General features: G+C 71.3%; 205 protein-coding genes, 5 tRNA genes, 1 other RNA gene and 1 pseudogene (1 of these 212 only partly in view). 124 read left to right on the top strand and 88 right to left on the bottom strand.

Annotated features, from left to right (window positions below; genetic code table 11):
- Together ACYU96_RS03380 and ychF are read left to right on the top strand one after the other, a co-directional pair.
- Nucleotides 1–1,435, top strand: the 3' portion of a protein-coding gene (locus tag ACYU96_RS03380; protein ID WP_460749068.1) for a hypothetical protein. The gene continues 191 nt to the left of window position 1, outside the view; 1,435 of the gene's 1,626 nt are visible here — the last part of the coding sequence; the start codon falls outside the window, past its left edge; it ends in the stop codon at nt 1,433–1,435.
- Nucleotides 1,436–1,517: 82 nt separating this feature from the next.
- Nucleotides 1,518–2,603 carry a redox-regulated ATPase YchF gene (gene ychF / locus ACYU96_RS03375; RefSeq protein ID WP_460749066.1) on the top strand — a complete coding sequence of 362 codons (1,086 nt, stop codon included), beginning with the start codon at nt 1,518–1,520 and terminating at the stop codon, nt 2,601–2,603.
- A 105-nt stretch (nt 2,604–2,708) separates the two neighbouring features.
- Here the strand turns inward: ychF and ACYU96_RS03370 are convergent, their stop codons facing one another.
- Complete coding sequence (locus ACYU96_RS03370) at nt 2,709–3,806, bottom strand: tyrosine-type recombinase/integrase (RefSeq protein ID WP_460749065.1); 1,098 nt, start codon at nt 3,804–3,806, stop codon at nt 2,709–2,711.
- On the bottom strand, nt 3,781–4,365 hold the full coding sequence (locus ACYU96_RS03365; RefSeq protein WP_460749063.1) for a helix-turn-helix transcriptional regulator: 585 nt from the start codon (nt 4,363–4,365) through the stop codon (nt 3,781–3,783). The genes ACYU96_RS03370 and ACYU96_RS03365 overlap by 26 nt, the downstream gene beginning before the upstream one ends.
- Nucleotides 4,366–4,487: 122 nt before the next feature.
- Between ACYU96_RS03365 and ACYU96_RS03360 the strand changes: the two genes are divergently transcribed.
- Both ACYU96_RS03360 and mobF read left to right on the top strand, forming a co-directional pair.
- Nucleotides 4,488–4,715: a helix-turn-helix transcriptional regulator gene (locus tag ACYU96_RS03360; RefSeq protein WP_460749061.1), complete on the top strand. Its 228-nt coding sequence runs from the start codon at nt 4,488–4,490 to the stop codon at nt 4,713–4,715.
- A 1,052-nt stretch (nt 4,716–5,767) separates the two neighbouring features.
- On the top strand, nt 5,768–9,472 hold the full coding sequence (gene mobF / locus ACYU96_RS03355; protein WP_460749059.1) for a MobF family relaxase: 3,705 nt from the start codon (nt 5,768–5,770) through the stop codon (nt 9,470–9,472).
- A 23-nt stretch (nt 9,473–9,495) separates the two neighbouring features.
- Here the strand turns inward: mobF and ACYU96_RS03350 are convergent, their stop codons facing one another.
- Both ACYU96_RS03350 and ACYU96_RS03345 read right to left on the bottom strand, forming a co-directional pair.
- Nucleotides 9,496–9,747, bottom strand: a complete 252-nt coding sequence (locus ACYU96_RS03350) for a hypothetical protein (RefSeq protein ID WP_460749057.1) — start codon at nt 9,745–9,747, stop codon at nt 9,496–9,498.
- A complete protein-coding gene (locus tag ACYU96_RS03345) occupies nt 9,744–10,103 on the bottom strand; it encodes a hypothetical protein (protein ID WP_460749056.1) in 360 nt (119 codons plus the stop codon). The genes ACYU96_RS03350 and ACYU96_RS03345 overlap by 4 nt, the downstream gene beginning before the upstream one ends.
- A gap of 100 nt (nt 10,104–10,203) precedes the next feature.
- On the opposite strand from ACYU96_RS03345, the gene ACYU96_RS03340 reads away from it, so the two are divergent.
- From ACYU96_RS03340 to ACYU96_RS03330, 3 genes are read left to right on the top strand one after another with little or no spacing between them, the layout of a single operon-like run.
- Complete coding sequence (locus tag ACYU96_RS03340) at nt 10,204–10,407, top strand: hypothetical protein (RefSeq protein ID WP_460749054.1); 204 nt, start codon at nt 10,204–10,206, stop codon at nt 10,405–10,407.
- Nucleotides 10,404–10,925: a DUF6879 family protein gene (locus ACYU96_RS03335; RefSeq protein WP_460749660.1), complete on the top strand. Its 522-nt coding sequence runs from the start codon at nt 10,404–10,406 to the stop codon at nt 10,923–10,925. The genes ACYU96_RS03340 and ACYU96_RS03335 overlap by 4 nt, the downstream gene beginning before the upstream one ends.
- Nucleotides 10,926–10,927: 2 nt before the next feature.
- Nucleotides 10,928–11,764, top strand: a complete 837-nt coding sequence (locus ACYU96_RS03330; protein WP_460749052.1) for a helix-turn-helix domain-containing protein — start codon at nt 10,928–10,930, stop codon at nt 11,762–11,764.
- Between the two features lie 105 nt (nt 11,765–11,869).
- On the opposite strand, the gene ACYU96_RS03325 is transcribed toward ACYU96_RS03330, so the two are convergent.
- Genes ACYU96_RS03325 through ACYU96_RS03310 form a run of 4 tightly spaced genes read right to left on the bottom strand, consistent with a single transcriptional unit; the run spans nt 11,870 to nt 13,735 of the window.
- On the bottom strand, nt 11,870–12,211 hold the full coding sequence (locus ACYU96_RS03325) for a hypothetical protein (RefSeq protein WP_460749050.1): 342 nt from the start codon (nt 12,209–12,211) through the stop codon (nt 11,870–11,872).
- Nucleotides 12,208–13,065: an HAD family hydrolase gene (locus ACYU96_RS03320; protein WP_460749048.1), complete on the bottom strand. Its 858-nt coding sequence runs from the start codon at nt 13,063–13,065 to the stop codon at nt 12,208–12,210. Before ACYU96_RS03320 ends, ACYU96_RS03325 begins: the two co-directional genes overlap by 4 nt.
- Nucleotides 13,062–13,442: a hypothetical protein gene (locus tag ACYU96_RS03315; protein WP_460749047.1), complete on the bottom strand. Its 381-nt coding sequence runs from the start codon at nt 13,440–13,442 to the stop codon at nt 13,062–13,064. The genes ACYU96_RS03320 and ACYU96_RS03315 overlap by 4 nt, the downstream gene beginning before the upstream one ends.
- Nucleotides 13,439–13,735, bottom strand: a complete 297-nt coding sequence (locus ACYU96_RS03310; protein ID WP_460749045.1) for a hypothetical protein — start codon at nt 13,733–13,735, stop codon at nt 13,439–13,441. The genes ACYU96_RS03315 and ACYU96_RS03310 overlap by 4 nt, the downstream gene beginning before the upstream one ends.
- A 345-nt stretch (nt 13,736–14,080) precedes the next feature.
- Between ACYU96_RS03310 and ACYU96_RS03305 the strand changes: the two genes are divergently transcribed.
- The 4 genes from ACYU96_RS03305 to ACYU96_RS03290 all read left to right on the top strand — a co-directional run bounded on the left by ACYU96_RS03305 (nt 14,081) and on the right by ACYU96_RS03290 (nt 19,044).
- Nucleotides 14,081–15,286, top strand: a complete 1,206-nt coding sequence (locus ACYU96_RS03305) for a helix-turn-helix domain-containing protein (RefSeq protein WP_460749043.1) — start codon at nt 14,081–14,083, stop codon at nt 15,284–15,286.
- 30 nt (nt 15,287–15,316) lie between these two features.
- A complete protein-coding gene (locus ACYU96_RS03300; protein WP_460749042.1) occupies nt 15,317–16,060 on the top strand; it encodes a creatininase family protein in 744 nt (247 codons plus the stop codon).
- A 93-nt stretch (nt 16,061–16,153) separates the two neighbouring features.
- Nucleotides 16,154–17,158, top strand: coding sequence for a hypothetical protein (locus ACYU96_RS03295; RefSeq protein WP_460749040.1), 1,005 nt, complete (start codon nt 16,154–16,156; stop codon nt 17,156–17,158).
- Between the two features lie 50 nt (nt 17,159–17,208).
- Nucleotides 17,209–19,044: a hypothetical protein gene (locus ACYU96_RS03290; RefSeq protein ID WP_460749038.1), complete on the top strand. Its 1,836-nt coding sequence runs from the start codon at nt 17,209–17,211 to the stop codon at nt 19,042–19,044.
- A gap of 284 nt (nt 19,045–19,328) precedes the next feature.
- Here ACYU96_RS03290 and ACYU96_RS03285 read toward each other — a convergent pair whose 3' ends face one another.
- The 5 genes from ACYU96_RS03285 to ACYU96_RS03265 all read right to left on the bottom strand — a co-directional run bounded on the left by ACYU96_RS03285 (nt 19,329) and on the right by ACYU96_RS03265 (nt 24,277).
- Nucleotides 19,329–20,483 carry a toll/interleukin-1 receptor domain-containing protein gene (locus tag ACYU96_RS03285; protein ID WP_460749037.1) on the bottom strand — a complete coding sequence of 385 codons (1,155 nt, stop codon included), beginning with the start codon at nt 20,481–20,483 and terminating at the stop codon, nt 19,329–19,331.
- Between the two features lie 546 nt (nt 20,484–21,029).
- The gene (locus ACYU96_RS03280) at nt 21,030–21,314 is read right to left on the bottom strand and encodes a hypothetical protein (RefSeq protein WP_460749035.1); all 285 of its coding nucleotides are present in this window, start codon (nt 21,312–21,314) and stop codon (nt 21,030–21,032) included.
- Nucleotides 21,315–22,063: 749 nt separating this feature from the next.
- Complete coding sequence (locus tag ACYU96_RS03275; RefSeq protein WP_460749033.1) at nt 22,064–22,987, bottom strand: hypothetical protein; 924 nt, start codon at nt 22,985–22,987, stop codon at nt 22,064–22,066.
- Nucleotides 22,988–23,345: 358 nt separating this feature from the next.
- Complete coding sequence (locus ACYU96_RS03270) at nt 23,346–23,864, bottom strand: hypothetical protein (RefSeq protein WP_460749031.1); 519 nt, start codon at nt 23,862–23,864, stop codon at nt 23,346–23,348.
- The gene (locus tag ACYU96_RS03265) at nt 23,864–24,277 is read right to left on the bottom strand and encodes a hypothetical protein (protein WP_460749029.1); all 414 of its coding nucleotides are present in this window, start codon (nt 24,275–24,277) and stop codon (nt 23,864–23,866) included. Before ACYU96_RS03265 ends, ACYU96_RS03270 begins: the two co-directional genes overlap by 1 nt.
- A 527-nt stretch (nt 24,278–24,804) precedes the next feature.
- On the opposite strand from ACYU96_RS03265, the pseudogene ACYU96_RS03260 reads away from it, so the two are divergent.
- Nucleotides 24,805–26,253, top strand: a pseudogene (locus tag ACYU96_RS03260) (IS1380 family transposase); the annotation flags it as partial.
- A 240-nt stretch (nt 26,254–26,493) separates the two neighbouring features.
- Here ACYU96_RS03260 and ACYU96_RS03255 read toward each other — a convergent pair.
- The 3 genes from ACYU96_RS03255 to ACYU96_RS03245 form a co-directional block, all read right to left on the bottom strand.
- Nucleotides 26,494–27,414: an adenylate/guanylate cyclase domain-containing protein gene (locus tag ACYU96_RS03255; protein WP_460749027.1), complete on the bottom strand. Its 921-nt coding sequence runs from the start codon at nt 27,412–27,414 to the stop codon at nt 26,494–26,496.
- A 110-nt stretch (nt 27,415–27,524) separates the two neighbouring features.
- Nucleotides 27,525–28,253, bottom strand: coding sequence for an adenylate/guanylate cyclase domain-containing protein (locus ACYU96_RS03250; RefSeq protein WP_460749025.1), 729 nt, complete (start codon nt 28,251–28,253; stop codon nt 27,525–27,527).
- A gap of 8 nt (nt 28,254–28,261) precedes the next feature.
- Nucleotides 28,262–28,831, bottom strand: coding sequence for a Pycsar system effector family protein (locus ACYU96_RS03245; protein WP_460749024.1), 570 nt, complete (start codon nt 28,829–28,831; stop codon nt 28,262–28,264).
- Nucleotides 28,832–29,485: 654 nt separating this feature from the next.
- On the opposite strand from ACYU96_RS03245, the gene ACYU96_RS03240 reads away from it, so the two are divergent.
- The 3 genes from ACYU96_RS03240 to ACYU96_RS03230 all read left to right on the top strand — a co-directional run bounded on the left by ACYU96_RS03240 (nt 29,486) and on the right by ACYU96_RS03230 (nt 32,599).
- Entirely contained in the window at nt 29,486–30,283 is a 798-nt protein-coding gene (locus tag ACYU96_RS03240; RefSeq protein WP_460749022.1) for a helix-turn-helix domain-containing protein, read from the top strand.
- Between the two features lie 317 nt (nt 30,284–30,600).
- Nucleotides 30,601–31,812, top strand: coding sequence for a GmrSD restriction endonuclease domain-containing protein (locus tag ACYU96_RS03235; RefSeq protein WP_460749021.1), 1,212 nt, complete (start codon nt 30,601–30,603; stop codon nt 31,810–31,812).
- A 4-nt stretch (nt 31,813–31,816) separates the two neighbouring features.
- The gene (locus tag ACYU96_RS03230; RefSeq protein ID WP_460749019.1) at nt 31,817–32,599 is read left to right on the top strand and encodes a HEPN domain-containing protein; all 783 of its coding nucleotides are present in this window, start codon (nt 31,817–31,819) and stop codon (nt 32,597–32,599) included.
- Nucleotides 32,600–32,816: 217 nt separating this feature from the next.
- Here ACYU96_RS03230 and ACYU96_RS03225 read toward each other — a convergent pair whose 3' ends face one another.
- From ACYU96_RS03225 to ACYU96_RS03210, 4 genes are all read right to left on the bottom strand, one after another.
- Nucleotides 32,817–33,638 carry a hypothetical protein gene (locus tag ACYU96_RS03225; protein WP_460749017.1) on the bottom strand — a complete coding sequence of 274 codons (822 nt, stop codon included), beginning with the start codon at nt 33,636–33,638 and terminating at the stop codon, nt 32,817–32,819.
- A gap of 688 nt (nt 33,639–34,326) precedes the next feature.
- Complete coding sequence (locus ACYU96_RS03220; protein ID WP_460749015.1) at nt 34,327–35,319, bottom strand: DUF1990 family protein; 993 nt, start codon at nt 35,317–35,319, stop codon at nt 34,327–34,329.
- Nucleotides 35,320–35,349: 30 nt separating this feature from the next.
- Nucleotides 35,350–36,066 (bottom strand): hypothetical protein, encoded by a 717-nt coding sequence (locus ACYU96_RS03215; RefSeq protein ID WP_460749013.1) that lies wholly within the window; start codon nt 36,064–36,066, stop codon nt 35,350–35,352.
- Nucleotides 36,063–37,298 (bottom strand): hypothetical protein, encoded by a 1,236-nt coding sequence (locus ACYU96_RS03210; protein ID WP_460749011.1) that lies wholly within the window; start codon nt 37,296–37,298, stop codon nt 36,063–36,065. Before ACYU96_RS03210 ends, ACYU96_RS03215 begins: the two co-directional genes overlap by 4 nt.
- A gap of 410 nt (nt 37,299–37,708) precedes the next feature.
- Here ACYU96_RS03210 and ACYU96_RS03205 point away from each other — a divergent pair, with 410 nt between their 5' ends.
- From ACYU96_RS03205 to ACYU96_RS03195, 3 genes are all read left to right on the top strand, one after another.
- Entirely contained in the window at nt 37,709–37,951 is a 243-nt protein-coding gene (locus ACYU96_RS03205; RefSeq protein ID WP_460749010.1) for a helix-turn-helix transcriptional regulator, read from the top strand.
- Between the two features lies 1 nt (nt 37,952).
- Nucleotides 37,953–39,221, top strand: coding sequence for a type II toxin-antitoxin system HipA family toxin (locus ACYU96_RS03200; RefSeq protein WP_460749008.1), 1,269 nt, complete (start codon nt 37,953–37,955; stop codon nt 39,219–39,221).
- Between the two features lie 540 nt (nt 39,222–39,761).
- Complete coding sequence (locus tag ACYU96_RS03195; protein WP_460749007.1) at nt 39,762–40,685, top strand: alpha/beta fold hydrolase; 924 nt, start codon at nt 39,762–39,764, stop codon at nt 40,683–40,685.
- A gap of 78 nt (nt 40,686–40,763) precedes the next feature.
- On the opposite strand, the gene ACYU96_RS03190 is transcribed toward ACYU96_RS03195, so the two are convergent.
- Nucleotides 40,764–41,870, bottom strand: a complete 1,107-nt coding sequence (locus ACYU96_RS03190; RefSeq protein ID WP_460749657.1) for a N(5)-(carboxyethyl)ornithine synthase — start codon at nt 41,868–41,870, stop codon at nt 40,764–40,766.
- Between the two features lie 277 nt (nt 41,871–42,147).
- Between ACYU96_RS03190 and ACYU96_RS03185 the strand changes: the two genes are divergently transcribed.
- From ACYU96_RS03185 to rhaS, 5 genes are all read left to right on the top strand, one after another.
- Nucleotides 42,148–43,203, top strand: coding sequence for a TerC/Alx family metal homeostasis membrane protein (locus tag ACYU96_RS03185; protein WP_460749005.1), 1,056 nt, complete (start codon nt 42,148–42,150; stop codon nt 43,201–43,203).
- Between the two features lie 268 nt (nt 43,204–43,471).
- Entirely contained in the window at nt 43,472–44,989 is a 1,518-nt protein-coding gene (locus ACYU96_RS03180; protein ID WP_460749003.1) for a sugar ABC transporter ATP-binding protein, read from the top strand.
- Nucleotides 44,986–46,023, top strand: a complete 1,038-nt coding sequence (locus tag ACYU96_RS03175) for an ABC transporter permease (protein ID WP_460749001.1) — start codon at nt 44,986–44,988, stop codon at nt 46,021–46,023. The genes ACYU96_RS03180 and ACYU96_RS03175 overlap by 4 nt, the downstream gene beginning before the upstream one ends.
- Nucleotides 46,020–47,150, top strand: a complete 1,131-nt coding sequence (locus ACYU96_RS03170) for an ABC transporter permease (RefSeq protein ID WP_460748999.1) — start codon at nt 46,020–46,022, stop codon at nt 47,148–47,150. Before ACYU96_RS03175 ends, ACYU96_RS03170 begins: the two co-directional genes overlap by 4 nt.
- Before the next feature lie 50 nt (nt 47,151–47,200).
- On the top strand, nt 47,201–48,217 hold the full coding sequence (rhaS, locus tag ACYU96_RS03165) for a rhamnose ABC transporter substrate-binding protein (RefSeq protein ID WP_460748998.1): 1,017 nt from the start codon (nt 47,201–47,203) through the stop codon (nt 48,215–48,217).
- 106 nt (nt 48,218–48,323) lie between these two features.
- Here the strand turns inward: rhaS and ACYU96_RS03160 are convergent, their stop codons facing one another.
- The gene (locus ACYU96_RS03160; RefSeq protein WP_460748996.1) at nt 48,324–48,689 is read right to left on the bottom strand and encodes a potassium channel family protein; all 366 of its coding nucleotides are present in this window, start codon (nt 48,687–48,689) and stop codon (nt 48,324–48,326) included.
- Nucleotides 48,690–48,942: 253 nt separating this feature from the next.
- Nucleotides 48,943–49,338, bottom strand: coding sequence for a DUF2834 domain-containing protein (locus ACYU96_RS03155; protein WP_460748994.1), 396 nt, complete (start codon nt 49,336–49,338; stop codon nt 48,943–48,945).
- 47 nt (nt 49,339–49,385) lie between these two features.
- Here ACYU96_RS03155 and ACYU96_RS03150 point away from each other — a divergent pair, with 47 nt between their 5' ends.
- The gene (locus tag ACYU96_RS03150) at nt 49,386–50,030 is read left to right on the top strand and encodes a MerR family transcriptional regulator (protein ID WP_460748993.1); all 645 of its coding nucleotides are present in this window, start codon (nt 49,386–49,388) and stop codon (nt 50,028–50,030) included.
- Nucleotides 50,027–51,049 carry a hypothetical protein gene (locus ACYU96_RS03145; protein WP_460748991.1) on the top strand — a complete coding sequence of 341 codons (1,023 nt, stop codon included), beginning with the start codon at nt 50,027–50,029 and terminating at the stop codon, nt 51,047–51,049. Before ACYU96_RS03150 ends, ACYU96_RS03145 begins: the two co-directional genes overlap by 4 nt.
- A gap of 135 nt (nt 51,050–51,184) precedes the next feature.
- Here ACYU96_RS03145 and ACYU96_RS03140 read toward each other — a convergent pair whose 3' ends face one another.
- Nucleotides 51,185–51,772 carry a histone deacetylase gene (locus tag ACYU96_RS03140; protein ID WP_460748990.1) on the bottom strand — a complete coding sequence of 196 codons (588 nt, stop codon included), beginning with the start codon at nt 51,770–51,772 and terminating at the stop codon, nt 51,185–51,187.
- Between the two features lie 45 nt (nt 51,773–51,817).
- Nucleotides 51,818–52,417 carry a carboxymuconolactone decarboxylase family protein gene (locus ACYU96_RS03135; RefSeq protein WP_460748988.1) on the bottom strand — a complete coding sequence of 200 codons (600 nt, stop codon included), beginning with the start codon at nt 52,415–52,417 and terminating at the stop codon, nt 51,818–51,820.
- A gap of 133 nt (nt 52,418–52,550) precedes the next feature.
- Between ACYU96_RS03135 and ACYU96_RS03130 the strand changes: the two genes are divergently transcribed.
- The 5 genes from ACYU96_RS03130 to ACYU96_RS03110 all read left to right on the top strand — a co-directional run bounded on the left by ACYU96_RS03130 (nt 52,551) and on the right by ACYU96_RS03110 (nt 59,506).
- Entirely contained in the window at nt 52,551–53,030 is a 480-nt protein-coding gene (locus tag ACYU96_RS03130; protein ID WP_460748987.1) for a cold shock domain-containing protein, read from the top strand.
- A gap of 302 nt (nt 53,031–53,332) precedes the next feature.
- Nucleotides 53,333–55,156: an ABC transporter substrate-binding protein gene (locus ACYU96_RS03125; RefSeq protein WP_460748985.1), complete on the top strand. Its 1,824-nt coding sequence runs from the start codon at nt 53,333–53,335 to the stop codon at nt 55,154–55,156.
- Between the two features lie 131 nt (nt 55,157–55,287).
- Complete coding sequence (locus ACYU96_RS03120) at nt 55,288–56,811, top strand: ABC transporter permease (RefSeq protein WP_460748983.1); 1,524 nt, start codon at nt 55,288–55,290, stop codon at nt 56,809–56,811.
- 24 nt (nt 56,812–56,835) lie between these two features.
- Complete coding sequence (locus tag ACYU96_RS03115) at nt 56,836–57,768, top strand: ABC transporter permease (protein WP_460748981.1); 933 nt, start codon at nt 56,836–56,838, stop codon at nt 57,766–57,768.
- A 4-nt stretch (nt 57,769–57,772) separates the two neighbouring features.
- Nucleotides 57,773–59,506 carry an ABC transporter ATP-binding protein gene (locus tag ACYU96_RS03110; protein ID WP_460748980.1) on the top strand — a complete coding sequence of 578 codons (1,734 nt, stop codon included), beginning with the start codon at nt 57,773–57,775 and terminating at the stop codon, nt 59,504–59,506.
- Nucleotides 59,507–59,595: 89 nt separating this feature from the next.
- Here ACYU96_RS03110 and ACYU96_RS03105 read toward each other — a convergent pair whose 3' ends face one another.
- The gene (locus ACYU96_RS03105; RefSeq protein ID WP_460748978.1) at nt 59,596–60,543 is read right to left on the bottom strand and encodes a hypothetical protein; all 948 of its coding nucleotides are present in this window, start codon (nt 60,541–60,543) and stop codon (nt 59,596–59,598) included.
- Between the two features lie 95 nt (nt 60,544–60,638).
- Complete coding sequence (dapD, locus tag ACYU96_RS03100) at nt 60,639–61,589, bottom strand: 2,3,4,5-tetrahydropyridine-2,6-dicarboxylate N-succinyltransferase (protein ID WP_460748976.1); 951 nt, start codon at nt 61,587–61,589, stop codon at nt 60,639–60,641.
- A 122-nt stretch (nt 61,590–61,711) separates the two neighbouring features.
- On the opposite strand from dapD, the gene dapE reads away from it, so the two are divergent.
- The 4 genes from dapE to ACYU96_RS03080 all read left to right on the top strand — a co-directional run bounded on the left by dapE (nt 61,712) and on the right by ACYU96_RS03080 (nt 65,025).
- On the top strand, nt 61,712–62,836 hold the full coding sequence (dapE, locus tag ACYU96_RS03095; protein ID WP_460748974.1) for a succinyl-diaminopimelate desuccinylase: 1,125 nt from the start codon (nt 61,712–61,714) through the stop codon (nt 62,834–62,836).
- Between the two features lie 45 nt (nt 62,837–62,881).
- Nucleotides 62,882–63,694, top strand: a complete 813-nt coding sequence (locus ACYU96_RS03090) for an LOG family protein (protein ID WP_460748972.1) — start codon at nt 62,882–62,884, stop codon at nt 63,692–63,694.
- Entirely contained in the window at nt 63,691–64,671 is a 981-nt protein-coding gene (gene folP, locus ACYU96_RS03085) for a dihydropteroate synthase (protein WP_460748970.1), read from the top strand. Before ACYU96_RS03090 ends, folP begins: the two co-directional genes overlap by 4 nt.
- Nucleotides 64,672–64,857: 186 nt before the next feature.
- Complete coding sequence (locus tag ACYU96_RS03080; RefSeq protein ID WP_123815402.1) at nt 64,858–65,025, top strand: DUF3117 domain-containing protein; 168 nt, start codon at nt 64,858–64,860, stop codon at nt 65,023–65,025.
- 94 nt (nt 65,026–65,119) lie between these two features.
- On the opposite strand, the gene ACYU96_RS03075 is transcribed toward ACYU96_RS03080, so the two are convergent.
- The gene (locus ACYU96_RS03075; protein WP_460748968.1) at nt 65,120–65,725 is read right to left on the bottom strand and encodes an O-methyltransferase; all 606 of its coding nucleotides are present in this window, start codon (nt 65,723–65,725) and stop codon (nt 65,120–65,122) included.
- Nucleotides 65,726–65,860: 135 nt separating this feature from the next.
- Between ACYU96_RS03075 and sigE the strand changes: the two genes are divergently transcribed.
- The 7 genes from sigE (at nt 65,861) to ACYU96_RS03040 (ending at nt 71,928) form a co-directional block, all read left to right on the top strand.
- A complete protein-coding gene (sigE, locus tag ACYU96_RS03070) occupies nt 65,861–66,490 on the top strand; it encodes an RNA polymerase sigma factor SigE (protein WP_460748967.1) in 630 nt (209 codons plus the stop codon).
- Complete coding sequence (locus tag ACYU96_RS03065) at nt 66,487–67,461, top strand: anti-sigma factor family protein (protein WP_460748965.1); 975 nt, start codon at nt 66,487–66,489, stop codon at nt 67,459–67,461. Before sigE ends, ACYU96_RS03065 begins: the two co-directional genes overlap by 4 nt.
- Nucleotides 67,458–68,840, top strand: coding sequence for a S1C family serine protease (locus ACYU96_RS03060; RefSeq protein ID WP_460748963.1), 1,383 nt, complete (start codon nt 67,458–67,460; stop codon nt 68,838–68,840). Before ACYU96_RS03065 ends, ACYU96_RS03060 begins: the two co-directional genes overlap by 4 nt.
- Before the next feature lie 93 nt (nt 68,841–68,933).
- On the top strand, nt 68,934–69,305 hold the full coding sequence (locus ACYU96_RS03055; RefSeq protein WP_460748962.1) for a Sec-independent protein translocase family protein: 372 nt from the start codon (nt 68,934–68,936) through the stop codon (nt 69,303–69,305).
- Nucleotides 69,306–69,362: 57 nt separating this feature from the next.
- Complete coding sequence (gene trpS, locus ACYU96_RS03050; RefSeq protein ID WP_460748960.1) at nt 69,363–70,439, top strand: tryptophan--tRNA ligase; 1,077 nt, start codon at nt 69,363–69,365, stop codon at nt 70,437–70,439.
- Nucleotides 70,436–70,975, top strand: a complete 540-nt coding sequence (locus ACYU96_RS03045; protein ID WP_460748958.1) for a 2'-5' RNA ligase family protein — start codon at nt 70,436–70,438, stop codon at nt 70,973–70,975. The genes trpS and ACYU96_RS03045 overlap by 4 nt, the downstream gene beginning before the upstream one ends.
- A gap of 5 nt (nt 70,976–70,980) precedes the next feature.
- The gene (locus ACYU96_RS03040) at nt 70,981–71,928 is read left to right on the top strand and encodes a YihY/virulence factor BrkB family protein (RefSeq protein WP_460748956.1); all 948 of its coding nucleotides are present in this window, start codon (nt 70,981–70,983) and stop codon (nt 71,926–71,928) included.
- 57 nt (nt 71,929–71,985) lie between these two features.
- Here the strand turns inward: ACYU96_RS03040 and ACYU96_RS03035 are convergent, their stop codons facing one another.
- Genes ACYU96_RS03035 through sdhC form a run of 4 tightly spaced genes read right to left on the bottom strand, consistent with a single transcriptional unit; the run spans nt 71,986 to nt 75,460 of the window.
- Nucleotides 71,986–72,753: a succinate dehydrogenase iron-sulfur subunit gene (locus ACYU96_RS03035; RefSeq protein ID WP_460748955.1), complete on the bottom strand. Its 768-nt coding sequence runs from the start codon at nt 72,751–72,753 to the stop codon at nt 71,986–71,988.
- Nucleotides 72,753–74,585: a succinate dehydrogenase flavoprotein subunit gene (gene sdhA / locus ACYU96_RS03030; protein ID WP_460748953.1), complete on the bottom strand. Its 1,833-nt coding sequence runs from the start codon at nt 74,583–74,585 to the stop codon at nt 72,753–72,755. The genes ACYU96_RS03035 and sdhA overlap by 1 nt, the downstream gene beginning before the upstream one ends.
- A gap of 9 nt (nt 74,586–74,594) precedes the next feature.
- A complete protein-coding gene (locus tag ACYU96_RS03025) occupies nt 74,595–75,080 on the bottom strand; it encodes a succinate dehydrogenase hydrophobic membrane anchor subunit (protein ID WP_460748952.1) in 486 nt (161 codons plus the stop codon).
- The gene (gene sdhC, locus ACYU96_RS03020; RefSeq protein WP_460748950.1) at nt 75,080–75,460 is read right to left on the bottom strand and encodes a succinate dehydrogenase, cytochrome b556 subunit; all 381 of its coding nucleotides are present in this window, start codon (nt 75,458–75,460) and stop codon (nt 75,080–75,082) included. Before sdhC ends, ACYU96_RS03025 begins: the two co-directional genes overlap by 1 nt.
- Before the next feature lie 178 nt (nt 75,461–75,638).
- Here sdhC and ACYU96_RS03015 point away from each other — a divergent pair, with 178 nt between their 5' ends.
- The 8 genes from ACYU96_RS03015 (at nt 75,639) to ACYU96_RS02980 (ending at nt 85,585) form a co-directional block, all read left to right on the top strand.
- A complete protein-coding gene (locus ACYU96_RS03015) occupies nt 75,639–76,796 on the top strand; it encodes a mannose-1-phosphate guanylyltransferase (RefSeq protein WP_460748949.1) in 1,158 nt (385 codons plus the stop codon).
- A gap of 175 nt (nt 76,797–76,971) precedes the next feature.
- Nucleotides 76,972–78,177 (top strand): amidohydrolase, encoded by a 1,206-nt coding sequence (locus ACYU96_RS03010; RefSeq protein ID WP_460749654.1) that lies wholly within the window; start codon nt 76,972–76,974, stop codon nt 78,175–78,177.
- A 163-nt stretch (nt 78,178–78,340) separates the two neighbouring features.
- A complete protein-coding gene (locus ACYU96_RS03005; RefSeq protein ID WP_460748947.1) occupies nt 78,341–79,405 on the top strand; it encodes a BMP family lipoprotein in 1,065 nt (354 codons plus the stop codon).
- 197 nt (nt 79,406–79,602) lie between these two features.
- Nucleotides 79,603–81,123: an ABC transporter ATP-binding protein gene (locus ACYU96_RS03000; protein WP_460748946.1), complete on the top strand. Its 1,521-nt coding sequence runs from the start codon at nt 79,603–79,605 to the stop codon at nt 81,121–81,123.
- A complete protein-coding gene (locus ACYU96_RS02995) occupies nt 81,120–82,454 on the top strand; it encodes an ABC transporter permease (RefSeq protein WP_460748944.1) in 1,335 nt (444 codons plus the stop codon). Before ACYU96_RS03000 ends, ACYU96_RS02995 begins: the two co-directional genes overlap by 4 nt.
- Nucleotides 82,451–83,752: an ABC transporter permease gene (locus ACYU96_RS02990; protein ID WP_460748943.1), complete on the top strand. Its 1,302-nt coding sequence runs from the start codon at nt 82,451–82,453 to the stop codon at nt 83,750–83,752. Before ACYU96_RS02995 ends, ACYU96_RS02990 begins: the two co-directional genes overlap by 4 nt.
- A 4-nt stretch (nt 83,753–83,756) precedes the next feature.
- Nucleotides 83,757–84,278, top strand: a complete 522-nt coding sequence (locus tag ACYU96_RS02985) for a cytidine deaminase (RefSeq protein ID WP_460748941.1) — start codon at nt 83,757–83,759, stop codon at nt 84,276–84,278.
- A complete protein-coding gene (locus ACYU96_RS02980; RefSeq protein ID WP_460748939.1) occupies nt 84,275–85,585 on the top strand; it encodes a thymidine phosphorylase in 1,311 nt (436 codons plus the stop codon). Before ACYU96_RS02985 ends, ACYU96_RS02980 begins: the two co-directional genes overlap by 4 nt.
- Nucleotides 85,586–85,614: 29 nt before the next feature.
- Here ACYU96_RS02980 and deoC read toward each other — a convergent pair whose 3' ends face one another.
- Nucleotides 85,615–86,328, bottom strand: a complete 714-nt coding sequence (deoC, locus tag ACYU96_RS02975; RefSeq protein WP_460748937.1) for a deoxyribose-phosphate aldolase — start codon at nt 86,326–86,328, stop codon at nt 85,615–85,617.
- Between the two features lie 67 nt (nt 86,329–86,395).
- A complete protein-coding gene (locus tag ACYU96_RS02970; RefSeq protein ID WP_460748936.1) occupies nt 86,396–87,499 on the bottom strand; it encodes an adenosine deaminase in 1,104 nt (367 codons plus the stop codon).
- 71 nt (nt 87,500–87,570) lie between these two features.
- On the opposite strand from ACYU96_RS02970, the gene ACYU96_RS02965 reads away from it, so the two are divergent.
- The 3 genes from ACYU96_RS02965 to rfbB all read left to right on the top strand — a co-directional run bounded on the left by ACYU96_RS02965 (nt 87,571) and on the right by rfbB (nt 90,780).
- On the top strand, nt 87,571–88,389 hold the full coding sequence (locus ACYU96_RS02965) for a siderophore-interacting protein (RefSeq protein WP_460748934.1): 819 nt from the start codon (nt 87,571–87,573) through the stop codon (nt 88,387–88,389).
- Between the two features lie 183 nt (nt 88,390–88,572).
- Complete coding sequence (locus ACYU96_RS02960; protein WP_460748933.1) at nt 88,573–89,739, top strand: nucleotide sugar dehydrogenase; 1,167 nt, start codon at nt 88,573–88,575, stop codon at nt 89,737–89,739.
- A gap of 45 nt (nt 89,740–89,784) precedes the next feature.
- Nucleotides 89,785–90,780: a dTDP-glucose 4,6-dehydratase gene (rfbB, locus tag ACYU96_RS02955; RefSeq protein WP_460748931.1), complete on the top strand. Its 996-nt coding sequence runs from the start codon at nt 89,785–89,787 to the stop codon at nt 90,778–90,780.
- A gap of 72 nt (nt 90,781–90,852) precedes the next feature.
- Here rfbB and rfbC read toward each other — a convergent pair whose 3' ends face one another.
- Nucleotides 90,853–91,467, bottom strand: coding sequence for a dTDP-4-dehydrorhamnose 3,5-epimerase (rfbC, locus tag ACYU96_RS02950; RefSeq protein WP_460748930.1), 615 nt, complete (start codon nt 91,465–91,467; stop codon nt 90,853–90,855).
- Between the two features lie 118 nt (nt 91,468–91,585).
- Between rfbC and rfbD the strand changes: the two genes are divergently transcribed.
- Together rfbD and ACYU96_RS02940 are read left to right on the top strand one after the other, a co-directional pair.
- On the top strand, nt 91,586–92,467 hold the full coding sequence (gene rfbD, locus ACYU96_RS02945; RefSeq protein ID WP_460748928.1) for a dTDP-4-dehydrorhamnose reductase: 882 nt from the start codon (nt 91,586–91,588) through the stop codon (nt 92,465–92,467).
- A gap of 104 nt (nt 92,468–92,571) precedes the next feature.
- On the top strand, nt 92,572–93,768 hold the full coding sequence (locus tag ACYU96_RS02940) for a hypothetical protein (RefSeq protein ID WP_460748927.1): 1,197 nt from the start codon (nt 92,572–92,574) through the stop codon (nt 93,766–93,768).
- A gap of 3 nt (nt 93,769–93,771) precedes the next feature.
- Here the strand turns inward: ACYU96_RS02940 and thiL are convergent, their stop codons facing one another.
- Entirely contained in the window at nt 93,772–94,707 is a 936-nt protein-coding gene (gene thiL, locus ACYU96_RS02935) for a thiamine-phosphate kinase (protein ID WP_460748925.1), read from the bottom strand.
- 107 nt (nt 94,708–94,814) lie between these two features.
- Entirely contained in the window at nt 94,815–95,528 is a 714-nt protein-coding gene (locus ACYU96_RS02930; RefSeq protein ID WP_460748923.1) for an HIT family protein, read from the bottom strand.
- Between the two features lie 57 nt (nt 95,529–95,585).
- Between ACYU96_RS02930 and ACYU96_RS02925 the strand changes: the two genes are divergently transcribed.
- Nucleotides 95,586–96,242: a class I SAM-dependent methyltransferase gene (locus ACYU96_RS02925; protein WP_460748921.1), complete on the top strand. Its 657-nt coding sequence runs from the start codon at nt 95,586–95,588 to the stop codon at nt 96,240–96,242.
- Between the two features lie 48 nt (nt 96,243–96,290).
- Here ACYU96_RS02925 and rfbA read toward each other — a convergent pair whose 3' ends face one another.
- The 3 genes from rfbA to ACYU96_RS02910 all read right to left on the bottom strand — a co-directional run bounded on the left by rfbA (nt 96,291) and on the right by ACYU96_RS02910 (nt 100,145).
- Nucleotides 96,291–97,154: a glucose-1-phosphate thymidylyltransferase RfbA gene (rfbA, locus tag ACYU96_RS02920; RefSeq protein ID WP_460748920.1), complete on the bottom strand. Its 864-nt coding sequence runs from the start codon at nt 97,152–97,154 to the stop codon at nt 96,291–96,293.
- 132 nt (nt 97,155–97,286) lie between these two features.
- Nucleotides 97,287–99,161, bottom strand: a complete 1,875-nt coding sequence (locus tag ACYU96_RS02915) for a phospho-sugar mutase (RefSeq protein ID WP_460748918.1) — start codon at nt 99,159–99,161, stop codon at nt 97,287–97,289.
- Nucleotides 99,162–99,305: 144 nt separating this feature from the next.
- Nucleotides 99,306–100,145: a purine-nucleoside phosphorylase gene (locus tag ACYU96_RS02910; RefSeq protein WP_460748917.1), complete on the bottom strand. Its 840-nt coding sequence runs from the start codon at nt 100,143–100,145 to the stop codon at nt 99,306–99,308.
- Nucleotides 100,146–100,236: 91 nt separating this feature from the next.
- Between ACYU96_RS02910 and ACYU96_RS02905 the strand changes: the two genes are divergently transcribed.
- The 3 genes from ACYU96_RS02905 (at nt 100,237) to ACYU96_RS02895 (ending at nt 102,732) form a co-directional block, all read left to right on the top strand.
- Complete coding sequence (locus ACYU96_RS02905; RefSeq protein ID WP_460748915.1) at nt 100,237–100,749, top strand: NUDIX domain-containing protein; 513 nt, start codon at nt 100,237–100,239, stop codon at nt 100,747–100,749.
- Nucleotides 100,750–100,829: 80 nt separating this feature from the next.
- Complete coding sequence (locus ACYU96_RS02900; protein WP_460748913.1) at nt 100,830–101,297, top strand: hypothetical protein; 468 nt, start codon at nt 100,830–100,832, stop codon at nt 101,295–101,297.
- Between the two features lie 4 nt (nt 101,298–101,301).
- Entirely contained in the window at nt 101,302–102,732 is a 1,431-nt protein-coding gene (locus ACYU96_RS02895) for an NAD(P)H-quinone dehydrogenase (RefSeq protein WP_460748912.1), read from the top strand.
- Nucleotides 102,733–102,865: 133 nt separating this feature from the next.
- Here ACYU96_RS02895 and ACYU96_RS02890 read toward each other — a convergent pair whose 3' ends face one another.
- The 3 genes from ACYU96_RS02890 to ACYU96_RS02880 form a co-directional block, all read right to left on the bottom strand.
- Nucleotides 102,866–103,327, bottom strand: a complete 462-nt coding sequence (locus ACYU96_RS02890; RefSeq protein WP_460748910.1) for a hypothetical protein — start codon at nt 103,325–103,327, stop codon at nt 102,866–102,868.
- A gap of 79 nt (nt 103,328–103,406) precedes the next feature.
- Nucleotides 103,407–105,224 carry an acetyl/propionyl/methylcrotonyl-CoA carboxylase subunit alpha gene (locus ACYU96_RS02885; protein ID WP_460748908.1) on the bottom strand — a complete coding sequence of 606 codons (1,818 nt, stop codon included), beginning with the start codon at nt 105,222–105,224 and terminating at the stop codon, nt 103,407–103,409.
- A 197-nt stretch (nt 105,225–105,421) separates the two neighbouring features.
- Nucleotides 105,422–106,132 carry a Maf family protein gene (locus ACYU96_RS02880; RefSeq protein WP_460748907.1) on the bottom strand — a complete coding sequence of 237 codons (711 nt, stop codon included), beginning with the start codon at nt 106,130–106,132 and terminating at the stop codon, nt 105,422–105,424.
- Nucleotides 106,133–106,197: 65 nt separating this feature from the next.
- Here ACYU96_RS02880 and ACYU96_RS02875 point away from each other — a divergent pair, with 65 nt between their 5' ends.
- On the top strand, nt 106,198–106,938 hold the full coding sequence (locus ACYU96_RS02875; RefSeq protein ID WP_460748905.1) for a crotonase/enoyl-CoA hydratase family protein: 741 nt from the start codon (nt 106,198–106,200) through the stop codon (nt 106,936–106,938).
- A 38-nt stretch (nt 106,939–106,976) separates the two neighbouring features.
- Here ACYU96_RS02875 and ACYU96_RS02870 read toward each other — a convergent pair whose 3' ends face one another.
- Together ACYU96_RS02870 and ACYU96_RS02865 are read right to left on the bottom strand one after the other, a co-directional pair.
- Nucleotides 106,977–108,233 (bottom strand): adenylate/guanylate cyclase domain-containing protein, encoded by a 1,257-nt coding sequence (locus tag ACYU96_RS02870; protein ID WP_460748904.1) that lies wholly within the window; start codon nt 108,231–108,233, stop codon nt 106,977–106,979.
- A 42-nt stretch (nt 108,234–108,275) separates the two neighbouring features.
- Complete coding sequence (locus ACYU96_RS02865; RefSeq protein ID WP_460748902.1) at nt 108,276–109,199, bottom strand: biotin--[acetyl-CoA-carboxylase] ligase; 924 nt, start codon at nt 109,197–109,199, stop codon at nt 108,276–108,278.
- A 178-nt stretch (nt 109,200–109,377) separates the two neighbouring features.
- Here ACYU96_RS02865 and ACYU96_RS02860 point away from each other — a divergent pair, with 178 nt between their 5' ends.
- The 4 genes from ACYU96_RS02860 to ACYU96_RS02845 all read left to right on the top strand — a co-directional run bounded on the left by ACYU96_RS02860 (nt 109,378) and on the right by ACYU96_RS02845 (nt 113,021).
- Complete coding sequence (locus ACYU96_RS02860; protein ID WP_460748900.1) at nt 109,378–111,000, top strand: acyl-CoA carboxylase subunit beta; 1,623 nt, start codon at nt 109,378–109,380, stop codon at nt 110,998–111,000.
- A gap of 85 nt (nt 111,001–111,085) precedes the next feature.
- Complete coding sequence (locus tag ACYU96_RS02855; protein WP_460748899.1) at nt 111,086–111,748, top strand: hypothetical protein; 663 nt, start codon at nt 111,086–111,088, stop codon at nt 111,746–111,748.
- Entirely contained in the window at nt 111,745–111,987 is a 243-nt protein-coding gene (locus ACYU96_RS02850; protein ID WP_460748897.1) for an acyl-CoA carboxylase epsilon subunit, read from the top strand. Before ACYU96_RS02855 ends, ACYU96_RS02850 begins: the two co-directional genes overlap by 4 nt.
- Nucleotides 111,984–113,021 carry a hypothetical protein gene (locus ACYU96_RS02845; RefSeq protein WP_460748896.1) on the top strand — a complete coding sequence of 346 codons (1,038 nt, stop codon included), beginning with the start codon at nt 111,984–111,986 and terminating at the stop codon, nt 113,019–113,021. Before ACYU96_RS02850 ends, ACYU96_RS02845 begins: the two co-directional genes overlap by 4 nt.
- Before the next feature lie 75 nt (nt 113,022–113,096).
- Here ACYU96_RS02845 and ACYU96_RS02840 read toward each other — a convergent pair whose 3' ends face one another.
- Together ACYU96_RS02840 and ACYU96_RS02835 are read right to left on the bottom strand one after the other, a co-directional pair.
- Complete coding sequence (locus tag ACYU96_RS02840; protein ID WP_460748894.1) at nt 113,097–114,803, bottom strand: DUF885 domain-containing protein; 1,707 nt, start codon at nt 114,801–114,803, stop codon at nt 113,097–113,099.
- A gap of 118 nt (nt 114,804–114,921) precedes the next feature.
- The gene (locus ACYU96_RS02835; RefSeq protein WP_460748893.1) at nt 114,922–115,701 is read right to left on the bottom strand and encodes an SOS response-associated peptidase; all 780 of its coding nucleotides are present in this window, start codon (nt 115,699–115,701) and stop codon (nt 114,922–114,924) included.
- A gap of 158 nt (nt 115,702–115,859) precedes the next feature.
- Here ACYU96_RS02835 and ACYU96_RS02830 point away from each other — a divergent pair, with 158 nt between their 5' ends.
- The 3 genes from ACYU96_RS02830 to ACYU96_RS02820 all read left to right on the top strand — a co-directional run bounded on the left by ACYU96_RS02830 (nt 115,860) and on the right by ACYU96_RS02820 (nt 119,281).
- Nucleotides 115,860–117,110: a multidrug effflux MFS transporter gene (locus tag ACYU96_RS02830; protein ID WP_460748891.1), complete on the top strand. Its 1,251-nt coding sequence runs from the start codon at nt 115,860–115,862 to the stop codon at nt 117,108–117,110.
- Nucleotides 117,111–117,412: 302 nt separating this feature from the next.
- Nucleotides 117,413–118,717 carry an LCP family protein gene (locus ACYU96_RS02825; protein ID WP_460748890.1) on the top strand — a complete coding sequence of 435 codons (1,305 nt, stop codon included), beginning with the start codon at nt 117,413–117,415 and terminating at the stop codon, nt 118,715–118,717.
- Between the two features lie 156 nt (nt 118,718–118,873).
- Nucleotides 118,874–119,281, top strand: coding sequence for a CBS domain-containing protein (locus tag ACYU96_RS02820; RefSeq protein WP_460748888.1), 408 nt, complete (start codon nt 118,874–118,876; stop codon nt 119,279–119,281).
- 17 nt (nt 119,282–119,298) lie between these two features.
- Here ACYU96_RS02820 and ACYU96_RS02815 read toward each other — a convergent pair whose 3' ends face one another.
- On the bottom strand, nt 119,299–120,528 hold the full coding sequence (locus ACYU96_RS02815) for a pyridoxal phosphate-dependent aminotransferase (protein WP_460748887.1): 1,230 nt from the start codon (nt 120,526–120,528) through the stop codon (nt 119,299–119,301).
- Between the two features lie 382 nt (nt 120,529–120,910).
- On the opposite strand from ACYU96_RS02815, the gene ACYU96_RS02810 reads away from it, so the two are divergent.
- Nucleotides 120,911–121,108, top strand: coding sequence for a hypothetical protein (locus tag ACYU96_RS02810; RefSeq protein ID WP_460748885.1), 198 nt, complete (start codon nt 120,911–120,913; stop codon nt 121,106–121,108).
- Between the two features lie 126 nt (nt 121,109–121,234).
- Here ACYU96_RS02810 and ACYU96_RS02805 read toward each other — a convergent pair whose 3' ends face one another.
- A complete protein-coding gene (locus ACYU96_RS02805) occupies nt 121,235–121,456 on the bottom strand; it encodes a hypothetical protein (RefSeq protein ID WP_460748884.1) in 222 nt (73 codons plus the stop codon).
- A gap of 117 nt (nt 121,457–121,573) precedes the next feature.
- Between ACYU96_RS02805 and ACYU96_RS02800 the strand changes: the two genes are divergently transcribed.
- Genes ACYU96_RS02800 through ACYU96_RS02790 form a run of 3 tightly spaced genes read left to right on the top strand, consistent with a single transcriptional unit; the run spans nt 121,574 to nt 124,793 of the window.
- The gene (locus ACYU96_RS02800; RefSeq protein ID WP_460748883.1) at nt 121,574–123,007 is read left to right on the top strand and encodes a CpaF family protein; all 1,434 of its coding nucleotides are present in this window, start codon (nt 121,574–121,576) and stop codon (nt 123,005–123,007) included.
- The gene (locus ACYU96_RS02795; RefSeq protein ID WP_460748881.1) at nt 123,007–123,861 is read left to right on the top strand and encodes a type II secretion system F family protein; all 855 of its coding nucleotides are present in this window, start codon (nt 123,007–123,009) and stop codon (nt 123,859–123,861) included. The genes ACYU96_RS02800 and ACYU96_RS02795 overlap by 1 nt, the downstream gene beginning before the upstream one ends.
- On the top strand, nt 123,858–124,793 hold the full coding sequence (locus tag ACYU96_RS02790; protein ID WP_460748879.1) for a type II secretion system F family protein: 936 nt from the start codon (nt 123,858–123,860) through the stop codon (nt 124,791–124,793). Before ACYU96_RS02795 ends, ACYU96_RS02790 begins: the two co-directional genes overlap by 4 nt.
- Nucleotides 124,794–124,829: 36 nt before the next feature.
- On the opposite strand, the gene ACYU96_RS02785 is transcribed toward ACYU96_RS02790, so the two are convergent.
- A complete protein-coding gene (locus tag ACYU96_RS02785; protein WP_460748878.1) occupies nt 124,830–125,687 on the bottom strand; it encodes an SDR family oxidoreductase in 858 nt (285 codons plus the stop codon).
- A gap of 243 nt (nt 125,688–125,930) precedes the next feature.
- Between ACYU96_RS02785 and ACYU96_RS02780 the strand changes: the two genes are divergently transcribed.
- The 8 genes from ACYU96_RS02780 to ACYU96_RS02745 all read left to right on the top strand — a co-directional run bounded on the left by ACYU96_RS02780 (nt 125,931) and on the right by ACYU96_RS02745 (nt 132,278).
- Entirely contained in the window at nt 125,931–126,122 is a 192-nt protein-coding gene (locus ACYU96_RS02780) for a hypothetical protein (RefSeq protein ID WP_460748876.1), read from the top strand.
- On the top strand, nt 126,119–126,496 hold the full coding sequence (locus ACYU96_RS02775) for a TadE/TadG family type IV pilus assembly protein (protein WP_460748875.1): 378 nt from the start codon (nt 126,119–126,121) through the stop codon (nt 126,494–126,496). Before ACYU96_RS02780 ends, ACYU96_RS02775 begins: the two co-directional genes overlap by 4 nt.
- Nucleotides 126,493–127,095, top strand: coding sequence for a pilus assembly protein (locus ACYU96_RS02770; protein ID WP_460748873.1), 603 nt, complete (start codon nt 126,493–126,495; stop codon nt 127,093–127,095). The genes ACYU96_RS02775 and ACYU96_RS02770 overlap by 4 nt, the downstream gene beginning before the upstream one ends.
- Nucleotides 127,092–127,562, top strand: a complete 471-nt coding sequence (locus ACYU96_RS02765) for a hypothetical protein (protein WP_460748872.1) — start codon at nt 127,092–127,094, stop codon at nt 127,560–127,562. Before ACYU96_RS02770 ends, ACYU96_RS02765 begins: the two co-directional genes overlap by 4 nt.
- Before the next feature lie 246 nt (nt 127,563–127,808).
- Nucleotides 127,809–128,924 (top strand): peptide chain release factor 2, encoded by a 1,116-nt coding sequence (prfB, locus tag ACYU96_RS02760; protein ID WP_460748870.1) that lies wholly within the window; start codon nt 127,809–127,811, stop codon nt 128,922–128,924.
- A 276-nt stretch (nt 128,925–129,200) separates the two neighbouring features.
- Entirely contained in the window at nt 129,201–130,025 is an 825-nt protein-coding gene (ftsE, locus tag ACYU96_RS02755) for a cell division ATP-binding protein FtsE (RefSeq protein ID WP_460748868.1), read from the top strand.
- 1 nt (nt 130,026) lies between these two features.
- On the top strand, nt 130,027–130,938 hold the full coding sequence (ftsX, locus tag ACYU96_RS02750; RefSeq protein ID WP_460748867.1) for a permease-like cell division protein FtsX: 912 nt from the start codon (nt 130,027–130,029) through the stop codon (nt 130,936–130,938).
- A 2-nt stretch (nt 130,939–130,940) separates the two neighbouring features.
- Complete coding sequence (locus ACYU96_RS02745; protein ID WP_460748865.1) at nt 130,941–132,278, top strand: M23 family metallopeptidase; 1,338 nt, start codon at nt 130,941–130,943, stop codon at nt 132,276–132,278.
- 88 nt (nt 132,279–132,366) lie between these two features.
- On the opposite strand, the gene ACYU96_RS02740 is transcribed toward ACYU96_RS02745, so the two are convergent.
- Complete coding sequence (locus tag ACYU96_RS02740; protein ID WP_460748863.1) at nt 132,367–133,269, bottom strand: SDR family NAD(P)-dependent oxidoreductase; 903 nt, start codon at nt 133,267–133,269, stop codon at nt 132,367–132,369.
- Between the two features lie 97 nt (nt 133,270–133,366).
- On the opposite strand from ACYU96_RS02740, the gene ACYU96_RS02735 reads away from it, so the two are divergent.
- The 4 genes from ACYU96_RS02735 to ssrA all read left to right on the top strand — a co-directional run bounded on the left by ACYU96_RS02735 (nt 133,367) and on the right by ssrA (nt 136,035).
- Nucleotides 133,367–134,032, top strand: a complete 666-nt coding sequence (locus ACYU96_RS02735; RefSeq protein ID WP_460748862.1) for a TetR family transcriptional regulator — start codon at nt 133,367–133,369, stop codon at nt 134,030–134,032.
- A 95-nt stretch (nt 134,033–134,127) separates the two neighbouring features.
- Nucleotides 134,128–134,796: a GAP family protein gene (locus ACYU96_RS02730; protein ID WP_460748860.1), complete on the top strand. Its 669-nt coding sequence runs from the start codon at nt 134,128–134,130 to the stop codon at nt 134,794–134,796.
- A gap of 139 nt (nt 134,797–134,935) precedes the next feature.
- Nucleotides 134,936–135,433 (top strand): SsrA-binding protein SmpB, encoded by a 498-nt coding sequence (smpB, locus tag ACYU96_RS02725; protein ID WP_460748858.1) that lies wholly within the window; start codon nt 134,936–134,938, stop codon nt 135,431–135,433.
- Nucleotides 135,434–135,666: 233 nt separating this feature from the next.
- Nucleotides 135,667–136,035: a transfer-messenger RNA gene (ssrA, locus tag ACYU96_RS02720) on the top strand.
- Between the two features lie 230 nt (nt 136,036–136,265).
- Here ssrA and ACYU96_RS02715 read toward each other — a convergent pair.
- Nucleotides 136,266–136,976, bottom strand: coding sequence for a GNAT family N-acetyltransferase (locus tag ACYU96_RS02715; RefSeq protein WP_460748856.1), 711 nt, complete (start codon nt 136,974–136,976; stop codon nt 136,266–136,268).
- Complete coding sequence (locus ACYU96_RS02710; RefSeq protein WP_460748854.1) at nt 136,973–139,315, bottom strand: hypothetical protein; 2,343 nt, start codon at nt 139,313–139,315, stop codon at nt 136,973–136,975. Before ACYU96_RS02710 ends, ACYU96_RS02715 begins: the two co-directional genes overlap by 4 nt.
- 161 nt (nt 139,316–139,476) lie before the next feature.
- Between ACYU96_RS02710 and ACYU96_RS02705 the strand changes: the two genes are divergently transcribed.
- The 4 genes from ACYU96_RS02705 to ACYU96_RS02690 all read left to right on the top strand — a co-directional run bounded on the left by ACYU96_RS02705 (nt 139,477) and on the right by ACYU96_RS02690 (nt 145,889).
- Nucleotides 139,477–140,136 (top strand): hypothetical protein, encoded by a 660-nt coding sequence (locus ACYU96_RS02705; protein WP_460748852.1) that lies wholly within the window; start codon nt 139,477–139,479, stop codon nt 140,134–140,136.
- Nucleotides 140,133–143,414 carry an ATP-binding protein gene (locus ACYU96_RS02700; protein ID WP_460748851.1) on the top strand — a complete coding sequence of 1,094 codons (3,282 nt, stop codon included), beginning with the start codon at nt 140,133–140,135 and terminating at the stop codon, nt 143,412–143,414. Before ACYU96_RS02705 ends, ACYU96_RS02700 begins: the two co-directional genes overlap by 4 nt.
- Nucleotides 143,415–143,447: 33 nt before the next feature.
- Nucleotides 143,448–145,184, top strand: coding sequence for an AIPR family protein (locus ACYU96_RS02695; RefSeq protein ID WP_460748849.1), 1,737 nt, complete (start codon nt 143,448–143,450; stop codon nt 145,182–145,184).
- A gap of 126 nt (nt 145,185–145,310) precedes the next feature.
- Complete coding sequence (locus tag ACYU96_RS02690; protein ID WP_460748848.1) at nt 145,311–145,889, top strand: sulfotransferase; 579 nt, start codon at nt 145,311–145,313, stop codon at nt 145,887–145,889.
- Between the two features lie 109 nt (nt 145,890–145,998).
- Here ACYU96_RS02690 and ACYU96_RS02685 read toward each other — a convergent pair whose 3' ends face one another.
- Both ACYU96_RS02685 and ACYU96_RS02680 read right to left on the bottom strand, forming a co-directional pair.
- Complete coding sequence (locus ACYU96_RS02685) at nt 145,999–146,187, bottom strand: hypothetical protein (protein ID WP_460748846.1); 189 nt, start codon at nt 146,185–146,187, stop codon at nt 145,999–146,001.
- Nucleotides 146,188–146,583: 396 nt separating this feature from the next.
- Entirely contained in the window at nt 146,584–147,258 is a 675-nt protein-coding gene (locus tag ACYU96_RS02680) for a haloacid dehalogenase type II (RefSeq protein ID WP_460748844.1), read from the bottom strand.
- Nucleotides 147,259–147,693: 435 nt separating this feature from the next.
- Here ACYU96_RS02680 and ACYU96_RS02675 point away from each other — a divergent pair, with 435 nt between their 5' ends.
- Complete coding sequence (locus ACYU96_RS02675; RefSeq protein ID WP_460748842.1) at nt 147,694–148,653, top strand: L,D-transpeptidase family protein; 960 nt, start codon at nt 147,694–147,696, stop codon at nt 148,651–148,653.
- Between the two features lie 53 nt (nt 148,654–148,706).
- Here ACYU96_RS02675 and ACYU96_RS02670 read toward each other — a convergent pair whose 3' ends face one another.
- Nucleotides 148,707–150,434 (bottom strand): acyltransferase, encoded by a 1,728-nt coding sequence (locus ACYU96_RS02670; RefSeq protein ID WP_460748840.1) that lies wholly within the window; start codon nt 150,432–150,434, stop codon nt 148,707–148,709.
- Between the two features lie 179 nt (nt 150,435–150,613).
- On the opposite strand from ACYU96_RS02670, the gene ACYU96_RS02665 reads away from it, so the two are divergent.
- The 10 genes from ACYU96_RS02665 (at nt 150,614) to nagB (ending at nt 164,213) form a co-directional block, all read left to right on the top strand.
- The gene (locus ACYU96_RS02665) at nt 150,614–154,138 is read left to right on the top strand and encodes a family 20 glycosylhydrolase (RefSeq protein WP_460748838.1); all 3,525 of its coding nucleotides are present in this window, start codon (nt 150,614–150,616) and stop codon (nt 154,136–154,138) included.
- Nucleotides 154,139–154,285: 147 nt separating this feature from the next.
- Entirely contained in the window at nt 154,286–155,491 is a 1,206-nt protein-coding gene (locus tag ACYU96_RS02660; protein ID WP_460748836.1) for an alanine racemase, read from the top strand.
- 113 nt (nt 155,492–155,604) lie between these two features.
- The gene (locus tag ACYU96_RS02655; protein WP_460748834.1) at nt 155,605–156,006 is read left to right on the top strand and encodes a RidA family protein; all 402 of its coding nucleotides are present in this window, start codon (nt 155,605–155,607) and stop codon (nt 156,004–156,006) included.
- Between the two features lie 276 nt (nt 156,007–156,282).
- A complete protein-coding gene (locus ACYU96_RS02650; protein ID WP_460748832.1) occupies nt 156,283–157,683 on the top strand; it encodes an extracellular solute-binding protein in 1,401 nt (466 codons plus the stop codon).
- A gap of 124 nt (nt 157,684–157,807) precedes the next feature.
- Nucleotides 157,808–158,953 carry an ROK family transcriptional regulator gene (locus ACYU96_RS02645; protein ID WP_460748831.1) on the top strand — a complete coding sequence of 382 codons (1,146 nt, stop codon included), beginning with the start codon at nt 157,808–157,810 and terminating at the stop codon, nt 158,951–158,953.
- A gap of 79 nt (nt 158,954–159,032) precedes the next feature.
- On the top strand, nt 159,033–160,322 hold the full coding sequence (locus ACYU96_RS02640) for an extracellular solute-binding protein (protein ID WP_460748829.1): 1,290 nt from the start codon (nt 159,033–159,035) through the stop codon (nt 160,320–160,322).
- A 103-nt stretch (nt 160,323–160,425) separates the two neighbouring features.
- Nucleotides 160,426–161,382 (top strand): carbohydrate ABC transporter permease, encoded by a 957-nt coding sequence (locus ACYU96_RS02635; protein ID WP_460748827.1) that lies wholly within the window; start codon nt 160,426–160,428, stop codon nt 161,380–161,382.
- Nucleotides 161,379–162,314, top strand: a complete 936-nt coding sequence (locus tag ACYU96_RS02630; protein WP_460748825.1) for a carbohydrate ABC transporter permease — start codon at nt 161,379–161,381, stop codon at nt 162,312–162,314. The genes ACYU96_RS02635 and ACYU96_RS02630 overlap by 4 nt, the downstream gene beginning before the upstream one ends.
- Complete coding sequence (locus tag ACYU96_RS02625) at nt 162,314–163,432, top strand: ROK family protein (RefSeq protein WP_460748824.1); 1,119 nt, start codon at nt 162,314–162,316, stop codon at nt 163,430–163,432. The genes ACYU96_RS02630 and ACYU96_RS02625 overlap by 1 nt, the downstream gene beginning before the upstream one ends.
- A gap of 1 nt (nt 163,433) precedes the next feature.
- Nucleotides 163,434–164,213: a glucosamine-6-phosphate deaminase gene (gene nagB, locus ACYU96_RS02620; protein WP_460748822.1), complete on the top strand. Its 780-nt coding sequence runs from the start codon at nt 163,434–163,436 to the stop codon at nt 164,211–164,213.
- Nucleotides 164,214–164,286: 73 nt separating this feature from the next.
- On the opposite strand, the gene ACYU96_RS02615 is transcribed toward nagB, so the two are convergent.
- The 4 genes from ACYU96_RS02615 to ACYU96_RS02600 all read right to left on the bottom strand — a co-directional run bounded on the left by ACYU96_RS02615 (nt 164,287) and on the right by ACYU96_RS02600 (nt 169,647).
- Nucleotides 164,287–165,768 carry a nicotinate phosphoribosyltransferase gene (locus tag ACYU96_RS02615; RefSeq protein ID WP_460748821.1) on the bottom strand — a complete coding sequence of 494 codons (1,482 nt, stop codon included), beginning with the start codon at nt 165,766–165,768 and terminating at the stop codon, nt 164,287–164,289.
- A gap of 242 nt (nt 165,769–166,010) precedes the next feature.
- Nucleotides 166,011–167,831, bottom strand: a complete 1,821-nt coding sequence (locus tag ACYU96_RS02610; protein WP_460748819.1) for a DEAD/DEAH box helicase — start codon at nt 167,829–167,831, stop codon at nt 166,011–166,013.
- Complete coding sequence (locus tag ACYU96_RS02605) at nt 167,828–168,157, bottom strand: DUF3039 domain-containing protein (protein ID WP_460748818.1); 330 nt, start codon at nt 168,155–168,157, stop codon at nt 167,828–167,830. Before ACYU96_RS02605 ends, ACYU96_RS02610 begins: the two co-directional genes overlap by 4 nt.
- Before the next feature lie 143 nt (nt 168,158–168,300).
- Nucleotides 168,301–169,647, bottom strand: coding sequence for an AAA family ATPase (locus ACYU96_RS02600; protein WP_460748816.1), 1,347 nt, complete (start codon nt 169,645–169,647; stop codon nt 168,301–168,303).
- 371 nt (nt 169,648–170,018) lie between these two features.
- On the opposite strand from ACYU96_RS02600, the gene clpS reads away from it, so the two are divergent.
- Both clpS and ACYU96_RS02590 read left to right on the top strand, forming a co-directional pair.
- A complete protein-coding gene (clpS, locus tag ACYU96_RS02595) occupies nt 170,019–170,357 on the top strand; it encodes an ATP-dependent Clp protease adapter ClpS (RefSeq protein ID WP_460749651.1) in 339 nt (112 codons plus the stop codon).
- The gene (locus ACYU96_RS02590) at nt 170,354–171,148 is read left to right on the top strand and encodes a DUF2017 family protein (protein WP_460748815.1); all 795 of its coding nucleotides are present in this window, start codon (nt 170,354–170,356) and stop codon (nt 171,146–171,148) included. Before clpS ends, ACYU96_RS02590 begins: the two co-directional genes overlap by 4 nt.
- A gap of 35 nt (nt 171,149–171,183) precedes the next feature.
- Here ACYU96_RS02590 and ACYU96_RS02585 read toward each other — a convergent pair whose 3' ends face one another.
- The gene (locus ACYU96_RS02585) at nt 171,184–172,014 is read right to left on the bottom strand and encodes an MBL fold metallo-hydrolase (RefSeq protein WP_460748813.1); all 831 of its coding nucleotides are present in this window, start codon (nt 172,012–172,014) and stop codon (nt 171,184–171,186) included.
- The gene (gene murI, locus ACYU96_RS02580) at nt 172,014–172,817 is read right to left on the bottom strand and encodes a glutamate racemase (RefSeq protein ID WP_460748812.1); all 804 of its coding nucleotides are present in this window, start codon (nt 172,815–172,817) and stop codon (nt 172,014–172,016) included. The genes ACYU96_RS02585 and murI overlap by 1 nt, the downstream gene beginning before the upstream one ends.
- Before the next feature lie 153 nt (nt 172,818–172,970).
- Here murI and rph point away from each other — a divergent pair, with 153 nt between their 5' ends.
- The 3 genes from rph to rdgB are packed head-to-tail and all read left to right on the top strand — an operon-like array spanning nt 172,971 to nt 174,810.
- The gene (rph, locus tag ACYU96_RS02575) at nt 172,971–173,732 is read left to right on the top strand and encodes a ribonuclease PH (protein ID WP_460748811.1); all 762 of its coding nucleotides are present in this window, start codon (nt 172,971–172,973) and stop codon (nt 173,730–173,732) included.
- Nucleotides 173,729–174,166: a DUF3054 domain-containing protein gene (locus tag ACYU96_RS02570; protein WP_460748809.1), complete on the top strand. Its 438-nt coding sequence runs from the start codon at nt 173,729–173,731 to the stop codon at nt 174,164–174,166. The genes rph and ACYU96_RS02570 overlap by 4 nt, the downstream gene beginning before the upstream one ends.
- A complete protein-coding gene (rdgB, locus tag ACYU96_RS02565; protein ID WP_460748808.1) occupies nt 174,163–174,810 on the top strand; it encodes an RdgB/HAM1 family non-canonical purine NTP pyrophosphatase in 648 nt (215 codons plus the stop codon). Before ACYU96_RS02570 ends, rdgB begins: the two co-directional genes overlap by 4 nt.
- 13 nt (nt 174,811–174,823) lie before the next feature.
- Here rdgB and ACYU96_RS02560 read toward each other — a convergent pair whose 3' ends face one another.
- Genes ACYU96_RS02560 through ACYU96_RS02535 form a run of 6 tightly spaced genes read right to left on the bottom strand, consistent with a single transcriptional unit; the run spans nt 174,824 to nt 180,782 of the window.
- A complete protein-coding gene (locus tag ACYU96_RS02560) occupies nt 174,824–176,020 on the bottom strand; it encodes a sulfotransferase family protein (protein WP_460748807.1) in 1,197 nt (398 codons plus the stop codon).
- Nucleotides 176,021–176,075: 55 nt separating this feature from the next.
- Nucleotides 176,076–176,906: a LytR/AlgR family response regulator transcription factor gene (locus tag ACYU96_RS02555; RefSeq protein ID WP_460748805.1), complete on the bottom strand. Its 831-nt coding sequence runs from the start codon at nt 176,904–176,906 to the stop codon at nt 176,076–176,078.
- Between the two features lie 4 nt (nt 176,907–176,910).
- Entirely contained in the window at nt 176,911–178,227 is a 1,317-nt protein-coding gene (locus ACYU96_RS02550) for a sensor histidine kinase (protein WP_460748803.1), read from the bottom strand.
- Between the two features lie 3 nt (nt 178,228–178,230).
- The gene (locus ACYU96_RS02545; protein ID WP_460748801.1) at nt 178,231–179,973 is read right to left on the bottom strand and encodes a solute symporter family protein; all 1,743 of its coding nucleotides are present in this window, start codon (nt 179,971–179,973) and stop codon (nt 178,231–178,233) included.
- Nucleotides 179,970–180,317: a hypothetical protein gene (locus ACYU96_RS02540; protein WP_460748800.1), complete on the bottom strand. Its 348-nt coding sequence runs from the start codon at nt 180,315–180,317 to the stop codon at nt 179,970–179,972. Before ACYU96_RS02540 ends, ACYU96_RS02545 begins: the two co-directional genes overlap by 4 nt.
- Nucleotides 180,318–180,362: 45 nt before the next feature.
- The gene (locus ACYU96_RS02535; RefSeq protein WP_460748798.1) at nt 180,363–180,782 is read right to left on the bottom strand and encodes a hypothetical protein; all 420 of its coding nucleotides are present in this window, start codon (nt 180,780–180,782) and stop codon (nt 180,363–180,365) included.
- Between the two features lie 320 nt (nt 180,783–181,102).
- Between ACYU96_RS02535 and ACYU96_RS02530 the strand changes: the two genes are divergently transcribed.
- The 3 genes from ACYU96_RS02530 (at nt 181,103) to ACYU96_RS02520 (ending at nt 185,154) form a co-directional block, all read left to right on the top strand.
- Nucleotides 181,103–181,432, top strand: a complete 330-nt coding sequence (locus tag ACYU96_RS02530; protein WP_460748797.1) for a DUF4212 domain-containing protein — start codon at nt 181,103–181,105, stop codon at nt 181,430–181,432.
- Entirely contained in the window at nt 181,429–183,108 is a 1,680-nt protein-coding gene (locus ACYU96_RS02525; RefSeq protein WP_460748795.1) for a sodium:solute symporter family protein, read from the top strand. The genes ACYU96_RS02530 and ACYU96_RS02525 overlap by 4 nt, the downstream gene beginning before the upstream one ends.
- A gap of 252 nt (nt 183,109–183,360) precedes the next feature.
- A complete protein-coding gene (locus tag ACYU96_RS02520; RefSeq protein ID WP_460748793.1) occupies nt 183,361–185,154 on the top strand; it encodes an ATP-binding cassette domain-containing protein in 1,794 nt (597 codons plus the stop codon).
- 139 nt (nt 185,155–185,293) lie between these two features.
- On the opposite strand, the gene ACYU96_RS02515 is transcribed toward ACYU96_RS02520, so the two are convergent.
- Together ACYU96_RS02515 and ACYU96_RS02510 are read right to left on the bottom strand one after the other, a co-directional pair.
- Nucleotides 185,294–186,010 (bottom strand): hypothetical protein, encoded by a 717-nt coding sequence (locus ACYU96_RS02515; RefSeq protein WP_460748791.1) that lies wholly within the window; start codon nt 186,008–186,010, stop codon nt 185,294–185,296.
- 114 nt (nt 186,011–186,124) lie between these two features.
- On the bottom strand, nt 186,125–186,694 hold the full coding sequence (locus tag ACYU96_RS02510) for an NUDIX hydrolase family protein (protein WP_460748789.1): 570 nt from the start codon (nt 186,692–186,694) through the stop codon (nt 186,125–186,127).
- A 497-nt stretch (nt 186,695–187,191) separates the two neighbouring features.
- Here ACYU96_RS02510 and ACYU96_RS02505 point away from each other — a divergent pair, with 497 nt between their 5' ends.
- Nucleotides 187,192–188,490 carry an alpha-L-fucosidase gene (locus ACYU96_RS02505; RefSeq protein WP_460748788.1) on the top strand — a complete coding sequence of 433 codons (1,299 nt, stop codon included), beginning with the start codon at nt 187,192–187,194 and terminating at the stop codon, nt 188,488–188,490.
- Between the two features lie 68 nt (nt 188,491–188,558).
- Here ACYU96_RS02505 and ACYU96_RS02500 read toward each other — a convergent pair.
- From ACYU96_RS02500 to ACYU96_RS02490, 3 genes are all read right to left on the bottom strand, one after another.
- A tRNA-Lys gene (locus ACYU96_RS02500) sits at nt 188,559–188,631 on the bottom strand.
- Nucleotides 188,632–188,786: 155 nt separating this feature from the next.
- Nucleotides 188,787–188,859, bottom strand: a tRNA-Lys gene (locus ACYU96_RS02495).
- A 149-nt stretch (nt 188,860–189,008) separates the two neighbouring features.
- Complete coding sequence (locus tag ACYU96_RS02490; RefSeq protein WP_460749648.1) at nt 189,009–189,305, bottom strand: GroES family chaperonin; 297 nt, start codon at nt 189,303–189,305, stop codon at nt 189,009–189,011.
- 212 nt (nt 189,306–189,517) lie between these two features.
- Between ACYU96_RS02490 and ACYU96_RS02485 the strand changes: the two genes are divergently transcribed.
- Together ACYU96_RS02485 and ACYU96_RS02480 are read left to right on the top strand one after the other, a co-directional pair.
- Nucleotides 189,518–190,000: a peroxiredoxin gene (locus ACYU96_RS02485; protein WP_460748786.1), complete on the top strand. Its 483-nt coding sequence runs from the start codon at nt 189,518–189,520 to the stop codon at nt 189,998–190,000.
- Nucleotides 190,001–190,178: 178 nt separating this feature from the next.
- A tRNA-Leu gene (locus ACYU96_RS02480) sits at nt 190,179–190,260 on the top strand.
- 39 nt (nt 190,261–190,299) lie between these two features.
- On the opposite strand, the gene ACYU96_RS02475 is transcribed toward ACYU96_RS02480, so the two are convergent.
- The 3 genes from ACYU96_RS02475 to ACYU96_RS02465 form a co-directional block, all read right to left on the bottom strand.
- Complete coding sequence (locus tag ACYU96_RS02475) at nt 190,300–191,121, bottom strand: anti-sigma factor family protein (protein ID WP_460748784.1); 822 nt, start codon at nt 191,119–191,121, stop codon at nt 190,300–190,302.
- The gene (locus tag ACYU96_RS02470; RefSeq protein ID WP_460748782.1) at nt 191,118–191,621 is read right to left on the bottom strand and encodes a sigma-70 family RNA polymerase sigma factor; all 504 of its coding nucleotides are present in this window, start codon (nt 191,619–191,621) and stop codon (nt 191,118–191,120) included. Before ACYU96_RS02470 ends, ACYU96_RS02475 begins: the two co-directional genes overlap by 4 nt.
- A gap of 71 nt (nt 191,622–191,692) precedes the next feature.
- Nucleotides 191,693–192,373: a YceI family protein gene (locus ACYU96_RS02465; protein ID WP_460748780.1), complete on the bottom strand. Its 681-nt coding sequence runs from the start codon at nt 192,371–192,373 to the stop codon at nt 191,693–191,695.
- Nucleotides 192,374–192,583: 210 nt separating this feature from the next.
- On the opposite strand from ACYU96_RS02465, the gene ACYU96_RS02460 reads away from it, so the two are divergent.
- Nucleotides 192,584–193,861 carry an acyl-CoA dehydrogenase family protein gene (locus ACYU96_RS02460; protein ID WP_460748779.1) on the top strand — a complete coding sequence of 426 codons (1,278 nt, stop codon included), beginning with the start codon at nt 192,584–192,586 and terminating at the stop codon, nt 193,859–193,861.
- A 62-nt stretch (nt 193,862–193,923) separates the two neighbouring features.
- On the top strand, nt 193,924–194,859 hold the full coding sequence (gene trmB, locus ACYU96_RS02455; RefSeq protein ID WP_460748777.1) for a tRNA (guanine(46)-N(7))-methyltransferase TrmB: 936 nt from the start codon (nt 193,924–193,926) through the stop codon (nt 194,857–194,859).
- Nucleotides 194,860–194,998: 139 nt separating this feature from the next.
- Here trmB and ACYU96_RS02450 read toward each other — a convergent pair whose 3' ends face one another.
- Together ACYU96_RS02450 and ACYU96_RS02445 are read right to left on the bottom strand one after the other, a co-directional pair.
- Complete coding sequence (locus tag ACYU96_RS02450) at nt 194,999–195,616, bottom strand: VanZ family protein (RefSeq protein WP_460748775.1); 618 nt, start codon at nt 195,614–195,616, stop codon at nt 194,999–195,001.
- 237 nt (nt 195,617–195,853) lie between these two features.
- Nucleotides 195,854–198,289, bottom strand: a complete 2,436-nt coding sequence (locus ACYU96_RS02445; RefSeq protein ID WP_460748773.1) for an FdhF/YdeP family oxidoreductase — start codon at nt 198,287–198,289, stop codon at nt 195,854–195,856.
- A gap of 104 nt (nt 198,290–198,393) precedes the next feature.
- Here ACYU96_RS02445 and fdhD point away from each other — a divergent pair, with 104 nt between their 5' ends.
- Nucleotides 198,394–199,341 (top strand): formate dehydrogenase accessory sulfurtransferase FdhD, encoded by a 948-nt coding sequence (gene fdhD, locus ACYU96_RS02440; protein WP_460748771.1) that lies wholly within the window; start codon nt 198,394–198,396, stop codon nt 199,339–199,341.
- Between the two features lie 142 nt (nt 199,342–199,483).
- Here the strand turns inward: fdhD and ACYU96_RS02435 are convergent, their stop codons facing one another.
- Nucleotides 199,484–199,609 carry an MFS transporter small subunit gene (locus ACYU96_RS02435; protein ID WP_460748770.1) on the bottom strand — a complete coding sequence of 42 codons (126 nt, stop codon included), beginning with the start codon at nt 199,607–199,609 and terminating at the stop codon, nt 199,484–199,486.
- A 5-nt stretch (nt 199,610–199,614) separates the two neighbouring features.
- A complete protein-coding gene (locus ACYU96_RS02430) occupies nt 199,615–201,132 on the bottom strand; it encodes an OFA family MFS transporter (RefSeq protein WP_460748768.1) in 1,518 nt (505 codons plus the stop codon).
- A gap of 167 nt (nt 201,133–201,299) precedes the next feature.
- On the opposite strand from ACYU96_RS02430, the gene ACYU96_RS02425 reads away from it, so the two are divergent.
- Nucleotides 201,300–202,394 (top strand): GNAT family N-acetyltransferase, encoded by a 1,095-nt coding sequence (locus ACYU96_RS02425; protein WP_460748766.1) that lies wholly within the window; start codon nt 201,300–201,302, stop codon nt 202,392–202,394.
- Nucleotides 202,395–202,538: 144 nt separating this feature from the next.
- A complete protein-coding gene (locus ACYU96_RS02420) occupies nt 202,539–204,938 on the top strand; it encodes a Tex family protein (protein ID WP_460748764.1) in 2,400 nt (799 codons plus the stop codon).
- Nucleotides 204,939–205,139: 201 nt separating this feature from the next.
- Here the strand turns inward: ACYU96_RS02420 and ACYU96_RS02415 are convergent, their stop codons facing one another.
- On the bottom strand, nt 205,140–206,189 hold the full coding sequence (locus tag ACYU96_RS02415; RefSeq protein ID WP_460748763.1) for an ABC transporter substrate-binding protein: 1,050 nt from the start codon (nt 206,187–206,189) through the stop codon (nt 205,140–205,142).
- A gap of 119 nt (nt 206,190–206,308) precedes the next feature.
- Here ACYU96_RS02415 and ACYU96_RS02410 point away from each other — a divergent pair, with 119 nt between their 5' ends.
- From ACYU96_RS02410 to ACYU96_RS02400, 3 genes are all read left to right on the top strand, one after another.
- The gene (locus tag ACYU96_RS02410; protein WP_460748761.1) at nt 206,309–206,968 is read left to right on the top strand and encodes an ABC transporter permease; all 660 of its coding nucleotides are present in this window, start codon (nt 206,309–206,311) and stop codon (nt 206,966–206,968) included.
- Nucleotides 206,965–207,645: an ABC transporter permease gene (locus tag ACYU96_RS02405; protein WP_460748759.1), complete on the top strand. Its 681-nt coding sequence runs from the start codon at nt 206,965–206,967 to the stop codon at nt 207,643–207,645. Before ACYU96_RS02410 ends, ACYU96_RS02405 begins: the two co-directional genes overlap by 4 nt.
- A 65-nt stretch (nt 207,646–207,710) precedes the next feature.
- Nucleotides 207,711–208,622: an ATP-grasp domain-containing protein gene (locus ACYU96_RS02400; protein ID WP_460748757.1), complete on the top strand. Its 912-nt coding sequence runs from the start codon at nt 207,711–207,713 to the stop codon at nt 208,620–208,622.
- Between the two features lie 105 nt (nt 208,623–208,727).
- Here ACYU96_RS02400 and ACYU96_RS02395 read toward each other — a convergent pair.
- From ACYU96_RS02395 to ACYU96_RS02365, 7 genes are all read right to left on the bottom strand, one after another.
- Nucleotides 208,728–208,800, bottom strand: a tRNA-His gene (locus ACYU96_RS02395).
- Nucleotides 208,801–208,866: 66 nt separating this feature from the next.
- Nucleotides 208,867–209,505, bottom strand: coding sequence for an oligoribonuclease (gene orn, locus ACYU96_RS02390; RefSeq protein WP_460748755.1), 639 nt, complete (start codon nt 209,503–209,505; stop codon nt 208,867–208,869).
- 516 nt (nt 209,506–210,021) lie between these two features.
- Nucleotides 210,022–211,158, bottom strand: coding sequence for a protein phosphatase 2C domain-containing protein (locus tag ACYU96_RS02385; protein ID WP_460748753.1), 1,137 nt, complete (start codon nt 211,156–211,158; stop codon nt 210,022–210,024).
- Nucleotides 211,155–213,335 (bottom strand): serine/threonine-protein kinase, encoded by a 2,181-nt coding sequence (locus ACYU96_RS02380; RefSeq protein ID WP_460748752.1) that lies wholly within the window; start codon nt 213,333–213,335, stop codon nt 211,155–211,157. The genes ACYU96_RS02385 and ACYU96_RS02380 overlap by 4 nt, the downstream gene beginning before the upstream one ends.
- Nucleotides 213,336–213,340: 5 nt before the next feature.
- Nucleotides 213,341–214,378: a glutamate ABC transporter substrate-binding protein gene (locus tag ACYU96_RS02375; RefSeq protein ID WP_460748750.1), complete on the bottom strand. Its 1,038-nt coding sequence runs from the start codon at nt 214,376–214,378 to the stop codon at nt 213,341–213,343.
- Nucleotides 214,375–215,586, bottom strand: coding sequence for a hypothetical protein (locus tag ACYU96_RS02370; RefSeq protein ID WP_460748748.1), 1,212 nt, complete (start codon nt 215,584–215,586; stop codon nt 214,375–214,377). Before ACYU96_RS02370 ends, ACYU96_RS02375 begins: the two co-directional genes overlap by 4 nt.
- Before the next feature lie 285 nt (nt 215,587–215,871).
- Nucleotides 215,872–215,945, bottom strand: a tRNA-Arg gene (locus tag ACYU96_RS02365).
- 149 nt (nt 215,946–216,094) lie between these two features.
- Between ACYU96_RS02365 and ACYU96_RS02360 the strand changes: the two genes are divergently transcribed.
- The 8 genes from ACYU96_RS02360 to ACYU96_RS02325 all read left to right on the top strand — a co-directional run bounded on the left by ACYU96_RS02360 (nt 216,095) and on the right by ACYU96_RS02325 (nt 227,870).
- The gene (locus tag ACYU96_RS02360; protein WP_460748747.1) at nt 216,095–217,795 is read left to right on the top strand and encodes a GTPase domain-containing protein; all 1,701 of its coding nucleotides are present in this window, start codon (nt 216,095–216,097) and stop codon (nt 217,793–217,795) included.
- Complete coding sequence (locus ACYU96_RS02355) at nt 217,792–219,402, top strand: GTP-binding protein (protein WP_460748745.1); 1,611 nt, start codon at nt 217,792–217,794, stop codon at nt 219,400–219,402. The genes ACYU96_RS02360 and ACYU96_RS02355 overlap by 4 nt, the downstream gene beginning before the upstream one ends.
- Before the next feature lie 92 nt (nt 219,403–219,494).
- Nucleotides 219,495–220,100 (top strand): single-stranded DNA-binding protein, encoded by a 606-nt coding sequence (locus ACYU96_RS02350; protein WP_460748744.1) that lies wholly within the window; start codon nt 219,495–219,497, stop codon nt 220,098–220,100.
- Between the two features lie 106 nt (nt 220,101–220,206).
- On the top strand, nt 220,207–221,889 hold the full coding sequence (ettA, locus tag ACYU96_RS02345) for an energy-dependent translational throttle protein EttA (RefSeq protein ID WP_460748742.1): 1,683 nt from the start codon (nt 220,207–220,209) through the stop codon (nt 221,887–221,889).
- Between the two features lie 133 nt (nt 221,890–222,022).
- Nucleotides 222,023–222,967, top strand: a complete 945-nt coding sequence (locus ACYU96_RS02340) for a hypothetical protein (RefSeq protein ID WP_460748740.1) — start codon at nt 222,023–222,025, stop codon at nt 222,965–222,967.
- Nucleotides 222,968–223,046: 79 nt separating this feature from the next.
- Nucleotides 223,047–224,021 carry a hypothetical protein gene (locus ACYU96_RS02335; protein ID WP_460748738.1) on the top strand — a complete coding sequence of 325 codons (975 nt, stop codon included), beginning with the start codon at nt 223,047–223,049 and terminating at the stop codon, nt 224,019–224,021.
- A 97-nt stretch (nt 224,022–224,118) separates the two neighbouring features.
- A complete protein-coding gene (locus tag ACYU96_RS02330; RefSeq protein ID WP_460748736.1) occupies nt 224,119–226,182 on the top strand; it encodes a dynamin family protein in 2,064 nt (687 codons plus the stop codon).
- Nucleotides 226,179–227,870, top strand: a complete 1,692-nt coding sequence (locus ACYU96_RS02325; protein WP_460748734.1) for a GTPase — start codon at nt 226,179–226,181, stop codon at nt 227,868–227,870. Before ACYU96_RS02330 ends, ACYU96_RS02325 begins: the two co-directional genes overlap by 4 nt.
- The last annotated feature ends 73 nt before the right edge of the window (nt 227,871–227,943 follow it).

The following is a 227,943-nucleotide window of genomic DNA, read 5'->3' as shown; positions in this document are numbered from 1 at the left end:
CGCGGTCGCGGTGCTCTGCTGGTGGGTGATCCCTGTCTTCGTGTTCGGCGTCGACCCCACCCTCGACCCGCAGCGCTTCACCGTCTTCGCGATCCCGCGCCGCACGCTCATCACGGCGCTCGCGATCGCCGGCGTCGTCTCCGTACCCGGGATGGCGACGATGCTCGCGGCGGGCGGGGTCGCGTTCGCCTGGTGGCGGGAACCCTGGCTGATCCCCGTGGCTCTGGCCGGGTCGGCGCTCGGCGTGGCCGCGTGCGTCGTCGGCTCACGGGCGGTCACCACTGCGCTCGCACCGTTGCTGGAGTCGCGCCGGTACCGGGAGGTCGTGGCGATGGCCGCGCTGGTGCCGCTCGTGCTGATCGGGCCTGCCTTCGGCTGGGCGAGCAACGAGGTCGGCGCCGTCTCCCAGGAACTGCGGGCCGACGGGGCCACGGTCACCGTCGACGGATCGGTGTTCGCGGTGGTGATCGCCCGGTTCGGCGAGCTGGCGGCATGGACGCCGTTCGGGGCGCCGTGGTCGCTGCCCGTCGCCGTCCAGGACGGCGCATGGGGCGCCGCGCTGGCCAAGCTGGCCATCTCCGTGGGGACGGTCGTGGTGCTCTGGCTCATCTGGGACCGCTCGCTCGCGAAGGCGCTGGTCACTCCGACGGTCGGCGGCGGCAAGGGTGCGAAGGGCAAGGGGCTGGGCTGGTTCGGCCGGTTCCCGGCCACGCCCGTCGGCGCCGTCGCCGCACGCTGCACGACGTACTGGGTCCGGGACCCCCGCTACGCGGCGGGCATCGGCGTCATCTTCCTCATGCCGCTGGTCCTGTGGCTGCCTACCCGCTCGACCGGGAGCCTCGAGCTGCTGCTCCTGGCCGGCCCCGTCGTCGCGTGGGTGCTGGCGTTCAGCGTCTCGAACGAGGTCGGCTACGACTACACCGCCTTCGCCCTGCACGTGGCGACCGGCACCACGGGCCGCGCCGACCGATGGGGACGGGTGCTGCCTGTGCTGATCTTCGGCACCGCCGTGGTGGTGATCGTGGTCATGTCGACGATCTGGCTCTCCGGCCGGTGGGAGTTCACGGCGCCGCTGCTCGGCGTGTGCCTGGGAACGCTCGGCCTCACCCTCGGTGCGTCGAGCGTCGCGTCCGCGATGCTCGTCTACCCGGTGGCGAAGCCGGGGGAGAGCCCGCTCAAGTCGCCGCAGGGTGCTGCCATGGCGACGATGGCGGCACAGCTCCTGAACATGCTCGTCGTCGTCGGTCTGTCCCTGCCGCTGGTCGGGCTCGGCATCTGGGCGTTCGTGTCGGGGGATCCGGTGGTCGGGCTGGTGACGCTCCTGTTCGGCCTCACGGAGGGCGCGGTGCTGCTCGTGGCCGGCGTCCGGGTGGGTGCGCGCGTCTTCGACCGCCGCGCCCCGGAGCTGCTGCAGCAGGTCCAGGCGTTCCCATGACAGGTCCGGGGCCGACGTCGGCACGGTGGCGCGCTGTTCCGCCGTGGCCCCGTCGCCGGCCCGGCACGTAGAATCTTCCGACGTGGCTCTCACTATCGGCATCGTCGGCCTGCCTAACGTCGGCAAGTCCACCATCTTCAACGCGCTGACCCGCAACCAGGTGCTCGCGGCGAACTATCCCTTCGCCACGATCGAGCCCAACATCGGGGTGGTGCCGCTGCCGGACGAGCGGCTCGGCAAGCTCGCCGAGATCTTCGCGAGCGAGCGCGAGCTGCCGGCGACGGTGTCGTTCGTCGACATCGCGGGCATCGTCAAGGGCGCGTCCGAGGGTGAGGGACTGGGTAACAAGTTCCTCGCGAACATTCGCGAGGCCGACGCGATCTGCCAGGTCACACGCGCGTTCACCGATACGGACGTAGTCCGCGTGGATGGTTCGGTCGACGCTCCCGGCGACATCGAGACGATCTCCACCGAGCTGATCCTGGCGGACCTCCAGACCCTTGAGAAGGCCCTCCCGAGGATGGAGAAGGAGGTCAAGATCAAGAGGGGAGACCCGGTCCTCTTCGCCGCGGCCAAGAAGGCGCAGGAGATCCTCGAGTCCGGTGCCACGCTCTACCAGGGTGCGGCGGCCGTGGGCCTCGACCTCGCGGAGATCGCAAGCCTGCAGCTCATGACGGCCAAGCCGTTCATCTACGTCTTCAACACCGACGAGGACGGGCTCGCCGACACCGCCTCGCAGGAGGCGCTGCGGAAGCTGGTCGCCCCCGCGGACGCGATCTTCCTGGACGGCAAGTTCGAGTCGGAGCTCGCCGAGCTGGAACCGGAGGAGGCGGCGGAGATGCTGGCCGAGACGGGGCAGACGGAGTCCGGCCTGGACCAGCTGGCGCATGTCGGCTTCCACACGCTCGGCCTGCAGACCTATCTCACCGCCGGCCCGAAGGAAGCCCGCGCCTGGACCATCAAGAAGGGCTGGACGGCACCGCAGGCTGCCGGGGTCATCCACACCGACTTCGAGCGCGGCTTCATCAAGGCGGAGGTCGTCTCGTACGAAGACCTGCTCGAGACCGGCTCCGTGCAGGCGGCGAAGGCTGCGGGCAAGGCCCGCATCGAGGGCAAGGACTACGTGATGGCCGACGGCGACGTGGTCGAGTTCCGCTTCAACGTCTGATATCGGGGTCGCGCCGCAGGTCAGATGCGGTTTAGCGAGCGCCGGTCCGCAGGGAGTCCGCAAGATTCGCGGTTGTGGCCCTGCGGAGGATGGCCGCGCGAGGGCTCACTGAGCCTGGCGCCGTGTGTCGGCGGTGGACAGTGCGGACCGCATGAGCGAGCGCGCTGCGTTTCGGGTGCGGTCGTTCGCGTTCGGCCACAGGTGCGCGTACGTCTCAAGCGTCGTCTTGGCGGAAGCGTGCCCGAGGGCGCGCTGCACCGTGACGACGTCACAGTTCTCAGCGATCAGGCCGGAAGCGTAGAAGTGGCGGAGGTCGTGAAGAGTGAAGCCCGTGACGCCGGACTTCTTGACGGCCTTCCGCCACCTGTATCCGACGGTGTTCTGGTGCGGTGGGTCCTCGCCCGCGCCGACGAACAACCAGTCGTCGCCATGCGTACCGAACTGCTTGATGTGCGCGGAGATGAGTGTCGTCAGCTCGTCCGGGATGGCGATGTCGCGCTCTGATCCGTACTTGGGGAGACGGATCTCGATCTTGCCGCCGTTCTCGCGCTGAATCTGCCGTCGCACATGGAGAACCCTGCCGAGGAACTCGATGTCACCGGATTTGGTACCCGCCGCCTCTCCGAGGCGGAGCCCCGCGAACGCGCAGAGCGCGATGAAGGGCGCGAATTCGTCGTCGGCAGCGTTGATCAGTTCCCCCACCTGCTCAGCAGTGGGGATCCGCAGGGCATGCTCACTCCGGCGCTGGCGGGGGAGCGTCACTCCCACGGTCGGGTCGACCCCGATGACCCTGTCCCGCGTCGCAGCACGGAACACGCTCCGGACGTTGTTGTAGCGGGTCTTGACCGTCCCCGGAGCGAGGCCGTCCCGGGTCATCCGCTTGATCCATCCCTCGATGTGTGATCGCTGGATCGACTTTATGGGGTGGTCGGTGAACGTGGTCGACGATACGGCGAGCTGCATCGCGCGATCCGTTCCACCTACCCAGACCTGGCGCTCCGCCCATTGGTCGAAGTAGGTCTTGAAGGTGATGCGGCCAGCGCGCGGATCAGCGTATATGCCCGTGACGATCGTCGCAGTGACCTCGTCGAGCCAGCGTTGCGCGTCGGCCTTGCGATCGAAGTGCCGTGAGTGCTCCTTCTTGGCCTCGTCCCGGTAGCGGGCGCGGTACTTGCCGTTAGGGCGTTTCTTGATTGATGCCATCGGGGTTCTCCTGTTCTTGTTCTTCTTCCTCGGGGTCGGGGTCGTTGGCCCAGTCTGGGAGGGGGTTCTCGGACTTGGCTCGGGCTTCCTCGCGCTTGCTGCGATGGTGGTTGACATGGCTGGCGACGATCTCGGTGATGTCGCCTTGTTCGAGGGCTTTGCGGATGCCGTGGGCAACGACGGCTTTGGAGCGGGGGTGCTGGTCGAGCCAGTCCCGGCCGTCGTCTTGGGCGGTCAGGAGATGGTCGACGGCTTGGCGGAGGGCGTGGGTGCGTTCGCGGATGAGGCGTTCGCGGCGGAGGCCGTCGAGTTCGTCTTCTGCGTCCTTGCTGGTCTCGTAGAGGTAGTTGAGGGGGATGTCGAAGACGTCGGCGACGATGCGCGCTTCGCTCAGGCGTAGAGGTCGTTGGCCGCGTTCGATCTTCAGGATGGTTTGAGGGTGGACGCCTTCGAAGCCGGCGTTCAGGAGTTGCATGGCGAGCTGGACCTGGGAGAGCCCGGCGGAGGTCCGGTACTTCTTCAGGTTCGCGCCGATGTTCTTGTCGTCTTCTGTGCCCATGTCCTTCACGGTAACGAAACGTTGGGTGTCACGCAGCAGTGTCGAAATGATGCGTGATATCTTGGCACTGATGGTAACAAGATGAGCGGTGTCGTGTTGGCACTGCCGGGAAGGTGGTCACGATGCAGGCGAACCAGGGGTCCGGGATCTCGGACGAGGAGGACCCGATGCTCTCGACGCGTGAGGTGTCGAGGTTGATCGGGGTTCCGGAGAACACGTTGCGCTGGTGGCGGTACTGCGGGTTGGGTCCGCGCTCGTTCCGTCGTGGCCCGCGCCGGGTGGTCTACCGGCGCTCGGCGGTGCTGGAGTGGCTGGCGCAGCAAGAGGCGGCAGGGGTCACGGATGGCTGACTCGCCAGGGGCGCACCCGCACAACGGGGCTCGGACACTTCGGTGTCCGGGCCCCGTTGCTGTTCCGGCCAACGACACCATGCCTGGCCTTGCCGCGCCATCCGCTCCAACGGCGCGGTCGTCTGCACGGCCGTCTGGCGCGAAAGAGTGGATCGCCGGATACCTGGCCGCGCGCGGTGACCAGGTGCTGGCGGGCGAGGTGATCGAGGCTGGGGGAGCGCTGGGGTTCCCGGCCTCGACGGTGAAGAACGCCCGCCGGAAGGTGGCTGACACGTTCCGGGTCGGGTTCGGCCGGGCGCAGCAGACCTACTGGCGGCTACGCGCCGCACCCGGCACCTCGGCCGAGACCGACCCTATAGGTACCGCGGGTCTCACGGATACCGCAGAGCCCGTACCCGCCGCGAGGCCCGTCGAACCCGCATCGGCCGCACGGCCCACGCGAACCGCCCGGACCGCCAAGCGTGCAGGTCCCGTGCGCCCCACCGATGCCGCCGCACCGTCGGGTCGCGCGTCCCGCCCACGCCGCCGGCCGGCCCGCCGCCCGACGGCGGATGCGGTGCAGCCGACGTTGTTCGCCGTGATGGGGGTGAGCGAGTCATGAGCCGCCGCGCCGAAGGGATCGGCGCGGGGAATGGGCCCGCACGCCCGAGCCGGAACCGACAGGCCGCCGTCCGGCTGCCCATGATCCCTATCCCAGCCAGCCCTATCGATCTGCCGCCCCCGCCACTTCTCGACCCCTCCACGTCCCCGCCTCAGACCCGCACCGCCTCTCCGATCAGCCCCGCTTCTACCGCCCCAAGCTCCGCCTCTCGCCTCCCAGCCGCCCTGTCGCCCGCCCTGCACCTTCCTCTCACCGCCCTCCTCCTTCTGGACACACGTCTGGCAGTAGTGGATACGCATCGTTGGAGAACGCTGATGCCATTTGAAGCAGAAACGCTTTGGCCAATTGTGGCGGGCGTCCCCCGCGACGTCCCCCACCGCACGCGGGCCGGATCGGCGCGGTTCCGGGCCGGTCGGCGGCCTGGTCTGGCGCGCGGGATCGGGGGTGTGTGGTGACGGTCTCGATCCGGATGATGAGCGCGGGCGACGGGTACAAGTACCTGTTGCGGTCGGTCGCCCACGGCGACGCCGAACGCCCCGACGCGCCGGGCGGCGGCCTGCCCGGCCTCGGGGCGGGCGGCGGCTTCGCCGCGCGCGGCAAGGGTGATGTCGAGGCTGATGGCGGTTCGGCGACCGCGCGGTACTACACGCAGCCGGGCACCCCGCCGGGCGTGTGGCTCGGTTCCGGGGTGCGGGAGTTCGGGGCCGGACAGATCGCGGCGGGCGACCCGGTCTCGCGTGAGCAGATGGAGTTGCTGTTCGGGCAGGGCCGTGACCCGGTCACCGGCCAGCAGCTCGGGCGCCGCTACCCGTCCTACCGCACGGTCGGGGAACGCATTGCCGATCAAGTCGACGCGCTGGACGCTGGGCTGTCCGAGCAGGAGCGGGAGGCGGCGGTCGCCGCGATCGTGGAGAAGGAGACCGTCGCGGGGCCGCGCACGGCCGTGGCGGGCTTCGACCTGACGTTCTCGGTCCCCAAGTCTGTGTCGGTGCTGTGGGGTCTGGCCGACCGGGAGATCCGGGAGGTGATCGAGGCGGCGCATCACGAGGCCATGGCCGAGACGGTCACGCTCCTGGAAAGGGAAGTGGCTGTCACGAGGATGGGCACGGATGCCGGAGACGGCGCGGCGTCGTTCGCCGACGTGCAGGGCGTGGCGGCTACGGCGTTCGATCACTGGGACTCCCGCTCGAATGACCCCCAGTTGCACACGCACGTGGTGATCGCGAACCGGGCCAAGACCAGCAGCGACGGAAAGTGGCGCACGCTGGACTCTCGCGGCCTGCACCACTCGATCGTGGCGGCCTCGGAGCACTACAACGGCGTTCTCGCCGACCGACTCACCGCCGCTCTCGGCGTGTCCTGGGACCGGCGCAACCGAGGCCCGGACCGCACCGCCGGGTTCGAGATCGAGGGCGTACCGGAGAACCTGATCCGCGCGTTCTCCGGCCGGTCGCGGGACATCGACGTGGCCAAGGACGAGCTGCGGGACTACTACATCGCCAAGCACGGCCGCGAGCCGTCGCGCACGACGATGCTCAAGCTACGCGGCCAGGCGACGCTGGCGACCCGGCCGCCCAAGCGGCTGCGATCGTTGGAGGACCTGACCGGCGAGTGGCACGAGCGCGCGAGCCGCATCCTGGGCAAGGACGCCACCGCCTGGACCCGCACGATCCTGCAAGGACCGGCTACCCGCAGCGGCGATCCGGCCAGCACGACCAGCGCGGCAAAGATGTACGGCGCGGCGCAGGTCCCGGACGTGGTCCTGGCCGAGGTCGCCGCGCGGGTGGTGGACGTGGTCTCGGACAAGCGGGCGACCTGGCGGCGGTGGAACCTGTGGGCCGAGGTCGAACGCCAGACCCGGCCCTGGCGCATTACCCCCGGCGAGCGAGAACAGGTCGTCAGTGCGATCGTCCAGGAAGCCGAGCGGCGGTCCATCGCCTTGACGCCGCCTGAGCTCGCCTCCACTCCCGCCGTCCTGCACCGCCGCGACGGGACCAGCAGCCTGCGCCCGAAGCACGCCACCCTGTACACGTCGCAGGATCTCCTGGACGCCGAAGCCCGCCTCCTGAAGCACGCCATCACGCGCACGGCGCCCACGGTCGAGGTGGATACGCTCCGCGCGGCGGCGACCCGCGCGACGACAGCGGGCCGCGAGAAGGGTGGTCCGGTGCGGTTGGATGCGGGACAGGCGACCGCACTTGCTCAGGTGGCGACGTCCGGCCGCCGTCTGGACCTGCTCGTGGGCCCTGCCGGGGCGGGCAAGACGACCGCGATGCGCGTGTTGAAAGACGCCTGGACCCACGCGCATGGCATCGGGTCGGTGATCGGGCTGGCGCCGTCGGCCGCAGCCGCGGAGAACCTGGCCGGCGACCTGGGGATCGGGTGTGAGAACACCGCCAAATGGCTCTACGAGCACGCGCAGGGCAGCGCGTCGTTCACGGCGGGGGACCTGGTCATCCTCGATGAGGCGACCCTGGCCGGAACCCGCACCCTGGACCGGATCGTCTCCCACGCCACCGAGACGGGGGCGAAGGTGCTGTTGGTCGGGGACTGGGCACAACTCCAAGCCGTCAACGCAGGCGGCGCCTTCTCGCTGCTCGTCCAGCACCGCGACGACCTCACCGGCGACGTACCCGAACTCCTGGACATCCACCGCTTCCACCACGACTGGGAGAAACGCGCCTCCCTGCGCCTGCGCAAGGGGGACACCGACGTGGTCGGCTTGTACGAGTGGCACGGACGGCTACACGGTGGAGACACCGACACGATGCTGGAGGCCGCCTACACCGACTGGAAGCAGGATCTTGCCGCCGGACGGTCCAGCATCCTGATCGCCGACACAGGCGAACAGGTGCGGTCGCTCAATGAACGCGCCCAAGCCGACCGCCTCCTCACCTCTACGGGCAGCCTGGGTCGGGAGGCCGTGCTGCACGACGGCACCCACGCCCTGCGGGGCGAGACCGTCATCACCCGCCGCAACCGGCGTGACCTGCGCGACTCGACCGGCCGATACGTCCGCAATGGCGACCGCTGGAACCTTGTCGCCGTCCACCATGACGGCTCGGTGAAGGTCCGCCGTCACGGCTACCAGCACGCGCCCACGGTCACGCTCCCGGCCACCTACGCGGCCGAACACCTCGAACTCGGGTACGCCGTCACGACCCACCGCGCCCAGGGCATCACTGTCGATACCGCACGCGTCCTGCTCAGCCCGACCGCCACCCGCGAGAACGCCTACGTGGCCCTGACCCGAGGCCGCCACGCGAACCACGCCTACATCCCCACCGACCAGCCCGACCCCAACCACACCCACGCGCCCGGCGCCCCGGAGATCGAGGAGGAGCCCACGCCCGCCAGCGTTCTGGCCCGCGTGCTGCGTCGTCAGGGTGCGGAGCCGTCGGCGCATCAGGCGATGCGCGTCGAGCAGGAGTTCTGGACCGGCATCCGGCAGCTCTCGGCTGAGTACGACACCATCGCCACCCACGCCCAACGCCCGCGCTGGCAACAGCTCGTCGGCCGCGCCCTGATCACGCACGGCGACCTGACCGAAGCCGCAGCCCGCGTCGTGGTCACTTCCGATGCGTTCGGGGTCCTGGCCGCTGAACTACGCCGCGCCGAAGCAGGCGGACACGACATCGAAGCCCTCCTGCCCCATCTGGTCGCTGCCCGCAGCCTGCACGACGCCGACGACGTCGCCGCCGTCCTGCACCACCGCCTCCACCCCGCCACCCAGCGCCCCGGCTGGGCACGCCGACCCCGCTACATCGCCGGACTCATCCCCGCTGCCCTCGGGCCCCTCCCCGACGACGCTCGCCAAGCCCTCGACGAGCGCGCCAGCCTCATCGAGCAGCGCGCCCGCACCCTGGCCGAACACGCCATCCAGGCCCGCGAACCCTGGACCCGCCACCTCCCGCCACGTCCCATCGGACACGGCGAGGGCGCATGGTTGCGCGCCGTCACTGCCATTGCCGCCTACCGCGACAAGCACGGCGTCACCAGCGACAAGCCCTTCGGCGACCCGCCCACCACCCTGGTCCAGCAACGCGACGCCGAACGCGCCACCAGCGCGCTCCGCCGCGCCCAGCCCAACCCACTGTCCCTCAGTGACCCTCCGACACACTCACACGACAGAAGCCACCACGGCCCCGAACTCTGACGCGCTCGCTGTATTGGCCCCGGTCATTCTCGCGCCAGTTCGTCCGCTGCGCAGAGGACCGCCCCGAACCCAATCCTCCTGTCGACCTGCACACGGATCGGCCACATCCCCGGGATGTCTACCTCGACGACGGTCCCGACCGAACCGAGCAAGATTTCGGGCCCGGCCACGCGTCGCACCCGGTCGCCCTTCTGCCACCGGTGCGGCGGACGGTCGGCCGGATCGACGTTGTCGCCGCCGTCCCGGCCGTCGGTGACGTTGTATGCGGCCGTCACTGTTCGAACCCCTGGACCGTCGAGACTGGCACGACGATGACGCCGTTGCCGCCGTCGATCGCCACGCCCAGATCTACGGCCGCCCGCTCCGGGCCCGCAGCGATGAGGCGGCCGGGCGCGCCCGCGAACCGGCCGACCGCGATCTGCACGCGCATGCCGGGCATCAGCGTCTCCCGCCCGGCCTCTGCCGTCGTCCGCTCGCCCCTTCGCAGGCGCTCCACCCAGTCGTCCGCGCCGACATGCTGCCAGCAGTACGCTTCGGCGATCTCGGCGATCTGATCGCAGTCCGGCGCGTAGCAGCGGGTCTCGCTCAGATGGCGGATCGGCAGCGGGGCGTCTCGCGGCGCGGTGGTCATATTCGCGAGCGTTCCATTGTGCGTCGCTTTGTGACATGATTTTGCGCGCACAGACGCAAAATCAGACCGGCACGTCACGTCGCAACCCATGGAGGAACCGATGGACATCGAGTTCATGTGGAAGGACGAGAACAGCACGGGCGGCAACTGCCCCGCCCTCTACCGGACCACGGGCGGTGACTACGTCGTCCAAGGCGCCCGGCTCGACGAAGACACCCGCGCGCGGCTGCGGGACCTGGCCGACAGTGAGGACGCCGTCGTGGTCCCCGCGAACGTGCTCGACCGGCTGCGAGGTGCGCTCTGACCCCGCAGGCCACGCCACTCGCTCCCGATCAATTCGCCGACTACCTGCGCACCGTCGCCTCGACCGCGTTCCGCCTCGAACAGCAGCCCACCTACGCGGTGGGCTATGAGGACGAGGCATTCGCGTCGTTCCTGCGTGGCGAGCCACAGCCACCGACCGAGGTCCCCGACTTCGTCGCCTGGTGCGACCAGATCCGCGACCAGACCGCCCGGGGTGTGCGGGTCGAGCGGGTGCGCGTGCACCAGGACCCGCCGACCGACTATCAGCGGTGGGTGCGCTGGGTGGGCCAGTGGAACGAGGAAGCCGGCGAAGTCATGCACTACACAACGCCGGAACGGGTGGCCGCTGTCGGGCTCAACGTGGCCGGGCCGGACGACTGGTGGCTTCTGGACGACACCGCGCTGATCCGCATGACCTACGAGAAGCCAGGCGTCGCGACCAGCTACCTCGTGACCGACCCGGCCGAACTCAGCAAGGCTCGCGAGTGGTGGCAGCTCGCGCTGCGCGCCGCCACCTGACCGTGGACCCGCAGCAAGGACCCGATCACCTGCTCACGCTGGGCCGCAGACTGCGCGCCCTGCGTGAGCAGGCAGGCATGAAAGGCGGCGACCTCGCCCGCGCACTCGGCTGGGCGCAATCCAAGGTCTCCCGCATCGAACTCGCACGACAGAACGCCTCCCCGGCAGACGTCACCGCGTGGGTCGAGGCGACCGGCGGCCCGGACCACGAACGCGTCTTCCTGCTCGGTCTGCTCGACCAGGCCCGCGAGGACCAGCACGCCTGGCGACAACGCATGCGCGGCGGGCAGGCACCCGTCCAGGCCGGCTACTTCGCGCTCGTCCAACGCGCCAAGCTGCTGCGAGGCTTCCACACCGCCGTCGTCCCCGGCCTCCTCCAGACCCCCGCGTACGCGCGCTGCATCCTCACCATCGCCGCACGCCAGGCCGGAGCCCCCACCGACGACGTCGACGCCGCCGTTGAGAACCGCATGAAGCGCCAAGCGTTCCTCGACACCCCCCGCCGATTCGAGTACCTGCTCAGCGAGACCGTACTCCGCCTGGGCCTCGTCCCCGCCGACGTCATGCGCGCCCAGCTCGAACGACTCATCGCCACCAGCCAGCAGGCCAACGTCCGCATCGCCGTGCTGCCGCTCGGAGTTCCGCTCACCGTGACCCCGCTGCACGAGTTCGAGATCTTCGACGATCTCGCCATTATCGAAACCATCAGCCGCGAACACCGACACACCGGACCCGAAGCCGACACCTACAAACGCGCCTTCACCGACCTCTGGGCCGCAGCCCTCACAGGCGACGACACACGCGCGATGCTCCGGCGAGTCGCACACGACTTTGATTGATGCGCGCACGACAACGCCGACCAGTTTCGGTGGTGTGGCTCATTCCACCTCACCGGGCGCCGATCACCACTCCGTGGCGCGTGGACTGGCTCATCGCTCTCCTCCTCACACCGGGATGGGCCGGGTGATGTCGAGCGTGTAGGTCCCGTACCCGTTCGCGTCGTACCGCCACTTCGGACGGCGCTCCTCGGTGAGGTCGAAGACGTACCCGGCCTCGATCAGTGCTCCCTCCAGGTCGAGCATGGTGCGCCCGACGGCGGCGGGCAGGTCGCAGCGACGGACCCACATCGCATCCCCGTCCCCAGTCCACACCTCGCACAACGCCAGCGCCGGGCCCGTTCCCGCCAGGCGCACTCGGACCGAGACCGGGTACAGGCGCGGGTGGAGCTCGTGGGCAAGCCCGCGTACCTGCCGGACGAGATCGGCCGTCGCAGCCGTGAGCGTCATGACACCGCTCCCGTCATCGCGTGCGCGGCCCCGGGCGGGACGCGCTTGGCCAGGAGGCCGCGCAGTACGGCCGCCGCGCCGTGCTCGGCGAGCGTGCCGGTCACGTCGTCAGCGATGTCACGTACGAGGGCGGGTGCGTGACCCATCGCCCAGGAGCGTGCCGCCCATGTCATCGCCTCGACGTCGTTCGCGCCGTCGCCCACGAAGACCGTGTTCGCCGGAGCGATGCCGAGGCGCTGGCGGACCTCATCGAGCGCGGTCCCCTTGGACAGGCCGTGGGGAGTGATATCCAGCCAGGACGGCGAGGTCTGGTTGACGGTCACGCCCAAAGAGCGCAGCGGGTTGGCCAGCAGGGTGGCGGCGTTCGGCGCGGACAGGATCACGCGTGGTGCGGGCTCCAGGGCAAGCTCCTCGTCGGACACGACCATCTGTCGCCCGTTGACCTCCCCCGGATCGAAGGGAGCCGAGGTCTGATAGCCCCACCCGATCTCCTCCACCGCAACCCGCACGCCCGGGCACAAGCGGCGGGCGAGTCTCAGGACGGGTTCGACGTCGAGCGTGCTGGCCGACTCGATGTGGTATGCGCCCGGCCAGTTCCGGTCCACACGGGCGGTGACCGCGCCGTTGGAGGCCACGATCCACGTCCCGTCCAGCCCGAGCACGGCAGCCACGAGCAGCGCGCCGGCCAAAGACCGGCCCGTCGCCAGGACCACGTCATGGCCTGCCGCGCCGGCGTCCGCGACCGCGTCCTTGGTGATGTCCGGGACATCGGTCGTGCCGCTGGGGCAGATCGTCCCGTCGATGTCCATTGCGATCAACAAGCGCTCTGCGGTGGCCTGGGTGCTGGTGTTCATCGGGCTGTCTCCGTCGTCGTAGTTACCGGGATGCGGGAAGGCAGCGCGTCAGCTAGCCGGGCCCGGCCTGCCGCCTGATCGGGTGTCTCGCCCAGAACGGTGCACGCGGCCCCGTCCGGTTCCAGTTCGTGGACCAGGCGGTGCCGGGCAGTCGCCAGGCGGGCATCGCCCGGCAGCACGAGGAGCGAGGCGTCGTGGAAGCGCACGGCCTGAACGACCTGACTGATCGTGAACGTGTCGAACCGATCGGTCACGACCTGCGCCAGAGCCAGACCCTCCGCTCGGGCGTACTTGGTCACTGCGTCGCGCTGGGCGTCCAGCGCCCCGTCTTCGCGGGCGCACAAGTACGCGACCGCGACCGGGCTCGGCGCGCTCATTGCGCTGCTCCCAGCGGCCGACGCAGGGCCGAGCGGACATGAACCTCAAGCCTGGCGACCTCGCCGGACCAGTCGGTGAATCCCGGCGTGAGCATCCGGTGATCCATCGGGAGATTGCACCCCAGCGCCTGAGCGATCTGCTCGCCCTCGGCCAGATCCCGCGGCTCCAAGCTGATCCGGTGTGGGGTCAGCGTGACCGATCCGATCCGCTCCAGTCCGACGGCCGCCAGGGTCTCGATGACGACACCGAACGTGCGAGCCAGCGACTCGGGGCCCTGCTTCCTGATCCTCATCGGTCCTCCTCACGACGCCGTGCTCGGGTTCGAGCGGGCTGTCGGGTCGGGCAGCTGTCTGAACGCCTCCGACGCTATGAAGGGACACGCGCCGGGTGTACGGCACGGCGCGCATAGGTTCTATGCGCTCCGCTCATGTTCGAGCGCGGGGACGCTACGGTGGACATGTCTTGTATGACGGGCGTCACAGGGGAGGTGCAGGCGGTGACGACTTCGCGGTACTGCACCGGCTGCGCGGCACGACTGGCGACGGACAACACCTCGCCGGTATGCGCCGCATGCTCCCGGCGTGGCGGCGGAGAGGGAGCGCCCGAGCTGGACCGGGCCTTCTGGGAGACTGACCTGATGCGCGACGCGCTCTCGACACAGGACATGGGCGTGGTCGTGGCGGCATACCGACGCCACCCGCAGCACGGGCACCGCGCCCTGGCGCAGACGAGGGTGGCCCGGTGGCTGGGGATCACGCAGGGGCAGCTGAGTCGGATCGAGTCCGGCGTCAACAAGGTCTCCGACCTGGACCGCCTGCGCTCGTACGCGCAGGCGCTGAAGATCCCGGCCGAACTGCTCTGGTTCGCCCCCGCCGACCCGGCACCGCTGAGTCGCACGAAACGGCCGATCTCCTTGCCAGGCGGAGTCCGCAGGCCCAGCACGACCGGCACGAGGGACGCCGCGCTGGCCGACTCGCTTCTGGCCACACTGCTCCAGTACTCGACCACCGATAACATGACCGGCCCGCGGCCGATGCTTCCACTCGCCGAGACCCAGGCCGCGTTCATCGACTCACTCCTGGAGACCGCCGCCGAGCCCGCGCGCGGCTATCTGCTGTACGTCGGGGCGCGGTTCTCGGAGTTCCTGGGCTGGCTCCACCAGGACGACGGCAACCTGCGCGCGGCGATGCGATGGTCGAACCGAGCCCTGGACCTGGCGACCGAGGTCAAGCGGCCTGACCTGATCTCCTACGTGCTGATGCGCAAGAGCAACATCGCCCAGGACGCCGGTCGGCCCGATATGGTCCTGAACTTCGCCAGGGCCGCCGTCCAGAACACCGCGCACATCTCCTCACGGATGCACGCCCTGGCCGCCCGGCAAGAAGCCCACGCGCATGCTGCGCTCGGTGACTGGGCAGCGTGTGCCGCAGCTCTGGATGCCGCTCGGGAGCTTGCCGCCGACCCGGCAGACGATCGGGACATTGCCCGGTACTGCACGAGCGAGTACATCGAGATGGAGGCCGCGCACTGCTGGGTGGAACTCGGCCAACCCGACCGAGCCCTCGGAGTCCTGCAGCAGGGCCTGGTGCAGTGGCGTCCGGAGTTCCGGCGGGACCTCGGCCTCGGGCTGGCACGCTTCGCCGTCGCCCACGCCCGCACCGGCGCCGTTGACGACGCCCTGGACATCGCGCAGGAGTCGCTCCAGATCGCAGCCGGTACCCACTCGGCACGAACGGTCCGGGAGTTGTACCGGGCCTCGGAGATCCTTCAGGAGTCCGGCGCCCGGATCGCGGGAGCGGACCTTCGGCACGTGCTGAACACGACACTGAACCTGCGAAGATGAAATCCCGGAACCACGAGAGGAATCACCAACGTGAACGTCCTGCCCCAGGCAAGCGCCGCCGACGTCGCGCGCTCCGGCCCGCGGGTCGCGGTACTGCCTGTCGGGAGCTTCGAACAACACGGCGACCACCTGCCCCTGTCGACCGACACCCTGATCGCGACCACTATCGCCGAGCAGATCTGCGACCGATACGGATTGCTATGCCTACCCCCGGTGACGATCTCCTGCTCCCACGAACACGAAGGCATGCCCGGCCTGCCGGGAACGGTGAGCATCAGCGCGACGACACTGACGGCGGTGATCGACGACGTGCGCCGGTCACTGGCCCGGGCCGGGATCGATCGTCTGGTTCTGGTCAACGCCCACGGCGGCAACTACGTCCTGGCGAACTTCGCCCAGGAGGCGAACGTCGCCGGACCGGCGGTGGCACTGTTCCCCGGTGCCGCCGACTGGAAGGCAGCCCGGGCTGAGGCAGGTCTGATGTCGAGTCACGGCGCCGACATGCACGGCGGCGAACTGGAGACCTCGATCCTGCTACATGCCGCGCCCGACGCCGTGCACGAGACGTACACCCGCAACGACCACGACGCCCCCGATCGGGAACACCTCACCCTTCTGGGGATGAAGGCATACACACCCAACGGGATCATCGGCTTCCCGTCCCAAGCGACCGCCACCAAGGGCGCCGCGGTCCTCGGTACTCTCGTCGCCAGGTTCGCCCACCACCTCGAAGTTATCCTCACCGGAGCCACAGCTCGTCCAGCCCACGCCTGATCCGGTCTCCGGCGACCTGATCACACATCCCCATGAACACCGCGACGCCAGTGTCTGGCCGCATGGGAGTGAAGGAGTCATGTGAGACGCCGCATGAAGCACGGGTCTGGTTCACGTTGGCTCCTTGAACAGATCCGGTGGGAGATCGAGCACCAGACCACATCGGACTCGAAACGTATCCGACAGCACGCCATGGCGCTCCGCAATTCATGGAATCTTCACCCGTTCACTTGGAGCAGCTTCGTCCAAGCCAGCGTCTTCCTCGTCGCTTGGGCCTCGGGCGTGATCACATTGTTCCCAAGCATACCCGCCGTCAGCATTGAAGATCCTTCGGCGGCCATCGTCGCTTCCTGGCAGGTCTTGGCAGGATTCGCATCCATCGCTTTCGCAGGTCTTGCTGTGCTGATGCAGCTGACTTCAGAACCCGTCGTCACTTCGCGAGGTGTTCGGCAAGTACTGTTCGAGGAGAGCCAGTTCCGGCCAGTGCTGGCCTTTTCCATCACCGGGGCAATACAAGTCGGCGCCGCGGCCTTGTTTCTGACTCAGCCCGAGTCCGCGGTGGTCGAGTTTGCTATTGTGGCTCTGACGATCCTGTGGATCGGTCGGTCCTATGCCCGAGTCGGCAGGGTATATGCAAGTCCGGGCGAGGCCCTCCGCCTCGGCGAAGAGGCACTTCTTCGCGACCTGCGGGCCAGCATGAGGGAGGCGCACGCGCGAGCAGTCGCCGAGACTCGGCTCCACGCCATCGTGCAGCGTGACTGGCACTGGAGCAGTACCGCAACGCTCGACGGCAAGGTCGTGGTGACCGCGGACCGCTCCGGGACCTTGGCGGACGTCGATATCGACCTTCTGGCAGACATCGTGCGAGATATCGCCGGTGAGGATGCCAGCGCATTCACCGCGTCCGATGCGCCGAGCGGTCCAGGGGTGCCATCGACTGAGAGCGCGCCCGAACTTCGCATTATGTTCGCAATTGGCTCTCTGGCCGAGGCAGGGCAGGAGATCTTCCTTCTAAAGAATCTTGATTCATTCACTGGTGATCTCTCGAAGCTGCAGACTCGGCTCGAAAACACCATTCGTTGGGCAGGTAGGTCATGACACGTCCGGCATTCGAATCGTCCCTTGCAGCTCTTCGAGATAATGTAGTAATGGCCATCGAGCGGCGCGAAGCGGGTGTTGTACAGGATGGCCTTGACGTCTACAAGAACGTCATCGAGGCCATCCTCGACGAGCAACTCCGATTGGGTGTGGCAGCCGGAAACGAGACGAGTCCGAATCTTCCTCTAGGGCGCGAATGGGAGCAGGTTCTCCGGGACCTACACGGTGTGGTCGATAGCGTGGCAGCCAGCAGTTCCCGTCTGCTGTGGATCGACGTAATTTCATGGGTGCGCAGAGTCGCTGAAACATGTGCAGACCGGGCTGTTCTTAATGCACTCGGCCATATTCTTTCCCTTGTTGAGTCTGCCTGGATCCAGGAAATATCCACACCCAGTCGGGACGCCACCGCACGGCAAGACGCACTCCTACTGCGCCTATCCGAATTCGGGAACTTCTATCTGAGCCTCCGGAAAGACGAGTCGGATTCTCGCGGCGCCGGCGTGATCTACACCCGAACGTTTCTGCAAATCATCAAGCATGCAATTGAGTCTGGGGACACTGACGCCGCAAGCGTAGCAATCGAGTACTTCCTCTACGGAAGCACATCTGCGAGGGGCCCCATCAATCCAGTGACAGGTGCGGGCCTTCTTGCCCTGTATGCATGGATCCTGTATCGATTTGATCGTGGCGAGCAGGATGACTCGTTCAAAGCGGTCTGCAATCAGATCACTCAGGCATTCAAGGGTAGTGAGGCATTCGTACCGCTGCTTCGCGCATCCGACGACCTGGAGAGTGAACTTGGCCTGCATTGGTGGGAGCTGCACGGGCGGGGTCCAGTGCGTGGGGGCTCCATCCAAATCGGGACGTATATGTTGTTGGCTCTGATGCTTATAGGTGGTGCGCGTCTCATCTGGGAGCAACTGGACCCCACTAGCGAGGACGATATCGATGTCGCACGCCGTCTCATGGCTGTCATTGACTCCTTTAAGGGGGGCAGTTTCGCAGGTGCACAAGCAGCCCTTGCGTTGCCGGACAACCAGTTCGAAAGGCTGAAGGAACATCTGGTCGGTATTGTCCAGCAGAGCGATGTCATCGTCGAAGAGAACAACTCACAACTCCCGGTTGAGCCCGATCGGGTCTCGGCGTTCAGAACCGCCCTCCGGGAAAAACTCAGCACTGAGCGGGAAAATTCGCTGACTGTAGCCCTCCTCACACCGGGCGATCTCTCCGCGGAGCCCACCAAGCCCAACTTTGGCCTTGACACGCTGATTCCACGATGGTACTTCGCCAAGACCCGCGTATTCGCCGATCCCGCTAATCTCGCCGACGATCTCGTGGATGGGCTCGTTCGGGGCGAGCAAGATCGGATCCTTGATCGGGCCCTGGGCGATCTCTCAGGAGCAGCCGAGACAACACTCGACGGGCTGGCTAATGAACTCGAAGCAGCCATTTCCGCAGCTCAATCTTCAAGCCCGATTGTTGTGACAAATAGTTACCAGGCGCATGCGCTGTTAACGGGCCGCCCTGCGGGCGTCACGGATCAGTCACCTCATCCCGTCACGGCAGCCCTGGTCAAGCGTGTGTATGACGATCGACCAGCCTACGTCGCGCTGCTCTCCCCACAGGGTCTCCCAACGGTGCATCTACGTCCATTGGCGACGAACATCGATGGCGACGAGCCTCTTGAGGATCTGCATGTCATCGTCGGAGTCAGCGAACTTTCTCAGCAGGAGATGGACGAAATCGTCGGCCGCGAGGAACGGACAAGGGTCGACGAAGCGCGCCTTCGCGGTAGCCTTCGCATCCGCTTGCTGGAACACTTGGAGGTTGTCATGGCCCCTGACGTCCACCCCATGATATGGACTCTGCCCGACCCATCTTGGTGACTCCAGCATTCGCCCAACAAATAGAGCGCCGCAGTTCATCCGTTACTGGACTCGGTTAGCCACTCGGCCCGCTGGACACTTGGGCATATGGGACTTGGGACTATGTTCGACCTGCTCCATTGGCCGGGATCTGATATGCGCATGCTCGTTGGTTACCGCTCATTCCGCCGGATATCCGCCGGCGGTCGCACCATGGGAACAGCGACTCGCCCAGTGCATGGTGCAGCGCGTAGGCAAGCGCCAACGTAGGCCCCGTGTCGCGAATCGCCAGGGAGTGAGGCTTTCTAAGCTTCGTCGTCAGATGACCGCCATGAGGAAATCATCTGAACAGTATCGCGTACCGCCGTAAGTCCTCGACGGGCCGGTGCTAGCGCTTTTCGGAGAGGGACCGATATTAGTTCAGCAGGCTTCATCACGGCGATGGTCTCGTTCATCGAAATTTCGACTTCGTCAAGATCTCCGAGCTTGCCGAGAAGCCCGTTCAGACCGCCCTCAAGTGAAGCGCGCAGTGCCTCATCCTCGATGCCCGAGGCTACTTGCCGAATACCAATGATCGACTCGTCCAGACCTTTGGTGGCCGAGTACAACTGCCGACCACAAGTCTCCAGCTCTGCAGCAGGTTCCTTGACTGCGGTAGCAAGACGCATCGCCCAGAGTTGGACATCTTTCGGCTTTGGGTTATCTGGGAAGCTCCCAACTGACCCTGTGGCCGAGTTGAACTGGTCCAGCGCTGGCGTAAACTCGTTGGCAGCGCTGGTCATCTCGGTAATTGATTCCTCGATTGCCACCATATACTCAGCAATACCCGCTCCGCCGAGGTTGGCGTCGTCCTGGGTCGACTCAAGACCTTGACCATTGCTGCTCTGATCCTGAGACACTTCGCTGGTGGAGGGTTCACCGCCTGTCGCAAAGGCTTGACTCGCAAGGGATGCCTCAGCACGCATGAGTGCGGTGATGAGCGATCCGGCCAACTCTGACATCCGCGTCAGCCACTCCGGAGAGTTGAACCCCGCGAGCAACGCGTCCTCGATGCTCTTGTACTGTAGGGATTCCGCGATCTGTGCGATCTCGTCAGGACTTTCTGGGCCGAATAGTGGAGAATCGAAGACCATAATTGGAAGGAGGAGTTCCGTCACCCCCAAGACCTCTGCATTGGAGTGAAATGTCAGGAATTCCTCTCGACAGGCCGGGCGCTCAAGATAGGTTGCCGTCAGCAATGGCATGAATACCGTCGCGCCGAGAACGCTTTCCCGTAGCCGCTCGCGCCAGGTTTCTCCCCAACCGATCTCGTTGCGATCGACGAATACGTTGAGCGCGCGACCGCTCTTTGCCTTGACGATCGCCTTTAACTTGTTGACCAACGGGTCCACAAACGAGAACTCTTCATCGTCGCTTCGCGCATAACTCAAGAAGACTTGGATTGGTACGAGATCTGCCATCACGATTCCCCTATGGTCGATCGGTCTCGCTTCATTACGGGACCATTACAGCAATTTTGGCAGGCGCGATCGTCCAGCACAAGGACTTGTGGATTATTCACCCGGGTCCTGTGGGCGAGCGCGGTACGTCGGTGCTGCTGGCTACGTGGTGGTGAGGCTGTCTTGATCTCGGTGCGGCTGCAGCTGAGCCCGTGGCGAGCCAAGGCATCAGGAATGGTGCTCAGCCACGAGTTGGCCGATGCCCAGATCGGCAGGACCACTTGGAGGATGTGGCGTTGCATCAGTGTGAGGCGGTCCAGCCTGAGCTGAAGCATCGGTGCCACAGCGATCCCGGCCGATGCCATGTTCAGCCGTGCCCAGCAGCACTTACCCGGCGTATTAGCCGGCTCGTCCGCTCTTTGCTGCCGTGAACTGCGATGGAGCTTGTTGTGCGGGTCGCGGCTGTGCAGCGTCGGCCGCCGCTTCTCAGGCGCGGATGTAGCTCCGATGCAAGCCCCCTCTGGTCTGCCATGCGGATCTGGGACCCGGCCGTGTGCCCATCCAGGGTCACTGTCCCTCGAACTTCTGACTCCAGAAGGCGCTCGCCTGAGGTGCCAGAACGAAGTGGTCGGCACCCGAGTCAGGATGGGGTCTCTTCCAGTTCGCAGCGTCCCGTGCCCTACCGGCGGACCAGATGGAACCTGGTGCGTCGTGGCTTGGCCCCTGAACGGAGACGATGACCTCAGATCTTGGGAACCAGTATCGAGAATGCAGTTCCGTGTCGCGATCGGCGATCAGCTCGACCAAGGCGCCCTTGGCCAGTGTCTCCTCCAGAATCTCGGCGAAGGCCACGACAGGTTCGATGGGCCCGTACGTCGCCTCGACTTCTGGGGGCACCAGCAGCGCCCGTTCGCCGCGTAGGCGATGCGCGTGGACGCTCGCGTCGGATACAGCTCCAGTCTTTGTCCCACTTCTCGAACGAGACTTCGATCAACCCGTAGTCGCGCCGCATCCGACGCCCTCGCACATCAATGAGCGGCCAGTCGGCGCCACCCAATGCCCGGTCCCAAGCATCAGGACTCGAATCCAGACCAGCGCCGAGCAACTGGCCAGACGTGATGAAGTCGATGCACAGCGCGGTTGCACTCACTCAGCATCTCCATTCCATGTCAGCCCGCCAGACAGCAGATCGTATGACGGCCCAGACCAGGCGAACCAGGTTCCGGGCGCGGGCCTGCCCGGGCGCTCCGCGAGCGGCGCCTTGACCTGGCAGAGGTCGACACGGCAGTGATCCTCTGTGGCACCGTGCGAAGGACCCGCAGTTTCTCCGCCCCTCGCAGTCCTGCCACCCAAGATCAGCGGCGTCGCCGTCCGTCGCCGAGTCCCGGAAAAGTCCACAAGATGTCCGGCGCCAGCCCGATCCGACCAGCACTGGCCAACGCGGAAACCCTGAGATTCCACCGTTCCCAACGTGGCCAGCCTCGGCCATTCCGCAGGTCCGACTTCGAGCTGTACGCCGACTCGGTTGCGCAGCGATCGGTCAGCCTGCGAGTGGTTGGGCATTTGCTTGGTATTTGCTGACTTGCGAAGTGAGGCGGTCGCTACCCGCGGAACGGGATATCGCTGACTTCCACCTGGATCGGATCAGAGCCGTCGCCTTCGTTCCGTGGCCATACGAGCTTTGGAAACGAGTTCTTCAGGTGGAGTCGCATCGCTGCGCGTGCGGCATCCCCGCCAGCCAGGGGCCCTAGCATGACCCCGCGCAGGATCGGCTGGATGTCTTTCTGGTGGTTCCAAGCCTCGACGAATGTCACAAGTTGCCCACCCCGTTCTCGGACCTTCGGAATTGCGCCCTCATTGATGCCTGCCTGGAAGATCAGTCGAACTTCGTTCTCGGGTTTATATGCGTCATGTTTCATATGCAAGGCGGCGACCTCCAACATGAAGGCGGCGATCAGGCCTTCGTCTTCGTACTCCTGATCGTCGGGATCGTCTATGACGGCGGCGGCGGCGCTAAGCATCTTTAGGGCTATTTCTTCCGATTCTGCTGCGCCGTACAGTACTGGCCGCCACACCGCTAGAGAGTAGCCAGGCACTTCTCCTCGATCCTGATTCTGTTGCCAGACTCCAGCGGGAAGCTCCAGCTGGTAGTCTCCGTACAATCTGAACTGGTTGAGATCGTTGCCCACCTTTGATGCGCACAGCGCGAAAGTTTTCGGCATAAATTTCCAGGAATGTGCACTCTCCACGATCTCCTCAAACTCGCGTTGCGCACGCTCGCTGAACTTGCTCTTGCTGTCCTCGTAGACACGCTTGATAATTCTCCACCCGAACATGCGCTCCGAAGGGTCATTCATTACTGCCACATCAGAGACCAAGAACCGATTCGACGCCGTGATTTCCATCGCCGCCCGGGCGCTCGTGTAGTGGAAGACGGGACCGTCGTGCACAGGAGGTAAAGGATCGACGCTATATCTCCTGGGCAGGTGGCGATAGACGGCAATTGGCAAATCGGCGAGTGGCATCTTCCAACACTCGCACCTGGCTGGCGCTGTGGCAATCTCTTGTCCACTCCTACCCCGGTCGAAGCATGTCGTGGTTAGGGGCAGGGGTGCTGCGTGAATCGTGAGCACCTGAGCGTGCCAACGGCTGGGATCGTTGGAATTCCTACGATCCCAGCCAATCTCATGTCAAGCAGTGCCGCCGGGTTTCCCAGCAGCAGCACCTACCCGGCGTGCCGACCGGCGCGGTGCCTGACCTGCGCGGCCATGCGTACTTTGAGCCACAGTCCGCAACCGGCATCCCGGCATCGGGCTAGTGGCGGGTAAACAGCCGTCGCTCATGCGGGCAGCGTGTGGACGGCCAATTTGATCACGATACGGACTATAGGTCTTTGATACCTAGCTCCGCGCGTGCCTCGGCAAGGAACCGTGTGAGCGCCAGCTCGTGGCATGTCACATCCTCATCATCGAGCTTTTCAGGCTCCTCATCTATGGCGTCGGAGGTCGGGACGCGAGCGACCTCCATCACATCAAGTGCGCGTTTGTGAAGGTTGGCCGAGTAGAGGCGTATCCGCGCGATGACCGCGTGGACGTCGTGTCTCGCGTGCTCAAGCTCCCGTTCGATCGCCGGGGCTTCCGTGCTCGCCCTCGCTCGCTCAGCACTTCCTTCGTCGGCAGCTCGAAATCTGCGGCCGACCATCGCCAGCGCGAAGTCCCTACCCCAACGCAGACGCTCAGCTGCGAGAAAGTCCACCACCGCCTCGCGCAGGTAAGCCCGCCTGGACTCGTTGCGTCGATCGCGCGTCTCGACAACGGACCGCCGCCAGGCGAACAGCCCGTTGGCCACGGCGGAGACGAGCCCGGCGGCGACGGCGGATGAGGCGACTATCGACCAGTCCATCAGGAGGGAGCCGACAGGCGAAGAATGACTGACCGCAGGCCGAATCGACGGGACCCTTCGGCCAGGTGCCCCGCGGCAATGAGGGCGTCAATGGCTACCCATACCTTGTCGCGGCTGAACCCACTCGTGGTCATCCCGGTCTTGTCGTAGGACAGCACATCGATCATCTTGGCCCGGTCGGTGACCTCGACGCCAGAATTGAACACTCGCTCCATCGCCTCGCGCAGGTCGTCAACAGCAGCGTCGTCCAGGACATACGGGGTGCTGTTGGCGTCGTCGGGTACGAGCCACGCGATGCGCAGGAGCATTGGCCAGCCCACAAGCTCCCAGCCGCGTTCGGTAATCGCGAAATCCTTGGCGCCAATGGGAACGGTGTACGGGTGCGCCGGGTCGTTCGGCGGTTTGTGGTCCACGCGCGAAGCATGACAGAGCGATGTGGAATCGTCCTGGTGCCCGGGCGCGTGACGAGGGAACGCCCGAGGGCTGCACCCCACCCGCCAGAACCTGCTGCTGTGGGAGTCGTTGCACTCAGCGCACTGGCCGAACATCATGGGGAACCGTTCGGCGTGCTGGCGCGGTTCGCCGGGCTGACGATGCCAGGGAGCATTCAGTCTCCGCTATGCGCGGGGGAGGCCCGGGTACACATTGGGTACACACGAGCACCCTCTGAGCTCGTCTCCCGCCGCCTTCACCAACGCGCCGCGCGTCCGCAGGAACAGCGAGATCCCAACGTCCTCGCGGTGCCCAACCAACCCGCTGGACACCGCGAGACATTCCGCCCCACCCTCTAGCCTCGATCATTCGTGAGGCATGAGGTCATGAACGAGGAAAGAGTGTCCTGACCTGCAAGGATGTGCTTGTCGAGAGCCACATCTGAACAGCAGGGAAGGACACCCTTTCGGCGCCCGAGACTACCGCGTGGGACACGCGTTTCGAAGTCACAGCCGACGGCCGCGGCCTGGTCAAGGACGCCGGGGTGGTGCTGCTGCGCAAGACCGCCGACGCTATTGGCCTGACCGCGCGGATCGCCGAGGCCTTCGGGCCGGGCAGGGTCGAGCGGATCTGCCGCGGAGCGGTGCTGGTGGGTGCGGCGTCGGCGATCGCTGCGGGGGCCAGGAACCTGTCCCAGGTCGAGCGGCTGCTCGCCGGGCATGCCGGCACGTTCGGGGCGTGCGGGTCGGACTCGACGTTGTGGCGGACCCTGGACTCCATCGACGAGCGGGCCTTGAAGCGGTTGTCGCGCGCTCGCGCCCGGAGCCGCAGGACGCTGTGGCGGTTGCTGGCCGCGCGTCCGGGCGGGTTCCCGTGGCTGCACGTCGGCGGCAAACGCCTTCACGGGTGGGTCGTGGTGGACCTGGATGCCACGATCGTGGGCTGCCACTCCCGTAAGCAGAACGCGACGGGGACCTACAAGGGCGGGTTCGGGCACCACCACCTCGGCGGGTGGATCGCGAACACCGGCGAGTCCCTGAGCATCTTGCCGAGGCCCGGGAACGCGGGCTCGAACACGGCCACCGACCACGTCGCCGTGCTGGACGAGGTCCTGGCTCAGGTCCCGGACGAGGGCCGGCACTCCAAGTTGCTGGTGCGGATCGACGGCGCCGGCGCGTCCCACGACACGATCAGACACCTCGAACGGTTGGGCACGACCCGGCGTCGGGTGGCCTGGACGATCGGCTGGACCATCACCAGCGTCGAAGAGACGGCGATCAAGGCCCTGCCCGAGCGGGCGTGGGCGCCCTACCTCCACCAGGACGGCACCATCGCCGAGGCCGTCGACCACGACGGGACCAGCAACGACACCGATGGCACCGCCCGGTCGAAGTACGGGCACGTCGCCGAGCTGACCGGGCTGGCGAAGCGGCCCGGCTGGCCCAAGAGCATGCGCCTGATCGTGCGGCGGGTCCCGCTCGCACCACGTGACCAGGCCGCGGGGAAGGTCACAGCCCTGGAGAAGAGCACGGGCTGGAAGTACGCGGTGACCGCGACGAACATCGGCCGGATGCGTGGCATCCCGGGCAGCTCCCACCCGCAGTGGCTCGATGTCCTGCACCGCCATCACGCCGTCGTCGAAGACCACGTCCGGGCCGCGAAGACCACGGGCCTTGGCCTGCTGCCGTCGGTGTCCTGGCGGATCAACACCGCGTGGATCCTGCTGACCGGCATCGCCCGCGACCTCGACGTCTGGACCCGGCTACTCGCCTTCCACGACCACGTACTCCTCGCGAAAGCCGAACCAGCGACGATGCGCGAGCTCGTCTACCGGTTGCCCGCGCGGCTGGCCCGCCACGCCCGCACAAGGTGGCTGCGCTTCGACCGCGACCATCCCCATACCGACGCGATCACCACTGCCTGGCATCGGCTCACGAACCTGCCCGCCGTGACCTGACCAGCACCCCGCCCATCGGGCCGACACCAGAACGGAGCGACCGCACGACCCCCGGCCGGAACCGGCGCACGCAGCGACACGCGATAGCGAAACGCTGCCAAACACGGCCAAGCCACACATCGGACGAAACCGTCAGGCCGGGCTACCCACCATGTGAATGATCGAGGCTAGGAGAACCCGGCGTATGGGGAGGCGCATCTGCATCTATCTCTGTGAGCCGCGATAGCGCTTGCTGGGAGACTACGTCAGGCTTCCGACCCAGTTGTTCATTTCAGGGAACACGACGTCTCCGGTGTACACCTGCCCGAGACCGGTCACGTCCTTGGGCGTGAGGAGCCCCTTGTTGTGATCATTGAGATTGGCCTGAAATCCCGACCCGACGAAAATCGGCGGCTCCGAGCGTCGCCCTGCTTCATGCGCCAGGTGCGCGGCGCGGTTCACGACGTCACCCATATAGATCACATCATTGATCCCGCTGCCGCTGAACCCGGCTTGGATCATGAGCGCTCGTCCAAAGTCAAGGCCAATCCCGATCCTGATCTGGGTGAGACCCTTCTTGTCGAAGTGGTAGTTGAGTAGCTTGATCAAGGTGTTCGCCTTGGCGGCGACGCTAAAGGTTCCGTCGATCTGTGTCTTGAACGCGGCCGTGGATACGGCCCAGACGCAGTCACCAACGATGTTGACCTCGCGGACATTGGGGTCAGAGTTGAGCACGGCGACCATTTCTGAAATAAATGATCGGTAGATCTTTGCAAGCGTAGGGCGCTTATGGTTCGTTGTGAGCCCCGATGAGTCGCGAATGTCGATGAACACGGCGGAGCACTTCCCGTAGAATCCGTTCGTGTAGGTGAGTCTGTCGCGGTCGGGGAGGCTGTCCACCTCCTCAAAACTCCCCGCTGGCTGGTCCAGGATCTCTTTGATCCGCTCAGAGCTCTTTAGGTAGTCGTATGCCTTGGAATTGCCATCCATGTTTTTTCCCTGGAGTTTCATGATGCCGATGCTGGTGGCGAGCGCCACGACGGTAGCACCTGCTGCAAGTGTCGCCTGAATGACACGCTTGACGGCGGCCGCCTCAACGGTGGCGATCTTCACGTTCGTGTGGATCCGGTCGGCCAGGTCCTTGCCGGAGTTCGTGAGGGCCGGCAGTGGTAGCCGGCGCATGGGTCTGCTCGTCGTCCTTTAGCAGACTGACACGATCCGATGCACCAGCGTCTTGCGCCGTCGATCCCCTGGCACCATCGGCAGGCCATTGCACCATGGGTGCGACATGATTACTTCAGGCTATCGACCCAGTCGTTCATTTCAGTGTGCACAACGTCTCCGGAGTAGACATATCCGAGACCGGTAACATGCTTGGCATTGAGGAGGCCCTTGTTGTGGTCGTTGAGGTTGGTCTGGAAATCGGGCCCAACGAAGATCGGTGGTTCCCACCGACGCCCTGCCGCGTGCGCCAGGTGTGCTGCGCGATTCACGACGTCACCCATGTAAATCACGTCGTTGATTCCACTGCCAGTGAACCCAGCCTGGATCATGAGCACGCGTCCGTCGTCAACGCCGATGCCAATCTTGATTGGAGTGATGCCTTTTTTCTCAAAGTGATGGTTGAGCAGTTTGACTAGAGTGTTCGCCTGGAAGGCGATCCTGAAGACATCGTCGATATCGGGCTTCAACACGGTCTTGTAGACCGCCCAGACGCAGTCGCCGACGATGTTGACCTCGCGGACGTTTGGATTGGAGTTGAGCACAGCTACCATCTCGGAAATGAACGATCGGTAGATCTTCGCGAGTGTGGGACGCTTGTGGCTTGCAGTGAGCCTGGAGGAGTCACGAATGTCGATGAATACCGCCGAGCACGTCCCGTAGAAGCCGTTGGTGTAGGTGAGTCTGTCGCGGTCGGGAAGATATTCCACCTCCTCGAAGGTCCCTGCGGGCTGGTTCAGGATTTCCCTGATGCGTCCGGAGCTCTTTAGGTAGTCGTACGTCCTGTAGTTGCCGTCCATGTTCGTTCCTAGAGGCTCGTGATGCCGATGATGGTCGCGAGTGCGGCGACACTGGCGCCTGCTGCGAGTGCCGCCTGGATGGCGCGCTTGACGGCGCTCGCCTTGACGGTGGCAATCTTCGCGTTCGCGTGGATCTGGTCAGCCAGGTCCTTGGTAAGTTCGTGCGGGTCCACGGTGAGCATCGCCAGTGCGTCGTGGTACTGCCGCCGGGTGCCCTTGAAGTTCTGCGTGATGCTGCCGAAGAACAAGCGGTTGATCGCCTCAGGTTCAGCATCGACGTCGTTGACGCGCGGGGTCAGCGTCCACGCGCACAGACCCGCTGCCAACACCAGGAGGGTGGCGGCAAGGACAGCGAGAGTGTTGAATAGGATTGTTCGATGATCGAAGTCCTTCACGAGGTTGAAGACCATCGTGCCAAGGGCTCCCGTGAATGCGAGGGTCACACCCGCCTTGGCATCGGAGTGACGGATCCACTCGTTGACCAGTCCGAGTAGCTTCCACGCGTGGTCCGGGTCTGGAGCCGGCGCGGGCACCTCCAGCTGATCTCGCGAGCGGCGCGAGAAGAGTGATCGAGCCATGGCACGGAGCGTAGCGGGGGTGTCGGACATCGGCCGATGGGTCGTCCGGGCAGGAGTTCACTGTCGCCGTCGAGTCCAGGAAGGGTCCACAAGGTGTCCGGCGCCAGCCCGATCCGACCGGCACTGACCAACGCAGAATCCGCGAGATTCCAACGATCCCAACGCGGCCAGTGTCAGCCGTCCCCCAAGTGCGACTTCGAGCTGAACTGCGCTACGACGCAACACGGCGGGACGCGCCAGGTTGCTGAGTTGGCCGCTCGACTCAGTGGCCAATTCACCCTGATCGCAAGGTCGCGCAGTTCGGTGTGATTGGGGCGGGCGGCGCGAGTGATAATCACCACGATATGCGGCCGGCCTGAGGCATGGGCGTCGTGCTGATCGTTCTTGCATTCTGCGTTCTGCTGGCGTTCTCCGGAATAGGCCAGCCTGCGATGGACGCCATTGACAGCACTCCCGAGGTGCTTCCGCCCTGTCGTTGAGGGTTTTGAGCCGCGTCGGCGGCGCCATCCGGGGGCCCGATGTGCAGCTGGTACACCTAAGCTCCGAGGATGTCTCGCATCTGATCGCCTGTGTAGTATCACACCACACGGCGTGTCGACGACGACACACCGCCTACTGGGAAAGGCTCAGTGCAAAGTCTGGCAGACTGCACCCATGCCCAACGAGTCCAAGACTTGCTTCATCGCCATGCCAATCACAACACGCGACCACGAGGCCGAAAAATACGGCGACAATCGCCATTGGGAACACGTCATGGACACTCTTTTCGTAAAGGCTATTGAAGCCGCTGGATATCAGGCCATCCGACCGGCAGCACAAGGTGCACACCTGATTCACGAGGTCATTATCAAGCACTTAGAGCAGTCCGATCTCGTCCTTTGCGATCTCAGTGGACACAATCCAAATGTGTTCTTCGAGCTTGGTGTTCGAACATCATTGAATAAGCCGATAGCACTGGTTCGCGATGAATTTACCGAGATCCCTTTCGATACCGGAGGGATCAACACATACACATACAAATCGAGCTTACACGGATGGGATATGGATGCCGAGAACGACGGCCTGCGCAAACACCTTAAAGAGTGTGCATTGAGCTGCGCAGGCGAGAACCCACTCTGGCGAAAATTCGGGCTACTGCTAAAGGCTCAAGAGCCCCAGACCGCCGTCAGCCCGTTCGAGGCCAACGTGCAACTCCTCGCAGCGCGCCTTCCGGAACTTGAAGACAGACTTGCTATGGTGCTGGAGCGAAACGATTCGCTAGAGACCGGATTCGTGCGGCAGATTGGCGCGCCCCTCGACGAAGTGGCGGTGAACCGCATCATCGACCTGTTCGCGCAGGGCGCCACAGTGAAGTCGATCGCGGAACAGATGCGCCTCAGCGAGTCGACGGTCCGCAAACGCCTGAAGGAATTTGAGGCCACGGGCAGCGTCCCGGGGGTCGGTCGCGCCTGACCTGGGGGAGTGCGGCCTCGACCTGCGGACGAGCCGAGAGGTTGCGGGCGCAACGCCGAGGCGGTCGCGAGACCCTAGCGGAAAATGGCTCTCATTGGGCGGACTTGCCGCGTCCCGGACCCCGTCGCGCGGCGGGCACCCCAGCGCCGATGACCTCGCCGGCCAGTCCTCTCCTCAGCCGGAACGCTGGTGGTCTTGCGATGAACTCTCAGAACCCTGCACAAGCAAGACCCGCAGCCAACGGGGCACCGGCACACGTCTGACGCGCGACACTGCAATCGACCTGCCACGGTACGGCTTGCTCGTAGGATTGGGCCATGAGCGATCAGCAGTCCGACGTGGACCCCGAAGAGGTTGAAGCGTGGTTCATCGAAGAAGACGAAGTGCTACCAGACACTGAGGAACCAGAGGAACCAACTACCGCGACACCTACCGACCCTGCGGAGAAATACGCGGTCAGCCAGTTGCGCGTTGTGCGCGAAACCAAGGACTACCAGCTCGATTACCTACAGCACGCGTTGCAGCCCGGGCGAGAACTAATCGACATTTCGCCCGCTTATCAACGGCGACTGCGGTGGCCCAACAAGAAGAAATCTCTTCTAATCGAGTCCTTCTTATTGAATATTCCAGTGCCCCCGATATTTCTCTTTGAAAGAGACTATAACGAATATGAAGTGATTGACGGGCGGCAGCGGCTCGACGCGATAAGCTCGTTCCTGAATAACGAATTCTCCTTATCCGGTCTTGAGTATTGGACCGAGTTGAATCGGAAGCGTTTTCTGGATTTGCCTCAGGTGCTGAAGAAGGGCCTATTGCGACGAAGCTTGCCTGCGGTAGTCCTTCTCGCCGAAACGAACAACACCACCTCTGGTGAGCTGGACGTGCGACGCGTGCTGTTTGACCGCCTTAATACAGGCGGAATTCGACTAAACCCTCAGGAGCTTAGGAACGCCCTCTATCCCGGCAGGCTGAATGACCTGTTGGTCGAATTGGCACGCACTGACCTATTCACCACGGCATGGGGCATCCCGCGCTATCAGCCCGGCGAAGAGACGGATCCTTCAGAGCAACTTCTAAAGAATCCGCTATATTCCTCCCTAGCTGACGCAGAGCTGGTTCTTCGCTTCTTTGCGCTAAGGGATGCAATTCTCAATGATCGCACCGGCTCGCTCCGATTGATCTTGGATCGCTACATGGCGGAAAACGCCCAACTCGACGACGAGACCGCCCAAGGCATGTCCTCCAGCTTCAATAGCACTTTGAGGCGACTGTTATCTGTTTTCGGATCCGCCACATTCCGGCTACCTTCTACTGAACGTTTGAGTCGTCCTCTATATGACGCACTGATGGTGGCTCTGAGTAGGGACGAGACTATTGATATCGAAGGCAACGCACCGGCCGTACAGAGTGCGCTCAATGCCGCACTCACAGAAGCGGACCAGTACGGCATTCTAGTCGGTCGAGGAAACACGATAGGCGCGGTGCGCGCACGCGTCGAACTTGCGGACCGCATCCTTCGGGCGCGGTAATGCCATGAGTCAGCTCACCTCGATACTGCAACAATTCCACGACGATCTCGACCGCGCGACTGACCTGTTGCAGCTGACCCGACTTTATCGCGGCTTTGCCGCCAGCTCGGTGCCGACGGAAGTTCAGAATGGTTCAGTCGCATGGAAAGAATCCCTCGAACTAGCTCAGATCGCACCACAGGTGCGGACCGACCTACCGATCATGTCAGGGTCGATCCTTCTCTACTTATGCGGTCGGTTTGAAAACTTCGTACGCGAAACTATCGTGGCGATTGGGGACGAGCATGCATCCAAGGCCACAACTTACAAAGATCTACCCGAGGCGATACGAACCGAAATATTTGATCGTACACTTGAGGTAGCCAAGTCACCCTCGAAGTACAATTTTGAAAAGTCTGAGACAGAACAGTTGATCAAGATACTGGCTGACTCACTTCACTCATCCGCCGGGTCCACAGTTGTGATCGAATCACGGCTTCTCGCAATTACAGAGTCCAACATGCATTCGCGCATGATGGCCGAAGTTTTTAAGCGAATCGGAATCGAAAGCTTGTGGCGCGAACTTGGTAAGCAAGCTCCTCTCAAGACATACCTCGGCAAGGCTGAGGATGGGCAGTGTACCGCTGCCGCTACCTCTCGGTTGGATGCAATCATGAAGGAGCGGAACGGCATTGCACACCCTACTTCAACAACCGCATTCCCGGACCCCGATCAGGTACAGGAGACTATAGAATACTTCCGGGTGCTATCAAGAGTTACGGTCGACCTAGCGATGATTCCCCGTTAAGGCCCGGACCACACTGCCCTCCGTCGTGGCGGAGTCTTCGCCGGGCGTTCATCTGCCAACGTGCCGCAGCGTGCGAAGGTACCAGTGGCGATAGATGCGCTGGGCGATCAAGATCAACGGAAAGAGCCCGCGCCACGGGCCTCAGCCAGCCCGCGTGAGGGAGCGCAGCCGAGCCAACTCCCGGGCGACTCACGCGGACCCCCACCGCCTGAGCGATTCATGAGGACCAACCAGGCCAACACTTGTTCGTTCCACTGACGGCGGCAATCCTGGCACCGCGATCGAGAACGTCCATCAGCGAGTCACGTCGATCAGAGAACTTGCTTACAAAATGCTCTGGGGCTCGCATTGTCAAAATGGTCCACACGGTCGTCCAGATCGAATCGAGGTACATGGCCCCGCTTGGACTCAGGGATCCTGCCCCAAAGGCTGGACCAAATCCTCCATTTGCGTACCCTGGAATCGATTCGCCATCGATAAAGGCGGACTCGACAGGACTGAGATAAGGTGGCCGCGGATCTCCGATAAATTCACGGTAGAACGCGGCCATAAAGATCGAAAGCCCATGCTTTCCGAGGTTCGCCCTGCCCAAGTCGTTGATGGCCTTCTCGAACCCGACAAACCCCTGCGGGCGAAGATTTCCGGTTCGCTCAAGGGCGACATCGACAAACTCCCACACGATACCGAGAAGCGATAGTCGACCGATCCGTTCAGGCCCTGAGAACATTGGCTCGAAATATGCGTAATTGACTTCCGGGTTCAGCGAGAAGGCCGGTTGTCTGAGCTCGTTCTCCACGTAGGGTCCGTAGCGCAGCAGCGCCCCGAGCGTGTCGTAGCGAAATGCGGGCGGTAATTCCTGCTCCAATCCGTGCACGAAGGGGTTCGACGGAAAAATTCGGGTCCGCGCCTGCATCTCAAGAGCGCCGGCAAGGAGAAAGTTCTCCATGATGTCCCGCGAGGTCATCCAACCGCGAGGGGCGCCAGAAACAACTACCTCGTCGAGATCGACTTCGTCTCGCGTCTTCAAACTATCTGTCACGACGGTGCCTCTTTTTAGTCCGGAACGCCTGTATAGATCGGGCTTCTGTGACGTCGCATACACAGTACGGGAGTGCCGGGTCTCGTGACCACCGTCACTGGCGCCTGGGATGGGACTTCACCCATTCCCGCCCCGCCCGCTCCGACGAGCCAGCACTTGCTTTCGTGCATGACAAGCCGTTCACGCTGCCCAATGCCCGACACTTGCTAGCTCCGGGCGTCCGACCCCGAGCATCTCTAGGCCATCCTCGCAACCGTCATCGTCGACGTCGCCGAGATCGCCCTCGCCCGCACCGCGGTCATGGGCGACTTCGACCTCGCGCGGCACCAAGCACATGAGATTGGCTCCAGCGTCGACCCTGACTGCGAGAGCCTCGTCGCCCGCCTCGCGATGCCGGTCATCGAGTCCCCGTGGTGATGAGGTGGCGACGGTTCGGGATGATGTACCGCGATCAGCGGGCGGTACACATCGGGTACACATGAGTGCTGTCTCTGCCCACCCGACACCACACTCGCCAACGCCCAGCGGTCGCCGTCAAGCCGCGAGAATCCAACGCTCTCGCGGTGTCCAACCAACTCGGCGGACACCGCGAGACATACCGCCCCACCCTCCAGGAGAACCCGGCGTACGGGCCAACCCGTCCGCTACTCCCGCGACCTGCTATCGGGGAAGGAGGATCCGTCGGAGTTCATTGACGGTCGTGCCGGAGTGTGCGGAGGTAGCGGCGCCGATAGATGCGCTGGGTGAGCAAGATTGCCGGAAAGAGCGCACGCCACGGGCCTCGACCGGCGCGCGTGATGGAGCGCAGCGTCAGGCTCACGTTCTCGTCGTCGTCCCGGCTGACGATGAACGCTTCCTCCCCGGAGACCGGATGGCCTGCCAGGGTGCCGTAGGCGAGGGCGGCCCGGTAGCGGGTGACGAGCGTCGCGACGACCTTCACCGGCTCCCGCACGTGGATTGGACCGATGCGTGCGAGGAGCCAGTAGCGCTCGCCTTGGCGCGCGACGCGGCCTTCCTCCAGGGATGGGTCGACGCTGAATCCGCTCCGCGTCTTGATACCCCAGGAGAGGACTGCCGTTGAAGCCGTATTCCACAGATCGGTTCCGGAGCCGAGCGAGACGGTGCGTTCGTACGCGCGCCATCCGTCGGGTGGCTGCCACCGCTCTGCGCCTGGTGCCGTGCCGCCGACGACGCTGTAGCTGAGGTCCCGTTGGCTTAGGTGATGCTCCGAGAGGAGCAGCAGGTCATCCGCGACGCCGCCGGCTGCGGTGATGGCAGACCTCACGGCGTGTTCCTCGGTGGGAGTGAGCACGAAGGCCACGCTGGTGCCGGTGTCGTTTGCGCCCCAGATGTGCTCGCCACGGGAGCTGATTCCCGTGCTCCCGATGCTGAACGGAGCGAGCGCGTGCACGATGTCGAAGTCCTCGTCAAGGCACGGGTCGAGGGTGAGGGAGATGCTGCGCTGCCGGTTCGCCGTCAGACGCTCCTCGGCCAGTCGGACGGCCGCGTGAATACTCGCCGGCCAGTCATGGTCCGACACGATGTCGACGTCGATTCTGGCCAAGCGGGCCCGTTGAGCCACCAGGGCGCTCCTGATCGCCACCTCGACGGTTGCCCGAGCCGCGCCGTCACCCACGGTGAACCAGCGCACGCAGACGACGCCGTTCTCTGCTTCATCCACGTCGCACATCCTGCCCCAAGGTGGTTGGCCTCAATCAGATCGAGTTGGCATCCCGCAGGACCACCAGCCCCCGTCCAGGCGTGCCGGGTCGGTGCAGGCCATGCCGCGCATATACACGTCGGGTGTGCGGTGGGGTGAGTAGATGTAGCCACCCGCGTCGTCGACGAGCCGTGCCCACTGCGGAACGAAGATAGTGACCGCTTCTGGGTCGTCGGCATCGTGGTACACGTCCACGGAGCCGTTCACGGAGACGAACTCCAGGCTCCGGGGCAGCTCGGCGTACGGCCCGTCGAGGTCGCCCTGCAGAGCGTGTTCGACGACGCCGTCGAGTGCGGGTCGCAACGTGTGGAAACCCTGTCGCCCGTCGCCGAGAGACGGGCCGGCGTTTCCCAGCAGTGCCCACGACACGACGAGAACCGTACCGAGTACGACGACGGCTGCGGGGAGCCGGTGGACCGCTCGGCGACGCACGATGCCAAGCGCGACCACTGAGACGATGATGAAGCCGACGGTCCATGTGAGACCCCGCCCGATCGCCGCTTCGAAGTTCTCGCTGAACGGGCCGTTGTATCCACCGTGCTCCAGAAGATGCCGCAGCCCCACCGGCAGGATCCCGAGCTTGTAGGTCGTCCAGGCGAGGTCCTGGGAAGCCCCGATGAGCATGAGCGCGAGGCCCAGCGTCGCCAGGGCGCCCTTCGTCCAGCCGGTCGCGATAGCCCGTGCAGGAGCGCTCTGATCGGCTGTCATGCCGTTCCGCCGGCAGTGAGGGCCGCCTCGATCTCGGAGCGACTGCAGATGAGCCCGTGGCGGGCCAACGTGCCAGGGATCGTGCTCATCCACGAGTCGTCCGATTCCCAGACCGGAAGGACCGCTCGCAGGGCGTGCTGTTGCACCGGTGTCAGGCCGTCCAGCCTGACGTCAGCCGCGGGACCCGCGCCGGGAAACGCGGCGGACAGGATGGTGTCGAGCAAGTGGCCGCGGTTGAAGCTGGAGGCGGCGAGTGGAAGCCGGTCGGCAAGATCCTCGACGTCCGCCGCGGTGAGCCAGTGCCTGATCGATGTCAGGCTCTTGGCCGCACAGGACCCGATCCAGCCGTCGTGGATCCGAAGGTCGGGCACATCCTGGTGCACGGTCGAGTCGATGAGGATCCTGATGACTCGGCGGCCTGGTGGCCTGGAGGCGGTTGCTGATGCTCGGGCCAGCGCCGTTGCCGCGCCCCAACGCACCAGCGGCGGTTGGTCGTCGAGAAACCGTGCCACACGGTCAAGCGTTGCGGACGGGCTGGCGATCAATCCGTGCGCGATAAGCGTGGCCGTCAATGCGTGTTCGTCGGTTTCGACGTCGAGACGGTCGGCGAGGAGTGGCACGGTCCGTGCCGCGGACTCGGGGAACATGCCGGTCAGGTAGGCGACGCGTGCGCGCTCGACGCTCCGGTGCGATCCGAGGAACTGAACAAGGCGGGGCAGTTCGTCACGTACCGCGTCGTAGGCAGCGACGGTGTCCGGACTGGTGGCCAGGCCGCTGAACGGATTGCGGAGCCACAGCTCACGCTCGGGACCGTGATTCATCTCGCTGTCTGCCCACTCTGCCGCGCCAGCAATCAGGGCCTCGCGCTCTGCTTCCACCTGCGCGGCCTCATCCCGCCACTCGGCGATCGGCACCCCGGCCGGCAACCGTTCGTCGTCGATCCCGACCGCAAGTGCACACAGGAACTCAAGCAGCCCCTCGCGGTCGAGCGCGTCCGGGGCCAGGACGAGTTTCACGACGAACCGAGCGACGGGAGCAGACACCGAATACCTGCTGCCCTGGTGCGTCACGGAAGCGCTGAGGTGGACCAGCGCTCCGTGTCGAACCCGTGGGTCTCGGCTGCGTAGCGCACGCAGGTTCGCCGGTACGTCCTTGGCGGCGCCGTATGCGTGGACCAGCCGCTCCCACTCGACCTCGTCCAGACCCGCCAGCGGATCGACCTGTGCCACCACGTCCGGCAGCCTATCGGCGGTAGTTCACGTCAATGCGGACGTCCTGGCGCCAGTCGACGTCAGCTTCCTCGCAGTAGCCGGCGGCCTCGCTCTGCTGCCGACTGCTCGGAGCGGCGGGAGCAGGGAGCGATGCAGTCCGCAGCCAGTCCGCAAGAAGTCCGCACCCCGCCGTCGTACCCGTAACGCGCCAACGGCTGGGATCGTTGGAATTCCAACGATCCCAGCCGTCCCCGCATCCGACCCGCCCCCACCGTTTCCCCAGGACGACGTTCCGCTTCAACGTGTGATGTGGGGTCGCGTCGCAGGCCAGATGCCGCTCAGCGGGTTCCGTCGGCATGTCGTGATACCTTTGCACCGCGCCGATGTAAGGATATCCTTGCACCGCGCCGATGTCGGGGTATCATGACATCGTGAGTTCGGAAGGGCGCGCCATACTCAATGCCCGATCGCTGCCTCGGCTGGCGCGGTCGGTCAAGAAGCTGCGCCTTGATCGCGGCCTCACGCAGGCGGAACTGGCGCGCCGGGCGGACGTTTCGCGAGTGTGGATCATCAATCTGGAGCGTGGTGAGACAGAGGGACTCGAGGTCGGACGACTGATGCGAGTCCTTGACGAGCTCGACGCCAACCTGATGATCCAGCAGGTGGAGGGGTGAAATGGCCACCATCAATCACCTCGCCGTGCTGCTGGGCGGCCACTACATCGCGGATCTGGAGCGCGCGGGATCCGGCCTCCGCCTGACCTACGACCAGTCGTACCGTCACTCCGGCACGACTCCGCTGTCGTTGTCCTTGCCGACGGAGGTTCCGGTCCACACAGGCATCGGCGTCGAGCGATTCCTGAAGGGCCTCCTTCCGGAGAACGACGGCGCACTGCGCGCCATCGCGCGCCGCTACCGGATCGACACGACCGACACTCTCGATCTGCTGTCCGCGACCGGGAAGGACTGTGCTGGGGCCCTGCAGTTCTGCGTTGCCGACGAGCTCGAGGCGACCCTGAACCGCGAAGGAAGTCTCGAGAGATGTAGCGTCGGCGACATCGAGATCCGTCTCGACGAGATGGACACCGACGAGAACGCTTCCTGGCTCATGCCGGGTGAGCACTGGTCTCTCGGCGGAACGCAGCAGAAGTTCGCCCTGCGACGCCAGGACGACCGCTGGTATGTCGCGCACGGTTCCGAGGCGACGACGCACATCATCAAACCGGGAATCCGAAAGATGCGTGCCCAGGCACTCGACGAGCACGCGACCATGCGGGCGGCCGCACTGATGGGTCTGGACGTCGCGCACACCGAGTACACGGAGTTCAAGTCCCAGGACGCGATCGTGATCACGCGTTTCGACCGGGATTTCGCTGACGACGCGCGGGTGGTTCGGCTCCACCAGGAAGACCTGTGCCAGGCACTCGGAAATCCTGAGAAATACGAGGAATCAGGAGGCCCGTCAGCGGCGGAGGTCATTCGCTTCCTACGGGCCCAGGCGGATTCGGCGCAGCAGGCCCGAGTGAGCGTGGACAGATTCGTCGACGGCTTGATCTTCAACACGGTGGTGGGCGCCCCAGATGCGCATGCCCGGAACTACGCCGTCATGCTGTCCGGTGAGCAGGTCTCGCTCGCACCCCTCTACGACATGGCCACAGGCTTCGCCTACGACCCACCCCACGACGGCGGTCGGGTGCTGTCCATGAGCATCGGCGGCACGTTCGTCCTGGACGAGGTGGACGACGACGCCTGGCGGCGCTTCGCGGGATCGGCCCGCCTGGACGAGGCCCGCATTCTCGAGCGAGTGACAGAGATGGCCTGTCGCGCCCCGGAAGCATTCACTGATGCCTTGTCCGAGGTTGACGACTACGAGGGTCACGCCGCGGCCATGCTCGACCGGATCCAGAACGAGCTCAGCGCCCGCAGGAATGCGACCGTGCCATAGCGCAGATTCTCCGGCCTCCAGCGTCCACGTGTCACCCGCTCCGGTGTCCTCACCACGGCCGCTTTCGTCACCGCCCACGTGCCCAGGAGCCGGTCCAGCGCGCTGGCATCGAGCCGGGCCAACACGCACCGGAACGTCGACTCGTCCGCCGGCCCCCGGACCATCCCCGTTCGCGCCAGGCGACGTCTGCGGGCACCCACCGTTTCCCCAGGACGACGTTCCGATTCAACGTCTGACCATTCAGGTATCGGTCTGGTCGCCTGACCAGGCCGAATGCCGGTTGTCCCCGGCCGGAGCGGCAGCGACCTGAACAAGGTCGCGACGGTGGCGTCCCAGCGGGCGCCCGCGCCCGATCGCATCCGGCCCACGTCCGACGTCGCGACGTCGAATTCCTGGCTGTCAAGTGGGGACACCCCCGCGAGTGCGGTGCCGAAAAACCTCCTGAGATGGTCGTGCCAGCAGGGTCGTTCGACAGCGCGGATGCGCCGAGGATTGAGCTCGTTCGGCCCCACGCAACCACTGCTCCAGGAGATCGCTCTGATGAGAAACGACCTGCACCGTCGACGCGCGCGGCGCGTACTGCCGACGATGCTCCTGCTCGCCGTGACCGCCGGAGTTATCGCTGCGTGCGGTGACGCGTCCGCCCCGGAAAGCTCTACCGCGTCGACGCCGCCGGCACCCGCCCCCGACTCGCCCGCCGATGCCGCGATGCACATGGTCGACGCCGGAGCCGGCCGCAGCCTGGCGTTCCACGTCACCCCCGGCGGTCTTCCCGCCCTCGTCCTGGACTCGGGCGGGGGTATGGACTCCTCGTACTGGGACGACCTGGTTCCCCGGCTGGCGGCAGCCACCGGGTCCACGATCATCACGTACGACCGCGCAGGGCTCGGTGACAGTGACGAGGTGCCGGGCGCATGGGGCGTGCAGAGCGCTGTGAACGACCTGGAGACCGGTCTGCGCGCACTCGATGTCACCCAGGACGTCGTCCTGGTGGCACATTCTCAGGGGGGTGAGGTCGCCACCTACTTCACCCGCGCCAACCCGAAGCTTGTCTCCGGTGCGGTGCTCGTCGACGCGAATCTGCCCCAGCTCTACACCGACGAGACGATCGCGCGTCTCATCACCGTGGGCACACCGCAGGTCGAGGCCGCGAAGGAGGACCCGTCCACCCAGCAGAACCGCCAGCTGATCGCGACTGCCGAGAACTACGCGCCGATGCACCAGGCCTACCACCAGGTGGCCTGGCCGGACGACGTCCCTGCCACCGTCATCGTGTCGGAGAGGACGCCGTTCGACGGTTTGCCGAAGGACGCACAGCGCTGGCGAGACGCGGCAGCCGCGTTCGTGGCGGCCGGCCCGGATCGCACGCTCGTCACCGCCGAGGGCACCTCGCACGACGTCCCGATCGATCGACCCGACATCGTGCTCGACGAGATCGAGACGATGGTCGCCGCACGCGACTGATGCAGCCTTGCTCGTGAGCCCGGCTACCGGCCGATCGCCGATCGGCCGGATGTCGCACCGCACGCCGGCGCGGAGTGCCTAGGCGGCCGGAGCGTGCGGATAGACCGGCTCGCGATCCTGGAAGCTCAGGATGCTCGGGTTCTGGATCACGCCGTCACGGATCTCGATCGCGCGGGAGATGGTGAGGTCCTTCGCCCACGAGGTCGGTCCTTCCACGACCGTGCGCAGGAACGGCAGGATCGCCTCGCTGATCTCCCACGTCGCCGAGTTCCACAGGTAGGACGGGCTGTGGTCGACGGCGTAGTGGCCCACGCCTTGGCCGACGGTGAACATCGGCTCGTCGAACGTGGTGGGCCGCGCCCATTCGAAACCCATCCCCAGGTCGCACGAAACGTCGACGATCAGGCTTCCTGCGGCGAATCGCTCCAGGTCCTCGGTCCTCAGGTAGGTCAACGGTGCGGCGACGTCCTGGAGCGTGCAGTTGACGACGATGTCGTGCGATGCCAGGAACGCGGGGAGCAGGATGTCGCCGGCCGAGGTGAGAACCTCGCTGAGGTGAGCCGGCCCCTCGCCGGTGTTGAGCTGGGTGATGTGTGCCGTGTGGATCGGCGCGCCGACCGCCGTGACGCCACGCTGCGTGAGGACCTGGATGTCGTGGATCCCGTGCGCCTTGAGTGCGGTCACGGCGCCCCGCGCCGTCGCGCCGAAACCGATGACGACCGCGCTGAGCCGCGGGCCGTAGTCGCCGGTCGAGCCGGTCAGGCTCAAGGCGTGCAGTACGGAGCAGTAGCCGGCGAGCTCGTTGTTCTTGTGGAACACGTGCAGGCTGAAGTCGCCCCGGCGGGTCCAGTGGTTCATCGCCTCGAAAGCGATCAGCGTCAGCCGGCTGTCGATCGCCGTCTGCGTCATGCCGGTGTCCTGGACGCAGTGCGGCCATCCCCACAGAACGCGGCCCTCGGGAATCGCTGCCACGTCCGCCGCCTGCGGCTTGGGCAGCAGCAGCACGTCAGCGGACTCGAGGACCTCGGAGCGCTCCGCGACCCTGCCCACGCGGGTCTCGAGGTAGCCAGGTTCGAGCTGGAAGTCAGCGCCGTAACCACGCTCGACGATCATTCGCGCGCGCACGTCCGGGTCGATCCGGTCGAAGTGATCCGGATGCAGCGGCAGCCGGCGCTCGTTCTCCATCGAGGAGTGTGCGAGCAGGCCGAGGGACAGCAGATCGCCGCTCGGCGGGGAGAGGGTCGATGCCGCGGTGGGGGCAGGAGCAGAAGAGCGAGTGGCGCCGGACATCCGGATTCCCATCATCAGGGAACCTAGGTCAGCTCCTGCCTGGATCCTACGCTGATCTTCCGCGAGACCTGGCTGAGCCCGGCGTCGGACGGGTGCACGAGCCGGCCGTCGCGGTCGGGGCCGGAGGTTCGCTTCCCGCCCAGCGGCGGTCTGCGGGTGAGGATTGTCGGTAGTGTCGGTCCCGCAGTTCCTTGTGCCGACCACCGACGGAGGAAGCGTGCTCGACATCAGCTCACTGACCTGGGCCGGAACCATTGGCCTCATCATCGTGTTGCTGGCGGTGGATCTTGTCCTGGCCTCGGCCCGCCCACATCACGTCGGGTTCAAGGAGGCCACTGCCTGGTCGGTGTTCTACATCGCGGTGGCGATCGGCTTCGGGATCTGGTTCGGGCTCCAGTACGGCAACACGGCGGGGACCGAGTTCTTCGCGGGCTACATCATCGAGAAGAGTCTGTCCGTCGACAACCTGTTCGTGTTCGTGATCATCATGAGCACGTTCGCGGTCCCGGACCGGCACCAGCACAAGGTGCTCGTCTTCGGCATCGTGCTCGCGCTCATCATGCGCGCCGTCTTCATCGCCGTCGGCGCGTCCCTCATCAGCTTGTTCTCGTTCACGTTCCTGCTGTTCGGGCTGCTGCTGTTCTACACGGCCGTGCAGCTTTTCCGGCACCGGAACGAGGACCCCGACATCGAGAGCAACGTGATGGTGCGTGGCGCACGGCGGTTCCTGCCCGTCAGCGACGGCTACATCGAGGGGAAGCTCTTCGCCAGGGAGGGCGGACGCCGGGTCGTCACCCCGCTGTTCATCGTGCTCATCGCCATCGGCAGCGTCGACCTGCTCTTCGCGCTCGACTCGATCCCCGCCGTCTTCGGCGTCACGGAGGAGGCGTACATCGTCTTCACCGCCAACGCCTTCGCGCTGCTGGGCCTGCGGGCGCTGTTCTTCCTGGTCAAGGGCCTGCTCGACCGGCTCGTCTACCTGTCCGCCGGTCTGGCGGTCATCCTGGCGTTCATCGGTGCCAAGCTGATCCTGCACTGGGGCCACGTCGACATCGACGAGTCGATCCCGGAGATCCCGACGGCGCTGAGCCTCGGTGTCGTGCTCGGCGTCCTGGCCGTGGTGACCGTGGCGAGCCTCATCAAGACCCGCGGCCTCTCCGAGGAGAAGGCCCACGCCGGATCGCTCACGGCCACCAAGAGCAAGAAGAAGGACGAGACGCCCCGATAGCGCTCCCGCATGGCCCGGTCCCGCCGAGCGGGACCGGGCCATGGTCACGACCACGTCGTCCTGCGTGGTGGTTGCGGTCCCACGACGCACCATGGCGTGGTCGCCACCCGAGGTGCTCGCCAGGTCGGGGCACCCGCCACCAGGGCGACGTGGCGGCCGCCCCTTGACCTCGTGCGACGACGTGCCTTAGGTTGACGGCATTTGAAACGATTCATGCCGGTCGGGTGCGGTTCGTCCGGCCGGCTTCGCCTCGACGGGGAGGTATGACGTGCAGTCTGGCGACGAGCCGGCGCGTCCGGCACTGGAGCTGTCGGAGGTCGGCAAGGCGTTCGGCGCCGTGGTGGCGTTGCGGTCGGCGAGCCTACGGGTGCGGACGGGTTCGATCCATGCGCTCGTCGGCGAGAACGGCGCGGGCAAGTCGACGCTGGTGAAGATCGTCGCCGGGCTCTACCGGCGCGACGTCGGTGAGCTCGCGCTCGACGGCGAGCCGGTCGACTTCCACAGCACGGCGGAGGCCAAGGCGGCCGGGATCGCGGTCATCTACCAGGAGCCGACCCTCTTCCCCGACCTGTCGGTCACCGAGAACATCTTCATGGGCCGCCAGCCCACCGGACGGTTCGGGCGGATCGACCGCCGGGCGATGCGCGAGGAGGCGCTCGCGATCTTCACCCGGCTCGGCGTGCGCATCGACCCCGACCGGCCGACCGACGGCCTCTCGATCGCGGACCAGCAGATCATCGAGATCGCCAAGGCGATCTCCCTGGACGCTCGGGTCCTCGTCATGGACGAGCCGACGGCAGCGCTCAGCGGGGCCGAGGTCGAGCGGCTGTTCGCGGTCGCCCGGGGCCTGCGCGACGAGGGGCGGGCGCTCGTGTTCATCTCGCACCGGTTCGACGAGGTCTTCGACCTGTGCGACACGGTGACCGTGCTGCGTGACGGTGCGTACGTCGCCACCCTGCCCGTCGCGGAGACCTCCACGGACGAGCTGGTCCGCATGATGGTGGGCCGCGACGTCGCCGAGCTGTTCCCCAAGCTACCCGCCGAGATCGGCGACGACGTGCTCGTCGTCGAGGGCCTGCACCGGCCGGGCGTCTTCCACGACGTCTCGTTCACGGTGCGGGCCGGGGAGATCGTCGGCCTGGCCGGCCTCGTCGGGGCGGGGCGGAGCGAGGTGGCGCGCGCGGTGTTCGGCGTCGACCCCTACGAGTCCGGGTCGGTGCGGGTCGACGGCGAGCCGCTGCCGCCGCGCGACCCGCGCGCCGCGATCGCCCGGGGCCTCGCCCTCGTGCCGGAGGACCGGCGCCGGCAGGGCCTGGTGCTCGACCAGACCGTGGCCCGCAACCTCACCCTCGCGGTCCGCGAGCGGCTGTCCCGCCACGGGCTCGTCTGGGACGGCCTGGAGAACGCGGCGGCGCGGACCTGGGCGAGCCGGCTCGAGGTGAAGACCGCCGCGCTGGACTCCGAGACGGGGACGCTCAGCGGCGGGAACCAGCAGAAGGTCGTCCTGGGCAAGTGGCTGGCGTCCGACCCGAAGGTGCTGATCGTCGACGAGCCGACGCGCGGCATCGACGTGGGGACCAAGGCGGAGGTCCACTGGCTGCTGTCGCGGCTCGCCCAGGAGGGCGTCGCCGTCCTGATGATCTCGTCGGAGCTGCCGGAGGTGCTCGGCATGGCCGACCGCGTGCTCGTCATGCGCGAGGGCCGCCTGACCGGCGAGCTCGACCGCGCCGACGCCACCCCGGAAGCCGTCATGCACGCCGCGACCGCCGAGGAGGCCGTCCGATGACCGTGACCACCGCACCCGCGCCGTCGCTCCTGACGGGCGCCGGGAACCTCCTCAGGGCGCGGGAGACCGGCATCGGGATCGCCCTCCTGCTCGTCGTCGCCGCGGCGACCATCCTCAACCCGGGCTTCGTGTTCTCCACCGACGGCTTCCGGGACCTGCTGCTCACGCCGTCGATCCTCATGGTGGTCGCCGTGGGGCAGGCGGTGGTGATCGTGACCCGCAACGTGGACCTGTCGGTGGGGTCGGTCGTCGGGCTGGTCGCTTACCTCACGGGGACGCTGTTCGTCGAGGTGCCGGGGATCCCGATCGTCGTCGTGGCGCTCGCCGGGGTCGGGCTGGGGGCGGTGCTCGGGCTGGTCAACGGCGCGCTCGTCGCCTACGCCAAGGTGCCCGCGCTCGTCATCACCCTCGGCACTATGTACGTCTACCGGGGCATCAACGTCGCGTGGACCGGGTCGGACCGGATCAACGCGTCCGACCTGCCGGGCACCTTCCGCGCGCTCGGCACGGGCAAGCTGCTCGGGCTCCCGGTCCTGACGGTCCTCGCCGTGGTCGTGCTCGTCGCCGCGGCCTGGTATCTGCGCAACCTGCGCAGCGGCCGCGAGCTCTACGCCATCGGCTCGGACCCCGCGGCCGCGCACCTCTACGGCCTGCGCGTCACACGGCGGGTGCTCGGGGCGTTCGTCGCGTGCGGTGCCCTGGCAGGGCTGGCCGGCGTCCTGTTCGCCGCGCGGTACGGGACGGTCAGCTCGAACGCCGGGTTCGGCTGGGAGCTGCAGGCGATCGGCGCGGCGGTGATCGGCGGCGTCGCGATCTCCGGCGGTGTCGGCACGGTGTGGGGCGCGGCGCTCGGGGCCTACCTGCTGCTCACCATCAACCGAGCGCTGCCGATCATCGGTGTGGACGACTTCTGGCAGCGCGCCGTCGTCGGCGTGCTCATCATCGGCGCGATCGTGCTGGACCGGGTCCTGGCGGTGCGACAGCACCGGAGACTTCTCGGCCAGCGGGAGGACGAGCGGGAGGTATCGGCATGACGAGGGTCTCAGGCCGCCTGGGCGCGGCAGAGCCGGCGGGCACGGTCGACGGGGTCGCCGCAGGGCCGGCGACCGGGGGCGGCGCGGCCCCGGCCACCGGGCGGGTGTACGCGGCGCACGCCCGCCCGCTGTGGCGCCGGGTGCTCCTGACGCGCGAGGCGTCGATCATCGGGCTGCTGATCGCTACCGTCGCGGTCGCGACGGCGACCGTCCCCAGCTTCGACAGCCCGCTGACGACGACGTTCCTGCTGCGCGAGATCACCCCGATCCTGCTGGTGGCGCTGCCCATGACGCTCATCATCGTCACCGAGGAGATCGACCTCTCCGTCGCGAGCGTGATCGGGCTGTCCAGCGTGGTGGTGGGCCTGTGCGTGCAGGCCGGGTGGCCGTTCCCCGCCGCGATGGGGCTCGCGGTCGTCGTCGGCGCCGTCGCGGGCTGGATCAACGGGGCGCTCGTGACGCTCGTCGGGCTGCCGTCCCTCGCGGTCACGATCGGCACGCTGGCGCTGTTCCGCGGCATCGCGGTCGGTCTGCTGGGCACGACGGCGATCAGCGACCTCCCGGAGGCCTGGACCGACCTGGCCCGCGAGAACATCCCGGGGACGCCGGTCCCGCTGGTGATGGTCGTCTTCGTGGTGCTCGCCCTCGGGTTCGCGGTGGTCCTGCACTTCACGCCGTTCGGCAGGTCGCTGTACGCGATCGGGCTCAACAAGGAGGCGGCGGCCTTCTCCGGGATCGACGTCGGGCGCACGAAGCTCTGGCTCTTCGTCACCAGCGGCACGGTCTCGGGGCTGGCGGGCGTCTACTTCACGCTGCTCTACAACAACGCCCGCGGCGACAACGCCATCGGGCTGGAGCTGCAGATCATCGCAGCAGTCCTGCTCGGCGGGGTGTCCATCTTCGGGGGCCGGGGCGCCCTGCACGGCGTGATCGCCGGCGTGCTGCTCATCGGGACGCTCGGCAGCGCGCTGCGGCTGTCGGGCGTGACCAGCGACATCATCACCGTCGTGACCGGCCTGCTGCTCATCGCCTCGGTCACGTCCGCGAGGGCCCTGACGTGGCTGCACGGCAAGCGGGTGGCGGCCCTGGGCAGGCGCCGCCGCGCGGGCCCCGGGACGCAGCCCTGACCGTCGTCGGCCGACAGCCGCCGAACACCAGCCAACGAGAGGAAACAACGATGTTCTCCACCCGGAACCACACCCGCGTCGCCGCGGCCGCCACAGCCGCGGCCGCCGCTCTGCTCCTGACGGCCTGCGGCGGTGGCGACGACACCGCCGCCGACGGCGCCGTGTCGGTCACCTTCCTGCCCAAGAACCTGGGCAACCCGTACTTCGACACGTCTAACGCCGGCGGGCAGACGGCCGTCGAGGAGCTCGGCGGGACGTTCGCCGAGGTCGGTCCGACCGAGGCGAGCCCGACCTCGCAGGTCAGCTTCATCGAGACGGCCGCCCAGCAGGCCGTCGACGCGCTCGTCGTCTCCGCGAACGACCCCGAGGCGATCTGCGACGCACTGGGGGAGGCCTCCGGCGTCGGCGTCAAGATCGTCACGTTCGACTCCGACACCAACCCGGACTGCCGCGACGTGTTCGTCAACCAGGCCACGGCCGAGGGCATCGCCACGGCGCAGGTCGACCTCGTCACCGAGCAGATCGGCGACGAGGGCCAGATCGCCGTGCTCTCGGCGTCGGCCAACGCGACCAACCAGAACACCTGGATCGAGCTCATGGAGGCGGACCTGGAGGCGAACCACCCTGACGTCGAGCTCGTCGAGGTCGCGTACGGGGACGACGACGACCAGACGTCGTTCGACAAGACCGCCGCTCTGCTCCAGACCTATCCCGACCTCCAGGGGATCGTCTCGCCCACCACGGTCGGCATCGCCGCCGCGGCCCGGTACCTGTCGACGTCGGAGTACCAGGGCGAGGTCGCCCTGACGGGCCTGGGCACGCCCAACCAGATGCGCGAGTACGTCGAGGACGGCACGGTCGAGGCGTTCGCGCTGTGGAACCCGGAGGAGCTCGGCTACCTGGCCGGCTACACGGCGAACGCGCTGGCGACGGGTGAGGCGTCCGGCCCCGGCGACTCGTTCGAGGCCGGTGAGCTGGGCACGTTCGAGATCGACGACGACGGCGTCGTCCTGCTGGGCGACCCGTTCGTGTTCGACGCCGGCAACATCGGCGACTTCGACTTCTGATCCGGGAGCCTCGCGCGCCCGCTACCGCCCGGACGGTCGTGCGGACGCGCGAGGCCCCGTGGTCCGTGTCCCGCGGCGCCGGAGCCCGGCCCGCGGGGCGGCGGCGTCAGTCCGTGTCGGCGCGGTGGTCCTTCCGCCGCGCACGCCGGTCCGCCGTGTCCGCGGCGAGCGCGCCGGCCAGCGAGGCAGCGATGGTGACGTACAGGCCGACCGACAGCAGCGCGTACACCATCGTGAAGATCTTCGAGATCGGCTCGGTCGGGACGAGGTCGCCGTAGCCGATCGTCAGCCCGGTCACGACGGAGAAGTACAGGGAGTCGAGCACCGACCAGCCCTCGACGCGCGTGTAGAAGCCCGTCGCGACGAGCAGGACGACGAGCAGGGTGAACGCCGCCCCGCGGAACGACCCGCCCTGCCACGCGGAGCGGACAGCGGCCGCCAGGCGGCGGATCATGAGGGTGAGACCCAGCATGTCGGGACCGTACTCCACGGATCCGGGGCCCACGACCGTGCGGCGTGGCCCCCGGCGTCCGTACCGTCTCCGCCGGCTGTGAACGACCTTGCCGCGACCGCGGCGAGCGACGAGTGGCGCGGTGACCTGTCACCTGCTGCGTGCCTACGACGACCAGCTTTGCCTTGACGCCGAGGCCACGGGGGCCGTGTCCGTGACGCGCCACGGCCCGTTCCTGGTGGCCACGTTCCCGCACGGGGCGCGGCTTCGGCAGCTATCGCAGCCTCGACCTGCCGGGAGAGGGGGAGGCCGTCGTTGCCCGCCGGCGCAGGGCCAGCTCGCGAAGGCCGAGGAAGAGCGGGAGGGTGAAGGCGACGGCGACCGCGAAGCTGAGCGGCACGAGCACCCAGACCCAGCGCGCCCAGCCGAGCCGAGCGCCTTCGGCGAGCATGAACAGGCAGGACGCGACCGCCACGACGATGATGTCCACCGCCGCGGACGAGCTGGCCGCGTTGGCGAACCAGCCCTCGACGTAGCCGAGCCCCTGCGGGTCCGCGATGAACGCGAGGTTGAAGGCCCAGGTGCCGACGAGGCCCGCGAGCGCGAGCACGAACCAGGTGATGCTGAGGGCGAGGCGGTGGCGGGTGTGGAACGGCCGGGCTGTGGTCACGACGTCCTCCTATTGATATTTGGACTATCGATAGTCATACTATCAGTATGCGGATCTCGGAGCTCAGCGAACGGAGCGGCATCAGCCCTGCCTCGATCAAGTACTACACCCGGGAGGGGCTGCTGCCCGGCGGCGAGCGGACCGGCTACAACTCGACCGAGTACGCCGAGACCCACGTCGCCCGGCTCCGCCTGATCAGAGCGCTGGTCGACACGGGCGGGCTCACCGTCGCCGCCGCCGGCCGGGTCATCGCGGCGATCGACGATCCGGGCATCCCGCTGGACCACGTCCTCGGGATCGCGCAGAAGGCGATGCCGGAGGATGCCGAGCCCCCGTCCGAGGCCGCGCTCGACCGGGTGCGCGCCGTGATGCGTGAGCGCGGCTGGGAGACCGTCGCCGAGAACCCCGGCATCGCGCTCGCGGCCGCCGCGCTCGACGGCTTCGCCGCGACCGGCCTGAACGACGAGGCCGTCCTGTCCCGCTACGCCGCGGCGACCGACCTGGTCGCGGAGGCTGACCTCGACCTCGTGGCCGCGAGCGGCGACCGCGACCAGGCCGCGGCGACCGTCGTCGTCGGCATCGCGCTCGGCGACGTGCTGCTCGCGGGTCTGCGCCGCATCGCACAGGAGTCCCTCACCCATCGTCGCTTCCGTGACGGCGGCGTCCCCCCCGAGAGAAGAGAACCGACATGACCTCGTCACCGGCAGTGCCGCTCCAGGCATCCCCGTCCTCACCCGGGCCGCTCGTCCCGCCCGTGCTGCCACGCCCGGACCGCTGGCACCGGCCGCTCGTCGGCCTCGCCGTCGTGATGGGCGCTCTCACCGTCGCGACGGTCGTGCTCGCGATCGTCGACCCGAGGGAGATCCTCGGGCAGAACGCCTGGTTCAAGCCGCTGAAGTTCGCCCTCTCGACCGGGATCTACGCCGTCACCCTGGCCTGGCTGATCGGCCAGACCCGCCGGCTGCGCCGTACCGCCGACGTGCTCGGCGTCGTCATCGCCGTCGCGCTGCTCGTCGAGCTCGCGATCATCGTCGGTGCGGCGGCCGTCGGCACGACCAGCCACTTCAACGTCGCCACTCCGCTGAACACCACGCTCTGGGCGACGATGGCCGGCTTCATCGTCACGGTCTGGGTCGCGAGCCTCGTCGTCGGTATCGCCGTCGCGGGCAGCCCCGGCCCTGACGCCGCGCGGAACCTCGCGGTCCGGGCCGGCGTCGTGCTCGGCCTCGTCGGCATGGGCCTCGCCTTCTTCATGACCAGCCCGGATCCCGAGCAGCTCAACGACTTCCAGGGTGTCGCCGGCGCCCATGCGGTCGGCGTCGCCGACGGCGGGCCGGGTCTGCCGTTCTTCGGCTGGAGCACCGAGGGCGGCGACCTGCGCATCCCGCACTTCGTCGGGCTGCACGCGCTGCAGGCGATCCCGCTCGGCCTGCTCGGCCTCGAGCTGGCCGCCCGCCGGACCGCCGTGCTCCGGGACCCGCGGGTGCGCTTCCGGCTCGTGCTCGTCGGCGCGCTCACCTTCGCGGTGATGCTCGGCATCCTCACCTGGCAGGCCCTCGCCGGCGAGCCGGTCGTGCGTCCCTCCGCCGAGATCCTCACGGCCGGTACGGCGGCCGGGGCCGCAGCACTCGTGGCCACGATCCTCGTGCTCGTCGCCGGTGCCCGCTCCGCCTCCGCTGCCGCACGAGCGGGGGAGCCGGCCGGGGCGTGAGGCAGGTGCTCCGGTCGCCGGAGCTCAGGCTCTCGACGCCACGTGCGCCACGATCCCGGGGATGATCCGGGCCGGCCCGAGCTCCGGCTCCGCGGCGGCGATCGATGCCGGACACACCTTGCCCGCCGTAGGCGCTCAGCGCCGCGGCAGGCGTCCGGCCAGGTAGGCGTCGATCCGCTCGCGGCTCCAGCCGTGGGACTCCGCGAGACCGCTGCGCATCATCGCCAGGTACGGGTCGGACGGCGCCGCGTGCGGGGCGGAGTGTGCGCGGTGCGGCGAGGTGAGGGTGTACATGGGCAGGCCGTCGAGCGTGCCGGCGCCGACCAGGGTCTCGTAGCGACCGGGACCGGCCCGGTACGCGCCGTCGAACCCGGCGGTCAGCGCGGCCTCCAGGTCGGTCCCCGAGCGCGGCTCGCGGTGCATCTCCTGCTCGGCGATGTCGGTGAGCTGCGCGACGGTGACCCGGTACGCGCGGGCCGCCGTCGGGCCGGGAGTGTGGTGGTCGTAGAACGCCGTCGCGCCCACCCACGTGGTCGACTCGCCCCAGAAGTACAGGCTGCCGGCCAGCTCGACCGGCCGGTCCTCGGCCGGGGGCCGCGGGTCGCGCGCCCCCGGCTGCGCGCGCAGGGCTCCGGGCGGGCGGCCGCCCTCCAGGTAGCAGGTCAGCCGCTCCCGGGACAGGTTCGACCCGTAGCTCACGTACCAGACGTCGTGTGGTCTCACGGCAGAGATTCTGCCCGATGCCGGCCCGGCACCGGCCGGCGTCGTTCAGCGGGAGCGGTCCGCCGCCTCGCCGCGGGCGGGCCGGTCGGCGATCGGCCGGAGCCCGCAGGCCGCCGCGAAGCCGTCAGACTCGATCCCGAGTGCGACGTTCGTCCGCGTCGTGAGGTTCGCGAAGGCGATCACGGACGTGAGCTCGATCAGCGCCGAGGCGCCGAGCCGCTTCATGAGGCTCGCGACCATCTCGTCGGTGACCGTCGGCTCGGTCTCGCTCATCGCCTCCGCGTACGCCATCACGTCGCGCTCGAGCGGCGTGAACAGGTCGGACTCGCGCCAGCGCGGCACGTCGTGCGCCTTGTCGACGTCGAGCCGCTTGTTGTGGGCCTGGAAGTAGTTGAAGTCCAGGCACCAGCTGCAGCCGATCATCGATGCCACGGCCATGTGCGCGTAGGACTTCAGGCTCTCGTCGCAGGCGTCCCACTTCTCGATCCTGCCGCCCATGCTCATCGTCGACCGGAGCACCTTCTGGTTGTGCCAGATGACGCCGAGCGTCGCGGGGACGGTGCCGAGCCGCTTCCTGGCCATCCGCTTGACGGCGGCGCCCAGGAGGCCGGTGATCTCTGCCGGGGGAACGCGGGTGCTGGTCATGATGAGCTCCTTCGTGTCGCTGGTGCCCCGTACGACACGGGAGGGCCGCCGAGTGTGACGCGCCTGTGGCCTCGGCGAACCTTGTCCGCTGGTCATAGACTCGCATCGACGTGTTGTCCAGAGGTTGAAGGTGATGAGAGTGGTCCAGGGTCGGGTGATCCGATACGACGAGGTGCGCGGATATGGTTTTGTCGCGCCGGACGAGGGCGGGGACGACGTGTTCCTGCACGTGAACGATCTCGAGTTCGACAAGCGCAAGCTCGTGGTCGGTGCGGTGGTCGAGTTCGACATCGAGGAGGGGGACCGGGGCCCGAAGGCGTCGCAGGTGACGCTCGTGTCCGTTCCCGCGGTCCAGCCGCCGTCGGCACCGGTGCCGGCGGTCAACGGGACGACGTCGGCCGCGGGCGGGATCCCGGCAGGGGCGCCGACGATCGTGCTGCCCGACACGGGAGCCGAGGACGGCGACACCGTCACCGATCGTCAGCTCACGGCCGAGGTGACCGAGATGCTGCTGGCGAGCGTCCCGACCCTCACGGCGGAGCAGGTGGTGCTGACCCGGCAGGCGGTGGTGGCGCTCGCCACGGCGCACGGCTGGGTGAGCGATCCGGCCTGATCGGGCGAGCTGGCGGGATACCGTCACGGGTGGCGGGATACCGCCACCCCTCAGCGGATACCTGTTGGCGTGTTTCCGCAATGTTTCTCCGCAGGGTGGCAGTGGGCGAGGGTGCTACCAGGCAATATCGAGTCGGTAACGATCGCTTGGTGTGTGGAAGGAGGCTGGCCACGGGCGGGTGCGGGCTGAGTAACGTGTGCCGAAACCATGACGTAGGCCACACCCGGTGAGGGCCGTGACGAAACCCTCGCCCGTTGGCCGGACCGGCCCACGGTCTGCGTCATTTTCCTTGAGGAGGAACATTGAAGATCAGGCGACTGAGCGCCGCGATCGCGGCGGTGGCCAGCGGTGCACTGCTCTTCTCGGCGTGCTCGAGCCCGCTGGGTGGCGACGAGGGCGAGGGCGCGTCCGGTGAGAGCTCGGTGGAGGCCGACGGCCCCTGCAAGGCCGAGCTCGGCGAGGTCACCACGGCCGAGGGCGAGATCAAGGTGGCGAACGAGTCGGAGTACTCCGGCTACAACTCGTACACGGGTGACACGTACTCGAGCTACAACACGATGATCACCGACCGTATGCTCCCGAGCTTCTGGTACTACGGCACCGACGGCACGATCTGCCAGGACGAGCAGTTCGGGTCGTACGAGATGACCGGCGAAGAGCCGCTCACGGCCGCGTACACGATCAACGACGAGGCGGTCTGGTCCGACGGCGAGCCCGTGAACTACGCCGACGTCCTGCTCAGCTGGGCGACCATGGCCATCACGGCGGACGGCGCCGTCACCGACGACGGTTCCGAGGACCCGCTGTTCACCTATGTGGGCGGTCTCGAGTTCGGCGACTACGCGCCTGCCGGGCCGCAGGCCGACTCGTGGGACGCCAAGGAGATGACCCTCGAGTTCGAGAAGCCGCACGCCGACTGGGACCTCCAGCTCAGCCAGCTCATGCCCGCGCACGTCGTCGCCGAGCAGGCTGGCGTGTCCACGGAAGAGTTCGTGACCGCGATCCAGGACCTCGACATGGACATCCTCGAGCCGGCCGCCGAGTTCTGGAACGAGGGCTGGCTGTTCAAGAAGCCGGGCGAGCTGCCCGACATGGCGCTGGTCCCGTCCGCCGGCCCGTACATGTACCAGGAGGGCGGCTGGTCGGCCGGCCAGTCCCTGACGCTGACCGCCAACGACAGCTACTGGGGCACGCCGCCGGCGACCCAGCAGCTCACCTACCGCCAGATCGCGGCGGACGCGCAGATCCAGGCGCTGCAGAACGGTGACCTCGACGCCATCAACCCGAACGGGCCGACCGTCGACACGATCACCCAGCTCGAGGCGCTCGGCGACTCGGTGCAGATCCAGACCGACCAGAACTTCACCTGGGAGCACCTGGACTTCAACTTCAACAACGGCGTGTTCAGCGACGACGAGGCCGGCCTCGCCGCCCGCGAGGCGTTCGCCCTGTGCGTGCCGCGGCAGAAGATCGTCGACGACCTGATCAAGCCGGTCGACGAGGGCGCGGTCATCATGAACGCCCGCGAGTACTTCCCCTTCCAGGACGAGTACGAAGAGGTCGTCTCCGGTGCCTACGACGGCCGTTACGACGTGGCGGACATCGACGCGGCGAAGGCCAAGTTCGAGGAGGCCGGCCTCGAGGAAGGCACCGAGATCCGCATCGGCTACCTCGACCCGAACCCGCGTCGTACCGACACGGTCTCGGCGATCAAGGCGTCCTGTGACGAGGCCGGCTTCGACATCGTCGACAGCGGCTCGGGCACGTTCTTCGACGAGGAGCTGCCGGACGGTGACTACGAGGTCGCGCTCTTCGCGTGGCAGGGCTCCGGCACGGTGACCTCCGGCGCGAACATCTACACGGCCAGCGGCGGCCAGAACTACGGCGGCTACGAGAACGACACGGTCGACGCGGAGTGGGACACGGTGCTGGGCACCACGGACGAGGCAGTGCACCTCGAGGGCAAGACCGCCATCGAGAAGGAGCTGTGGGACACCCTCTTCGGGATCCCGCTCTACGCGCACCCGAACGTGTACGCCACCAGCTCGTCGATCTCCAACGCGCGGATCACCGCCGCACAGGGCGGGATCATGTGGAACGGCGAACAGTGGGCCGTCGCGGAGTGACGCGGCGCTGATCCCAGGACCTGCGGGGAAGGGAGCATGTCTCCCTTCCCCGCAGGGGCGTCCGGGCGGCCGGAACGGGCCGCCCGGTCTTCTCGATCCTTGACTCATCCCCCGCGAAGGGCTCCACCCCCGTGCTCATCTTCATCGTGAGACGCGCGCTAGCGTCCGTCGTCGTCCTGCTGCTGTCCTCGGTCCTGATGTTCTGGCTGACGACGAAGTCCGGCGACCCCTACGGCGACCTGCGCGGCTCGAACGCGTCCAACATCGACCAGCTCATGGACGCGCGGACCGAGGTCCTGAACCTCGACCTCGCGTGGTACGAGCGGTACTGGTTGTGGCTCAAGGGGGTGTCGGGGTGCTTCGCCGGCGCGTGCGACCTCGGGACGAACGTCGCGGGGCAGGACGTCCTGGCCCTGACGGGAGACGCCGCCTCGTCGACGCTCCGCCTCGTCACGGTCGCGACGCTGCTCGCCATCGTCGTCGGCGTCGGGCTCGGCATCCTCACCGCGATCCGGCAGTACTCCGGGTTCGACTACGCGGTGACGTTCATGGCCTTCCTCTTCTTCTCGCTGCCCGTCTTCTGGGCCGCCGTGCTGCTCAAGGAGTTCGGCGCGATCCGGTACAACGACTGGATCGCGACGGGGCACTACCAGCCGTTGACGATCCTCGCGGCGGCCGCGGTGCTGGCCGTCGTCGTACCGTCGGTGCTGGGCGGCGCCAGGCGGCGCCAGGTCATCACCGGCGCCGTGACCTTCGTGTTCGTCACGGCCGCGATGTTCCTGCTCAACGTCCTGGACTGGTGGCGCAGCCCGCAGGCGTCGTTCCCGATGGCGCTCGTCGTCGCGGTCGGTGCGGCCGTGCTGGTCACGGCGGTCGTGGCGGGCATCAAGAACCGCAAGGCGCTGTACGCGGCGATCACCACGGCCGTCGTCGGCATCGTCGCCTACGTCGTGCTCGCCTTCACCCCGCTGCTGCAGGAGCCCTCCTGGCTCGGGCTCCTCGGGCTGTTCGTGCTCGCGATCGTGGTGTCGCTGGGGATCGGTTGGCTGTGGGGCGGGTACAACCGCAAGCAGGTCATGATGGTGACCGCGGTGACAGGGGTGCTCACGTCGTGCGTCGTCGTCGGCGACATCCTGGTCGGGTACTGGTCCTCGTTCCTCGGCCTGAAGTCGCGGCCGATCTCGACGATCGGCTCGCAGACGCCGAACTTCTCCGGCGACTTCTGGCAGCAGCTCATCGACTACGGCACGCAGCTCATCCTGCCGACCGTGCTGCTGGCGCTGGTGTCCATCGCCTCCCACTCCCGGTACACGCGGTCCTCGATGCTCGAGGTGATGAACCAGGACTACGTGCGCACCGCTCGTGCCAAGGGCCTGTCGGAGCGTGAGGTCATCGTCAAGCACGCGTTCCGCAACTCGCTGATCCCGATCACCACGATCATCGCGTTCGACTTCGCCGCCCTGATCGGGGGCGCGGTGATCACCGAGACCGTCTTCGGCTGGAAGGGCATGGGGCTCCTCTTCACCGAGGGGCTGCGTCATGTCGACCCGGCGCCGGTCATGGCGTTCTTCCTCGTCACCGGCATCGCCGCCGTCCTGATGAATCTGCTCGCCGACCTCGCCTACGCCGGCCTCGACCCCCGGATCCGGCGCTGACCGCGCCTGCCCGCAGGAGACATCATGAGTGACACCACGAACACGCCGGTCGACGACCTGACCCCGGGCATGCCGTCCGAGAAGAGGTCGTACACCGCGAACCAGCTCGTACGACGACGGTTCTTCCGCCACCGCGGCGCGATCGTCTCGATGATCGTGCTCGGGCTCGTCATCGTCGTCGCGTTCACCTCCATCGGGGTCGGTCCGATCCCGGGGTGGTGGAACAAGGACTTCGGCAGCACCTACGACAAGATCGGGGCCGGGGCCCCGACCCTCGCGCACCCGTTCGGGCAGGACACGATCGGCAAGGACTACTTCGCGATGACGATGCGCGGGACGCAGATCTCGCTGCTCATCGCGTTCGGCGTCGGCCTGATCTCCACGGCGGTCGGCACGCTGATCGGCGCGCTGGCAGGCTACTTCCGGGGTCTTCTCGACTCCCTGCTGATGCGGCTGACCGACGTCGTCATCATCATCCCCCTGCTCGCCATCGCCGCCGTGCTGGGCCGGATGACGGGCGGCAGCCTGCAGCTCCTGATCGTCGCGCTCGGCGTCCTCGTGTGGACGGGCCTCGCGCGACTCGTGCGCGGCGAGGTGATGTCGCTGCGGGAGCGGGACTTCGTCATGGCCGCCCGGGCCGTCGGGACGAGCCCGTGGCGCATCATCGTGAAGCACATCCTGCCCAACTCGGTCGGCGTCATCATCGTCAACGCCACCCTCATCATCGCGTCGGCGATCCTGCTCGAGACCGCGCTGAGCTTCCTCGGGTTCGGTGTCCAGAAGCCCGACGTCTCGCTGGGGTCGCTCATCTCGGAGTACCAGGGCGCGTTCACCACGCGGCCGTGGCTCTTCTGGTGGCCGGGCCTGCTGATCCTCACGATCGCCCTGTGCGTGAACTTCATCGGCGACGGTCTGCGCGACGCGTTCGACCCCCGGCAGACCAGCACCAAGGAGTGACACCGTGACCACACTCGACATCTCCACCTCAGGTGCTACGCAGGCGTCCGGCGACGCCGTCCTGTCCTTCGAGGGCCTGACGGTCAGCTTCCGGACCGAGTTCGGCGAGGTGCACGCCGTCAAGGGGATCGACCTCGACGTGCGCCCCGGCGAGGTGGTCGCCCTCGTGGGCGAGTCCGGCTCCGGCAAGTCCGTGACCTCGACGACCGCGCTCGGGCTGCTGCCCGGCAACGCCCGCGTCGGCGGCACGGTGCGCGTCGGCGGCAAGGACGTGGGATCGCTGGACCAGGCCGGCCTGCGCCGGCTGCGCGGGAACGACGTCGCCATGGTGTTCCAGGAGCCGATGACGGCGCTCAACCCGGTGCTCACCATCGGCGACCAGCTCACCGAAGGCCTCCAGCTGCACGACATCGCCTACGGGAAGCAGGCCGAGGCCCGCGCTGCCGAGCTGCTGGAGATGGTCGGCATCCCCGAGCCGCGGCGGCGCCTGCGGCAGTACCCCCACGAGCTGTCCGGCGGGCAGCGCCAGCGCGTGGTCATCGCGATGGCGATCGCGTGCGACCCGGCGGTGATCGTCGCCGACGAGCCCACCACGGCCCTCGACGTCACCGTGCAGGCCGAGATCCTCGACCTGCTGCGCTCGCTCACCGAGAAGCTGAACACGGCGATCCTGCTGATCACCCACAACATGGGCGTCGTGGCCGACATGGCCGACCGGGTCGCCGTCATGCTCAAGGGCGACCTCGTGGAGACGGGCACCGTGGACCAGGTGCTCAACCGCCCGCAGCACGAGTACACGAAGCGGCTGCTCGCCGCCGTGCCGCACCTCGGCGAGGGGCCGGGCCAGTTCGGCGACGTCACGCAGCCCGTCCCTGCCGCACCGGGCGAGGCCGCCGCGCTCGACCTGCAGCACCTCGTCATCGAGTACCACCGGGTGGGCAGGCCGGCGTTCCGCGCCGTCGACGACGTGTCGTTCCACGTCGACGCCGGGGAGATCGTCGGCCTCGTCGGCGAGTCCGGCTCGGGCAAGTCGACGATCGCGAAGTGCGCGCTCGGGCTGATCCCGGCGCGGTCCGGCGAGGTGTCGATCCTGGGGAAGAACTTCGCGACGACGAAGGGCAAGCGGCTCAAGGAGCTGCGCAAGCGGATCGGCGTGGTCTTCCAGGATCCGGCGTCGTCGCTCAACCCGCGGTTCCCGATCGGCGAGCTCATCGGCGAGCCGCTCGTCGTGCACCAGGTGGGCGACGCCCGCTCGCGCCGCGAGAAGGTCATGGAGCTGCTCGACGCCGTCGAGCTGCCGGGCGAGGTCTACAACCGCTACCCGCACGAGCTGTCCGGCGGGCAGCGGCAGCGTGTCAGCATCGCCCGCGCCCTGACGCTCGACCCCGAGCTGCTGGTCGCGGACGAGCCGACGTCGGCCCTCGATGTGTCGGTCCAGGCCAGCGTGCTGAAGATGTTCACGTCGCTGCAGGAGCGGTACCGCTTCGCCTGCCTGTTCGTGAGCCACGACCTGGCGGTGATCGACCTGCTGGCGCACCGCGTCGTGGTCATGCAGAACGGCGAGATCGTGGAGCAGGGACCCCGCGAGGAGGTCCTGCGCAGCCCGCGCGAGGCCTACACGAAGCGCCTCCTGGCCGCCGCCCCGGTCCCGGAGCCGGCGGAGCAGCGCCGCCGCCGCGAGGAGCGCCACGCCCTCCTCGCGGGCATGGGCGAGGAGACGACCGAGCTCCACCTGTAGGCGGCCCGCCCGCCGAACCCGGCGGGCCGCCCACGCCGAGGCAGCACGTCCCGTCGCTGCCTCGGCGTCCGGGATCGCCGGGTCCGGGACTACTCCGCCACGGCCGGGACGATCTCCACCCTGCCCGCGGCGAGGGACTCCTCGGCCTCGGTCCACTCCGCGCTCTCGCGGGTCCAGACCTGGCCCGCGACGCGGACCTCGACGGCGGTCGTCTCCGCGGCCGTGGCGACGGCCCAGTGCGCCACCGCCCAGCCGCCGCGCGCGGCCGCCTCGGGGGTCAGCGGCGTCCCGTCGACCGTGACGACCGTCCCGCCGCCCCCCGTCGTCCCCGACGGACCCAGGCCGAGGTCACGCCCCAGCCGTCCGACGACGACGTCCTGCGCCGCCGCGGCATCGAGCGTCGCCTCGTCCTCGACGGGCGCGAGCTCGCAGGTCAGGGTCGCGGGGGCGTGCCCGGTCAGGCTCGACGCCCAGGCCCGCGAGCGCGCCTCGTGCTTCGCGTACGCGTCGGGGTAGGCCGACCGCTGGACGGTCTGCGCGGCGTCGGTGATCGACATGCTCTCGTAGTCCTCGACCTGCACGAGCTCGTCGTAGAAGGCGTTGGTGGAGTACACCGGGTCGAGGATCTCCTCGGCGGTGCCCCAGCCTTGCGACGGCCGCTGCTGGAACAGCCCCAGCGAGTCGCGGTCGCCGTGCTCGATGTTGCTGAGCTTGGACTCCTGGAGCGCCGTGGCCAGCGCGATCGTCGCCGCACGGGCGGGCAGGCCGCGGCGTACCGCCGTCCCCGTGAGCAGCGCCGCGTTGTCGGCCTGGGCGGGGGAGAAGTACCAGTCGGTCCCCTCCAGCTCGGCGGCGCACCGTTCGGTCAGCGGTCCCGTGCCCGACATGTAGTTCAGCAGCAGCACCACGCCGACGGTCGCGGCCGTGCCCACGACGGCCGTCGCCGCCAGGTACTTCAGCGCACGACGTACCGGGCGGCGACGTCGTGGGGCCCCGTTCCCGGCGGTATCGCCGGCCGGGTGGGTGAGCAGGACCATGCGAGCCTTCCGGTGGCGTGAGCGAGACTGCCAAGTTTATGACGGCGACCGGTCCGGGATCGCGTCCGTTCCGTGAGGTTCGACGGAGCGTGCGGTCAGTTCTTGTGGAGAGCCTCGTTGAGCTCGACACCGGTGCCGGCGCGATCGAGCACCTCGACCGCGCCCGTCGTCGAGTTACGGCGGAACAGCAGGTTGGACTGCCCGGCGAGCTCGGCGGCCTTGACCGTCATCCCGCCGCGCAGGGTGACCTTCGTGCCCGCCGTGACGTACAGGCCGGCCTCGACCACGCAGTCGTCGCCGAGCGGGATGCCGACACCGGAGTTCGCGCCCAGCAGGCAGCGCTCGCCGAGGGAGATGACCTCCCTGCCGCCCCCGGACAGCGTCCCCATGATCGAGGCGCCGCCGCCGACGTCGGAGCCGTCGCCCACGGTCACGCCCGCCGAGATGCGACCCTCGACCATCGAGGAGCCGAGCGTGCCGGCGTTGAAGTTCACGAAGCCCTCGTGCATCACGGTGGTGCCCTCGGCGAGGTGGGCACCGAGGCGGACGCGATCGGCGTCGGCGATGCGCACGCCGGACGGGAGGACGTAGTCGGTCATGCGCGGGAACTTGTCCACGCCGTACACCGCGACGGCGCCGCGCGCCCGCAGCCGCGTGCGGGTGGTCTCGAACCCGTCGACGGCGCACGGGCCGGCGCTGGTCCACACCACGTTGGCCAGCTTGCCGAACAGCCCGTCCAGGTTCAGGTCGTGCGGGCGGACCAGCCGGTGCGACAGCAGGTGGAGGCGCAGGTAGGCGTCGGAGGCGTCCTTCGGGCCGGTGGCCAGGTCGGCCATGGTGGTCACCACCGTGGTCGTGACACCGCGGGCGGCGTCGTTCCCCTGCAGCGCGACGAGGTCCGACGGCGGCTCCAGGGCCCCGGGGCCCTCCGCCGGCTCCCCGAGCGCGGGAGCGGGGAACCAGGTGTCCAGGACGCTGCCGTCGGCGGCGATCGTGGCGAGGCCATGGCCCCAGGCGGTGGCGGGCGCGGACGCGTTCGAGCTCATGTGCCCAGCGTAGGCGAGGCAGGTCACCCGCTCCGCGGGGTGCCCACCAGCTGATCGGCAGGCGGTCCCGGCGGACGGTCCCGGCGGACGGATCCAGGGGCCGGCGGGGCTAGCCTCGGGGAGTGACAGTTCTTGATGACCTCCTGCTCGCACCCGGCTCCGACCTCGTGGGGCTCACCGCCGCGATCTGCGACATCCCGTCCGTCTCCGGCGACGAGGGCGCGCTCGCGGACGCCATCGAGGCGACCCTGCGCGCCCGCCCGCACCTGGAGGTGCACCGGGACGCGGACGCCGTCGTCGCGCGGACCACGCTGGGGCGGGACCGCCGCGTCGTCGTCGCCGGCCACATCGACACCGTGCCGGTCGCGGACAACCTCCCGACCCGGCTGGAGGGGTCCGACGACGGACCCGTCGACCGCCGCGTCCTCCGGGGGCGCGGCACCGTGGACATGAAGGGCGGCGTCGCTGTCGCGCTCGCCCTCGCGTGCGAGCTCGGCACCCCCGGCAAGGAGCCCGCCGTCGACGTCACCTGGGTCTTCTACGACCACGAGGAGGTCGAGGCGGCGCTCAACGGCCTCGGCCGGCTCGCGCGCCACAGCCCCGGTCTGCTCGACGGCGACTTCGCGATCCTCGGGGAGCCGAGCAACGCCGGCATCGAGGGCGGCTGCAACGGCACGATGCGGGTCGAGGTCCGCACCCGTGGCGTCGCCGCCCACTCCGCGCGGTCCTGGACCGGCCAGAACGCGATCCACGCCGCCGCGGACGTGCTCGCCCGGCTCGGTGCCTACGAACCCCGCACCGTGGAGGTGGACGGGCTCGCCTACCGCGAAGGGCTCAACGCCGTCGGGATCCGCGGCGGGATCGCGGGGAACGTCGTCCCCGACGAGTGCGTGGTCGTGGTGAACTACCGCTTCGCGCCCTCGCGCGACGAGGCGGAGGCCGAGCAGCACCTGCGGGAGGTCTTCGACGGCTTCGAGGTGACCGTCACCGACTCCTCGCCCGGCGCGCGCCCCGGCCTCGACGCCCCGATGGCCAAGGACTTCGCGGCAGCCGTGCTCGCGGTCACCGGCGGAGAGCCGCAGCCGAAGTACGGCTGGACCGACGTCGCGCGCTTCGCCGGACTGGGTGTCCCGGCGGTCAACTTCGGCCCGGGCGACCCGCTCCTCGCCCACAAGGACGACGAGCACCTGCCGGTCGCCGAGCTGGTGGCCTGCCGGGACGCCCTGCGTGCCTGGCTCCTCGGCTGAGGTGTCCCACAGCCCGGTGTCAGGGGGCCGGGTTAGGTTGGGGCCATGAGTGACGACGGAGTTCCGCAGCGAGGACGCGGGTACCGGAAGGGGCCCGTGCTGCTGCGCGGCAACCAGATACCGCTGGAGACCACCGACCAGCGCCTGCTCGCCACCGGCGAGGGCGCCGACTGGGTGCACTCCGACCCGTGGCGCGTGATGCGGATCCAGTCCGAGTTCGTCGAGGGCTTCGGCGCGCTGGCCGAGATCGGCCCGGCGGTCTCCGTGTTCGGCAGCGCCCGCACCGACCCCGCGCACCCCGACTACACGCACGCCGAGGAGGTCGGCCGGCTGCTCGTCGAGGCGGGCTACGCAGTCATCACCGGCGGCGGCCCGGGCATCATGGAGGCCGCGAACAAGGGCGCCCACGAGGCCGGCGGCGTGTCCGTGGGCCTCGGCATCGAGCTGCCCTTCGAGCAGGGCGTCAACGAGCACGTCAACCTCGGCATCAACTTCCGCTACTTCTTCGCGCGCAAGACCATGTTCGTCAAGTACGCCCAGGGCTTCATCGTCCTGCCCGGCGGCTTCGGCACCTTCGACGAGCTCTTCGAGGCGATCACCCTCGTGCAGACCCACAAGGTCACCGGCTTCCCGCTCGTGCTCCTCGGGACGGACTACTGGGGCGGCCTGCTCGACTGGGTCCGCACCGCGGTCCTGGACCGCGGCATGATCTCCGAGGGCGACCTCGACCTCCTGTACCTCTCGGACGACCCGGTCGACGCTGTCGAGCACGTGATCAAGCGCGGCGCCGCGCTCGCCGACGAGCGGAGAGCGCTGGCCCTCGCCGCCGAGGAGCAGCCGGTCGCGGACCCCGCGTGAGCGCACACGCCAGTTCCGTCGACGGGGACCGGGCCACGGCCGCCGTCGTCCCCGCCGCGTCCCCGCCGCTCGTGCTCCGTGGCCGCGAGCTCGGGCGCGACGGCGCCGCCACGCGGCCCGTCGTGATGGCCGTCGTCAACCGGACCACCGACTCGTTCTTCGCCCCGGCCCGGCTGTCCGACGACGACGCCGCGCTCCGGGCCGCCGAGCAGGCGCTGTCGGACGGTGCGGAGATCCTGGACGTCGGGGGAGTGCGCGCCGGGGTCGGCCCCGAGGTGGACGAGGCCGAGGAGGCCCGGCGCGTGGTGCCGTTCGTCGCCCGCGTGCGCACCGAGCTGCCCGGCCTCCTGGTCTCGGTGGACACCTGGCGTGCCGGGGTGGCGCGCGCCGCGGTCGAGGCCGGGGCCGACCTGATCAACGACACGTGGGCCGGGCACGACCCGAGGCTCGTCGAGGTGGCCGGAGCGGCCGGCGTCGGCGTCGTCTGCTCCCACACGGGTGGTGCGCGCCCCCGCACCGACCCGTACCGCGTGGAGTACCCGGGACCGGAGCCGGCGGACGGCGGGCAGGACGCGCGGGACGGGGTCGTGGCCGATGCGCTCGCCACCCTGCGCAAGGCGGCCGAGCGCGCGGTGGCCGCCGGGGTGCCGCCGTCGTCGGTCCTCGTGGACCCGACGCACGACTTCGGGAAGAACACCTGGCACTCCCTGCACCTGCTGCGCCGCACCGCGGCGCTCGCGGACCTCGGCTTCCCGCTCCTCATGGCGCTGAGCCGGAAGGACTTCGTGGGCGAGACCCTCGGTCTCCCTCCGGAGGAGCGCCTGGAGGGCACGCTCGCGGCGACGTCGGTGGCCGCGTGGCTCGGCGCGCGGGTGTTCCGCGTGCACGACGTGCGGGCGGTGCGACGGGTGCTCGACATGGTGGCCGCACTGCGTGACGAGGCTCCGCCGGCGGCCGCGCTGCGCGGCCTCGGCTGAGGTCTCCACGGAGGTCACGGCCCCGCACGAACCGCATGACGCGGCGGTTCCGGGAGGAAACGGAAGTGTGAAGAACGTGACGTGAATTCGACTAGAATGGGCTGGTGCCCCCGCCCGCACGGTGACTGTGACGGCGGCGCGGGGACGAAGCACACGGCAACGGACAACGGAATGGGAGAGCCACACATGGCTGCGATGAAGCCGCGTACGGGTGACGGGCCGATGGAGGTCACCAAGGAGGGGCGCGGCATCGTCATGCGTGTTCCGCTCGAGGGCGGCGGCCGTCTGGTCGTCGAGCTCAACGCGACCGAGGCGACAGAGCTCGGCGAAGCTCTCAAGGGCGTTGTCGGCTGACAGGTGACTCACCGGTCCCGGCAGGCCCGGCCACCGTCGTCCGAGGGGCGGCCGGGCTGTCGGGTCCCGGAGACCTTCCCCGCGAGGGGACCGCTCAGCGCCGGGCCGCCAGGAGCAGCCCGTCGCCGCTGGGAACCATGGCAGGCATGACGCGGTCGTCGTCGCGGAGCGCACGAGCCGTCTCCCGCACGATCGTGGTGATCTCGTCCCGCCGGGTCGGGTCCGGGACCCGGTCACGGTGCAGGGCATCGTCGACGGCCAGCAGCCCGCCGGGGCGCAGGAGCCGGATCGCCTGCTCGACGTACTCCGGATAGGCGTACGGTTCGGCACCCACCAGCACGAGGTCGTAGTGGCCGTCCGTGAGGCGCGGCAGCACCTCGTCGGCCCGGCCCGGGATGATGCGCGTACGCCGTGGGTCCACGCCGTCCTCGGCGAAGGACTCGCGAGCCGCCCGCTGGTGCTCCACCTCGCGATCGATGGTGGTGAGCTGACCGTCGCGGGGCATGCCGCGCAGCAGCCACAGCGCCGCGACGCCGGCGCCCGTGCCGACCTCCACCACCGCTCGCGCCCCCATCGACGCGGCGAGCACCCGCAGCAGCGCACCGGTCCCGGGGAGCACGGACGGGCAGCCGAGGTCGGCGGCGCGCTCGCGGGCACGCAGCAGCACGTCGTCCTCCGGCACGAAGGACTCGCTGTACATCCAGGCCGCGGCCTTCGCGTTGCGGCCGCCCGTGTGCTCCGTGGCTGCGCTGATGACGCCCTCCAGGTCCGTGGTCGGGGCAAGGCTACCGGTGTGCCGGGAACGACTGGAGACCTTCGGGCGTTGTGCGAGACGATGAGTCCTGTGAGCACCTCCCAGCCGTTCCACGGCGAGCGAGACGTCCGGGCCGCGGATGCGGACCGGACGTCCGGCGAGCCCTGGCAGCCGCCCACGTGGGAGGAGATCGTGCGGGAGCACTCCGCACGCGTCTACCGGCTCGCCTACCGCCTGACGGGCAACCAGCAGGACGCCGAGGACCTGACTCAGGAGACCTTCATCCGCGTCTTCCGCTCCCTGTCGAGCTACACGCCCGGCACCTTCGAGGGCTGGCTGCACCGCATCACCACCAACCTGTTCCTCGACATGGCGCGCCGCCGCAAGCGGATCCGCATGGAGGCGATGGGGGACGACGACGGCGCCGTCGCCGCCACCGGGGAGCAGGGCCGCCCCGAGCGGGAGTTCGAGCACGCGAACCTCGGGCACGACGTGCAGCGCGCTCTCGGCGAGCTGCGCCCGGAGTACCGGGCCGCCGTCGTGCTGTGCGACATCGAAGGGCTCAGCTACGAGGAGATCGCCAAGACGCTGAACGTGAAGCTCGGTACCGTCCGGTCCCGCATCCACCGGGCGCGCGCCCAGCTCCGCGAGGCGCTGGAGCACCGGTCGCCGGAGGCGGTGCGCGCCGGAGAGCCCGTGGGCGAGGCATGACGCAGCATCTCGGGTCCTGGATCTCGGCACTGGCCGACGGGCAGCTGGACGCGTCCCAGACCGAGCAGGCCCTGGAGCACGTGGCAGTCTGCCGGGCGTGCGCGCGCGAGCTGGACGACGCGCGCCGGTCCCGCCGCCTGCTGTCGGCCCCCTGCGACGACGTCCTCCCCGACCCCGCCCTGACCGCACGGCTCATCGCGCTCCAGGCGTCCATCCCGGACACCGACGACGACCCGCTGCGCGGCCGGCGCCGCTCCGCCTTCGGTACCCCGGGCGCCGTCGGCGGCCAGCAGGGCCCGGGCTGGGGCGGCGTCCCGCTGCCCGGCCTGGTCGACGGCGTGCGCCTGCGGGGGCAGCTCCCCACGGGCCGCCGGCGTACGGCACGCTTCCTCGCGCTGGGCGCGGGCGGCGTCGGTGCCCTCGGTCTGGCGCTGTTCGGGCTGGGACAGGGCCCGCAGGTGAGCCCGCACGTCTCCGCCGCCGACGCGATGACGATGCTGGCCCGGACCGGCCCCGACGAGCGTGCGGCGGGCCAGGACGTCCTGGCGAGCCTCGCCCCGGCCGGCGCGATCCCCGAGCAGCGCAGCGCCGCCGCGCTCGACTGGGCCGCCGCTGAGGGATGGTCCGCCCCGGCGCGCCTGCCCGACGGCCTGGAGGTGACCGCGGTGCGGCTCCTCGGGGACGAGGGGCAGGTGCTCGAGATCGACCTGGCGGGCGAGGCGGGGCACGCCGTCGTGCGTGAGCAGGTGGGCCGGCTCGCCGGGGACGACCAGGTCCAGGTGCTGGCCCGCACCCCGGCGCACCTCGCGTGGCAGTGCGACGACGTCGTGGTCGACGTCGTCGCTGATCTGCCCGAGGACGCGCTCACCGAGCTCGTGGCATCCTTCCCGGCCGATGGCTACGATGCCGGGGTCCTGTCCCGCATCGCACGCGGGTGGAGTACGGCTACGGGAGCGATCAGCAGTCCATGAGCGACGACAACCCCTTTGCACCACCGACGCCCGCGTCGGGCCCCGGACCCGAGCAGGACGCCGCGTCGTCCGAGCCCGCGGGGACGGCGCCCGGGCAGGACACGGCGTCGCTCTCGGCACCCGGCTCGTCCGGTGCCGACCGCGCCGAGGGCCCCGTGCCCCCGCCGTACGCGGCGCAGACCCCGTCCGGTGCGCTCCCGCTGTTCGACCTCGGGGCCGCGGTGCCTCCGGCCCCCGTCCCGCCGGGTCCGAGGCGCCAGCGCGCGACCGGCAACCTGAGCGCCGGTTCGGTCGCCCGTGTCGCGGTGCTCGCCCTGCTCGCCGGCTTCGCGGGCGGCATCGGCGGCGCGGCGCTGCTGAACGGTGACGAGGACGACGCCGGCCGCCCGGTCGACGCGGCCCTGCCCGAGGGGGCAGGCGGCACGTCGGTCGAGCGGCCCGAGGGATCCGTCGCGTCGATCGCGGCGGAGGCGCTGCCCAGCGTCGTCTCGATCGCGGTGCGCGGCCAGACCGGCGAGGCCACCGGATCGGGGATGGTCCTCAAGGAGAACGGGTACATCCTGACCAACAACCACGTGGTCGCGGAGGCGTCGTCGTCCAAGGCCCCGGTGTTCGTCACCTTCTCCGACGGGCACGAGAAGCAGGCCGAGATCGTCGGCACCACGCCGGACTACGACCTGGCGGTGCTCAAGGTCGACGAGAAGGGCCTCACCCCGCTCGTGCTGGGTGACTCCGACGAGGTGGTGGTGGGTGACGACGTGCTGGCCGCGGGTTCCCCGCTCGGCCTGGACGCGACGGTCACCACCGGCATCGTGTCCGCGCTGCACCGGCCCGTGCAGGCGGGCGAGCAGGCTTCGGCCGCGTTCATCGACGCCATCCAGACCGACGCCGCCATCAACCCGGGCAACTCGGGCGGCCCGCTGCTGAACTCGGCCGGCGAGGTCGTCGGGATCAACTCGGCGATCGCGCAGGCGCCCGGCTCGCTCACCGCGACCGGCAACATCGGTCTCGGCTTCGCCATCCCGTCCAACCAGGCCCGGCGCACCGCCGAGCAGCTCATCGAGACCGGAGAGGCCACGTTCCCCGTGATCGGCGTGCTGCTCGACCAGAGCTACCAGGGCGAGGGCGTCAGGGTCGCCGGCGAGGCGCAGGGCGGGCAGCCGCCCGTCACGCCCGGAGGACCAGCCGACAGCGCCGGGATCGAGCCGGGCGACGTCATCCTCGCGATCGACGGCCGGCCCGTGTCGCAGTCCGACGAGCTGATCGTCGCGATCCGCGCCCTGGCTCCCGGAGACGCCGTGACCCTCGACGTCCGGTCCGGTGGCGGGAGCGAGAGCCGTGACGTGCGGATCGTCCTGGACGAGAAGACCAGCGGCTGACCATGACCCTCCACGGGCGGATGGTGCCGCCGCAGCGCCGCCCCGACGACGTCACGTTCCGGCGTGGCTTCTCGGACGGCTAGGCTGGCGCGCGTGTTCGGGATCAACGGCTGGGAGCTCGGCCTCATCGTCGTGCTGGCGGTAGTGCTCATCGGCCCGGAGCGGCTGCCGGGCTACGCCGAGCAGCTCGGCGGCTTCGTGCGCCGCGCCCGCTCCTACCTCACGACGGCCAGGAGCAGGGTCGACGAGGAGCTCGGGCCGGAGTTCAAGGGCGTGGACTGGTCCAAGCTCGACCCGCGGCAGTACGACCCGCGCAAGATCGTGCGGGACGCCCTGCTCGACGACTCGCCGCTCGACCCGAACGGGCGCAGCGGTGCGACGTACGGTTCCCAGGGTGCGTCGTCGTCGGGCACGAAAGGGGCGACGACGCCGGCCCGGCCGCCCTACGACGACGAGGCCACCTGAGGTTGCGCGGTACCTGAGATTCGTCCGCTCGGCGCAGGGCCTGCCAGAATGTAGCCCATGCCGTCCGAAACTCAGGTTGCGGCGGGGCCAGCGGCAGCGACCGGCAGCCCCGTCAAGCAGCGCATCTTCTCCGGGATGCAGCCCACGCACGACTCGCTGACCATCGGGAACTACATCGGCGCGTTGCAGCAGTGGGTGGCGCTGCAGGACTCGTACGACGCGATCTACTGCGTCGTAGACCTGCACGCGCTCACGGTCCATCCGGACCCCGCCGTGCTGCGGGAGCGCTCGCGGCGCACCGCCGCGCAGTACCTGGCCGGCGGGGTCGACCCGGAGCGGTCGATCCTGCTCGTGCAGTCGCACGTCCCCGAGCACGCGGAGCTGGCCTGGCTGCTGTCGTGCCAGACCGGGTTCGGTGAGGCGAGCCGGATGACGCAGTTCAAGGACAAGGCGTCGAAACAGGGGACCGACGGGACCACCGTCGGCCTGTTCACGTACCCCGTGCTGATGGCCGCGGACATCCTGCTGTACGACGCGGCGCTCGTGCCCGTCGGCGAGGACCAGCGCCAGCACCTGGAGCTGTCGCGCGACCTGGCCGAGCGGCTGAACACGCGCTTCGGCGACGGGACCGCCGTCGTCCCCGGCGCGCACATCGTCAAGGACGTCGCCAAGATCTACGACCTGCAGGAGCCCACGGCCAAGATGAGCAAGTCGGAGGCGGGCAAGGGCTCGCTCCTGCTGCTCGAGGACGTGAAGCGGGCCGCCAAGAAGATCAAGTCCGCCGTGACCGACGCCGACGAGACCTACGGGGTGCGCTTCGACCCGGCGGCCAAGCCGGGCGTCTCCAACCTGCTGACGATCTTCTCCGCGGTCACGGGCCGCCACGTCGACGCCATCGCCGCCGAGTACGACGGCCGCGGCTACGGCCACCTGAAGGTGGACCTGGCGGACGCCGTGGTCGCGTTCCTCGAGCCGTTCCAGGAGCGGGCGAACGGCTACCTGGCGGACCCGGCCGGGCTCGACGCGGTCCTGGCCGACGGCGCCGAGCGCGCCCGCGCCATCGCGCGGCCCGTGCTGGAGCGGGTGAAGGACCGGTTCGGGCTGCTCCCGGCACGTGCCCGGGGAGCCCGGTGAACATCCCGGAACGCGCACCGGGCCAGGTGCGCATCGGGATCGCCGTGGCGGTCCCGGAGCCGTACGCGACCCAGCTCGCCGTCGCCCGGTCCGCGGCGGGCGACCCGCTCGCCGACGTGATTCCCCCGCACATCACCCTGCTCGGCCCGACCGTCATCGACCGTGCGGACCTCGGCACGGTGCGGGAGCACCTGCGGGAGGTCGCGGCGTCGGTCCGGCCGTTCGAGGTGCGGCTGCGCGGGACCGCCACGTTCCGGCCGGTGTCGCCGGTGGTTTTCGTGGCGCTGGCGCAGGGGATCGCCGAGTGCGAGACCATCGAGTCGCGCGTGCGCACCGGCATGCTCGCCCAGGACCTGCGCTTCAACTACCACCCGCACGTGACGATCGCGCACGAGGTACCGGACGACGCGCTGGACAAGGCGTTCGAGGCCCTGCACGACTTCGGCTGCGACTTCGAGGTCGACGGCTTCTGGCAGTACGAGCACGGCGACGACGGCGTGTGGCGCCCGCAGTGCCGGTTCGGTCTGGGACGCTGAACCATGTGGAGCTCGTGAAGAGGTACTGGAACCGCTGGAAGGCTTCCCGCCCGGGCCGCACCCTGGCGCGGTACTCCGACCGCGGCGGGAACGTGCTGTGCGGCGGGATGGCGTACACGGCGCTGTTCTCGCTCTTCGCCGCCCTGACCATCGGGTACTCGGCGTTCTCCGCCGTGCTGGGCGGGGACGCGGAGCTCCAGGAGGAAGTGGTCGCGCAGGTGGACGAGTGGGCCCCGGGCCTGCTCGACACCGGGTCGGGCGGGGTCATCGCGCCCGAGGACCTGCTCCTGTCGAGCGCGCTCAGCCTGACGTCCGTGATCGCGGTGCTGGTGCTGCTGTGGTCCGCGACCGGGTTCATGGGCGCGCTGCGCATCGCGGTGCGCACCATGTTCGACCTGCCTGACGACGGCCCGAACGTCGTGGTGGCGCGCCTGCTGCAGCTCGTGGGCTTTCTCCTGCTGCTCGTCGGGGTCCTCGTGGGGGCGGCGGTCGGCCTCGCGGTGAGCACGGCGGCGCCCTGGTTCATGGACCTGATCGGTCTCGGGGGTGCGAGCCGCGTGGTCGTGCGGGTGCTGGGGATCCTGGCCGGCGTGGCCGTCGACGCCGCGGTCGTGGCGGGCGTCGTCCGCTACGTGGCGGGCGTGAAGGTCCCGCGGCACCAGCTCCTCATGGTGGCGCTCACCGTCGGCCTCGCGACGGGCCTGCTGCGCTGGGCCGGGAGCTCCGTGATCGCCGAGTCCGCGTCCCGCAACGCCCTGCTGGCGGGTTTCGCCGTGCTGGTCAGCGTCCTGATCCTGGTCAACCTGGTGGCGCGGGTGCTGCTCCTGGCCTGCGCGTGGGTCGCGGAGTCCGACGCCGCCCTGGCCAGGGCGGCCGAGCTGGAGCTGGCGGGCGCCCGGGAGACCCTGGAGGAGGCCGGGTCCGCGTCGCCTCCGTCACGTCCCGACGCATGAGAGCGGCCGCCTCCCCGTGCCGGGAAGGCGGCCGCTCTCGTGCGACACTGCCGGACGTCAGAACGCGCGCGTGATCATCGCGCGCTTGACCTCCTGGATCGCCTTGGTGACCTCGATGCCGCGGGGGCACGCCTCCGTGCAGTTGAAGGTCGTGCGGCAGCGCCACACGCCCTCCTTGTCGTTGAGGATCTCCAGGCGCTGCGTGCCACCCTCGTCACGGCTGTCGAAGATGAAGCGGTGTGCGTTGACGATCGCCGCCGGGCCGAAGTACTGGCCGTCCGTCCAGAACACCGGGCACGACGACGTGCACGCCGCGCACAGGATGCACTTGGTGGTGTCGTCGAACCGCTCGCGCTGCTCGGCGGACTGGATGCGCTCCTTGGTCGGCTCGTTCCCCTTCGTGATGAGGAACGGCATGATCTCGCGGTACGACGCGAAGAACGGCTCCATGTCCACGACCAGGTCCTTCACCACGGGCAGCCCCTTGATGGGCTCCACGGTGATCGGCCGTTGCGGGTTGATGTCCTTCAGCAGCGTCTTGCACGCCAGGCGGTTGCGGCCGTTGATCCGCATCGCGTCCGACCCGCACACGCCGTGCGCGCACGACCGGCGGAACGTCAGCGAGCCGTCCGTCTCCCACTTGATCTTGTGCAGCGCGTCGAGCACGCGGTCGGTGCCGTACGCGGTGATCGTGAACTCGTCCCAGTGCGACTCGCCGGCGGCGTCGCCCTCCGGGTTGAACCGGCGGATCCTGAGGGTCACGTCGAACGTCGGGATCTCGCCCGACCTCGGCGTCGTTTCGGCCTTCTCCATCACAGCAGTCATCAGTACTTACGCTCCATCGGCTCGTACCGGGTCTGGGTCACGGTCTTGGAGCCCAGCACCACCTTGTAGCCGTCGAACTCCTCGACGTGATCGAAGTAGCCCGCGATGTGCCCGTCGGCCTCGTCGGCCGCGGCGGTGGGCCGCCGGTACGCCATCGTGTGCTGCATGTAGTTCGCGTCGTCGCGGTCCGGGAAGTCCTCGCGGTAGTGCCCGCCGCGCGACTCCTTCCGGTTCAGCGCGCCGACCACGGTGACCTCCGCGATGTCGAGCAGGAAGCCCAGCTCGACCGCCTCCAGCAGGTCCGTGTTGAACATCTTGCCCTTGTCCTGCACCGACGCGTTCCCGTAGCGCTTGCGCAGCTCGCGGATGTCGGAAAGTGCCTGGTTCAGGGACTCGCTGGTGCGGAACACCTGGGCGTTCGCGTCCATCGTCTCCTGCAGCGCCCGGCGGATGTCGGCGATGCGCTCGCCGTCGGGCCGCTCGCGCATCTCGGTCAGCTGCGCCTCGACGCGCTCGGCCGGGTTCTCGGGCAGCTTGTGGAACGACGCCGTCTTCGCGTACGCGGCCGCCGAGCGTCCGGACCGCTTGCCGAACACGTTGATGTCGAGCAGCGAGTTGGTGCCCAGGCGGTTCGAGCCGTGCACCGAGACGCAGGCGACCTCGCCGGCCGCATACAGCCCCTTGACCACGTCCTGCCCGTTGCGCAGCACCTCGCCGGCCACGTTGGTCGGCACGCCGCCCATCGCGTAGTGCGCCGTCGGGAAGACCGGTACCGGCTCCGTGTACGGCTCGATGCCGAGGTAGGTCCGCGCGAACTCGGTGATGTCCGGGAGCTTCGCGTCGATGTGCGCCGGCTCCAGGTGGGTCAGGTCGAGCAGGACATAGTCCTTGTTCGGACCCGCGCCGCGGCCTTCGCGCACCTCGTTGGCCATCGACCGGGCGACGATGTCGCGCGGCGCCAGGTCCTTGATGGTCGGGGCGTAGCGCTCCATGAAGCGCTCGCCGTCGGAGTTGCGCAGGATGGCGCCCTCGCCGCGGGCCGCCTCCGACAGGAGGATGCCGAGCCCGGCGAGGCCCGTCGGGTGGAACTGGAAGAACTCCATGTCCTCCAGCGGCAGGCCGCGGCGGTAGGCGAGCGCCATGCCGTCGCCGGTCAGGGTGTGCGCGTTCGACGTCGTCTTGAAGATCTTCCCGGCGCCGCCCGTGGCGAACACGATGGACTTGGCCTGGAAGACGTGGATCTCTCCGGTCGCGAGGTCGTAGGCGACGACGCCGGTCGCGTTGACCTCGGCGCCCTCCTCGACGTCCTCCGCGGACAGGTCGCGGTCCGTGATGAGGTCGAGCACGTAGAACTCGTTGTAGAACTCCACGTCCTGCTTGACGCAGTTCTGGTACAGCGTCTGCAGGATCATGTGGCCCGTGCGGTCCGCGGCGTAGCAGGCGCGGCGCACCGCGGCCTCACCGTGGTTGCGGGTGTGGCCGCCGAACCGGCGCTGGTCGATCCTGCCCTCGGGCGTGCGGTTGAACGGCAGGCCCATGCGCTCCAGGTCGAAGACCGCGTCGATGGCCTCCTTGGCCATGATCTCGGCCGCGTCCTGGTCGACCAGGTAGTCGCCGCCCTTGATCGTGTCGAACGTGTGCCACTCCCAGTTGTCCTCCTCGACGTTGGCGAGCGAGGCGCACATGCCGCCCTGGGCGGCACCGGTGTGGGAGCGGGTGGGGTAGAGCTTGGAGATGACCGCGGTGCGAGCCTCCTGGGAGGACTCCAGCGCGGCGCGCATGCCCGCGCCGCCCGCACCGACGATCACGACGTCGTACTGGTGGGTGATCAAGACAGTCTCCTAGGCGGTGCAGATCGAGGCGAGCAGCTCGGGGTCCGCGCCCACGGGGCACGGCTCGAACGTGAAGATGACGAGCGTGCCGAGCACCACCACGATCGTGAAGGCCAGGTACAGCAGGCCCTTGAGGATGCCGCGCGTCGCGTCGCGTGCCGCGTAGTCGTTGATGATCGTGCGTACCCCGTTGGTGCCGTGGAGCATCGCGAGCCAGAGCATCAGCAGGTCCCAGATCTGCCAGAACGGGCTCGTCCACTTGCCGCCGACGAAGGCGAAGTCGATGGCTGCCACGCCGTCGCCGACCATGAGGTTCACGAACAGGTGACCGAACACCAGCACCACGAGCACCACCCCGGATGCCCGCATGAACACCCAGGAGTAGAGCTCGTAGTTGCCGCGCGTGGTCTTCTTGCGCACGTAGGGGGAGCGGGGCGCGTCGAGCGTGCCCACCTGCTCGGCCACGGCCGGGGTCCCGTGCGTCGCGCTGGTCATCAGTGGCCTCCGAAGACGTTCATGAGGTGCCGCGGCAGGAAGCCCGCCATCGTCACGACGAAGAGACCGAGCACGACCCAGAGCATCACCTTCTGGTACCGGGGCCCGTTGGCGAGGAAGTCCACGAGGATGATCCGGATGCCGTTGAACGCGTGGAAGACGATCGCGGCCACGAGGCCCACCTCGCCGAGTCCCATGATCGGCGTCTGGTACGTGCCGATCACTGCGTTGTAGGCCTCGGGCGACACGCGTACCAGCGCTGTGTCCGTGACGTGGACGAGCAGGAAGAAGAAGATCGCGAACCCGGTCACGCGATGCGCGACCCAGGACCACATGCCTTCGCGGCCGCGATAGAGCGTGCCGCCTTGTGCGGTGGGCACTTCGGGAGCCTCCTATGGCTTTCCGGTGAACGTATGAGGCAGGCGCGTCCCACTGTAGTGACACCTGGTCGCATCAACCGCCCGGAGGACCACCGACAGCAGCGTGACATGCTCCATTTGTGATTGATCGCACAGAGGAGATGTCGCTCCACCAGGTCACGTCACTATGCTGCTTCCCATGAGCCATCCCGCCGGCACGAGCGGTGCCGCACCCGAGACCGCCGTCGGACCCATCGAAGGTTTCTACGCCGTGATCCCCGCGGGCGGAGCGGGTACCCGGCTGTGGCCGCTGTCGCGCCGCAAGGCGCCGAAGTTCCTGCACGACCTGACCGGTTCCGGCCGCACGCTCCTGCAGGCCACGGTGGACCGCCTGGTCCCGCTCACCGGGGACGACGGCATCATGCTGGTCACCGGCACGCACCACGTGGCCTCCTGCCGCACGCAGCTGCCCGGGCTGGGCGAGAGCGACGTGCTCGCCGAACCCTCCCCTCGTGACTCGATGGCCGCCATCGGCCTCGCCGCCGCCGTCCTGGCCGAGCGCCACGGCGACGTCGTCATCGGCTCCTTCGCCGCCGACCACGTCATCTCCGGGCAGCCCGCCTTCGAGAACGCGGTGCGCGAGGCCGTCGCCGCCGCGCGGGCCGGCTACGTCGCCACCATCGGCATCGCGGCATCGCGGCCGTCCGTGGCGTTCGGCTACATCCGGTCCGACGGCGGTCTCGGCGTCGACGGCGCGCCCAGCGCGCAGCACGTGCGCGGCTTCACGGAGAAGCCGGACGCCGCGACCGCCCGCGAGTACATCGCCTCGGGCGAGTACCGCTGGAACGCCGGCATGTTCGTCGTGCGGACGTCCGTGCTGCTGGGCCACCTCGCGGAGCAGCGCCCCGAGCTGCACGACGGCCTGCAGGCGATCGCCAAGGCGTGGGACACCGAGGACCGCGACCGCGTGCTCGCCGACCTCTGGCCGGGCCTGGAGAAGATCGCCATCGACCACGCCATCGCGGAGCCCGTCGCGGACGCCGGCGGCGTCGCCGTCGTCCCCGGGACGTTCGGGTGGGACGACGTCGGCGACTTCAACTCCCTGGCCGCGCTCCTGCCGTCCGACGACGAGACGGGCTCCAAGGTGCTCGGCGACACCGGTGACGTGCTCCGCGTCGACAGCGCGGGCTCGGTGGTGGTGCCGGCGAGCGGCCGCCTGGTCAGCGTGCTGGGCCTGGACGACGTCGTCGTGGTCGACACCCCGGACGCCCTTCTGGTCACCACTCGTGCCCGCGCCCAGCAGGTCAAGCAGATCGTGGACGCGGTCCGCTCCCGCGACCTGGAGGATCTGCTCTGAGGACGCCGGAGGGCCGTCCCTCGGGAGGAGAGGCGCCCCCGGCCGGCCGTACCGGACGTGCCCATATGGCGGTCCCAGATGGTGGGACGAGTGAGCGCGGGAGGGTGTGACCGCCGTTACAGTGGGTCGGGTGACATCTACCCATCCCGCCGTCAGCGTCGCAGAGCTTGATCAGATCGTTTCGACCACCCCGGCCCAGGGGTCGCGCGCCGCGCTCGCGCATCGCGTGGTCGAGCTCGCGGACGAGCTGCAGCAGGAGCTGGTCGCCTTCCGGCGGGACGTGCACGCCCACCCGGAGCTGTCACGCCAGGAGTCGCGGACGACGGCGGCGGTGGCCGACCGGCTGCGTGCCGCGGGGCTGAGCCCCCGCCTCCTGGACGGCACGGGCCTGGTGTGCGACATCGGCCCGGAGGGCGGCGCCCGCGCCGCCCTGCGCGCCGACCTCGACGCCCTCCCGCTGCAGGAGTCCAGCGGTGTCGACTTCGCGTCCACGACGCCAGGAGTCGCGCACGCCTGCGGACACGACGTGCACACCACCACGGTTCTCGGTGCCGGGCTGGTGCTCGCCCGCCTGGCCGCGGAGGGCCTGCTCAAGCACGGCGTGCGGCTGTTCTTCCAGCCTGCCGAAGAGGTCATGCCCGGCGGGGCGCTCGACGTGCTCGGCACCTCCGAGCTCGACGACGTCACGCGGATCGCCGCGGTGCACTGCGACCCGAAGATCGACGTCGGCACCGTGGGGACCCGGATCGGCTCGATCACGTCCGCGGCCGACGCGGTCTCCGTCACCGTCTCGTCCCCGGGCGGCCACACCTCGCGCCCGCACCTGACGGGCGACGTCGTCTTCGCGCTGGGCCAGGTCATCACCCAGGTCCCGGCGGCGCTGGGGCGCCGGCTGGACCCGCGCTCCGGCGTCAACCTCACCTGGGGCACGGTGCAGGCGGGCCGGACGCCCAACGTCATCCCGAGCACCGGCACGGTCAAGGGCACGCTGCGCTGCCTCGACGTCACCGCGTGGGAGAACGCGGGGGACCTGGTGCGCGAGGTCGTCGAACAGGTGGTCAAGCCGTACGACGTCGAGGTCGCCGTGCACCACACCCGTGGCGTCCCGCCCGTCGACAACGACGCGGCGGAGACCACGGCGCTCGAGGCCGCCGCCCGCGAGACGGTCGGCCCGGACGCCGTCGTCCTGACCGAGCAGTCGATGGGCGGCGAGGACTTCGGCTGGTACCTGACGCACGTGCGCGGCACGATGGCCCGCCTCGGCACGCGCACCCCGGGAGGCCGCACCTACGACATCCACCAGGGCGACCTGATCGTGGACGAGCGCGCGATCGGCGTCGGGGTGCGGATGCTGGCTCAGTACGCGGCGCGCGGCGCCTGAGGGTGACCGGGCCCCTACGGACTACCCGGTCTCGGTGACGCTTCGGTAACGACTTGTCGTCGTCACCTGCTCGTTACGCGGATCGGGGTGAGCGCTGGCTAACCTCGGTCGAAGTACAGGGCCTGACCCAGGGCCCTGGAGACAATCCATCGAGGAGCATCAGGTGAAGAAGGCTGTAGCGCTCACCGCGCTGACCGGTGCTGTGGCACTCGTACTCACCGCGTGCGGGGAGGCCCCCGAAGAGTCCGGTGGCGACGAGGCCGCGAGCGACTTCATGCCGTGCATCGTCTCCGACGAGGGCGGGTTCGACGACAAGAGCTTCAACCAGCTCAGCTACGAGGGCCTCCAGGACGCCGCCGAGGCGATCGGCGCGGAGACCAGCGAGGTCGAGTCCAACTCCGAGAGCGAGTACCAGGGCAACGTCCAGTCACTCGTCGACGAGGGGTGCGACGCGATCGTGACCGTCGGCTTCGCGCTGTCGGCGACGACCATCGAGTCCGCCACCGCGAACCCGGAGATCGATTACATCCTCATCGACGACCCGGCCGACGCGGACCAGGACGGCGCGGCGGACGCGGAGAACATCAAGCCGCTGCTGTACAACACCGCCGAGGCCGCGTTCCTCGCGGGCTACCTCTCCGCCGGCTACTCCGAGGCGGGCAAGGTCGGCACCTTCGGCGGCATGGAGTTCCCGACCGTGACGATCTTCATGGACGGCTTCCAGCAGGGCGTCGAGCACTACAACGAGGTGCACGACGACGACGTCGAGGTCGTGGGGATGGACTCCTTCACCGGCGGCTTCACCGCCGACGCCACGGCCAAGGCCACCGCGGGGAACATCATCGACCAGGGTGTCGACGTGCTCCTGCCGGTCGGCGGACCCGTCTACCAGTCGGCGCTGAACGCCATCGAGGACTCCGGCGAGGAGATCGCCCTCATCGGCGTGGACGCCGACCTGTACGAGACGGACCCCTCGACGCAGGACGTGGTGCTCACCTCGATCCTCAAGGGCATGGACGTCTCCACGTCGGAGGCCGTGCAGCAGGCGGCCGACGGGAACTTCGACCCGGAGCCGTACATCGGCACCCTCGAGAACGACGGTGTCGGGCTCGCCCCGTTCCACAACTTCGAGGGCGAGGTCGACCCGGAGCTGGCGGCCGAGGTCGAGTCCCTCGAGGAGTCGATCATCGGCGGCGAGATCGAGGTCGAGTCCTACCTGTCCGAGTGACGTACCACCTGCCGAGGTAGTAGGTTCTGCGCCCTGCCTGCTGCCTCGGCCGTCCTGTGCGCGGCCGCGTGCCGTGCAGTGCCGCCGAGGCAGCGGGTCGGGGCGCAGAACCCGCTGCCTCGGCGTCGTGCCGTCGCGCGTTTGCTGGTCCCAGGTCTCGGGTGCGTCAATGGACTGGATCAGCGGAGAGGAAGAACATGCGGCTGGAGCTGCGCGGTATCACGAAGCGCTTCGGGGCGCTGGTCGCCAACGACCACGTCGACCTGACCGTCGAGCCGGGCGAGATCCACTGCCTGCTGGGGGAGAACGGCGCGGGCAAGTCGACCCTGATGAACGTGCTCTACGGGCTGTACGAGGCCGATGAGGGCGACATCCTGCTGGACGGCGAGGCGCAGCGCTTCTCCGGCCCGGGCGACGCGATGGCGGCGGGCATCGGCATGGTGCACCAGCACTTCATGCTCGTGCCGGTGTTCACCGTGGCGGAGAACGTGATGCTCGGTCACGAGCCGGGCACCGCGGGAGTGCTGGACGTGGAGTCCGCGCGCCGTCAGGTCCGGGAGATCTCGGAGCGGTTCGGCTTCCACGTGGACCCGGATGCCCTGATCGAGGACCTGCCGGTCGGCGTGCAGCAGCGCGTGGAGATCATCAAGGCCCTCTCCCGCAACGCGGACGTCCTGGTCTTCGACGAGCCGACGGCGGTCCTCACGCCCCAGGAGACCGACGAGCTGATGGCGATCATGCGCCAGCTGCGCGACTCGGGTGCCGCGATCGTCTTCATCACCCACAAGCTCCGCGAGGTCCGCGAGGTGGCGGACCGCATCACCGTGGTGCGGCACGGCAAGGTGGTGGGCGAGGCCAGTCCGACGGCGTCGGACGCCGACCTCGCCTCGCTCATGGTGGGCCGCGCCGTCGAGCTGAAGGTGCAGAAGGACGAGCCGCAGTACACCGAGAACATGCTGCGCGTCGACGGGCTCCGCGTCGTCGACGAGGCCGGCACGATGGTGGTGGACGACGTCTCCTTCGAGGTGCGCGGCGGCGAGGTGCTCGTCGTCGCCGGTGTGCAGGGCAACGGCCAGACCGAGCTCACCGAGGCGCTCCTCGGCCTGCAGGCGGACGTGTCCGGGCGCATCACGCTCGACGGGCACGCGCTGACCGGCCTGAGCGTGCGCAAGGTGCTGGACCAGGGCGTCGGCTTCGTCCCGGAGGACCGCACCCACGACGGCCTGGTGGGGGAGTTCACGATCGCCGAGAACCTCATGCTGGACCGTTCCGCCGGGCCGCCGTTCGTGAGGTCGGGCTCGCTGCAGCTCACCTACCGGGACGGGTTCGCCCACGAGGCCGTCAGCGAGTACGACGTGCGCACGCAGGGCATCGACACGCCGGTGGGCCGGCTGTCGGGCGGCAACCAGCAGAAGGTGGTCCTCGCCCGCGAGCTGAAGCGCGACCTGCGCCTGTTCGTGGCGGCCCAGCCGACGCGCGGCGTCGACGTCGGCTCGATCGAGTTCATCCACAAGCAGATCGTCGCCACGCGCGACGCCGGCGTGCCGGTGGTCGTCGTCTCGACCGAGCTCGACGAGGCGACCGCGCTGGCAGACCGGATCATGGTGATGTACCGCGGCCGGGTGGTGGGCATCGTGCCGTCGACGACGCCGCGCGACACCCTCGGGCTGATGATGGCGGGGATCCCGCCGGTGGAAGACGGAGGAGAGGCCGCGTGAACGACCAGACCAACGACCCCGGCACGGAACCGGCCGCGGAGCCCGGCCTCGCCGAGGAGCTCGAGCAGGTCAAGGCCCGCGAGTCGGGTGCCCCCACCGGCCCGGAGGCCGAGGAGGACACCGCCGACCGACTGGCCCACGCGCTGCAGGAGACGATGAGCCACCCGTGGACGGTGGCGGCCGGCGCGGTCCTGCTGGCCGTGCTCGTCGGCTCCGTCATGATCGCGTTCACCGACGATCGCGTGACCTCCGCGGCGGTCTACTTCTTCGCCCGTCCCGGCGACCTGTTCGTCGCGCTCGGAGACGCCATCGGCGGCGCGTACTCGGCGCTGTTCCGCGGTGCGGTGTTCAACCCGCGCGCCGACGGCTTCGCGGCGCAGATCCGGCCCGTCACCGAGACGCTCAACTACGCGACGCCGCTCATCGCGGCCGGCCTCGGCGTGGCGCTGGCGTTCCGCGCCGGCCTGCTCAACATCGGTGGCCAGGGGCAGATGCTCATGGCGGCCACCGCCGCGGGCTGGGTCGGCTTCGGCGTGACCGGCCTGCCGTTCGGCGTGCACACGCTGCTCGCGGTCGCCGCCGGCATCGCCGGCGGCGCGGTGTGGGCGGGGATCGCCGGCGTCCTCAAGGCCCGGACCGGCGCGCACGAGGTGATCGTCACGATCATGCTCAACTGGATCGCCTTCTACCTGGTCGCCTACCTGCTGGCGACCCCCGGCCTGCTGCAGGCCCCCGGGTCGGCGAACCCGAAGACGCCGCCCACGCTGCCGTCGGCACAGCTGCCCGGCCTGCTCGGTGAGCGCTACAACCTGCACTGGGGGTTCGTGCTCGCCCTCGGTGCCGTCGTCTTCGTGTGGTGGCTGCTGAACCGGTCCTCGCAGGGCTTCGCGTTCCGCGCCGTGGGTCAGAACCCGCGCGCCGCCCGCGTGGCCGGCATCGACGTCCCCTGGACCACGGTGAAGGTCATGCTCGTGGCCGGTGGCCTCGTCGGGCTGGCCGGCGCGTCGCAGGTGCTGGGGCAGGTCACCACCGGCTTCAGCGGCGACATCGACGCCGGCATCGGCTTCGACGCGATCACCGTCGCCCTGCTGGGCGGGTCGAACCCGTGGGGCGTCCTCGCCGCCGGGATCCTGTTCGGCGCGTTCAAGGCGGGCGGCACGGCGATGCAGGCGTCCGAGGGCGTGCCCAGCGACATCGTCCTCGTCGTGCAGTCCCTCATCGTGCTGTTCATCGCCGCCCCGCCGCTGGTCCGTGCGATCTTCCGGCTGCCGGACCCGGCGCGCCGTACTCCCCGAAAGGCCCGCGGGGCCAGGAAGGAGGCGGCAGCGTGAGCGCCGCAGTCGAGGCCCCGGGCGCACCGGGAACGCCGTCGGACACCGCACAGCGCAAGGTGACGCACGTCGGCTGGAAGGCCGCGGGCGGACTCCTCGTCGTCGGTGCGCTGTACGCCCTGCTCCTCCTCGCCGTCCCCCGGGACGGCGACACCCGCTTCGCCCTGTCCCGTGGCGGCGACGCCGTGCAGATCCCTGTCCTCGTCGTGCCGGCCATGCCGCTCGCGTGGGGCTGCTTCGCGGTCCTCGCGCTCGCCGCCGCGTACGCCGTCGTGCGCACCCTGGCCAACCGGAGGACGCCCCTGTGGGTGATCGGGGTGTTCGGCGTCGCCTTCCTCGTCGGCTTCCTGGCCTGGGCGGGCGCCGGGAGCTCCGGCACGCTGTCGATCGTGGGCCTGCTGTCCGGCTCCCTGCTGTGGTCCGTGCCGATCGTCTACGGCTCGCTGAGCGGCGTGATCGGCGAACGGTCCGGCGTCATCAACATCGCCATCGAGGGGCAGATGCTCGCGGGGGCGTTCACGGCCGCCGTCGCCGGGTCCCTCAGCGGGAGCCCGTTCGTCGGGCTCCTGGTCGCCGTGCTCGCCGGCATGCTCGTGGCGCTCGTGCTCGCACTGTTCACCGTGACGTACCGCGTCAACCAGATCATCGTCGGCGTCGTGCTGAACGTGCTGGTCCTCGGGCTGACGTCGTTCTTCTACTCGCAGGTGCTCGTGCCCGACGCGGCGAACCTGAACACCGCGCCCCGGTTCGGCACCTGGACCATCCCGGTGCTGAGCGACATCCCCGTGCTGGGCCCGATCCTGTTCGACCAGGCCCCGCTGGTCTACCTCATGTACTTCGTCGTCGCCGGCGTGTGGTTCGCGCTGTACCGCACGCGCTGGGGCCTGCGGCTGCGCGCCGTCGGCGAGCACCCGAAGGCGGCCGACACCGTCGGCATCGACGTCGAGCGCACCCGCTACCGGGCGCTGCTCATCGGCGGCGCGTCCGCCGGGATCGGCGGTGCGTTCTACACGACGGTCGTGCTCGCCCAGTTCGGGCAGAACATGACCGCGGGCGCGGGCTTCATCGCCCTCGCCGCGATGATCTTCGGCAAGTGGGACCCCGTGCGGGCGGCCCTGGCAGGCCTGCTGTTCGGGTTCGCCTCCAACTTGCAGAACGTGCTCAGCGTCGTGGGGTCGCCCGTGCCCAGCCAGTTCATGCTGATGGTTCCGTACGTGGTGACGCTGTTCGCCGTCGCAGGGCTGGTCGGGCGCTCGCGGCCGCCGGCCGCGAACGGCGAGCCGTACGTGAAGGGCTGACCCGGTGAGCACGGGCGACGCCGACGGACGCGGGCCGACGGGCGCCGCACGGGACGAGGACACCACGGCCGCCGTCGGCCCGGTCGACTGGGAGGCTCTGCGGGCCGCGGCGCGGGACGCGCTCCGGCACGCCTACGCGCCGTACTCCGGCTTCCCGGTCGGCGCCGCGGCCCTGGCGGCCGACGGGCGCCTCCTGACCGGGGCCAACGTCGAGAACGCGGCGTACGGTGTCACGCTGTGCGCGGAGTGCTCGCTCGTGAGCGCGCTGATGATGTCCGGCGGCGGCCGGCTGGTGGCGTTCACCTGCGCCGACGGCGACGGACGGCTGATCATGCCGTGCGGCCGGTGCCGCCAGCTCCTGTGGGAGCACGGCGGGCCCGGCCTACGGGTCGACACACCGCAGGGCGTGCTGCCGATGGACCAGGTGCTGCCGCAGGCGTTCGGCACCGAGGACCTGGCACGGGTGCGAGGAGAACAGGGCCCGCGGAGGGCCCACGGAGCGGGCTACGGGGAGGAACAGCCATGACCGAGCACTTCGACGCCGTGGACGTGATCCGCGCCAAGCGGGACGACATCGCGCTCTCGAACGCGCAGATCGACTGGGTCCTCGACGCCTACACGCGCGGCGTCGTCACCGACTACCAGATGTCGTCGCTGGCCATGGCGATCTTCCTGAACGGGATGTCGCGCGTGGAGATCGCACACTGGACCCGCGCGATGATCGCCTCCGGCGAGCGGCTGGACTTCTCCGGGCTGTCGCGGCCCACCGCCGACAAGCACTCCACCGGCGGCGTGGGGGACAAGATCACGCTGCCGCTGGCCCCGCTGGTCGCGACCTTCGGCGTCGCCGTCCCGCAGCTGTCCGGCCGCGGGCTCGGGCACACGGGCGGCACGCTGGACAAGCTGGAGTCGGTCCCGGGCTGGCGGGCCGCGCTGAGCAACGCGGAGATGCTCGCCCAGCTCGAGGACACCGGCGCGGTGATCTGCGCGGCAGGGTCCGGGCTGGCGCCCGCCGACCGCAAGCTCTACGCGCTGCGCGACGTCACCGGCACCGTGGAGTCCGTCCCGCTCATCGCGAGCTCGATCATGTCGAAGAAGATCGCGGAGGGCACCGGCGCGCTCGTGCTGGACGTCAAGGTGGGCTCCGGCGCGTTCATGAAGTCGCTGCCGCAGGCCCGGGAGCTCGCCCGGACCATGGTGGACCTCGGCAGCGACGCCGGCGTGCACACCGTCGCCCTGCTGACCGACATGTCCGTCCCGCTCGGGCTGACCGCCGGGAACGCGCTGGAGGTCGCCGAGTCGGTGGACGTGCTCGCCGGGGGCGGCCCCGCCGACGTCGTCGAGCTGACCGTGGCGCTCGCCGTCGAGATGCTGGCGGGCGCCGGCCGGCCGGTGGCCCCGGACGACGTGCGGGCCGCCCTCGCGGACGGCCGCGCCATGGACACGTGGCGGCGCATGATCACGGCCCAGGACGGCGACCCGGACGCGGCGCTCGCCGTCGCGAAGGAGACCGAGACGGTGCTCGCCGGGGCCGACGGCGTGCTGACCCACCTCGACGCGTACGCCGTGGGGATCGCGGCGTGGCGGCTCGGCGCGGGACGTGCCCGCAAGGAGGACCCGGTGCAGGCGGCCGCGGGCGTCCGGCTGCACGCGAAGCCGGGCGACCGGGTGACGGCGGGGCAGCCCCTGCTGACGCTGCACACCGACACGCCGGACCGCTTCGCCCGCGCCGGGCAGGCTCTGGAGGGCGCCTGGCAGGTGGCCCCGGAGGGCTCGGCCGAGGCACTCGCCGCGGCCTCCCCCGGCCGGCTGATCCTCGACCGCGTCGCCTGACGGGGCCGAGGGGTCGCGAGCCTCCTCGGTCAGTACCCGCCACCGGCCGGCGCGACGCCGGCGCCCGGGACGGGGCCGCCGTCGTACCCGTCCAGCACCGTCGCCGTGCTCGACAGGCCGAGGCGGGTCGCGCCCGCGTCGATCATCGCGAGCGCCGCGCTCAGGTCCCGGATCCCGCCCGACGCCTTGATGCCGAGGCGCCCGCCGACGGTCCTCGCCATGAGCGAGACCGCCTCCACGGACGCGCCGCCCGTCGGGTGGAAGCCGGTGGACGTCTTGACGTAGTCGGCGCCGGCCGCCTCGGCGGCCTCGCACGCGGCGACGATCTGGCCGGCGTTCAGCGCGGCGGACTCGATGATGACCTTGAGCACGTGATGGTCGGGCACGGCGGCCCGGACGGCGGCGATGTCCGCCCGGACGTCGGCGAACAGGCCGGCCCGTGCCGCGCCGACGTCGAGCACCATGTCGACCTCGTCCGCGCCGTCGGACACGGCACGGGCGGCCTCGGCCGCCTTGACCTCGCTGAGGTGCTTCCCGGACGGGAAGCCGCACACGGTGGCGACGGCGAGCCGCCCGGCCGCGACCTCGCGGGCGTGCGCCACGAACGTCGGGGACACGCACACGGAGAAGACACCGAGACGGGCGCCCTCCTCGACGAGGGCGGTCACGTCCGCTGCCGCCGCCTCCGGCTTGAGCAGCGTGTGGTCGACGGCGGCGGCGAGCGCCGCACGGTCCAGGGTCATGGTTGCTCCGTTCCGCACCGCTCCCGCGGGCTCCGGTCCCGGGCGTGCGCCGGTCCGGGGCCCTGCGTCAGAGCTGTGCCCTTTCGATCTTCTGGAAGCCGGGCACGACGACCTGCTCGACCAGGGTGCGCCGTTCGTCGTGGTGCACGAACGTGCTCCACGCGGCGGCCACGGTGACGTCGAGCAGGTCGTCGAGGGTCCATCCGGCCTCCGTGTTCAGGAGCATCATCTCTCGTGTCATGGAGGTGCGGGACATCAGCCGGTTGTCCGTGTTCAGCGTCACGGCGAAGTCGAGCTCCTTGAGGTGGGTGATCGGGTGCGTCGCGACGGACTCCGCGGCTCCGGTCTGTGTGTTGGACACCGGGCACACCTCCAGCGGGATCTGCTGGTCGCGCACCCAGTGCGCGACCGGTCCGAGCTCGGCGGGCCCTGCCGTGCCCCCGTGCGGGTCGAACGTGATGTCGTCGGCGATCCGGACGCCGTGCCCGAGGCGCAGGGCCTGCCCGGTGTGCAGGGCCTCGGCGATGGAGCCGACGCCGGCGGCCTCGCCCGCGTGGATCGTGACGGGGACCTGGTGGGACGCGAGATGCCGCCACACCTGGTCGTGCCGTCCGGGCGGGAAACCGTCCTCGGGGCCGGCGAGGTCGAAGCCGAGGACCCCGTCGCCGGCCAGGGCGATCGCCAGGTCGGCGACCTCGGTCCAGCGGTCTGCCTGCCGCATGGCGGTGAGGATCTGCCCGGCGCGGAGGGCGTGGCCCGCGGCGGCGGCGCGCGCGACGCCGTCGTCGATCCCGGTCTGCACCGCCTCGACGGCCTGGGCCATCGTGAGCCCGCGCGTGAGGTGCTGCTCGGGGGCCCAGCGCAGCTCGGCGTGCACGACGCCGTCCGCCGCGAGGTCGAGCACTGCCTCGCGGGCGACGCGCTCCAGCGCGTCCGCCGTCTGCATGACGGCGACCGTGTGCACGAACGTCTCCAGGTAGCGGGGCAGGGAGCGGGAGTCGGCCTGCTGCGCGAACCAGTCCGCGAGCGCGGCCGGTCCTTCGGCCGGCAGCCGGTGCCCGACGGCGGACGCGAGCTCGCCCACGGTCTCGGGTCGCAGCCCACCGTCGAGGTGGTCGTGCAGCAGGACCTTGGGCAGCGCCCGGACGGTGTCGGCGCCGAGGTGTGTCATGCGAACCAACCTACCCGCGCGGCCCGTCCCCGCACCCGGCGCACAGGAAGAGAGGTTAGGCTTGCCTCACTATGTCGCAGATCGTCGAGAGTCCGGCCACCGGGAGCCCGCGCAAGCGCGGGGTCCCCGTCCCCGCCACCGTCACCGCCGTCCGGCGGCTCACCCCGCACATGGTCCGGGTGACCTTGTCCGGCGACGCGCTCACCGCCGTCGACCCCGGCCCGTTCACCGACCGCTACATCAAGCTCGTGCTCGGCCCGCCGCCCGCGCCCGAGGCGCGCCCCACCGTCCGCACGTACACGATCCGCCACGCGCACCGCGAGGGGTGGGACGTCGACGTCGTCGAGCACGGCGACGAGGGGTACGGCGGCCCGTGGGCAGGGCGGGTGCAGCCGGGGGACGAGGTGACGTTCCTCGGCCCGGGCGGCGGGTACGCGCCGTCGGCCGACGCGGACTGGCATCTCCTGGTGGGTGACGAGTCCGCGCTGCCCGCGATCGCGGCCGCGTGCGAGGCCCTGGCGCCCGGGGCCCGCGCGCACGTGTTCGTCGAGGTCGAGGGTCCGGCCGAGGAGCAGGGGCTCGTGTCCGCCGGCGACCTGCGCGTGACCTGGGTGCACCGGCAGGACGGCGGCCCGGGGCTGGCCGCGACCGTCCGCGCCGCGCACGGGTCCGGCGCGCTGCCCGGCGGCGTCCCCCACGCGTTCCTGCACGGCGAGGCCGGCTGCGTCCGCGACCTGCGCCGCTGGGCCCGCGCGGAGCTGGGTGTCCCGCGCGAGCTCCTGTCGGCGTCGGGCTACTGGAAGAAGGGCCGTGACGACGAGGGCTGGCGTGCGGACAAGTCCGCCTGGAAGACCGCCGTCGAGCAGGACGACGCGGCGCTCACGTCCTGATCAGGCCGTACGGGGCGTGCCTCCCGCGTCGATCACGCCAGACAGGGCCGCCACGGAGCGCTGGTTCGCCGTGCTGGTTCGCGGCGCCGGTCCGGCTGCCGGGTGAGAAGCACCTGCGGTGAACTCCTGGTCGTCGGGTGAAGTCCGGCGTTCGCACGGGGGCGCAGCCCGTACCATGGCCGCATGAAGATCGCCGTGGTGGGCACGGGCTATGTCGGCCTGTCGAACGCAGTCCTGATGGCCCAGAATCACGAGGTGTGGGCCGTCGACCTCGAGGAGTCGAAGGTCCGTGCCGTGAACGAACGGCGGTCCCCGATCGCCGACGTCGAGCTCGAGGAGTACCTGCGCGAGCACGAGCTGAACCTGACCGCGACGCTCGACGCGCACGCCGCGTACGAGGGCGCGGAGGTCGTCGTCGTGGCGACGCCGACGAACTACGACGAGGTGTCGAACTTCTTCGACACCTCCTCGGTGGAGTCCGTGGTCAAGGACGTGCTGGGCGTGGCGCCGGGCGCGACGATCGTCATCAAGTCGACGATCCCCGTGGGCTTCACCGCACGGATGCGCGAGGACAACCCGGGCGCGGCGATCGTCTTCTCGCCGGAGTTCCTGCGCGAGGGCCGGGCCCTGTACGACAACCTGTACCCGTCGCGCATCGTGGTGGGCGACCGCTCCGAGCGGGGCAAGCGGTTCGCGGACCTGCTGCTGGAGGGTGCGGTCACCAAGGACGTGCCGATCCTCCTGACGGACGCGACCGAGGCCGAGGCGATCAAGCTGTTCGCCAACACGTACCTGGCGCTCCGTGTGGCGTACTTCAACGAGCTGGACAGCTACGCGGCCACGCACGGCCTCGACACCGCGCAGGTCATCGAGGGCGTGGGCCTGGACCCGCGGATCGGTTCGCACTACAACAACCCGTCGTTCGGGTACGGCGGCTACTGCCTGCCCAAGGACACCAAGCAGCTGCTGGCGAACTACTCCGAGGTGCCGCAGAACCTCATCCAGGCCGTGGTCGACGCGAACACGACCCGCAAGGACTTCGTCGCCGCCGACATCCTGCGGCGCAACCCGCGGGTCGTGGGCGTGTACCGGCTCGTCATGAAGTCCGGCAGCGACAACTTCCGCGCGTCGGCCATCCAGGGCATCATGAAGCGGATCAAGGCCAAGGGCGTCGAGGTCGTCGTCTACGAGCCGACCCTCGAGGACGCCGAGTTCTACCACTCCGAGGTGATCGCCGACCTCGACGAGTTCACGTCCCGGGCGGACGTCATCATCGCCAACCGCCGCACCGAGGTGCTCGACGACGTCGCGGAGAAGGTCTACACGCGCGACATCTACGGGCGCGACTGACAGGTCCACGACGCGCGTCGTGCACCACTGGGGGATACTCGCAGCGTGAAGGTCCTGGTCACCGGCGGAGCCGGATTCATCGGTACGAACTTCGTCCAGCAGACGGTCCGGGAACGCCCGGACACCGAGGTCACCGTCCTCGACGCGCTGACCTATGCGGGCGACCGTGGCTCGCTCGCCCCGGTCGCGGAGCAGGTGTCGTTCGTGGAGGGGTCGATCACCGACGCCGCCCTGGTGGACCGGCTGGTCGGCGAGACCGACCTCGTCGTGCACTTCGCGGCCGAGTCGCACAACGACAACTCGCTCGACGACCCGTCCCCGTTCGTGCAGACCAATCTGGTCGGCACGTTCACCCTGCTCGAGGCCGTGCGAAAGCACGGCACGCGGTTCCACCACATCTCGACCGACGAGGTCTACGGCGACCTGGAGCTGGACGACCCGGCCAAGTTCACGCCCGACACCCCGTACAACCCCTCGAGCCCCTACTCCTCGACGAAGGCGGGCAGCGACCTGCTGGTGCGCGCCTGGGTGCGGTCGTTCGGGGTGCGGGCGACGATCTCGAACTGCTCCAACAACTACGGCCCGTACCAGCACATCGAGAAGTTCATCCCGCGGCAGGTCACCAACTTGATCGACGGCGTCCGGCCGCGCCTGTACGGCGCGGGCCGCAACGTGCGCGACTGGATCCACGTCGAGGACCACAACGCCGCGGTCTGGGCTGTCATCGACAGGGGCCGGATCGGCGAGACGTACCTCATCGGGGCCGACGGCGAGCAGAACAACCTGCAGGTCGTGCAGACACTGCTGGAGATCTTCGGCCGGCAGCCCGACGACTTCGACCACGTCGCCGACCGCCCCGGCCACGACCTGCGCTACGCGATCGACGCCTCCCGCCTCCGCGACGAACTCGGCTGGGCGCCCCGCTACACCGCGTTCAAGGACGGCCTGGCGGCCACGGCCGACTGGTACCGCAGCAACGAGGCCTGGTGGCGCCCGGCCAAGGCCGGCACCGAGGCCAGGTACGCCCGGACGGGTCAGTAGGCCGGGCTCCCCGGTCTGCCGCGCTGCGCCGGACCGGGCGGCGCCACGGCCGGGAGCCCGGCGGGGACGTGGTCAGCGCAGGGTCGCGATGTACTTCTCCACGTCCTGGAGGGTGGGGAGCAGGCCCTCGGACTCCGCCTCGGCCAGGGTGGGGGCCACCTCGTCCTTCTCCGAGAGCTGCGGGGTGAGCGGGGTGCCGTCGCGGGCCGTGGTCGGCCAGTCGATGCCGACGGCCGGGTCGAGCGGGTGGATGCCGTGCTCGCGCTCCGGCGCGTAGCCCGCCGAGCAGAGGTACATGACCGTCGAGCCGTCCTCCAGGGACATGAACGCGTGCCCGAGGCCCTCCGACAGGTAGATGGAGCGGCGGTCGGCGTCGTCGAGCAGGACGGCGTCCCAGGTGCCGAACGTGGGTGATCCGGTCCGGACGTCGACGACGACGTCGAGCACCGCGCCGCGCAGGCACTGCACGTACTTGGCCTGGCTGGGCGGCACGTCGGCGAAGTGGATGCCGCGCAGCACGCCCGCCGCGGAGACGGAGCAGTTCGCCTGCGCCAGGTCGAAGCGGTGCCCGACGGCGTCGGCGAACGGGCCCGCCTTGAAGGCCTCCAGGAAGAGCCCTCGGGAGTCGCCGAACTGCTGCGGGGTGATCTCGAACGCGCCGGGTACGGACAGCTCGCGGTACTGCATGGATTCTCTCCTCGAAGCAGGGCCCGCCGGACCGTACGACGCCGGCCGTGCGGAGGTTGTCCACAACGGTGCAGGCAAGACGGGCGCGGGCCGGGTGTCGGACCCTAGGATCCTACGTATGGAACAGGGGAGCGGTGCCGGGAACCGGTGGTTGGTCGTCGGAGCGTCCGGGATGCTCGGGCAGGACATGGTCGAGGTCGCCCGCGCGGCGGGGCACGACGTCGCGGGGGCCGGGCGCAGCAGCGGGCTCGACGTCCTCGACCCGGCGTCGGCCGCCGAGGCGGCCCGTGGGTACGACGTCGTGGTGAACTGCGCGGCCTGGACCGCCGTCGACGACGCCGAGGCGCACGAGCCGGAGGCGTTCGCGACGAACGCGGTGGGCGCCGCGCACCTCGCGCGGGCCTGCACGGCGGCGGGTGCGCGGCTCGTGCACGTGTCCACCGACTACGTGTTCGACGGCACCGCCACTGCGCCCTACGCGGAGGACGCCCCGGTCGCGCCCCGGTCGGCCTACGGGCGGACGAAGGCGGCGGGGGAGTGGGCCGTGCGGGCCGAGGCGCCGGGCTCGCTGATCGTGCGCACCGCGTGGCTGTACGGCGCGGGCGGAGGCTGCTTCCCGCGGACCATGGCGCGGCTCGCCGCCGAGAAGGACCTGCTGAACGTCGTCGACGACCAGGTGGGCCAGCCCACCTGGACCCGGGACGTGGCGGACCTCATCGTGCGGCTGGTGGCCGTCGGCGCGTCGCCCGGGACGTACCACGGCACGTCGTCGGGCCAGGTGTCGTGGTACGGCTTCACGGAACGGATCGTGGCCACGACGGGTGCCGAGGTGAAGCTGGAGCCGACGACGAGCGCCTCCTTCCCGCGCCCCGCGCCGCGGCCGGCCTATTCCGTGCTGGGCCACGACCGCCTGCACCAGGCGGGCGTGCGGCCGATCGGCGGCTGGGCGGACCGCTGGGCGGCGGCGGCGCCGGCAGTGCTTGACGCGGACCGGTCCTGATTTTGCTTTCCGATAACACCGGCATGTGGTGATATCGGCTAGATAGACGGCATCTCTGGTAGATTATCCCATGTGCTCGCCAAGGTGCGAACGGGGGTGGTCAGGTGCCGGAGGCGGCCCGCGGCCACGGCGGAGACCGTGACGAGCAGATCAGGGCGGCGCGGCGACGACTGGGCGAGTCGATCATCGCCGCGGCTCGGCTCACGCCCGGTCACGTCATGGTGTGGGGGCAGTTCGCGGATGCGCCGGCCTGGGCGGTCCAGACGGGAATCTACGGCACGTCTGCCGCCGTCGTGATGCTGGCGGCCCGTGGGCGCGACATGGTCGGCACGGTCCGCCTCCTTCCCGGGGTGGCGGAGCCGTCCGCAGCCGAGTTCGATACGTCCGACCTGTTCATCACGCACAAGGCGAGCGCCGTCGTCGACGCGCTCTCCGCGGTCCGTTTCGGCCCGACGCGCACGACCGCGGCGTACCTGAGCCTGGCCTCCGGCGTCATCGACGGGCAGGGGTGGGGGCATCATGTCGTTCCCGACGAGCCGGAAGATCCGAGCGTGCTGGCCACCGCCCATGCCCTGATCGCGCTCTCCGGCGTCGACGAAATGGACGCCAGGATGCTGGAGGGGCCCGTCGCGTGGCTCGGTTCCCGGGTCCTGGACGACGGCCCGTTGGGCATGCTCGAGCTGGCCTTCGCCGTGATCGCCCTCGCGAGGCTTCGCCACGCGGGGATCGGGCCGGAGAGCGAGCGGGCGCTACGGCGTGGCGTGGACGCCCTCGACAGCTGGCTCCGGCAGGCGCAGGGCGAGCCGATCAGGTATGAGCAGATCCACTACTGGGTGCCGAAGCCGGCCGAGCGGCGGAACCACTACATGACCTTCCCGTTGCAGGTGGTGGCCGGTACTGCCCTGCTGCTGGCCGGAGCTCCTGCGCGGTCCCGTGCACACCTCGGTGGCCTGGCGGACCACCTGTGCCGTGCCGTCGAGGCGGACGGCGGGCTGCGTTCCACGCTCACGGAGCGCATCGGCGTCGTCGATGCCGGGATGGTGGACCAGTTCTTCGCGGCGTACCTGGCTGCTCAACCGTCGTCGACGCGTCCGCGGCGCGTGTTCGGGCGGCTGCTGCGGGCGCGCTGGCTCCATCGCGCGATCGTGTTCCTCGTGCTCGTGGTCGCCGCGTTCTGGTCCTGGCGCGTCGCCGCGGGCGAGGACGGTGCGATGCTGGTGTCGTCCCTCGCCAACATCGCCTTCGCCCTCGTCACCGGAGTGCTCGGGTCGATGGCCTACTCACGATGGGACCGGCGCTGATCTCTACGTGTGCCGCCATGCCTTGCCGGGAACGGGGGAGAGGGTCCCGTCCGTGTTCAGCAGGCGCACGCCGGGCTCGTCCGACGTGCGACCTATCAGATGGCACTGCGGGAAGCGAGCTGCGGCGTCGGCGGCGGTCAGCGCGCCGTCGACGGTGAACACCAGGCGAAAGTCGACGGAGTCGCCGAAGGTGATGCCCGACGCGGGCTCGCCCACCACCGGTGAGACGGCCGTCACGGCTGCCGAGACGGGGACCTCGGCGGCGTCGACCTCGATACCGACTCCGCTCGACTCGGCGACCTGTTCCAGCGTGCCCTTCAGCCCGTCGGACGTGTCCTGGCATGCTGTCACGACGCCGGAGGCGGCCAGCAGCATGCCGAGCCCGACCTCGGCCCGCGGGCGGCGCCAGGCGCCGATGAGCTCTGCTTCCATGTCCCGCGTCACCGAGCCCTGCTCCGCTCCGGCGGTGCGTGCGCGGAAGTACTTCATCGCCGCCCCGGCCACTCCCGTCACTCCGCTGACGAAGAGATGATCTCCGGGGCGGGCGCCGCTCCGGCGGAGCGCGCCGCCTCGTGCGCAGACGCCGAGGGCGGTGCCGGAGAGGACGAGGGACTCCGCCCCGCCGATGTCTCCGCCCACGCTCTCCATCCCGGCCTCGGCGCAGGCGGTGTTGATCCCGGCCATGATCCTGAGGAACGTGTCGTCGTCGACCCACTTCGGGTAGCGGACGACCGAGAGGAAACCGATCGGCGTGGCGCCCATCGCCGCCACGTCACTGACGTTCGCCATGACAAGGTAATAGCCGAGGTCGAACTCGTCCATGTGCCCGAGCTCGTACATGGAGAATCCGGCGCCGCGCACATAGTCACTGCCGACCACGATCTGTAACGGTCCGGAGACGTCGAAGACCGCACAGTCGTCGCGATCGGCGGCCCGCACGCCCAGGTGAACCGCCCCGCCGCTCGCCCGGTCTGCAGGCCATGCCCGAGGTGTACGCCCGATCAGTGCGGTGAGTAGTTCGACCCGAGTCGGCTCGTCCGAAAGTGTCACGCGTTCGCCCCTGCCGCCCCGTCTTGTCCGGGATCGTCGTTCGTCATCGTGTCGCCTGTGGTGAATACCGCCCGCGCGGCAGCCAGGGTCTGCACGAGCAAGCCGTCGTCCGTGCGCAGGACCCAGTCCCAGTCGGACGGCGTCGCTGACGAGTCGAGGTGTCTCGCCACGACGCTCCGCGCGTACTGGGGACGCCGCGTCGCTGGATCGGGAAGTGCGACACGAGCGCTTTCGGCATCCCAGCACAAGAAATAGTCGGCTCGGGAGTACTCCTGTGCAAATTCGGCCAGTGAACCGATTCTTCTCATAGAACTTCCATGGTCGCCGTCGACTATCGGCCCCAGCTGATCATCATAGGGGAATAGGTGCCAATGGGCATGGTCGATGCACGGGCCGGCCGTCGAGCCGATCCCGCCCGAGCCGTGCTCGAGCACGGTGCAGCCACCGAACGCTCCCCGGTATCTGCGTGTCACGTCCTGCAAGATGGTCGCCGCCCCAGGGTCTCCGGCGACAAAGGATGCCATTCCCGTGTGGTGCTCCCGAGGAATCAGCAGCAGATGTCCTAGTGTCATAGGCGCGTGGTCGGCGACCAGGACCATCTCCCGGTACACAGCGACAATGCGATGCGCGAGGTGCCGGACGCTCGATGCCGGGTCGGCGACGAGAGGGGCGCAGAACTCGCAGTCGAGCACTCGGAGCTGACCGGACATGAGAATTCACCCCACGCATATGTCGAACGCCGACAATGTGCGCATTACCCTACTCCCATGACCTTGGGGCAGCAAGAGGCCACCATACTGTCGCACGACCGGATCGTCGCGGAGAGGACGAAGTTATTCTACGATTCCTACGCTCGTGAATACGCGTTGTCCATACCCGGTCAAGTCACCGGCGGAATGAAGGAATGGCTCGACAGGTTTTCTGCCGAGGCCTCGTTCAGGGGCCCGATCTTCGAGATCGGGTCCGGTACGGGCCGCGACGCCCACTACCTCGAGTCGCTGGGCCACCGGGTCCAGCGGTCGGAGATCGCCGACCCGTTCATCACGAGCTTTGCGGCGCAGGGTATCGATGTACTGCGGTTCGACGTGCTCGACGACAGCTTCCCCGGAAGGCAGCACGCGGTGTTCGCCAACTCGGTGTTCTGCCACATGACCAACCGGCAACTGCGCCGCGTGCTCCGGAACGTCCATGAAGCTCTGGTCCCAGAGGGCAGGCTCGGTTTCAACACCAAGGCGGCGGCGGTCACGTTCAGCAAGATGTCCGGGAGCGACCGGCTGCCTGCGGCGCGCTACTTCTCCCACTGGCCGCCGGGCAAGCTGCGGGCCGAGGTGGAACGGGCCGGGTTCGACGTGGTCTGGTGGTCCGAGAGGCCCGCCATCCTCCGGCCGACACCCTGGGTCAACCTGATCGTTCGGAAACGATGACGGCGCGGGGCGCCGCACTCCCGGGAGCTGTTGCTTCGCCGGGCCGGGTCACTCCGCCAGGAGGCTCAGGAGATAGCTGCCGTAGCCCGACTTCGTGAGCTTCGCCGCGCGCACGCGGAGCTCGTCGTCCGTCAGGAAGCCGCGACGCCAGGCGACCTCCTCCGGGGAGCCGATCTTGAGGCCCTGGCGGTGCTCGATGGTCCGGACGTAGTCGGAGGCCGCCAGGAGCGAGTCGAACGTGCCGGTGTCGAGCCACGCGGTGCCGCGGGGCAGGACCTCGACCTGCAGTTTGCCCCGCTCCAGGTAGTGGCGGTTGATGTCGGTGATCTCGTACTCGCCCCGCGCCGAGGGCGCGAGCCCCTTGGCGATCTCCACGACGTCGTTGTCGTAGAAGTACAGGCCCGGGACGGCGTAGTTCGACTTCGGCCGGGCGGGCTTCTCCTCCAGGGAGAGGGCGCGGAGGTCGTCGTCGAACTCGACGACGCCGTAGGCGGTCGGGTCGGCGACACGGTAGGCGAACACCGCGCCGCCGTCGAGGCCGGAGAACCGGGTGAGCTGGCTGCCGAGGCCCGGGCCGTAGAAGATGTTGTCGCCGAGGACGAGGGCGGCGTCGTCGGACCCGATGAACCGCTCACCCAGGACGAATGCCTGGGCGAGGCCGTCCGGCGTGGCCTGCGACGTGTACTCGATCGAGACGCCGAACTGCGAGCCGTCGCCGAGCAGCCGCCGGAACTGCTCGGCGTCGTGCGGGGTGGTGATGACCAGGATGTCCCTGATCCCCGCGAGGATCAGGGTGGACAGCGGGTAGTAGACCATCGGCTTGTCGTAGACGGGGACGAGCTGCTTGCTGACGCCGAGCGTGATCGGGTGCAACCGTGTCCCGGACCCACCGGCCAGGATGATTCCTCGCATATCCGGATCCTTTCACGGCGCGGACGAGGTGCAACCCACAACCGGCTGCGGCGACCCGTCAGGGCCGCCGCCGGTTGTGGGTTGCTGGGGCTGGTGCCGTCGGACAGTCGTCCGCCCGTCAGGGGCCAGAGGTCAGAGACCGAGCGCCTCGGCCATCTCCGCGCGCAGCCGCCCCAGGCGGTCCTGGCCGGTGACGCGGGCACGGCCGAGGTCCTCCTTCGTCACCGCCCCGTCCACCGACGCCACGACCTCCAGGTAGCACTTCACCTTGGGCTCGGTCCCGCTGGGCCGGACGATCACGCGGGTGTCGTCCTCGGCCATCAGCACGATGCCGTCCGTGGGCGGCAGGCCGTCCACGCCGTCCGACAGGTCGACGACGTCGGTCACCCGGGCGCCGTCGAGCGTCGCCGGCGGGGTGGCGCGCAGGCGCGCCATCGCCTCGGGGATGCGCGCCACGTCGTCGAACCGCGCCGCGAGCTGGCCGGTGCTGTACAGGCCGCAGGCGCGGGCGATGTCGTCCAGCGCATCGAGCAGGGTCCGCCCGGACTCCTTCAGGCGCTCCGCGAGCAGCGCGACACGCAGCGCCGCGGACAGGCCGTCCTTGTCGCGCACGCCCTCCGGGTCCACGCAGTACCCGAGCGCTTCCTCGTAGCCGAACACCAGGTCCGGTGTGCGGGCGATCCACTTGAACCCGGTCAGCGTCGTCGCGTGCCGCAGGCCGTGCAGCGTCGCGATCACCGCCAGCGCCCGGGACGACACCACGGAGCTGGCCAGCGTGCCCGACGTCGTGTGCCGGGCGACGTCCCAGCCGAGCAGCATCCCGACCTCGTCACCGGTGAGCATCCGCCAGCCGTGCGAGCGCGCCGTCTCGGCTCCCTGGTAGGTGCCCCAGTCCGTGTCGTACACGGCGACGGCGCAGCGGTCGGCGTCGGGGTCGTTCGCGATGACGAGGTCGGCACGGGCGTCCGACGCCATCGACAGCGCGAGGTCGAGCGCCCCCTTCTCCTCCGGGTTCGGGAACCGCACCGTGGGGAACTCCGGGTCCGGGTCGAGCTGTTGCTCCACGGGCACGACGTCGGTGAACCCCGCGTCCGCGAGCACCCGGCCGAGCGTCCGGCCGCCGACCCCGTGCAGCGACGTGGTCACCATCCGCAGGGGCGCCGGGCCCGTCGCGACCGCGGCGGCGACGGCCGTCCGCGAGCCCGACGTCGGTGTCGTACGCGGTGCGTGCACGTCACGGAGGTGCAGACCGGGGTCGCGCAGCCCCGCGACCCGCTTCAGATAGGCCTCGTGGACGTCGTCGCCGAGCACCGTCCAGCCGTCCGCGGCGCGGGGCACCGCGGACGCGCCTCCGGGCGCGGTCGCGTGCCGGGCGATCTCGGCGGCGATCAGCGCGTCGTACGGCGGCACGATCTGCGCGCCCTTGCCGGAGCCCGTGACGACGCGACCACCGAGGTACACCTTGTAGCCGTTGTCGACCGCCGGGTTGTGGCTGGCGGTGACCATGACGCCGGCGTCGGCATCGAGGTGCTGGATGGCGAAGGCGAGCACGGGCGTGGGCAGCGGGCCGGGCAGCAGCGCGACCTCGGCGCCCGCCGCGGCCAGGACGGCGGCGGTGTCACGGGCGAAGGCCGCGGACCGGTGCCGCGCGTCGTAGCCGACGACGACGCGCGGTGGGCGGGACGTGTCGCCCGCACCTGTGCCGTCGTCGGAGCCCTCGGCGACGGCGGACGCGAGGTACGACCCCAGACCGGCTGCCGCCGTGACGACCACGGCGCGGTTCATGCGGCGCGGACCGGCGGCCATCGCGCCGCGCAGCCCGGCGGTGCCGAACTCCAGCAGTCCGGAGAAGCGGTCGCGGAGCTCGTCGAGCGCGACGTCGCGCAGCCGGGGCTCGGTGGTCCTCGCGAGCAGGTTGCGCAGCTCGGCGCGGTCGGCCTCGTCCACGTCGTCGGCGATCCACGCCTCGGCGCGGGCGATCAGCGGATCGTCGTCCAGGAGAGTCATGACAGTCCTTCCCGCAGCTTCCGGGCGCCGTCGGCGCACTGGTTCTTCCCGCGTCGACGGGCTCCGTCGGCGTGCCGCCTCGTTCCTCGGCGTCGGCCGTCGTCTCCGGCGGTGCTCGTCGGCTGTGCCGGTGCGTTCATGGTCCTAGACCTTGGCGACGATGCGGGCGAGCAGGTCGCTGATCCGCGGGCCGGCGTCCTGGCCCGCGGCCAGCACCTCGCTGTGGGACAGCGGCTGCGGGCTGATCCCGGCCGCCAGGTTCGTGACCAGGGAGATCCCCAGCACGTCCATCCGGCAGTGCCGGGCCGCGACGGCCTCCAGCGCCGTGGACATGCCCACGAGGTCCGCGCCGAGCAGGTGCGCCATCTTGACCTCGGCCGGGGTCTCGTACTGCGGGCCGTGGAACTGGGCGTAGACACCCTCGGGAAGCTCCGGGTCGACGGTGCGGGCGAGTTCGCGCAGCCGGGGCGTGTAGACCTCGGTCATGTCGACGAACGTGGCGCCCTCCAGCGGCGTCCTGCCCGTGAGGTTCAGGTGGTCCTTGAGCAGCACCGCCTGCCCGGGCCGCCAGCCGATGTGCGTGCTGCCGCAGCCGTTGGTGAGGATCAGGGTCTCCGCGCCCGTCGCGGCCGCCGTGCGCACGCCGTGCACCACGCGGCGCATCCCCGTGCCCTCGTACACGTGCGTACGCGACCCGATGACCAGCGCGTGCCGCACCGAACCGTCGGGGCGCTCCACGCGGATCGAGCGGGTGGTGGAGCGGTGGCCCTCGACCGAGGGCTTGAGGAAGCCCGGGATCTCGGCGGTGGGCATCTCCGCGACGACCTCGCCGACGAGCTCGGCGGCTCCGCCCCATCCGGAGCCGAGCACGAGCGCGATGTCGTGACCGGCCACTCCGGACTTGGCCGCGATGTGCTCGGCGGCGGCGGAGGCGACCGCGAACGGGTCGGTGGTGGGGTCGTCGAGATCCGGGGCGGTACTCATGAATCGAGGTTAACCGGCACAGACACCGGCGGCCACCGCCCGTCGGGGGTGTGGTGCCCACCGGCCGGGCACCTCTGCCAGACTGGCGTGCGTGACCGAATCGCTGAGGCCGCCGCCCGGGCTGCACCGTCATGACGGGGACGTCTGGGTGGACTGCGGTGACCACCAGCACTGGGGCCTGTACGGGGCGGCCGGGCTGCTCCTCGTGAGGCGCGGTGCCGACGGCGCCCCCGAGCACCTGGTGCTCCAGCACCGCGCGCCGTGGTCCCACATGGGCGGAACCTGGGGCATCCCGGGCGGAGCCCTCGCCCCCGGGGAGAGCGCCCGGGCGGGCGCGCTCCGCGAGGCCGCCGAGGAGGCCGCCGTCCACCCGGACGACGTCGACGTCGTCGGCACCCACGTCCTCGAGCACCCCGGCTGGACCTACACGACGGTGGTCGCCGAGGTCCGGCCCGGAGCGGTCGTCGTCCCCCGCGCCGCCGACGCGGAGAGCCTCGCCGTGCGCTGGATCGCCCTGGCCGAGCTCGACGGCCTCGACCTGCTGCCCCCGTTCGCGGCCTCGCTGCCCGAGCTGCTGCGGATCTTCGCCCGTACCGCGGCGTAGCTCGGCGGCGTCGCCACGCGCCGTCACCGGGCCGCGCGCGTCAGCCCGGGCCGGCGGGACAGCCGGGATAGGCTCGCCCCGTGCATATCCGCATCACTCCCGCCGAGGTCCTGGGCCTGGTCAAGGTCGCCGGCCAGCCCGTCCCACCAGTGCTCACCTCCCTGAGCGGGGACGGCGACGTGATCCGTGTCGTCGTCGACCTCCGTCGGCTGGACGCGCTGCCCGGCCCGCTCAGGCTCGCCGTCCGGATCGCCCCCATCGTGCGGGCCGACGTGCGCGTCGTGGCTTTCGGGAACGGCGTCGCCACGCTGGCGGTCGAGGCCAACGCCGCAGGGCTGCCCGCACACAAGCTCTTGTCGCTCGCGGCCGCGCCGGTCGAGCAGGCCCTCGCGAAGCAGCAGCTGCCGCCCGGCGTCGTCGACATCCAGCACGACGCGCGCATCGCCGTCGACGTCGAGACCCTGCTCGAGGCCAAGCTTCCCGGCCTCACCGTGACGAACCTGCGACTGTCCGACGGCGAGGTCCTCCTGGACGGATCGGTAGGCTGACCTCGTGACAACCCCTGCTTCGACCGCACGCGAACCTGCCCACATCGTCGTCGTGGGGGGTGGCCCGGGCGGATACGAGGCGGCGCTCGTCGCCGGCAGCCTGGGCGCGCGCGTCACCGTCGTCGAGCGCCAGGGGCTCGGCGGCGCGGCGGTGCTGACCGACGTCGTCCCCTCCAAGACCCTCATCGCGACCGCCGAGTGGATGACCATCGCCGACCGCGCCCCCGAGCTCGGCATCCGGCTGACGGACGACGCCGCCAAGCGCGACCTCAGCGTCGACCTGCAGGCCGTGAACCAGCGCGTGCTGGAGCTCGCGGCGGCGCAGAGCGCCGACATCCACGGCCGGCTCGTGCGCGAGGGCATCGAGATCGTGAGCGGCACGGGGCGTCTGGACGGGACGTCGCGCGTCGTCGTCGAGCCGGACGGCGGCGGCGATCCCCGTGTGCTGGAGGCGGACACGATCCTGCTCGCCCTCGGTGCCACGCCGCGCATCCTGCCCACCGCCGTGCCCGACGGAGAGCGCATCCTGACGTGGACCCAGATGTACAACCTGGACGAACTGCCCGAGAAGCTCATCGTGGTGGGCTCCGGCGTCACCGGCGCGGAGTTCGCGGGCGCGTACAACGCGCTCGGGTCCGACGTCGTGCTGGTGTCCTCGCGCGACCGCGTGCTGCCGGGGGAGGACGAGGACGCGGCCGAGCTGCTGGAGGGCGTGTTCCGCTCGCGCGGGATGACGGTCCTGAGCCGCACGCGCGCGGAGAGCGCCGAGCGGACGGACGACGGTGTCGCGGTGACGCTGTCGGACGGCCGCGTGGTGCACGGGTCGCACGTGCTCGTCGCCGTCGGCGGCGTGCCGAACACCGGCGGGCTGGGGCTGGAGGAGGCAGGGATCACGCTCACCCCGAGCGGTCACGTCGAGGTGGACAGGGTGTCCCGCACCTCGGTGCGCGGCGTGTACGCCGCGGGCGACTGCACCGGCGTCCTCCCGCTCGCCTCGGTGGCGGCGATGCAGGGGCGGATCGCCATGCAGCACGCGCTGGGCGACGGCGTCGCGCCGCTGCGGCTCGGCACGGTCGCCTCGAACATCTTCACCGCGCCGGAGATCGCCACGGTCGGGTACAGCGAGGACGCGCTCAAGGCGCAGGGCTCGCGGTACATCACCACCACGCTCCCGCTGGCCCGCAACCCGCGCGCCAAGATGCTCGGAGTCCGCGACGGCTTCGTGAAGCTGTTCGCCCACCCGGAGGCCGGCGTCGTGCTGGGCGGGGTGGTCGTCGCCCCGCGCGCCGGCGAGCACATCTTCCCGATCACGCTCGCGGTGCAGCACCGGCTCACGGTCGACGACGTCGCGGCGTCGTTCACCATCTACCCGTCCCTGAGCGGCACGACGGCGGAGGCGGCACGCGTCCTGGACGCCCGCGTCCAGGAACGCTGAGCCGCACGTACCGGCTGGCCGTGGGCCGGCGCGGAGGGTCGACCGGATCGAAGCGCCGTCCGGTGGGACGACGCCGGGGCGGTACCTCACGGGGTGAGGTACCGCCCCGGCAGGGTGGGGGCGAGGAGCCTTGTCAGGCCGGGGTGCCCTCGATGGTGACCTTGCCGCCGTCCAGACGGACCGCCGTGACGTCCTTGACGCGGTCCTTGAGGACCTCGGCGAGCTTGATCGAGAACGTGCCGGCGCCCAGCGACACGACGTCGGTCGGCAGGCCCTTCTCCTTCAGCAGGCCGTTGACGATGGGCTGCGCCAGGCCGAGCAGCTTGCTGACCGGGAGACCGGCGGCGTCGGCCTTGAGGTTGAACGTGGCGACACCGTCGGTCACGTCCTTGACCTCGGCCGACGCGTTCAGGGTCGGGACCAGCTTGGCGGCGGCCTTGACGGCGGCGGGGGCGTCGACGAGGCGACGGAGGTCGGCGTGCGCGGACGCGGTGCCGTCGTCGACCTTCACGTCGCTGACGAACGACGGCAGACCGGAACCGGGGCGGACAAGGGCGATGGCCTCTTCGGGCGTGAGTGTCAGTGCTTCAGTCACGAGGCAAACCCTAGCGGACCGAACAGGGTGCAAACGACCAGATCAGCCCCGTATTTGATCCGTTGTTCCCGCCGTGCTCTCAGTCGGTGATCTCGCAGATCGCCGCGCCTGCCGTGACGCCCGCTCCGGCCGTCGCCACGAGGGCGGTCACGGTCCCGGAACGGTGCGCCACCAGCGGCTGCTCCATCTTCATGGCCTCCAGCACCACGACGAGGTCGCCCTCGGCCACCTGGTCGCCCTCGGCCACGGCCACCTTGACGATCGTGCCCTGCATCGGCGAGGCGAGCGTGTTGCCCGTCGCCGCCGACTTCGCCCCGCCGGAGCGGCGGCCCGGGCGGCGCGCGGCGTTCGCCGAGCGTGCCTTGCCCGCGGCGACGCCCAGGCCGGCCGGGAGGACCACCTCCAGGCGGCGCCCGCCGACCTCCACCACGACGCGCTCGGCGAGCGGCTCGGGCTCGGTGCCGGCCGCGGGAGCGGCGGCCGGGACGGCGGTGCCGAGGCCCTTGACCGTCTCCGCGAAGTCGGTCTCGATCCAGCGGGTGTGCACGGCGAAGCCCTGCTCGCTCCCCGTGCCGTCGTCGGACACGGGCTCCGGCACGAACGCCGGCGCCTCCAGGACCGCGCGGTGGAACGGGATGACGGTGGGGATGCCCTCGATGCGCAGCTCGCGCAGGGCGCGGCGGGCGCGTTGCACGGCCTGCGCGCGCGTGGCGCCGGTGACGATCAGCTTGGCGACCATCGAGTCGAAGTTGCCGGAGACGGCGTCGCCCTCGCTCACACCGGTGTCGACGCGCACGCCCGGGCCGGACGGCCACACGATCTTCTCGAGCGTGCCGGGTGCGGGCATGAAGCCCGCGGCGGGGTCCTCGCCGTTGATGCGGAACTCGAACGAGTGCCCGCGCACCTCCGGCGTGCCGTAGCCGAGCTTCTCGCCGGCGGCGATGCGGAACTGCTCGCGGACCAGGTCGATGCCCGTGACCTCCTCGGTCACCGGGTGCTCCACCTGGAGGCGGGTGTTGACCTCGAGGAACGAGATCGTGCCGTCCGCGCCCACGAGGAACTCGCACGTCCCCGCGCCGACGTAGCCGGCCTCGCGCAGGATCGCCTCCGACGCCGCGTACAGCTCGGCGGTCTGCGCCGAGGTGAGGAACGGCGCGGGCGCCTCCTCGACGAGCTTCTGGTGGCGCCGCTGCAGCGAGCAGTCGCGCGTCGAGACGACGACGACGTTCCCGTGCGCGTCCGCGAGGCACTGGGTCTCCACGTGCCGGGGCTTGTCCAGGTAGCGCTCCACGAAGCACTCGCCGCGGCCGAACGCGGCGGTGGCCTCGCGGACGGCGGACTCGAACAGCTCGCCGATCTCGTCGTGCGTGCGGGCGACCTTCAGGCCGCGGCCGCCGCCGCCGAACGCCGCCTTGATGGCGATGGGCAGGCCGTGCTGCTCCGCGAACGCGCGCACCTCGTCGGCGTCGGCCACGGGGTCGGGCGTGCCGGGGACCAGCGGAGCGCCAGCGCGCTGCGCGATGTGCCGTGCGCTCACCTTGTCGCCCAGGGACTCGATCGCCGACGGCGGCGGGCCGATCCAGACGAGCCCCGCGTCCATCACGGACTGGGCGAACTCGGCGTTCTCGGAGAGGAACCCGTACCCCGGGTGGACGGCGTCGGCCCCGGAGCGCCGCGCGACGTCGACGAGCTTCGGGATGTCGAGGTAGGTCTCGGCCGCCGTGGTCCCGCCGAGGGCGAACGCCTCGTCGGCGAGGTGCACGTGCATGGCGTCCCGGTCAGGGTCCGCGTACACCGCCACGGACGCGATCCCGGCGTCGGCGCACGCGCGCGCGACGCGGACGGCGATCTCACCGCGGTTGGCGATGAGCACCTTGGAGATGCTGGCGCTGGGCATACGAGAACTGGGCACGGCTCACGGTAACGCGGCCGGGTGCCGGGAGACGTGTGGAAAGTCCCCCAAGGCGCTCCGGGTCCGTTTGGAGGAATTCACCATGGATGACGGCGCTCCGGGGTTCCGCGGGCGACGACGCCCCGGAGCGCTGTGGGTTTCCGCAACCTCGCGTCGGGGGACAGCACGGCGGGTCGCCGGTGCTACGCGGGCGCGGTGCGGAGGTCGTGCCAGGTGACGGCGATCTCGGCCAGCAGCCTGCGCAGGAGGGGGAGACTGATCCCGACCACGCCGTGATGGTCGCCCTCGATGCGGTCGATGTACGGGCCGCCCAGGCCGTCGATGGTGAACGCGCCCGACACGTGCAGCGGCTCGCCGGTGGCGACGTAGGCGTCGATCTCGTCGTCGTCCATGTGGCCGAACCAGACGGTCGTGGAGCTCGTGGCGCCGAAGGTCGCGCGCGTGCCGCCGTCGTCAGCGCCGCGCAGGTCGACGAGCCAGTGGCCCGAGTGCAGCACGCCCTTGCCGCCCCGCATCGCCCGCCACCGCTCGCGCGCGGCGTCGGCGTCGGCGGGCTTGCCCACCACCTCGCCGTCGATCTCGAGCATGGAGTCGCAGCCGACGACGATGCCGGCCGTGCTCCCGGCCGCGGGGCCGCCGGACGGCGCCGCGGCGCCCGGGTGCGCTCCGGCGTCGGCCGCGTCCCGCTCCAGCCGGTGGGTGACGTCCTCCGCCTTGGCCTGGGCCAGCAGCAGGACCTCGTCGGCGGGCGTGAGGTGCTGGGCGCCGGCACGGGCCGCGGCGAGGACCGCTTCCTCGTCCACGTCGGAGACCTGCACGAGCGGCTCCACCCCGGCCGAGCGCAGCGTGGCGAGCCGGGCGGGGGAGCGGGAGGCGAGCACGAGTCGAGGCACGCCCGCCAGGCTACCGAAGGTCCTGCTCCGGCGGCTCGGTCGCCGTCGCCGCGTACGCTGCCGCCATGTCGTACATCGCCTGCACCGTGGCCGACGACGGCGTCGCACACGTCCGTCTCGACCGGCCCGACAAGCTGAACGCCCTGACGCTCGACATGCTCGCGGGCCTCGCGGCGACGGCGCGGCGCCTGCGGCGGGAGCCCGGGGTGCGGGCCGTGATCCTGTCCGGGGAGGGGCGCTCCTTCTCGGCAGGCCTCGACCTGCGGGCCACGATGCGGGACCCTGCCGGGGTCGCCCGGGCGTTCGTCCCGACGTGGCGCGGCACCAACCTCTTCCAGGAGACGTGCCGGGCGTGGCGCCGGGTGCCGGTCCCCGTGATCGCGGCCGTGCACGGGCACGTGTTCGGCGGCGGGCTGCAGGTCGCGCTCGGCGCGGACCTGCGGATCACCACGCCGGACGCCCGCTGGTGCGTCATGGAGGTCGCCCGCGGCCTGGTCCCCGACATGGCCGGGATCCAGGCGCTCTCGGAGCTGACCGGGCTGGAGACCGCCAAGCGGCTCACGCTGACCGCCCAGGAGTTCTCCGGCGCGGAGGCGGTGGCGTTCGGCCTGGCCGGGGCGACGTCGGACGATCCCCTGGACGACGCGCGGGAGCTCGCCGCGACGATCTGCGAGCGGCGCCCGGAGGCGGTCCGGGCCGCGAAGCGCCTGCTGGACCGCACCTGGCACCGTGGCCCGCGCCGCACCTTCGCCGCCGAGCGCGGCACCCAGCTCGGCCTGCTCCCGGGCGTGATGCGCCGCCGCTGACCGGTGCCGGGCGGCTCGGTCCAGCGGTGCGGGGGTGGTCAGCCCGTGTAGCCGTGCTGGAGGCGGACCGGGGCCAGGGGGCCGATGCCCGGGACGTCCCGCTCCGGCTGCTTGGTCAGCGCGTAGCGGGCCGACGACGCCGCCAGGGTGTCCGCCGTGGCCTTGTCCACCAGGACGGTGGACGGCTCCGCCTGGTCGGTGAGGCGGGAGGCCAGGTTCACGGACGGGCCGAACACGTCGCCGAACCGCGAGAGCACGCGCCCCCACACGAAGCCGACGCGTACCGGGATCTCCGGCACGTCCGGCTCGGTGGTGCCGAGCGACTCGCCGGTCGACTCCGCGAGCTTGAGCGCGACCTCCGCGCCGGTCTCGGCGTCGTCCGCCACGAAGAGGATGGCGTCCCCGATCGTCTTGACCACGCGGCCGCCGTAGTTCGTGATGATGTCGCGGGCGCCGGCCTCGAACCGCTGCACGAAGTCGGCCAGCTCCGCCGACTCCAGGCCGGCCGTCCGCTTGGTGAAGGAGACGACGTCGGCGAACCCCACGGCGCGGGGGAGCGGGAGCTGGTGGGCGTCGTGGTCCTCGTCGTCGCGGGCGCCGGCGAACTCGATGGCCATCCGGCCCGTCAGGGCGGCGAGCTGCCGCCGCCAGGCGTGCTCGAGCTGGCGTCCGAGGACCTCCGCGAGGTCGGGAAGGCGGTCCAGGGCGAGCAGCCGGGCCGAGGTCTCGTCCAGCTCGTACCGCCGGGCGAGGTGCTCCACGAGTGCTTCGACCTGCCACAGCGCGAGCCGTTCGGTCGTGTGCCCCATCGCGCGGACGAACGCCATCCGCGCCCGCCCGTCCATCTCCTGCGCCTCGAAGACCTCGTCGATCTCCTGCAGTGCCTCCACGTCGGACGCCGTGAACGACGGGTCCTCCGGGTGGTTGACCGGCAGGCCCAGCCAGCGCCAGAAGTCCTCGGCCTTGCGGCGTTCGAGGCCGGTCCGGTCGGTCAGCTCCGCCAGCGTGAGCTGCCGCGGCCCGCCGAGGATCTCCTCGTCCAGCCTGGTCGCGGTGTCCGAGCCGAGGCCGTGGTGGTGCATGGGGTCGGGCGCGGGCCGGTTCACAGGGGCAGCCGCATCGGGCCGTTCGCCCGGGGCGTCCGGCTCGGGCGGGTCCGTCGTGGGTTCTCGCTCGGGTCGGCCGTCCGAAGCGCTCCGCTCGGGTCGGTCGCGCGGGGTGCCCGCGTCTGCTCGCGTGCGCCGTTCGGCGCCGTCCGCGGGCTCGGGGTGGTTCTCGTTGCTGTGGCGAAGCACGGCACCAGCCTATTCGTGCCGCCTGAGAGACCCGTGCGGCGTTCACGTCTCGCGCAGGTGGTGGACGTCCCCGGCCGCCACGGTCCGCTCCGCCCCGCCGTCGGTGCGGATCACCAGGGCGCCCGTCCCGTCGAGCCGGACCGCCTCGCCCTCGACGGTCCCGGCCCCGCCCGCCAGCTCCGCGCGGACGAGTGTGCCGAGGGTCGCGGAGACGGCGGCGCACTCGCCGGCCAGGCCGGACGCGTCGGGGTCGCCGTCCGCCCGCTCCCAGCGTCCGACGGCGGCCGCCACCTCTCCCAGCAGGCTCGCCAGGAGCGTGGTGCGGTCGAGGTCGCCGTACCCGGCGAGCGCCAGCGACGTCGCGGTCCCGACCGGCAGCTCGTCCGCGCCCTGCGAGACGTTGAGGCCGATGCCGAGCACCACCGCGGCCGGTGCGCCGGTCCCGGTCCCGGGCACGACCTCCGCCAGGATGCCCGCCACCTTGCGGTAGCCACCGAGCCCGGCGACCGGCGTCTCCGCCCGCACGAGCACGTCGTTGGGCCACTTGACCGCGAGGCCGGCAGGCCCGGCGTCGTCCCCGGAGACTGCCTGCGGGGCACCGGAGCCGGGCCGGGGGCTGCCGGAGCCGCCGTCGTCCCCGCGACCGCCGCCGTGCGTGGCGAGGCTCCGGACCGCTGCGGCCCCCGCGAGCAGCGGCAGCCAGCCGAGCCGCTGGGCCGGGACGGCCGGGCGCAGGAGGACCGAGACGATGAGCGAGGCGTGCGGCGGGGTCCTCCAGGCGCGGCCGGCACGGCCGCGGCCCGCGGTCTGGTGCTCCGCGACGAGGGCCGACGGCGCGGGCCACGCCTCGGGGTCGGCTCGCACGGCGGTCACGAGCTCGGTGTTGGTGGACGCCGACTCCTCGACCACGTCGATCCTGCCGAACCCGGCCACATCCAGCTCGTCCTGCCGAAGCACCTCACGCATGCGCCCATCCTGCCCTCCCGGCCCCGCCTCCCGCTCCACGAGTCCCCGAGGGCACGGGACCGGTGGGGCCGACGGCGTCGCCCCCGGCCCGGCGCGTGCGTCACCGGTGAGGACGGCCGGGTGTGGGGTCTGCACAACCAGGAGGGGGTTCCTGCTGGTGTGGCGGCCATCGAGTGGGATGGACTCGCCAACTAGGCTCGGGCTCGTGAACGACGCCACCACCGCACCCGCGGGCACCCAGGCCAAGATCGCCGACCTCGAGGCCCGTCGCGCGGCCGCCGTCACCGACCCGGAGGTGACCGCCCAGGCCAAGCAGCACAAGCGCGACAAGAAGACGGCGCGCGAGCGTATCGCCGAGCTGCTGGACGAGGGCAGCTTCGTCGAGCTCGACGCCCTGGCGACGCACCGCAGCCGCAACTTCGGCCTGGACCGGAAGCGGATCCCGGGCGACGGCGTCGTGACGGGGCACGGCACGATCGACGGCCGTCAGGTGTGCATCTACGCCCAGGACTTCACGGTGTTCGGCGGCAGCCTCGGCGAGGTGCACGGCGAGAAGATCACCAAGGTGCAGGACCTGGCGCTGCGTACGGGGGTGCCGATCATCGGGATCAGCGACGGCGGCGGCGCGCGCATCCAGGAGGGCGTGGCGGCCCTGACGCAGTTCGCGGAGATGTTCCGCCGGAACGTGGCGGCGTCGGGCGTGGTGCCGCAGATCTCCCTCATCCTGGGGCCGAGCGCGGGCGGCGCCGTGTACTCCCCGGCGCTGACGGACTTCATCGTGATGGCGGACGGCACGTCGAACATGTTCATCACCGGGCCGGACGTGATCCGGTCGGTGACCGGTGAGGACGTCGACTTCGAGACGCTCGGCGGGGCGCGGACGCACAACGCGACGTCGGGCGTGGCGCACTACATGGCGAGCGACGAGGACGACGCGCTCGACTACGTCCGCCACCTGCTCGGCTACCTGCCGCAGAACAACCTGGGCGACGCGCCGGCCTTCCCGGCCGACGACACCCCGCTCGAGGTCACCGCCGACGACGAGGCCCTGGACCGGCTCGTCCCGGACTCGGACAACCAGCCGTACGACATGCGCGACGCGGTCGAGGCGGTGCTGGACCCGGAGTCGTTCCTGGAGGTGCAGCCGATGTACGCGGCCAACGTGCTCACGGGTTTCGGGCACGTCGAGGGCCAGTCGGTGGGCATCATCGCGAACCAGCCCCTGTCCATGGCGGGCACGCTGGACATCGACGCGGCCGAGAAGGCCGCGCGGTTCGTGCGCACCTGCGACGCGTTCAACATCCCGGTGCTGACCTTCGTGGACGTGCCCGGCTTCCTGCCGGGTGTGGACCAGGAGCACCAGGGGATCATCCGCCGCGGCGCGAAGCTGATCTACGCCTACGCCGAGGCGACCGTGCCGCTGATCACGGTCATCACCCGCAAGGCCTACGGCGGCGCGTACATCGTGATGGGCTCCAAGCAGCTCGGCGCGGACGTGAACCTGGCGTGGCCCACCGCGCAGGTGGCGGTGATGGGCGCGGGCGGCGCGGTCAACATCCTGCAGCGCGGGGCGCTCAAGAAGGTCGCTGACGAGGGCGGCGACGTCGAGGCCGAGCGCGCACGGCTGACCGCGGAGTACGAGGACGCCATCGTCAACCCGTGGGACGCGGCCGAGCGCGGCTACGTGGACGCGGTGATCAAGCCGTCCGAGACGCGTGTCCAGGTGGTGCGGGCGCTGCGGGCGCTGCGCACCAAGCGCGCGAGCCTGCCGCCCAAGAAGCACGGCAACATCCCCCTGTGACGCCGCGTCGGGGGCATCCGGGCGGGCCCACTAGGCTTGATCACTCACGGCCCCTGTCCCCGGCCGGCCCCACCGGAGGAACCACATGAGCCACGAGGACGCCACGCACGGCCCGGCACCGCTGGGTCCCGTGGATCCTGATCCGCTGCACCGCGCGGTGGAAGCACTCGCCGAGACGCTGCACGACTACGTCCGGACCGCTGTCGGCGTGCGCTCGGAGTTCGGCGCCGCCGAGGCCGACGAGGACCCCCGCCTGCACGTGCTGGAGGAGAAGGTCGGGCAGAAGAACGCCGACCTCTTCGACACCCTGCACGACGCCCTGGGCATGCACCCGGACCTGACCACGTCCATCTGGGAGCAGGGTCCGGACTCCTCGGCCCGCGAGGAACAGCCCGGCGCGGCGGCGCGGGCGGAGTCCTTCTACCTGAGCTTCCTGGTGGCCGCACGCGGGAACGACGCGTCCCTGGACGGCGCGCTCGGGCTGGTCGACGGATGCGGCGAGGAGGTCGCGGAGCGCCTGGCCGAGGGGGGCTACGAGGTGCTCGAGTGGGTCTCGTCACGCGGCGTCCCCGCCGGGTTCGACGACGGTCCGCTCGCCGAGGACGCCTTCGACGACGCCGGGTTCGACGACGCGGCCGGTCCGGACGACACCATCGGCCCGGACGACACGACCGGCCTCGGTGGCGCCGTCGGCTTCGACGACGACGCCGGACCCGGCCAGGACGACCCCAGGGAGGACGAGCGATGAGCCAGCACCCACAGGTACGTGTGGTCAGCGGCCGGCCGGACGACGTGGAGGTGGCCGCGCTCGTGGCCGGCCTCGCCGCCGTGACGGCCGCCGACGAGCCGGAGGACGCCGCCCCCATCGACGAGTGGACGAACCGGTCGCGCGTGCTGCGCGGCAACGGCGCCGCCACGGCGCAGAACTTCGGGGGCAGGTCGGGCCGCCACAACGCCGACTCGTGGCGCTGGAGCCTCCGCTCGTGAGCCGCGGGGCGCGCGTCGTCGGGGCACTCGTCGAGTCCCCGCTGCAGCTGCTGTGCACCCTGGAGGCGCACGTGGCAGGGCTGGGCGGGGAGGTCACGCGCGTGCACGTGCGGGACGACGTCCCGACGCTCGCGCAGGCGCGCGACGCGTTCGCCCGCGCCACCCTCCCGCCCGGCCTGACGATGGACGTGCGGCCGGTCCGGTACGCGATGCGGTCGCTGAACCGGCACCGGATCGTCGGGGAGATGTTCTCCGGCGTCGTGCAGACCGCTCTGCTGACCCGGCCGGTCTCGTCGATCACGCTGGTCGACGACGGCCTGGCGGCCCTCGACCTCGACCGGATCCTCACCTCGCCGGCCGGATCGTTCGTGCGCTCGGGCGTGCCGGCCAACGCCGCGCGTCGTGCGCTCGGGCGGGCCACTGCCGAGCGGCTGCGCGGCCTGGCACGACGCGACGGGCTCACGCTCTTCACGGCCCTCCCGCTGTCCGGCGACGCGCTCGGCAGGCTGTCGGCGGCCGGGGTGCGCGTGGAGCGCAACGAGTTCCCCTGGTTCACCTCCCAGCCGCTGTCCGCCGCGCCCGCCGAGCCGACCGTCGTGGTCGGGTCGGGCCTCGTGGGGGCCGGGTTCGTGGACACCGACAGCTACCTGTCGTGGGTGCTGTCCCTGGCGGCCGAAGGACCGGTGCTGTACGTGCCGTACCGGCGTGACGAGCCGCTGGTGCGCCGCGTGCTGCGGACCACGCCCGGGGTGACCGTCGCGGACCCGGCAGCGGTCCTGGAGCTGCGGCTGTCCGGCATGCTCGAAGGTCAGCAGGTGCTCGGCCTGCCGACGACGTCGAGCGTGCTGCTCACCTCGATCCTCGGCCGGCGCGGCGTGGACGTCGAGGTCAAGCAGGTCCCGGACAGCTGGTGGGCGCCGTCCGTGCCGGCGCAGGTGCGCGACGACGCGGCAGCCCTCGTCGACCTCTCCCGTGCGGCCAAGGCCGCGACCCGCCGGCCGGAACCCTCTCCGCCCCACACCCCGGCGTCCTAGCGGCGTCGCGCGACCTCCGGGCGGTGCGGCGCCGCAGGGGCTCGGGCCGGCCGTCGCGGCGCCCCGCCGCGACGGTCAGGCGAGCGCCTCGCGCAGGACGTCGAGGCCGACCGACCCCAGGTTCAGCGCGCGGGCGTGGAAGGCCTTGGCGTCGAACGTCTCGCCCCGGGCGGCCGCGGCCTCCCGCGCGTCGTCCCGCGTCCGCTCCCAGAGGTGCTGGCCCACCTTGTACGACGGCGCCTGCCCCGGCCAGCCGAGATACCGCTGGTACTCGAAGTAGATGAACTCCTCGGGCATGTTCACGTTCGACCGCAGGAACTCCCATGCCGTGCCGGCGTCCCAGGTGTTGCCGCCCCACGCCGCGGGCGCCTTGAGCCCGAGGTGCATGCCGATGTCGAACACGACGCGGGCCGCGCGCATGCGCTGGCCGTCGAGCATGCCGAGCCGGTCACCCGGGTCGTCCAGGTAGCCGAGGTCGGCCATGAGCCGCTCCGCGTACAGCGCCCAGCCCTCGCCGTGCCCCGAGACCCAGCACGCCAGGCGGCGCCACGAGTTGAGCGTCTCGCGCGAGTACACGGCCTGCGAGCACTGCAGGTGGTGGCCGGGGACGCCCTCGTGGTAGACCGTCGTCTTCTCCCGCCAGGTGTTGAACTCGGTGACCTCCGGCGGCACGGACCACCACATGCGGCCCGGCCGGGAGAAGTCGTCGTTCGGCGGGGTGTAGTAGATGCCGCCGGTCTGCGTGGGCGCGATCAGGCACTCCAGGTTCAGCACCGGCTCGGGGACGTCGAAGTGCGTACCGTTCAGGTCGCGGATCGCGGCGTCCGAGGTCTCCTGCATCCAGGCCTTGAGGGCGTCCGTCCCGTGCAGCTTCCGGGCCGGGTCCTCGTCGAGCACGCGCACCGCGTCCTCGACGCTCGCCCCCGGCCCGGCGATCTCGCGGGCGACTGCCTCCTGCTCTGCCACGATGCGGGCGAGCTCGTCGACGCCCCACGCGTACGTCTCCTCCAGGTCGACCGTGGCACCGAGGAACGTGCGGCTGAACAGCGCATAGCGCTCGCGGCCCACGGCGTCCGCCTCGGGTGCCTGCGGCGCGAGCTCGGACTCGAGGAAGTCCGCGAGCCTCGCGTACGCCTCGCGGGCGCCGGTGGCGTTGAGCTCCAGGTCGCGGCGCAGCATGCTGCACGAGGCCGAGTCGTCCAGCACCGACTCCGCCTCCTTGCCGTGCACGAACGACGTGAAGAACGACCCGTCACCCGCCAGCTCCCGGGCCTGCTTGACCCCCTCGCGCACCTGGCGGATCGCGGCGACGTTGCCGCGGGACGCCGCCAGGCGGAGGGACTCGGCGTAGCCGTCGACGGCGGTCGGCAGGGCGCCCAGGCGGCCGGAGACGTTCTCCCACGCTTCGACGGTGCCGGTCGGCATCATGTCGAAGATGTCTCGCAGGTACTGCACCGGTGAGGCGATGTTGTTCAGGTCGGCGAGGTCCTCGCCGGCGTCGTGCAGCTCCAGCTCGAGGCCGAGGCGTTCCCGCATGGCCGCGAGGGTCACGTGGTCGACGTCGTCCACCGGGTCCACGGTGTCGAGCTCGTCGAGCGTGGCGCGGTTCATGGCCGCGGCGGCCTCGTGGTACTCGGGGTCGAGCGTGTCCAGGAGATGGTCGCGCCCGGGCAGGCCGATCTCGGTCGCGGTCATCGGGCTGTGCTCGACGAGGCGCCGCACGTGGGCGTCGGCGACGGCGTCGACGGGCGTCGGGGTTCGTGTGGTGTCGGGTGTGGTCACCTCGCGAGACTACTGCCGCGCCACCTGCCGGCGCCCGGCGTTTCCCGCGTCCCGGCGGTGGACGCGGTGGCGCACCCGGTGATGGACGCGGAGCGCGGCGGGCCCGTGCTCCCGCGAGCTACAGCAGCACGGGCTCCGGGTCGCGGGGCTCCGGGTCGGGCTCGATCAGGCCCGGACCGTCGTTGCGCACGGAGCCCACGGCGGCGCCCACCGGACGGGTCTCCAGGGGCACGCCCGGAAGCTGGAGGAGGGCGGCGGCCTCGTCGGTGCCGGTCCCCGGGTCGAGCCAGCGGTCCCAGGCGTCCGGCGCGAGGACCGCCGGGGTCCGGTCGTGGATCAGCGACAGCTCGCCGGCGGCGGCCCGGGTGATCACCGTCGTCGAGACGAGCCAGCGTGCCGGGTCGTCCTCGGCTCTCGACCGGTCGCGCCAGAACTCGAAGAGCCCGGCGAGGGCCGCGGTGCGACCGGCCCCGGGATGGATCCAGTAGGCCTGCTTCGGCGTCCGGCCGGTGCGCGGGGCCGAGCCCCCCGACGACGTGGGACCCGGCAGCTTCCGCCACTCGTAGTACCCGTCCGCGAGCACGAGGCAGCGCCGGGCGGCGAACGGCCGGGCGAACGCCGGCTTGTCGAGCACCGACTCGCCACGAGCGTTGATCATGCGCGCGCCGATGCCCGGGTCCTTGGCCCAGGAGGGGACGAGCCCCCACCGCGCGACCCGCATCGTCCGGACGACCTCGCCGGTGCCCCGCGCGGGCCGCTCGACCACGATCCGCACCGGGTCGGTCGGCGCCACGTTCCACGAGGGCCCGAGCAGCCGCGCGTCGTCGGCGAGCTCGGCGATCGCGAGCTCGTCGGCAAGATCCTGGGCGTCGCTGAACGACGCGAACCGTCCGCACATGCTCCTCAGTGTGCCGCGGCTGTCTGACATCCCGGTCCGGTGACGAGCGTTACGGAGAAACCCGCTGACAGGTTCGTATCGATTCGATAGACTCGGACAACCGTTCCCACCCGCACTGTCGTCGCTCCCTGACCATTCGTCGCGCTTCCAGGAGATTCGTGTCCACCGCGCAGCTCGCCACCCGTCCTGCCCCCGCAGCCCTACCTACCGCACCCGCCCGTCCCCGCGGCAAGACCGTCGCCCTGTGGGTCGTCATGCTCGGTGCCCTCTGCGCCCTGCCGGCCTTCACGACCGACATGTACCTGCCCGGCCTGCCCCAGGTCGCGGCCGACCTCGGCTCGACCGAGGCGATGGCTCAGCTCACCGTCTCCTGCATGCTCGTGGGCGGCGGCGTCGGGCAGCTCGTCATCGGCCCGCTGTCGGACCGCTTCGGGCGCCGTGCCCCGCTGCTCGTCGGCTTGGTGCTGCACGTCGTGACGTCGCTGCTGTGCGTGTTCGTCCCCACGATGTCCTGGCTGATCGCGCTGCGGCTCGCGCAGGGCTTCTTCAACTCCGCCGCCGCGACCACGGCGATGGCCGTGGTGCGCGACAAGTTCGTCGGCGCCGAGGCCGCACGCGTCCTGTCGCGCCTCATGCTCGTCATCGGCATCGCACCCATGTTCGCGCCCACGATCGGCACCGCCGTCCTCGGCTACGGATCGTGGCGCTGGGTCTTCTTCCTGCTCGCCGCGATGGGCGTGGCGCTCGCGCTGATCGTGCTGACCGTCATGCCCGAGACGCACGCGCCCGGGAACCGGACCACCGGCGGCCCCGCCAAGGCGTTCGCCGGCTACCGCATCCTGCTGCGGGACCGGCAGTTCCTGGCGCTCGCCGTCGTCCCCGGCCTCGCCTTCGGCGTGCTCATGAGCTATGTCGTCACCTCGCCCGTCGTGTTCCAGCAGCAGTACGGCCTCACCGAGGGGCAGTTCGCGCTGCTGTTCGGCGTGAACGGCGTCGGGCTCGTGCTGTCCGCCCAGGTCAACGCGGCCCTCGTGCGCCGGGTCGCTCCGCTGCACCTGCTGCGGTTCGGGATCGTGGCCCAGGCGATCATGACCCTGCTCCTCCTCGCGGTCGCGCTGACCGGCGCGGGCGGGCTCACCGGGCTGCTCGTCGTCCTGTGGGGCGTGCTGGCGTTCCAGGGGCTGATCCCGCCGAACGCGTCTGCGCTCGCGATGTCCCGGCACGGGGAGATCGCCGGCACGTCCGCCGCGATGATCGGCGCCACGCAGTCGATGGTGGCGGGCATCGTGAGCTCGCTCGCCGGGTTCCTCGGCAGCGGCGCGGTGGCGATGTCGGCCGTGATGCTCGCGTCCGTGCTGGGCGCCCTGGCGGTCCTCGCGTTCGCGACCCCGGCGTTCCGCAAGGGCTGAACCGGACCGGCCAGGACGGGCCCGGCGTCGGACGACGACGCCGGGCTCCCGCAGGTGACGGCCCGGTCCGCATGCCGGACGGCCGAGATTCGGCCTTCGATCCACACAACGTTTCGTTTCTGACAGGCGTCTGAACCGATGTGAAACGTGATGACGCTATTCTCCGGCCCATGCCTCAGTCCGAACGGCCGTCCGCTCAGCACGCATCGTTGCCGCCACATCGGATCCCCAAGCAGACGGACCGACCGGCGAACCGGCACTCCTCGGGCCGGGGATGGTCACGCAAGCCGCGGATCGTGGCGATGTCCGCGGTCGGCGTGCTGGCGCTGGGCGGCGTGGCGACGGCCGCCGTAGTGAACGAGCTCGCCGCGGAGGTCGAGGTCTCGGACGTGACCGGCATCGTGCAGGGCGAGACCAAGGAAGTGAAGGACCCGTCGGACCCCTTCAAGGACGTGCCGGTGAACATCCTGGTGATGGGCACCGACTTCCGCGACGCGGCGAACATCGCGGTCGCGGGCGGCGGGGGCGAGTCGGGCATGCGGTCCGACACCATGATGCTGGTGCACATCGCCCGCGACCGGTCGTGGATCCACGTCGTGTCGATCCCGCGCGACTCGATCGTGAACCGGCCGGGGTGCAAGCTGCCGGACGGGAACATCTCCCCGGCGCTGGGCCTGGGGCAGGTCAACGGCTCCTTCGACGCGGGCGGCTACCTGACGGGCGAGGGGGAGAACGACCTCACCTACGGTGCGGCCTGCACGATCACCACGATCATGGACAACACCGGGATCCCGATGCCGAACCACGTCGTGGTCAAGATGAACAGCGTGCTCGACGTGGTCGACGCCATCGACGGCGTGCGCGTCTGCCTGCCGTACCCGATCGTCACCCCGCAGCAGTACGGCGGCGTGAACCTGCCGGCCGGCGAGCAGACGCTGGGCGGCATGGACTCGCTCGACTACCTGCGCGCCCGGCACGTCGAGGGGACCACCCAGAGCGACCTCGACCGCATCGACCGGCAGCAGGGCTTCATCAACGCGCTGCTCCGCCAGATCCTCTCCGCCGACACGCTGGCGAACCCGGCCAAGATGATCAAGCTGTCGAAGGCGGTCCTCGGTTCCGTGAACCCGGACCCGGACCTCGGTGACGCGCAGAAGCTCGCGGGCCTCGCGTTCAGCCTGAAGGACATCGACAAGAACCGGATCAAGTTCACCACGGTCCCGAACCAGCCGTGGACGCAGGACCCGAACCGCGTGGAGTGGACCTACGAGGCCGACCAGCTCTGGGCGGACATCACGAACGACGTCGCGCCCGCGGACCTGCCGCCGGTCGCGGGGGAGTCGAGCGGCGACGGTGCCGAGGGTGGCCCGGACGGTGGCGGCACGGTCGACGGTTCGACGCCGGAGGGCGGCGACGCCGACGTGCAGGACGCCGGAGGCGCGGAGACCGGTACGGGGGCGACCGGCGACGAGGGCGCCGGCGCGGGCACCGCTGACGGGACGGCGGACGGGACGGACGCCTCGGGCGGCGAGCCCACCGGCCCGGGCGGCACGGCGAGCGAGGAACCGGACCCGGAACCGAGCCAGCCGACAGGCACCTGCGCCTGACGCAGGTCGCACGCAACAGGACGGGACCCCTACCTCAACACCTGGTCGGTGCCGTACCGTCGGGGGATGGAGCTCACGACGACGTGAGCTCGGGGCGGCACACGACGGAGGTGCTTCATGCGGGTGACAGACGCATTGCGACGCAAGGGCGGCCCGGTGGTTACGATCTCCGGGGACCGGAGCGTGCGTGAGCTGCTCGCCGTGCTGGCCGAGCACCGTATCGGTGCCCTGGTCGTGTCGGACGACGGTGTTGGGGTCGACGGCATCGTCAGCGAGCGTGACGTCGTCCGCCGGCTGCACGCGGACGGGGACGGCGTCCTCGACGCCACGGTGGCGGACATCATGACGTCCGACGTGCACACCTGCGGGCCGGAGGCGACGCTCGACGAGCTGATGCCCCTGATGACGGAGCGCCGGATCCGGCACGTCCCCGTGCTCGTGGACTCTCGGCTGACCGGGATCGTGAGCATCGGCGACGTGGTGAAGCACCGGATCGCCGAGGTGCAGGCCGAGCGTGACCAGCTCACGGACTACATCACGGGCGGTCGCGCCGCGGCCGGCTGAGGGGCCGTTCTGCGGAGTCAGGCGCCCGGTGCCGCGAAGGCCTTGGCGAGCCGCTCCATGCCCTCCTCCAGGATGTCGCGCTGCTTGACGAACGTGAAGCGGACCCAGCTCCGCAGCGCCTCGGACGTCGGGGACCCCGGCGTGCAGAACGCCGACACCGGGACCGCGACCACGCCCGCGAGCCCGGGCAGGCGGCGGCAGAGGTCGGTCCCGTCGTCGAACCCGAGGGCGGACGCGTCGGCCGAGACGAAGTAGGTGCCGGACGGGACGACGATGTCGAACCCGGCCGCGGTGAGCCCTTCGCAGACCAGGTCGCGTCGTGCGGTCAGCGAGGACATGAGCGCGCGGGGGGCGGCGTCGTCGGCGAGGACCTCGGCGATCGCGGGCTGGAACGGCGTGCCCGAGCTGAACGTGAGGAACTGCTTGACGGTCCGCACGGCGGTGATGAGGTCCGCCGGGCCGCAGACCCAGCCGATCTTCCAGCCGGTGAAGGAGAACGTCTTGCCGGACGACGACACGGTGAGCGTGCGCTCCCGCATGCCGGGCAGGGTCGCGACGGGGACGTGCCGTGCGTCGTCGAACACGAGGTGCTCGTAGACCTCGTCGGTGACGACGACGGCGTCGTGCTCGCGCGCGACGGCGGCGACGGCCTCCAGCTCGGCGGGCGAGAGCACCGCGCCGGTGGGGTTGTGCGGCGTGTTGAGCACGATCATGCGGGTGCGGGGCGAGGCGGCCGCGCGCAGGGCGGCGACGTCGAGCCGGAACGCGCCGTCGCGCGGGAGGACGGGCGCGGTGACGTGCGTGGCGCCCGCCAGGGCGATGCACGCGGCGTGGACGTCGTAGAACGGCTCGAGGGTGAGTACCTCGTCACCGGGGGAGACCAGCGCGAGGATCGAGGCGGCGATGCCCTCGGTGGCGCCGGTCGAGACGATGACCTCCGAGTCCGGGTCGAGGTCGAGCCCGTAGCGGCGACGCTGGTGGTCGGCGACGGCACGGCGCAGCTCGGGGACGCCGTCGCCGGGGGCGTACTGGTTGCGGCCGGCGCGGATGGCGGCGATCGCCGCCTCCTTGGCCGCCTGCGGGCCGTCGACGTCGGGGAACCCCTGGCCGAGGTTGATGGCGCCCGTGCGCGCCGCGAGGGCGGACATCTCGGCGAAGATCGTGGCGGCGACGGTGCCGTCGGCCCCCAGGAGGCCGACGGAGCGGGCGACGGACTGCCAGGGACCGGTGGGGCCGACGTTGGTCATGGGGCGACCCTAACCATGACGGCGCGTGGCGGAAACGTCCGCGGGTGTGTTCGGTCGGTCGCTGTCCACCGGTCGTCCACCGGCCGTGCACTTCGGTGCTGTCCCGAACAACCCCTGTTACCTGGGTATATGTGGAAAACTTTGTGGATCTGTGGATAACTCCGGCCCCCGCCTGGCGTGTCGTCCACAGGACGGGGAAATCACGGCCACGCGGGCGGGTCTCCGTGTACCCGAGTTATCCACAGGCATCCTCGCGACAGAGGAGAGCCTGCTCGTCGCCGCGGACTTCCCCGCTCGGCGAACGGGCGGGCGGGTCGGCCGCGTGCCGCAGATGGTGCGCCCTCCCGGTGTATGGTCTCCCCACCACAGTTCGGAGGCATCCATGAAGGCCGTCCTGATCGTTCTCGGTGCCGTCCTCGCGACGATGGGCAGCGTGTTCACGCTGCAAGGACTCGGCTATCTTCCTGGCAGCGTGATGACGGGCGTGACGCTGTGGGCCATCATCGGGCCGATCGTCGTGGTCGCCGGGGTCGTGCTGATCGTCCGGGGCGCGCGGACGGGACGCTCCGGCAGGCCCTGATCGCCGTTTCCTGCGGTACCGGTGCGCGAGCCCTCCGGGCCGCACGCTGACGGATCCGCTGTCCTGGGTCGAAGCCGATGTCTGCCTCGCTGTCCTTGTCTCAAGGCTCTTCGTGCCTGGCTGACATCAAGGGCCGAGGTGCTTCGCGGGTACGACGGCGATCGGGTCGTCGTGGCGGCGGGTCCGGTCGTGGCGGACGGCGTCGCGGAGGTCGTCACCTGCCTTGTCCTGGAGCCGTTTCAGGCGTCTGACGTCGCCCCGGTCGACGACGAGGTCGACAGCACCGCCGCAATTGGTGCGCGGTGGCTGTGAGCAGCGCCCCCAGGACACCGAGGGATCGTTGTCCACAGCCATCTGGGTCGTGGCGAGCGGATCGTCGAGGTCGGCCCTACGCTCGTCGGCAGCGGTGATCGAGTGGGTCGCCGTTCGGGGGTACGACCAGCACAATCGCTCAGGGGGCGAGTCATGTCGGTTTCGGTGGAACGAACGGAGAAGCCGGCCGAGGGCCATCACGATGCCCTGCGCGTCGCGACCGACTCCGTCAGGTCGGGCGAAGCCGGCGACGCGGTGCTCGAATCGGAGGTGCGCGAGCTCGTCCGCCGTCGAGGTGTCGACCCGGTCGCGGAGCACGATGCCTTCGGTGACCTGGTTCGCGAAGCGGTGGCGGACTACGAGGACCGAGCCGCCCGCGGCGTCGTCGCGCCGCTGCAGGATGCCGGACGTGCCGCACAAGAGGTTCATGCCGCCATCGGCGGCCTGGGGCCCTTGCAGCCGTACCTGGACGATCCAGAGGTTGAAGAGATCTGGGTCAACTCCCCGAGCCAGGTGTTCGTCGCCCGGGGCGGGAACCGCGAGCTGACCACCACGATCCTCACGCCGGAACAGGTGGCCGACCTGGTGGAGCGGATGCTCAGGTCCACCGGCCGCCGGCTCGACCTGAGCAGCCCGTTCGTGGACGCGTGCCTGCCGGGGGGAGAACGCCTGCACGCCGTGCTGCCGGGGATCACCCGCGAGCACCTCAGCGTGAACATCCGCAAGCACGTGATGCGTGCCGCAGAGCTCGACGACCTGGTCCGTCTCGGCTCCCTCACCCGGCACGCGGCCGCGTTCCTCGGCTCTGCCGTGCGGGCCGGCCTGAACGTGCTCGTCTCGGGCGCCACCCAGGCGGGTAAGACCACCATGCTCAACGCGCTGGCGGGATCGATCCCGGCGCACGACCGGGTCGTGTCGTGCGAGGAGGTGTGGGAGCTGCGGCTCCCCGTGCGCGACCAGGTGGCGATGCAGTGCCGGCAGCCGTCGCTGGAGGGCGGCGGCGAGATCCCGCTGCGGCGCCTCGTCAAGGAGGCGCTGCGGATGCGCCCCGACCGCCTGGTGATCGGCGAGGTCCGCGAGGCCGAGGCGTTCGACCTGCTCGTCGCGCTGAACTCCGGCATCCCGGGGATGTGCACCGTGCACGCGAGCTCGGCGCGAGAGGCGGTGGTGAAGATGGCCACCCTCCCGCTGCTCGCGGGGGAGAACGTCACCGACCGGTTCGTGGTCCCGGCCGTGGCCTCCTCGGTGGACCTCGTGGTGCACCTCGCGGTGGAGCGTGGGCGCCGGGTGGTGCGCGAGATCCTTGCCGTGACCGGCCGCGTCGAGGACGGCGTGGTCGAGACGGCGACGCTGTTCCGGCGCGACGCCCACGGCCTGCGCCGGGCCGACGGGATGCCGCCGCACCTGCAGCGCTTCACCGACGCCGGCATCGACGTGCAGGCGTTGCTCGCCGGGCACGGCGGTGTGACACCCGGATCCGCCGCCCCGGGAGCCACGACCTCCGGGTTCGCGGCGCCGGCCGGGCAGAGCGGCGGCACCTCGGGGCGGGCCGCCGAGTCGCCCTGGACCGTGGCGGCTCGCGCCTGATGGGCGTCGTCGCGGGCCTGCTCCTCGGGGCGGGCGTCTGGTGCCTGTGGTGGTCCTGGTGGGAACGGCCGCCCGGGGCGCGCCCCGGACCGCGCACCCTCCGTACCCGTGAGCTGCTCAACCAGGCGGGGCTGCCGCACGTCGCGCCCGCCGCGCTGCACGGCACGGTGGCCGCGGCGGCGCTGTGCGCCGGGCTGGTCGTGCTCGCGCTCACCGGGTCGCCCGCCGTGGCCGGATGCTTCGCGGCGCTCGCCGCGCTGGGCCCGGGTGCCGCGCTCCGCGCCCGGGTGCGTTCCCGGCGCAAAGCGCTGCGCGACGTGTGGCCCGACGTCGTCGACCACCTCGCGTCCGCCGTGCGGGCAGGACTGTCGCTGCCGGAGGCCGTCGCGCAGCTCGCCGAGCGCGGACCTGTCGCGCTGCGCGACCCGTTCGCGCAGTTCGCCCGTGACTTCCGTGCCTCCGGCCGGTTCGGGGACAGCCTCACCGCGCTCAAGGACCGGCTCGCCGATCCCGTCGCGGACCGGATCGTCGAGGCTCTGCGGATCACGTACGACGTCGGTGGCCGCGACCTCGGCAGGCTCCTGCGCACCCTGTCCGGATTCCTGCGTGACGACGTCCGCACCCGGGGAGAGCTGGAGGCCCGGCAGAGTTGGACCGTGAACGGCGCCCGGGTCGCCGTCGCCGGGCCGTGGCTCGTGCTCGCCCTGCTCGCCACGCGGCCCGGGGCAGCCGGGGCGTACGACACTCCCGCCGGGGCCGCGGTCCTGATCGCGGGCGCCGCCTGCTCGCTGGTCGCCTACCGCGTGATGCTGCGCGTGGGCAGGCTCCCCACCGAGACCCGGGTGCTGCGATGAACGCCTGGGCCGCCTGGGGCGGCGTGATCGGGTGCGGTCTCGGGGCAGGGCTGTGGCTGCTGTGGGCGGGCTGGCGAGCCCGCCGTCCGACCCTGGCAGAACGCCTCGAGCCGTATCTCCGGCCGCGCCCGGCCACGTCCACCCTGCTGCACGACGGCGGCCCCGGGCGCAGCGGGCCGTTCGGCCTGCTCGTCGAGCTGGTCGCCCTGCCCGGTATCGCCGCGCGGCTGGAACGTCTCGGTTCCCCGGCCGACAACCTGCGCCGACGGCTCGACCGGGCCGGGGACGGCGAGTCGGTGGAGCACTTCCGGGCGCGCCAGCTCACCTGGACGGTGCTGGGCCTCGCCGCCGGGCTCGGGGTGGCGCTCCTGCTCGCCTGGGCGCGCCCCGCTCCCGCCGTCGTGCTCGGTGCGGTCGTCGTGCTCGGCGGCGGCCTGGGACACGTGGCCTGCGACCAGGTGCTGACCTGGACCGTGCGTCGCCGCGAGGACCGGATGCTCGCCGAGTTCCCGACGATCGCCGACCTGCTCGCGCTCGCCGTCGCCGCGGGCGAGGGGCCCGCCGCCGCGCTGGACCGGGTGGCGCGCGGCACCACCGGCGAGCTGTCGCGCGAGCTGACCCGTGTCGTCTGGACCGTGCGGGCCGGCGCCACCGTCCCGGACGCGCTGACCGCCATGTCCGCCCGCACGGGCTGCGTGCCGCTGAGCCGGTTCGCCGACGCCGTGGCCGTCGCGCTGGAGCGCGGCACCCCGCTGGCAGGGGTGCTGCAGGCGCAGGCCCAGGACGTCCGGGAAGCGGGTCGGCGCGCCCTCATGGAGTCCGGTGGGCGTCGCGAGATCGCGATGCTGGTCCCCGTCGTGTTCCTGATCCTGCCGGTGACTGTGATGTTCGCGGTCTTCCCGAGCCTCGCCGCGCTGCGCGTGGGGTTCTGAGCACCTCGCGCAGGGAGGCCCGCCTCGGGCGGTCTTCTAGGCTGCGGGTCGGCGCAGGTACTGCTCCAGACTCATGGGCGCGGTGCCGGTGAGGTCCTGGATCGCCGTGCCGACCGACGCCATGGAGCCGTCGGCGATGGCCGTGTAGCTGCTGACCCAGGCGTCGAGCTGCCAGTCGGGGACGCCGAAGCCGGCCCGGGAGGCGTACGCCTCGTCGAGGGTCTCGTCGTGGTACACGACGTCGGTGCCGCGCACCGCGGAGATCGTGGCGGCGACCTCCTCCAGGGTCAGCGCCCGGGGCCCGGTGAGGTCGTAGGTGCGGCCGGCGTGCGCGTCCGGGTCCATGAGAACGGCGCCGGCGGTGCGGGCGACGTCAGCGTGGGCGACGAACCCGCAGGCGCCCTGGCCGGCCGGCCCGCGGATCACCCCGTCCTGGCCGACGATCGCCTCGGTGAAGCCGAGGTAGAAGCTGTCGCGCAGGAAGGTCCAGGCCATGCCGGAGGCCCGCAGATGCTCCTCGGTGGCGGCATGGGTGCGGGCGAGGGTGAAGGTCGCGTCGGGGGCAGCGCCGAGGAACGAGGTGTACACGACGTGCTCGACGCCGGCCGCCGCGGCGGCGTCGATGACGGTGCGGTGCTGGGCGAGCCGGTCGGCGTCCTCGGAGGCCGAGACCATGAACAGCACCTGGTTCCCGTCCAGGGCGCGCGTCGCGACCGCCAGGTCCCCGAACTCGAACCCGGCGACGTCGGTGACGCTCGCGTGCCGGGGAACTCGAGTGCTCGCGGGGTCACGCACCAGCAGGCGATGGGGCCGCCCGGCCGTGTCGAGAAGTTCGGTCACGAGGCCGCCGAGCCGGCCGGTGGCACCTGTCACGGCAAGGGTCTTCGTGCTCATCACCATCTCCTGGACCGGCTGGGTGCGTGAGACCAGCCTGACGGGACCCGGCCGGGGCGGCCGCACGCCGACACGAGTTTTCCACAGGCATCCCGGCTGCGGCGCGCGGTTCTGGGTCGGGGCTTCTACAGTCGAGGACGGCGGTCCGCAGGAGAGCACCGGCGCGGCAGGCAACACCGGCACGGCAGGCAATACCAGCACCAGCACCAGCACCAGCACCAGCACCAGCCCAGGGGGAGCACGATGGCGAGGAAGACCGACAGCACGTCGCACCCGGAGGACCGCGCCCGCGATCCCGAGCGGGGCGATGTGCCCGGGTGGGTGCTGGTCACCCTGATGACCGCAGGCCTGGTGGTCGCGCTGTGGGCGGTGGCCGGGCCGCTCCTCGAAGGTGCGTTCCAGCAGGCCATCTCCTCCGTGACCGGCCAGGGTTGACATCGCGCGACGAGCGCGGCGCCGCCGTCGCCGAGGCCGTGGTCGTGACGGGGTTCGTCCTCGCGCTGCTGCTCGGCGTCGTCCAGGTGGCGCTCGCGGTGCACGTGCGTGCCCTGGCGATCGACGCGGCCGCCGAGGGCGCGCGTGTCGCGGCCCGGGCGGACCGCGGCCCGGCCGACGGCGTCGCCCGGACCCGGTACCTGCTCGCCGCGTCGCTGAACGGCGCGTACGCCCGGGACGTCGTTGCCCACGAGACGGTGCTGGACGGGCTGGCCGTGATCGAGGTCGAGGTCACGACGCCGCTGCCGGTGGTGGGCCTGCTGGGCCCCGCCGCCGCGGTGACGGTCCGGGGGCACGCGCTGGAGGAGCCGTGATCGAGGCGGGGCTCGGCCCGGGAGCGGTCGCACGCGCCGGGACCACCGGTCGCCGGCTGCCGCCGGAGAATGGCTGCCCGCGAAGCACGGGGGTCGGCTCCCCGCGTCGCGCGGAGACCGGCTGTCCGTGCTGCGCGGGGACCGGCTGCCTGGGGCGCGCGGGGACCGGCGGCCCGCGCGAGGCCGGTTCCGCGGTCGTGGAGGTGCTGCTCGCCGTGCTGCTGCTCGTGCCGCTCGTGTACCTCGTCGTGGTGGTGGGGCGGGTGCAGGCCGGGACGTTCGCCGCCGAGACGGCCGCGCGGGAGGCGGTCCGGGCCGTGGTGACCGCCGAGTCCGCGGGGCAGGCGGCCGCACGTGCGGACACCGCGGTGCGGATCGCGCTGCGTGACCAGGGCCTGCCCGACGGCGCCGGGAGCCTCGACCTGGAGTGCGACCACGAGGTGTGCCTGACGCCGGGCGGTGAGGTGGGCGCCGTCGTGCACGTCGCCGTGCCGCTGCCACTGGTACCCGGCGCGATCGGTTCGGACGTCCCGGCCTCCGTGCGCGTGGATGCCGCGCACGTCGGCACGGTGGACCGCTACGCGGCGGTACGACCGTGACCGCCCTACGCACGCCGAGCCGGAGTCCTGCCGAGGACGGCCGGATCTGGCTGCTGACCGCGGCGTTCGTGATGTTCGCCGTCGCACTCGTCGCGGTGGTCGCCTCGGCGACGGCGGTCCATCTGGACCGGAAGCGGCTCGCCGACCTGGCCGACGTGCTCGCGGCGGACGCGGCACAGGCCGTCGACGAGAGCCGCCTCTACGCCGGGGAGGGACCGCCCGAGGGAGCACCCGGGGCGGGGACCCTGGTGCTGGACGACCGGAGCGTGGCGGCGGCGGTCGGGCGCTACCTCGCCGAGCGGCCGGACGTCGCGCCGGACGGGCTCGCCGTCGTGTCCGCGACGTCGCCCGACGGGCGGTCGGCACGGGTCACCCTGGCGTCACCGAGCCGCCCGCCCCTGCTGCGCTGGTTCACCGAGGCGACGCCGATCACGGTCACGGCAACGTCCACGGCCCGAGCCTGGTGACAAACCCCCGGCTGCCCCACAGCCGTGCGGCCGCCCGACAGCGCGTTGGTCGGCACGTTCGTGAGTGATCGGCAGATTGAACGACCGATCACTCACGAAGGTGCCGATCGCGGCGGCGGTCGGGCACGCGGTGCCGTGGGGCGGCGCCCGTGGGGCGGGTGATCGCGACCGGGCGCCTGGTGAGCGTTCGGTGCCCGAGGGCGGGGGGCACCGGAGGTCCGGCCGGGGCGGGTAGGCTGGATTCTCGTGGCAACCATCGACTTCGCTTCCGAGATCAAGGCCCTGCGCGGCACCCTCGAGTCCATCGAGGCGGTCAGTGACCCCGCCGCGCTGCAGGCCAAGATCGCCGAGCTGTCCGAGGAGGCTGCGACGCCCAACCTCTGGGACGACCCGGAGAACGGCCAGAAGGTGACGTCCGCGCTGTCCGCCGCCCAGGCGGAGCTGGACCGGGTGAAGAAGCTCGGTGCCCGGATCGACGACGCGGACACGCTGGTCCAGCTCGGTGAGGAGATGGAGGACGACGACGCCCTCCACGAGGCCGAGGCCGAGGTCGCCGCGATCCGCAAGGACCTGGACGCGCTCGAGGTGCGGACGCTCCTCAACGGCGAGTACGACGCGCGCGAGGCGGTCGTCACGATCCGGGCCGGGGCGGGCGGCGTGGACGCCGCGGACTTCGCCGAGATGCTGCTGCGCATGTACCTGCGCTGGGCGGAGCGGCACGGGTACTCCACCAAGGTGGGCGACACCTCGTACGCGGAGGAGGCAGGCCTGAAGTCGGCGACGTTCGAGGTCAACGCGCCGTACGCGTTCGGGACCCTGTCCGTCGAGGCGGGCACGCACCGGCTGGTGCGCATCTCCCCGTTCGACAACCAGGGACGCCGTCAGACGTCGTTCGCGGCGGTCGAGGTGGTGCCGCTCATCGAGACGACGGACCACATCGAGATCCCGGAGACGGAGCTCAAGATCGACGTGTACCGGTCCTCGGGACCGGGCGGCCAGTCCGTGAACACCACCGACTCGGCCGTGCGGATGACGCACATTCCCACCGGCGTCGTCGTCGCGATGCAGAACGAGAAGTCGCAGATCCAGAACCGCGCCGCCGCGTACCGCGTGCTCCAGTCGCGCCTGCTCCTGCTGCGCAAGCAGGAGGAGGCCGCGAAGAAGAAGGAGCTCGCCGGCGACATCAAGGCGAGCTGGGGCGACCAGATGCGCTCCTACGTGCTGCAGCCGTACCAGATGGTCAAGGACCTGCGCACCGAGCACGAGCAGGGCAATACGCAGGCGATCTTCGACGGAGCCATCGACGACTTCATCGAGGCCGGTATCCGCTGGCGCCGCAACCAGCAGCCCACCACGTCCTGACGCGAGGCCCGGTGTGCACCGTCGGCCGGCTCGGAGGATCCGGAGCCGCCCGAGGGCGCGCACTCGGCATGCCGGGCCGAGCCCCGCGTCCGCCTTGGTGTGAAAAACCTCGTAGGTCCCCCAAACCTACCCGCGGGCGGCGCGGCATGAAACGGGCCACCGGCGTGTCTCGCCGTGTGCGGCGGCTTAATCACCCTTAGCCTCGCAGGTGGGTATTGCCGGGAGTGATACCCGGCGGTCCCGGAACCGGGCCCGACGTCGGCGGGGGGAACACACGTGATTAGGTTCGAGAACGTGTCGAAGGTCTATGCGCGCGGCGCGCGGCCGGCCCTCGAAGACGTCTCGGTGGACGTGCAGCGCGGCGAGTTCGTCTTCCTGGTCGGAGCCTCCGGCTCCGGCAAGTCCACCTTCCTGTCCCTCGTCCTGCGCGAGCACCGCCCCACCCGCGGACGCATCTACGTGGCCGGCCGCGACGTCGCCCGGCTCTCCGCCTGGCGCGTACCCAAGCTCCGCCGCGAGCTCGGCGTCGTCTTCCAGGACTTCCGGCTCCTGCAGAACAAGACGGTCTACGAGAACGTCGCCTTCGCGCTCAAGGTGATCGGCAAGCCGCGCTCCGTGGTCCGTGACACCGTCCCCGAGATCCTCGAGATGGTCGGCCTGGACGGCAAGGAGAAGCGCATGCCGACCGAGCTGTCGGGCGGCGAGCAGCAGCGCGCCGCCATCGCGCGCGCCATCGTCAACCGGCCGCAGATCCTGCTCGCCGACGAGCCCACCGGCAACCTCGACCCCACCACGAGCCTGGGCATCATGCGCCTGCTGGACCGCATCAACAGCACCGGCACCACCGTGGTCATGGCCACGCACGACGACGAGATCGTGGACGAGATGCGCCGCCGCGTCGTCGAGCTGTCCGACGGCGTCGTGGTCCGCGACGAGGCGTCCGGCGTCTACGGCGAGCGTGAGTCGATCCTGCCGGAGATGGGCGGCTCCTCGGTGTTCGACCACCCCGCCACGGGTGCCCGCCGCATCTCCGTGGAGAGGCCCGTCGAACGGCCCACCGACCACGAACCGGTGCGGGCGTCCTCGCACGGGGAGGCCTGAGGTGCGATTCCAGTTCGTCGCCGGCGAGGTGGCAGCAGGGCTGCGGCGCAACACCACCATGGTGGTCGCCGTCGTCCTCGTGACGTTCGTGTCTCTCACGTTCGTCGGCGCCGCCGCCCTCCTGCAGACCCAGATCGGCAAGCTCAAGGACGACTGGTACGACCTCGTGCAGGTCTCCGTCTTCCTCTGCCCCGAGGGCTCGATGATGCCGACCTGCGCGGCCGGCGAAGCCACCGAGAAGCAGGTCGACGCCGTCCGCGACGTCGTCGACACCGAGCTGTCCGGCGAGGTCACCGCCGTCTACGAGGAGACGAAGGCCGACGCCTTCGACGCCTTCACCGAGCGCTACCCCGACGGCTACCAGGGCACCCAGCTCACCGAGGACGACATGCAGGCCTCCCTGCGCCTCGAGCTCGCCGACCCCGAGCAGTTCGCCGTCGTCAGCGACGTGCTCACCGGACGCGACGGCGTCGAGCTCGTCGAGGACCAGCGTGCCGTCTTCGAACCCCTCTTCCGCACGCTCAACGTGGCCACCCTGCTCGCCGCCGGCCTTGCCGGCGTCATGCTCCTGGCCGCCATCCTCCTGATCACCACCACCATCCGGCTGTCCGCCGTCTCGCGCCGCAAGGAGACCGAGATCATGCGGCTCGTCGGTGCGTCCAACCTGTTCGTCCAGCTGCCCTTCATCCTCGAGGGGGCGATCGCCGCCGTCACCGGCGCGCTGCTCGCCGGCCTCGGGCTCTGGCTCGCGGTGCGTTTCCTGGTCACCGACTGGCTGGAACGCTCCGTCGACTGGGTGGCGTATGTCGACTCCGGCGACGTGATCGCCCTGGCGCCTTTCCTCGTCCTCGTGGCGGTGGCGCTCGCGGCGGTCAGCTCCGTCGTCACACTCAACCGGTACGCGAGGATCTGATGATGTTGCGCCGCACTCCTGCACGAGTCGTCCCAGTCACCGTCGCCTTCCTTCTCCTGCTCGGCGGTGTGACCGCCCTTCCCGCCGTCGCCGACGACCTCGACGACCAGCGCGCCGCCGCCGAGGCCGAGGCCCAGGCCAAGGAGGACGAGCGCGAAGAGCTCGAGAGCAACCTCGAGGACACCGACCGGAAGCTGTCCCAGGCAGCCCTCGAGCTGAACGACGTCGAGGCACGGCTGCCGCTCGCCGAGGCAGATCTGGCCCGTGCCGAGGCTGCCCTCGAGACGGCCGAGCGGGAGGCGGCGATCCTCGCGCAGCGGCTGACGGACGCGCAGTCGGAGGAGTCGCGGATCGTCGAGCAGATCGCCGACGACGCCGAGAAGGCGGACTCGGCCCGCGGGGACATCGTCCAGATGGCGCGTGAGGACCTCCGCTCGTCCGGCGAGACGTCGGCGCTCGGCCTGGTCACCGGAGCGCAGACCACGGAGGAGTTCCTCGACGGGTACGCGGTGTCGTCCTCGGCGGCCCGCAGCCAGGCGCGCGCGCTGGCCGAGCTGCAGGACTCCGAGGCGCAGGCACGGAACATGAAGGCCCGGCTCACGGCGATCCGCGAGACCGTCGCGGAGCTCAAGGACCTCGCCGACGAGAACGTCGAGCGCAAGAAGGACGCCCGCGAGGAAGCGGTGAGCAAGAAGGCCGAGATCGAGGACCTGATCGCGGAGCAGGCGAATCTCAAGGACCGCATCGAGCAGCGCCGGGACGTCGCGACCCAGTCCCTGAAGCAGGCCGAGCAGGCGCTCAGCTCCCTCGAGGACGACCTCAAGTCGATCATCGCCGAGCAGCAGCAGCGCGACCGGAGCCGTGCCAGCCGGAGCGGCCGCGACAGCGGTTCCGGGGGCGGCGGAGGCGGTGGGGGTGCGCCCGCCGCCCCGGGACCGGCGTCGTACCTCTCCTGGCCGACGGCGAGCCCGGTGGTGACCTCCTCGTACGGGATGCGGTACCACCCGGTGCTGAACTACTGGCGCCTGCATGCCGGCACGGACTTCCGGGCCTACTGCGGTACGCCGATCCTCGCGTCGAGCTCCGGCACGGTGCTGTACGCGCGCACCATCCAGGGCCTGGGGAACCAGGTGCTCATCGACCACGGCTACACCAGCAGCGGCAACAGCCTGATGTCGAGCTACAACCACCTCACGAGCTGGTCCGTCTCCCCGGGGCAGCGCGTCTCGCGCGGCCAGGTGGTCGGCTATGCCGGCACCACCGGCACGTCCACGGCGTGCCACCTGCACTTCGAGGTGTACGTCAACGGGTCCACGGCCGACCCGATGAACTACCTCTGAGGGGAGAGGGTGCGCACCGGTTCGAGCTCGGCCCGGCGCGCACCCGGTGACGGCCCGAGGGAAGTTCCTCCGCCGCAGTACCGCCGCCTCACGCCGGCGGAAACGCCACTCCGGTGAGCTCTTCGGAGACGGTCCACAGGCGCCGCTGGGTGGCCTGGTCGTGGGACTCGTCGCTGGAGGCGACCAGCTTCGGGTACCCCCGGACCTGACCACGGTTGCCGGGGCCGTAGTACTGGCCGCCGGTGACGGCGGGATCGGTGGCCGCGCGCAGGGTGGGCAGGGCGCCCATCGCGGGCGTCTGGGCGAATCGTGACGCGAGCCAGGTGACGGGCACCCGGACCGCGGCAGGCGTGTTGCGCGCGAGCTCGGTGTTGGCTCCACCGGGGTGAGCGGCCACCGCGAGGGTGGTGCCGTGCTGCGTGAGCCGGCGCTGCAGCTCGTAGGTGAACATCAGGTTGGCGAGCTTGGACTGGCCGTAGGCGGCGACCCGGCTGTACGAGCGTTCCCACTGCAGGTCGTCGAAGTGGATGGCGGCCCGGATGCGGTGGCCGGTGCTGCTGACCGTGACGATCCGGGAGCCGGGGACGGGCAGGATGCGGTCCAGCAGCAGCCCGGTGAGGGCGAAGTGACCGAGGTGGTTGGTGCCGAACTGCAGCTCGAAACCGTCGGCGGTGGTCTGCTTCGGGGTGTACATCACACCGGCGTTGTTGATCAGCAGGTCGATGCGCGGGTGGGCGGCTCTCAGGCCGGCCGCCGCGGACCGGATCGAGTCCAGGGAGGTCAGGTCGAGGGCTTGGACGGTGACGTCGCCGGCGATGCGGCCGGCTGCCTGCTTGCCCTTGTCGACGTCGCGGACGGCCAGGACCACCGCCGCACCTCGTGCGGCGAGCATCCGGGCGGTCTCGAAGCCCAGCCCGGTGTTGGCGCCGGTCACGATGGCCACCCGGCCGTGCTGATCGGGGATGTCCTGCTCGGTCCAGTCGTCGCTCATGGTTCGCTCCTAAAAGACTATCGGTCTGTTATGGGCAAATGTAAGAGACCGCCGGTGCGATGTCAAGAGACCATCGGTCTTTTGCTAGGCTGAGGGCGTGACATTCCAGCGGGCGCGAAGTGCGGAGCAGCGGGCGATCCGTCGTCGGGCGATCCTGGACACGGCGGCGGCGATGCTCGACGAGATGCCCGTGGTCGAGGTGAGCCTCAACGAGCTCAGCCGGCGGGTGGGCCTGGCCAAGTCGAACGTGCTGCGCTACTTCGAGTCGCGCGAGGCCGTGCTGCTCGAGCTCCTGGACGACTTCCTGGGGAGCTGGCTCTCCGAGCTGCCGGATGAGCTGGCCGAAGGTATCGAGCCGCACGCGACACCGGAAGTGCGGGCCGGTCAGCTGTCCGAGGTCCTCAGCCGGTCGCTGGCGGGCCGGGTCGTGCTGTGCGACCTCTTCGGAGCGCAGGGCGGCGTCCTGGAGCACAACGTCTCGGTCGACGTGGTCAAGCGGCACAAGCGGTCCTCGCTCGCCCGGCTCGACGTCATGTCCGAGCTCGTGCGCCGCCACCTGCCCGAGCTCGGCGACGGCGTCCGGCTGTTCTGCCTGATGTGCCTCGTCCAGGCGGGCGCCGTGGCGTCCTACGTCCCGCCGCCGCCCAGCCTCGTCGCGGCCTATGCGGACGAGCCCGCTCTCGGTGTGTTCCACCTGGAGCTGCGTGACGCGCTCCGGGTCGCGTTCACCTCGGCGCTCGTGGGTGCGCTGCCGCGCGCCTGAACCGACAGTCACCCGGTCCGGGTGACGCCGCACCACCTCGTCCGGGCCTAGCGTGGCCGCACTGCCAGCCGGAACGTCGGGACGGAGAGGTCATCGTGGGTGCCGCGATCGGTCAGTCCCTGCCCGTGGCGGTGGGTGTCCTGGTCAGCCCGCTGCCGATCGTCGCGGTGGTGCTGATGCTGGTCAGCGAGCGGGCCCGGTCGAACGCGCTGGCCTTCGTCGTCGGCTGGTTCCTCGCGGTGCTCGCCGTGGTGGTCGGCGTCGCGCTGCTCGCCGGCTCCGCCCCGCCCGACGACGGGCCTGCCGGGTGGACGGGCTGGCTGAAGATCGTGCTCGGTGTGCTGCTGCTCCTGCTCAGCGTCCGCCAGTGGCGGGGCCGGCCGCGGGGCGGCGCCGAGCCGCCGGTCCCGGCGTGGATGGCCGCCATCGCGGGGTTCACGCCGGTACGGTCCGCCGGCCTGGCCGTCCTGCTGGGTGCGGTCAACCCGAAGAACCTGCTCCTGGTCGTGTCCGGGGGCGCGGCGATCGCTGCGGCGGCGCCCGGGGACACCGGTGGGACGGTCTTCGCCGCGCTCGTGTTCGCCGTCGTCGCCAGCGCCGGTGTGCTCACGCCCGTCGTCATCTACCTCTCGATGGGCACCCGGGCCGCCCGGATCCTGGACGAGCTGCGGTCGTGGATGATCCACAACAACGCGGCCATCATGGCTGTCCTGCTGCTCGTCCTCGGCGCGAAGATGCTCGGGGACGGCATCTCGACCCTGTAGCGCCGAGAGCGAACGCGACGCCGGGATCGGGACGCCGAGACTAAGGAGTGGGCCTGTCGCGGCAGCGGCACGTATCGTAGGGGGTCGCGTGCGGGCCGGGGACGGACCCGCACCGGCGTGAGGGACGTGGAGGGAGACCATGGCGAAGGGCGCCAAGAAGAAGCAGAAGCCCGAGGATCCGCGCAAGATCGTGGCGAACAACAAGAAGGCGCGTCACGACTACGCGATCGAGGACGTCTTCGAGGCGGGACTCGTGCTGTGGGGTACCGAGGTCAAGGCGCTGCGCATGGGGCGCGCGTCGCTCGTGGACGGGTTCGTGCACGTGGACCGCGGCGAGGCGTGGCTGGAGGGCGTCCACATCCCGGAGTACTTCCAGGGCACGTGGAACAACCACTCGCCCCGTCGCAAGCGCAAGCTGCTGCTGCACAAGGACGAGATCCTGCGCCTGCAGGCCGGGTCTCACGAGAAGGGGCACACGGTCATCCCGCTGTCGCTGTACTTCCTGGACGGGCGTGCCAAGGTCGAGATCGCGCTCGCGCGCGGCAAGAAGGAGTACGACAAGCGCCAGACGCTGCGCGAGAAGCAGGACAACCGCGAGGCACTCCGCGCGATGCGGACCCGGGAGAAGCTGAGCTGACGCCCGGCGGTGCCGCGCGGCCCGCCGGGAGTTCGCACCACGGCTGCGGGCGTTCCCCCGTGCCGGGCGGCGACTGCGGGAAGCGAGGCATGCCTGTGCCTCGTCCTCCGTACTGCGTCCGAACGGTGTGACGCAACGGACCGGAAATAAGGTGTCTGCCTGCCGTGTTCACCTACTACACTGGGTGATCTCGCCAGACCTCAGGGCTCGGCGGGGCGTTGACAACTCAACACGGGGCTGATCGGTTTCGACGGTGGTCGTGCTTCGAGGAGAAGCGGGCCGAGGATGCAGACTTATCTCGTTAACGATGTCTGCAAAACAATAGTTGCCGATAACACGCGCAACGACTTCGCCCTCGCCGCCTGAGGCGGGCCCGAAGTCCGTCGGTCCGGGGGTGCTCTCACCCCGGTCACCGGCGTCATCTTGAGAGCCACTGCTTGTAGTCCACGTCACCGGGACTACAGGGACTTCTAGGTGACTGGGCCCGTCCGCGAATGAGTCTGTGCAAGCGCGGGGGCCGAGAAAAGCCATAGCAGACTGCGCCCGGAGAAGTCCTCGAAAAACGACACCGGACCCGGGTTCGATTCCCGGCAGCTCCACTCAGCGAGAGGCGAGGTGTGTCCAGCACGGCTGGACCGCCTCGCCTTCGTCATGTCTTGTGGGGGGGCGGAGCCCCCACGCCCCGCCCCCGGGGGGCACGCCCCCCGGGACCCCCGCTCGGGTGCCGTTCGGTCTGAGCGCTCAGGACCGTCGACCGGGTCGAACGCGTCGAGGTCCCGCATCTTGAACTCCCGGTTCGCCGACGCGTGCCACATCTGGTCGCCGGGCCGATTCAGCCGGCCGCGGCCGAACGCGGCAGCGCGGACAGCGCGGCGTCGGGCGGCAGGATTCCCACGCCGCGCGGGTCCGCCGCCGCGTCGAGGAGCGCGGCTGCCGCCGCGTCTTCGACCACGCCTTCCGTCTCCTCCAGGTAGCCGCGGAGGAACGCGGTGACCGGCTCCGACGCGACACACTCGTCGCGGGTCAGCTCCCGGGCCGTGTGCAGCAGGATCAGCAGCATCCCGTACCCCCGCTGCGCCGAGGGCCGCAGGGCCGGCTGGAAGTACGGCAGGTCGAGGACGCGCGCGCCGTGCCGCAGGTAGAAGTCGTAGCGGCGGCGGTGGTCGCCCCACGCCTCGACGCCACCGTCGGCGAGCGGGTGCTCCAGCTCCGCCACGACGAGGCACGGCGCGTACCGCTGGCCCCACAGCGCGACGGCGTGGTCGAGCAGCTCCCCGCCGATCCCGGCACCCCGGGAGGCCGGATCGACCGCGAGGAAGGACAGCAGCATCACTCCCGACGCCGCAGACCAGTGGCCGACGGCGATCGCGGCGGGCGCCGCGGGCTCACCCGCCACCACCACGGAGGCGTCCCCCGTCGCCAAGGGCCCGGCGATCTCCTCGAACGGGTCGAGCTCGTGCGGCGGGAAGCTCGGCACGAGCAGCCGTTCGTACAGCTCGGCGAGACGTGGGTCGCCGTCGCGGAGTTCCTCGATCTGGGTCACGCCCGTATCGTGACACGCTCCGGTCGGCCGGGACGGCCGTCGCGGCCGGTTCGACCGCTGCGGTTCGACGTCCTCGGACGCCGTGCGCGGCGCCGGGGTTCGGTCAGCAGCATCACGGCGAGCACCGTCGAGGCGACCAGGAGGAGGCCGACGAACCCACCGGCCAGGAGCAGATGGGTCTGCCCGGGGTCACCACCGAGCCGCGACTCCATCCCGGCCGCCTGGACCGTCTGGAACGCCCCGGTCAGGCCGAACACGGCGATCGCCGCCAGGAACGCGTTCACCATCGCTCGCTGTCTGCGCGTCCGCACTTCGGACTTGGCTCGCCGCTCGGCCGCGAAGGCCTCGACGCGCAGGTCGACGGGTTCGGAGAGCTGCGCCGCGATGCGCTCGGAGACGTCCCGTCCGCGGGCCTCGACCTGCGCCAGGGCGAGCAGGCGTCCCAGGTACTGATGATCGGTGGGCGACCGGGTGAGATCCGGAGCGGCGATCGTCGCGAGCGTCGTGCGCACGTCCGCCCCGAAGTCGTGGAGCCGGAGCTGGAGCCCTCGCATCGCCTGGGACGACGCCTCCAGGGCGTCCAGGTCCGCATCGGGGTCGAGCGTCTCCTTCAGCTGCTTCTCCTCCCGGGCGCGCGCCCGGCCCAGGTCCTCGTTCCACGCCCCGAACATCCCGTCGAGCGACCCGACGAACTCCGCGAACGTCTCATGGTCCACCACCATGAAGTGCGGTTGGCCCAGCAGTGCCGACACGGTCGTGTTCGCGGTCGTGGCCACGAGGTCGCCGTCGTGCCGCACGTCTCGCAGGAAGGTGGCGTCCGACGCCGAGAGCCTCGTCCACTCGTGCATGCTCCCCAGGCCGTTGGTCACCGGATGGAAGAGTGCTTGTGCCCCGAACAGGGCCGTGAGCTCGGTACCGTCGCGCAGCGGTCGCCTGCCGGGGACGCCGGGACGGAACGCCGACGCCTCGAGCACCGAGCACAGCACGTGATAGCGGCCCGGGACGGCAGCGACCTCGCGGTCGCGTACGGATACGTCGTCCAGGAGGTCGGCGACGTCGTCCCGGACGTCCGTCGCCAGGTCCGCGAGCCGGTCCCACCGCCGTTCCCCGCCCTCGAACCGGACATCGATCTTCCCGTGCTCCTCCGCCGCCCGGAACAGCGCGGAGTGCACCGCATCGGGGTCCGCGTCCAGGACGATGCCCTCCAGACGCAGGTAGTGGTTGCCGAGCAGGGAGATCCGGATCTCCGCCTCCAGCTCCATGAGCTCCTCGTCCCGGCGGCCCAGGGGTCGCACCCGGACCGGAGGCAGCTCGATCACCGCACCGTCGAACCGCTGGTCCATGTGCGCGGGCGCGGCCCAGACGTCGTCGATCTCGAAGCCGCGCCGCACCAGCGAGCTCTCCGTCCCGGCGACCACCGGCGGCGCTTCGAGTGCCCGCGCCGACTCCACGGCGGCCCTCGGGTCGAGTCCCGCCAGGCCGAACGGGAACACGTACACCACCCGTGCCTCGTCGACGTGCAACCACTCCTCGCCGGCCTCCACGGCCTCCGCCATCCGCTCCAGGCTGCGCCGGTGAGCGCGGATCTCCGACCGGTTGAACCGGTCCATGTGGTCGTGGGACTCCGCCTCACGCATTCCCTCCACCGTGTCCGCGACCGCCGACATGTTCCCCTCGAACACGGCCCGCGCGGCATCCACGCCGGCCGCCAGCGCGCGGTACAGGAGCGAAAGGCGCTCCGCCTCGGCGTGCAGGAACTCCGCCGCCACCGCGTGCCGGGGCGACAGCCGGTCCGACTCCGCGGCCAGCCCGTCCGCCGATTCCGCGCAGGCCAGCGAGGCAGACCGCAGCCGGGTGTCGTCCCCGGCGTTCAGCGCGCTCTCCACCGCCATCTCGGTCCGCAGGGAATCGAGGAGCGCCGCCGCGGCGTCGCCCGCTGCGACCTGGTCCGCTGTCCGGTCCGTCCCCTCGCGCCGCGCCGCCCACACGGCCGAGAAGGCGCGGGACATCGCTTCGATCCGATCGTGGAAGTACGTGTCCTCCCAGGCGTCACCGCCGACCCACCACGTGTACAGCCCCAGCAGGAGCGGACCGTCCGGATGCCCGACGACGAGATCCATCGCCGCCGACATCGTCCTGGCGCACCGTTCGTCGTCGTCGTCCGCGAGACGGTGCGACGCCCGTGCGTCGTCCGCGTTCCACCGCGGACGCTCGCGGACCTCTCGGGTGTCGACACCAAGGGCGTCCAGCCAGTCGGTGAGAGGGCTGACGTCGTCGTCGAGAGAGCCGACGACGTCGTCCAGGGTGGGAAGGCCGTCCAGCCTCGCGATTGCGGACACGCCGGAACCCTAGTGCCGTAGTGCCCCGGAATGACGGTGATCGCAGGGTGAAATGGCTGCGGACGCCGGGCTTTCGTCCTCCGGTCCGTGACGTGGGTGAACTTGCCTCGCTATCTGCTATGACACTCCCTCTCATGTCGGAATCCCGGTACATTTGCACCATGCCGGACTCCCAGCTCACTCTGCCGGAAAGGTCGGCGCTGCTCGCGCTGATGACGCTGAATCGGGAGGTATCGAATGCCGGGCTCGCCGACGAGCTGGGTATCAAGATCGAGAAAAGATCGCGGGAGCGCCTGGTCGAGCTGGGTTACCTCAAGGTGTGGCAGACCGGCCGATACCGAGCATGGATGCACGAGCTCACCGATGAGGGCTGGCGGCGCTGCGGGGACGAGCTGGGCAGCCCCACCCCGAGCGGCGCGCCGAAGGCCACGCGGCTGCAGTACGCGCTGACCCGCCGGTTCGCAGCCTTCATGGCACGATCCGATCTGCGGGTCGCGGACATCTTCGTGCCCGACGACGCGCCGGCTGTGCCGGACGACGAGCCGGCGGTGGCCGCCGTCGACATCGCGGATCGGGTCCGGGCGGCCTACGCCGCGCTGGCCGCCGAGCCCGGGGCCTGGGTGAGCCTGACGCGGCTGCGGCACGAGGTCGCCGACGTGCCGCGTGGGGACCTGGATGCGGCACTGCTGCGGATGGTCCGGGAGCCGGAGGTTCGGCTCAATCCCGAGTTCAACCAGAAGACGCTGACGCCGGCGGACAGAGCGGCCGCCCTGCGCACAGGTGGCGAGGACGTCCACCTGCTGTCCGTCGGACGGTCATGAGGGACGTCGAACGCGAGGCACTGACGGCTCTGACCGGAGCCGGCTGGGCCATCAGCAGGGACGGCATCTGGGAGGATCCGGAGACACATGTCGCCGGGATCAACGGTCCGGCGTTCGGCTCGGTCATGGCAGGCTTCGACGCCGCCAGGGACAGCGCCGCCGAGAGCCCGATCGGCGTGGCCGTCACCGGACGTCCTGGTTCGGGCAAGACACATCTTGTCGCTGCGGTCCGGTCGAAGGTCGTCGCCGCGGGTGGCTACTTCTTCGCCCTCGAACTGCGTCACGAGCGGGCGTTCTGGCCGAAGCTGGTGGAGGACGTGCTGAACTGCCTGCTGCGGCCCCGCAGGGACGGGCCGACACAGGGAGAGGCCCTGCAGCGGGGGCTGTCCCGGGCGCTCGACCTCCCCGGGCCCTTGCACCGGCAGCTCCTGGGACTCGACACACCGACCCGGTCCGGGCTGGACGGGATCGTCGATGCCCTGGGCGACGTCGACCAGCAGCTCGCTCTGGAGTGCGGGCACACCCTGCGGGCCCTGGCACTGCTGCTGGCCAGCAGCTCGGTCACGACCAGGGAGGTCGTCCGCGCGTATCTGGCGTCGGAGGACGAGCTGGTGGACGGTGAGCGGGCCGCATGGGGCATCCGTGCCGCGCCCAGGACGGCGCACGAAACGGTCGGAGAGCTTTTCAAGCTGATCGCGCTTGCCGGGCCGAGCGTGATAGCCCTGGATCAGATCGACACGCTGATCCAGCAGTCAGATCACACGACGGACCCAGGTGTGTCCTACGCGGGGGCCGACGGGCCCGGCACGGCGTCTGATTCGATGGACGTGCTCAGGAAGCAGAAGTTCGAAGATGTCGGCAGCGGGCTCATGGAGCTGCGCGAGGTCACTCGCCGCTCACTCGTCCTCGTGGCCTGCATGGATGCGGTCTGGGACGGAATCCGGAACTATGCGCCGGGCTCCGTCGAGCAACGCTTCCGCCGCGCCGAGCAGTTGGACACCCTGCCATCGGCCCAGGTCGGACGGACGCTCATGGAAAGGCGGTTCGCGCTCAAGTTCGCCCGGGCCGGCTTCACCCCGCCCTACTCGACCTGGCCGGTGCGGCCGGAGGCGTTCGCCGACGCGGGTCGGTTCACCGCTCGTGGCCTCATCCGCCGGATCGACGCCCACCTCTGGGCATGCCTGAACGCGGACACGATCACCGAGCTGACGAGCCTCGCCGAGCCGAGCGGCTCCGACACGCCGACGTCGCGGCCGCAGCCGACACCGTCGCCGGCAGACCAGGGTGCATTCACCGAGATCGATGGGCAGCTGTCCGCACTGGTGAACGACGCGGGTGTGGTCGCGGACGCCGGCAGGGCGCTGGACCCGCACCAGGAGGACCAGTACATGCCGGCCCTCCTCCGTTCCGCCCTGACCTGGTGGGCCGCCGAACAGGGCGGCGCACGCTCCCGGTACATGCTGGCTCCGGCGACGCTGGCCCCCGGAAACCCGGCCCTGCATGCCGAGCTGCACGAGATCCTGGACGAGGACACCGAGGACAAGATCTACTGGTCCTTCCGGGCGATCGGGTCGTCGAACGGCAAGGCCGTCATGAATCGGATCGACCGCGTCCTGAGCGTGACGGGGCTGGACCCGTCGGCGCACAAGCGCAGAGCCTTCCTGCTGCGCACCGGTGAGTGGCCGGACAGCCAGAAGACCCGGACGCGTCAGAAGGTCCAGGACTTCACGGAGGTCGGCGGGGCCGTCATCGACCTGACCAGGGAGACGCTGGAGACCGAGCTCCGGACGTTCGCGGCTTTGGAGCGACTCGCCGGCACGCAGCCGCCGGCCCGGTTCGACGCCTGGCTGCTCAGCCGCCGCCCTGCCGGTCGTACCGCGCTCCTGCGCGCGGTGTTCGGTGAACCGCGGGATGATGACACGCCGCCGCCACGTCCTGAGCCGGAAGCGGTCCCCGTGCCGGCCCTGTCCGGTGCGTCGTCGCCGGTCTCCGACTCCGACGGTACCGATCCGGCCGTGGCTGGCCCGGACCGGCCGACGGCGGACCCGGCCACGACGCTGCAGGTGGGCGAGAGAACTGACACGGGCGCGCCGGTGACCCTCGCCCTGGAGTCGCTGCGGAAGCACACGGCGATCTTCGCCGGGTCCGGATCGGGCAAGACGGTGCTGATCCGCCGGCTGGTCGAGGAGTGCGCGCTGCGTGGCGTGTCCGCGATCGTGCTCGACCCCAACAATGACCTGGCACGGCTCGGCGACGCGTGGCCGCAGCCGCCGGAGGCCTGGGGACCCGGCGACGCGGCCCGTGCCGACGACTACCTGCGTCACACCGATGTCGTGGTCTGGACACCCCGGCGGGAGTCCGGCCGGCCGCTGACCTTCCACCCGCTGCCCGACTTCGCCGCCGTCGCGGACGACCCGGACGAGTTCCGCCAGGCCATCGACACGGCGGTCGCCGCGCTCGCGCCCCGCGCCCGCGCCGACGGCTCGACCGCGAAGGCCGATCAGTCCCGCGCGGTGCTCCGTCAGGCGCTGCAGCACTTCGCGCGCCGGACCGGTGGCGGGCTCAAGCAGTTCCTGGACCTGCTCGGTGATCTGCCCGATGGTGTGTCGCACCTGGCCAAGGCGCACGAGATGGCTGCGGACATGGCCCAGACCCTGCACGCGGCCATGATCAACGACCCCATGTTCAGCGACGACGGCGAACCGGTCGACCCCGGCGCGCTGCTCACCCCGGCAGAAGGCAAACGCGCCCGGATCTCGGTGATCAGCCTGGCCGGCCTGCCCACCGAGGAGCAGCGGCAGAGCTTCGTCAACCAGCTCCAGATGGCGCTCTTCGCCTGGATCAAGCGACACCCCGCCGGCGACCGGCCGCTCGGCGGGCTGCTGGTCATGGACGAGGCGCAGACCATCGCTCCGTCCGGCTCGCTGACCGCCAGCACGCACAGCACCCTCGCGCTGGCCTCGCAGGCCCGCAAGTACGGACTCGGTCTGGTGTTCGCCACCCAGGCGCCGCGCGGCATCCACAACCGGATCTCCGGCAACGCCGCCACGCAGTTCTTCGGGTTCCTCAACAGCCCGCCGCAGATCTCCGCCGCCAAGGAGATGGCGGCCGCGAAGTCCAGCGCGGTGCCGGACATCTCCCGGCTGGGCACCGGTCAGTTCTACGCCGTCGCCGAAGGGCTGGCGTTCCAGAGGATTCGCACCCCCATCTGCCTGAGCCACCACCCGTCGAGCCCGCTGACCGTGGAAGAGGTCATCGACCGCGCTCGGCAGGACTGACGTCCGCTCACGAAGTCGAGAAGGGGACCTGCCGTGGAGAGAGTGATCCAGAGCCTGCTCGAGGTCTTCCAGCAGGAACACGATCTGACCGAGCGACCGGAACCCGAGGCGTTCGAGGCGTTCGCCGCCTACTGCGTGCTCAGCTCGTACTACAACGAGCCGTTCAACCCCGACACCTACCGCACGGGCGGGGGCAACGACCTCGGCATCGACGCCTACGCGGTGCTGATCGACGGGCAGCTGTACCGGGACCCCACGGACGTGCGGACGGCGATGCAGGAACGCAGGCGGCCGCAGGTGCAGGTGGTCGTCATCCAGGCCAAGACCAGCTCCAAGTTCGAGACCAAGGTGATCTCGGACCTCGCGGAGAACCTCGGCCACCTGTGCGGGGCGGAGGAGATCCCGTACGAGGTGTCGGACGACGTCAAGGGCCTGCGAGCGTGCCTGGAGGCCGTGTACGAGGAGCCTGCCCGGCTGGCCGGCCGGCTTCCGGACCTGCACGTTCACTACGTGACCACCGGCGATCAGATCGCGCAGATGGTCCACGGCAAGTCGCGCTCGGCCGAGAAGCACCTGGGCAGGCTCAACCGGTTCGAGACGGTCGAGGTGCGCTGCGTGAACCGGCCGGACCTGCGCGCGCTGTACGACCAGGCGATCAGTACCGTCAAGGCCACCGTGCCGGTGCCGAAGCAGTTCGCGATGCCGTCGGCTCCGGGTGTCGAGCAGTCGTTCGTGGGGCTGGTCGCCGCGTCGGAGCTGGTCCGCACCGTGTTGAAGGACGACTCGGGAAAGCTACGGGAGCACCTGTTCGAGAGCAACGTCCGCGCCTTCCAGGGGTACAACGCCGTGAACGCGAGCATCCGGGACACCCTGCGGGACCCGGTCATGCGGCAGAGGTTTGCCGTGATGAACAACGGCATCACCATCGTGGCGCGCAAGATGGACCGGGTCGGCGACGACTTCGTGCTGGACGACTTCCAGATCGTCAACGGGTGCCAGACCTGTCACGTGCTGTTCCACGAACGCGACCAGCTCACCGGCCACGTCTTCGTCAGCGTCCACATCGTGCACTCGGTGGACGAGGAGGTGATCCAGGGCATCGTGGCCGCGACCAACCAGCAGACCCCGGTCACGGCCGACGACCTGGCCGCACGGCAGGACTTCCACAAGCAGCTGGAGGACTTCTTCACCCTGGGCCGGGACAAGCCGCAGCAGCTCTTCTACGAACGTCGCGCGAAGCAGTACAGCGAGCGCAAGGACGTCGAGAGGACCCGCGTCATCAGCCGGCCCCAGCTCAGCCGTGCCTACCTGGCGATGTTCCTGAACGAGCCGTCTCGTGTGGGCCGCTACCAGGAGCTGATGAAGGCGCGTGGCGCGGAGCTGTACGTCGCCGGCCAGCAGCCGATCCTCTACTACACGGCAGCCGCGACCTGGTACCGGCTGGAGTGGCTGATCCGGAACCGTCGTGTCAGCCGTGGCTACCGGCCCACCCAGTACCACCTGATGGCTCTGATCCGGCAGAGGCTGCTCGGACCGGCGCCGGTGCCGACCCATGACCGGGCGGTCACGCGGGCGTGCACCCGCATCCTCGACGTGATCTGGGACGCGGAGGCGGCGGAGAGGCTGGTCGTCCACGACCTGCTGCCGGCGATCCAGCGGGTCATCGAGGCCGAGAAGGAGGCGGGGGTGCCGTTGGGCGAGGCGGTACGCAACGAGCGGTTCGCCGAGCGGGCCCGCAGGGAGCTGACCGGCGGCCGCCCCGGTCGCTGAGGGCTCCACCCCACTACCCCTAGGAGATCATGCGGGTAGGCACGACCGCGAGGTAGGGGCGAGTGCTCAGGTAGGCGCCAGGGGGCGCTCCCCACGCCCCTACGTGAGCACTCGCCCCTACCTCGCGTGCCTGGGTACTGGGCGATGCTGCGTGACGCCGACCTCATGGACGACTACCGAGGTGCTCCAGGTGCTGTCCTTGGGCCGCCCGCCGGCACGCTGGGTGCTCAAGCATCGGCGAGCCTCTGGCGGCTGCCCGAGATCCGCCGCGTGTTCCCGGACGTGCGGTTCGTGTGGACGCACCGGGCGGGGGAGGTGTCCGTGGCGTCGTACTGCTCGCTGGCCGAGGCCGGGCAGGCGCCGTCCCTGCGCCCGGGCATCTCGACCGGCATGCGATCGGGCGGATGTGGCTCGGCATCCTGTCCGACGGCGCGAAGCGGGCTGCGGCACAGCGCGCGCAGCCGCCGGAGGGTGCCGTGGTCGACGTCGTCTACGACGACCTCGCCCGCGGATCCGCGGGCGACGCTGCACGGCGTGTTCGACCGGCTCGGCATGACCTGGTCCGACCAGGACGAGGCCAACCTGGCGGCGGCGACCCGGCGGCAGGGGCACACGGGGCACCACTGCTCGTTGGAGCGCTACGGGCCGACGCCGGAACAGGTGCGTGCCGCCTTCGGCGGTACCGCCACCGGCACGGTGGAATGACGGGACGCTGTCTCTCGGGTCGGCGGCCGCGGAGAATGCATTCCCTGTGGTTTCGGGGATGCTGAAAAGAATCGCCGGAGACTGGCTCCGCCGTTCTCGGTGGGTCGGCTTATTTTCTTGACAGGTCGGAGAGCGGGACGGTGAACTCCCGCGACCGCAGTGGGCCCTGGTACACCACGACGGCCTCCTTCCCGCTCCACCCTTGTCGGATGGCCGTCACGACGCCCTCGGAGCCGCGCTCGTAGCTCGACGCACCCGTGACCCGCACCGCAGCACCCGGCGTAATTCCCTCGCCCATGGCCTTCTTCTCTCGTGTCGTAGCTTCGGGCCGGGGTCGATCTGTGTGACGTCATCTCGGGATCTTTGGGGCACCCGGCTCGATGGGTGAACGAGAGCATGTCAGCGAATACAGGGGGCGTCAAGAAAGATGCAGGAGGTTGGAGTTGGACACTCGTCCATCGTTCACGTTCCAATATTTTCTTCCGCAGGAATCCCTTTCTGGTAGTTCCTGGACATTGCCTGTTCACGCCCGGTTTCCGGACAGCGGGACCAGGGACCTCGTCCGGCCTCGGGCACGACGCCGGGACGAACGGGGCCGGGTGCGCGCCTCGTTCGGGCCGGGGTGGACACACCTCCCGTTCCACTTCCGCACCGAACCGACACGGACGTGCGAGCCGGGTCGGTCAGGCGTGGATCAGGCGGGCGGCAGAGCGAGGAGGCCCTGGACCGTCTGGATCAGGTCGCGGCCGATGACGTCCGGAGGGCTGAAGATGCCCGGGAAGCCGTCGTCGAGGCGGGCGACCCATCCCGTGGTGAGGCCGGCCTGGTGGGCGCCGTGGGTGTCCCAGGCGTGGGCGGCGACGAGGGCGACCCGCTCCGGGTCGACCTGCGTGCTGTCGACCGCGTGCCGGTAGATGTCCGGCGCGGGCTTCCACCGGTGCACGTCGTCGACCGAGAGGACCTGCTCGATGTCCTCGGCCAGGCCCGCCCGCCGCAGCAGCCGGCTGGTGTTCTGCGCCGACCCGTTGGTCAGCGTCACCAGCCGGACGCCGGCGTCGCGGGCCAGGCGGACCGCGGGTGGGACGTCGGGGTGAGGGGTGAGCTCCGCGAATCCCGCGAGGACGACACGGGCGGCGTCGTCGTCCAGCGTGTTCCCGGTGGTCGAGCGCAGGGTGCTGGCCGCGATGTCGCCGAACGGGCGGTAGGTGCCGCTCGCCGAGAGTGCGAACCCCTCGCGCAGGAGGCGCGCGAACCACAGGTCCAGCACGTGGCCGGGCTGTCCGGCGTCGATCAGCCGCCGGCGCACCGGCTCGAGCGGGAACAGCGTCTCGATGACGTCGAACGCGATGACCACAGGACGTTTCGCCATGCCACGATCCTTCCGCCGCGCGGCCGGACCGGCAAGCGCGGCGCCGCCGTTCTCCGCCCCCGGCCCCGAGCGTCCCGGAGCCAGGAGCGGAGAGAGCCGCCCTCAGGAGGCCGCGGCGCCGGGCCCGGCCGTGCCGGGCGCGGAGCCCCGCAGCAGGTCGGCACCCTCGTACGGCGTACCGCTGGTCGCCGGTGGCCCGCGCCGGCAGCTCGTCGTCCTGGCCGGGCACCCGCGCTGCGGGCCGTGTGCCGCCGGTCACGGTCCGGTGACGATCCGGGGCTACCGACAACGAATCGGACATCTTCGCCGTCTCTTACATGAGAACCTCGCGCGCCCCGCCTCCGGCCGCAGGACACGGAGCAGGCGGCGTGCGACCACCACGTGACGGGCATCCGCGCCCAGATCGCGAACCCGCCGCACGGGAGGAACAGAGCGATGGACGACCGCCTGACACGCAAGATGACGATCGGCACCCTCGGCACGGTGGCCCTGGTCGCCACCCTGGTCTCGGCCAGCAGCAGCGAGGCCCGGGAGACGCGGGCGGAGGCGTCCGCCACGCCGTCGGGCAGCAGCACGGCGCAGGCGGACGCCACCCTGTCGGCCGCCGCCCTCGAGTCGGCGCTCAGGCAGGAGCTGGCCGCCGAGCGGCGCGCCGCCGCCGAGGCCAGGGCCGATGCGGCACGGGCTGCCGAGGAGGCGCAGGCGCGAGCGGAGGCGAAGGCAGAAGCACGGGCCCTGGCGCAGGCCGAGGCCAAGGCAGCGGCGAAGGCCGCGGCCGAGGCGGAGCGGCAGGCGCGCCTCGCCGAGATCACCCCGGGCGAGCAGGGCGAGCACGTGGCGCGGATGCAGGAGCGCCTGCAGCAGCTCGGCTACCAGGTCACCTCCGCGGACGGTGCGTACGGCGCCGAGACCTGGCAGGCGGTGGTCGCCCTCCAGAAGGTCGCCGGCCTGGGCCGCGACGGCGTGGTCGGACCCGCTACCAAGAAGGCCCTGAACGACGGCGTCGTCCCGGTCTCGCGGAACGGCGGCACCGGCATCGAGGTGGACCTCGGCCGGCAGGTGCTGCTCGTCGTCGAGAACGGCAAGGTGATCCGCACCTTCAACGCGTCCTCGGGCAACGGCGAGAGCTACGAGGCCCTCGGCGCGCAGTACGTGGCGCACACCCCGAGCGGCAGCTACTCCGTGTACCGGCAGGTGGACGGAGTCCGGGAGTCGTCCCTCGACCTGGGGAGCATGTACCGGCCCAAGTACTTCACCGGCGGCATCGCCGTGCACGGCTCGCCGTCGATCCCCGCCTACCCGGCCTCGCACGGCTGCATCCGGGTGTCCGACACGGCGATGAACTGGATCTGGTCCTGGGGTGCCCCCATCGGCACCCCGGTGCACGTGTACTGACACGGGGCGACACGGGGCGCGGCGGCCGGGCCGCCCCGCCCCGTGGCGTCGGCCTATCGGCGCGGCTCGGGGCGGTGGACGCCTCTCGGGCGGTAGCCGAGGTGGTCCGAGACGCCGGCGAGGTCGGCGAGGTACCAGACGATCGCCAGCCACATCTCGGTGCCCTGCAGGCCGGGGACGGACGAGTCGCCGCGGGCGGCGAAGCCCGTGCCCTGACCGGGGGTCCAGAGACGCAGGGCCTGGACCAGCAGCTCGCGGGCCTTCCCGGTGACCTCCTCCTGTCGGTGGGCGGCCCGGCGGGTGAGCCACAAGGGGTAGGCGACGTCGAGGAGGTTGCAGGCGTTCCAGCGGTCGGGGGAGAACCGGGACGGGTCGGCGAGGTGCCGCAGCACCGTGTCCACGACCCGCTCGGGGTGCGGCACGGGGACACCGAGCTGGCCGAAGGTGCCCCGCACGGCGCGGTACCAGCCGTTGACCGGCAGGAGCAGGTCGTCGTGATCGACCCGTCCCCACAGGCCGGTGCCCGGGTCGACGCGCGTGATCAGCCAGCCGAGCAGCGCCTCCTCGACCCCGGACGGGTTCCCGTGGCCGCCGAGGCGGTTCCAGGTCAGGGCCGTGCCGAGGGCGTCGACCTGTGCCCCGGCGCCCCAGGGGTCGTGCTGCCACGGGAGCGCGTCGAGCCAGTGCGTGACGTCCGTGGCCGTGTCGGCCGGGCGGAGGCCGACCGGCGCCGGGAAGGCGCTGCCGAGCAGGTCGAGCGCGTACCCGACGGAGAGCACGTGGTAGGCGGCGTCCCCGTCGTCGAGGGTCGGCGTGCCGCCGTCGGCGCCCAGCCCGGCGACGAGGCCCGAGCGCGGATCCTGCCAGGACCGCAGGCGGGCGGCCTGCTCGTCGGCCGGGATCTGCGTGGGCGGGCCGCCGAGCAGGAGGTCGGCGATCTCGATCGCGTCGCACTGCGCGCGGACCGTCGGCTCCGCCTCCGGCCGGTCGCCGAACAGGCCCGTCGCAGGGTCCCAGCACCGCTCCAGGAGGGCGCTCGCGTCTGTGCGGGCCCGGTCGGCGAACGCGGAGACCGTCGCCTCCAGACAGTCGGCCGCCGTCTCCGCGCCGTTACCCGACGTGCCCGGACGGCTCGTCGTGCCCGGACCGTCGCCGGCCGGCTCCGGCCGCAGCGCCGGGACCCGCCACTTGAGGACCCGCGCCGGGTTGCCGCCCACGATCGCCCCGGCCGGGACGTCCTTGGTCACCACCGCGCCGGCCGCGAGCACGGACCGGCTGCCGACGTCGACGCCGTCGAGCACGACGACGTGGGAGCCGACCCACACGTCGTCGCCGATCGTGACGCCCCGCGCGGTGAGCCCCTGCTGCGCGAACGGGACGTCCGGGTCGTCGATGACGTGGTTGAACGCGATGATCGACGTGTGGGCGCCGATACGGACCCAGTCGCCGATGCGGATGTCGCCGCGGACGACCGCGTAGGGGTTGATCGAGCAGTGGTCCCCGACGGTCACGTCGCCGCTGAGGTAGGCGCCGGCGGCGACGTAGCTGTCCTCGCCCAGGCGCAGGCTCTCGTTCTGGATCGCGGCCTTCGCCGAGACGAAGCAGTCCCGGCCCACGACGTAGCCGCGCTCCGTCCGGAGCCTCTCCTGGAGGCGGAGCTGCCGGTCGCGCTCAGTCTCGCTCGCGTCCGACCAGAACGTCCAGGGCGAGTAGTCGAAGTGGTCGGCGTCGTACGGCAGCGCGGGCAGGGCGGCACCGTCGGCGGCGGGTGCGGGACGCATCGGGCCTCCAGGTCGGGTTCTCACGGGGTCGCACCACGGCAGGGCGGAGACCACCGCGGGGCGGGCCACACCACAGTAGGTACGCGGGCTGGAAAGCGCTATACGCGCTCGCTCCTCGGTCGTGTCCGCCACGAGGTGCGCGGGGAGGCGTGCGGCCGCGGGCGCTAGGGTTGCGACTCGTGGTCGCCGATGCTCCTGGTCTTCTGCCGGCTCCCGTCTCCGTGCGGACCGGGAGCGGGACCGTCACGCTCGCCGACGGCGCACGCGTCGCCGCGGACCCGGGCCTCCGGCCGGCCGCCCGCTGGTGGCGCGGGGTGACGGAGGCGGCGTTCGGCGTCGACCTCGTGCCCGACGACGCTGCCGCGGCAGATCCCGACATCACCTTCGGCCACGCCCCGGACGTCCTCCCGGGCGGCTACCGCCTGCGCATCACGCCCGTCGCGGCGCAGGGCACGACGGGCGCACCGACCGGGCCCGCGCGCCGAGCGGCCGCGCACCCCCCGGGACGGGTGCGGGTCGAGGCATCCGACCTCGACGGCGCGCACGCCGCCGCCCAGACGCTGCGGCAGCTGGCCGGTCCCGCCGCGTTCCGCCGCGCACCGGTCCGCGGCGCCGCCGGAGCCCGCCCGCCGTCGTCGCGCACGGTCGGCCTTCCGGTCGGCACCGTCGAGGACCACCCCCGCTTCGCCTGGCGCGGGGTGCTGCTCGACGTCGCCCGGCACTTCCTGCCCCGCCAGGACGTGCTGCGGTTCGTCGACCTCGCGGCCCTGCACAAGCTCAACGTGCTCCAGCTCCATCTCACCGACGACCAGGGCTGGCGGTTCGAGGTGCGCCGCTACCCCGAGCTGACGCAGGCCGGCGCGTGGCGGGCGGAGTCGACGGTCGGGACGTGGCGGACCGGTACCGGCGACGGCACGCCGCACGGCGGCTTCTACACCCAGGACGACCTGCGCGAGATCGTCGCGTACGCGCGGGACCGCGGGGTCGCCGTCGTCCCCGAGATCGACGTGCCCGGGCACGTCGAGGCGGCGGCGGCCGCCTACCCGTTCCTCGGCACCCGCAAGCACCGCCGCGGCGTCCGTACCACCTGGGGCATCAGCGAGGACGTGCTCGACCCGTCCGACGAGTCGCTCTCCTTCTTCCGGCACGTGCTCGACGAGGTCGTGGAGGTGTTCGACGCCCCGTGGATCCACCTCGGCGGCGACGAGGTCCCGACCGGCCACTGGGCGGCGTCGCCCGCGATCCGGGCGCGCGCCGCCGCCCTCGGCCTCGTCGGGGACGACGGCGGTCCCGACGTGGCCCGCCTGCACGGCTGGTTCCTCGGCCGCCTGGCCGAGCACGCGCGCTCCCTGGGGCGGCGCGCGCTCGTCTGGGACGACGCCCTCGGCCCCGACCTGCCCGACGACGTCGCCGTGGTGGCCTGGCAGGCTCCTCGGCCGCACGTCGCCGGCGAGGCGGTGGCCGCCGGGCACGACGTCGTCGTCGCCCCCGAGCACGCGTTCTACCTGGACCACCGCGCGAGCGACGACCCCGGTGAGCCGGTCCCGGTCGGCTTCGTACGCACCGTCGAGGACGTCCTCGCCTACGACCCGGCGTCCGCGCTCTCCTCCCCGCCGCGCACGGAACCGTCAGCACCCGGCGCGGACGGGGCGGTGCCCGGGCCCGACGGCTCGCGAGCGAGGGCCGGTGCGGGTCCCGCGCCCGCCCCGGGGCGGCTGCTCGGCGGCCAGGCGCAGGTCTGGACCGAGCACCTGGACTCCGCACGCCGTGTGGACTACGCGGCGTTCCCGCGGCTCGCGGCGGCTGCCGAGGTGCTCTGGTCGCCGGCGGCGGACCGCGCGCCGGGGACGCCGTCGTCGGCGGAGTTCCTGGACCGGCTGGCCGCGCACCACCTGCCCCGGCTCGACGCCTACGGCGTCGAGTACCGCCCGCTCGACGGCCCGCGCCCGTGGCAGCGCCGCCCGGGCGTCGCCGGTCGTGCGCGCGACATCGGCGTGGAGGTTCCCGTGGCCAGGAGCCCGAGGAAAGACGGGGCGGCCGTGAGCCTGGTCCGCGGGGCGCGGCTGCCGCTGCCCGACGGCGGGCTGTCCGAGCCCGTGGACCTGCATCTCGCGGGCGGGCGCGTGGCGCTGGTGACCCAGGCCGGTGCGGGTCCCACGGCGGCCGGCGGGCGGGGCGCCGCGCCGGGCCCGGCCCTCGGCACGGCGCCGGGCACCGTGCTGGACGCCGGCGGGCGCGTCGCGCTGCCGGGACTGATCGACGCGCACTCGCACGCCGAAGGAGTGGTGTTCGACCCGGACGTGCAGCACGCCCTGCTGCGCCAGGGGGTCACGACGGTGGTGACCGGGCAGGACGGGGTGTCGTACGCGCCGGGTGACGGGGTGTGGCCGGCGGCGTACTTCGCGGCGATCCTCGGCGACCGCCCGGGAGACGGAGGCGGCCCGCCGGGGAACGGAGGCGACCGGCCAGGTTACCGTGGCCCTCGCGTGCGCGACCTCCTGGCCTGCTACGACGGGACTGTCCCGGTGAACGTCGCGTACCTCGCCCCGCACGGCACGATCCGCCACGAGGTGCTCGGAAGCAGCCCGAAGCGCGCCTCCAAGAAAGAGCTGGCGCTCATGTCGCGGCTGCTCCGCCAGGCGCTCGACGACGGCGCGTGCGGGCTCTCGACCGGACTCGAGTACGTGCCCGGCGGCTACGCGGACGAGCGGGAGCTGGTCACGCTGGCCGCCGTCGTCGCCAGGCGCGGGCTGCCGCACGTCAGCCACATGCGCGGGTACGAGGACAAGGCCGGGGACGCGTTCGCCGAGCTGGTGCGGATCGCGCGCGAGACCGGCGTCGCGACCCACGTGTCGCACTACCACGGGCCTGCCGCCGAGCTCGCCGGGTACGTCGACGAGGCCCGGTCCGGCGGGCTGGACATCACCTTCGACACCTACCCCTACCTGCGGGGATGCTCCATCCTCTCGATGGTCTCGCTGCCGTCCTGGCTCCCGCTCGCCGACCCGGACGCCACCGTCGCCGCACTGCGCGACCCGGCGGTGGCCGCCCGGCTGCGGCGCGAGCACTTCGCCGGGCTCGCCGACCTGTGGCCGCGCGTCACCTTCGCGTCCGTCCCGGCCCGCGGGGGCCGCAACCTGACGTGGGCGGAGGGCCGCACGCTGCCCGACGTCGCCACCCGGCTCGGGCTCGACCCCGGCGACGCCGTGATCGAGGTGCTCGTGGCGACCGGCCTGCGGGCCACGTGCGTCTTCGCGCAGCCGCCCACCAACTCCGCCGAGTCGGTCCGGGCGCTCGCGGGCCATCCCGCGCATCTGGGCGGGTCCGACGCGATCTACCTGGGCGGACGCCCGCACCCGCGGGGCTGGGGAGCGTTCGCGCGGATGCTGTCCGAGCGCGTCGGGTCGGGGGACTGGTCGTGGCACGACGCCGTGGAGCACCTCGCGGGGCGGGCGGCACGCCGCTTCGGCCTCTCCGGCCGGGGCGTGCTCGCCGCCGGGTCCGTGGCCGACGTCGTCCTGGTCGACCCGGGCACGGTCCGCGACCGCGCGACGTACGACCTGCCCCGCGTGGTCGCGTCCGGCATCGACGACGTCCTGGTGCGCGGTATCCCGGTCCTGGCCGACGGGGCCCTCACGGGTGCGACCCCGGGCGCTCCGCTCCGCCCGGACCGGTCCCGCCGGGCCGGCACCTCCGGCCTGTGACCCGCTGCCCGTGGTGCTGCCGAGCCGGCCGGGGGCGGCCAGGACGGACCCCCTCGGCGGCAGCGGTGTCCGCCGAGGCAGGGAGGGACGAGCGGGAGCGACCGCCCTGGCAGAAGCGGGGTGGCGGCGTCCGGCAGGATGTGTCCCGTGCGTATCGATGACTCCTCGCTGTCCTGGCCGCTGCTCACCGTCGACGAAGCGGCGCTCGACCACAACATCGCGTCCGTCGCGACGACGTTCTCGGACGCCGGCGTGGAGTTCGCGCCGCATGTGAAGACACACATGTCGACAGGGATCTACCGGCGCCAGGCGGCCGCCGGGACCTGGGGCGCGACGGTGGCCACGCCCAGCCAGCTCCGGGAGGTCGTCTGGTGGGGCAAGGTCGGCCTCCGGACCCGCGTGCTGCTGGCCAACGAGCTCACCGACCCGCGCGAGATCCGCTGGCTGCGCTCCGCGCTCGACGCGGGCGACGTCGAGGAGGCCTGGGTCTACGTCGATTCGCCCGAGGGCGTGGCGCTGCTGGACGCGGCGTTCGCCGAGGCGCTGTTTCCCGAGCGGCTGGGCGTGCTGGTGGAGGTCGGCGTGCCGGGGGGCCGCACCGGTGTGCGGTCGATCGGCCAGGTCGCCGCCCTCGCCCGTGAGGTGACCCGGACGGGGCTGCGGCTCGTCGGTGTCGCCGGCTACGAGGGCCCGGTGGCCGGCGGGACCAGCGACGGCGAGCTCGAGGCCGTGGCCCGCTGGTGCGCCGACCTGCGCGCGGCGGGCGCTCGCGTCGCCGGGCTCGTGGACGCCCAGGTGGTGCTCAGCGCGGGCGGGAGCGCGTTCGCCGACGTCGTGCTGCGCGAGCTGACCCGACCGCTGGTCGACCCGTCGGGCGCGTCGGTCGCGACGCGCGTGGTGCTGCGGTCCGGCGCGTACGTCGCGCACGACCACGGCCACTACCGGCGCACCGACCCGTGGAGCCGGCTGGGCAGGGCGCCGTTGCGCCCGGCGCTGACGGTGTGGGGGCAGGTGCTCTCGACGCCGGAGCCCGGGCTGGTCATCTGCGGCGTGGGGCGCCGCGACGCGTCGTCGGACATCGACCTGCCGACACCGCTCACGGTCCGGACGGTCGACGACGACGGGCGTCTCGGCGCGGCGCGCGAGCTCCCCGACGGCTGGGGCGAGGTGACCGCGCTCAACGACCAGCACGCCTTCGTGCGGGTCGGGCAGGCGGCGGCCGAGGCGATCCGCCCGGGGGACGTGGTCGGCTTCGGGATCTCGCACCCGTGCACCACCTTCCAGCTCTACCGCACGGCATACCTGGTGGACGGCGACGAGATCGTGGAGCCGCTCCGCCTCGCCTTCCACTGACGGGACCGGCTCGCGCCCGCACCCGGCGAGCGAGCGCACGGTGCGCTCCGGTGGTGCGGGCACCGTGGGAGCGGCGCCGGTCGGCGGCGTCGTCCAGGAACAGGAGGAACCTCATGAGCAAGCACGCGATCCGGACCGACCGGGCTCCGGCGCCCGCGCACACCTTTCACCAGGGCGTGCGGAAGGGGCCGTTCGTGCAGGTGAGCGGGCAGGGGCCCGTGGACCCGGTGTCGGGGGAGTACGTCTTCCCGGGCGACGTCGCCGCGCAGACGACCCGGACCCTGGAGAACGTGGCGGCGATCGTGGAGGCGTCGGGGGCGACGTTCGACGACGTCGTCATGCTGCGCGTTTACCTCACGTCGCGGGACGACTTCGCCGCGATGAACGAGGCGTACGGCGCGTTCGTGACGGAGCGCTGCCCGTCGGGCGTGCTGCCCGGCCGGACCACGGTGATGGTGGGGCTGCCGCGCGAGGAGATGCTGGTGGAGATCGACGCCCTGGCGATCACCGGCTGAGGGGTGTTCGGCCGCCGCCGGCCCCGGCGATCACCGCCGGAGGAGGGGACGGCGGTCCCTGCCGTAGAGCGCACTCCGACGGGTGGGAGCGCAGTCACGCGACCCAACGGGTGAAAAATCGGGTGAAACGGTCGGTCCGACCGTAAATTCTCGGTGACATGGCTGGACCCGCGCGCCCCCGAGGTCTTTAGTAGGGGGGCTAACATAAGCGCGGCGTGCGGGCCGGAGGAGGCGTCGCCGGTTCCGTCGCCGGGCTCGTCGAAGGGTCGTGCGGTCATGAGGAAGAAGAACGTCAGTGCCGCGCTCGCCGCGGCGTGCGCCACGTCTCTGGTCGTCGCCGGGTGCGGGGCGGAGCCGGAGGGCGAGGAGAGCGCTGCCCCCGCGGGGCCGACGACGGTCCGCGTGTGGCTGGCCGGGCAGGACACGCCCGAGGAGGCCGTCGAGTACCTGACGGAGGCCTTCGAGCGGGAGCATCCGGACGTCGAGCTCATCGTGGACCGCCAGTCGTGGACCGGCCTGACGGACGTGCTGACCGACCGCCTCAGCCGCGGCACCCGGGAGGTCGTGCCGGACGTCGTCGAGATGGGCAACACCCAGGCGGCGGCGTTCAACGCCAGCGGCCTGCTCGCGGAGATCACGCCGGAGCAGTACGCCGAGCTGGGCGGGGACGACCTGCTGCCCGGGTTCGTCGAGGCGGGCACCTACGACGACGCCTACTACGCGATGCCGTACTACGCCGGCTCGCGCGTGCTGTTCTACTCCGAGGAGATGCTCGGCGGCCGGCCCGTCCCCGAGACGCTCGACCAGCTCGTGGACACGGCTGTCGAGATGCGTACCCCGGAGTTCTCCGGCATGTGGCTACCGGGGCGCGACTGGTACAGCGCCCTCGGCTTCGTCTGGGCGAACGGCGGGTACGTCGCCCAGCAGCGCGACGACGGCTCGTGGGACGCGGGCTTCTCCACGCCCGGCGGGATCGAGGGGATGGCGCAGGTGCAGCGCCTCATGACGGCGGCGTCGAACGCCCCGATCGAGGCCGACGGCACGAACCTGCACGAGCCGTTCTGCGCGGGCGCCGCGGGCTTCGTCTCCGGCCCGACCTGGCTGCAGTGGGACATCAAGGCCCCGGAGGTGCCCGAGGAGGAGGGCGGGAACCCGGGCTGCGGGTCCACCCGCGGCAAGGACCTGAAGGCCGTCCCGCTGCCCGGGACCGAGCCGGGAAGAGCGGCCCCGGTCTTCGCGGGCGGGTCGAACATCGCGATGGCCGAGCGGTCCGAGCACCCCGAGCTCGCCTACGAGGCGATGCGGATCATGCTGGGGGACGAGTACCAGACGATCCTGGCCGAGGCCGGGCTGATCCCGGGGCGGAGCTCGCTGGCGGTCGCGGTCGACCAGTCGGACCCGATCGCCGCCGCGGGAGTGGTCGCGGCGCAGGAGGCGCGGGTGACCCCGGCCGCGCCGAAGTGGTCCGACATCGAGGCCTCCGGCATCATCCCGACCGCCTTCGAGAGGCTCGCCCGCGGCGGCGACCCCACGCAGGTGGCCAAGGACCTCGACTACCAGATCGAGTCGATGCTCAACTGGCTCTCCGCGGACGACGCGCGCGAGGAGGGCTCAGGGGCCGGCGACGGCGCCACGGCCACGGCCTCCAACGCCTCCGTCGGCACGGGTGGCGAGTGAGGCGCGCAGCGGCCCTCGGCGCCTGCCCCGGCCGCCCGGTGGTGCGGGTGAGGTTCAGTAACGGTCAGGTAACGGCCCCGCACGGTCATGGACAGCGGCACGTTAATCAGGTGTACTAACAAACATGCCGACGACGACACGTAGCAGCGGAAAGGTGGGTGAGCGCCTCCGCGCCACCTCCAAGGTGCTTCCCGAGCACGCACGCGCGCACAACCGTTCGCTCGTGCTCCAGCACCTGTTCCACGAGGGCCCGACGTCGCGCGCCGACCTCGCCCGCGCCACCTCCCTGACCCGCGTCACCATCTCCGACCTCGTCTCGGTGCTGATCGCCGAGGGCCTCGTCGAAGAGCTCGGCACCCGGCCCGGTCAGCGCGTCGGCAAGCCGGCGATCCTGGTCGGCCTGCGCGGCGACGCGTTCCAGATCGTCTCCCTCGACCTGACCGACGCCGCCCAGATCCGCGGCGCCGTGGTCAGCCTGACCGGTCAGGTCCTCGAACGCCGCACCGTCGACGTCGACGGCCGCACCGGCGACGAGCTCACCGACCTCGTCGCCCGCTTCGCCCGGCTGCTCGTCGCCGCGGCCTCCTGTCCCGTGCTCGGCGTCGGCGTCGGCTCGCCCGGCGTCATCGACGAGAACGGCCGCGTCATCGAGGCCCCGAACCGCGGCTGGTACGACCTGCCGCTCGCCGAGATCCTCACCGACCGGATCGGCCTGCCCGTCCAGGTCGCCAACGACGCCAACACGGCGGCGCTCGGTGAGTTCACCTACGGCGGCGCCGCCGCCGGCACCCTCGTGATGCTCGTGGGGCTCGGCGTCGGCGCCGGGATCCTCGTCGACGGCATCCGGGTGCACGGCCTGCACTTCGCCGCCGGCGAGCTCGGCCACACCACAGCCGTCGACGACGGCGAGCCGTGCGCCTGCGGCCGCCGCGGCTGCCTCGAGACCGTCCTGTCCACCCGCGCGCTGCGCCGCGCGGTCGAGGACAAGGACCCCAAGACCGCTGACGCCGACCTGGCGGAGGTCGGCAGGGTGCTCGGAACGACCCTCGCACCCGTCGTCAGCGCGCTGAACCTCGCCGAGGTCCTGCTGAGCGGTCCCGCGGACCTGCTCGACGGCCCCCTGCGAGAGGCAGCGCACGAGACCCTGCTGGAGCGGACGATGCCGGCGGTCAGCGCCGGACTGCAGCTCCGGATGGCGTCTCTCGGTCAGGACGTGGTGCTCCTCGGCGCCGCCGTCCTGGTCCTGTCCGCTCAGCTGGGGGTGTCGTGAGCACAGAGGTGTGGTCACGCAGGCGGCGGGGCACTTCACCCGCACCGGCATCACAGGAAAGCTCCGAGAGGAAAACTTCGTGAGGAAGAACCGTCTTGTCGCCATCACGGCGACAGCATCCATGACCATGGCGCTCGGCGCGTGCGCGGCCGGCGACGACGAGACCGCCGACGGCGGGCCGAGCACCGGCGAGGTCCGCGTCTGGCTCGTCGGGACCGACACGCCCGACGAGGCCCGCGACTACCTGGTCGAGACCTTCGAGGAGGAGAACGAGGGCTCCACGCTCGTCATCGAGGAGCAGTCCTGGGACGGGCTCGTCGACAAGTACACGACGGCGCTCGCGGGCTCCGACGCCCCGGACGTCGTCGAGATCGGCAACACGCAGGCCTCGGCCTTCACGTCCGCGTCGTACTTCAGCGAGCTGACCGACGAGGAGTTCGAGGAGCTCGGCGGCAGCGACCTGCTCCCCGGGTTCGTCGAGGCCGGCGACTGGGAGGGCGCCCACTACGCGGTGCCGTACTACGCCGGCTCGCGCGCGGTGTTCTACAGCCCCGAGCTGGTCGACGCCGAGGTCCCCGCCACGCTCGACGAGTACGTCGACACGGCGAAGGACGCTTACACGAAGGGCAAGTTCTCCGGCATGTGGTGGCCGGGCCAGGACTGGTACAACACCCTGCCCTTCATCTGGGAGAACGGCGGCTACGTCGCCGAGCAGGCCGAGGACGGCACCTGGGACGCGGGCTTCTCCAGCGAGGGTGGCCTCGCCGGCATGGAGCAGATCCAGGACCTGATGCTCAACGCGTCGAACGCCCCGGCGGACGGTCAGGAGACCGACCTGCAGGTGCCGTTCTGCGAGGGCAAGATCGGCTACCTCTCCGCGCCGACGTGGATCCAGTGGTCCATCAAGGCGCCCGAGGAGCCCGCGGAGGAGGACGGCGTCCCCGGCTGCGAGTCGACGTACGGCGCGGACCTCGAGGCCTTCGCCCTGCCGGGCAAGGACGGCGGCGCCGCCCAGGTGTTCGCCGGCGGCTCGAACGTCGCCATCGCGCAGAAGTCGGAGCAGCGTGACCTGGCCTACGAAGCGCTCAAGATCATGCTGAGCGACGAGTACCAGAGCATCATCGGCGGCACCGGCCTGATCCCGGCCAAGGTCTCCCTGGCGGGCGAGGTCCCGCAGGAGGACTCGATCGGCGCCGCGGGTGTCGAGGCGGCGGCGAGCTCCAGGCTCACGCCGGCCACGCCGAAGTGGGCCGACGTCGAGGCGCAGACCGTGCTGCAGACCCAGTTCACGCGTCTCGCCAACGGCGACGACGTGGAGCAGGTCGCCGCCGACCTCGACGCCGAGATCGAGGCCATCCTCAACGGCTGACGCCTCGGCGTCACCCCTCCCACGGTCCCCTGCCCGGCACCCCCGGAGCCGGGCAGGGGACCGTCACCTTGCCCCCCGACCCGCTCGTCATCGGAAGGCGGCCATGAGCTCCCTCGCCACCGAAACCCCGGCGCCACCGGCGCCCGCGGCGCCGCCGTCCCCGCGGCAGCGCCGCCGCTTCCCCACCGTGCCCTGGCTCCTGCTGTCCGCGTCGATAGTGATCCTCGGCGTCCTGACCGGCTACCCGGTCGTGCGGATGCTGATCATGTCCTTCCAGGAGTACGAGCGCGCCCAGGTCATGGGCGTGCCCGCCGAGTGGGTGGGCTTCGACAACTACGTCGCGATCCTCACCGACAGCACCTTCTGGGCGGTCCTGGGCCGCAGCATCCTCTTCATGATCGTCGCGGTCGTGCTGACCATGGTGATCGGCACTCTCGTCGCGCTGCTCATGATGCGCCTGAGCAAGGGGTTCCGGCTCCTGGTCGCCGTCGGCCTGCTGCTCGCCTGGGCGATGCCGCCGATCAGCTCGACGACCGTCTGGGGCTGGATCTTCGACACCGAGTACGGCCTCGTGAACAACCTGCTCACCCGGATCACGGGGGAGCGCTGGTTCGGCCACTCCTGGCTGCTCGACCCGCTCGGCTTCTTCACCATCCTGACCTTCATCATCGTCTGGGGTGCCATCCCGTTCGTCGCGTTCACGATGTACGCGGGGCTGTCCCAGATCCCGGGCGAGGTCCTCGAGGCCGCCCAGCTCGACGGTGCCAGCGCGTCCCAGCGCTTCCGGCTCGTCATGGTGCCGTACGTGCGGACCATCATCACCGTGCTCGTGGTGCTCTCGATGATCTGGGACCTCAAAGTCTTTCCGCAGGTCTACGCGCTCCAGGACATCGGCGGTGACCGCCAGAAGACCAACACGATCGGCGTCTACATCTACCAGATGGGCATGGGCCAGGGGCACTTCGGCACCGCCAGCGCCATCGCGTTCGTCTTCGTGGGGGTCATGCTCCTGCTGTCGATCTACTACGTGCGCCGCACCATCAAGGAGGAAGAGCTGTGAGCGGGGTCAAGCTGGCCGACCGGGGGCCGGCGGCCCCCGCGCGCAGGTCTGGAAGCGCTACCGTCACGGCGGCGGTACGCAGGTCGCCCGTCAGGCGCGTCAAGGACGCCGGGTGGGGGGCCGTCGCGCTCGCGGTCTTCGGCGTGTTCGTCTTCCCCGTCTACTGGATGCTGAACACGTCGTTCCTGCCGAACGACCGGATCCGGGGCGAGGAGATCTCCTTCTTCCCGACACCGGACGTCTTCACGCTGTCGAACTATCGCTCGGCGATGTTCAGCCAGGAGCGGGCGCCGTTCGAGCCTGCCGTGCTGAACTCGATCGGCACCACGTTCCTCACTCTTCTCGTGTGCCTCGTGGTGGGCTTCGTCGCGTCGATCGCGCTGACGCGCTTCACCTTCAAGGGGCGCCGGACGTTCCTCGTCCTGATCCTCGTGATCCAGATGATCCCGGGCGAGGCGATGATCATCTCCCTGTTCCGGATCATCGACGGCTGGGCGCTGATCAACACGATCATCGGCCTCTCGATGGTGTACGTGGCGGGCGTCCTGCCCTTCACCATCTGGACGCTGCGGGGCTTCGTCGCGGGCGTGCCGAAGGAGCTCGAGGAGGCCGCGATGATCGACGGCTGCTCGCCGGCGGGAGCCTTCTGGCGGGTCACGTTCCCGCTGCTCGCACCCGGGCTCGTCGCCACCGGCATCTTCGCCTTCATCAACGCGTGGAACGAGTTCGTCATGGCGCTGGTGATCATGCAGCGCCCCGACGCGATGACCCTGACACTCTGGCTGCGGACCTTCCTCATGGTCACGCAGGCCACGAACTGGGGCGCCGTCATGGCCGCCGCGGTCCTCGTGGCGATCCCGGCAGTGATCTTCTTCCTCCTCGTCCAGGGCCGGATGTCCGGTGGCCTGGTCGCCGGCGCGGTGAAAGGCTGATGAACACGAGCACCAACACGTCCGGGCCCACGCCGTACACCGTCGGCCTGGACATCGGCGGGACCAAGATCCTGGGCGCCCTCCTGGACCCGCAGGGCGGCCTGGTCGCCACCACGCGCCTGGCCACCGAGCTCGGGCCCGACGGCGTGGTGCGGTCCGCCACCCGTGCCGTGCGCGACGTCGTCGGCGCGGCCGGGCTCGACCTGACCGTGGTGGGTGGCGTCGGGCTCGGCATCCCGGGGATCGTGGACGCTGCGGCCGGCACCGTGAAGCACGCGGTCAACCTCGGGGTCGAGGGCGACGAGCTGCCGCTGGCCGGCCTGCTCTCCGTCGCGCTCGGCGGCATCCCCGTCGTCGTGGAGAACGATCTCAACGTCGCCGCCGTCGGTGCCGCACACGTGCTCGAGCGCGAGCGGTCCGGGCCGGACGGTGGTCGTGGTCCGGCGGGCGCCGGTCCGGGCGGCGGCACGACCGGCCACGAAGATCTTGCGTTCCTCGCGCTCGGCACCGGTGTCGCGTCCGGGCTCGTCATGGACGGCCACCTGCGCCGCGGGGTGAGCGGCGCCGCCGGGGAGATCGGGCACGTGCCGGTCGACCCGGCGGGTCCCGAGTGCTCCTGCGGGCAGCGCGGCTGCGTCGAGACGTTCGTGTCCGGCACCGCGCTGGCCGAGGCCTGGCCGGCACGGCACGGCAGGCCGGCACCGGTGGAGCTGTTCGAGGCCGCCGAGGCCGGGGACGCCGAGGCGATCCGGGTGCGCACGCGGTTCTCGGACGCCGTCGCGGCGGCGGTGCGGTTGCTCGTGCTCACCGTCGACGTGCGCTACGTGGTGCTCGGCGGCGGCGTGGCTCAGCTCGGGCAGCCGCTGCTCGACGTCGTGCGCGACTCCCTGCGGGAGCAGGCGAAGGCGTCGCCGTTCCTCGCGTCGCTGGGGCTGCCCGGACGTGTCACGCTGGCCCCGGCGGACGTGCCGGTCGCCGCCGTCGGTGCGGCGGTGCTGGGCCGGCGCGACGGCGAGACGACGGCCGAGGACCCCCGCGCGACGCAGCGGCCCGCGGCGGCGCCGTCGGACAGGATCACGGACCGGGCGCTGGCGGGCGCGAAGACGGAAGGACGCTGACATGGAGGTCGTGATCGCAGCGGCCGACGAGCTGGCACGGCTGGCCGCGGACGCGACCGAGGGTCTGCTGACCGAGCGGCCCCGGAGCGTCCTCGGGCTGGCCACCGGTTCCAGCCCGCTCAAGGTGTACGACGAGCTCGCCCGGCGGCACGAGGACGGGCTGTCCTTCGCGCGCGCCCGCGCCTTCATGCTCGACGAGTACGTCGGCCTGCCCGACGACCATCCCGAGCGGTACCGGAACGTCATCGAGAAGGAGATCGCCTCCCGCGTCGACTTCGCGCCGGGGGCGGTGCAGGGCCCGGACGGCGGCGCCGCCGACCTGGAGGCGGCCTGCGCGGACTACGAGGCCGCGATCGCGGCGGCCGGCGGGGTGGACCTGCAGCTCCTCGGCATCGGTACGGACGGGCACATCGCGTTCAACGAGCCGGGCTCGTCGCTGGCGTCGCGTACGCGGATCAAGACGCTGACGCGGCAGACCCGCGAGGACAACGCGCGCTTCTTCGGCGGGGCGGTCGACGACGTGCCGCGGCACTGCCTCACCCAGGGCCTGGCGACGATCATGTCGGCGAAGCACCTGGTCCTGCTCGCCACCGGCCGGGCGAAGGCGGAGGCGGTGCACCAGCTCGTGGAGGGGCCGGTCTCGGCCATGTGGCCGGCGACGATCATGCAGCTCCACCCGCACGCCACCGTCCTGGTGGACGACGCGGCCGCAAGCCGCCTCCAGCTTGCCGACTACTACCGCCAGACCTATGCGGAGAAGCCGGACTGGCAGGGCCTGTAGCGGCCTGCGGGCCAGATCCAGGAGGCGCGAGACGGCCGACCCGCCGGGAAGCGGTCGCCCGGCGCCTCCTGGGTCAGCTCGTCAGAGGGAGGGCCGTGGTGGGCAGGGCAGGGTCTCCCGCCGAGAGGCGGCGGGCCCCGCGCGGGAGCTCCGCCCGGGCGTTCGCGTGGGTCCTTACCGCGTTCTCGACGCCGTAGGCGCCCACCCAGCGGGAGTCCACCGCGCCCTCCACGACGAGCGGCGCGTGCAGCGGGCGGATGTCACGGGTCTCGGGGGTCCAGGCGTTGACCAGCTCGTCCGGCCCGGTCACCAGGACCTCCTCGGTGGCCCGGCCGTCCGGGCCGTACCGCCGGCCCGCCGCCTTGCGGCCCCCGCGCGACTCCTTGCCGGAGGACGCCTTCGCCACCGGCTCCAGTCTTCCGGCCGAGTTCTCGCGCGTGACGAGCTTGTAGACCATCCCGCAGGTCGGGGCCCCGGACCCGGTCACGAGCTGGGTGCCCACGCCGTAGGTGTCCACCGGCACGGCGGCGAGCGAGGCGATCGCGTACTCGTCGAGGTCCGAGGTGACCACGATCTTCGTGTCGCGCGCGCCCAGCTCGTCGAGCCGGGCGCGGACCTCGGTGGCGAGCCCTCCGAGGTCCCCGGAGTCGAGACGGACGGCGCCGAGGCCCGTCCCGGCGATCTCGACGGCGCGGTCGACGCCGCGCATCACGTCGTACGTGTCGACGAGCAACGTGGTGCCGGCGCCGAACGCCTCGACCTGCGCGCGGAACGCGGCCGGCTCGTCGTCGTGCAGGAGCGTGAACGCGTGCGCGGCGGTGCCGATGGTGCTCAGGCCGTAGCGCATGCCGGCCTCGAGGTTGGACGTGCCCGCGAACCCGGCGATGACGGCGGCCCGGGAGGCAGCGATCGCCGCCTGCTCGTGCGCGCGCCGCGAGCCCATCTCCAGCACGGGCCGGTCCACCGCCGCGCTGGTCATCCGCGAGGCGGCCGACGCGACCGCGGAGTCGTAGTTGAGGATCGACAGCACGAGCGTCTCGAGGAGCACCGCCTCCGCGAACGTGCCCTCGACCTGCATCACGGGTGAGCCGGGGAAGAACATCTCGCCCTCGGCATAGCCCTGGATGGTGCCCGTGAAGCGGTAGTCGGACAGGTAGTCGAGCGTGCGGGCGTCCACGACGCCCGCACGCTCGAGGTACGCCAGCTCGGCGTCGCCGAACCGGAAGTGCGGCAGCGCTTCCAGGACGCGACCGGTGCCGGCGAGCACGCCGTAGCGGCGCCCGGCGGGGAGGCGGCGGGTGAACACCTCGAACACGCAGTGCCGGTCGGCCGTGCCGTCGGCGAGCGCGGCCTGCAGCATCGTCAGCTCGTAGCGGTCGGTGAGCAGCGCGACCGACGGCCGCGCTGCCGGTCGTGGGGCCGCGGGCAGGTCTGTGGGGGTGGCGGGCGGCCGGTCCTGGTCCGGTGCGGGATCCGACGTCGTTGTCGGCGCGACGACTCTCAGGGCGGGCCAGTCGTTGAGCGGGGCGGCGATGCCCCGGGGCTCGCTGGTCATACGGTCAACGGTATGGCAGACGGACTGCGTGAGCAGGCCGAAAGCACAGAGTTTCCGCACTCGTCTCACGATCCGACCGGGTTGGATACATCACGTGGAGGTGCTCGTCACACCGTCCGGCCTCCGGAGAGGACCCGGCGCGGGTGGCGTCGCGGTCTCTCGCGGGGCACGTCACGGCGGTCGGCGAGCGACCGTCGCACCCACCCCGCGGGCGGTCCGGCCGACGCCGGGCGGGACCGCCCTCACCGCGCTCCCACGAACCACCGCCGGATCTTCGCCACCCGTTCCTCGAGCTGTGCCGCCGTGGCGAGCGGAACCTCGGGGCCGCCGCACTCGCGCCGCAGGCGCGTGTGGACGACGCCGTGCGGCTCGCCGGACCGCTTGGCCCACGCACCCACGAGCTTGGACAGCTCCTTGCGCAGCTCGCCCGCGCGACGGTGCTCGTGCTCCGCCTGCTCGGCGGCCCGCTCACGGTCCGTCGGCGCCTGCTCGGCGGCTCGCCCGCCGCGGGCCTTGACCTGGTCCGCCTGGCGCTGCCGCAGCAGCGTGGTGACCTGGTCGGGCTCCAGCAGGCCGGGCAGGCCGAGGAAGTCGAGCTCCTCGGCGGAGCCGACGTCGGCCCCGGTGCCGAACTCGCCGCCGTCGAACAGGACGCGGTCGAACGACGCCTGGGCGTCCAGCGCCTCGAAGGTGCCCTGCGTCAGGTCGCCCGACGCCTTCTCCTCACGGTTCGCCTCGGCGAGCAGCGCGGCCTCGGGGTCGTACTCGATCCCCTGCTCCTCCGCGGTGCTGGGCCGGTCCAGCGCGTGGTCGCGCTCCTCCTCGAGCCCGCCGGCCAGCGCCAGCAGCGGCGCGACGGAGGGCAGGAAGACGGACGCGGTCTCCCCGCGCGTCCGGGCGCGCACGAAGCGGCCCACGGCCTGGGCGAAGAACAGCGGGGTCGACGTCGACGTCGCGTACACGCCGACGGCGAGCCGGGGCACGTCCACGCCCTCGGACACCATGCGTACCGCGACCATCCAGCGGTCCTCCGACGCGGTGAACTCCTCGATACGGCCGGAGGCCCCGGCGTCGTCGGACAGCACCACCGTGGGGCGCTGCCCGGTGATCTCGTGCAGGTGCTTCGCGTAGGCGCGGGCGGTGTTCTGGTCGGTCGCGATGACCAGGCCGGCGGCGTCCGGGACGGCGCGCCGCACCTGGGTGAGGCGCTTGTCCGCGGCGCGCAGCACGGACGGGATCCACTGGCCCTCGGGGTCGAGGGCCGTGCGCCACGCCTGTGCGGTCATGTCCTTGGTCATGTCCTCGCCGAGGCGGGCGGAGACCTCGTCGCCGGCGCGGGTGCGCCACCGCATGTCGCCGGAGTACGTCATGAACAGCACGGGCCGCACGACGTGGTCGCGCAGGGCCTCGCCGTACCCGTACGTGTAGTCGGCGCGGGACCGGCGGATGCCGTCACGGTCCTCCTCGTACACGACGAACGGGATCGGCGACGTGTCGCTGCGGAACGGCGTACCGGTCAGCGCGAGCCGGCGGGTGGCCTCCTCGAACGCCTCGCGCACGGCGTCGCCCCAGCTCAGGGCGTCGCCGCCGTGGTGCACCTCGTCGAGGATCACCAGGGTGCGGGCGGCGTCGGTGCGCGCGCGGTGCAGGGCAGGGTTGGCGGCGACCTGCGCGTACGTGATCGCGACGCCGTCGTAGTGCGCGCCGTGGCGGCCCTGGGCGTTCGTGAAGCTGGGGTCGATGCTGATGCCGACCCGCGCGGCGGCGTCGGCCCACTGGTGCTTGAGGTGCTCGGTCGGCGCGACGACGGTCACGCGGCGCACCACCCCGGCCTCCAGCAGGTCCGTGGCGACACGCAGGGCGAAGGTCGTCTTGCCGGCGCCCGGGGTGGCGACGGCGAGGAAGTCGCGCGGGGCACGCTCGCGGTAGAGCTCCAGCGCCTCGGCCTGCCAGGCGCGCAGGTTCGACGCCGTCCCCCAGGGGGCCCGGCGCGGGAAGGCGGGACTCAGGTGCGATGCGGCCGCAGACGACGGTGTGCGCGGAAGCTGCGGCGTGTTCGTCACTTGCCGGAGCCACCTCCGCCGGGACCGCCCTTGCCGGAGTCGCCCTCGCCGTCCTGCGGCTCGCGCAGCCCCTGGTAGATCTCCTTGCACACCGGGCACACCGGGAACTTGGCGGGGTCGCGGCCCGGGACCCAGACCTTGCCGCACAGCGCGATCACGGGCCGGCCGGACATCGCCGACTTCATGATCTTGTCCTTGCGCACGTAGTGCGCGAAGCGTTCGTGGTCCCCGGGCTGGGTCTCCTCCTGGGTCTCCTCACGCTCGAGGACGCTGGTGGCACCGCTCGTGCGCGGGTCGTCGGGGGGATTGTCCAGGGGCTCGCTCATGGTCGGGATTCTACGTCGGGACACCGACACGCGTCCGACGCCCGCCGCGTGTCAGGCCGATCCGCGCGAGTGGACCCGCGACCTGCCGACGGACCGGCGCGAGGAGCGGACGCGCCGATGTCGCGGCAGGTCGGGACGTCGGATCACAGGTAGTTTCCCGCGACGGGCGCGGGCTTCCAGCGGCCCGAGGTCGCGATGTCCAGCACCCGGTCCGTGGTGAGCCCGTCGGAGCCGTGCTCCAGCAGGGAACGGCGCGCCACCTCGCGCAGGTCGGCGCCCGTGGCCCCGTCGAGGAACGAGGCCACCAGGCCGACGTCGACCCCGGCGTCCGCGGGCAGGTAGAGGCGCAGGATCGCCTCACGCCCGGTGGCGTCCGGCGGCGGGACCTCCAGGATCGTGTCGAACCTGCCGGGACGCCTGACCGCCGGGTCCAGCGCGGCGGGGTCGTTCGTGGTGGCCACGGTCAGGACGTCGTCGGTGGTGCGTGCGCCGTCGAGAGCGTCCAGGAACTCGCCGAAGCTCGTGGTGCCACGGCTGTCCTTGCCGCCCACGGAGTCGATCTCCTCGAGCACCACGAGGCACGGCCCGAGCGTGCGGACCTCCTCGTACAGCTCGGTCATCCACGTGCGCAGCACGTCGGCCGTGACCAGCACGACGGTGACGGTCCCGGCGAGCTCGGTGGCCAGCACCCGCGCCAGCTTCGTCTTGCCGACACCGGGCGGCCCGGCCAGCAGGAGGCCGCGCGACGTCGAGTGCCCGAGGGCGCGCAGCGTGTCACGGCGGGTGGTGACCCCGGCGCAGAACAGGTCCGTCTCGCGCCACACGGTGTCCGGGAGGATGAGGTCGGAGCGCTCCTGCCGCGTCGGGGTGACCGGCTTCACCATGAGCCTGCCTGGTGCGGAGGCCTGGAGCGTGCGGCCGCGGTAGGGGTGGTCGGCGCAGAGGTCGGCCGACAGCGCGTCGAGCGAGCGCTCCGCCACCTCGCGGTGCCCGGGCAGCGCGTGCGCGGTGAGGAACGGGTCGCCGAACTGGTAGCCGGTCTCGATCGCCACCGGTTCCGCGTCGCGGGTCCCCGCGGGGAACAGTACGGTCGCCGCCGTCGGGACGGTCACCCCCGTGCCCGAGCCGAGGTCGAGCCGGGACATCTGCGGGGCGCGGCGGTCCGGGCCCCGCTGGGTGACGTCCTCGGCGTGCTCGGTGATCCAGCGACCCAGCACGAACCCGTACAGCAGGTGCAGGACGGGGGAGACGGGGCGGGAGACGGTCTCCAGCGTGGACTCGTTGACGTTCCAGGTGCGCGCGAGCCATTCCGAGGCGGAGCGCGGCTCGGCCTTCTTCTCCGGGATCGGGTGGCCCAGCAGGGCGGCGATCCCCGTGACCGCCGCGCGGGCGGCGTCGTCGTACTGGCCCAGGTCGGGCCAGGCGGAGGCGGTCGGCTCGGTGTCGCCGGGATTTTCTCTCAGGGGGTTCCTCTCGTCGCGTGAAGTCACCGGGAATGTCTACCAGTCGGGGGTGGTGACGTGAAGCCAGATCCGCCTGCGGGGCAGCGGACGTGGCGGGGCAGGGCCTCGACGTGCGTCCGGCGTCAGCGTCCGCGGCGAGGGGAGTGATCATGTGCACGGCTGCGAAAGTGGCTGCGAAAGCGGCTGCGGGAGCTGGGACGACTTCTTCCCGCAGTGCGTCCACGACACGGAGCACGGGGGAGAGCTCCCCGGTGGGGACACCACCCCGAACCGGGCCGTACGGCAATGATCCAGGAACCAGGGACCCTGATGGTGAGCCTTTCGCGAACGTACCGCACAAGATGTGATTCACACCCCTTGCGGTCGATAAGGTAGTGCCTGTGACCTCCGCTGCGCAGATGCCCTCGTCCGCGCCCGCGGCAGCAGTCTCAGCCGGGACAGCCACCCAGCAGGAGACGGAGCAGGATGCGGCGGGCCGGATTGCTGACCCCTGGATCACGATCGTGTGGAACGATCCGGTGAACCTCATGTCGTACGTGACCTACGTCTTCGAGAGCTACTTCGGTTATCCGCAGGCGAAGGCGCACCGGCTCATGATGCAGGTGCACAGCGACGGCAAGGCGGTCGTGTCCAGCGGGGGCCGGGAACGCATGGAGGTGGACGTGCAGGCGATGCACGGGTTCGGGCTGTGGGCGACGCTGCAGGAGTCCGGCGGGGCGCCGCGGGGAGAGGCATGACCCCGTTCCGTGCCATGCGGCGTGGCTACGAGTCGCGGATGGACCCGGTGGAGCGGGCCGTGCTCGCCCGCGTGGCGCGCGACGTCGCGACGATGGTCCGGGACGAGACGGGCCTGCCCGCCGCCGCACCGGTTCCGGACCCGAACGACGCCCCCGCGCCCCACACGGGCAGCACGACCCGTGTGTGGAACAAGGGTCTGCTCGCCCCCGACGAGATCACCGACGGAGACCTCGCGAAGCTGACGGGCATCTCCTCGGTCGGCCCGACACCGCAGGACCCGGCGGTGCGCCGGCTCCTGCCCGACGCGAGCACGGACGACGCCGTCGCGGGCGAGTTCCGCCGCCTCACGCAGAACGACCTGGCGCGCGAGAAGGCCGAGCGCCTGGAGAACTTCGCCGACCTGCTGGAGCCGCCGCCGTCGGACGAGGATCCCGAGCCCGACAAGGCACCGTGGCAGACGCTGGGCCGGCACGGCGCGCCGCCCCCGGTGCGGGTGCCACGGGACGAGGCCGAGGCGGTCGCGGGAGCGCTCGCCGACATGCGCCTGGTCATCGCCGAGCGCCTGGGCCTCGCGTCCGACGACGACGTCAACTCGCTGACCGACCAGGTGATGTGGGACCAGCAGCTGGGCCGGGAGATCCCGGTCGCGGCCGACGGGCGCGCCGCGCGGCGCTTCTGGTCCGGGGTGTTCGTCGCGGCGGGCTTCGCGCTGGAGACCCTGATGGAGGTCATGATCGCGGACCTGCGCGGACGGCCTCGGCCTCCCGAGGGCCGCGCCGAGGACAACTGACCCGCGGCACGCGGCCGCCGGGACCGTGTGAGCACCTACACGGTGTAGGTCGCTCCCGGCTGGGCCAGCCTGACGTCGCCGTCGTAGACGTCGCGGGCCTCCGCGAGCGTGACGCCCGGCTCGTTCCACACCGGCAGGTGCGTGAGCAGCAGGCGCTTCGCGCCCGACTCGTGCGCCACCCGCCCGGCCCGCCTGCCGGTCAGGTGGATGCCCGGCTCCACGTGGTCGTCCCGCCCCTCGACGAAGGCCGCCTCGCTGAGCAGCAGGTCGGCGTCGCGGGACAGCGCGACGACCCCCTGGCAGTAGTCCGTGTCGCCGGTGTACGCGATCACCGCGCGCTCGTCGGGCCGCAGCGTGCTCGGCCCGGTCACGCGGATCCCCCAGGACTCCTCCGGGTGGAACACCCGGTGCGCCGCCAGGGTCAGCGGCCCCACCTGCACGGGTACCTCGGGCTGCCAGGCGCGGAAGTCGTAGTCGGCGGCCATGGTCTCGCCGTCGCTCAGCCCGTAGGAGCGCGCCGCCTGGGCGGCCGTCGTCGACGGGGACCAGACCGGTAGCTGCTTGCCCTTGCCCGCGCGGGCCGACCCGTGGTCCGGGTGGTACCGCAGGTACACGTACATGCCGGACAGATCGGCGCAGTGGTCCGGGTGCAGGTGGGAGATGGCGACGGCGTCGATGTCGAACGGGTCGACGGCGCGTTGCAGCGCGCCGAACGCGCCGTTGCCGAGGTCCATGACGACGGTCCAGTCGCGCGCCTCGTACCCGGCCGCGGCGGCCTCCGTCGCGGAGACCTGCACGAGGTACGACGACGCCGGCGAACCCGGCCCCGGTCCCGAACCCGAGACCCCGAGAGTGATCAGGCGCATCAGACGGCCTCCATGCGGGAGACCTCGGGGCCCAGGAAACGGTGCGCGAGCGGCTGGACGGCGTCGGGCGTGCCGGTCGTGAGGAACGCGTGGGCGGGAGGTCCCGCCTCCGGGTTCCGCTCCAGGTCGTGCTCCACGAGCTTGCGGAACACGTCCTTGGCGGTCTCGTCCGCGCTGGAGACGAGCGTGACTCCCTCGCCCATCACGTAGCTGATCGCCCCGGTGAGCAGGGGGTAGTGCGTGCAGCCCAGCACCAGAGTGTCCACGCCCGCGTCCTTCACGGGGTCCAGGTACTCGCGGGCGTACTTCAGGACCTCCTCGCCGGACGTCTGCCCCTCCTCGACGAGGCGCACGAACTCCGGGCACGCCTGGGTGGTGATCTCCAGGTCCGGGGTGACGTGGAACGCGTCGTCGTACGCGAGGGACTCCACGGTCGCACGCGTGCCGATGACGCCGATGCGGCCGGAGCGGCTGGTGCGCACCGCGGCCCGTGCCGCGGGGAGGATGACCTCGACCACCGGGATGCCGTGGCGCAGCGTGTACCGCTCGCGAGCGTCGCGCAGCGCGACCGACGACGCCGTGTTGCAGGCGATGACCAGCATCTTCACCCCGTCGGACACCAGCCGGTCCATGACGTCGAGCGCCATCGCGCGGATCGCGCCCAGGGGCTTGGGCCCGTACGGGGTGTTCGCGTTGTCGCCGAGATACCGGACCTGCTCGTTCGGTAGCTGGTCCAGGATGGCGCGCGCGACCGTGAGGCCGCCGAGGCCGGAGTCGAAGATGCCGATGGGCGCGTCGTTCACGGTGCGATGCTAATGGGCCGAATGTGTCCTATCCGTTACCCGCGCCACCCGGCATGGGTGACGCCTGCCACGTTTGCCGAGGCCAGTCGTGGACGCCGGCGTCCGAGCACCGCGCCTGCCGCGGGTGTCGGTGGCTCCGCGTAGGCTGCTCGCGTGACTATCAGTACCTCCGACATCACGCGCGCCGACGGCCGCGCCATCGATCAGCTCCGCCCCGTGAGGATCACCCGTGGGTGGCTCGACCACGCCGAGGGGTCCGTGCTCGTGGAGTTCGGGCGCACCCGGGTGCTCTGCGCGGCGTCGTTCACCGACGGGGTGCCGCGCTGGCGCAAGGGCTCCGGCGAGGGCTGGGTGACCGCCGAGTACGCGATGCTGCCCCGCTCCACGAACACGCGGGGGAGCCGCGAGTCGGTCAAGGGCAAGATCGGCGGCCGCACGCACGAGATCTCGCGCCTGGTCGGGCGGTCCCTGCGGGCCGTCGTCGACATGTCGGCGCTGGGGGAGAACTCGATCGTGCTGGACTGCGACGTGCTGCAGGCCGACGGCGGCACCCGCACCGCCGCGATCACCGGTGCCTACGTGGCGCTCGCCGACGCCGTCGCCTGGGGGCAGCGGCACGGCCACATCGCCTCGCGCGGCAAGCCCGTGCTGACCGACTCCGTGGCGGCCGTGTCCGTGGGCATCATCGACGGCACCCCGATGCTCGACCTCCCCTACGAGGAGGACGTGCGCGCCGAGACCGACATGAACGTCGTGGTCACCGGCAGCGGGAAGTTCGTCGAGGTCCAGGGCACGGCCGAGGCCGCGCCGTTCGACCGCGCCGAGCTGGACACGCTGCTGGACCTGGCGGTCGCGGGCGCGGCGGACCTGACGCGGCTGCAGACCGAGGCCCTGGCGCAGGAGCTCGACGCGTGACGACCGCCGACGGCGGTGCCGGGCGCGGCTCGGCCCGTGGCCGAGCGGCGGCCGGGGACGTCGGGAAGATTCCGGTCGCCCCGGCGGTCGTCGCCGATGTCGTCGCCATCCTCGCGTTCTCGATCGCCGGGATGAGCGCCCACGGCACGCTGCTGCTCCAGCTCGGCCGGGTCGCCTGGCCGTTCGCGGTCGCCGCGGCGGTCGGCTGGGCCTGGACGCGCGCCTGGCAGGACCCGTCCCGGCTGTGGCCGGTGGGTGTCGCGGTCTGGTTCACCACGGTCGCGCTCGGGATGATCCTGCGCGTCGCGACCGGCGGCGGCTTCGCGATCTCGTTCTTCCTGGTGACCGCCGGGTTCCTCGGGGTCACGATGCTGGGCTGGCGCGTGATGGTGACGGTGGTGCGCCGCAACGTGGAACGGCGGGAGGCGCGATGAGCCCCGCTCGGCTGGTGCTGGCGACCCACAACCGGAAGAAGCTCGTGGAGCTGCGCGCGATCCTGGGCGAGGCGGGTGTCTCGCTGCCCGACGGCGGGCTCCTCACGTCCGGGGAGGTCGGTGCGCCGGAGCCGGTGGAGGACGGCGTGACCTTCGCGGCCAACGCCCTCATCAAGGCCCGCGCCGTGTGCGCGGCGACCGGGCTTCCGGCGGTGGCCGACGACTCCGGCCTGGCCGTCGACGTGCTCGGCGGCTCGCCCGGGATCTTCTCCGCCCGCTGGGCGGGCCGGCACGGTGACGACCAGGCGAACCTCGACCTGCTCCTGGCGCAGGTCTCCGACGTTCGTCCGGAGCACCGCGCCGCCGGGTTCGTCTGCGCGGCAGCCCTCGTCACCCCGGACGGGACGGAAGAGGTCCGCACGGGCGAGATGCGCGGCGTCCTGACGAGCGCGCCGCGCGGCACCAACGGCTTCGGCTACGACCCGGTCCTGGTTCCCGCCGAGCAGGCGGCGGCGCCGGGTGGCGCCCCGGGCAGCCGCACGGCCGCGGAGCTGGACCCGGCGGAGAAGAACGCCATCAGCCACCGCGGCAAGGCCTTCCGCGCCCTGAGCCCCGTGATCGTCGCGGCCCTGTCCCGCGGGTAGAAGGCCGGGCGTCTCAGGACGCCGATTCCGGGATCTTGTAGCCGGCGAACGCGGCGGCCACCTGGTACTCGTCCAGGCCGAAGCGCTCCAGCGTGTACTTGTGCCCCTTGTGGTGCGGGCGTTCCTGGGCCGTCGCGATGTTCGCCGCGTCGGCCTCGGTCCACGCCATGTCGAGCCGCTCGAACACGCCGCGCATCATCTTCTCCGGCTCCTCGACCAGGTCGTTGTAGGTGACGTCGATGACGTCGTCACCGAACCGCTCGCGCTGCGCGAGTGCCCGCTCCACGCCCCCGGACAGCATCTCCAGCCACTCGGCGCCGATCGCGTCGAGGTCCACGTGGCCCCGCTTGTAGTGCATGGTGCGCAGCACCTCGGACATCGAGCAGCCCGACGCCAGCGCCTTGCCGGGCGCGCGGTGCGTCCACACGAACTTGGCGTCGGGGAAGGCGTGCCGGATCTCGGGCATGCGCCACAGGTTCGCGGGATGCTTCAGGATCCACCGCGCCGGCTCCTGGCCGTAGGACAGCACCTGCAGCGCGTCGCGCAGCAGCAGGTAGTCGTCGGTGAGGTCGGCACCGGCCAGGTACTCGCGATACGCGGGCACCGTCGACGCGGAGCTGTGCATCTCGGAGTGGTCGCGGAGGAAGAAGTCCTCCTCCTCGGCGGTCGCGATCAGCGGGTGCACCTGCGACCAGTCGGGGCTGAGCCGGTCCATGATCGAGAGCCGCTTCGTGGTCCGCTCGATGGTCCTCGTCCGCTCCGCGGGGTCCTCGACGGGCAGACCGAGGTTGAGCATCTCCCACAGCAGCGGGCCGCGGTTGCCCGGCGAGCGCGCGATCAGGTTGTAGGTGAACGTGGTCCCGGTCCGGGGGAGCCCGACCACGAAGACGGGGGCCTGCACGGGCTCGTCCTTGATCGCCGGGTGCTTCGCCTGGAGGTCCCGGACGATCGCGCGGTTCCGCAGCCGGTCCTGGATCCCTTGCTGCACGGTCGTCCAGCCGAACGGTCCCAGATCGGGGTTCGCGGCGTGCGCCCGCAGGAGCAGGCGCATCGGCTCGACGGCCTCGAGGTCCGCCGCGCCGAGGGGCTGACGCCCTTCCTGCGCCCCCGCCAACAGCTTGTCGAAGGCGGCGTCGGGATCCTTGCGAGTGCGGTACCCCGGCAGCAGAAGCACGTTGAGGACGTGAAGCATGGGCGTGGCTTGGGACATGAGCCACATACTGCCTATATGCGCAGGTCAATACAAGGGGGATGATTCGGGGGCGTCAGGCTCCGAGGCGTCGTCGCAGTTCGGCGGCCTGCCGGCGCGACACCTCGACCCGGCTGCGCTGCCGGTCGTTCATGACGCAGGCGAGCGCGCCCTTGAAGTCCGGCACCAGCTCGCGCACGTGGTCGAGGTTCACGAGGTACGAGCGGTGCGTGCGGAAGAAGTGCCCGTGCAGCCGCCGTTCGAGCTCGTTCAGCGAGAACGTGACGAGGAACCGCTCGTCGGTGAGCTTGAGGTACGAGTAGCCGCGCGCCGCGCTCGCGTAGACGATCGCGCGCTGGTCCACCAGCACGGTCCGGCCGTCCTTCTGCACCGGGACCTTGGCCAGCGGCTCCGGCAGGTCGCGCCGGTCGCCGCCCGACGACGCGGAGGACCCGCCCCGGCCGGCATGCTGGCCGGGCTGCCCCTCGGCGCGCTGCCCGCCGGGCGTGCCCGTGCCGTCGTCGGACCCGGGCTGGGTCAGCGCCCGCTCCACCGCGCGGGCGAGCCGGGCGGCGTCGAACGGCTTGACCAGATAGTCGGCGGCCTCCAGGTCGAACGCCGCGACCGCGTGGTCCGGGTGAGCGGTCGTGAACACGATCCGCGGCGGCCGGGGGAGCCGGCGTGCGGCGGCGGCGACGTCGAGCCCGCTGGTGCCGGGCATACGGATGTCGAGCAGCACCAGGTCGTACGGGATGTTCTCGAGGAGCTGCAGCGCCTCGTCGCCGTTCGCGGCCTCGCCCACGACCTGGACGTCGCCGCGCTCCTCCAGCAGGTACCGCAGCTCGGCCCGGGCGGGTGCCTCGTCGTCGACGATCAGCGCGCGCGGGCGGGATTCGTCGTCGTGCACGAGCTCAGCGTAGTGGGACGCGCAGGTCCACCACGGTTCCGTGCTGCGGCGTGGAGCGGATGTCCAGCGAGTAGCGCTCCCCGAACAGGGTCGTGAGGCGCTGCGAGATGTTCCGCAGCCCGACGCCGGTGTGCTGGGAGCTCGCGGCCGCGGTGTGCGGGCCGTCCAGTCCTTCCAGCACCTCGGGCGGCATGCCGACGCCGTCGTCCGACACCCGGATCGACGTCGTGCGCGTCAGCGGGTCCACCCGCGCCCGCAGCGTCACCGTGCCGCCGTCCACCTTGTCGGACAGCCCGTGCTTCACCGCGTTCTCCACGAGCGGCTGGATGGTCAGCACGGGGACGTGTGCGGTCAGTACCTGCGGGTCGATGTCGTACCGCACCCGCAGCCGGTCGCCGAAGCGGGCCTGCTCCAGCGTGATGTAGGTGCGCACGAAGAAGTACTCCTGCGCGAACTCCGCCAGCTGCCCGTCCTGCCGCACCGCGTAGCGGAAGAAGTCGCTCAGCCGCAGCAGCAGCGCGCGGGCCTCCTCCGGGTCCGTGCGTGACTTCGACGCGATCGTGTTCAGCACGTTGAACAGGAAGTGCGGGTTGATCTGCGCACGCAGCGCGTGCAGGCGGGCGTCGGCCGACAGCTCGCGCTCCCGGTCCGCCTCGGCGAGCTCGAGGTGCAACGACAGGATGCCGGCCATGTCCTCCACCTGCCCGCGCCCGGCGGGCTCGGACCCGGTGCGCAGCACGACGAGCGCACCCACCACCCGGTCGGCGACCATGAGCGGCGCCGCGACGGCCCCGGCGAGCGGACAGTCGGGGTCGCCGCAGCCGATGTCGGCGGTGCTGCGCGACGTGGCCGTGCGCCCCGTGCGGATCGTCTTGCGCGTCACCGAGGCCTGCACCGGGCCGCCGGTGCGGTGGTGGTCGTCGCCCGGCCCGACGAACGCCAGGATCCGTTCGGTGTCCGTGATCGCCACGGCGTCACCGCCGAGCAGGGGCCGCAGCAGGTCCGCGGTGCGGCGGGCGGCGTCGGCGGTCAGGCCCGACCGCAACGGCATGGTGCGGCCGCCCGCCACGATGCTGTACGTCCGCCCCCGCCGCGGCTCGGGCCGCCGGCGCGGCTCCGGCCCGCGGCGCAGCCCCGTCGCCGAGCGCGGCCCGCGCAGCGCCGACGGGTACCCGAGCACGACCGCGATCGTGACGACGGTCCCCGCCACGACGGTCGTGCCGACCCCGAGCGGCGGGCCCACGATCACCTGCGTGACCACGTACACCACCGCCCAGGCGGCCGCGATCCCCCCTGCGAGCAGGATGCTCCCCGAACGCATCTCTCAGTCCCCCTTCTGTCGGCCCCGCCGGCCGCGGCGTGCCGGTCCGGCACGCTTTCCGCGCGAGTCGTCGTCCCGGCCGAGGCCGGCGATGGTGAGTTTCGCGAGCCGCTCCGCCTGCCGGTCCGCGGCCGTGCCGTGCAGCACCGTCCAGTGCCGGTCCACGTCCGCGGGCGGCGTCGTCACCCGCGACACGAGCATGCAGACGGCGGCGGCCAGCGGCGCCGCGACGAGCGTGGGCGTCATCAGCATCTCGCCGAGCCCCGGGCCGATCGGCAGGATCCCGAGCACGAACATCCCGATCGACGCGCACCCGCCGGTGAGCATGCCCGCGATCGCGCCGGCCGCCGTCGTCCCGCGCCACCAGATGGCGAGCACGAACACCGGCGTGAGCGCCGACCCGGCGATCGCGAACGCCCACGTCACCATCGCGGCGACGATGGACGGGACCGCGGGCGCGAGGTTGTCGGGCTGCAGCACCATGGCCATCCCGGCGGCGGCCAGCGCGACGACGGCGGTGCTCGCCCGGCCCGCCCACACGGCCTGGCGCTGCGTGGCGTGCGGGTTGACGTGCCGCTCGTACACGTCGTGCCCCCAGGACGCGGCGGCCGCGAGCAGCAGCCCGGCGATCGTGGACATGACGGCGATCAGCGCCCCGGCCGCGATCACGGCGAGCCCGATGTCGCCTCCGTACAGGCGCCCGAGCACCGGCAGGGCGTGCTCCGGCACCCGCAGCACCCCGTCGGTGGTGAGCGCTGCGAGCCAGGCGTGCTCGGCGGCGGCCTCCGCGATCCGCTGCCGGGCGGCGGTGCCGAGCATCACCGCCAGCGCGTAGAAGAGGCCGGCGAGCCCCAGCACCCACACCGTCGTCATGCGCGCGGCGGTGCCGGTAGGGCTCGTGAAGTACCGGTTCATCACGTGCGGCAGCCCGGCCGTGCCCATGACGAGGGTGAGGATGAGCGCGAACTGCGCGAGCGGGCCGTAGGCCGCGCCCGGCTCGCCGAACGTCGCGTCCGTGCCGGGGTCGATCTGGTTGGTCTCGACGTGCAGCTCCCAGCCGGTCGGCCCCGGGACGGGGTTGGCCAGGGGCTCGGCCGAGAGGTCGGAGACCGCCTCGGGATAGCTGAACCCGGAGCCGACGACGGCGAGGGCGAGCCACACCAGCGCGCCGAGCAGCACGAGGAACTGGATCGCCTGCGTCCACGTGGTGCCGCGCATCCCGCCGAACGCGACCAGCGACGCGACGAACAGCGTCGAGAGCAGCACCCCCGTCCCGTACGGGTCGAGCCCGGGCAGGCCGTGGCCCACGAGGAGCTGCCAGGTGATGCCGCTGCCCACGGCCTGCGGGATGAGGTAGCTCAGGATCACCACCTGCACCACGCCCACCGAGACGAGCCGGACCCGCTCGGACCCGAGGCGCCGGCCGAGGAAGTCGGGGATCGAGAACTCGCCGAAGCGGCGCAGCGGGGCGGCGACGAACAGCAGCACCGGCACGAACCCGGCCGCGAAGCCGACGGCGTACCAGACGCCGTCCAGACCCGACACGTACACGGCCGCCGCCACGCCCAGGAACGACGCCGCGGAGAAGTAGTCGCCGCAGATCGCCAGCGCGTTGGTCGCCACCCCGACGCGCTGGCCGGCCAGGTAGAAGTCCACGGTCGAGGCGCCACGCGGCCGCATCAGCCAGGCGACCAGCACGAGGGTGCCGACCAGGAGCACCAGCGCGGTGGCGCCGGCGGGGGTCACGGAACGTCCTCGTCGTCCTCGGCGGTGTCGCCGGTGCCGGCGTGCGCCCCGCCGAGCATGCGGGCCTCGACGGCCGAGGAGAGCGTGGCCGCGGCCAGGCCGACGGCCAGGAAGAACGCGTACAGCCCGAACGCCGCCATGGCGAATCCGGGGCTCATCCCGCCGTCGATCCGCGCGCCCGACCACCAGCCGAGCGTGAGGGAGAGGGCGGGCACGCCGAGCACGGCGGCGAGGAAGAGGACGAAGTGCCAGACCGCGGCACGGCGCAGCGTCCGGAACGCGGCGTCGACCTCCGCGGGGGTGTCGTGCTCGTCCACGTCGAGGTGGATGCCGGCGTCGTCCATGGGGTCAGTGTGGCCCGGATACGACGGCCGCGGGCACGGACGGGCTCAGTCCCGGACGCGGTACAGGCGCCAGCCCGTGGCCAGGACGACGACGGCGCCCGCGCCGACCAGCACCAGCCCCTCGCCGGCCCAGACGTGCCACCAGGCGTCGGTGGCGGCGACGGTGCCGCCCAGCTTCACCGCCTGCCAGGCCACGAGGAACGCGACGGGCAGCCCGGCCACCGCGCAGTGCACGATCGCCGAGACGCGGTGCGGGATCACGGCCCCGGAGAAGAGGAGCAGGCCGAGGCAGGCCGTCAGGATGCCGCCACCGCCGTAGCCGGGGAGGTTGCCCGCCGCGGTGCGGACCCAGGGGAGCATCGAGCCCACGAGGATGCAGAGCGCGCCCACGATCATCATCGTGCTGCCAGGGTGGAAGATCCCGCGGCGCGTGGCCGGCGGGGAAGCGCTCGACGTCGAGGACATGCAGCCGATCGTAGGCCACCGGACCGGCGCCGCAGGAGGCCCGGGGCGGTGTCGGGTGACGCCGGCCCCGCGAGCGGGCCCCTGTGCCGGTCGAACGGTCGGTCTCGTCCCGCGAGCGGCCTGGGGGGCCCGCACTGCCCGCTGGTGTACCGCACAGGACCGTTCGCGGGGCCGCGACCGCCGTCGGGCAGCCTCGCTCTTGCAGGTCGTACCCGGGAACCACTTGGCTCAACGTGGGGAAAGGTGTGACCCGGGCCACGCTGGAGTCCCCGGGCCCGGACATCCGGCATGGGCCGGATCGAGACGCAAAGGAGCGCAACATGTCCGACGACGTCGTGACACCGGACGGTGGATCGCCGCCCTCCGGTGCCGAGGCCAACGGGTGGCGGAAGGAATACTGGCGCAAGAATCTGCGGCTCATGGTCGTGCTGCTGATCGTCTGGTTCCTCGTCTCGTTCGGCTGCGGGATCCTCTTCGTGGAGCAGCTCAACGAGATCGTGATCGCCGGCTTCCCGCTCGGCTTCTGGTTCGCCCAGCAGGGTTCGATCTACACGTTCATCGTGCTGATCCTGATCTATGCCGTCCGCATGGACCGGCTCGACAAGGAGTACGGCGTGCACGAGCGCGACCACGACGGGGGGCTGACATGAGCGAGACACAGGTCTGGGCGCTCGTCTTCGTCGCCCTGAGCTTTGCCGTCTACATCTACATCGCCTGGCGCAGCCGGGTGCGGGAGACCAAGGGCTTCTTCGTCGCCGAGCAGAACATCCCGGCGATCGCCAACGGTGCCGCCGTCGGCGCCGACTGGATGTCCGCGGCGTCGTTCATCTCGATGGCCGGCCTCATCGCCTTCCTCGGGTCGGACGGCTCGATCTACCTGATGGGCTGGACCGGCGGCTACGTGCTGCTGGCGCTGCTGCTCGCGCCGTACCTGCGCAAGTGGGGCAAGTTCACCGTCCCGGAGTTCGTGGGCGACCGGTTCAGCGAGACGGTGCGGTCCGTGTCCGCGGTCGTCGCGATCATCGTGTCCTTCACCTACGTGGTGGGGCAGATGGCCGGCGGCGGCATCGTGTTCGCGCGGTTCCTGGAGATCCCGCAGGCCGGTGGCGTCGCCATCGCGGCGGCGGTCATCTTCACCTACGCCGTGTTCGGCGGCATGAAGGGCATCACCTGGACCCAGGTGGCCCAGTACACGGTGCTCATCGTCGCGTACCTGATCCCGGCGTGGGCCGTCGCGTACATCACGACCGGCATCCCGGTCCCGCAGGTGTCGTTCGGACAGATCCTGGCGGAGCTCAACGCGCTCCAGAAGGAGTTCGGCCTGGACGTCTACACCGAGGCGTTCACCGCACGCCCCCAGATCGACGTGTTCCTCGTGACCATGGCGCTGATGATCGGTACGGCAGGGCTGCCGCACGTGATCATCCGCTTCTACACCACGAAGTCGGTGCGCGGGTCGCGCTGGTCGGCGCTGTGGGCGCTGGTCTTCATCGCCCTGCTGTACACCACGGCCCCGGCCGTGGGCTCCTTCACCAAGCTGAACCTGCTCCAGGGCGTGCAGGGGCAGGCGGTCGACGCGCTGCCGCAATGGGTGCAGAACTGGCAGGCGACCGGACTGGTGTCGGTCAGCGAGACCTCCGAGACGGTCAACTCGGTCACCAACAACGCGGACGTGTTCGCCGAGGGCGGCGCCGACCTCCTCGTGAACAACGACATCCTGGTGCTCGCCAGCCCGGAGATCGCGGGCCTGCCCGCGCCGGTCGTCGGGCTCGTGGCCGCCGGTGGTCTCGCCGCGGCGATGTCGACGGCGGCGGGCCTGCTGCTGGTCATCTCGTCGTCCGTGTCGCACGACCTGTACTTCCGGTACGTGGACCACCACGCGTCGGAGGCACGGCGGCTCGGCGTGAGCCGGATCGCGATGGGTATCGCGGTGCTGGTCGCCATCTACTTCGGCATCAACCCGCCGGCGTTCGTGGCCCAGGTGGTCGCCTTCGCCTTCGGACTCGCGGCGTCCACCTTCTTCCCGATACTGGTGCTCGGCATCTTCTGGAAGCGGGCGAACGCCGCGGGTGCGGTGTCCGGCATGCTGGCCGGCCTCGTGTTCACGTCGAGCTACATGATCTACACGCTCGAGGTGTTCGGGACGTCGGCCCACGATCACGTCATGGGCATCAGCCCGGAGGGCATCGGCACCATCGGCGCCCTGCTCAACCTGATCGTCACCGTCGTGGTCTCCCTGGCCACGAAGCCACCGAGCCCCGAGGTCCAGGAGATGGTCGAGTCCATCCGCTACCCCTCGGAGCGCGAGGAGACCCCCGCGGGCTGAGAAGACCCCCACCCGGGTCTGCGGCGGTCCCCCCTGCCGCCGCAGACCCACCCCTGACGCCCGGCGGCCGGTGAGCGGACCTCCGGGCGGCGATGAGACGGACCAGCCGGCCTACCGACCGACATACCGGTCTGCACACCCGCTCGTCCTGTCGGACGGCAGGCTGGTCCGTCTCATCGCCGCCCGGGCGTCCTCCACCGGCCGTCCGGCGTCCCCCACCCGGCCCGTCACCATCCGTCTAAGGTTCTCCCCATGCACCTCGCCGCGGACGAACTGGCTTTCTCCTATCCCGGGCGGGACGTCCTGCGCGGGGTCGGCGTCACCGTGAACGACGGGACGCGGCTCGGCATCGTCGGTGAGAACGGGTCCGGGAAGTCCACGTTCCTGCACCTCCTGGCGGGCCGGCTCGACCCGACCGGTGGCGAGGTCCGGCGCGACGGCAGCGTCGCGCTCGTGGAGCAGGAGCTGCGGGCCGCGCCCGGGCAGACCGTCGGCGACCTCGTCGCCCAGACCCTCGACGGGCTCCGGCGGGCCACCGCCGAGCTCGAGGCCGCGGCCGCCGCCTTCGACCACGAGACCGGCGACCTCGCCGAGCTCCAGCGCACCCTCGCCCGCGCGGAGCACCTCGCCGCCTGGGACGCCGACCGCCGCGTCGACGTCGCGCTCACCCGGCTCGGCGCGCCCCGTGACCTCGCGCGGCGCCTCGGCGAGCTCAGCGTCGGCGAGCGCTACCGCGTCCGGCTGGCCTGCCGACTCGCGGAACGCACCGACCTGCTGCTCCTCGACGAGCCCACCAACCACCTCGACACGAGCGCCATCGAGTTCCTCACCGGCGAGCTCGTCGCCTGGCGCGGGGGAGTGGTCGTCGTCACGCACGACCGTGAGCTGCTCGACGACGTCTCCACCGCCATCCTCGACCTCGACCCCTCCTGGGACGGCAAGCCCGTCCTCTACGGGCAGCCGGGCTACCTCGCCTACCGGTTCGCCAAGAACCAGGCCCTGCACCGCTGGCGGCAGCGCTACCGGGCCGAGCGCCGGCGCGCGGCCCGGCTCGCCGAGGCGCTGGACTCCTCCTACGAGGGCCTGTCCGACGAGTGGCGCCCGCCCAAGGGTTCCCAGAAGCACCGGAGGGCCACCCGCGCCCGCATCCACGTCAAGGCTGCCGACCGGCTCGTCCAGAAGCTGGAGGCGGAGGCGATCGAGGTGCCCGTCCCGCCGCCTGCGCTCGTGTTCCCGGACCTGCCGGCGATGTCGGCGGGCTGGGACCCCGCGGAGCCGCTGGTGGAGGCGCGGAACCCGCGGGTGGTGGTGGCCGGAGACGGTGGCGGGCCGCCCGGCGCCGACGGAGGCCGGGAGCCCCGTGCCGACGGTGCGCCTCCGGGCGTCGCTCCCGGTGCGCCCCGGGACGCCCGGGTGGCTCGGGACGCCGGCGTGACCGGCCCGGCGACCTCCCCCCGGCATCCCAAGAAAAGTGTGCCAAGCGTCCTGCTGGACCTGCCGGGGACCCGGGTGGCGGTGCCGCCGTCGGGCCGGCTGCTGATCACCGGGCCGAACGGCACCGGCAAGTCGACGCTGCTGCGGGTCCTCGCGGGGGAGTCGCGGCTCGACAGGGGAACCCTGGGTTCCCGGGAGAGTGTGCGCATCGGCGTCGTCGGGCAGGAGAGCCCGGCGCTGACGACGCAGGCGGCGCGGCGGACCGGCTTCGAGACGGCCGCGGACGAGGCGCTCGCCCTGCTTGCCGCCGGGGAGCTCGACCCCGACCACGTGGTGCCCGTGGCATCGCTCGGACTGCTGTCGGAGGAGGACCTGGACCGCCCGCTCGGCGAGCTGTCGGTGGGCCAGCGCCGCCGGTTCGAGCTGGCGCGGGCGCTGCTGCACGTGCCGCACCTGCTCCTGCTCGACGAGCCCACCAACCACCTGTCGATCGACCTGGTCGACGAGCTGACCCGGGCGCTGGTGACGACCCCGGCCGCGGTGGTCGTCGCGACCCACGACCGCCGCATGCGCGAGGAGCTGGCGGACTGGCCCGAGCTCACCCTGGCCTGAGCCCTCCCAGCCCCCACGACACCCCCGCGCGACCACACCGTGCTGCGTGGTGGATGCGTTCCCACCCCGTCGGAGGGCCTGGTCGGCGCCCGCTGGAGGCTGCGGGCGCAGGCCGGGGCCGGGAGGTGCGCGCCGGGGGTCAGCGGATCGTCGTGCCGCGCTCGCGGCCCAGGTGGCCGCGGATGGTGGTGGCCAGGTCACGGAGGTCGAGGTCGGCGCGGTCCACCGCGGTCTCGTCGAGAGTGACGCCCAGGAGGTAGCGGCCCGAGCCGTGGTGCACCTCGACGACGAAGACCGCGCCCTTCTCGACGTCGAGCACGAGCCGCAGCACCCGGCCGGAGTCGAGCTGGACGAAGTCGTCGTCGAGCAGCTCGACGAGGGCGCGCAGCCCTTCGCCGTAGCGCTCGTAGACTCGCCGGTGCTGCTCGGCGTCGGCGAGGCCGAGGAGCGGCGCGAGCGCGGGGTCCTCGAGCACGTCGACACGGAAGGTGCCCTTGCCCCGCGTGTGGTACTGCAGGTAGTGCAGGGTGTCCGGGGCGAGGCGGGCGCTGCACAGGGCGACGACGCCGTCGGTCTCCGCGCCGTAGGGCCGCAGGGCGTGGTGCACGACGTACGCCGCGCGGGCCTGCACCTCACGGGCAGCCCGGTCCTCGGCCTGCCGGGCGCGCAGGCGGCCGAACCGGTCGATGCCGAACAGCAGGACGCTGATCCCGCCGAGCACCCCGACGAACAGCGCGCCGCGCCGCCAGCTGAAGTCCTCGTTCAGGAGTGACGCCATGCCCAGCTCGACCAGGAACGGGAGCGTCAGAGAACCACCGAGCCCGGTGGCGACCTTGCCCGCGAACTTCGTGTGCATCCGCCTCCCCGTCTGCGAGTGCCGTGAGGCACCTGGGAAGTTATACCTCAACCAGGTCATCTCGGGCAGGCAGCGCCACACCTCGCGCCGTCGTCGACGGCGGTCCGCGGTCCGTCAGGGGAGGCGGCCCACGTGGGACATCGCCTGCTTGACGAGCATGCCCTGGCCGTTCATCATCTCCGCCAGCACCGTGTCGGCGCAGGCCTCCTCCGGCGTCATCCAGGCGAGGTCGAGCGCGTTCTGCTGGGGGCGGCAGTCGCCGGTCACGGGCACCACGTAGGCGAGCGACACCGCGTGCTGGCGCGGGTCGTGGTACGGGGTGATGCCGGGCGTGGGGAAGTACTCCGCGACCGTGAACGGCTGTGGCGACGGCGGCACCTGCGGCAGCGCCACCGGGCCGAGGTCCTTCTCGATGTGGCGCAGCAGGGCGTCCCGCACCCGCTCGTGGTACATCACGCGGCCCGACACCAGCGCACGCGTGATCGCTCCCTGGGTGTCGACGCGCAGCAGCAGGCCGACGGCGACGACGTCCCCCGAGTCGTCCACCCGGACCGGCACGGCATCCACGTAGACGAGCGGGAGCTGCGCGCGCACGACCGCCAGGTCCTCCTCCGTGAGCCAGCCGGAGGTCTGGGAGTCGTCGCGGTAGAAGTCGTCGGCGGGGTAGTCCGCGGTGTCGGTCACGGACCCTTTTCTACCAGGGTCGGGTGCATCGGGCCGGAAAATCCGCGGTCCGCGGACGGTACGACGGCGTGTCGCGCGACGCCGCGTGCCGTGCCGGGCATCTCTCACGAACTGTGCGGTCCGGTCAGGTGGGCCGAGAAGCCCCGACCCGGCCATGGTCGGCCATGGTGACCATGTACCTCCTGCGTGGCGGCTGCGGTCCCACGCCGCAACATGGCGTGGTCGTCGGATCGACGGGGTCGTCAACCTGGCGTGGTCGGGCGGCTCGGTGTGGTGCCGGCGGGGCGCGCTGGGGGTGAGCGATGAGTCCTGCCCGCAGTCCCGCACCGAGCGCGGCTCCCTGCCGCTCCCCGGAGGGCGACCCGGCGCCAGGCCTCCTGTCGCGTGCCGCTACTGTCGCTCACGAGGGCGTTCGAGCGAGCGCGCCGGACCGCACCGGACCGCACCGCACCGGACCGCCGGACCACACCGGACCACCGGACGAGGAGACCGTTCCCATGGCAGATCCCCTGACGTCGGCCGAGCGCACCGCCTGGTTCCGTCGCGACCACTTCGGGATGTTCATCCACTACGGGACGTACGCCGTGGCCGGCCGTCAGGAGTGGGTCAAGTACTTCGAGCGGATCGACGACGACGCGTACCGCCGCTACGCCGACCGGTTCGATCCCGACCTGTACGACGCGCGGGCGATCGCTCGCCTGGCCCGGGAAGCGGGCCAGCGGTACGTGGTGCTCACGGCCAAGCACCACGAGGGCTTCTGCCTGTGGGACACCGCGACGACGGACTACTCGCTGCCCCGCACCCGCGGCCGGGACCTGGTCCGGGAGCACGTCGAGGCGCTGCGCGCCGAGGGCCTCCGGGTCGGGCTGTACTTCTCGCTGCTGGACTGGTCGCACCCGGACTACACGGTCGACTGGTCGCACCCGCTGGGGAACCGGCCCGATGTCGAGGACCTGAACGCGGGCCGTGACCTGGGCCGCTTCCGGAGCTACCTGCGCGAGCAGCTCCGTGAGCTGCTGACGGGGTACGGCGAGATCGACTACCTGTTCGTCGACTTCACGCAGCCGGCCGTCCGGGACGGGCTGCCGGGCAAGTCGGCGAAGGACTGGGACGCGGAGGGCTTGCTGGCGATGTGCCGCGAGCTGCAGCCCCGCATGATCGTCAACGACCGGTTCGGCCTCCCGGCGGACCTGGTGACCCCGGAGCAGTACCAGCCGGTGCGGCCCGTCGAGGTCGACGGCGAGCGCGTGCTGTGGGAGGCGTGCCAGACGATCAACGGCGCCTGGGGCTACGACCGCGGGAACCTCGACGACAAGAGCCCGGAGCTCATCGTGCGGATGCTGGTCGAGACGGTCTCGCTGGGCGGCAACCTGTTGCTCAACGTGGGCCCGACGGCGCGCGGTGAGATCCCGGAGCGGCATGCGGGCATCCTGCGCGAGGTCGGCCGCTGGATGCGCCGTCACCAGGACTCGGTCTACGGCGCCGGACCAGCCGACGACGTCGAGGCACCCTCGGGCGTGGTCTACACACGGCGTGGCGACACGCTCTACGCGCACGTGCTCGCCTGGCCGTTCAAGACCCTGTACCTGCCCGGGCTGGCCGACCGGGTCTCCTTCGCGCGCCTCCTGTCCGACGGCACGGAGATCGTCATGGATGCCGCGTCCCAGGAGCCCGAGGAGTCCCACCTCCACGCGGCGGCTCCGCCGGCAGGCACCCTGACGCTCACCCTCCCGGTCCGTCGGCCCGACGACCTGGTCCCCGTCATCGAGCTCACCCTGACAGGGTCTGACCGCTGAGGCCTTGCGCCCGGAAACGACGAGACGGCCCGGCCTGCCGAAGCAGGCACGGACCGTCCGTCCTCGAGTGCGCCATCAGGGACTCGAACCCCAAACCCGCTGATTAAGAGTCAGCTGCTCTGCCAATTGAGCTAATGGCGCCCGTCGCCACCTATGATCGCACGCCCACTGCCGCCGACGTGACCACAGGCAGGGCCGGGACGGAAGCCCCAGCCCGGGGTGCGGGGGCTGCTGCCCCCACAAACTTCAACGAGACGACCCGGCCTACGAAGTAGGCACGAGCCTTCACCGTCGAGTGCGCCATCAGGGACTCGAACCCCAAACCCGCTGATTAAGAGTCAGCTGCTCTGCCAATTGAGCTAATGGCGCGCAACGGAGAGAAACACTACCAGGCGGTCCGGTCGGACTCACAACCGAATGGGACGTGACCTGCACGACAGCCCGGTCCCCAGCGGCAGCGGGCCGGCAGCGGGCCCGGGCGCGTGCCCGCGCGGGCCCGCCCGATGTCCGATGCCGCCCTACAGGTACAACCCCGCGCCGCCCTCGTCGTCGTCCACCGTGTGCACGCCGTGCACGTCGCGTTCCCGCAGCAGGACGTAGTCGGTGCCGCCGAGATCGACCTCGGCACGGTCCTCCGGGTCGAACAGCACGCGGTCACCCACGCCGACCTGCCGCACGTGCTCGCCCGCCGCGACGACGTTCGCCCACGCGAGCCGCTTCGGCCCGGCCGCCGTGGCCGGGATGACCAGCCCGCCGGTGGACTGCCGCTCGGACTTGTCCGTCTCCGGCTCCACGAGGAGCCGGTCGTGCAACATGCGGATCGGAAGGTGGGCCGACGACGGGACCTGCCCGCTCGCCACCGGGTTCTTGACTGCGTCGCTCACGCCCCCAACGCTACGCGACCCACCCGAGCGGTGAGTGCACCGTGACGGTCGGGCCGGCGCCGCCCGACCCGCCCGGATCCGTGCCCCTGCCGGTCCGGGGCCGGCAGGGGCGTGGGTCGCGGCGGGCGCGCTAGCGTGGGGGGATGACCACATCGCTCGCGCCCGGCGACAAGGCGCCCGACTTCGACCTCCCGACCGCCGGCGGCGGTTCCGTCTCCCTCACCGGTCTCCGTGCGGAGGCCTCCGAGGGTGTCATCGTCTACTTCTACCCGGCCGCCTCCACGCCGGGGTGCACCAAGGAGGCGTGCGACTTCCGCGACTCCCTGGCAGCGCTGCAGGCGGCCGGTTACGCGGTCGTCGGGGTCTCGCCGGACAAGGTTGCGAAGCTCGACACGTTCGCCGACGCCGAGTCCCTCACCTTCCCCCTCGCCTCCGACGAGGACCACGCCACGCTCGAGGCGTACGGGGCCTGGGGCGAGAAGAAGAACTACGGCAGGACGTACGTTGGCGTCATCCGCTCCACGGTGGTCGTCGCGCCCGACGGCACTGTCGCGCTCGCCCAGTACAACGTCCGAGCCACGGGCCACGTCGCCCGCCTCCGCAAACACCTCGCCCTCGACGCCTGAGCGACCCCACCCGCCGCACGCGATCGGTCCTACCGTGAGTGATCGGCAGATTGAACTGCCGATCACTCACCGAGCGGCCGATCACTCACCGAGCGGCCGACCGCGGCGACGGCCGGTCAGGCTGCCTCCACCTCCGGTTCGCCGACCGGCTCGGCTCGCCGCATACACTGTGGTCCGCGCGCGAGTGGCGTAATTGGCAGCCGCGCCAGGTTTAGGTCCTGGTGTCTTCGGACGTGCGGGTTCGAGTCCCGCCTCGCGCACCTGCTCGGGTCAGCCCTGACCCGGACCGGGCTCCCGCGTCACAACGTCGCCGCCGCGAGCGCGTCCTGCTGACCGTCCAGCGTGATCTCGATCCGGTCCAGGTCCGTCAGCGACACGGCCGACGACGCGCCCAGGCCCGTCGTCGTCCCCCCGGCCCACGCCCACGTGGCCGCGACCGTGCGGCCCCCGTCGCGGCCGACCAGCACGAGCTCGTACCTGATCGGCTCCCGCGGCACGTACGTCCCGCCCGGGGGATCGTCCTGCCCGGGCGCGGGCGGGTAGTGGCAGCGCCACTCGAGCTTCGTCCCCCAGGCGGTCGGCGTGACGACCACCTGGGCGCGCATGTCCGTCTCGCCCACGGGGTGCAGGACGACGGTCCGGGCGCTCGCGACGGTGGACGACGACGCCGTCGTGCCGGCGTCGTCCGAGAATCCGGCCGGGCCGAGGTCACCGAGCGCGGAACCACCGACCGCCGCGCCGAACACCAGGGCGGACGCGGCCACCGCTCCCAGCGTCCGTCGCCGGCGCCGGGACCGCCGTGCCGCGTGGGCGAGGCGCGCCAGCGGGACCACCGAGGCCGGGCCGGGTCCGTCGACGCCGGCCGGACCACCGGGGCCGTCGTCGGACAGCTTCGCCGCGTCCGGCTCGTCCGCGATCATCCGCTGCGCCTGCGCGGGGGACACGGCGCCCAGGAGTCCCGGCATCCCGGCGAGCTCGGCCACGGCGGCGCGGCACGCGTCGCACGCGGCCAGGTGCCGCTCGTAGGCGTGGCGCTCGCTCGGGCTGAGGGCGCCGAGCACGTACGCCGCGTCCCACTCGGCGTAGTGGTCGCCGCCGTTCGTCTCGGTCGGCACCGTCATGACGTGACTCCTTTCTCCTGCAGCGCCAGGCGCAGCGCGCGCAGGCCGTAGTGCAGACGCGACTTCACCGTCCCGGGCGGGATGCCGATCTCGGTGGCGAGCTCGGCCACCGAGCGGCCGCCGTAGTACGCACCCACGACGACCGCTCGATGGTCCGGCGAGAGCGACACCAGCGCGTCGGCGACGAGCCACGAGTCCAGCACCGCCTGGGTCCGGTCGCGCTCGTCGCGGTCGGGCACGGAGGCGGTGGCGTGCTCGCGGGTGCGGCGCGCGCTGCGCAGATGGTCGACGACGAGGTTCCGCGCGACCGTGAACAGCCAGGCACGCACCGCCTCCTCGGACCGTTGGAGGACCTCGGGATGCCGCCACGCGCGCAGCAGCGTCTCCTGCACGACGTCGCGTGCCTCCTCCTCGTCGTCGGTGCGGCGCACGACGTACCGGTACAGCGCGCCGGCGTGCGAGTCGTGCACCGCTTCGAGGAGCTCATCCTCTGTACCCACGGGCAGATCCTCTCCTGGTCACGGTCGCGTCGTCGCCGTGTCTCGCGCGGGTCGCGCCCACGCACCTGCCGCTACGCGGACTCGAGCTGCAGCGAGAACTCGATGCTGCCCTCGTCCTCCACCGACACGAACCCCAGGTCCGGGGCCTCGACGTCGAAGTCGGAGAAGGTGATCGGCACACTACCGATGACCTGCACCACGTCGCCGGTGGTCGCGTCTCCGGCGACCTCCGCCTGGACGGTGGCAGGCTGGGTGACGCCGTGGATCGTGAGCTCGCCCGCCAGCTCGACCGCGGTGGCCCCGGACTCGATCGCGGCCGGGTCGGTCAGCTCGAAGGTCGCCGTGGGAAACGTGCCGACCTCCATCGCGGTGTCCCGGAAGTAGCCGTCGCGAGGGGGCTCGTCGGTCGCCACGCTGGCGATGTCCACCTCGATGCCGGCCGCGGTGATCGCGTCGTCGGCCACGGTCACGGACCCGGTGACCTCCTCGGTACGGCCCGTGACCGTCACGTCCTCGCCCTGCAGCACCTCCTCGACGCGGTACCCGGCGAACGACCCGTCGCCGATCGTCCACGTGCCACCAGCGGCCTCCACGTCGGGCAGCGCTCCCGCGGACGCCTGCAGCGTGGGCTCCGCCTCCGCCGCGCCGTTCGCCCGGTCCGCGTACAGGCGGGGCCCGTAGACGCCTGCCACCACGCCGACCACGACCACCGCCGCGCCGATGCCGATCCCTACCTTCGTCCCTGTGCGCATCCTCAAGACCTCTCGTTCGGGGCCGGCCGGATATCGGCCCTCTGCCCCCCACTACGGGTGAAAGGACGTTTCGGTTCAACCGGGCAGCGAGAAGTGCTGCTCCGTGGGCGCCGAACGGCCGTGGCGCGGAGGGCGAGCGTCCTGCGCGGCCCGCGACATCGCACAGGTGTCGCCGATCGTCCGGGGCCGCAGTGGCATACAGTCCGTGCCATGACCGACGTCGTTCATCCCTCCTCGCCCGCGGACCTGCTGAACATCGAGTCCGAGCTCAGCAGCGCCGAGCTCGACGTGCGCGATCGTGTGCGGGAGTTCGCGGACCGGCGGATCCGGCCGAACATCGCCCGGTGGTTCGCCGACGCCGAGTTCCCCCGCGAGATCGTCCCCGAGCTCGGTGAGCTGGGCCTCCTCGGGATGCACCTGGACGGGTACGGCTGCGCCGGACGGTCGGCCGTCGAGTACGGCCTGGCCTGCCAGGAGCTGGAGGCCGGTGACTCCGGGGTCCGGACGTTCGTCTCCGTGCAGGGCTCGCTCGTGATGTCCGCGATCCACAAGCACGGCTCGGCCGCGCAGCGGGAGGAGTGGCTGCCCCGGCTCGCGCGCGGCGACGCGATCGGCTGCTTCGGGCTCACCGAGCCAGGTGCGGGCTCCGACCCCGCGAGCATGACGACGCGCGCCCGGCTCGACGACGGCGAATGGGTGATCGACGGTGCCAAGCGGTGGATCGGTCTCGCGTCGATCGCGGACGTCGCGGTGATCTGGGCGAAGGTCGCCGACGCCGACGCCGATGCCGACGCGGGTACCCGGTCCGCGGGCCCCGCCGGCGGCACCGGTGCCGACCGGGCCGGTGCCGGGAAGCGTGGCACGCCCCGCGAGCGCGTCCGCGGCTTCCTGGTGCCGACGTCGTCGCACGGCTTCACCGCCACGCCCATCGAGCCCAAGCTGTCGATGCGCGCCTCGATCCAGTGCGACGTCGCGCTGGACGGCGTGCGTGTGCCCGCGGACGCGATCCTGCCCGAGAACCCCGGCCTGCGCGGGCCGTTCGCGTGCCTCGACGAGGCGCGGTACGGGATCGTCTGGGGCTCGGTCGGTGCCGCGCGGGACGCGTTCGAGGCGGCCCTGGAGTACGCGGGCGAGCGGGTCCAGTTCGGGGTCCCGGTCGCGTCGCACCAGCTCACGCAGGAGAAGCTGGTGAACATGGCCCTGGAGATCAGCAAGGGCCAGCTCATGGCGCTGCGGATCGGCCGGCTCAAGGATGCCGGGCGGCTGCAGGAGCACATGGTCTCGGCGGGCAAGCTGAACAACGCCCGGATGGCGATCGAGGTGTGCCGCACCGCGCGCACGGTCCTGGGCGGCAACGGGATCACGCTCGACCACTCGCCGCTGCGGCACGCGAACAACCTGGAGTCGGTCCGCACCTACGAGGGCACGGACGAGGTCCACACCCTCATCCTTGGCCGCCACCTGACGGGCCACCAGGCCTTCCGCTGATCCTCTCCTCCTCGCCACCCGCGGGCGCGGCGGACGAGCGCCGGGCCGCGTACCATCTTCCGGTGAACCAGCAGCAGTCCGCCCCAGACCTGTCCCGCTTCCGGACGTCCCCCGTGAGCTTCGCGTCCCGGTCCGGTCGGCTGACCACCGGGCAGCAGCGGGCCTGGGACACGCGCCGCGGCAGCTACCTGGTGGATGTGCCGCGGCACGTCGGGCGGATGTCGGTCGACCCTGCCTGGCGGTTCGACGCCGCGGCGTTCTACGGGCGGACGGCGCCGCTGGTCCTGGAGGTGGGGTCCGGTCAGGGCGACGCGATCGTCACCGCGGCGGCCGCCGACCCGGACCGCGACTACCTGGCCGTCGAGGTGTACCTGCCCGGCGTCGCACAGGTGATGGTGCGTGCCGACCGCGCCGCGGCGGAACGCGCCGGTGAGGCCGGTGACGGCGGTGCTGGCGGTGACGGCGGTGCCGGCGGTGCCGGCGGTGACGGCGGTGCCGGCGGTGCCGGCGGTGCCGGCGGTGCCGGCGGTTCGGCCGTGAGCGCCTCCGCGCCGGGTGGCGTGGACATGGGCGATGTCATCGCCGAGCGGCCCGCGGAGTCCGAGAGCCCTGGCCTGCCCAACCTTCGTGTCATGCAGGTCAACGCCGCGGAGCTGCTGGACACGGCGGTCCCGGTCGGCTCCCTCGACGAGGTGTGGACCTTCTTCCCCGACCCGTGGCACAAGCTGCGGCACCGCAAGCGGCGGCTCGTGGCCCCGGCGTTCGCCGAGAAGGTGGCCCGAGCCCTGCGCCCCGGAGGCGTCTGGCGGCTCGCGACCGACTGGGCGGAGTACGCGGAGCAGATGCTCGGCGTCTTGGAGGCCGCACCCGGGCTGCGCAACGCCCAGGGCCCGCGCGCCACGGCGCCGCGCTTCGAGGGACGCATCGTCACGGGCTTCGAGCGCAAGGCCCACCAGGCGGGCCGCACCATCACCGACCTCACCTACCTCCGCACCTGACCACCCCCTCCCACCTCTCCCACCCCTCCCACCCCTCCCACCCCTACTGACCGGGGTTCATCAGGGTTTCGAATCCATTCGAAACGGCGGGAAAGGTCGCTCGGCCCCTGCTGAACCGTACTCAGTAGGGGAGCCGGTGTCAGGGGGTGTTCGGGGTGGAAGTGGCCGACGATTCTTCGGCGGCGGCAGCGAGGCGGCGGTCGCGGGCGTCGAGCGCGCCCGTCGTCATCGCGTAGATCGCCAGGGCACCCAGGACCTGGACGATGACGTCGTCGAGCGAGAGGTGGCGGCCGCGGCCCAGGACGCCCTGGAGGATCTCGTCGACGGCCGCGATCACGGTCACGGCGAGCAGGAGGTGCTTGCCGGACGCAAGGGCCTTCCAGCGCAGCGGCGCCACGGCCGCGAACGGCGCCAGGAGCAGGAAGTTGCCCCCGACGAGCGTCACCTGCGGCGGAACCTGCGTCAGCCCGTACCGCGGGATCCAGCTGGTGAACCAGTGGTCGAACGTCGCCGCGAGGTCGGTGAACGGGACGAGGTTCGGCGTCAGCGCGCCCGGGCTGGCGTGGACCCCCAGGGTGATCCAGACGTAGACGGCGGCATGCAGCGCCAGGACGACGTCGAGGATCCAGCCCGACTCGGCAGCGCGTTCCGCGTCCGCCTGGACGCTCGCGTGGTGCACGATGGCGATCGCCGCCGCCACCAGGCTGACCACCATCAGGATGGGGGCGAGGTCGAGTCCGCCGAGGACGCCGGTCATTGGGTGCTCCTGGAGATTCAGTGCTGGGCAAACCAGACCAAACTTACCTGTAGTCGCTGGTCACCTCGGCCGATACCGCGGGTGAGTTCTCGCGGGCACGACGACGGCGCGGCGGGCGGCGTCACCCCGGTCACCGCACCGCGGGCGCGTCCCCGGAGCTTCCCGGCGCGTCCCCGGCGCGCGGCCGTCCGCGGACCCCCGGCGGCGTCCGCTGCCCCCCGCGGCAGCCGGCGGCCGTCAGCGCTCGAGCCGGATCACCACGGACTTCGACGCCGGCGTGTTGCTGCCCTCCGCCGTGTGGTCCAGGGGCACCAGGACGTTCGTCTCGGGGTAGTAGGCGGCGGCGCAGCCCTTCGCCGTCGGGAACGCGACCGTGCGGAACCCGGGCGCCCGGCGGTCCGTCGTCCCGCCCGTGCCGTCCGGCCACTCGCTGACCAGGTCGACCGTCTCGGCGTCGGTGAGGCCGAGCGCGGTCAGGTCGTCCGGGTGCACGAACACCACCCGGCGCCCGCCCCTGACCCCGCGGTACCGGTCGTCCTGGCCGTAGATGGTGGTGTTGAACTGGTCGTGGCTGCGGAGGGTCTGCAGCAGCAGGCGGCCCTCGGGGACGTGCACCACCTCCAGCGGGTTCACCGTGAACCGTGCCCTGCCTGTCACGGTCGGGAACGTGCGGGCGTCCCGCGGCGGGTGGGGCAGCACGAACCCGCCGGGCTCCGACACCCGCCGCTCGAAGTCGTCGAACCCGGGCACGACCCGGGAGATCGACTCCCGGACCCGCGAGTAGTCCCGGGCGAAGTCCTCCCACGGCGTCGGGTCGCCGGGCCCGAGCACACGCCGGGCCAGCCCGGCTACGATCGCCGGCTCGCTGCGCAGGTGGTCCGACGCCGGCCGGAGCGTGCCCCGCGACGCGTGCACCACGCTCATCGAGTCCTCGACGGTCACGAACTGCTCGGCACGCCGTGCGGCGCCGGCGCGCCCGGGTCCGCCGTCGTTCCCGGGGTCCCGACCGGGCTCCGCGCGGCCGGGCTCGGCCGTGTGTCCCCGGGGCTCGGCCACCGTCGCGGGGGCGCGGTCCACCTCCGTCCGGCCGAGGCACGGCAGGATCAGCGACCGGCGGCCGGGCACCGCGTGCGAACGGTTCAGCTTCGTGGAGACGTGCACGGTCAGCGGGACCCGGCGCAGCCCCTCCTCGGTGAGCGCGCTGTCCGGGGTCGCCGCGGCGAAGTTGCCGCCCATGGCCATGAACACGCGCAGGCGGCCGTCGGCCAGGGCGCGCACCGTGTCGACGGTGTCGTGGCCCGGCTCGCGCGGCGGCTCGAAGCCGAACTCGGCCCCGAGCGCGTCGAGGAAGGCCGCGGGCGGCTTCTCCCAGATGCCCATGGTGCGGTCGCCCTGCACGTTGCTGTGCCCGCGCACGGGGCAGGCGCCCGCACCGGGCCGTCCCACGTTGCCGCGCAGCAGGAGGAAGCTGACGACCTCGCGGATCGTCGCGACCGCCTGCTTGTGCTGGGTCAGCCCCATCGCCCAGCAGACGATGATGTTCCGTGCGCCGACGACGTCGTCCACGAAGCCCTCGATCTCCGAGCGGTCCAGGCCCGTGGCGGCCCCCACGTCGGACCAGGACAGCGTGCGCCAGGCCGCTGCCGCCGCCTCGAATCCGTCGGTGTGCTCGGCGATGAAGTCGTGGTCGAGGACGGCGGGCCGGCCGCCCGCACGGGCGGCTTCGTCGCGGTCGAGCAGCAGGCTGTTCACCGCCTGGAAGAGGGCGAGGTCGCCCGCGAGCCGGACCTGCAGGAACCGGTCGGCGAGCCGCGTCCCCGTCCCGACCACGCCGCGCACCCGCTGCGGGTTCTTGAACGTCTGCAGCCCGGCCTCGGGCAGCGGGTTGATCGCGACGATCCGCGCGCCCCGGTCCTTCGCCTGCTCCAGCGCGGTGAGCATGCGCGGATGGTTGGTCCCGGGATTCTGTCCGACGACGACGACCAGGTCCGCGTGGTCCGTGATGTCTTCCAGGGACACGCTCCCCTTGCCGATTCCGAGCGTTTCGACCAGGGCCGACCCCGACGACTCGTGACACATGTTCGAGCAGTCGGGCAGGTTGTTCGTGCCGAGCCTGCGGGCGAGGAGCTGGTAGAGGAACGCCGCCTCGTTGCTGGTGCGGCCCGACGTGTAGAACGCGGCCTGGTCGGGGTCGTCGAGGCCGCGCAGCTCCTCGGCGACGAGGCCGAGGGCGTCGTCCCAGGAGACGGGGTGGTAGTGGTCGGCGTCCGTGTCGCGCAGCATCGGCTCGGTGAGACGGCCCGACTTGCCCAGGCGGTGGTCGGTCCAGCCGGCGAGCTCGCTGATGGCGTGCTCGGCGAAGAACGCGGCGTCGGCGCGCTTCCGGGTGGACTCCTCGGCGACGGCCTTGGCGCCGTTCTCGCAGAACTCGGCCAGGTGCGGCTTGCCGGGCTCGGGCCAGGCGCAGCCCGGACAGTCGAAGCCTCCGGGCTGGTTGACCAGGCGGAGGGCCTTGAGGCCACGGCCGAGCCCCGGCTCCTCGACGACGTCGGCCATCGCATGCAGGACACCGGGCACGCCCGCGGCCGTCTGCTCGGGCGCGCCGACGCGCAAGGTGGTCTCGGGATGCTTCCCGCTGTCGCCGGTGCGCGCGTCGTCGCTCACTTCCGTCACGCCTCCGACCCTACGTCGCACACCGCCACCAGTGAAAGAGGCATTTCGGTCAGCGGAAATGCGAGACTGGCGGCATGGGAGCAATGACCGGCCGACGGCGCATCGTGCGACTGCGAACCGCGGAGGCGGGCACCGCGCAGGGGAGCCCTCCGGGCCCCGGCACGGCCGACGGGAGCACCGCGAGCGGGAGCACACAGGACGACGGCGGCCCTGGCCCGCACGGGCCGTCCGGCGCACCCGGAGGCGCCGCGGCGCGGACCGTCGTCGTCCGCCGGACCGAACGTGCCGACACGCTCGCCGCCGAGGAGCCCCTCATGGTCCGCCTCGCCGGTACGGGACCGGTGAGGTCCGACGCCGCGGCCCCGCCGGGCGGCGCGCTCACGCTGACCATGCGCACGCCGGGACACGACTTCGACCTCGTGGCCGGCTGGCTGGTCTCGGAGGGCGCGGTGCGTGCGCGGGAGGACATCGCGGGGATGAAGCTGTGCCGCGACGAGGACAACACGGTCGAGGTGGCGCTCGCGGCCGGCGTCGAGCCGCCGCGCCCGCGGGCTCACCTGACGACGAGCGCGTGCGGGGTGTGCGGGTCGGACACGGTGGTCGAGGTGGCGGGCGCCCTGCGCTGGCCGGTGGCCGGCGACGCCACCACTGTCGCCGCGGACGTGATCGCCGGCCTGCCCGGTCGGCTGCGCGAGCGGCAGCGGGCGTTCGCGCGGACGGGCGGGCTGCACGCCGCGGGGCTGTTCGGCGCCGACGGTGAGCCGATGTACGTCCGGGAGGACGTCGGCCGGCACAACGCCGTGGACAAGGTGGTCGGGGCGGCGCTGCGGGACGGCGTGCTTCCGGTGTCGGGCACGGTGCTGCAGGTGAGCGGGCGGGCGTCGTTCGAGCTGGTGGCGAAGGCGGTGCGGGCCGGGATCCCGGTGCTCGCGGCGATCTCGGCGCCGTCGACGCTGGCGGTGGACCTGGCGGACGAGTGCGGGCTGACGCTGCTGGGGTTCGTGCGGGACGGGTCGATGAACGTGTACACGCGGGCCGACCGGGTGCGGTGAGGCGCCCCGCCCGGCCAGCCGGCGTGGCGTGGCCCGCCCGGCGTGGCGTGGTCGGTCGTTCGGTGAGTGATCGGCAGTTCAATCTGCCGATCACTCACCGAACGACCGACCGCCCGGGCCGGGTCCCGGCGGGAGAGAGCCCTCAGCCCGTGAAGAGGGGCACGACGCCACGGACGGTCTGCGACAGGCCGTAGACCAGGGGGATGCCCACGACCAGCCAGGTGAGCACGAGTCGGGGCGCCTGGCTCGGGATCTTCTCGTCGGACATGCCGGTCACTCCTTCACGGTGGGCTGCTCGGTGGCCGGGGTGGCGACGACCTCGCCGGCCGGGACGTCGTCGTGCCTCGCGTGGTCGTCGGTGGCGTCATCCGGCGGTGCGGCCTCGCCGGCCGGTATGACGCCGGTCGCGGGGACCGGGCCGTCGTCGTCCACGGGCTCGTGGAACCTGGCTGCCACGGGGCGGATCAGGGCGTTGGCGACGAAGCCGACCGCCAGGACGCCGACCATGGTGAACAGCGCGGGCCGGTAGTCGCCGGCGACGAGCTCGCCCGGTGTGCCGCGGGCGTCGAGGAACCCGTTGATGATGAGCGGTCCGGCGATGCCGGCCGCGGACCACGCCGTCAGCAGGCGGCCGTGGATGGCGCCGACCTGGAACGTGCCGAACAGGTCGCGCAGGTAGGCCGGTGCGGTGGCGAAGCCTCCGCCGTAGAACGACAGGATGACGACGGCGACGAGCACGAAGATCGCCGTCGAGGTGTGACCGGCGACCGTCAGCAGGAAGTAGAGCACCATGCCGCCACCGAGGTACATGACGTAGGTCGGCTTGCGGCCGATGACGTCCGACGTCGACGACCAGACGAACCGTCCCAGCATGTTGAACAGGGACAGCAGGGCGACGAAGCCGGCCGCCGTCGTCGCGGTGACCGTGGAGGTGCCGCCGTCGCGGAAGAAGTCCTGGATCATCGGCGCGGCCTGCTCCAGGATGCCGATGCCGGCCGTGACGTTGCAGAACAGCACGGTCCACAGGAGCCAGAACTGCGGGGTCCGGATGGCTTTGGCGGCGGACACGTGCGCCGCCGACACCAGGGGTCGGGCGGTCACCGTGGCTGGGTCGAACCCGGCAGGCGTCCAGCCGGGCGCGGGGACCTTCACGGTGAACACCCCGAGCATCATCACCAGGAAGTAGGCGATCCCGAGCGTGACGAACAGTGACGCGACCGCGCCGCCGGACGCGACCGAGGCGGCGTCGGTGGCGTCGTAGGCCGGGTCGTAGGCGGACATGAGCTGGCGGGACAGCGGTGAGGCGACCATCGCTCCGCCGCCGAAGCCCATGATCGCCATGCCCGTGGCCAGCCCGGGCCGGTCGGGGAACCACTTGATCAGCGTGGACACCGGCGAGATGTAGCCGATGCCGAGCCCGATGCCGCCGATGAAGCCGTACCCGAGGTAGACGAGCCACAGCTGCTGGGTGGCGATGCCCAGCGCGCCGACCAGGAAGCCCGCGCCCCAGAAGCAGGCGGCGGTGAACATCGCCTTGCGCGGGCCGGCGCGCTCCACCCACGTGCCCAGCACGGCGGCCGAGAGGCCGAGCATGACGATCGCGACGGAGAAGATCACCCCCACGGCGGTGAGGCTGGATCCGAAGTGGGCCACCAGGGCGTTCTTGTAGACGCTCGTCGCGTAGACCTGGCCGATGCACAGGTGGATCGCGAGCGCTGCCGGTGGGATGAGCCACCGGCTGAATCCGGGTCGGGCGACCGTGTGCTCACGGTCGAGGAAGGACAGGGTCATGGAGCACCTCCGCGTACTCAACGGGAGTTCCACTATGTGGAAGGCAGATTTCTCCCAGTGTTGTCGCGGCACGCTACTGCCGTCGGAGGTGCGGGAGCAACGGTCGTCACCGGCGACGACGGCGAAAAGGCGTGGCCCCCGCGCGGCTCCGGCGCGAGACTGGCCTCATGCGCATCATCGAGGCTCCCCACCCGCCGTCGCTGGAGGACCCCGACGCCTGGGCCTACCGCGGCATCGCCGAGATCGCCCGGGCCGTCTCCCTGGAGACGTGGGGCGCGGACGACACCGCGATGAGCGCCGTCGACGTCCACGTGACGATGTCGAACCAGCAGTACGCGGACAAGGTCCGCCTGATCGCCGTCGAGGACGACGGGGGGCCGGCGCCGACCGTCGTCGGGCACGCGATCCTCTTCATGCCGAAGCAGGCCAACACCCACCTGGTCGTGGTCCCCGAGCTGGAGGTCGCGCCCTGGTCCCGGAGGAAGGGCGTCGGGCACGCGCTCGCCGAGGCGAGCCTCGACCGTGCACGGGCCGCCGGGCGGACCACGATGCTGTGCAGCGTCGACTTCGGCGAGGAAGACCCCGAGGTGACCGAGTGGGTCACGGCGTCGTCCGGGAAGGGGCGGGTCGCCGCGGGCCTTCCCGGGATACGTCTGGCACGCTCGCTCGGGTTCGAGTGCGCCATCGTGGAACGCAAGTCGCTCCTGGAGCTGCCGCCCACGCCGGGCGCCCTCGAAGGCTTCGAGGCGGCGAGCCGCGACGTCGCGGGCGACGCCTACCGCCTGCACACCTGGCACGACCACATCCCGGAGGAGTGGATCGACGCCTACGCCGAGCTGGAGACGGCGCTCGCGGCCGACGAGCCGCGCGGCGACCAGGACGTCGAGACCGACCCGTGGGACGCCGAGCGGGTGCGGGCCGTCGACGCACAGCATGCTGCCCGGGGCAACGGCTACGTGATCACGGCCGCCGAGCACGTCGGGAGCGGCGCGCTCGCCGCCATGACGATGCTGCTCTACCCGAAGGACGACACGCGCGGGTACGCCGAGCAGGAGTCGACGGTGGTGCTGCGCGCCCACCGCGGGCACCGGCTCGGCATGCTGGTCAAGGCGGTGAACGCCCGGGCGCTGCTCGACACGAAGCCGAAGGTCGAGCGCGTCTGGACGTGGAACAACGAGGAGAACCCCCACATGCTGGCCATCAACGTGGCCATGGGCTTCCGCCCCGCCGGCGGCTGCGCGGAGATGCAGCGCACGCTCTGACGTCCGGCGGTGCGGCGTGCGCGCCCGGCGGCCTGCCGTCTCGGCACCGTCCGCCGGGTCGAGGCGGCGGTTGTCGGTGTCTCCTGGCATGATCTGATCCGGCCCGCGGAGGCGGGGCCGGTGGATCCGACGAGGTAGGGGACAGTGCAGAGCATCAACACGCGCATCGCCGAGGAGCTGGGTGTCCGGGAGAGCCAGGTCACCGCGGCGGTCGGCCTGCTGGACGACGGGGCGACGGTCCCGTTCATCGCCCGGTACCGCAAGGAGGTGACGGGCACGCTCGACGACGCGCAGCTGCGCACCCTCGAGGAGAGGCTGCGTTACCTGCGGGAGCTGGAGGAGCGCCGGGCGGCGATCCTGCAGTCGATCGACGAGCAGGGCAAGCTCACCGACGAGCTGCGCGCCCAGATCCTCACCGCGGACACGAAGTCGCGCCTCGAGGACATCTACCTGCCGTACAAGCCGAAGCGGCGCACGAAGGCGCAGATCGCACGCGAGGCCGGGCTGGAACCGCTCGCCGACGCGCTCTTCGGCGACCCGGCCCTCGACCCGGAGGTGACGGCGGCCGCGTACGTCGACGCGGAGCGCGGCGTGGCCGACGTGAAGGCCGCCCTCGACGGCGCGCGGGCCATCCTGGTCGAGCGCATGGGCGAGGACGCCGACCTCATCGGCACGCTGCGCGAGCGCCTCTGGGCGCGGGGCCGCATGGTCTCCAGGGTGCGCGACGGCGCCGCCGACAAGGGCGCCAAGTTCTCCGACTACTTCGACTACTCGGAGGAGCTCACGAGCCTTCCGTCGCACCGCATCCTCGCGATGTACCGCGGCGAGAAGGAGGAGGTGCTCGACCTGGTGATCGAGCCGGAGCCCGACGCCGAGCCCGGCGTGCCGACGTCGTACGAGGTCGCGATCGCGAGCAGGTTCGGCATCGAGCAGCGCGGGCGTGCCGGCGACAAGTGGCTCGGCGACGCGGTCCGCTGGGCGTGGCGCACCAAGATCCTGGTCCACCTCGGGATCGACGCCCGGCTGCGGCTGCGCACCGAGGCCGAGGACGAGGCGGTGCGAGTCTTCGCCATGAACCTGCGCGACCTGCTGCTCGCCGCACCTGCCGGGTCCCGCGCGACGATGGGCCTGGACCCGGGCCTGCGCACGGGCACCAAGGTCGCCGTCGTCGACGCGACCGGCAAGGTGGTCGACACGGCCACCATCTACCCGCACGCGCCCCGGAACGACTGGGACGGGTCGCTCGCCACGCTCGGTGCGCTCGCCGCGAAGCACCACGTGGAGCTGGTCGCGATCGGCAACGGCACCGCCTCGCGCGAGACGGACAAGCTGGCCGCCGAGCTCGCGAAGAACCTGCCAGGCCTCACGAAGGTCATGGTGAGCGAGGCGGGGGCGTCGGTGTACTCGGCGTCGGCGTTCGCGTCGGCCGAGCTGCCGGACCTGGACGTGTCGATCCGTGGTGCCGTGTCGATCGCGCGCCGCCTGCAGGACCCGCTCGCGGAGCTCGTGAAGATCGACCCGAAGTCGATCGGCGTGGGCCAGTACCAGCACGACGTCACCGAGACGAAGCTGTCGCGCTCGCTCGACGCCGTCGTGGAGGACTGCGTGAACGGCGTGGGCGTGGACCTGAACACGGCCTCGGCGCCGCTGCTGTCCCGGGTCTCGGGGATCACGAAGACGCTCGCGGAGGGCATCGTGTCGCACCGTGACGCGAACGGGCAGTTCACGTCACGGGCCGGCCTGAAGGACGTGACGCGCCTCGGGCCCAAGGCCTTCGAGCAGTGCGCGGGCTTCCTGCGGATCCGCGGTGGCGACGAGCCGCTGGACGCCTCGTCGGTGCACCCGGAGGCGTACCCGGTGGCGCGCAAGATCGTCGCCGCCACGGGGGCCGAGGCACAGAACATCGTCGGCAACCAGGGAGCCCTCAAGGGCGTGAAGCCCACGGACTTCGTCGACGAGCAGTTCGGCCTGCCGACCGTGACCGACATCTTCGCCGAGCTCGTGAAGCCCGGCCGCGACCCCCGGCCGGAGTTCACGACCGCGTCGTTCACCGACGGCGTCGAGAAGCTGTCGGACCTGACCCCGGGCATGATCCTGGAGGGCCAGGTGACGAACGTCGCCGCGTTCGGGGCGTTCGTGGACGTGGGCGTGCACCAGGACGGGCTCGTGCATGTCTCCGCGATGTCCAAGCGGTTCGTCGAGGACCCGCGCGAGGTCGTGAAGTCCGGTGAGGTCGTCAAGGTGAAGGTGCTCGACGTCGACCCGGCGCGCCAGCGGATCTCGCTCACGCTGCGCCTGGACGACGAGGTCGGAGCCGGAGCCGGCGACGCTGCGGGCAGCCGCGGCGCGAACGGTGACACGGGGGCCGACGGCGGTCGCGGGCGCGACGGGCGTTCCGGCCGCGGCCGGGGCAACGGCGGTCGCGGCAACGGTGGCCGGGACGGTCGTGGTGGCCAGGGCGGTCGTGGTGGCCGGGCAGGCAAGGGCCAGGCCCCGGCGGACACCGCCATGGCGGACGCGCTCCGGCGGGCCGGCCTGGCCTGACCGACCGGTGGCATGTGCCACTGCCTGACCGACCGGTGGCATGTGCCACATGGTCGGTCCGTCGGTGAGTGATCGGCAGATTGAACTGCCGATCACTCACCGACGGACCGACCACGTCGGCTGGCGGCCGCCGGGGCTCGGTCACGGGAGGGGGGACGACGGGAGGGGGAGCGGGGTGGTGCGTGCCGCCCGCTCCCGGGGTCACTCCGTGCTCAGCGAGCCGTCGGAGCTGAAGACCAGGCCGAGGGTGATCTCGCCCTGCTTCAGCGCCTCCTTGGTGAGCGGGCCGCCGGCGTCGAGGGAGCGGAACTCGCTGAACGTCAGGCCGTACGTCTCCTCCAGACCGGGCTGGCAGAACGGGCGGTCCGTGCACTCGGGGCCCGCGCCGAGGATCAGCCCGTCGCAGGTCTCCGCGAGGTCGGACAGCGTGGCGACGCCGTGCTCGTCCGCGAAGGCGCTGGTCACCGCGAACGCGTTCTGGTCCTGTGCCTCGGACGGCTCCCCGAACGTGAGGCCGACCTCCTCGCCCAGGCCGCGCAGGCCTTCCACGGTCGCGTCGAGGTCGCTGCTCGCGACCGGCTCGGCGTCCGGGCCGTTGACGTCCAGGTTGACGAACTCCGTGACCGTGCCCGCGTACTCAGGCACGACCTGGATCTGATCGCCCTTCTCGAGCGCCGGCAGGTAGGCTTCGCGGTTCCCGATGGTCGTGACCTCGGCGTCGTACCCCGCGGCCCTGAGCACCTCTGCGTAGATGTTGCCGAGCGTCGCGCTCTCGGCGAAGTCGGCGGCGCCGATGGTGATCGGGCCCGCGTCGCCGGCCTCCTCCACCTCCAGCCCGGCGGACGCGACGAAGTCCGCGGCGACGTCCTGCGACGTCTCCCGGTCGATGTCGACCGCCCGGTTCAGGCCGATGAGGAGGTCCGTGTCGAGCGCGGCCGAGACCTGGTCGAGCACGCCGATCAGGTCGGGGTACTGCTCGGCCGTCTCGGTGTTCACAGCCGGGATGATGTTGTCGACGGTCTGGAGGTTCTGGTCGTCGTCGAGCACCACGATCTCGTCACCGGGGACGGGTTCGCAGGTCGCGGCGACGTCGGCACCGTCGTCGGGCGAGTCGCCGCCGGCCGATCCGGGCTCGCCGCACGCGGTCAGGAGCGTGAGGCCGACGACGGCGGTCGCCGCGCCGAGCAGGCGCAGCGGGCTGGACAAGTGGGTGCGTGCGAGGCGCATCGTGACTCCGGTTCTGCTGTACACGTGTTCTACGGGTCGAGCCGTACTATTCGATCGTGACGGGCGCGGACTGGCAAGGGGAATCGCCAGGAGCGGCGAATCGGTAATGGAAATGTCAGTCACCCGCGATAGCGTCCTGTGTCATGGCCGCCAACCCCTGGTTCTCGTGGACCTACGTGGTCGAGAACGCAGACACGCTCTGGGAGCACACGGCCCAGCATGCCGTGCTCACCCTCCAGTCGGTAGCAGTGGCCGCGGTGATCGCGGTGCCGCTCGGCATACTCATCTCCCGGACGCGCTGGTTGTCCGGGATCGTGATCGGCTCCGCCGCCGTGCTCTACACGGTGCCGAGCCTCGCGCTGTTCGCGATCCTGGCGCCGCTGCTCGGCATCGGACGCACGCCCGTGCTCATCGGGCTCGTGGCCTATGCGCTGCTGGTGATCCTGCGCAACACCGTGGCCGGGCTCGACGGCGTCGACCCGGCCGTGCTCGACGCCGCCCGCGGGCTCGGCTACAGCCCGGCGCGCGTGCTCGTCCACGTGTCGCTGCCGAACGCGCTGCCGTCCGTCATCGCCGGCCTGCGCCTGGCCACGGTGTCGACGGTCGCGATGGTCACGGTCGGCGTCGTCGTCGGCTACGGCGGGCTCGGACAGCTGATGTTCCAGGGCTTCCGCAACAACTTCTACCGTGCGGAGATCATGTCGGCCACCCTCGCCTGCGTGCTGCTCGCCGTCGTGCTGGACGTCGCGATCTGGGCCGGTGGACGCGCCCTGACCCCGTGGCGTGAGAGGGGGCGGGCATGAACGTCCTCGTCGAAGCCATGCTCTGGCTCAACGATCCGCTGACCTGGACCCGGAGCGGCGGGATCCTCGACCTGACCGCCGAGCACCTGATCATGACCGCGGTCGCCGTCGCGATCGCCGCCGCGTTCGCGATCCCTCTCGGCGCCTGGCTGGGGCACACGGACCGTGGCGCGGGCGTCATGGTCACGCTCGGCAACGCCACCCGCGCCATCCCGACCCTGGGCATCATCCTGCTGCTCGCCGCCGGAGGTCTCTTCGGCAACGGGGCCGCCGTGCTCGCGGCGTCGGTCTTCGCTGTGCCGGTGCTCCTCGTGAACTCCTACGAAGGCGTGCGCGGGGCGGACCCCGCCGCCCGTGACGCCGGCCGGGGGATGGGCATGTCCGGCATGCGGGTCCTCTTCAAGGTCGAGCTGCCGCTCGCCACCGGACTGATCGCGGCCGGCCTGCGGACCACGATCGTGCAAGTGGTCGCCACGATCCCGCTCGCCGCGCTGGCGGGCGGCGGCGGGCTCGGGCAGATCATCGCCTTCGGCATGGGCACGCAGCGCTACGGCCAGGTCCTGGCGGGCGGCATCGTCGTCGCACTGCTCGCCCTGGTGCTGGACGGCGTCCTCGCGGTGGCCCAGCGGCTCGTGACTCCGGCGCCGCTGCGTGTCACCGCCAGGACACGGAGCTAGCGTGGAGGCGTCTGGAGTGTGGGCGGTGTACGACGGACGTCACACGGCGCCGTTACGCTCGGCGTGTGACTGAGAACCGCCGCGTAGCCCTCGCCACCTGCTCCGTCCTGCCCGAGCTGGACAAGGGGGACCAGCCCTTGGTCGGGGTGCTGGCCGAGCGGGGTGTGACCGCCGAGCCCGCCGTCTGGGACGACCCCGCGGTGGACTGGGCGGCGTACGACCTCGTCGTCGTCCGCTCCACATGGGACTACTCGGCACGCCGTGACGAGTTCGTCGCCTGGGCGAAGTCCGTGCCGAACCTGCTCAACTGTGCCGACGTGCTGGCGTGGAACACGGACAAGCGCTACCTGCGCAGGCTCGAGGAGTCCGGCGTCCCGGTGATCCCGACCATCTGGCTCGACCCGGACCGGCACTTCTCCAAGCGCGCCATCCACACACGGATGCCGGCGTTCGGGGACTTCGTGGTCAAGCCCGTCGTCAGCGCCGGTGCCAACGACACCGGGCGGTACCAGCCGGTGTCCGCGGAGTCCCGCGCGCTCGCGATCAAGCACGCCAAGGGGCTGCTCGACGGCGGCCGGTGGGTCATGATCCAGCCGTACGTCACCTCCGTGGACACGGCGGGCGAGGCCTGCCTGGTGTTCGTCGACGGCGAGCTGACGCACTCCGTGCGCCGGAACGCCCTGCTCAACGGGCCGGTCCGGCCCACGCAGGGGCTGTACGCGGTGGAGGAGATGCGGCCCTTCACCGCGTCGGACGAGCAGACCGAGGTGGCGCACCGGGCGCTGGAGGTGGCGCAGGCTCGGCTGGGCGCCGGGAAGTCGCTGCTGTACGCGCGGGTCGACCTCGTCACCGGCGACGACGGCGCTCCCGTGGTCATCGAGCTGGAGCTTACCGAGCCGTCGCTGTGGATGCAGCTCGCCGGTGACACGGACGCGTTCGGCAAGCTGGCGGACGCGATCGTCAAGCGCATCGGGTGACCGCGGGCGCGGAGCGGCCGGGCCGGCGTCCACCGCGGCTGCCCGGACACACGAGAAAAGCGGCAGGTCAGTCCAGAAACCTGGGCTGACCTGCCGCTTCATCAGGGTGAGTAACGGGACTTGAACCCGCGACCCTCGCGACCACAACGCGATGCTCTACCAGCTGAGCTATACCCACCATGCCCGCCGGTCAGGACCGGCGGCCGTCGAAAAGCATACATGAGGTCGGGCTCGGAACCCGAACTCAATGCGTGCTCGGCAGCCGCTTCGTGACCGACGTCTCCTTCACCCTCTCGGCAGCCCCGCGGGACGTCTCCGTGTCCGGGCCGGGCTGCGCCGGGAACAGTGCCTCGCGGTAGTAGCGGAGCTCGTCGATCGACTCGAGGATGTCGGCGAGCGCACGGTGACCGCCGCCCTTCTCGGGGCTGGCGAAGTAGACGCGCGGATACCAGCGCCGGGCGAGCTCCTTGACGGAGGAGACGTCGATGATCCGGTAGTGCAGATGGTCCGTGAGCTGCGGCATCTGCGCGTCGAGGAACGCCTTGTCGGTGCCCACGGAGTTGCCCGCGAGCGGCGCCTTGCCCTTGGCCGGGACCCACTCGCGGAGGTACTCGAGCACCCGCGACTCGGCCTCTGCGAGGGCCAGGCCGCCGGACAGCTCGTCGAGCAGCCCTGACCTGGTGTGCATCGCGCGGACGAAGTCGCCCATCCCGGCGAGCGCCTCGGCAGGCGGCTTGACGATGACGTCGACCCCGTCGCCCAGGGGATTCAGCTCGGAGTCGGTGACGACTGCGGCGACCTCGACGAGCGCGTCGGTGCGTACGTCGAGCCCCGTCATCTCACAGTCGATCCAGACGATTCGGTCGGTGGGACTGGTGCTCACGGCGCCCAGCCTACGGTGTGCGGCGGTGTGCGGCCGCTGGCGCGCGCCCTCGCCGCCCTGTGGCGGGCCTCCGGGCAGAGACGGAAAGACACGCCGAGCAGTGCTGCTCGGCGTGTCTCGTCCTGCGGGTCACCGGTTCGCTGTCCGACGACGGGAGCGGGGCCGGTCCGCGGCTTTCCGCTGCCGGCGCTCCTGGCGCTGCCGGCGGTCGCGGCGGAGAGCCTCTGCGTGGTCGAGCCGTTCCTGATGGAGGGCTCGGACGAGGGTGTAGTCGATGGTGTGCACGTGAGTGCCCTTCGTGACGCTGGACTGCCGGGACGGACCCGGCGCGGGGTCTGGCCGGACCCCTCCACCGCCCGGTCTTCGGGACCAGGCGGACGCCACCGCGGTGTGTCTGCAGACTCGCACGCACGCGCTGTCGGGTGCACGGCTTTTTCCTGGTGGCAGACGTGTGCTGCTGACAGCGAAGCCCGCGGGGCCCGCCGTCGTGGGCCTCGCCGCCACGGGCCTCTGCGTCTAGCGGCCGGAGTCCTCGCCCGGCTCCGCGGGATCGGCCTCCGGCTCGGCCGGCGGGGCCTCCGGCTCGACGCGGGCCAGCGCCGCGGTGATGTTGTCACGGCCGCCGGCGGCGTTCGCCCAGAGCACGAGGGCGGCTGCGGTCTCCGACGGGTCGGTCGTCCCGCCCGCCAGCCGGTGCACGAGGTCGGCCACGTCCTGCGCCTCGGAGCAGTAGTTCCACAGCCCGTCCGAGCACACGAGCACCCAGCCGGGCACCTCCGGCATCATGGCCGCGCAGTGCGCGTCGTGGTCCGGCGCGCTCCGTCCGAGCCAGCGCGTGATCGCGTGCGACTGCGGGGAGTGCTCGGCCTGCTCGCGCGGGAAGCCCGCCGCGATCATCTCCTGCGCCCACGAGTCGTCGACGGACAGCTGTTCCGCGGCGCCGTCGTCGGGCAGCCAGTACACGCGCGAGTCGCCCAGCCAGCCGGCGACGACGAGGCCCGAGTCCACCACCGCGGCGGCGAACGTGCAGGCGGGCGGGTCGAAGGCGGAACCGCTCTGCCGGCCGGAGATCGCCGCCTCGCGGGCGATCTCGTCGCCGGTCCGCACGACGGAGGCGCCCGCCTCCCGCGACGCCGCCACCATCGCGTGGGTCCACTCGGCGACCCGTCGGTCGGTCTTGCCGCGCACCGGCAGCGAGCCGATCGGCTCGAAGGTCAGCAGCACGTCGCGGGCCACCCGGGAGGCCGCCAGGGAGGCGACGTCGGAGTTCGGCGCGCTCGACACGCCGTCACACACCACGATCGCCGCGGTACCCGTCGCCGAGCCGGTGCCCGCGGCGGCCAGGGCCAGCGCGTCCTCGTTGCGCGCGTGCCGTATCCCGCGGTCGCACACGCCAGCGACCCAGTCGGCCGGCTTCTCCGTGTAGTGGTCACGTTCGGACCGGGCGGCCGAGGGAGGGGTGACCGACGAGTCGGGGTCCGGGTCGACCACGGTGACGACCGGGATCGGCTCCGTCGGCGGGGTCCCGGAGTGTTCGGCCGGGGACGATCCGGTCAGCGCGAAGCCGCACTGCTCGCAGAATCGCGCGCCGGGGGCGGAAAGCTCTCCGCAGCGCGGGCAGCGTGACTTGGCGTTCTCGTCAGGGGTGCTCATCGCAGCGTCCAGCGTCGCACGGAGTTGGCCCGGTCGACGAGCGTGACACGGGCCCGCCGGTTCTCGGTGAACTGAGCGAGCCGTCGTAGACCCGCCTCGAGGGCGTCGCGCAGGCTGGGCTCGGTGGCCTCGGCGCCCGCGATCCGGAGGCCGGGCTCGGGCCCGTGGTCCAGCACGTGGTCGAGCGCGCGCTGCAGGGCCTCGACCACCACCTGAGCGCGCATCCGGGCGGGTACGGGTGCGTCGTCGATCACCTCGGCGGCCTGCGCCAGCGCGGGCAGGCCACGCCCCGAACCGATGAGCAGGCGGGCGCGCGCGAGGCGCGCGTCCCCGTACGAGCCACGGGTGGGGACCACGAAGTCGAGCGCGTCGAGCGCACCGTCCAGGTCGTCGCGCGCGAGGCGGACCCGGGCCAGCCCGAACGCGGCCGCGCCCGTGTAGTTGGCGTCGGTGCGCGCGCAGGTCGCGTACATCTCGTGCGCGACCCCGAGCTCGCCGGACTGCTCGCAGGCGCACGCCAGGGCCAGCTTCGGCGCGAGCTCGCCCGGGATCTGCCCGTACACGGCGTTGAACGACGCCGCGGCACGCGCGGCGTCGCCCGCCGCGAGGTGCGCCAGGCCGTCCACCCAGGCGGCGCGCCACTCCCAGGGGTCGAGGGACAGCACCTGGGCCACCGTGTCGCGGGCCCGCTCCAGGTCACCGATCTCCAGCGCCGCGCTGGCCTCCGCGAGCAGCACCTCGACGGACCGCCGCGGCGCGAGGGCGAGCTGGTCCAGCCGCGCGGCCGGGTCGGTGAGGTTCACGCCGGCGACCCAGGAGGTCATCGGGTCGGCAGGGTCGGGGCTGAGCGCCGGCAGCTCCTCCCAGCCGAGCGGACCGCCCGAGCCGTCCGCCGGCGGCACGTCGAACAGGGCCGACGCCGCCGACGTCGTCGCGCCGCCGGTCCCCGTCCGCTCCAGCGCCACCACCTCGCGCAGCACCCCGAGAAGCTGCCCGCGGGCTTCGTCGACGGTGAGGAAGCGGTCGTCCCGTGACGGGTGGCAGGCCTTGACGAGCCACCGGTGCAGCGAGTCGTGCCGGGCGAACAGGGGTGTCTCGTCCACAGGCGGAAGGGTGTGCTCATGGACGCTGGTGCTGCCCGTGAAGTCCAGGACGAGCGTCGCGAGCGTCCGCCCGATCGTGTAGACGTCGGAGGCCGCCGACGGACCGACGTGCGCCACCTCGGCGGCCTGGTAGCCGCGCGTGCCGTAGATCGGGGTCGTCACGTCGGAGGTGCGGCGCACGCCGCCGAGGTCGATCAACTTCACCGTGTCGCCCTGGACGACGACGTTCTCCGGCTTGAAGTCGCAGTACAGCAGGCTGCGGCCGTGCAGGTACGTGAACGCCGGCATGATCTCGAGCAGGTACGCGATCGCGTGGTCCGGCGGGAACGGGGAGCCCCGCTCCGTGCGCAGCTCCTTGAGCGAGCGTCCGCCCACGTACTCCATCACGGTGTACCCGGCGTCCCGCTCCCGTGCGAAGTTGTAGATATCGACGATCAGCGGGTGCTCGACCTCGGCGAGGAACTCCCGCTCGGCGACCGCGACGTCGTACGCCTCCGTGCTGTCGGCGTTCAGCAGGCCCTTCAGCACCACCCAGCGGTCCGCGACGTTGCGGTCGCGGCCCAGGTAGATCCACCCGAGGCCACCGTGCGCGATGCACCCGACGACCTCGTACTGGCCGCCGACGAAGTCACCCGGCGACAGCGACGGGTCGAAGTCGAACGGGGTGCCGCACGCGGGGCAGAACCCCTTGGTCCGTCCCGGGATGCCCTCACGCGGACGGCCGACGGGCTCGCCGCACGCGGAGCAGAACCGCTTCTCCTCGGCGAGCTCGGGGTGCTCCATGACCGACGTCAGCGGGTCCTGGATCTCCGGGGTCGGCACGATCGTGAGCCCGGCACCGAGGCGGTTCTCCCGCATCCGGGCCGACGACGTGCTGTGCGGCTGGGTGTCGCGCGAGCTGGTCGCGATCGCCGACCCGAGCGCCGTCACGGTCAGACGCGACGAGCTGGTGGCCCGCGTGGCGCCGCCGCCCGGTGCCGCCGGCGACGCGCTCAGCGCCGAGGTGCGCGGCGGGATCGGCACGGGGATCGCCCTGGTCGACGAGTCGGCGGCGGAGCGGTCGGTGCCGCCCACCCGGATCACCCGGCCCGCCCGTAGACCGGCTTCGGCGGCACCGGTGCGGCGCCCAGCGCGTCCGAGAGCCAGCGGTCGTAGCTCTCGCGCCAGCCCTTGCCGGCCACGCGCTGCGCCAGCACGGCGTTCACGTACCGCACCATGTCCACCTGGTCCGCCGGGATGCCGACGCCGTACGGCTCGTCGCTCAGCGCCTCACCCACCACCTTCGCGTACGGGTCCTGGGCCGCGAAGCCCGCCAGCACGGTGTCGTCGCCCGTGAGGGCGTCCGCCCTGCCCCGCTGGAACATCGCCAGGCACTGCGTGTGCGTCGCGGCGACCACCGGCTCGACGTTCTCCCACGTCTTGAGCAGCGCCAGCGACGTCGTCTCCTGCGACGCGCACACGCGCTGCCCGTCGAGGTCCGCGACGCTCCGCACGTCCGACGACGTCGGCACCAGCAGCTTCTGCCCCGCGTGGTAGTACTCGGCCGAGAACGCGACGTGCTGCCAGCGCTGGCACGTGATCGTGAACGTGCGCACCACGACGTCGACGTCGTGGTCCTGCAGCACCTGCTCCCGCTGCGCCGAGGTGATCACCCGGAACGTCACCTTGCCCGGGTCGCCGAAGATCGCCTTCGCGATCGCACGTGCGACGTCGATGTCAAAGCCCTCGATGGTGCCCGTGAAGGGGTCGCGCGCGCTCATCCGCAGCGTGTCCGCCGAGATCCCGACCCGGAGGGCGCCTCGCTCGCGGATCTTCGCCATCGTCGACCCGTCGGGGATCTCGCCGGGCATGGCGCCGCCGGGCTGGTACGAGGCGGTGGCGGGGGCCCCGTCGGCGCACCGGTCCTTCGTGGCCGTGTCCTCGCTCAGGGCGGCCGCGGCCTTCCCGCCGCCCGCCAGGGTGCTCGTGCCGCCCACGGCGGTGTCGCCCCGGGTGGCGGGGACGGCTTCGGGCCACGTGCCGGCGGAGCCCGGCAGCGCGCACGCGGCGAGCGACGCGGCGACGAGGCAGGACAGCGCGGTGGCGGCGAGGCGCCGGTGCGGCACGGCGGCGTTCACAGGTACTCCTTCTGCCGGGTCCAGATTCCGGTGGCGGTCAGCCCCGCGGCGAGCAGGCCGGCCACCAGGGCGACCCAGCCGGTGGCGCGGGACAGGTCGGACGCGTTGGTGAGGCGGTCGGCGGCACGGTCCGCGGTCACGGTGACGTCCTGTTCCGCCTGGGCCGCGAGCTCGTCGAACGCCGCCGAGGCCGAGCCGCGGTCCGTGGCGATCGCTGCGGCCACGGCCGCGCCCCAGCGGCCGGAGTCGTCCAGCCGGCGGATCTCGGCGTGGCCCTCCCGCCAGGTCCGCAGGAGGTCGCCGGTGGGCCGCTCGGCGCCGACGGCGTCGTCGGACGCGGTCAGCAGCTCGGCGGCGTGCGCCGTCGAGCGCTGGAACGCCTGCTCGTGCTCCTGGCCGGACCCGCGCTTGATGAGGGTGAGCGACTCCTGGGACTTGGCGTCCGTGGCCTCGGCGAGCGCCGCGGAGCTGGCGACCGTGGCGGCGTAGGCGCCCCGGGCGACGTCGCGCGCGACGGCGTTGCCGCCGAGCACACCGGCGCTCACGGCCAGGCTGCCGACCAGCGCGAGGCCCGTGGCGACCACCATCCACGGGCTGATCATGCGGTGCGTGCGGTGGGCGAGCCACCACTGCACGAGGCCGAGCACGACCAGTCCGCCGAGCACGACGAGCAGCGGTGCCTGTCGCATCGAGACGGTGACGAGGTGGCCGTCCATCCGATGGGTGAGGCGGGCGGCGACGTCGTCGAGCACGGGCAGCACCTCCCCGCGCAGGGTGGCCGAGGCGAGGTCGAGGTAGCCGATGCCGACCGGGTAGCCCTGGCGGTTGTTGGCGCGGGCGGACTCGACGAGACCCGAGTAGCGCTGCACGGCGTCGGACACGGCGGACAGGTCCTCGGCGCGTTCCGGTGCACGGGCGGCCAGCAGGGTGATGGCGCGGGCGGCGTCGGCGAGGTCCTCGGAGTAGCTCTCCCGCGTGTCGGTGGGTTCGAGGCCGCCGACGAGGAACGCGCTCGTGGCCGAGGCGTCGGCGGAGACGAGGCTGTTGCGCAGGGCCTGCGTGGACACGAGGTCGACGGCGTCGGCGTGCGCGGAGTCCAGGTCGGCCGACTGCCCGGTGCCGGCGAGGAAGCCGGCGACGCCGAGGGCGAGGCACGCGAGCACGGAGGAGACCTGGGCGAGGCCGAGGCGGCCGGGCGTGCCCGTCATGGCGTCCGCCGCTCGCCTCGCGAGGCTGTCCGAAGGGGTGCGTGAACCGGGCCGGTGCGGTGCGGCCACGGTCATCGGCGGTCCCCTCCGTGTCTGACGCGCCGGACCCGGCCGCCACGGAGCCTCGGCCCGGCTCCGGTCGTCGTCGCACCGGGTTCCGTCGGTGCTCGTCAACTTGCTGAGCACACATTAGAGGCGAAGTGTGCTTCCTGCTACCGCAGTCCGCCGGGGCCCCCGGGGCGCCCCCGACGGCTGCCGCGCCGTTCGGAGTCCGGCGAGGGTCGGTGCCTCCGGCAGGATTCGAACCCGCGACCCCGTCATTAGAAGTGACATGCTCTATCCAGCTGAGCTACGGAGGCATGCGCCCGGTGGCGGGCGCGGGCCTATCGTATCGAGCCAGGCCCCGGAGTTGGACCACAGATATGGAGGGTGTCGTGAACCAGATACGTCCTTGTGGGTGTGCCCCTCCCGGTTGGCAGGGGCCATGCCCAGATATCAGGATGAACCCGTGACTCTCGGAACGCGCTCCGCCGCCCTCGGCCGCCGGGGTGGCGTCGACCCCGATGTCGCCGAGCAGCTCGGCTTCACGGTGCACGACGTCGTCCAGGACCTCCGCCGTGACATCGCGGCGGTCACCCTGCCTCTCCCCATCGAGGGAGCCGGCGACGCCGAAGCCTCCCGCGAGCGTCTTCTCGCGCAGCTGGACGAGCATCTGCTGCCACGACTCGGGGAGCTGTCCAGCCCCGCGCTCGTGGTCCTCGCGGGCTCGACCGGGGCCGGCAAGTCGACCATCTTCAACAGCCTGCTGCGGGGCGACATCTCGGACGCGGGCGTGCTGCGCCCCACGACCCGGGAGCCGGTGGTCGGGATCCATCCGCGGGACCGGGAGATGCTCACGACCGGGGTCACGGAGCTGGCGCGCGTCGTCGAGCACGACGGGGTGCCGCGCGGCACCGCACTGCTGGACGCCCCGGACCTGGACTCGTTCGTCTCCCAGAACCGCAGCACCGCCGACAAGCTGCTGGAGGGCGCCGACCTGTGGCTGTTCGTGACGACCGCGGCCCGCTACGGCGACGCCCTGCCGTGGGAGGCGCTCGACCGTGCGCGGGAGCGCGGCGCGAGCGTGGCGATCGTGCTGAACCGGGTGGGTGCGGAGGATCTCGCCACGATCCGCGCGGACCTGAACGCCCGGATGCGGGAGCGGGGGATGACGGCCGCGCCGCTGTTCGTGATCCCGGACGTCGGGCCGCACGAGGGGATGCTGGACTCGACGCTCGTGGCGGCGATCGGACGGTGGCTCGCGATGATGGCGGGCCCGGAGCGGTCCCGCACCGTGGTGGTGCGCACCCTCAAGGGCGCGCTGAAGGCGCTGCCGGACTGGGTGGACAGCCTGGTGGCCGCCGTCGACCAGCAGGGTGCGGCGGCGCGCGAGCTGCGCAGGGTGGTCGACGTCGTCGTCCCCGACGCCGAGGCGGCCGCGCGGGGCACGATCAACGCGGGGACGTCGGGCGGCGGGCAGGTGGCCGCTCGGTACGCCGAGCTGGTGGCGAGCCGGCGGATCGACCGGGTGACGATGCACGAGGGCGTTGTGCGCACCACGAGGCGCGCGGGACGCACCCGCGAGGAGGCGCTGAAGCCGCTGCGCGAGGTGACCGAGCGGGCTGCCGCCCGCGCGCTGGCTGCCGCGGGGGCGCGCACGGAGGAGCGGCTGCGGGGCGTGCTCTCGGGTCCGGGTGCCCCGCCGGCGGGTGCGGCGGTGGCGCCGTCGGGCACGGAGCGCGAGCCTGCCCGGCAGGCCTGGGCGGCGGAGCGGGCCGCCGAGTGGGCCGCGGAGGGGGACCGGCTCGTGACGACACTCGGCACGGGGGAGTCTCTCGGCACGGACGAGGTCCAGGATGCGGACAGGTCGGTAGCGGACAGTGAGAAGTTCGCGGGGGCCAGGAAGGTCTTCGGGGACACCGGGCTGGCGACGTTGCTGCTGGCCGGGGCGCTCGGAAACGAGGATGCGACAGGCCTCGCGAGCAAGGTGCTGGGCGGCGCCGCCGCCGATCTGATCGGTGTCCTGCGTTCCGACCTGGCGGACCGTACCGCGTTTGCAGTTGCGGCCGAGGCCCGATCTGTCCAGAGTGCCCTTGAGATCCCCGCCCTCGCCGAAGACGCGGCAGCCACGCTGCGTGTCCGGCTCGCCGAGCTCAGGAGGCTGACATGACCAGCGCCTCGATGCGGCCACCCGGCCGTGCCGGAGACGATGCTGCGCTGCGTGCCCGGACCGAGGATCTCGGCCGCGCCCTGCAGGTCGCCGGATCCCGCCTCGACGACACCGTCTTCGGCCGCGTCGCCACCTCGGTGGCCGGCGTGCGCGAACGGATCGCACTCGGCGTCGACCACACGGTCATCGCCCTCGCCGGAGGGACGGGGTCGGGAAAGTCGAGCCTGTTCAACCGGATCTCCCGGCTCTCGTTCGCCGACGTGGGCGTGAAACGGCCCACCACGGCGAAGGTGTCGGCGTGCTCCTGGTCCGAAGACGCGACTCCGCTGCTGGACTGGCTCGGCGTCGAGCGCGAGCGGCGCATCACCCGCGCCGGCGAGCTGGACGGGGCCGACGAGGACGGGTTCGGCGGGCTCGTGCTGCTCGACCTGCCCGACCACGACTCCGTCGCCCCCGGCCACCGCGAGATCGTGGACCGGGTGCTGCCCCTGGTCGACCTCCTCGTCTGGGTCGTGGACCCGCAGAAGTACGCGGACGACGCCCTGCACTCCCGGTACCTGCGCGGCGGGGCCTCGCAGCCGGGGTCCATGGTGGTCGCGCTCAACCAGACCGACACGGTCCCTGCGGGCCAGCAGGACAACCTCGCGCGCGACGTCGCGCGCCTGTTGCGGGACGACGGTCTCGGCGAGGTGCCCGTGGTGCCGGTGTCGGCCAGGACGGGATACGGCGTGCCCGACCTGCGCGACCTGCTCGAGCAGGCGGTACGACGGCGGTCCGTGGCCGCCGGGCGGGCCGCCGCGGAGCTGGACGGGGCGGCCGAGGCGCTGCTCGAGGAGACCCCCGCCGAGGTGCCGTGGCACACGGCGGCGGTGCTCGCCGCGGAGACCGACGCGCTGGCCGAGGCGGTCGGGCTTGGTCCCGTCGCGGCGCAGGTGGCGGCCTCCGTGCAGAACGGGTACGGGCGCCCCGAGTTCCCCGCGCCCGACCCGGACGCCGTCTCGTTGTCCCGCGCGCGCTGGCTCACCGGTGCCGGCGAGGCGCTGCGGCCCGGCTGGCAGCGGTCGCTCGCGGAGTCCGTGTCCTCGGCCGAGCAGGTCGGGGGAGCGCTCGCGAACGCGCTGCGCGCTGTCACGCTCGACGTGCGCGGCCCGGCCTCGGCACGGCCGCTGCGGCGCGTCGCGCTCGTCTTCGTCGGGCTGGCTGTCGTGCTCGGGATCGCCACGGTGCTCGCGTCGATGCAGCTGATCCCCGTCGACGACGCGGCCACCACGGCGCTCGGGATCACCGGCGTCGTGGCGGCGCTCGCCGCGCTCGGCGTGTTCCTCACGGCGACGCGGATCCGGCGGGCGCTGGCCCGGCGCCGGGAGCAGGCGGTCGTGGCAGCGGGGCGGGCCGCCGTCGAACGGGTCCTGGAGCAGACGCTCGGGGTGCCCACCCAGCGGCTCCTCGACGAGCACCGGCAGGTGCGCGAGCTGGCCCAGTCCGCGCGCGACGAAGGACCGGCGGCACGGGACCGGGCGGATCCGACGCCGACCACAGGGGCCCCGAACCGCTCCTCGTACACAGCCTCCGCCGCGACGCCCGCCGTGGGGGCGGCCAGCGCGTGATCCTGGTTCCGCGACCGGCAGGGGGCCGGCGCGGAACACAGGAGCGCCGCCGGGGCGTCACGACGGACCGGCGGCGCGGGGAGAGGCGAGCGATGAGCAACGACGTGAGGGTGACCGTGACCGGGAACGCGGGGAGCGACCCGGTGGTGCGGCGGTCGGACAGGGGCGTCGAGTGGTCCACGTTCCCGGTGGCGAGCACGCGGCGCATCCGCGACACGGACGGCGAGTTCCACGACGGGCCGACGCTCTGGTTCCAGGTGAAGGCGTGGGGCCACGCGGCGGTGAACATCGGCAAGAGCGTGCGCAAGGGGCAGCCGGTGGTGGTCGCCGGGCGCCTCGAGGTCGACGAGTGGGGCGAGAGCACCCGGCGGCGCACGAGCCTGGTGATCAACGCCGACTCGGTGGGACCGAACCTCATGAAGGGGCGGGCGGAGTTCCAGCGTGTCTTCCCGTCGGACGGCGAGCCGCAGGGGGCGCCGCTGGAGCGGGCGCCCGGGCCGGACACGGGCAGGCTGGCGCACGACGTACCCGGCCCTTGGGCGTCACCCGGCCGGGACCCGTGGGCGACGCCGGGCGGTGACGCGCACGCGGGCCCGGACGGCAGCGGGGCGGCCGAGAGCGGGCACGCGAGGGCTGCGGACGAACCGCCCGGCACCCCGGACGAGGGCTCCGGGCGCGCCGCGGACGTGACCGCGTAGGCTGGGGGCCGACGACGCCCGTCGCGACCGCGCGGGATGCGCGAGCAGGTCGCCGCGCGACGGGCGCAACCCCCTCCCTACCTGTTGAAACGGTGGAACGAAGGCAGTGGCTGAGTTCATCTACTCCATGTACAAGGCGCGCAAGGCGCACGGCGACAAGGTCATCCTCGACGACGTGTCGCTGAACTTCCTCCCCGGCGCGAAGATCGGCGTCGTCGGACCGAACGGGGCCGGAAAGTCGACGATCCTGAAGATCATGGCGGGCCTCGACACCCCGTCCAACGGTGAAGCCCGGCTGTCGCCCGGCTACACGGTGGGGATCCTGCAGCAGGAACCGCCCTTGAACGAGGAGAAGACGGTCCTGGGCAACGTCCAGGAGGCCGTCGGCGACATCCTCGCGAAGAAGGCGCGGTTCGACGAGATCTCCGAGCTCATGGCGGAGCCCGACGCCGACTTCGACGCGCTGATGGCGGAGATGGGCGAGCTCCAGGAGAAGATCGACGCGGCGGACGCGTGGGACCTCGACAGCCAGCTCGAGCAGGCGATGGACGCGCTGCGCTGCCCGCCGCCGGAAGCGGACGTGAAGGTGCTCTCCGGTGGCGAGCGCCGTCGTGTCGCGCTCTGCAAGCTGCTGCTGGAGAAGCCCGACCTCCTGCTGCTCGACGAGCCCACGAACCACCTGGACGCGGAGTCCGTGCTCTGGCTGGAGCAGCACCTGGCGAACTACCCGGGCGCCGTCCTGGCCGTCACCCACGACCGGTACTTCCTCGACCACGTCGCCCAGTGGATCTGCGAGGTCGACCGCGGTCGGCTGTACCCGTACGAGGGCAACTACTCGACCTATCTCGAGAAGAAGGGCGAGCGCCTCGAGGTCCAGGGCAAGAAGGACGCCAAGCTGGCGAAGCGTCTGAAGGAAGAGCTCGACTGGGTGCGGTCCAACGCCAAGGGCCGGCAGACCAAGTCCAAGGCGCGGCTGGCTCGCTACGAGGAGATGGCCGCCGAGGCGGAGCGGACCAGGAAGCTCGACTTCGAGGAGATCCAGATCCCGCCGGGCCCGCGCCTGGGCAGCGTGGTGCTGGAGGCGGAGAAGCTCAAGAAGGGCTTCGGCGACCGCACCCTGATCGACGGGCTGAGCTTCACGCTGCCGCGCAACGGCATCGTCGGTGTCATCGGCCCGAACGGTGTGGGCAAGACGACGCTGTTCAAGACGATCGTCGGCATGGAGCCGCTGGACGCGGGCGTGCTGAAGGTCGGCGACACGGTGTCCACGTCCTACGTCGACCAGTCGCGCGGCGGTATCGACCCGGACAAGACGCTGTTCGAGGTCGTCTCCGACGGGCTCGACTTCATCAAGGTCGGCAACGTCGAGATCCCGTCCCGCGCCTACGTGGCGTCGTTCGGGTTCAAGGGGCCGGACCAGCAGAAGCCGGCCGGCGTGCTGTCCGGTGGTGAGCGCAACCGCCTGAACCTCGCGCTCACCCTCAAGCAGGGCGGCAACCTGCTGCTCCTGGACGAGCCCACCAACGACCTCGACGTCGAGACCCTGGGCTCGCTGGAGAACGCGCTGCTCGACTTCCCCGGCTGCGCCGTCGTGGTCTCCCACGACCGCTGGTTCCTGGACCGGGTCGCCACGCACATCCTGGCGTACGAGGGCACGGAGGAGAACCCGTCGAACTGGTACTGGTTCGAGGGGAACTTCGAGTCGTACGAGGAGAACAAGGTGGAGCGCCTCGGTGCCGACGCGGCGCGCCCGCACCGCGTGACGTACCGCCGCCTCACCCGGGACTGACGGGCCGCGCGCGTGAGTGGCGCCGCCTGCGCCGGCGTCGCTCACGCGCGCGACCTCTGACCTGCACCGATTCTCCACCTCGTGCCGTGCTGAATGTTTGCCGCGAATGGGGTGAATCAGCAAGGATCGCCCCATGGTTTCTTCCATGCCCCGGCCAGGTTGGCAGGATCTGCCCCCGCCTGTTCGTCAGCGGATCTCGGACGAGCTCGGCGCCCGAGTGCTGGGGTGGAAGACGCTGCCCACGGAGGTCGTCGAAGGGTCGACGCTGCAGCTCCAGACCGGCGCGGGGGACCAGGCCGTCACGGTGGTGAACACCGCCGACCCGCAGGCGCAGGAGTTCGCCCGGCGCGCGATCGACGTCGTGCTCGCCCTCCCCGACGGCGCCCCCGCCCCCCGGTTGCTCTGGTGGTTCGACGAGGAGATCGGTGCCTTCGGACGCTGGATCGTGGCGGCGTGGTTCCTTCCGGACATCCGGGCCGTCGGCGATGGGTGGAGCGAGCCCGACGTCGCGGGCGCGCTCGACATCCTGCACCACGTCGGCGAGGTCGAGGCGCCCGAGACGGGGCCGTTCCTCGACAGCGCCGTGGTGTACGACGCCGGGCCCTGGCGGCGCCTCGCCGACGAGCGCCCCGACGGCCTGCGGCACTTCTCGCCGTGGCTCGGGTCGCGTCTCGACGCGCTCGCCGAGATCGCCGCCCACTCGGCGGAGGCCGTGTCCGGGAGGTCGCTCGTGCACGGGGCACCCAGCCGCCACACGCTGTACCTGCCGAGCCGCCCGGACGGGCGCGGTCTGGCGGCCGGCTGGCCGCAGGCGGCACGCGGGGCGCCGTTCGTCGACACCGTCCTGCTGCTCGCCCACATCCGGGCCGACGGCGGCCCGGCGCCCGAGGTCGTCCTCGCCCGGCACCGGTTGCTGCCCGACGCCGACCCCGACGCGGTGACCTGCATGGTGACCGCACTGACCGGCCAGCTCATCGAGCGGGCGCTGCAGCCGGGCCGCCCCGCGCCAGGGCACCTGCCGTCGGTCCGGCAGGCGAGCGTCTGTGTGGAGTGGCTGCGCCGTCGTCTCGGATTCTGACCTGTACGGCCCCGTCATCGGGTGAATTCCTTTGCATTCAGAGTTGCCCGGTATGCCCTCTTTCCGCGATCATGCCGCGATGGAAGCGCCCGCACCGATCCGGCCCGGCTGGCTGGACATCCCCTCCGCAGTAAGAACCGTCATCAGCAGGACCATCGGTGCACGAGTACTGGGCTGGACGAACCTCCCCGGCGGCCTGTTCCCGGGTGGCTACGAGCTCCAGCTCCAGGCCGGGGGCGTGAACTACTACGTGAAGGCCGCCGACAGCCACAACCCGGTCGGCTACGAGATGCTCCGGAGCGAGCTCGAGCTCACGCGGGAGCTGCCCGCCGGGTCCCCGATCCCGCCGCTGGTCTGGACCATCGAGCAGGAGATCGGCGGATACGGGCGGTGGATCGTCCTCGGGTTCGCGCTGCAGCCAGTGCGGCGCCCGGAGCTGCCGTGGTCCGATCCTGACGTCGACGAGGCGCTCGAGCTGTCCTACGCGATCGGTGACGTCGTCGTCCCCGACCCCCGTGCGAACGCCACCGGTGGGTTCCCGGCCTGGCAGGACGTGCTCGACCCCGAGGCCTGGGCACGCGTCACCAAGGACCACCCCGCGTACCTGACCGCGTTCGGGGCCTGGCTGCCCGCCAGGATCGACGCGATCGCCGGGCTCGCCGTGGCCGCCGCCGGCTCGTCGGGCGCGAACCGCCTCGGGCACCACCTGCTGCGCCGCGAGGCCGTCCTGCTCGCGCCCGAGCGCGGCGTCGTCGCCCCGCTGGCGACCAGCTGGGTGATGTGCAGCTCGGGCCCCGCCTTCGCCACGACGCTCTCCATGCTCGGCTTCATGCACGCCCAGGGCGGCCCGACGCCGGAGGAGGCGCTGGCGATCCGGCCGTTCCCCGGGTTCTACGACCCCGACGAGATCACCGCCCACATCGCCGTCCTGGCGGGCCACCACGCGTACGGCTCGCTCCAGCCGCCCGACCCCGCCTCCCCGCTGCGCCGCGCGGTGCAGCGCGAGCACGCCCGGGTCCTGACCGACTGGCTCCGCCGCCGCCTGGGCTGGTGACCCGCCGGGGCCGGTCCCGCGCCCGTCGCCTCGTTTCGGCGGCGGACCGGCATGTCTCCTCGCGACTGGCCTGCGCGGTTGCGGCAGACTGTGCGCCATGACCGAGCAGCCCGACGACGTGCCCACGGAACCGCAGGACGCCGCCGCGGGCGACGCCGTCGGCGACCTCACGCGGTCGCTGGAGAACCTGCGCACCCGCCTCGGGACGCTGCGCCTGCCGCTGGAGACACCGGACGCGGACCGTGCCCGTGAGGCGCAGCACCGGTCGGCCGACCAGCTCGACGACTACCTGCTCCCGCGCCTGCGGTCGCGCCAGGCTCCACTGCTCGTGGTGGTCGGCGGGTCGACGGGGGCGGGCAAGTCCACCCTGGTGAACTCGGTCCTCGGCGAGGACGTGACCCGGCCCGGCGTCCTGCGCCCCACGACGCGCGCGCCCGTGCTGGTGCACCATCCGCTCGACGCCCGCTGGTTCACCGGCGACCGCGTCCTGCCTGGCCTCTCGCGCGTGACCGGCGGCAGCGCGCCGTCGGCCCCGCCGACGGCACCCGACGGCGCCGCCGGGCCGCGCTCCCTCCGCCTGGTCGCGAGCGAGACGCTGCCGCGCGGGCTCGCGCTGCTCGACGCGCCGGACATCGACTCCGTCGAGCAGGCCAACCGCGACCTCGCCGCCCAGCTCCTCGGCGCCGCCGACCTGTGGCTGTTCGTCACCACCGCGGCGCGCTACGCGGACGCCGTGCCGTGGGACCTGCTCACCACGGCCGCCGCGCGGCGCGCCCAGGTGGCGATGGTGCTCGACCGGGTCGACCCGGGGGCCGAGGCCACCGTCGACGACCTCCGTGACCTCATGGCGGAGCAGGGGCTCGGCGACGCGCACCTGTTCGTCGTGCCCGAGGCGGAGCTGACCGGTGAGGGCTACCTCCCGGAGCCGGCTGTGGCGTCCGTCGCGGACTGGCTGACGGACCTCGGCGGTGACGCGGGTGCCCGTGCCCAGGTGATCGCGGCGACGCGGGACGGCGTCGTCGACGACCTCGTGCGGCGGGCCGGCGAGCTGGCCGACGCCGCCGACACCCAGCAGGAGGCGGACGCCCGCCTCCGCGGCATCGTCGCCGGCGCGTACGCCGACGCGGTCGCCCACGTGAACGCCGCGACGTCCGACGGCGCGCTGCTGCGTGGCGAGGTGCTCGCCCGCTGGCAGGACTTCGTGGGCACCGGCGAGTTCTTCCGCGCCGTCGAGCACGGGGTGGGCCGGGTGCGGGACGCGGTCGGGGCGTTCTTCAAGGGCAGACCGCGCGAGGCGCCGCAGGTGGAGCAGGCGATCGCGCACGGCCTGGAGTCCGTGGTGCTCGACGCCGCCGAGGCGGCCGCCGAGCGGGCGTACGCGGGCTGGCGCGGCGACCCGGCGGGCCGCGCGCTGCTGGAGGGGCTGGAGCTGTCGCGGGCGTCGGGCACGCTGCGGTCCGAGGTCGGGGAGCAGATCCGCGGCTGGCAGTCGGACGTGCTGAACCTCGTGCGGGAGCAGGGGGAGGCGAAGCGCGGCGCCGCCCGTGCGCTGTCGTTCGGCGTGAACGGGCTGGGTATCGCACTGATGATCTTCGTGTTCGCCTCGACGGGCGGCCTGTCCGGGATCGAGGTCGGCATCGCGGGCGGCACCGCGATCCTGGCCCAGCGGCTGCTGGAGGCGGTGTTCGGGGAGGACGCCGTGCGGCGGCTGGCCGTCGACGCCAAGGAGCGGCTCGGCGTGCGTGTGCGGGCCGTGCTGGACGGCCAGGCCGCCCGGTACACGGCGCAGCTCGACGCGCTCGGCTCGGCCGAGGCCGGGGGAGCACCGCTGCGTGGCGCCGCCCGCGACGTCGCCGACGCCGCGTCCGCCGAGCGTGGCTCGCGCGGTGCCCACGGGCCGGGCGGCGGAGCCGGAGACGGCGCGGGGTCGTCGCAGGCCGCTGCGCCGGGTGCCTCCGGGCGCGGGCTGCGCGGCGTCGGGCAGGGCGGAGCGGGGCTGCGCGGAGCCGGGCAGGGCGCGGGCAGCCGTGGCGGTACCACCGGCCGGGAGGCCGTCGGCCCTCCGGACACGTCCGGGCCGGACGACGGCCCGCAGGACGGGACCGAGCGACGGCGCGGGTTCTGGCATCGCCTCTTCGGCCGTGAGGAGGCGGACCGATGAGCCGGCTCGACCTGGCCTCCCGGACGGCGGCTCTGGAGAACGCGGCCCAGGAGGGCGCGGGACGCATCGCGGACGAGACGCTCGACGCGGCGCGCTCCGTGGCGGCACGCGCCCACGAGCGGGGCGGGCTGTCGGCGGAGCACACGGTGGTCGCGCTGGCGGGGGCGACGGGCTCGGGCAAGTCGTCGGTGCTGAACGCCGTGGCCGGCGCCGACGTCGCGGCCCCGGGCGTCCGCCGGCCGACGACGTCGCACGCGCTGGCCGCCTACTGGGGCGACGGCGCCGGACCGCTGCTGGACTGGCTGGACGTGCCGCGGCGGCACGAGATGTCCGGCGACGTCCCGTCGGGGGACGGCACCGGGCTGGTGCTGCTGGACCTCCCGGACCACGACTCGGTGGTGGTGGACCACCGGCTGCGCGCGGAGGCGCTCGTGGAGCGGGCCGACCTGCTGGTGTGGGTGGTGGACCCGCAGAAGTACGCCGACGCGGCCCTGCACGAGGGATTCCTCCGCCCGCTGGCCGGCCGGGCCGACGTCGTCGTGGTGGTGCTGAACCAGGTCGACCGGCTGAAGGCCGACGAGACCAGGGCGATGCTCGCCGACCTGAAGCGGCTCGTGGCGGCCGACGGGCTCGACGGCGCGCGGGTGCTCGGGCTGTCGGCGAGGACCGGCCAGGGCATGGACGAGCTGCGCGTGCTGCTCGCCAAGGCGGCGCGCAGGCGCGAGGCCGCCACGGCACGGCTGGTGGGTGACGAGCGAGCGGCGGCGTCGGCGATCGTGGCGGCGTGCGGCGCCATGCCTCCGGCACGGGCCGGGGACCGGGCTCGCGGTGCGCTGCTGCAGTCGCTGGAGGACGCGGCGGGCGTGCCCACGGTGGTCGGCGCCGTGCGGGCCGCGGCGCGCCAGGACGCCCGCGCTGCGACCGGCTGGCCGCTGACCCGCTGGGCCGGGCGGCTGCGGCGGGACCCGCTGCGCCGGCTCGGGCTGCGCGACACGGACCGGCGTGCCCCGGAAGGGCGCGAGGACCTGGCGCGCACGTCGTTGCCTTCGGCGGCGCCGGCGGTGCGGTCGGCGTCGGCCTCCGGGGTGCGGCAGTACGTCGAGAAGGTGACCGACGGTGTCGCCGACTCGTGGGTGCTCGCGGCGCGCGCCCGCGCCCAGCAGGGGATCGACGCGCTGCCCGACGCGCTCGACCAGGCAGTCGCGAGCACCAGGCTCGAGGCCGGGCGGCGTCCCCTGTGGTGGCAGGCGGTGAACGTGCTGCAGTGGGCGTTGATCGCGGCCGTCGGGGCGGGCCTGGCCTGGCTGGCCGTGCTGTTCGTGTTCGCCTACCTGCGCCTGCCCGCACCGCCGACGCCGGTCTGGACGGTACCGGTGCCGTCCGGGGACGGGCAGGACGTGATGTTCCCGGGGACGCCGCAAGGTCCGTCGGGCGGGCTGGGCGTGGACCCGTTCCAGGTCCCGTGGCCGACGCTGCTGGTGCTCGGCGGGCTGCTGCTCGGTGTGCTGGTGGCGCTGGTGTCGCGGGTGCTGGCGGCGATCGGCGCCCGGCGGCGGGCTGCGGCTGCCCGGCGCAGGCTGCGGGCGTCGGTGGCACAGGTCGCGGACCGGCTGGTCCGGCTCCCGGTAGGGGAGGAGCTCGCCGCGCTGGGGCGCTGTCGCACGGCGGCGACGATCGCGGCGAGCTGAGCAGGGCGGGCCGAGCGCGGCGGGCCGAGCAGGGCGGGCCGAGCGCGGCGGGCCGAGCAGGGCGGGCCGAGCG

Source organism: Myceligenerans cantabricum, assembly GCF_054777735.1.
The sequence above is the reverse complement of the archived record's forward strand: the minus strand, read 5'-3'. Positions and strand labels throughout refer to the sequence as shown.

What these genes read in the sequence shown, in the direction of transcription:
- ACYU96_RS02330 (WP_460748736.1), top strand. Translation starts at nt 224,119, where the DNA reads ATGACCGAGCAGCCCGACGACGTGCCCACGGAACCGCAGGACGCCGCC.
- ACYU96_RS02960 (WP_460748933.1), top strand. Translation starts at nt 88,573, where the DNA reads ATGAAGATCGCCGTGGTGGGCACGGGCTATGTCGGCCTGTCGAACGCA.
- ACYU96_RS02885 (WP_460748908.1), bottom strand. Translation starts at nt 105,224, where the DNA reads ATGCCCAGCGCCAGCATCTCCAAGGTGCTCATCGCCAACCGCGGTGAG.
- ACYU96_RS02370 (WP_460748748.1), bottom strand. Translation starts at nt 215,586, where the DNA reads ATGACGGGCACGCCCGGCCGCCTCGGCCTCGCCCAGGTCTCCTCCGTG.
- ACYU96_RS03245 (WP_460749024.1), bottom strand. Translation starts at nt 28,831, where the DNA reads ATGGCTCGATCACTCTTCTCGCGCCGCTCGCGAGATCAGCTGGAGGTG.
- ACYU96_RS02405 (WP_460748759.1), top strand. Translation starts at nt 206,965, where the DNA reads ATGAACGTCCTCGTCGAAGCCATGCTCTGGCTCAACGATCCGCTGACC.
- ACYU96_RS02515 (WP_460748791.1), bottom strand. Translation starts at nt 186,010, where the DNA reads ATGCACACGAAGTTCGCGGGCAAGGTCGCCACCGGGCTCGGTGGTTCT.
- ACYU96_RS02780 (WP_460748876.1), top strand. Translation starts at nt 125,931, where the DNA reads ATGGCGAGGAAGACCGACAGCACGTCGCACCCGGAGGACCGCGCCCGC.
- rfbD (WP_460748928.1), top strand. Translation starts at nt 91,586, where the DNA reads ATGGAACAGGGGAGCGGTGCCGGGAACCGGTGGTTGGTCGTCGGAGCG.
- ACYU96_RS03000 (WP_460748946.1), top strand. Translation starts at nt 79,603, where the DNA reads ATGCGGCTGGAGCTGCGCGGTATCACGAAGCGCTTCGGGGCGCTGGTC.
- ACYU96_RS02490 (WP_460749648.1), bottom strand. Translation starts at nt 189,305, where the DNA reads ATGTTGCACGACCGGCTCCTCGTGGAGCCGGAGACGGACAAGTCCGAG.
- ACYU96_RS02520 (WP_460748793.1), top strand. Translation starts at nt 183,361, where the DNA reads ATGCACCTCGCCGCGGACGAACTGGCTTTCTCCTATCCCGGGCGGGAC.
- ACYU96_RS03310 (WP_460749045.1), bottom strand. Translation starts at nt 13,735, where the DNA reads ATGAGGATCAGGAAGCAGGGCCCCGAGTCGCTGGCTCGCACGTTCGGT.
- ACYU96_RS03175 (WP_460749001.1), top strand. Translation starts at nt 44,986, where the DNA reads ATGACCGTGACCACCGCACCCGCGCCGTCGCTCCTGACGGGCGCCGGG.
- ACYU96_RS02535 (WP_460748798.1), bottom strand. Translation starts at nt 180,782, where the DNA reads ATGTCCTCGACGTCGAGCGCTTCCCCGCCGGCCACGCGCCGCGGGATC.
- ACYU96_RS02340 (WP_460748740.1), top strand. Translation starts at nt 222,023, where the DNA reads ATGGTTTCTTCCATGCCCCGGCCAGGTTGGCAGGATCTGCCCCCGCCT.
- ACYU96_RS03315 (WP_460749047.1), bottom strand. Translation starts at nt 13,442, where the DNA reads ATGAGCGCGCCGAGCCCGGTCGCGGTCGCGTACTTGTGCGCCCGCGAA.
- ACYU96_RS03200 (WP_460749008.1), top strand. Translation starts at nt 37,953, where the DNA reads ATGGCCACCATCAATCACCTCGCCGTGCTGCTGGGCGGCCACTACATC.
- ACYU96_RS03235 (WP_460749021.1), top strand. Translation starts at nt 30,601, where the DNA reads ATGAGCGATCAGCAGTCCGACGTGGACCCCGAAGAGGTTGAAGCGTGG.
- ACYU96_RS02605 (WP_460748818.1), bottom strand. Translation starts at nt 168,157, where the DNA reads ATGAGCGAGCCCCTGGACAATCCCCCCGACGACCCGCGCACGAGCGGT.
- ACYU96_RS03215 (WP_460749013.1), bottom strand. Translation starts at nt 36,066, where the DNA reads ATGACAGCCGATCAGAGCGCTCCTGCACGGGCTATCGCGACCGGCTGG.
- ACYU96_RS03270 (WP_460749031.1), bottom strand. Translation starts at nt 23,864, where the DNA reads ATGGACTGGTCGATAGTCGCCTCATCCGCCGTCGCCGCCGGGCTCGTC.
- ACYU96_RS03080 (WP_123815402.1), top strand. Translation starts at nt 64,858, where the DNA reads ATGGCTGCGATGAAGCCGCGTACGGGTGACGGGCCGATGGAGGTCACC.
- ACYU96_RS03035 (WP_460748955.1), bottom strand. Translation starts at nt 72,753, where the DNA reads ATGACTGCTGTGATGGAGAAGGCCGAAACGACGCCGAGGTCGGGCGAG.
- rfbC (WP_460748930.1), bottom strand. Translation starts at nt 91,467, where the DNA reads ATGCAGTACCGCGAGCTGTCCGTACCCGGCGCGTTCGAGATCACCCCG.
- ACYU96_RS02925 (WP_460748921.1), top strand. Translation starts at nt 95,586, where the DNA reads ATGACCTTGGGGCAGCAAGAGGCCACCATACTGTCGCACGACCGGATC.
- ACYU96_RS02855 (WP_460748899.1), top strand. Translation starts at nt 111,086, where the DNA reads ATGAGCCACGAGGACGCCACGCACGGCCCGGCACCGCTGGGTCCCGTG.
- ACYU96_RS03145 (WP_460748991.1), top strand. Translation starts at nt 50,027, where the DNA reads ATGACCTCGTCACCGGCAGTGCCGCTCCAGGCATCCCCGTCCTCACCC.
- ACYU96_RS02860 (WP_460748900.1), top strand. Translation starts at nt 109,378, where the DNA reads ATGGACTCGCCAACTAGGCTCGGGCTCGTGAACGACGCCACCACCGCA.
- ACYU96_RS03295 (WP_460749040.1), top strand. Translation starts at nt 16,154, where the DNA reads ATGAAGCACGGGTCTGGTTCACGTTGGCTCCTTGAACAGATCCGGTGG.
- ACYU96_RS03195 (WP_460749007.1), top strand. Translation starts at nt 39,762, where the DNA reads ATGAGAAACGACCTGCACCGTCGACGCGCGCGGCGCGTACTGCCGACG.
- ACYU96_RS03240 (WP_460749022.1), top strand. Translation starts at nt 29,486, where the DNA reads ATGCCCAACGAGTCCAAGACTTGCTTCATCGCCATGCCAATCACAACA.
- ACYU96_RS03025 (WP_460748952.1), bottom strand. Translation starts at nt 75,080, where the DNA reads ATGACCAGCGCGACGCACGGGACCCCGGCCGTGGCCGAGCAGGTGGGC.
- ACYU96_RS03015 (WP_460748949.1), top strand. Translation starts at nt 75,639, where the DNA reads ATGAGCCATCCCGCCGGCACGAGCGGTGCCGCACCCGAGACCGCCGTC.
- trpS (WP_460748960.1), top strand. Translation starts at nt 69,363, where the DNA reads ATGCCGTCCGAAACTCAGGTTGCGGCGGGGCCAGCGGCAGCGACCGGC.
- ACYU96_RS02835 (WP_460748893.1), bottom strand. Translation starts at nt 115,701, where the DNA reads ATGTGCGGACGGTTCGCGTCGTTCAGCGACGCCCAGGATCTTGCCGAC.
- ACYU96_RS02550 (WP_460748803.1), bottom strand. Translation starts at nt 178,227, where the DNA reads ATGCGTTCGGGGAGCATCCTGCTCGCAGGGGGGATCGCGGCCGCCTGG.
- ACYU96_RS02625 (WP_460748824.1), top strand. Translation starts at nt 162,314, where the DNA reads ATGAACACGAGCACCAACACGTCCGGGCCCACGCCGTACACCGTCGGC.
- deoC (WP_460748937.1), bottom strand. Translation starts at nt 86,328, where the DNA reads ATGACCCTGGACCGTGCGGCGCTCGCCGCCGCCGTCGACCACACGCTG.
- smpB (WP_460748858.1), top strand. Translation starts at nt 134,936, where the DNA reads ATGGCGAAGGGCGCCAAGAAGAAGCAGAAGCCCGAGGATCCGCGCAAG.
- ACYU96_RS02460 (WP_460748779.1), top strand. Translation starts at nt 192,584, where the DNA reads ATGACCGACGTCGTTCATCCCTCCTCGCCCGCGGACCTGCTGAACATC.
- ACYU96_RS02590 (WP_460748815.1), top strand. Translation starts at nt 170,354, where the DNA reads ATGACCCCGTTCCGTGCCATGCGGCGTGGCTACGAGTCGCGGATGGAC.
- nagB (WP_460748822.1), top strand. Translation starts at nt 163,434, where the DNA reads ATGGAGGTCGTGATCGCAGCGGCCGACGAGCTGGCACGGCTGGCCGCG.
- ACYU96_RS02645 (WP_460748831.1), top strand. Translation starts at nt 157,808, where the DNA reads ATGCCGACGACGACACGTAGCAGCGGAAAGGTGGGTGAGCGCCTCCGC.
- ACYU96_RS02810 (WP_460748885.1), top strand. Translation starts at nt 120,911, where the DNA reads ATGAAGGCCGTCCTGATCGTTCTCGGTGCCGTCCTCGCGACGATGGGC.
- ACYU96_RS02635 (WP_460748827.1), top strand. Translation starts at nt 160,426, where the DNA reads ATGAGCTCCCTCGCCACCGAAACCCCGGCGCCACCGGCGCCCGCGGCG.
- ACYU96_RS03160 (WP_460748996.1), bottom strand. Translation starts at nt 48,689, where the DNA reads ATGCTGGGTCTCACCCTCATGATCCGCCGCCTGGCGGCCGCTGTCCGC.
- ACYU96_RS02825 (WP_460748890.1), top strand. Translation starts at nt 117,413, where the DNA reads ATGTCCGCGGTCGGCGTGCTGGCGCTGGGCGGCGTGGCGACGGCCGCC.
- ACYU96_RS02965 (WP_460748934.1), top strand. Translation starts at nt 87,571, where the DNA reads ATGTCGCAGATCGTCGAGAGTCCGGCCACCGGGAGCCCGCGCAAGCGC.
- ACYU96_RS03170 (WP_460748999.1), top strand. Translation starts at nt 46,020, where the DNA reads ATGACGAGGGTCTCAGGCCGCCTGGGCGCGGCAGAGCCGGCGGGCACG.
- ACYU96_RS02410 (WP_460748761.1), top strand. Translation starts at nt 206,309, where the DNA reads ATGGCCGCCAACCCCTGGTTCTCGTGGACCTACGTGGTCGAGAACGCA.
- ACYU96_RS03250 (WP_460749025.1), bottom strand. Translation starts at nt 28,253, where the DNA reads ATGGACGGCAACTACAGGACGTACGACTACCTAAAGAGCTCCGGACGC.
- ACYU96_RS02435 (WP_460748770.1), bottom strand. Translation starts at nt 199,609, where the DNA reads ATGTCCGACGAGAAGATCCCGAGCCAGGCGCCCCGACTCGTGCTCACC.
- ACYU96_RS02815 (WP_460748887.1), bottom strand. Translation starts at nt 120,528, where the DNA reads ATGACCAACGTCGGCCCCACCGGTCCCTGGCAGTCCGTCGCCCGCTCC.
- ACYU96_RS03105 (WP_460748978.1), bottom strand. Translation starts at nt 60,543, where the DNA reads ATGGTCCTGCTCACCCACCCGGCCGGCGATACCGCCGGGAACGGGGCC.
- clpS (WP_460749651.1), top strand. Translation starts at nt 170,019, where the DNA reads ATGCCCTCGTCCGCGCCCGCGGCAGCAGTCTCAGCCGGGACAGCCACC.
- ACYU96_RS02910 (WP_460748917.1), bottom strand. Translation starts at nt 100,145, where the DNA reads ATGAGTACCGCCCCGGATCTCGACGACCCCACCACCGACCCGTTCGCG.
- ACYU96_RS02450 (WP_460748775.1), bottom strand. Translation starts at nt 195,616, where the DNA reads ATGACCGGCGTCCTCGGCGGACTCGACCTCGCCCCCATCCTGATGGTG.
- ACYU96_RS02915 (WP_460748918.1), bottom strand. Translation starts at nt 99,161, where the DNA reads ATGACTCTCCTGGACGACGATCCGCTGATCGCCCGCGCCGAGGCGTGG.
- ACYU96_RS02980 (WP_460748939.1), top strand. Translation starts at nt 84,275, where the DNA reads ATGACCGAGCACTTCGACGCCGTGGACGTGATCCGCGCCAAGCGGGAC.
- ACYU96_RS03290 (WP_460749038.1), top strand. Translation starts at nt 17,209, where the DNA reads ATGGCCATCGAGCGGCGCGAAGCGGGTGTTGTACAGGATGGCCTTGAC.
- dapD (WP_460748976.1), bottom strand. Translation starts at nt 61,589, where the DNA reads ATGAGCTCGAACGCGTCCGCGCCCGCCACCGCCTGGGGCCATGGCCTC.
- ACYU96_RS03190 (WP_460749657.1), bottom strand. Translation starts at nt 41,870, where the DNA reads ATGGAGAACGAGCGCCGGCTGCCGCTGCATCCGGATCACTTCGACCGG.
- ACYU96_RS02475 (WP_460748784.1), bottom strand. Translation starts at nt 191,121, where the DNA reads ATGACGGTGCCGACCGAGACGAACGGCGGCGACCACTACGCCGAGTGG.
- ACYU96_RS02525 (WP_460748795.1), top strand. Translation starts at nt 181,429, where the DNA reads ATGAGCGAGACACAGGTCTGGGCGCTCGTCTTCGTCGCCCTGAGCTTT.
- ACYU96_RS02385 (WP_460748753.1), bottom strand. Translation starts at nt 211,158, where the DNA reads ATGAGCACCCCTGACGAGAACGCCAAGTCACGCTGCCCGCGCTGCGGA.
- ACYU96_RS03255 (WP_460749027.1), bottom strand. Translation starts at nt 27,414, where the DNA reads ATGCGCCGGCTACCACTGCCGGCCCTCACGAACTCCGGCAAGGACCTG.
- ACYU96_RS02680 (WP_460748844.1), bottom strand. Translation starts at nt 147,258, where the DNA reads ATGGCGAAACGTCCTGTGGTCATCGCGTTCGACGTCATCGAGACGCTG.
- ACYU96_RS02785 (WP_460748878.1), bottom strand. Translation starts at nt 125,687, where the DNA reads ATGAGCACGAAGACCCTTGCCGTGACAGGTGCCACCGGCCGGCTCGGC.
- ACYU96_RS03060 (WP_460748963.1), top strand. Translation starts at nt 67,458, where the DNA reads ATGAGCGACGACAACCCCTTTGCACCACCGACGCCCGCGTCGGGCCCC.
- ACYU96_RS02650 (WP_460748832.1), top strand. Translation starts at nt 156,283, where the DNA reads ATGAGGAAGAAGAACGTCAGTGCCGCGCTCGCCGCGGCGTGCGCCACG.
- ACYU96_RS02325 (WP_460748734.1), top strand. Translation starts at nt 226,179, where the DNA reads ATGAGCCGGCTCGACCTGGCCTCCCGGACGGCGGCTCTGGAGAACGCG.
- ACYU96_RS02355 (WP_460748745.1), top strand. Translation starts at nt 217,792, where the DNA reads ATGACCAGCGCCTCGATGCGGCCACCCGGCCGTGCCGGAGACGATGCT.
- ACYU96_RS03305 (WP_460749043.1), top strand. Translation starts at nt 14,081, where the DNA reads ATGCGCGACGCGCTCTCGACACAGGACATGGGCGTGGTCGTGGCGGCA.
- ACYU96_RS02875 (WP_460748905.1), top strand. Translation starts at nt 106,198, where the DNA reads ATGTCGTACATCGCCTGCACCGTGGCCGACGACGGCGTCGCACACGTC.
- ACYU96_RS02930 (WP_460748923.1), bottom strand. Translation starts at nt 95,528, where the DNA reads ATGTCCGGTCAGCTCCGAGTGCTCGACTGCGAGTTCTGCGCCCCTCTC.
- ACYU96_RS03370 (WP_460749065.1), bottom strand. Translation starts at nt 3,806, where the DNA reads ATGGCATCAATCAAGAAACGCCCTAACGGCAAGTACCGCGCCCGCTAC.
- ACYU96_RS03090 (WP_460748972.1), top strand. Translation starts at nt 62,882, where the DNA reads ATGAGTGACGACGGAGTTCCGCAGCGAGGACGCGGGTACCGGAAGGGG.
- ACYU96_RS02465 (WP_460748780.1), bottom strand. Translation starts at nt 192,373, where the DNA reads ATGCGCACAGGGACGAAGGTAGGGATCGGCATCGGCGCGGCGGTGGTC.
- ACYU96_RS02740 (WP_460748863.1), bottom strand. Translation starts at nt 133,269, where the DNA reads ATGAGCGACGACTGGACCGAGCAGGACATCCCCGATCAGCACGGCCGG.
- ACYU96_RS02700 (WP_460748851.1), top strand. Translation starts at nt 140,133, where the DNA reads ATGAGGGACGTCGAACGCGAGGCACTGACGGCTCTGACCGGAGCCGGC.
- rhaS (WP_460748998.1), top strand. Translation starts at nt 47,201, where the DNA reads ATGTTCTCCACCCGGAACCACACCCGCGTCGCCGCGGCCGCCACAGCC.
- ACYU96_RS02795 (WP_460748881.1), top strand. Translation starts at nt 123,007, where the DNA reads ATGGGCGTCGTCGCGGGCCTGCTCCTCGGGGCGGGCGTCTGGTGCCTG.
- sigE (WP_460748967.1), top strand. Translation starts at nt 65,861, where the DNA reads ATGAGTCCTGTGAGCACCTCCCAGCCGTTCCACGGCGAGCGAGACGTC.
- ACYU96_RS02560 (WP_460748807.1), bottom strand. Translation starts at nt 176,020, where the DNA reads ATGTCCCAAGCCACGCCCATGCTTCACGTCCTCAACGTGCTTCTGCTG.
- ACYU96_RS02790 (WP_460748879.1), top strand. Translation starts at nt 123,858, where the DNA reads ATGAACGCCTGGGCCGCCTGGGGCGGCGTGATCGGGTGCGGTCTCGGG.
- ACYU96_RS03360 (WP_460749061.1), top strand. Translation starts at nt 4,488, where the DNA reads ATGCAGGCGAACCAGGGGTCCGGGATCTCGGACGAGGAGGACCCGATG.
- ACYU96_RS03230 (WP_460749019.1), top strand. Translation starts at nt 31,817, where the DNA reads ATGAGTCAGCTCACCTCGATACTGCAACAATTCCACGACGATCTCGAC.
- ACYU96_RS03345 (WP_460749056.1), bottom strand. Translation starts at nt 10,103, where the DNA reads ATGACCACCGCGCCGCGAGACGCCCCGCTGCCGATCCGCCATCTGAGC.
- ACYU96_RS02800 (WP_460748883.1), top strand. Translation starts at nt 121,574, where the DNA reads ATGTCGGTTTCGGTGGAACGAACGGAGAAGCCGGCCGAGGGCCATCAC.
- ACYU96_RS03130 (WP_460748987.1), top strand. Translation starts at nt 52,551, where the DNA reads ATGAGAGTGGTCCAGGGTCGGGTGATCCGATACGACGAGGTGCGCGGA.
- rfbA (WP_460748920.1), bottom strand. Translation starts at nt 97,154, where the DNA reads ATGCGAGGAATCATCCTGGCCGGTGGGTCCGGGACACGGTTGCACCCG.
- ACYU96_RS02745 (WP_460748865.1), top strand. Translation starts at nt 130,941, where the DNA reads ATGTTGCGCCGCACTCCTGCACGAGTCGTCCCAGTCACCGTCGCCTTC.
- ACYU96_RS03135 (WP_460748988.1), bottom strand. Translation starts at nt 52,417, where the DNA reads ATGACCAGCACCCGCGTTCCCCCGGCAGAGATCACCGGCCTCCTGGGC.
- ACYU96_RS03365 (WP_460749063.1), bottom strand. Translation starts at nt 4,365, where the DNA reads ATGGGCACAGAAGACGACAAGAACATCGGCGCGAACCTGAAGAAGTAC.
- ACYU96_RS02350 (WP_460748744.1), top strand. Translation starts at nt 219,495, where the DNA reads ATGAGCAACGACGTGAGGGTGACCGTGACCGGGAACGCGGGGAGCGAC.
- ACYU96_RS03115 (WP_460748981.1), top strand. Translation starts at nt 56,836, where the DNA reads ATGAGTGACACCACGAACACGCCGGTCGACGACCTGACCCCGGGCATG.
- ACYU96_RS02540 (WP_460748800.1), bottom strand. Translation starts at nt 180,317, where the DNA reads ATGGACGACGCCGGCATCCACCTCGACGTGGACGAGCACGACACCCCC.
- ACYU96_RS03275 (WP_460749033.1), bottom strand. Translation starts at nt 22,987, where the DNA reads ATGCCACTCGCCGATTTGCCAATTGCCGTCTATCGCCACCTGCCCAGG.
- ACYU96_RS02430 (WP_460748768.1), bottom strand. Translation starts at nt 201,132, where the DNA reads ATGACCCTGTCCTTCCTCGACCGTGAGCACACGGTCGCCCGACCCGGA.
- ACYU96_RS03065 (WP_460748965.1), top strand. Translation starts at nt 66,487, where the DNA reads ATGACGCAGCATCTCGGGTCCTGGATCTCGGCACTGGCCGACGGGCAG.
- ACYU96_RS02675 (WP_460748842.1), top strand. Translation starts at nt 147,694, where the DNA reads ATGGACGACCGCCTGACACGCAAGATGACGATCGGCACCCTCGGCACG.
- ACYU96_RS03285 (WP_460749037.1), bottom strand. Translation starts at nt 20,483, where the DNA reads ATGGCAGATCTCGTACCAATCCAAGTCTTCTTGAGTTATGCGCGAAGC.
- ACYU96_RS02530 (WP_460748797.1), top strand. Translation starts at nt 181,103, where the DNA reads ATGTCCGACGACGTCGTGACACCGGACGGTGGATCGCCGCCCTCCGGT.
- ACYU96_RS02970 (WP_460748936.1), bottom strand. Translation starts at nt 87,499, where the DNA reads ATGACACACCTCGGCGCCGACACCGTCCGGGCGCTGCCCAAGGTCCTG.
- ACYU96_RS03075 (WP_460748968.1), bottom strand. Translation starts at nt 65,725, where the DNA reads ATGTACAGCGAGTCCTTCGTGCCGGAGGACGACGTGCTGCTGCGTGCC.
- ACYU96_RS02425 (WP_460748766.1), top strand. Translation starts at nt 201,300, where the DNA reads ATGCGCATCATCGAGGCTCCCCACCCGCCGTCGCTGGAGGACCCCGAC.
- ACYU96_RS02585 (WP_460748813.1), bottom strand. Translation starts at nt 172,014, where the DNA reads ATGCGCCTGATCACTCTCGGGGTCTCGGGTTCGGGACCGGGGCCGGGT.
- ACYU96_RS02850 (WP_460748897.1), top strand. Translation starts at nt 111,745, where the DNA reads ATGAGCCAGCACCCACAGGTACGTGTGGTCAGCGGCCGGCCGGACGAC.
- ACYU96_RS02485 (WP_460748786.1), top strand. Translation starts at nt 189,518, where the DNA reads ATGACCACATCGCTCGCGCCCGGCGACAAGGCGCCCGACTTCGACCTC.
- ACYU96_RS03325 (WP_460749050.1), bottom strand. Translation starts at nt 12,211, where the DNA reads ATGACGCTCACGGCTGCGACGGCCGATCTCGTCCGGCAGGTACGCGGG.
- ACYU96_RS02705 (WP_460748852.1), top strand. Translation starts at nt 139,477, where the DNA reads ATGCCGGACTCCCAGCTCACTCTGCCGGAAAGGTCGGCGCTGCTCGCG.
- ACYU96_RS02670 (WP_460748840.1), bottom strand. Translation starts at nt 150,434, where the DNA reads ATGCGTCCCGCACCCGCCGCCGACGGTGCCGCCCTGCCCGCGCTGCCG.
- ACYU96_RS03320 (WP_460749048.1), bottom strand. Translation starts at nt 13,065, where the DNA reads ATGAACACCAGCACCCAGGCCACCGCAGAGCGCTTGTTGATCGCAATG.
- rdgB (WP_460748808.1), top strand. Translation starts at nt 174,163, where the DNA reads ATGAGCCCCGCTCGGCTGGTGCTGGCGACCCACAACCGGAAGAAGCTC.
- ACYU96_RS02865 (WP_460748902.1), bottom strand. Translation starts at nt 109,199, where the DNA reads ATGCGTGAGGTGCTTCGGCAGGACGAGCTGGATGTGGCCGGGTTCGGC.
- ACYU96_RS02685 (WP_460748846.1), bottom strand. Translation starts at nt 146,187, where the DNA reads ATGGGCGAGGGAATTACGCCGGGTGCTGCGGTGCGGGTCACGGGTGCG.
- ACYU96_RS02655 (WP_460748834.1), top strand. Translation starts at nt 155,605, where the DNA reads ATGAGCAAGCACGCGATCCGGACCGACCGGGCTCCGGCGCCCGCGCAC.
- ACYU96_RS03340 (WP_460749054.1), top strand. Translation starts at nt 10,204, where the DNA reads ATGGACATCGAGTTCATGTGGAAGGACGAGAACAGCACGGGCGGCAAC.
- ACYU96_RS02335 (WP_460748738.1), top strand. Translation starts at nt 223,047, where the DNA reads ATGGAAGCGCCCGCACCGATCCGGCCCGGCTGGCTGGACATCCCCTCC.
- ACYU96_RS03150 (WP_460748993.1), top strand. Translation starts at nt 49,386, where the DNA reads ATGCGGATCTCGGAGCTCAGCGAACGGAGCGGCATCAGCCCTGCCTCG.
- ACYU96_RS02615 (WP_460748821.1), bottom strand. Translation starts at nt 165,768, where the DNA reads ATGACCAGCGAGCCCCGGGGCATCGCCGCCCCGCTCAACGACTGGCCC.
- ACYU96_RS02505 (WP_460748788.1), top strand. Translation starts at nt 187,192, where the DNA reads ATGGCAGATCCCCTGACGTCGGCCGAGCGCACCGCCTGGTTCCGTCGC.